This is a genomic window from Chromohalobacter canadensis (assembly GCF_029544075.1).
Lineage (GTDB): Bacteria > Pseudomonadota > Gammaproteobacteria > Pseudomonadales > Halomonadaceae > Chromohalobacter > Chromohalobacter canadensis_A.
Window position 1 is genome coordinate 511,718 of record NZ_JAJQJH010000001.1, and the last position, 230,686, is coordinate 742,403.

203 protein-coding genes, 1 tRNA gene and 1 pseudogene (2 of these 205 cut by a window edge) are annotated in these 230,686 nt (G+C 61.0%); 147 read left to right on the top strand and 58 right to left on the bottom strand.

The annotated features are described in order from the left end of the window. From LUN51_RS02430 to LUN51_RS02460, 7 genes are all read left to right on the top strand, one after another. Positions 1-340 carry the 3' end of an ABC transporter permease gene (locus LUN51_RS02430; protein WP_277809977.1) on the top strand. The gene continues 2,189 nt to the left of window position 1, outside the view, so only the last 340 of its 2,529 coding nucleotides appear in the window; its start codon lies beyond the left edge, outside the window; it ends in the stop codon at positions 338-340. 519 nt (positions 341-859) lie between these two features. Beyond that, positions 860-1,327 (top strand): REP-associated tyrosine transposase, encoded by a 468-nt coding sequence (locus tag LUN51_RS02435; RefSeq protein WP_246940924.1) that lies wholly within the window; start codon positions 860-862, stop codon positions 1,325-1,327. Positions 1,328-2,217: 890 nt separating this feature from the next. Then, positions 2,218-3,480: a serine hydroxymethyltransferase gene (gene glyA / locus LUN51_RS02440; protein ID WP_277809978.1), complete on the top strand. Its 1,263-nt coding sequence runs from the start codon at positions 2,218-2,220 to the stop codon at positions 3,478-3,480. Positions 3,481-3,721: 241 nt separating this feature from the next. Continuing rightward, positions 3,722-5,503: a type I secretion system permease/ATPase gene (locus LUN51_RS02445; RefSeq protein ID WP_040242533.1), complete on the top strand. Its 1,782-nt coding sequence runs from the start codon at positions 3,722-3,724 to the stop codon at positions 5,501-5,503. Position 5,504: 1 nt separating this feature from the next. After that, positions 5,505-6,893, top strand: coding sequence for an HlyD family type I secretion periplasmic adaptor subunit (locus tag LUN51_RS02450; RefSeq protein ID WP_246894057.1), 1,389 nt, complete (start codon positions 5,505-5,507; stop codon positions 6,891-6,893). After that, on the top strand, positions 6,893-8,407 hold the full coding sequence (locus LUN51_RS02455) for a TolC family outer membrane protein (protein WP_257125227.1): 1,515 nt from the start codon (positions 6,893-6,895) through the stop codon (positions 8,405-8,407). Before LUN51_RS02450 ends, LUN51_RS02455 begins: the two co-directional genes overlap by 1 nt. Then, the gene (locus LUN51_RS02460) at positions 8,385-9,761 is read left to right on the top strand and encodes an undecaprenyl-phosphate glucose phosphotransferase (RefSeq protein ID WP_277809979.1); all 1,377 of its coding nucleotides are present in this window, start codon (positions 8,385-8,387) and stop codon (positions 9,759-9,761) included. The genes LUN51_RS02455 and LUN51_RS02460 overlap by 23 nt, the downstream gene beginning before the upstream one ends. Before the next feature lie 10 nt (positions 9,762-9,771). On the opposite strand, the gene LUN51_RS02465 is transcribed toward LUN51_RS02460, so the two are convergent. Next, a complete protein-coding gene (locus LUN51_RS02465; RefSeq protein ID WP_277809980.1) occupies positions 9,772-10,695 on the bottom strand; it encodes a glycosyltransferase in 924 nt (307 codons plus the stop codon). A 294-nt stretch (positions 10,696-10,989) separates the two neighbouring features. Between LUN51_RS02465 and LUN51_RS02470 the strand changes: the two genes are divergently transcribed. The 4 genes from LUN51_RS02470 to LUN51_RS02485 all read left to right on the top strand — a co-directional run bounded on the left by LUN51_RS02470 (position 10,990) and on the right by LUN51_RS02485 (position 19,447). Further along, positions 10,990-11,820, top strand: coding sequence for an ABC transporter permease (locus LUN51_RS02470; RefSeq protein WP_277809981.1), 831 nt, complete (start codon positions 10,990-10,992; stop codon positions 11,818-11,820). Next, a complete protein-coding gene (locus tag LUN51_RS02475) occupies positions 11,810-13,261 on the top strand; it encodes an ABC transporter ATP-binding protein (RefSeq protein ID WP_277809982.1) in 1,452 nt (483 codons plus the stop codon). The genes LUN51_RS02470 and LUN51_RS02475 overlap by 11 nt, the downstream gene beginning before the upstream one ends. After that, positions 13,248-16,715 carry a glycoside hydrolase family 99-like domain-containing protein gene (locus tag LUN51_RS02480; RefSeq protein WP_277809983.1) on the top strand — a complete coding sequence of 1,156 codons (3,468 nt, stop codon included), beginning with the start codon at positions 13,248-13,250 and terminating at the stop codon, positions 16,713-16,715. Before LUN51_RS02475 ends, LUN51_RS02480 begins: the two co-directional genes overlap by 14 nt. A gap of 596 nt (positions 16,716-17,311) precedes the next feature. After that, positions 17,312-19,447, top strand: a complete 2,136-nt coding sequence (locus LUN51_RS02485) for a hypothetical protein (RefSeq protein WP_277809984.1) — start codon at positions 17,312-17,314, stop codon at positions 19,445-19,447. A 489-nt stretch (positions 19,448-19,936) separates the two neighbouring features. Here LUN51_RS02485 and LUN51_RS02490 read toward each other — a convergent pair whose 3' ends face one another. Further along, complete coding sequence (locus LUN51_RS02490; protein WP_277809985.1) at positions 19,937-21,700, bottom strand: hypothetical protein; 1,764 nt, start codon at positions 21,698-21,700, stop codon at positions 19,937-19,939. Between the two features lie 442 nt (positions 21,701-22,142). Between LUN51_RS02490 and LUN51_RS02495 the strand changes: the two genes are divergently transcribed. Both LUN51_RS02495 and LUN51_RS02500 read left to right on the top strand, forming a co-directional pair. After that, positions 22,143-22,955, top strand: coding sequence for a hypothetical protein (locus LUN51_RS02495; RefSeq protein ID WP_277809986.1), 813 nt, complete (start codon positions 22,143-22,145; stop codon positions 22,953-22,955). 6 nt (positions 22,956-22,961) lie between these two features. Further along, a complete protein-coding gene (locus tag LUN51_RS02500; RefSeq protein WP_277809987.1) occupies positions 22,962-23,606 on the top strand; it encodes a DUF6056 family protein in 645 nt (214 codons plus the stop codon). Positions 23,607-23,730: 124 nt separating this feature from the next. Here the strand turns inward: LUN51_RS02500 and LUN51_RS02505 are convergent, their stop codons facing one another. Then, positions 23,731-25,251, bottom strand: coding sequence for a glucosyltransferase domain-containing protein (locus LUN51_RS02505; protein WP_277809988.1), 1,521 nt, complete (start codon positions 25,249-25,251; stop codon positions 23,731-23,733). A gap of 162 nt (positions 25,252-25,413) precedes the next feature. Here LUN51_RS02505 and LUN51_RS02510 point away from each other — a divergent pair, with 162 nt between their 5' ends. Continuing rightward, the gene (locus LUN51_RS02510; protein WP_277809989.1) at positions 25,414-26,724 is read left to right on the top strand and encodes a DUF6056 family protein; all 1,311 of its coding nucleotides are present in this window, start codon (positions 25,414-25,416) and stop codon (positions 26,722-26,724) included. 373 nt (positions 26,725-27,097) lie between these two features. Here LUN51_RS02510 and LUN51_RS02515 read toward each other — a convergent pair whose 3' ends face one another. Both LUN51_RS02515 and LUN51_RS02520 read right to left on the bottom strand, forming a co-directional pair. Next, positions 27,098-28,081, bottom strand: a complete 984-nt coding sequence (locus LUN51_RS02515; protein ID WP_277809990.1) for a glycosyltransferase family 2 protein — start codon at positions 28,079-28,081, stop codon at positions 27,098-27,100. Further along, complete coding sequence (locus tag LUN51_RS02520) at positions 28,078-28,437, bottom strand: GtrA family protein (protein WP_277809991.1); 360 nt, start codon at positions 28,435-28,437, stop codon at positions 28,078-28,080. The genes LUN51_RS02515 and LUN51_RS02520 overlap by 4 nt, the downstream gene beginning before the upstream one ends. Before the next feature lie 289 nt (positions 28,438-28,726). On the opposite strand from LUN51_RS02520, the gene LUN51_RS02525 reads away from it, so the two are divergent. The 20 genes from LUN51_RS02525 to LUN51_RS02620 all read left to right on the top strand — a co-directional run bounded on the left by LUN51_RS02525 (position 28,727) and on the right by LUN51_RS02620 (position 53,777). Next, positions 28,727-31,879: a beta strand repeat-containing protein gene (locus LUN51_RS02525; RefSeq protein ID WP_277809992.1), complete on the top strand. Its 3,153-nt coding sequence runs from the start codon at positions 28,727-28,729 to the stop codon at positions 31,877-31,879. A gap of 184 nt (positions 31,880-32,063) precedes the next feature. After that, on the top strand, positions 32,064-32,885 hold the full coding sequence (locus LUN51_RS02530) for an HNH endonuclease (RefSeq protein WP_277809993.1): 822 nt from the start codon (positions 32,064-32,066) through the stop codon (positions 32,883-32,885). Positions 32,886-32,987: 102 nt separating this feature from the next. Next, on the top strand, positions 32,988-34,136 hold the full coding sequence (locus tag LUN51_RS02535; RefSeq protein WP_277809994.1) for a site-specific integrase: 1,149 nt from the start codon (positions 32,988-32,990) through the stop codon (positions 34,134-34,136). Between the two features lie 79 nt (positions 34,137-34,215). Further along, complete coding sequence (locus LUN51_RS02540) at positions 34,216-34,977, top strand: SapC family protein (protein ID WP_277809995.1); 762 nt, start codon at positions 34,216-34,218, stop codon at positions 34,975-34,977. A gap of 9 nt (positions 34,978-34,986) precedes the next feature. Then, on the top strand, positions 34,987-35,256 hold the full coding sequence (locus LUN51_RS02545; RefSeq protein ID WP_277809996.1) for a hypothetical protein: 270 nt from the start codon (positions 34,987-34,989) through the stop codon (positions 35,254-35,256). Positions 35,257-35,404: 148 nt separating this feature from the next. After that, a complete protein-coding gene (locus LUN51_RS02550) occupies positions 35,405-37,108 on the top strand; it encodes a 3'-5' exonuclease (RefSeq protein ID WP_277809997.1) in 1,704 nt (567 codons plus the stop codon). Between the two features lie 424 nt (positions 37,109-37,532). Then, positions 37,533-38,045, top strand: a complete 513-nt coding sequence (locus LUN51_RS02555; protein ID WP_277809998.1) for an opioid growth factor receptor-related protein — start codon at positions 37,533-37,535, stop codon at positions 38,043-38,045. A gap of 813 nt (positions 38,046-38,858) precedes the next feature. After that, the gene (locus LUN51_RS02560) at positions 38,859-39,476 is read left to right on the top strand and encodes a DUF6036 family nucleotidyltransferase (protein WP_277809999.1); all 618 of its coding nucleotides are present in this window, start codon (positions 38,859-38,861) and stop codon (positions 39,474-39,476) included. Positions 39,477-40,056: 580 nt separating this feature from the next. Continuing rightward, positions 40,057-41,493, top strand: coding sequence for a hypothetical protein (locus LUN51_RS02565; RefSeq protein WP_277810000.1), 1,437 nt, complete (start codon positions 40,057-40,059; stop codon positions 41,491-41,493). A gap of 267 nt (positions 41,494-41,760) precedes the next feature. Further along, complete coding sequence (gene rfbB, locus LUN51_RS02570; RefSeq protein WP_277810001.1) at positions 41,761-42,861, top strand: dTDP-glucose 4,6-dehydratase; 1,101 nt, start codon at positions 41,761-41,763, stop codon at positions 42,859-42,861. Positions 42,862-42,885: 24 nt separating this feature from the next. Next, positions 42,886-43,773: a glucose-1-phosphate thymidylyltransferase RfbA gene (gene rfbA / locus LUN51_RS02575; RefSeq protein ID WP_277810002.1), complete on the top strand. Its 888-nt coding sequence runs from the start codon at positions 42,886-42,888 to the stop codon at positions 43,771-43,773. Further along, a complete protein-coding gene (gene rfbC, locus LUN51_RS02580; RefSeq protein WP_277810003.1) occupies positions 43,770-44,315 on the top strand; it encodes a dTDP-4-dehydrorhamnose 3,5-epimerase in 546 nt (181 codons plus the stop codon). Before rfbA ends, rfbC begins: the two co-directional genes overlap by 4 nt. Continuing rightward, positions 44,312-45,220 carry a dTDP-4-dehydrorhamnose reductase gene (rfbD, locus tag LUN51_RS02585; RefSeq protein ID WP_277810004.1) on the top strand — a complete coding sequence of 303 codons (909 nt, stop codon included), beginning with the start codon at positions 44,312-44,314 and terminating at the stop codon, positions 45,218-45,220. Before rfbC ends, rfbD begins: the two co-directional genes overlap by 4 nt. A gap of 305 nt (positions 45,221-45,525) precedes the next feature. After that, positions 45,526-47,517 (top strand): sensor domain-containing diguanylate cyclase, encoded by a 1,992-nt coding sequence (locus tag LUN51_RS02590; protein WP_277810005.1) that lies wholly within the window; start codon positions 45,526-45,528, stop codon positions 47,515-47,517. Between the two features lie 100 nt (positions 47,518-47,617). Next, a complete protein-coding gene (locus tag LUN51_RS02595; RefSeq protein WP_277810006.1) occupies positions 47,618-48,400 on the top strand; it encodes a FadR/GntR family transcriptional regulator in 783 nt (260 codons plus the stop codon). Positions 48,401-48,437: 37 nt separating this feature from the next. Further along, positions 48,438-49,586, top strand: a complete 1,149-nt coding sequence (dgoD, locus tag LUN51_RS02600) for a galactonate dehydratase (protein WP_277810007.1) — start codon at positions 48,438-48,440, stop codon at positions 49,584-49,586. 234 nt (positions 49,587-49,820) lie between these two features. Continuing rightward, on the top strand, positions 49,821-50,507 hold the full coding sequence (locus tag LUN51_RS02605; protein WP_277810008.1) for a 2-dehydro-3-deoxy-6-phosphogalactonate aldolase: 687 nt from the start codon (positions 49,821-49,823) through the stop codon (positions 50,505-50,507). Continuing rightward, on the top strand, positions 50,504-51,415 hold the full coding sequence (locus tag LUN51_RS02610; RefSeq protein ID WP_277810009.1) for a 2-dehydro-3-deoxygalactonokinase: 912 nt from the start codon (positions 50,504-50,506) through the stop codon (positions 51,413-51,415). The genes LUN51_RS02605 and LUN51_RS02610 overlap by 4 nt, the downstream gene beginning before the upstream one ends. A 257-nt stretch (positions 51,416-51,672) precedes the next feature. Further along, positions 51,673-52,560: an HAD-IIB family hydrolase gene (locus LUN51_RS02615; protein ID WP_277810010.1), complete on the top strand. Its 888-nt coding sequence runs from the start codon at positions 51,673-51,675 to the stop codon at positions 52,558-52,560. Then, positions 52,557-53,777 (top strand): glycosyl transferase, encoded by a 1,221-nt coding sequence (locus tag LUN51_RS02620; protein ID WP_277810011.1) that lies wholly within the window; start codon positions 52,557-52,559, stop codon positions 53,775-53,777. The genes LUN51_RS02615 and LUN51_RS02620 overlap by 4 nt, the downstream gene beginning before the upstream one ends. Positions 53,778-53,792: 15 nt before the next feature. Here LUN51_RS02620 and LUN51_RS02625 read toward each other — a convergent pair whose 3' ends face one another. The 3 genes from LUN51_RS02625 to LUN51_RS02635 form a co-directional block, all read right to left on the bottom strand. Then, a complete protein-coding gene (locus tag LUN51_RS02625) occupies positions 53,793-54,539 on the bottom strand; it encodes an amino acid ABC transporter ATP-binding protein (protein WP_277810012.1) in 747 nt (248 codons plus the stop codon). Further along, entirely contained in the window at positions 54,536-55,210 is a 675-nt protein-coding gene (locus LUN51_RS02630; protein WP_097024183.1) for an amino acid ABC transporter permease, read from the bottom strand. The genes LUN51_RS02625 and LUN51_RS02630 overlap by 4 nt, the downstream gene beginning before the upstream one ends. A gap of 62 nt (positions 55,211-55,272) precedes the next feature. Continuing rightward, on the bottom strand, positions 55,273-56,031 hold the full coding sequence (locus LUN51_RS02635; RefSeq protein WP_277810013.1) for an amino acid ABC transporter substrate-binding protein: 759 nt from the start codon (positions 56,029-56,031) through the stop codon (positions 55,273-55,275). 307 nt (positions 56,032-56,338) lie between these two features. Here LUN51_RS02635 and LUN51_RS02640 point away from each other — a divergent pair, with 307 nt between their 5' ends. From LUN51_RS02640 to LUN51_RS02660, 5 genes are all read left to right on the top strand, one after another. Beyond that, a complete protein-coding gene (locus tag LUN51_RS02640; RefSeq protein ID WP_277810014.1) occupies positions 56,339-57,250 on the top strand; it encodes an MBL fold metallo-hydrolase in 912 nt (303 codons plus the stop codon). A gap of 211 nt (positions 57,251-57,461) precedes the next feature. Further along, complete coding sequence (locus LUN51_RS02645; protein ID WP_277810183.1) at positions 57,462-57,920, top strand: YeeE/YedE family protein; 459 nt, start codon at positions 57,462-57,464, stop codon at positions 57,918-57,920. Continuing rightward, a complete protein-coding gene (locus LUN51_RS02650) occupies positions 57,917-58,330 on the top strand; it encodes a DUF6691 family protein (RefSeq protein WP_277810015.1) in 414 nt (137 codons plus the stop codon). The genes LUN51_RS02645 and LUN51_RS02650 overlap by 4 nt, the downstream gene beginning before the upstream one ends. 14 nt (positions 58,331-58,344) lie before the next feature. Beyond that, on the top strand, positions 58,345-59,046 hold the full coding sequence (locus tag LUN51_RS02655; RefSeq protein ID WP_277810016.1) for a response regulator: 702 nt from the start codon (positions 58,345-58,347) through the stop codon (positions 59,044-59,046). Beyond that, complete coding sequence (locus tag LUN51_RS02660) at positions 59,043-60,365, top strand: ATP-binding protein (protein ID WP_277810017.1); 1,323 nt, start codon at positions 59,043-59,045, stop codon at positions 60,363-60,365. The genes LUN51_RS02655 and LUN51_RS02660 overlap by 4 nt, the downstream gene beginning before the upstream one ends. A gap of 25 nt (positions 60,366-60,390) precedes the next feature. On the opposite strand, the gene dsbG is transcribed toward LUN51_RS02660, so the two are convergent. The 3 genes from dsbG to dsbD are packed head-to-tail and all read right to left on the bottom strand — an operon-like array spanning position 60,391 to position 63,828. Next, entirely contained in the window at positions 60,391-61,158 is a 768-nt protein-coding gene (gene dsbG / locus LUN51_RS02665) for a thiol:disulfide interchange protein DsbG (protein ID WP_277810018.1), read from the bottom strand. Between the two features lie 13 nt (positions 61,159-61,171). Continuing rightward, a complete protein-coding gene (locus tag LUN51_RS02670) occupies positions 61,172-61,993 on the bottom strand; it encodes a TlpA family protein disulfide reductase (RefSeq protein WP_277810019.1) in 822 nt (273 codons plus the stop codon). Beyond that, positions 61,990-63,828: a protein-disulfide reductase DsbD gene (dsbD, locus tag LUN51_RS02675; RefSeq protein WP_277810020.1), complete on the bottom strand. Its 1,839-nt coding sequence runs from the start codon at positions 63,826-63,828 to the stop codon at positions 61,990-61,992. Before dsbD ends, LUN51_RS02670 begins: the two co-directional genes overlap by 4 nt. A 224-nt stretch (positions 63,829-64,052) precedes the next feature. Between dsbD and LUN51_RS02680 the strand changes: the two genes are divergently transcribed. Next, the gene (locus LUN51_RS02680; protein ID WP_277810021.1) at positions 64,053-64,577 is read left to right on the top strand and encodes a hypothetical protein; all 525 of its coding nucleotides are present in this window, start codon (positions 64,053-64,055) and stop codon (positions 64,575-64,577) included. Positions 64,578-64,599: 22 nt separating this feature from the next. Here the strand turns inward: LUN51_RS02680 and crcB are convergent, their stop codons facing one another. The 3 genes from crcB to LUN51_RS02695 all read right to left on the bottom strand — a co-directional run bounded on the left by crcB (position 64,600) and on the right by LUN51_RS02695 (position 67,429). Then, on the bottom strand, positions 64,600-64,998 hold the full coding sequence (crcB, locus tag LUN51_RS02685) for a fluoride efflux transporter CrcB (protein ID WP_277810022.1): 399 nt from the start codon (positions 64,996-64,998) through the stop codon (positions 64,600-64,602). A 264-nt stretch (positions 64,999-65,262) separates the two neighbouring features. Next, on the bottom strand, positions 65,263-67,065 hold the full coding sequence (locus LUN51_RS02690) for a sugar phosphorylase (RefSeq protein WP_277810023.1): 1,803 nt from the start codon (positions 67,063-67,065) through the stop codon (positions 65,263-65,265). A gap of 115 nt (positions 67,066-67,180) precedes the next feature. Beyond that, positions 67,181-67,429 (bottom strand): GlsB/YeaQ/YmgE family stress response membrane protein, encoded by a 249-nt coding sequence (locus LUN51_RS02695; RefSeq protein WP_075369582.1) that lies wholly within the window; start codon positions 67,427-67,429, stop codon positions 67,181-67,183. Between the two features lie 190 nt (positions 67,430-67,619). Here LUN51_RS02695 and nrdR point away from each other — a divergent pair, with 190 nt between their 5' ends. From nrdR to LUN51_RS02730, 7 genes are all read left to right on the top strand, one after another. Further along, positions 67,620-68,105, top strand: coding sequence for a transcriptional regulator NrdR (gene nrdR / locus LUN51_RS02700; protein ID WP_040243189.1), 486 nt, complete (start codon positions 67,620-67,622; stop codon positions 68,103-68,105). 54 nt (positions 68,106-68,159) lie between these two features. Next, positions 68,160-69,329, top strand: coding sequence for a bifunctional diaminohydroxyphosphoribosylaminopyrimidine deaminase/5-amino-6-(5-phosphoribosylamino)uracil reductase RibD (gene ribD, locus LUN51_RS02705; RefSeq protein ID WP_277810024.1), 1,170 nt, complete (start codon positions 68,160-68,162; stop codon positions 69,327-69,329). A 177-nt stretch (positions 69,330-69,506) separates the two neighbouring features. Continuing rightward, positions 69,507-70,667 carry a bifunctional 3,4-dihydroxy-2-butanone-4-phosphate synthase/GTP cyclohydrolase II gene (gene ribBA / locus LUN51_RS02710; protein ID WP_277810025.1) on the top strand — a complete coding sequence of 387 codons (1,161 nt, stop codon included), beginning with the start codon at positions 69,507-69,509 and terminating at the stop codon, positions 70,665-70,667. Between the two features lie 188 nt (positions 70,668-70,855). Next, positions 70,856-71,338 carry a 6,7-dimethyl-8-ribityllumazine synthase gene (ribH, locus tag LUN51_RS02715; protein WP_075368961.1) on the top strand — a complete coding sequence of 161 codons (483 nt, stop codon included), beginning with the start codon at positions 70,856-70,858 and terminating at the stop codon, positions 71,336-71,338. After that, positions 71,335-71,835 carry a transcription antitermination factor NusB gene (nusB, locus tag LUN51_RS02720; protein ID WP_277810026.1) on the top strand — a complete coding sequence of 167 codons (501 nt, stop codon included), beginning with the start codon at positions 71,335-71,337 and terminating at the stop codon, positions 71,833-71,835. The genes ribH and nusB overlap by 4 nt, the downstream gene beginning before the upstream one ends. Position 71,836: 1 nt before the next feature. Further along, complete coding sequence (gene thiL / locus LUN51_RS02725) at positions 71,837-72,796, top strand: thiamine-phosphate kinase (protein ID WP_277810027.1); 960 nt, start codon at positions 71,837-71,839, stop codon at positions 72,794-72,796. Then, complete coding sequence (locus LUN51_RS02730) at positions 72,793-73,266, top strand: phosphatidylglycerophosphatase A family protein (RefSeq protein ID WP_097023882.1); 474 nt, start codon at positions 72,793-72,795, stop codon at positions 73,264-73,266. The genes thiL and LUN51_RS02730 overlap by 4 nt, the downstream gene beginning before the upstream one ends. Before the next feature lie 97 nt (positions 73,267-73,363). Here the strand turns inward: LUN51_RS02730 and mqo are convergent, their stop codons facing one another. Both mqo and LUN51_RS02740 read right to left on the bottom strand, forming a co-directional pair. Then, positions 73,364-74,875 (bottom strand): malate dehydrogenase (quinone), encoded by a 1,512-nt coding sequence (mqo, locus tag LUN51_RS02735; protein WP_277810028.1) that lies wholly within the window; start codon positions 74,873-74,875, stop codon positions 73,364-73,366. A 214-nt stretch (positions 74,876-75,089) separates the two neighbouring features. Beyond that, positions 75,090-75,746, bottom strand: a complete 657-nt coding sequence (locus LUN51_RS02740) for an HAD family hydrolase (RefSeq protein WP_277810029.1) — start codon at positions 75,744-75,746, stop codon at positions 75,090-75,092. A gap of 161 nt (positions 75,747-75,907) precedes the next feature. On the opposite strand from LUN51_RS02740, the gene LUN51_RS02745 reads away from it, so the two are divergent. Further along, positions 75,908-76,405: an RNA pyrophosphohydrolase gene (locus tag LUN51_RS02745; protein WP_040243185.1), complete on the top strand. Its 498-nt coding sequence runs from the start codon at positions 75,908-75,910 to the stop codon at positions 76,403-76,405. Between the two features lie 118 nt (positions 76,406-76,523). Further along, the gene (gene ptsP, locus LUN51_RS02750) at positions 76,524-78,785 is read left to right on the top strand and encodes a phosphoenolpyruvate--protein phosphotransferase (protein WP_277810030.1); all 2,262 of its coding nucleotides are present in this window, start codon (positions 76,524-76,526) and stop codon (positions 78,783-78,785) included. 57 nt (positions 78,786-78,842) lie between these two features. Here the strand turns inward: ptsP and LUN51_RS02755 are convergent, their stop codons facing one another. Further along, positions 78,843-79,625: an NRDE family protein gene (locus tag LUN51_RS02755; protein ID WP_277810031.1), complete on the bottom strand. Its 783-nt coding sequence runs from the start codon at positions 79,623-79,625 to the stop codon at positions 78,843-78,845. Positions 79,626-79,919: 294 nt separating this feature from the next. On the opposite strand from LUN51_RS02755, the gene LUN51_RS02760 reads away from it, so the two are divergent. From LUN51_RS02760 to LUN51_RS02785, 6 genes are all read left to right on the top strand, one after another. After that, on the top strand, positions 79,920-81,974 hold the full coding sequence (locus LUN51_RS02760; protein ID WP_277810032.1) for a response regulator: 2,055 nt from the start codon (positions 79,920-79,922) through the stop codon (positions 81,972-81,974). 85 nt (positions 81,975-82,059) lie between these two features. After that, on the top strand, positions 82,060-82,866 hold the full coding sequence (gene lgt / locus LUN51_RS02765; RefSeq protein WP_277810033.1) for a prolipoprotein diacylglyceryl transferase: 807 nt from the start codon (positions 82,060-82,062) through the stop codon (positions 82,864-82,866). 63 nt (positions 82,867-82,929) lie between these two features. Then, complete coding sequence (locus tag LUN51_RS02770) at positions 82,930-83,724, top strand: thymidylate synthase (protein ID WP_277810034.1); 795 nt, start codon at positions 82,930-82,932, stop codon at positions 83,722-83,724. Continuing rightward, positions 83,721-84,269 carry a dihydrofolate reductase gene (locus tag LUN51_RS02775; protein WP_277810035.1) on the top strand — a complete coding sequence of 183 codons (549 nt, stop codon included), beginning with the start codon at positions 83,721-83,723 and terminating at the stop codon, positions 84,267-84,269. The genes LUN51_RS02770 and LUN51_RS02775 overlap by 4 nt, the downstream gene beginning before the upstream one ends. 139 nt (positions 84,270-84,408) lie before the next feature. Beyond that, positions 84,409-85,182 (top strand): ProQ/FINO family protein, encoded by a 774-nt coding sequence (locus tag LUN51_RS02780; protein ID WP_277810036.1) that lies wholly within the window; start codon positions 84,409-84,411, stop codon positions 85,180-85,182. Positions 85,183-85,657: 475 nt separating this feature from the next. Continuing rightward, a complete protein-coding gene (locus tag LUN51_RS02785) occupies positions 85,658-86,776 on the top strand; it encodes a porin (protein WP_277810037.1) in 1,119 nt (372 codons plus the stop codon). Between the two features lie 128 nt (positions 86,777-86,904). Here LUN51_RS02785 and LUN51_RS17405 read toward each other — a convergent pair. Next, a pseudogene (locus LUN51_RS17405) lies at positions 86,905-87,938 on the bottom strand (helix-turn-helix transcriptional regulator). Between the two features lie 97 nt (positions 87,939-88,035). Continuing rightward, positions 88,036-88,743 carry a DUF2201 family putative metallopeptidase gene (locus LUN51_RS02800; RefSeq protein WP_277810038.1) on the bottom strand — a complete coding sequence of 236 codons (708 nt, stop codon included), beginning with the start codon at positions 88,741-88,743 and terminating at the stop codon, positions 88,036-88,038. A gap of 794 nt (positions 88,744-89,537) precedes the next feature. Between LUN51_RS02800 and LUN51_RS02805 the strand changes: the two genes are divergently transcribed. The 5 genes from LUN51_RS02805 (at position 89,538) to LUN51_RS02825 (ending at position 95,422) form a co-directional block, all read left to right on the top strand. After that, positions 89,538-91,067: a sugar ABC transporter ATP-binding protein gene (locus LUN51_RS02805; protein WP_277810039.1), complete on the top strand. Its 1,530-nt coding sequence runs from the start codon at positions 89,538-89,540 to the stop codon at positions 91,065-91,067. Next, the gene (locus tag LUN51_RS02810; RefSeq protein ID WP_246894111.1) at positions 91,048-92,064 is read left to right on the top strand and encodes an ABC transporter permease; all 1,017 of its coding nucleotides are present in this window, start codon (positions 91,048-91,050) and stop codon (positions 92,062-92,064) included. The genes LUN51_RS02805 and LUN51_RS02810 overlap by 20 nt, the downstream gene beginning before the upstream one ends. A gap of 70 nt (positions 92,065-92,134) precedes the next feature. Further along, the gene (locus LUN51_RS02815) at positions 92,135-93,088 is read left to right on the top strand and encodes an ABC transporter substrate-binding protein (RefSeq protein ID WP_277810040.1); all 954 of its coding nucleotides are present in this window, start codon (positions 92,135-92,137) and stop codon (positions 93,086-93,088) included. A gap of 67 nt (positions 93,089-93,155) precedes the next feature. Then, on the top strand, positions 93,156-94,211 hold the full coding sequence (locus LUN51_RS02820; protein WP_277810041.1) for a sugar phosphate isomerase/epimerase family protein: 1,056 nt from the start codon (positions 93,156-93,158) through the stop codon (positions 94,209-94,211). A 47-nt stretch (positions 94,212-94,258) separates the two neighbouring features. After that, positions 94,259-95,422, top strand: a complete 1,164-nt coding sequence (locus LUN51_RS02825; RefSeq protein ID WP_277810042.1) for a Gfo/Idh/MocA family protein — start codon at positions 94,259-94,261, stop codon at positions 95,420-95,422. A gap of 424 nt (positions 95,423-95,846) precedes the next feature. On the opposite strand, the gene LUN51_RS02830 is transcribed toward LUN51_RS02825, so the two are convergent. From LUN51_RS02830 to LUN51_RS02840, 3 genes are all read right to left on the bottom strand, one after another. Next, positions 95,847-96,329: a hypothetical protein gene (locus LUN51_RS02830; RefSeq protein ID WP_277810043.1), complete on the bottom strand. Its 483-nt coding sequence runs from the start codon at positions 96,327-96,329 to the stop codon at positions 95,847-95,849. A 339-nt stretch (positions 96,330-96,668) separates the two neighbouring features. After that, positions 96,669-96,911: a hypothetical protein gene (locus LUN51_RS02835; protein WP_277810044.1), complete on the bottom strand. Its 243-nt coding sequence runs from the start codon at positions 96,909-96,911 to the stop codon at positions 96,669-96,671. Beyond that, positions 96,908-97,405, bottom strand: a complete 498-nt coding sequence (locus tag LUN51_RS02840) for a hypothetical protein (protein WP_277810045.1) — start codon at positions 97,403-97,405, stop codon at positions 96,908-96,910. The genes LUN51_RS02835 and LUN51_RS02840 overlap by 4 nt, the downstream gene beginning before the upstream one ends. A gap of 746 nt (positions 97,406-98,151) precedes the next feature. On the opposite strand from LUN51_RS02840, the gene LUN51_RS02845 reads away from it, so the two are divergent. Then, positions 98,152-98,508, top strand: coding sequence for a hypothetical protein (locus tag LUN51_RS02845; RefSeq protein WP_277810046.1), 357 nt, complete (start codon positions 98,152-98,154; stop codon positions 98,506-98,508). 467 nt (positions 98,509-98,975) lie between these two features. On the opposite strand, the gene LUN51_RS02850 is transcribed toward LUN51_RS02845, so the two are convergent. Together LUN51_RS02850 and LUN51_RS02855 are read right to left on the bottom strand one after the other, a co-directional pair. Then, positions 98,976-99,158: a hypothetical protein gene (locus tag LUN51_RS02850; protein WP_277810047.1), complete on the bottom strand. Its 183-nt coding sequence runs from the start codon at positions 99,156-99,158 to the stop codon at positions 98,976-98,978. 104 nt (positions 99,159-99,262) lie between these two features. Next, positions 99,263-99,466, bottom strand: coding sequence for a helix-turn-helix transcriptional regulator (locus LUN51_RS02855; RefSeq protein ID WP_277810048.1), 204 nt, complete (start codon positions 99,464-99,466; stop codon positions 99,263-99,265). A 1,209-nt stretch (positions 99,467-100,675) separates the two neighbouring features. On the opposite strand from LUN51_RS02855, the gene LUN51_RS02860 reads away from it, so the two are divergent. Both LUN51_RS02860 and LUN51_RS02865 read left to right on the top strand, forming a co-directional pair. Continuing rightward, positions 100,676-101,314 (top strand): LysE family translocator, encoded by a 639-nt coding sequence (locus tag LUN51_RS02860; protein ID WP_277810049.1) that lies wholly within the window; start codon positions 100,676-100,678, stop codon positions 101,312-101,314. A gap of 24 nt (positions 101,315-101,338) precedes the next feature. Beyond that, positions 101,339-101,716: a glutamate racemase gene (locus LUN51_RS02865; protein WP_277810050.1), complete on the top strand. Its 378-nt coding sequence runs from the start codon at positions 101,339-101,341 to the stop codon at positions 101,714-101,716. A 141-nt stretch (positions 101,717-101,857) separates the two neighbouring features. Here LUN51_RS02865 and LUN51_RS02870 read toward each other — a convergent pair. Further along, positions 101,858-101,934: transfer RNA gene (locus LUN51_RS02870), tRNA-Arg, on the bottom strand. A 49-nt stretch (positions 101,935-101,983) separates the two neighbouring features. Continuing rightward, positions 101,984-104,470, bottom strand: a complete 2,487-nt coding sequence (locus LUN51_RS02875) for a sensor domain-containing protein (protein ID WP_277810051.1) — start codon at positions 104,468-104,470, stop codon at positions 101,984-101,986. A 258-nt stretch (positions 104,471-104,728) separates the two neighbouring features. On the opposite strand from LUN51_RS02875, the gene LUN51_RS02880 reads away from it, so the two are divergent. Both LUN51_RS02880 and LUN51_RS02885 read left to right on the top strand, forming a co-directional pair. Then, the gene (locus LUN51_RS02880) at positions 104,729-105,505 is read left to right on the top strand and encodes a methyltransferase domain-containing protein (protein WP_277810052.1); all 777 of its coding nucleotides are present in this window, start codon (positions 104,729-104,731) and stop codon (positions 105,503-105,505) included. Continuing rightward, complete coding sequence (locus tag LUN51_RS02885; protein WP_277810053.1) at positions 105,502-106,497, top strand: class I SAM-dependent methyltransferase; 996 nt, start codon at positions 105,502-105,504, stop codon at positions 106,495-106,497. Before LUN51_RS02880 ends, LUN51_RS02885 begins: the two co-directional genes overlap by 4 nt. A 17-nt stretch (positions 106,498-106,514) precedes the next feature. Here the strand turns inward: LUN51_RS02885 and greB are convergent, their stop codons facing one another. After that, positions 106,515-107,054 carry a transcription elongation factor GreB gene (greB, locus tag LUN51_RS02890; protein ID WP_082021303.1) on the bottom strand — a complete coding sequence of 180 codons (540 nt, stop codon included), beginning with the start codon at positions 107,052-107,054 and terminating at the stop codon, positions 106,515-106,517. A 197-nt stretch (positions 107,055-107,251) separates the two neighbouring features. Here greB and LUN51_RS02895 point away from each other — a divergent pair, with 197 nt between their 5' ends. From LUN51_RS02895 to LUN51_RS02930, 8 genes are all read left to right on the top strand, one after another. After that, positions 107,252-107,935 (top strand): hypothetical protein, encoded by a 684-nt coding sequence (locus tag LUN51_RS02895; RefSeq protein WP_277810054.1) that lies wholly within the window; start codon positions 107,252-107,254, stop codon positions 107,933-107,935. Positions 107,936-108,061: 126 nt separating this feature from the next. Beyond that, the gene (locus LUN51_RS02900) at positions 108,062-108,691 is read left to right on the top strand and encodes an NUDIX domain-containing protein (protein WP_277810055.1); all 630 of its coding nucleotides are present in this window, start codon (positions 108,062-108,064) and stop codon (positions 108,689-108,691) included. 3 nt (positions 108,692-108,694) lie between these two features. Beyond that, a complete protein-coding gene (locus LUN51_RS02905) occupies positions 108,695-109,141 on the top strand; it encodes a DUF1249 domain-containing protein (RefSeq protein ID WP_075368979.1) in 447 nt (148 codons plus the stop codon). Further along, on the top strand, positions 109,141-109,863 hold the full coding sequence (locus tag LUN51_RS02910; protein ID WP_277810056.1) for a phosphodiesterase: 723 nt from the start codon (positions 109,141-109,143) through the stop codon (positions 109,861-109,863). Before LUN51_RS02905 ends, LUN51_RS02910 begins: the two co-directional genes overlap by 1 nt. Positions 109,864-110,031: 168 nt before the next feature. Next, the gene (gene cysD, locus LUN51_RS02915) at positions 110,032-110,949 is read left to right on the top strand and encodes a sulfate adenylyltransferase subunit CysD (RefSeq protein ID WP_277810057.1); all 918 of its coding nucleotides are present in this window, start codon (positions 110,032-110,034) and stop codon (positions 110,947-110,949) included. Continuing rightward, positions 110,949-112,391 carry a sulfate adenylyltransferase subunit CysN gene (gene cysN / locus LUN51_RS02920; RefSeq protein ID WP_277810058.1) on the top strand — a complete coding sequence of 481 codons (1,443 nt, stop codon included), beginning with the start codon at positions 110,949-110,951 and terminating at the stop codon, positions 112,389-112,391. The genes cysD and cysN overlap by 1 nt, the downstream gene beginning before the upstream one ends. 223 nt (positions 112,392-112,614) lie before the next feature. Beyond that, complete coding sequence (epsC, locus tag LUN51_RS02925; RefSeq protein ID WP_277810059.1) at positions 112,615-113,526, top strand: serine O-acetyltransferase EpsC; 912 nt, start codon at positions 112,615-112,617, stop codon at positions 113,524-113,526. A gap of 186 nt (positions 113,527-113,712) precedes the next feature. Continuing rightward, on the top strand, positions 113,713-115,809 hold the full coding sequence (locus LUN51_RS02930) for an LTA synthase family protein (RefSeq protein ID WP_277810060.1): 2,097 nt from the start codon (positions 113,713-113,715) through the stop codon (positions 115,807-115,809). 2 nt (positions 115,810-115,811) lie between these two features. Here LUN51_RS02930 and LUN51_RS02935 read toward each other — a convergent pair whose 3' ends face one another. The 3 genes from LUN51_RS02935 to cmoA all read right to left on the bottom strand — a co-directional run bounded on the left by LUN51_RS02935 (position 115,812) and on the right by cmoA (position 118,482). Further along, positions 115,812-116,600 (bottom strand): ATP-binding cassette domain-containing protein, encoded by a 789-nt coding sequence (locus LUN51_RS02935; RefSeq protein WP_246920360.1) that lies wholly within the window; start codon positions 116,598-116,600, stop codon positions 115,812-115,814. Between the two features lie 141 nt (positions 116,601-116,741). Next, positions 116,742-117,746, bottom strand: a complete 1,005-nt coding sequence (gene cmoB, locus LUN51_RS02940; RefSeq protein WP_277810061.1) for a tRNA 5-methoxyuridine(34)/uridine 5-oxyacetic acid(34) synthase CmoB — start codon at positions 117,744-117,746, stop codon at positions 116,742-116,744. Continuing rightward, a complete protein-coding gene (gene cmoA, locus LUN51_RS02945) occupies positions 117,739-118,482 on the bottom strand; it encodes a carboxy-S-adenosyl-L-methionine synthase CmoA (protein ID WP_075368987.1) in 744 nt (247 codons plus the stop codon). The genes cmoB and cmoA overlap by 8 nt, the downstream gene beginning before the upstream one ends. Positions 118,483-118,600: 118 nt before the next feature. Here cmoA and pgi point away from each other — a divergent pair, with 118 nt between their 5' ends. The 6 genes from pgi (at position 118,601) to LUN51_RS02975 (ending at position 128,456) form a co-directional block, all read left to right on the top strand. Then, positions 118,601-120,280, top strand: coding sequence for a glucose-6-phosphate isomerase (gene pgi, locus LUN51_RS02950; protein WP_277810062.1), 1,680 nt, complete (start codon positions 118,601-118,603; stop codon positions 120,278-120,280). Between the two features lie 28 nt (positions 120,281-120,308). Next, the gene (locus LUN51_RS02955; RefSeq protein WP_277810063.1) at positions 120,309-120,968 is read left to right on the top strand and encodes a YqiA/YcfP family alpha/beta fold hydrolase; all 660 of its coding nucleotides are present in this window, start codon (positions 120,309-120,311) and stop codon (positions 120,966-120,968) included. Between the two features lie 10 nt (positions 120,969-120,978). Further along, the gene (gene parE / locus LUN51_RS02960; RefSeq protein ID WP_277810064.1) at positions 120,979-122,859 is read left to right on the top strand and encodes a DNA topoisomerase IV subunit B; all 1,881 of its coding nucleotides are present in this window, start codon (positions 120,979-120,981) and stop codon (positions 122,857-122,859) included. A 177-nt stretch (positions 122,860-123,036) separates the two neighbouring features. Continuing rightward, positions 123,037-125,292 carry a DNA topoisomerase IV subunit A gene (gene parC, locus LUN51_RS02965; protein WP_277810065.1) on the top strand — a complete coding sequence of 752 codons (2,256 nt, stop codon included), beginning with the start codon at positions 123,037-123,039 and terminating at the stop codon, positions 125,290-125,292. Between the two features lie 109 nt (positions 125,293-125,401). Then, positions 125,402-126,625 (top strand): phosphoserine phosphatase SerB, encoded by a 1,224-nt coding sequence (gene serB, locus LUN51_RS02970; protein ID WP_277810066.1) that lies wholly within the window; start codon positions 125,402-125,404, stop codon positions 126,623-126,625. Between the two features lie 118 nt (positions 126,626-126,743). After that, positions 126,744-128,456, top strand: a complete 1,713-nt coding sequence (locus LUN51_RS02975; RefSeq protein ID WP_277810067.1) for an HD domain-containing phosphohydrolase — start codon at positions 126,744-126,746, stop codon at positions 128,454-128,456. Here LUN51_RS02975 and LUN51_RS02980 read toward each other — a convergent pair. Next, a complete protein-coding gene (locus tag LUN51_RS02980; protein WP_277810068.1) occupies positions 128,422-129,435 on the bottom strand; it encodes a helix-turn-helix transcriptional regulator in 1,014 nt (337 codons plus the stop codon). The genes LUN51_RS02975 and LUN51_RS02980 overlap by 35 nt on opposite strands. Positions 129,436-129,691: 256 nt before the next feature. Between LUN51_RS02980 and LUN51_RS02985 the strand changes: the two genes are divergently transcribed. The 20 genes from LUN51_RS02985 (at position 129,692) to LUN51_RS03080 (ending at position 152,783) form a co-directional block, all read left to right on the top strand. Next, positions 129,692-131,830: a TonB-dependent siderophore receptor gene (locus LUN51_RS02985; RefSeq protein ID WP_277810069.1), complete on the top strand. Its 2,139-nt coding sequence runs from the start codon at positions 129,692-129,694 to the stop codon at positions 131,828-131,830. 201 nt (positions 131,831-132,031) lie between these two features. Then, on the top strand, positions 132,032-133,222 hold the full coding sequence (locus tag LUN51_RS02990; RefSeq protein ID WP_277810070.1) for a YncE family protein: 1,191 nt from the start codon (positions 132,032-132,034) through the stop codon (positions 133,220-133,222). Positions 133,223-133,321: 99 nt separating this feature from the next. Further along, the gene (locus LUN51_RS02995) at positions 133,322-134,527 is read left to right on the top strand and encodes an MFS transporter (RefSeq protein ID WP_277810071.1); all 1,206 of its coding nucleotides are present in this window, start codon (positions 133,322-133,324) and stop codon (positions 134,525-134,527) included. After that, positions 134,524-135,696, top strand: coding sequence for an isochorismate synthase (locus LUN51_RS03000; RefSeq protein WP_277810072.1), 1,173 nt, complete (start codon positions 134,524-134,526; stop codon positions 135,694-135,696). Before LUN51_RS02995 ends, LUN51_RS03000 begins: the two co-directional genes overlap by 4 nt. Before the next feature lie 25 nt (positions 135,697-135,721). Continuing rightward, the gene (locus LUN51_RS03005; RefSeq protein ID WP_277810073.1) at positions 135,722-137,392 is read left to right on the top strand and encodes a (2,3-dihydroxybenzoyl)adenylate synthase; all 1,671 of its coding nucleotides are present in this window, start codon (positions 135,722-135,724) and stop codon (positions 137,390-137,392) included. Further along, complete coding sequence (locus tag LUN51_RS03010) at positions 137,392-138,027, top strand: isochorismatase family protein (protein WP_277810074.1); 636 nt, start codon at positions 137,392-137,394, stop codon at positions 138,025-138,027. The genes LUN51_RS03005 and LUN51_RS03010 overlap by 1 nt, the downstream gene beginning before the upstream one ends. Then, the gene (locus LUN51_RS03015) at positions 138,024-138,281 is read left to right on the top strand and encodes a phosphopantetheine-binding protein (RefSeq protein ID WP_277810075.1); all 258 of its coding nucleotides are present in this window, start codon (positions 138,024-138,026) and stop codon (positions 138,279-138,281) included. The genes LUN51_RS03010 and LUN51_RS03015 overlap by 4 nt, the downstream gene beginning before the upstream one ends. A 2-nt stretch (positions 138,282-138,283) precedes the next feature. Continuing rightward, positions 138,284-139,324, top strand: coding sequence for a condensation domain-containing protein (locus LUN51_RS03020; protein WP_277810076.1), 1,041 nt, complete (start codon positions 138,284-138,286; stop codon positions 139,322-139,324). A gap of 266 nt (positions 139,325-139,590) precedes the next feature. Then, complete coding sequence (locus LUN51_RS03025) at positions 139,591-142,230, top strand: amino acid adenylation domain-containing protein (protein ID WP_277810185.1); 2,640 nt, start codon at positions 139,591-139,593, stop codon at positions 142,228-142,230. Continuing rightward, complete coding sequence (locus LUN51_RS03030; RefSeq protein ID WP_277810077.1) at positions 142,221-142,991, top strand: 2,3-dihydro-2,3-dihydroxybenzoate dehydrogenase; 771 nt, start codon at positions 142,221-142,223, stop codon at positions 142,989-142,991. Before LUN51_RS03025 ends, LUN51_RS03030 begins: the two co-directional genes overlap by 10 nt. A gap of 249 nt (positions 142,992-143,240) precedes the next feature. After that, positions 143,241-144,353, top strand: a complete 1,113-nt coding sequence (locus tag LUN51_RS03035; RefSeq protein ID WP_277810078.1) for an ABC transporter substrate-binding protein — start codon at positions 143,241-143,243, stop codon at positions 144,351-144,353. Positions 144,354-144,420: 67 nt separating this feature from the next. After that, positions 144,421-145,497, top strand: a complete 1,077-nt coding sequence (locus LUN51_RS03040) for a FecCD family ABC transporter permease (RefSeq protein WP_277810079.1) — start codon at positions 144,421-144,423, stop codon at positions 145,495-145,497. 62 nt (positions 145,498-145,559) lie between these two features. After that, entirely contained in the window at positions 145,560-146,309 is a 750-nt protein-coding gene (locus LUN51_RS03045) for an ABC transporter ATP-binding protein (RefSeq protein ID WP_277810080.1), read from the top strand. Further along, positions 146,287-147,105 carry an alpha/beta hydrolase gene (locus LUN51_RS03050; RefSeq protein WP_277810081.1) on the top strand — a complete coding sequence of 273 codons (819 nt, stop codon included), beginning with the start codon at positions 146,287-146,289 and terminating at the stop codon, positions 147,103-147,105. The genes LUN51_RS03045 and LUN51_RS03050 overlap by 23 nt, the downstream gene beginning before the upstream one ends. Positions 147,106-147,195: 90 nt before the next feature. Then, positions 147,196-148,089 carry an alpha/beta hydrolase gene (locus tag LUN51_RS03055; protein WP_277810082.1) on the top strand — a complete coding sequence of 298 codons (894 nt, stop codon included), beginning with the start codon at positions 147,196-147,198 and terminating at the stop codon, positions 148,087-148,089. A gap of 68 nt (positions 148,090-148,157) precedes the next feature. After that, positions 148,158-149,204: a M4 family metallopeptidase gene (locus LUN51_RS03060; RefSeq protein WP_277810083.1), complete on the top strand. Its 1,047-nt coding sequence runs from the start codon at positions 148,158-148,160 to the stop codon at positions 149,202-149,204. Beyond that, entirely contained in the window at positions 149,201-149,554 is a 354-nt protein-coding gene (locus LUN51_RS03065; protein WP_277810084.1) for a protealysin inhibitor emfourin, read from the top strand. Before LUN51_RS03060 ends, LUN51_RS03065 begins: the two co-directional genes overlap by 4 nt. A gap of 388 nt (positions 149,555-149,942) precedes the next feature. Further along, positions 149,943-151,658, top strand: a complete 1,716-nt coding sequence (gene leuA, locus LUN51_RS03070; RefSeq protein WP_277810186.1) for a 2-isopropylmalate synthase — start codon at positions 149,943-149,945, stop codon at positions 151,656-151,658. A 7-nt stretch (positions 151,659-151,665) separates the two neighbouring features. Next, on the top strand, positions 151,666-152,127 hold the full coding sequence (locus LUN51_RS03075) for a DUF3465 domain-containing protein (protein ID WP_075368995.1): 462 nt from the start codon (positions 151,666-151,668) through the stop codon (positions 152,125-152,127). Positions 152,128-152,189: 62 nt separating this feature from the next. After that, a complete protein-coding gene (locus LUN51_RS03080) occupies positions 152,190-152,783 on the top strand; it encodes a DUF4202 domain-containing protein (RefSeq protein WP_277810085.1) in 594 nt (197 codons plus the stop codon). 31 nt (positions 152,784-152,814) lie between these two features. Here the strand turns inward: LUN51_RS03080 and epmB are convergent, their stop codons facing one another. Then, on the bottom strand, positions 152,815-153,885 hold the full coding sequence (gene epmB / locus LUN51_RS03085) for an EF-P beta-lysylation protein EpmB (protein ID WP_277810086.1): 1,071 nt from the start codon (positions 153,883-153,885) through the stop codon (positions 152,815-152,817). Between the two features lie 111 nt (positions 153,886-153,996). Between epmB and efp the strand changes: the two genes are divergently transcribed. Continuing rightward, a complete protein-coding gene (gene efp, locus LUN51_RS03090; RefSeq protein WP_040242404.1) occupies positions 153,997-154,563 on the top strand; it encodes an elongation factor P in 567 nt (188 codons plus the stop codon). 162 nt (positions 154,564-154,725) lie between these two features. Then, entirely contained in the window at positions 154,726-155,700 is a 975-nt protein-coding gene (gene epmA / locus LUN51_RS03095) for an EF-P lysine aminoacylase EpmA (protein ID WP_277810087.1), read from the top strand. Between the two features lie 158 nt (positions 155,701-155,858). On the opposite strand, the gene asd is transcribed toward epmA, so the two are convergent. Continuing rightward, positions 155,859-156,695: an archaetidylserine decarboxylase gene (gene asd, locus LUN51_RS03100; RefSeq protein ID WP_277810187.1), complete on the bottom strand. Its 837-nt coding sequence runs from the start codon at positions 156,693-156,695 to the stop codon at positions 155,859-155,861. 99 nt (positions 156,696-156,794) lie between these two features. Further along, on the bottom strand, positions 156,795-157,625 hold the full coding sequence (locus tag LUN51_RS03105; RefSeq protein WP_277810088.1) for a sulfurtransferase: 831 nt from the start codon (positions 157,623-157,625) through the stop codon (positions 156,795-156,797). A gap of 186 nt (positions 157,626-157,811) precedes the next feature. On the opposite strand from LUN51_RS03105, the gene LUN51_RS03110 reads away from it, so the two are divergent. After that, on the top strand, positions 157,812-159,146 hold the full coding sequence (locus LUN51_RS03110; RefSeq protein ID WP_277810089.1) for an NCS2 family permease: 1,335 nt from the start codon (positions 157,812-157,814) through the stop codon (positions 159,144-159,146). Positions 159,147-159,152: 6 nt separating this feature from the next. On the opposite strand, the gene LUN51_RS03115 is transcribed toward LUN51_RS03110, so the two are convergent. Continuing rightward, positions 159,153-160,643 (bottom strand): RimK family protein, encoded by a 1,491-nt coding sequence (locus LUN51_RS03115; RefSeq protein ID WP_277810090.1) that lies wholly within the window; start codon positions 160,641-160,643, stop codon positions 159,153-159,155. Between the two features lie 151 nt (positions 160,644-160,794). Between LUN51_RS03115 and LUN51_RS03120 the strand changes: the two genes are divergently transcribed. The 5 genes from LUN51_RS03120 to pepN all read left to right on the top strand — a co-directional run bounded on the left by LUN51_RS03120 (position 160,795) and on the right by pepN (position 167,022). Next, positions 160,795-161,319 (top strand): GNAT family N-acetyltransferase, encoded by a 525-nt coding sequence (locus tag LUN51_RS03120; protein ID WP_277810091.1) that lies wholly within the window; start codon positions 160,795-160,797, stop codon positions 161,317-161,319. Positions 161,320-161,355: 36 nt separating this feature from the next. Then, positions 161,356-161,841, top strand: a complete 486-nt coding sequence (locus tag LUN51_RS03125; protein WP_277810092.1) for a YajQ family cyclic di-GMP-binding protein — start codon at positions 161,356-161,358, stop codon at positions 161,839-161,841. A 134-nt stretch (positions 161,842-161,975) separates the two neighbouring features. After that, positions 161,976-163,541 (top strand): AMP-binding protein, encoded by a 1,566-nt coding sequence (locus LUN51_RS03130; RefSeq protein WP_277810093.1) that lies wholly within the window; start codon positions 161,976-161,978, stop codon positions 163,539-163,541. Between the two features lie 262 nt (positions 163,542-163,803). Beyond that, positions 163,804-164,238 (top strand): YbaN family protein, encoded by a 435-nt coding sequence (locus LUN51_RS03135; RefSeq protein WP_277810094.1) that lies wholly within the window; start codon positions 163,804-163,806, stop codon positions 164,236-164,238. 144 nt (positions 164,239-164,382) lie between these two features. Then, positions 164,383-167,022: an aminopeptidase N gene (pepN, locus tag LUN51_RS03140; RefSeq protein WP_277810095.1), complete on the top strand. Its 2,640-nt coding sequence runs from the start codon at positions 164,383-164,385 to the stop codon at positions 167,020-167,022. 84 nt (positions 167,023-167,106) lie between these two features. On the opposite strand, the gene LUN51_RS03145 is transcribed toward pepN, so the two are convergent. Further along, a complete protein-coding gene (locus LUN51_RS03145; RefSeq protein WP_277810096.1) occupies positions 167,107-167,400 on the bottom strand; it encodes a hypothetical protein in 294 nt (97 codons plus the stop codon). 261 nt (positions 167,401-167,661) lie between these two features. Here LUN51_RS03145 and LUN51_RS03150 point away from each other — a divergent pair, with 261 nt between their 5' ends. Further along, positions 167,662-167,865, top strand: coding sequence for a putative motility protein (locus LUN51_RS03150; protein WP_246974648.1), 204 nt, complete (start codon positions 167,662-167,664; stop codon positions 167,863-167,865). A 187-nt stretch (positions 167,866-168,052) separates the two neighbouring features. Here LUN51_RS03150 and LUN51_RS03155 read toward each other — a convergent pair whose 3' ends face one another. Together LUN51_RS03155 and LUN51_RS03160 are read right to left on the bottom strand one after the other, a co-directional pair. Then, a complete protein-coding gene (locus LUN51_RS03155) occupies positions 168,053-168,823 on the bottom strand; it encodes an HpcH/HpaI aldolase family protein (protein WP_277810097.1) in 771 nt (256 codons plus the stop codon). 82 nt (positions 168,824-168,905) lie between these two features. Beyond that, positions 168,906-169,802 carry a LysR family transcriptional regulator gene (locus LUN51_RS03160; RefSeq protein WP_277810098.1) on the bottom strand — a complete coding sequence of 299 codons (897 nt, stop codon included), beginning with the start codon at positions 169,800-169,802 and terminating at the stop codon, positions 168,906-168,908. 111 nt (positions 169,803-169,913) lie between these two features. Here LUN51_RS03160 and LUN51_RS03165 point away from each other — a divergent pair, with 111 nt between their 5' ends. Next, positions 169,914-170,648 (top strand): SDR family NAD(P)-dependent oxidoreductase, encoded by a 735-nt coding sequence (locus LUN51_RS03165; RefSeq protein WP_277810099.1) that lies wholly within the window; start codon positions 169,914-169,916, stop codon positions 170,646-170,648. Positions 170,649-170,770: 122 nt separating this feature from the next. Here LUN51_RS03165 and LUN51_RS03170 read toward each other — a convergent pair whose 3' ends face one another. After that, positions 170,771-171,553, bottom strand: coding sequence for an SDR family NAD(P)-dependent oxidoreductase (locus tag LUN51_RS03170; protein WP_277810100.1), 783 nt, complete (start codon positions 171,551-171,553; stop codon positions 170,771-170,773). Between the two features lie 166 nt (positions 171,554-171,719). On the opposite strand from LUN51_RS03170, the gene LUN51_RS03175 reads away from it, so the two are divergent. Beyond that, positions 171,720-172,613, top strand: a complete 894-nt coding sequence (locus LUN51_RS03175; RefSeq protein WP_277810101.1) for a LysR family transcriptional regulator — start codon at positions 171,720-171,722, stop codon at positions 172,611-172,613. 115 nt (positions 172,614-172,728) lie between these two features. Here LUN51_RS03175 and LUN51_RS03180 read toward each other — a convergent pair whose 3' ends face one another. Then, positions 172,729-173,238, bottom strand: a complete 510-nt coding sequence (locus LUN51_RS03180) for an Lrp/AsnC family transcriptional regulator (protein WP_277810102.1) — start codon at positions 173,236-173,238, stop codon at positions 172,729-172,731. Between the two features lie 159 nt (positions 173,239-173,397). Between LUN51_RS03180 and LUN51_RS03185 the strand changes: the two genes are divergently transcribed. Beyond that, a complete protein-coding gene (locus LUN51_RS03185; RefSeq protein ID WP_277810103.1) occupies positions 173,398-175,089 on the top strand; it encodes a 2-isopropylmalate synthase in 1,692 nt (563 codons plus the stop codon). 67 nt (positions 175,090-175,156) lie between these two features. Here LUN51_RS03185 and LUN51_RS03190 read toward each other — a convergent pair whose 3' ends face one another. Both LUN51_RS03190 and LUN51_RS03195 read right to left on the bottom strand, forming a co-directional pair. Continuing rightward, positions 175,157-176,137 carry a tripartite tricarboxylate transporter substrate binding protein gene (locus tag LUN51_RS03190; RefSeq protein WP_277810104.1) on the bottom strand — a complete coding sequence of 327 codons (981 nt, stop codon included), beginning with the start codon at positions 176,135-176,137 and terminating at the stop codon, positions 175,157-175,159. 246 nt (positions 176,138-176,383) lie between these two features. Beyond that, positions 176,384-177,220 (bottom strand): formate/nitrite transporter family protein, encoded by an 837-nt coding sequence (locus LUN51_RS03195; protein WP_277810105.1) that lies wholly within the window; start codon positions 177,218-177,220, stop codon positions 176,384-176,386. A 109-nt stretch (positions 177,221-177,329) separates the two neighbouring features. Between LUN51_RS03195 and LUN51_RS03200 the strand changes: the two genes are divergently transcribed. Continuing rightward, positions 177,330-178,025, top strand: a complete 696-nt coding sequence (locus tag LUN51_RS03200) for an MgtC/SapB family protein (RefSeq protein WP_277810106.1) — start codon at positions 177,330-177,332, stop codon at positions 178,023-178,025. Between the two features lie 93 nt (positions 178,026-178,118). Here LUN51_RS03200 and LUN51_RS03205 read toward each other — a convergent pair whose 3' ends face one another. Together LUN51_RS03205 and LUN51_RS03210 are read right to left on the bottom strand one after the other, a co-directional pair. After that, entirely contained in the window at positions 178,119-178,685 is a 567-nt protein-coding gene (locus LUN51_RS03205) for a FlgO family outer membrane protein (RefSeq protein ID WP_277810107.1), read from the bottom strand. 14 nt (positions 178,686-178,699) lie between these two features. After that, positions 178,700-179,374 carry a hypothetical protein gene (locus LUN51_RS03210; protein WP_277810108.1) on the bottom strand — a complete coding sequence of 225 codons (675 nt, stop codon included), beginning with the start codon at positions 179,372-179,374 and terminating at the stop codon, positions 178,700-178,702. A 229-nt stretch (positions 179,375-179,603) separates the two neighbouring features. Here LUN51_RS03210 and LUN51_RS03215 point away from each other — a divergent pair, with 229 nt between their 5' ends. From LUN51_RS03215 to LUN51_RS03235, 5 genes are all read left to right on the top strand, one after another. Next, entirely contained in the window at positions 179,604-180,773 is a 1,170-nt protein-coding gene (locus LUN51_RS03215) for a multidrug effflux MFS transporter (protein ID WP_277810109.1), read from the top strand. Between the two features lie 59 nt (positions 180,774-180,832). Beyond that, the gene (locus LUN51_RS03220) at positions 180,833-181,123 is read left to right on the top strand and encodes a YciI family protein (protein WP_040242357.1); all 291 of its coding nucleotides are present in this window, start codon (positions 180,833-180,835) and stop codon (positions 181,121-181,123) included. 72 nt (positions 181,124-181,195) lie between these two features. Then, positions 181,196-182,143, top strand: coding sequence for a lipid kinase YegS (gene yegS / locus LUN51_RS03225; protein WP_277810110.1), 948 nt, complete (start codon positions 181,196-181,198; stop codon positions 182,141-182,143). A 124-nt stretch (positions 182,144-182,267) separates the two neighbouring features. After that, positions 182,268-182,714: a nucleoside deaminase gene (locus LUN51_RS03230; protein ID WP_277810111.1), complete on the top strand. Its 447-nt coding sequence runs from the start codon at positions 182,268-182,270 to the stop codon at positions 182,712-182,714. Between the two features lie 97 nt (positions 182,715-182,811). After that, positions 182,812-183,234, top strand: coding sequence for a hypothetical protein (locus LUN51_RS03235; protein ID WP_277810112.1), 423 nt, complete (start codon positions 182,812-182,814; stop codon positions 183,232-183,234). A gap of 304 nt (positions 183,235-183,538) precedes the next feature. Here the strand turns inward: LUN51_RS03235 and LUN51_RS03240 are convergent, their stop codons facing one another. Further along, entirely contained in the window at positions 183,539-183,745 is a 207-nt protein-coding gene (locus LUN51_RS03240; protein ID WP_040242353.1) for a cold-shock protein, read from the bottom strand. A gap of 465 nt (positions 183,746-184,210) precedes the next feature. Between LUN51_RS03240 and LUN51_RS03245 the strand changes: the two genes are divergently transcribed. The 3 genes from LUN51_RS03245 (at position 184,211) to LUN51_RS03255 (ending at position 185,981) form a co-directional block, all read left to right on the top strand. Continuing rightward, a complete protein-coding gene (locus LUN51_RS03245; protein WP_277810113.1) occupies positions 184,211-184,633 on the top strand; it encodes an NINE protein in 423 nt (140 codons plus the stop codon). A 60-nt stretch (positions 184,634-184,693) separates the two neighbouring features. Next, a complete protein-coding gene (locus LUN51_RS03250; protein WP_277810114.1) occupies positions 184,694-185,269 on the top strand; it encodes an exopolysaccharide biosynthesis protein in 576 nt (191 codons plus the stop codon). 70 nt (positions 185,270-185,339) lie between these two features. After that, a complete protein-coding gene (locus LUN51_RS03255; RefSeq protein ID WP_277810115.1) occupies positions 185,340-185,981 on the top strand; it encodes a LysE family translocator in 642 nt (213 codons plus the stop codon). Positions 185,982-186,039: 58 nt separating this feature from the next. Here LUN51_RS03255 and LUN51_RS03260 read toward each other — a convergent pair whose 3' ends face one another. Beyond that, positions 186,040-188,025, bottom strand: a complete 1,986-nt coding sequence (locus LUN51_RS03260) for a transglycosylase SLT domain-containing protein (protein WP_277810116.1) — start codon at positions 188,023-188,025, stop codon at positions 186,040-186,042. Positions 188,026-188,162: 137 nt separating this feature from the next. Between LUN51_RS03260 and LUN51_RS03265 the strand changes: the two genes are divergently transcribed. From LUN51_RS03265 to LUN51_RS03355, 19 genes are all read left to right on the top strand, one after another. Then, the gene (locus LUN51_RS03265; RefSeq protein ID WP_083632826.1) at positions 188,163-188,495 is read left to right on the top strand and encodes a YkvA family protein; all 333 of its coding nucleotides are present in this window, start codon (positions 188,163-188,165) and stop codon (positions 188,493-188,495) included. Between the two features lie 153 nt (positions 188,496-188,648). Continuing rightward, positions 188,649-190,547 carry a molecular chaperone HtpG gene (gene htpG / locus LUN51_RS03270; protein WP_277810117.1) on the top strand — a complete coding sequence of 633 codons (1,899 nt, stop codon included), beginning with the start codon at positions 188,649-188,651 and terminating at the stop codon, positions 190,545-190,547. Between the two features lie 130 nt (positions 190,548-190,677). Further along, on the top strand, positions 190,678-191,565 hold the full coding sequence (locus tag LUN51_RS03275) for a protein bax (RefSeq protein WP_277810118.1): 888 nt from the start codon (positions 190,678-190,680) through the stop codon (positions 191,563-191,565). Positions 191,566-191,688: 123 nt separating this feature from the next. Then, entirely contained in the window at positions 191,689-193,152 is a 1,464-nt protein-coding gene (locus tag LUN51_RS03280) for a protein adenylyltransferase SelO (RefSeq protein ID WP_277810119.1), read from the top strand. Between the two features lie 116 nt (positions 193,153-193,268). Beyond that, positions 193,269-193,841, top strand: coding sequence for an isochorismatase family protein (locus tag LUN51_RS03285; protein ID WP_277810120.1), 573 nt, complete (start codon positions 193,269-193,271; stop codon positions 193,839-193,841). Positions 193,842-194,307: 466 nt separating this feature from the next. Beyond that, positions 194,308-195,879, top strand: coding sequence for a Re/Si-specific NAD(P)(+) transhydrogenase subunit alpha (locus LUN51_RS03290; protein ID WP_277810121.1), 1,572 nt, complete (start codon positions 194,308-194,310; stop codon positions 195,877-195,879). Between the two features lie 19 nt (positions 195,880-195,898). Next, complete coding sequence (locus tag LUN51_RS03295; RefSeq protein ID WP_040242334.1) at positions 195,899-197,341, top strand: NAD(P)(+) transhydrogenase (Re/Si-specific) subunit beta; 1,443 nt, start codon at positions 195,899-195,901, stop codon at positions 197,339-197,341. Positions 197,342-197,491: 150 nt separating this feature from the next. After that, positions 197,492-198,562, top strand: coding sequence for an NAD(P)H-dependent glycerol-3-phosphate dehydrogenase (locus LUN51_RS03300; protein ID WP_277810122.1), 1,071 nt, complete (start codon positions 197,492-197,494; stop codon positions 198,560-198,562). 2 nt (positions 198,563-198,564) lie between these two features. After that, positions 198,565-199,050 (top strand): phosphohistidine phosphatase SixA, encoded by a 486-nt coding sequence (gene sixA, locus LUN51_RS03305; RefSeq protein WP_277810123.1) that lies wholly within the window; start codon positions 198,565-198,567, stop codon positions 199,048-199,050. A gap of 12 nt (positions 199,051-199,062) precedes the next feature. Further along, positions 199,063-199,371: an antibiotic biosynthesis monooxygenase family protein gene (locus LUN51_RS03310; protein WP_097023957.1), complete on the top strand. Its 309-nt coding sequence runs from the start codon at positions 199,063-199,065 to the stop codon at positions 199,369-199,371. Between the two features lie 209 nt (positions 199,372-199,580). Next, positions 199,581-200,504 carry a 5-dehydro-4-deoxyglucarate dehydratase gene (gene kdgD / locus LUN51_RS03315; RefSeq protein ID WP_431355556.1) on the top strand — a complete coding sequence of 308 codons (924 nt, stop codon included), beginning with the start codon at positions 199,581-199,583 and terminating at the stop codon, positions 200,502-200,504. A 48-nt stretch (positions 200,505-200,552) separates the two neighbouring features. Continuing rightward, positions 200,553-201,605 (top strand): ABC transporter substrate-binding protein, encoded by a 1,053-nt coding sequence (locus LUN51_RS03320; protein WP_277810125.1) that lies wholly within the window; start codon positions 200,553-200,555, stop codon positions 201,603-201,605. A 104-nt stretch (positions 201,606-201,709) separates the two neighbouring features. Continuing rightward, the gene (locus LUN51_RS03325; protein WP_277810126.1) at positions 201,710-202,153 is read left to right on the top strand and encodes a tripartite tricarboxylate transporter TctB family protein; all 444 of its coding nucleotides are present in this window, start codon (positions 201,710-201,712) and stop codon (positions 202,151-202,153) included. A 12-nt stretch (positions 202,154-202,165) separates the two neighbouring features. Beyond that, a complete protein-coding gene (locus LUN51_RS03330) occupies positions 202,166-203,677 on the top strand; it encodes a tripartite tricarboxylate transporter permease (RefSeq protein ID WP_277810127.1) in 1,512 nt (503 codons plus the stop codon). Between the two features lie 34 nt (positions 203,678-203,711). Beyond that, a complete protein-coding gene (gene garD / locus LUN51_RS03335) occupies positions 203,712-205,280 on the top strand; it encodes a galactarate dehydratase (RefSeq protein WP_277810128.1) in 1,569 nt (522 codons plus the stop codon). 32 nt (positions 205,281-205,312) lie between these two features. Next, positions 205,313-206,638 carry an enolase C-terminal domain-like protein gene (locus LUN51_RS03340; RefSeq protein WP_347276505.1) on the top strand — a complete coding sequence of 442 codons (1,326 nt, stop codon included), beginning with the start codon at positions 205,313-205,315 and terminating at the stop codon, positions 206,636-206,638. 49 nt (positions 206,639-206,687) lie between these two features. Then, a complete protein-coding gene (locus LUN51_RS03345; RefSeq protein ID WP_277810130.1) occupies positions 206,688-207,410 on the top strand; it encodes a FadR/GntR family transcriptional regulator in 723 nt (240 codons plus the stop codon). A 45-nt stretch (positions 207,411-207,455) separates the two neighbouring features. Further along, the gene (locus LUN51_RS03350) at positions 207,456-209,033 is read left to right on the top strand and encodes an aldehyde dehydrogenase (NADP(+)) (RefSeq protein ID WP_277810131.1); all 1,578 of its coding nucleotides are present in this window, start codon (positions 207,456-207,458) and stop codon (positions 209,031-209,033) included. Positions 209,034-209,248: 215 nt separating this feature from the next. Then, a complete protein-coding gene (locus LUN51_RS03355) occupies positions 209,249-210,838 on the top strand; it encodes an ABC-F family ATPase (RefSeq protein ID WP_277810132.1) in 1,590 nt (529 codons plus the stop codon). A gap of 18 nt (positions 210,839-210,856) precedes the next feature. On the opposite strand, the gene LUN51_RS03360 is transcribed toward LUN51_RS03355, so the two are convergent. Together LUN51_RS03360 and LUN51_RS03365 are read right to left on the bottom strand one after the other, a co-directional pair. Continuing rightward, positions 210,857-211,384: a YgjV family protein gene (locus LUN51_RS03360; protein WP_277810133.1), complete on the bottom strand. Its 528-nt coding sequence runs from the start codon at positions 211,382-211,384 to the stop codon at positions 210,857-210,859. 106 nt (positions 211,385-211,490) lie between these two features. Next, the gene (locus tag LUN51_RS03365) at positions 211,491-212,438 is read right to left on the bottom strand and encodes an AEC family transporter (protein WP_277810134.1); all 948 of its coding nucleotides are present in this window, start codon (positions 212,436-212,438) and stop codon (positions 211,491-211,493) included. 273 nt (positions 212,439-212,711) lie between these two features. On the opposite strand from LUN51_RS03365, the gene LUN51_RS03370 reads away from it, so the two are divergent. Both LUN51_RS03370 and LUN51_RS03375 read left to right on the top strand, forming a co-directional pair. Then, positions 212,712-213,593, top strand: coding sequence for an alpha/beta fold hydrolase (locus tag LUN51_RS03370; protein ID WP_277810135.1), 882 nt, complete (start codon positions 212,712-212,714; stop codon positions 213,591-213,593). Positions 213,594-213,607: 14 nt separating this feature from the next. Then, positions 213,608-214,648 (top strand): patatin-like phospholipase family protein, encoded by a 1,041-nt coding sequence (locus tag LUN51_RS03375; protein ID WP_277810136.1) that lies wholly within the window; start codon positions 213,608-213,610, stop codon positions 214,646-214,648. Between the two features lie 48 nt (positions 214,649-214,696). Here LUN51_RS03375 and LUN51_RS03380 read toward each other — a convergent pair whose 3' ends face one another. Then, positions 214,697-215,287 (bottom strand): Smr/MutS family protein, encoded by a 591-nt coding sequence (locus tag LUN51_RS03380; protein WP_097023966.1) that lies wholly within the window; start codon positions 215,285-215,287, stop codon positions 214,697-214,699. A 128-nt stretch (positions 215,288-215,415) separates the two neighbouring features. On the opposite strand from LUN51_RS03380, the gene prmB reads away from it, so the two are divergent. The 5 genes from prmB to phaC all read left to right on the top strand — a co-directional run bounded on the left by prmB (position 215,416) and on the right by phaC (position 220,417). Beyond that, complete coding sequence (gene prmB / locus LUN51_RS03385) at positions 215,416-216,369, top strand: 50S ribosomal protein L3 N(5)-glutamine methyltransferase (protein ID WP_277810137.1); 954 nt, start codon at positions 215,416-215,418, stop codon at positions 216,367-216,369. Positions 216,370-216,386: 17 nt separating this feature from the next. Continuing rightward, on the top strand, positions 216,387-217,472 hold the full coding sequence (aroC, locus tag LUN51_RS03390) for a chorismate synthase (protein ID WP_277810138.1): 1,086 nt from the start codon (positions 216,387-216,389) through the stop codon (positions 217,470-217,472). A 139-nt stretch (positions 217,473-217,611) separates the two neighbouring features. After that, positions 217,612-217,902 carry a hypothetical protein gene (locus LUN51_RS03395; protein WP_075369050.1) on the top strand — a complete coding sequence of 97 codons (291 nt, stop codon included), beginning with the start codon at positions 217,612-217,614 and terminating at the stop codon, positions 217,900-217,902. Between the two features lie 106 nt (positions 217,903-218,008). After that, positions 218,009-218,458, top strand: a complete 450-nt coding sequence (locus LUN51_RS03400; RefSeq protein ID WP_040242304.1) for a phasin family protein — start codon at positions 218,009-218,011, stop codon at positions 218,456-218,458. A gap of 102 nt (positions 218,459-218,560) precedes the next feature. After that, positions 218,561-220,417 (top strand): class I poly(R)-hydroxyalkanoic acid synthase, encoded by a 1,857-nt coding sequence (phaC, locus tag LUN51_RS03405; RefSeq protein WP_277810139.1) that lies wholly within the window; start codon positions 218,561-218,563, stop codon positions 220,415-220,417. Positions 220,418-220,429: 12 nt separating this feature from the next. Here the strand turns inward: phaC and LUN51_RS03410 are convergent, their stop codons facing one another. The 9 genes from LUN51_RS03410 to LUN51_RS03450 all read right to left on the bottom strand — a co-directional run bounded on the left by LUN51_RS03410 (position 220,430) and on the right by LUN51_RS03450 (position 230,464). Continuing rightward, positions 220,430-221,389 (bottom strand): GlxA family transcriptional regulator, encoded by a 960-nt coding sequence (locus LUN51_RS03410; protein ID WP_277810140.1) that lies wholly within the window; start codon positions 221,387-221,389, stop codon positions 220,430-220,432. A gap of 46 nt (positions 221,390-221,435) precedes the next feature. Continuing rightward, positions 221,436-222,170, bottom strand: coding sequence for a class II aldolase and adducin N-terminal domain-containing protein (locus LUN51_RS03415; RefSeq protein WP_277810141.1), 735 nt, complete (start codon positions 222,168-222,170; stop codon positions 221,436-221,438). A 36-nt stretch (positions 222,171-222,206) separates the two neighbouring features. Then, positions 222,207-223,706 (bottom strand): aldehyde dehydrogenase, encoded by a 1,500-nt coding sequence (locus LUN51_RS03420; protein ID WP_277810142.1) that lies wholly within the window; start codon positions 223,704-223,706, stop codon positions 222,207-222,209. Between the two features lie 51 nt (positions 223,707-223,757). Continuing rightward, a complete protein-coding gene (locus LUN51_RS03425) occupies positions 223,758-224,711 on the bottom strand; it encodes a PDR/VanB family oxidoreductase (protein ID WP_277810143.1) in 954 nt (317 codons plus the stop codon). Positions 224,712-224,723: 12 nt separating this feature from the next. Next, the gene (locus tag LUN51_RS03430; RefSeq protein ID WP_277810144.1) at positions 224,724-226,388 is read right to left on the bottom strand and encodes a choline dehydrogenase; all 1,665 of its coding nucleotides are present in this window, start codon (positions 226,386-226,388) and stop codon (positions 224,724-224,726) included. 29 nt (positions 226,389-226,417) lie between these two features. Continuing rightward, a complete protein-coding gene (locus LUN51_RS03435) occupies positions 226,418-227,362 on the bottom strand; it encodes an ABC transporter substrate-binding protein (RefSeq protein ID WP_277810145.1) in 945 nt (314 codons plus the stop codon). Between the two features lie 66 nt (positions 227,363-227,428). Then, entirely contained in the window at positions 227,429-228,196 is a 768-nt protein-coding gene (locus LUN51_RS03440; RefSeq protein ID WP_277810146.1) for an SDR family NAD(P)-dependent oxidoreductase, read from the bottom strand. Then, positions 228,193-229,359, bottom strand: coding sequence for an aromatic ring-hydroxylating oxygenase subunit alpha (locus tag LUN51_RS03445; RefSeq protein ID WP_277810147.1), 1,167 nt, complete (start codon positions 229,357-229,359; stop codon positions 228,193-228,195). Before LUN51_RS03445 ends, LUN51_RS03440 begins: the two co-directional genes overlap by 4 nt. 211 nt (positions 229,360-229,570) lie before the next feature. Continuing rightward, positions 229,571-230,464 carry a LysR family transcriptional regulator gene (locus LUN51_RS03450; protein WP_277810148.1) on the bottom strand — a complete coding sequence of 298 codons (894 nt, stop codon included), beginning with the start codon at positions 230,462-230,464 and terminating at the stop codon, positions 229,571-229,573. 203 nt (positions 230,465-230,667) lie between these two features. On the opposite strand from LUN51_RS03450, the gene leuC reads away from it, so the two are divergent. Next, positions 230,668-230,686 carry the 5' portion of a 3-isopropylmalate dehydratase large subunit gene (leuC, locus tag LUN51_RS03455; RefSeq protein ID WP_277810149.1) on the top strand. The gene runs 1,445 nt beyond the window's last position, so only the first 19 of its 1,464 coding nucleotides appear in the window; it begins with the start codon at positions 230,668-230,670; its stop codon lies beyond the right edge, outside the window.

A 230,686-nucleotide genomic window follows, 5' to 3' on the forward strand; every position in this document is an offset into this window, starting at 1 on the left:
GCTCTACGCCGCGCTCACCGCAAGCCGCCCGATGCGCGCGCACGAAAGCGCCTTGCTGCGTGTGTTCGGCGCCGGCGACCGGATGATCGCACAGATTCAAGGTGCTGAATTCGCACTGCTGGGCATTGCCAGCGGGCTGCTGGGCGCATTGCTGGCGGAAGCGGCGGCGCTGGGTGTCTACCTGATGTGGTTCGATCTACCGCCGCGCTTACATTGGCCGCTATGGGTCGTGATGCCCTTGGGCGGTGGGCTGCTCATTGGAGGCATCGGTCATCTGCTGACCCGCCAGGTACGTCGTCAAGCGCCCATGGAAAGCCTGCGGCTGTTGGGGGAAACCTGAGGTTTTCGATGGAGAATGCGGGTCGGGGAGCGAATTTATTCGCGATGGGGTGGCTCGAGGCTCCATCGGGAACAAGTTCCCTCCCACAAGGACGCAGGCCGAGCCTGCCTCTTAGAGAGAGACTTCTGCATCTGATGAGAGCTGGGGTTGGTGGGAGCGAATTTATTCGCGATGGGGTGGCTCAAGGCTTCATCAGGAACAAGTTCCCTCCCACAAGGACGCAGGTTGAGCCTGTCTCTCAAAGATAGCCTCCTGCCACAAAGGAGCGCAGGCCGAGCCTGTCTCTCAGAGAGAGACTTCTGCATCTGATGAGAGCTGGGGTTGGTGGGAGCGAATTTATTCGCGATGGGGTGGCTCGAGGCTCCATCGGGAACAAGCTCCCTCCCACAAGGGGCCTTGACCACGATGGCACCAAGGGAGATATGGGAGTTTATATATTAGATATTGTTTTATAAAAATAATATATTGTGCGGTGGGTCGGCCAACCATCAAGGCCGCAACAACGAGCATCGAGCGATTATGCCTAATAGCCACAAGCCAGGCTATAAAGCCCTGAGGGCAGGTCGGCGTTCCTTAACGGGTAACGCTTATCACATAACGACATGCACCCATCAGCGTAGGTACTTATTTAACGATTGGCTGCTAGCCCGGGTGGCCATAGGGTCGATGAAAGCCCTACACGATGATCAGTGCGTGGTTTCGCTATGCTTCGTGGTCATGCCCGATCATATCCACTGGCTTTTTACATTGGGCGAAAAACAGCCTTTATCTCACGTCGTGAAACGTTTCAAGGGACGCTCGGCGCAGTCCATAAACCGGTATTTAGCGCGGCAGGGCGTGGTCTGGGAAGAGGGTTACCATGATCACTTGATACGCGATGAAGAGGACTGGCAGGCAGTTGCTCGCTATATCGTTGCCAACCCGCTTCGGGCCGGGTTGGTAGAGGATATAGGCTGCTACCCGCATTGGGATGCTATATGGCTATGAACATCTTCCATCGGGAACAAGTTCCCTCCCACAAGGGCGCAGGCCGGGCCTGCTTCTCAGAGATAGCCTCCTGCCACAAAGGAGCGCAGGCCGAGCCTGTCTCTCAGAGAGAGACTTCTGCATCTGATGAGAGCTGGGGTTGGTGGGAGCGAATTTATTCGCGATGGGGTGGATCGAGGCTCCATCGGGAACAAGTTCCCTCCCACAAGGACGCAGGTTGAGCCTGTCTCTCAAAGATAACCTCCTGCCACAAAGGAGCGCAGGCCGAGCCTGCCTCTTAGAGAGAGAGACTTCTGCATCTGATAGAAAGCTGGGGTTGGTGGGAGCGAATTTATTCGCGATGGGGGGCTCGAGGTTCCATCGGGAACAAGTTCCCTCCCACAAGGGCGCAGGTTGAGCCTTTCTCTCAGCGATAGCCTCCTGCCACAAAGGAGCGCAGGTTGAGCCTGCCTCTTAGAGAGAGACTTCTGCATCTGATGAGAGCTGGGGGGGGTGGGAGCGAATTTATTCGCGATAGAAATGGGCACGCAAGAAGCCCCGCCGAGGATCGCTTGATCATTCGGCGGGAAAGACCAAACTTGCAGGGCATTGTCGGTAAGCGGGCATCCATGCCCCATGCAATCCTTCCACACGTCGACGAACTGCCGACGAGCAGGGCCACTGTAGCGTCCGGGAACGAAGCGCAGAAGATGAATTCACTCATCGCTACGTGCGGTTTTGGTCATCGCGCGCGTGCTTGAGTTCTTCTAAAGCGACCATGAGAAATCATGCAGCGACCCATGACTGCCTTTCATATGAAAGGCGTCACGCGCTGCGCTATCATGACGCCTTCGTTGACCCCGTGCGGCGCGTCGCCGCGCTGACCTTCCGTGATTCGAGGACTCTTGCCGATGTTCACCCGTGACATGCAGATTGCCGGTTTCGATGATGCCCTGTGGGACGCCATGCAGCAGGAGGTGGGCCGTCAGGAAGCGCACATCGAGCTGATCGCCTCCGAGAACTATGCCAGTCCGCGCGTCATACAGGCGCAGGGTACGCAGCTGACCAACAAGTACGCGGAAGGCTATCCCGGCAAGCGCTATTATGGCGGCTGTGAGCACGTCGATGTCGTCGAGCAGATGGCCATCGACTACGCCAAGGAGCTATTCGACGCGAGCTACGCCAACGTCCAGCCGCACTCCGGTTCCCAGGCCAACGGCGCTGTGTTCCAGGCACTGGTCAAACCTGGTGACACCGTACTGGGCATGAGCCTCGACGCAGGCGGCCACCTGACCCACGGCGCCAAGCCCAACTTCTCCGGCAAACATTACAACGCTGTGCAGTACGGCCTCGACGACAACGGCCTGATCGATTATGACCAGGTCGCTAGTCTGGCACGCGAGCACCAGCCGAAGATGATCATCGCCGGTTTCTCCGCCTACTCGCAGATCATCGATTGGGCCAAATTCCGCGAGATCGCCGACGAGGTGGGCGCTTACTTGCTGGTCGATATGGCCCACATCGCGGGCCTCGTCGCGGCGGGTGTCTACCCAAGCCCGCTGCCGCATGCGCATGTGGTCACCACCACCACGCACAAGACCCTGCGTGGTCCGCGCGGTGGCTTGATTCTCTCCGCCGAAAACGACGCCGAGATCGAGAAGAAGTTCCAGTCTGCCGTGTTCCCCGGTAGCCAGGGCGGCCCGCTGATGCACGTCATCGCCGCTAAGGCGATCTGCTTCAAGGAGGCGATGGAGCCCGACTTCAAGGCCTACCAGCAGCAGGTAGTGATCAACGCCAAGGCCATGGCCAGTGTATTCATCGAGCGCGGCTATGACGTCGTCTCCGGCGGCACCGAGGATCATCTCTTCCTGCTCTCGTTGGTCAAGCAGGGCCTGACCGGCAAGGACGCCGATGCCGCTCTGGGCCGCGCCCACATCACCGTCAACAAGAACGCCGTGCCGGGCGATCCGCAGAGCCCGTTCGTCACCTCCGGGCTGCGTATCGGCACGCCGGCAGTGACCACCCGTGGCTTCGGCGAGAGTGAATGCGCTGACCTCGCCGGCTGGATCTGCGACATTCTCGACGCCATGCAGCAGGGCGACACCGCGCAGGCCGAAGCCGACGTCAAGGCCAAGGTCGAAGCCGTCTGCGCGCGGTTGCCGGTATATCGCTGAACAGAGTCTCAGACGACTTGAGCGGCAAGGCGCGATAGCACCGCGCTGACCGCCATGCCTCACCAAACAGGGCCATGCTCTCATCAAGAGAGCATGGCCCTGTTACATTGCCTTATCCTTTCTAACCATTGAACATTATCTGTTACCCTATGCGGCTGTCATCATCGTCGGTCGAGAGACCTAGTGCCGACGACACTGCCGTCTTGAATTTCCTCATCCCTCATACCAAGCGAGTCGTTACATGGCGTCTTCCCAGTCACCCACCGATCTACAGTTGGCGCTTAAAAGCTGTCGACATTCGTTTGTCATGGTGGGCTTCTTCAGCATGTTCATCAACTTGCTCATGCTGGTGCCGCCGCTCTACATGCTGCAGGTCTACGACCGCGTCATCTCCTCGCGGAGCGAAGACACCCTGTTGATGCTCACCCTGGTGGTGGTGTTTCTGTTCTGCGTCATGGGCGGGCTCGAGTTCATCCGCTCGCGTATTCTGGTACGCGTCGGCAACCGGCTGGATACGCAAATCAACGAGCGCCTATATAGCGCCATGTTCCGCCGGGGCGTGCTGACCGCCGGGCAACAAACGGCGCAGCCCCTCAGCGACTTGACCAACTTGCGTCAATTCCTGACCGGCAATGGCTTGTTTGCCTTTTTCGATGCGCCCTGGACACCGGTTTTCATCGGGGTGCTGTTCCTGTTCGACGTCTGGTTCGGCGTTTTTGCGACCATCGCGGCGCTGATCCTGCTCGCGCTGGCCATCGCCAACGAGAAAGCCACCAAGGGTCTTCTCGCCGAAGCTAATAGCGAAAACATCAAAGCGCAGGACCTGGCCAACTCCAACTTGCGCAATGCCGAAGTATTGCATGCCATGGGTATGCTGCCCGGCATCATGGGCCGCTGGTCGGCCAAGCATCACCATTTTCTGGCCAAGCAGTCCCAAGCCAGCGACCGCGCGGGCATGTTGTCGAATATCTCCAAGGTGCTGCGCATGATGTTCCAGTCGCTCATCCTCGGGTTGGGTGCGCTGCTGGTCCTCGAAGGCGACTTGACGCCGGGCATGATGATCGCCGGCTCGATCCTCATGGGCCGTGCCTTGTCACCCATCGACCAGATGATCGGTAGCTGGAAGGGCTTCGTCAGCGCACGCAGCGCTTATCATCGCCTCAACGAATTGTTCGAGAAGGTGCCCGCCGAGCAACGCCGCATGTCACTGCCCGCGCCGGAAGGCCGGCTATCGATCGAAAGCGTCGCCGCCGCGCCGCCGGGCGCGCGTATGGCGACGATTCGCGGCATTAACTTTGAAACCGCGCCGGGTGAGCACATCGGTATCATTGGTCCCAGCGCCGCCGGCAAGTCCACCCTGGCTCGCGTGTTGCTGGGGATCTGGCCGTCGCAGGTTGGCACGGTTCGCCTGGACGGTGCGGATATCAGCCAGTGGAACCGGGACGAACTGGGACCCTACATTGGTTATCTGCCCCAGGACATCGAACTTTTCGACGGCACCATCAGCGAGAATATCGCGCGTTTCGGCGAGGTCGATCCCGAAAAGGTCGTCGCCGCAGCCAAAAAAGCCGGCGTTCACGAGATGGTGTTGCAACTGGGCAACGGCTACGACACCTACATCAATGCCAGTAGCGGCGCGCTCTCCGGTGGTCAGCGTCAGCGCGTCGGTCTGGCGCGGGCCTTGTATGATGACCCCGCCCTCGTGGTGCTTGATGAGCCCAACTCCAATCTCGACGACAACGGCGAGCGCGCCCTCAGCCAAGCCATCGAAACGCTCAAGCGAGAAGGTGCCACGTTGTTCGTCATCAGTCATCGACAGAGTGTACTCAAGCACGTCGATCAACTGTTAGTGCTGAAGGACGGTCAGGTCAGCATGTTCGGTCCACGCGATCAGGTCATGGCGCGCTTTGCCCAAAAGGGCAACAAGCAGGGGCAAGACAGTAACGCTCGCTTGAAAGCCGTCCACGCCTCGCAGGGAACCCAGCCCGCTCCACGTCGCAACGATTCCACGCCGGAGGCGTAACATGGCGGAGAAAGACTCCTCCCAAGAGATTCAAACGGCATCCGAGCGCCGCGCCGCCTCGCCCGAAACCTATGAAGGTGAAAGTACCGTCGCGCAGCAGCACCCCCCGACCAGCGACAAACGCCATCGACGTCTGGGTGTACTCATCCTGCTGGTGGCCCTGGGCGGCTTCGGCGGCTGGGCCATGTGGGCTGAGCTCGCCGTCGCGGTCGTCGCCCCCGGCTCGGTCTCGGTCGAGTCCTTCAAGAAGACGATCCAGCATTACGAAGGGGGTATCGTGAGCGAGCTGCCTGTCTCCGACGGCGACCACGTCGAGGCGGGCGATACCCTGATCGTGCTCGACAAGACCCAAGCCCAGTCGCAACTATCGATCGCCAAGTCGCAATACCTGATCAATCGTGCCGCCGAGGTTCGCTTGCTCGCCGAGCAAGCCGGCAACGACACCCTCAGTTTCCCCAAGGAACTCGTCGAGGCCGATACCCCGCGCGTGCAAGAAGTGGTCGGCGTGCAGCGGGCACTGTTCGCCGCGCGGCGCCAAGCCCAGCAAAGCACGTTGGAAGGCCTCGATGAACAGATCGAACAAATGCGCGGCCAGATCGATGGGCTCGAACAACAGATCGGCATCAACCAGCAGCGCATTACGTCCCTGAAGGAAGAAGCCGCGGACTTTCGCTCGCTGTTCAAGGAAGGCTTGGGTGACAACCAGCGGCTGCGCGAGCTGGAACGCCAGATTCTCGAATACCAGGGCCAGAACGCACAGCATAAGTCCGAGATCGCGCGCTTGAAATCGCAAATCAGTGGCAACGACGTGCAAAAGCAGGTCAAGCGTCAGGAATATCAAAAAGAAATCGGTGAGCAGCTACGCCAGGCGCAATCCCAGATCGCCGACGCCGAAGAACGCATTACCGCGTTGAGCGATCAGGTCAAGCGTACCACCATCACCGCGCCGGTTGCCGGCACCGTGGTCGGCATGAAGGTGCATACCATTGGCGCCGTGGTCCGCTCGGGCGACCCGATCATGAATGTCGTGCCCAGCAATGACGGCTTCGTCGTCGAGGCCCGCGTGCCTGACCGCGACATCGACAACATCTACAAAGGTCAGGAAGCCGAGATTCGCTTCAGCGCCTTCAACCAGCGCCTGACCAACGTCATTAAAGGCGAAGTTGCCAATGTGTCGGCTGACACCTTCGAAGACGAAGCGACGGGCTCTAAGTACTACAAGGCACGCGTACGCGTCACCGATGCTGGACGCGAGGATATGACCGATAGTATGCAGCTGCTCGCCGGCATGCCTGCGGAAGTATTAATCAAGACCGGAGAGCGCACATTCGCCAGTTATATCGCCAAGCCGATTACCGATATGCTGTCACGTGCGATGCGGGAGGAATGATGCGCGTTCGGCACTGCCTACTACCGTTAGCTTTGGGTGTCATGCTGAATCACCCGGCGCTGGCGCAGGAAGAAGGGCGCTCGCTGCCCGATCTTTCCGCGTACGACAACGCCAGCGACCCCCACGCCACCGGCGGGGCTACCTCGCCGGCGCCAATGGACGCCGAGGGTGGCCCTGTGCTGCCCTCGCTGCCGGGGCTGTTCGAGCAAGCGTTGCGTCACGATGCCGACCTGTCTCAGCAGCGCTACCAGCTCGAAGCCACCCGGCAAGATATCCCCAAGGCCCAGGCCGGATTGTTGCCCCAGCTCGAGGCGAGCGCCAGCTACAACTATCAAGAGTCGGAGAACTACTACACCGATAACCCCAGCTACGACCCAGGCAATGAGCGCGTCAACCCAGACTATGAGGCGCGCTATCAAGGCCGCACCAAGGACACGGTCTGGCAAGTGCAGCTGACGCAGCCGCTGTTCAGCGTGGAGCGCTGGCGCCAGGTCGACAAAGCCGAGGCCCAGGTCGAAGCCAGCGAGTTCAAGCTGGCGGTAGGCGAACGTGACCTGGCCCTGAAAGTCTCTGAGGCCTATCTCAATGCCTTTCTCGCCTCGCGCAAGCTGGGGCTTCTCGACTCCAAGCGTGAATCCTTGAAGGCCAAGAGCCGGCAAGCGCAGCGTTCCTATGATCTTGGCGTGGGGGATCGCATCAACGTGCTCGAGGCTCAGTCGCGCCTCGACCAAGCCATCGCCGACCAGGTCAAGGCCGAGAACGAGTTGTCCAACGCCCTGAGCGACCTGCAGCGCCTGACCGGGCGACTACCTGATTTCGGTGCGCCAACGCTGGGCGACCTGACCCAGGCCGATGTCGACGCCGCCTGGGATGACACCGACACCTGGCTGGAGCGTGCCAAGACCAACCTCCAGGTCAAACTGGCGCGTGCGCAGCGCCGCGCCGCCCAGGTCGACACCGGCGTGCGCAGTGCCGGCCATTATCCGGAGCTCAATCTCAACGTCAGCTACTCCGATCGCGCCTCCAACGATCCCTTCCGCGAAAGCCAGGACACCTCGGCCTCGCTGCAACTCTCGGTGCCCATCTACCAGGGTGGCTACACCTCGGCGGACGTGCGCCAGGGCGAGCTGACCGCCAAGGCCAGGCAAGCCGCCGTGACCAACGAGCTCAACCTGGCGCGCCAGGAAGCGCGCAAGCGCCTGCGCAGTCTGCAGGGCGGCGTGCGTCAGCTCGAAGCGCTGCAGCAGTCCATCCAGTCCAGCCGTTTGTTCCTGGAAGCGGCCGAAAAAGGCGAACAATTGGGCCTGCGCGACCTGGTAGATGTTCTCGATGCCCGCGCCGAGTTGTATGATCTGAGGATTCAGTTCGTCGAAGCCTTGCGTCAGTACCTGCTCGACGACCTCAACCTACAAGCGGCGGTGGGCGATCTGGGAACCCCCGATCTGGTGGATGCCATGGCGCTTCTCGGTCGTATCACGGGCAAGGATGTCAATGATTCCGAGAACAAGCGGTAGCGATATGCTGCGCATGGCGATGCGGTGTTTCGATGCCGGCATCGCCATGGGCGTGTCTTGGCTGGCCTTTCTGCTCATGCCCTCGCTTGCCTATCGCGAGGGCATCGAGTATCCGCTGTTGATTCTTGTCGGCTCGCTATTGCTGCCCGCCGTGGGCGAGCTCTTCGGTCTCTACCGGCCATGGCGTGGGCGTAGCCTGTTTTCCATGTTTGGCGTCTATTGCTTGAGCTGGCTGATGACCGTGATCGTGCTCAGCCTGTTTCTGGTGGCGACACAGAGTACGTACATTTTCTCGCGGCTCTGGATGGGGAGCGCCGCACTTGGCGTGCTCATTTCGGGGTTTTTACTGCGAGCGGGGCTTTACCTTTACTTACGTCGACTGCGTTCGACAGGGCGCAACCTCAAGTGCGTGGTGGTCATCGGCACGCCGAGCAATGTCGAGCGCATTCAATCGCATCTGACGAGCATGCGGTATATCGGCTATCGCGTGCAGCGCACGATCCTCGTTGACGACCCCCAGGCGCTGCCCGGACGGATCGAGTCGCTCGTCAATGAAGCCACCTTCAAGCGGGATTTTCATGAAATCTGGCTGAGCCTGCCGCTCTCCCAGGGTGACACCGTCAAGTGCATCGCCGAACAACTGATTGCGCTCCCGGTGGATGTCCGCTATTTCCCCGACCTGACGGATGTGCGCCTGCTCAACCACCGCATGACGCAGGTCGCCGACCTGTTCTCGTTGGACTTGAACTACAGCCCGCTGGATGGCGCCTCGCGCATCGTCAAGAACATTGAGGACCGGGTGCTGGGCGGGCTTTTGTTCGTCGGGTTTTTCCCCATCATGCTGCTCATCGCGCTCCTGGTCGCCTGCACCATGGGGCGCCCGGTTCTCTTCAAGCAGCACCGGCACGGGCTCGACGGCAAACGCTTTCGCATCTATAAATTCCGCACCATGCGAGCGCACACTGCTGCTCCCTGCCTGCATCAAGCGCAACGCAACGACCCTCGTATCACATCGCTGGGGCATTTCTTGCGTCGCACCAGCCTGGACGAGCTACCGCAGCTCTACAACGTGCTACAAGGGCGCATGTCGCTCGTCGGGCCGCGTCCCCACGCTATGGACCATAACGTCTACTACAAGGACGTCATCGCCGATTACATGCAGCGTCACCGCGTCAAGCCAGGCATGACCGGCTGGGCGCAAGTCAACGGCCTGCGCGGCGAGACGCGTGAACTGCGCGACATGGAAAAGCGCGTCAATTACGACCTCTTTTACATCAATAATTGGTCGCTCGGGCTGGACCTCAAGATCCTGGCGATGACCTTCAAGCGAGGCTTCTTCAACCACCAGCCGTGACGGCGGGCCGCTAGCGCTCGACGGCCCAATAACCGCGATTCATGGAAAGGCGGCGCTTGAGGCGCAACGGTAGCGAGCGCTCGTGCCTTCCTAGCCGGTAGCCCAGATACTTGAGTGCGTTGCGGATGAACGCCCCGGGGATCGCCCACGGTGCATGACGCGCCAGATACCGCAGCTCCGATACCACGAAGCGCTGGCCCTCACGCTCGGCGTTACCCGTCATCTCGAGTATCCACCGTTCGCGGGCATGCAGCACCCCAATATCGAAATAGCGGCGAAACTCCTGGCCCCAGGAATAATTGTGCGAATGCTGCACGCACGCCTGGGCGCAATATGCCAGGTGCCACCCCGCCTGGAGCAACCGCGCGCCCGCCACCATGTCCTCGCTCAGGATAGCGCCGTGCGGGAACCCTCCCGCATCGAGCAAGGCCTGGCGCCGGTAGGCGGCGAATGAATTGGACAAGAACGCCGCCTTGATGCCCCAGCGCGTCATGTCCGACGGGGTGACGCGATGGTCACGGGTGGGATAGTTGAACAGCCGCGCGTGCGCGGCAATAGGAGAGGCATCGTGATGCGGCAACTGGCGTCCATAGGCCGCGCCCACGTTGGGGTCATCGAACGCCGCGAGCAAGTGATCGATGGCCTCCGGCGAGGCCAGCAGCGCATCCTGGGTGAGAAATATCACGACCTCGCACTGCGCGAGTTGGTGCAGGGCCCAGTCCCGCGTACCACCATGATCGAAGTCCGCCCGTGCGATGACCTCGACGCGACAACCGGCCTGCCTGGCCAGCCTCGCTGTAGCATCATCCGAGGACGAGTCGATGACGAGAATGCGCGCCCCCTGAGAAGCCGTCACCGTGCGCTCCAGCCACTCTTTCCACGTCTGCCCCGCGTTGAGGGTGGGGACGCATAGCGTCGCTTTCATCAATTCCATGCTTTTCGTTGCCCAGTGCCAGGTCCGTTTATCGTACGACGCTCAATGAATGGCGCGGGCCGCGGTTTAACAGCCGGATGTGCGGTTGCAGCGGCCCTGAAATCATGCCTTGCCTTGCGAGCCTGATGGCGTGTCAGTCTTGAGGATGACACCGCTGACGAAGACCGCCAAGAGTAGCCCATTGGCGACAATTCTCATTAAAACGCGACTGCTGTAATATGCCCCATCTGATTATCGAGGCGAGCGGCAGCCCGAATGATACGCTGGCTTTGCCCCCGTTGGAAAAGAGGTCCGATGAATCCACACACTTTTCAACCGGCATCGCCCCCCGCGATGCTGGCGCGCCTATGGCGTTACCGTGGTTTGACGCTGAGGATGGTTCAGCGCGATGTGCTTGGGCGCTACAAAGGGTCCGTGCTGGGCCTGGCTTGGTCGTTCTTCACCCCCATCATCATGCTGGGCGTCTACACTTTTGTATTTACGGTCGTGTTCGAAGCACGCTGGGGAATCGAGGCGGAAGGGGGACAGGCGCACTTCGCCCTCCAACTGTTTGCAGGGCTGATCGTCCATGGCCTGTTCGCCGAAGTGCTCAACCGCGCTCCCTCGTTGATCCTGGCCAATAACAACTACGTCAAGAAAGTCGTCTTTCCACTGGAAATCCTGCCGATGATCCCGCTGGGATCGTCGCTCTTTCATGCCTCGGTCAGCGTCGTGGTACTACTGGGGGCCGAGCTGTTCATCGACGGGGGCGTTCCGGCGACGGTCATTCTGCTGCCGATCGTGTTGCTGCCGCTGATAGTACTATCAATGGGGCTGGGCTGGCTGCTTGCCTCGCTGGGCGTGTTCCTGCGGGATATAGGCCAGACCATCTCGCTGCTGACCACCATGTTGCTGTTTCTATCGCCCGTCTTCTATCCGCTATCCGCGTTACCCGAAACGTTTCGCCCGTTCATACTGGCCAATCCGCTCACCTTCATCATCGAGCAGACACGACATGTCGCCATCGACGGGCAACTGCCCGACTGGGGCGGGTTGAGCGTCTATCTGCTGGGGGCACTGGTTATCGCCTGGCTAGGTTTCGCCTGGTTCCAGAAAACGCGCAAGGGGTTTGCCGATGTCCTCTGATGTCACCGATGAAATCGCGCATTCACAAAAAGACTACACCGACACCGACCCCGCTCTGTCGCCAAACGCAGACAGTGCGATACGGGTCAACGACGTTGCCAAGTATTACCAGATCTATGCCAGCCCCGGCGATCGCCTGAAGCAATTCATCGTGCCTCGCCTGCAGCGGCTCGTCGGCCTTGCACCGAGTCACTACGGCCGCGAATTTCGCGCCCTCGACGGGGTTTCCTTCGATATTCCTCGCGGTGAAACCGTTGGCATCATCGGGCGCAACGGCTCGGGCAAGTCGACCCTGCTGCAAATGATCTGCGGCACGCTCGCCCCCACCGGCGGCGAGATAGCCACCCACGGGCGTATCGCTGCCTTGCTGGAGCTGGGGGCGGGTTTCGACCCCGAGTTCACCGGGCGTGAAAACGTCTACATGAACGCCACCGTGCTGGGCCTCACCCGCAGCGAGATCGATGCACGCTTCGATGACATCCTGGCGTTCTCCGAAATCGGCGATTTCATCGACCAGCCCGTCAAGACCTACTCTAGCGGCATGTACGTGCGCCTGGCCTTTGCGGTCATCGCCCACGTCGATGCCGACATCCTGGTGATCGACGAAGCGTTGGCAGTTGGCGACGCCTTCTTCGTGCAGAAGTGCATGCGCTTTCTGCGCCAGTTCATGAAGACCGGGACCGTGATTTTCGTTAGCCACGACACCTCGGCGGTGCTCAGCCTCTGCCAGCGAGCCATCTGGCTGGATGGCGGCCGGGTAGTCGCCGAAGGCGAGCCCAAGGAAGTCGCCAACGCCTACCTGGAGGCCTTCTTCGAGTCCAGCCAGGGGGCCAGTCAAGCCACGACGGGCGGCAAGGCATCGAGCCGCGGCCATAAGCGTCGCAAGACACGGGACATGCGACTCGACTTCATCAACACCACCCAGCATCGCAACGACATCGAACTGTTCGAATTCGACCCCTCGGCGGGCGGCTTCGGCAAGGGTGGGGCGGTAATCGAGAGCGCCGTGCTCACCGATCTGGACGGTCACCCGCTCAGTTGGGTGGTCGGTGGGGAGGAGGTCACACTCGAGATTCATGCCCGTGCCAACAGTGACGAACCGCTGCGCCGGCCGATCATCGGCTTTTACGTCAAGGACCGGCTGGGGCAGACCTTGTTCGGCGACAACACCTTCGTCACCTATCGTGACGCTCCCGTGAGCACCGGCCCGGGACAGCCGCTCCAGGCCCGCTTCACCTTCCGCATGCCGGTGCTGCCCCACGGCGACTACAGCATCAGCACCGCGATCGCCGATGGCACCCAGGACGACCACGTCCAGCATCACTGGATACACGACGCGCTCTTCTTCAAGTCACATTCAAGCAGCCAGAGTCACGGTCTTGTCGGCATTCCCATGCACGATATCAGCCTAGAGGTAGAAAGCCCGTATGAAGCAGATTGAACAAACCACGTTGGCCGGCACCGGCGAGCGCTTCATGCCTGAGTTCGACGGCAGTATCGTCGCCGAGCATCTTCATCGTTACCTGCTCGCCCGGCGTCATGTCGAGGGTCTTGCGGTGCTCGACATCGCGAGCGGCGAAGGCTATGGCAGCCACCTGCTGGCCGAGCGCGCTGCAAGTGTGGTTGGCGTGGACATCGACCGCGACAGCATCGCCCATGCGAAGGCGACCTATCAGCGTGAAAACCTTGAATACCTTATCGGGGATTGCGCCGACATCCCCTTGCCGAACGACAGCTTCGATGTCGTGGTCAGCTTCGAGACCATCGAACATCATGATCGACATGCGGAAATGCTCGAGGAAATCAAACGCGTGCTGCGCCCTGATGGGCTATTAATCCTGTCGAGCCCCGACCGCTACGAATACAGCACCGTGCGCAACTTCGACAATCCCTACCATGTTCGCGAACTCTATCGCCATGAGTTCGAGGCGCTGCTGAGCGAGTACTTTGCGCACCATACGCTGCTGCCTCAGCGTGTCGTTTACGGCTCGGCCATCTTCGGTGGGCAGGGCGATGAGTCGTTGCTGACATATAGTACCGATCATGCCGACGGCCGGCCTGGATTGCCGGACCCCATGTACTGGATCGCTCTGGCCTCCGATGCCGACAAAGGGGTGCCGGCGGTGGCCAGCAGCTTCTACCGGCACTCGTTGGAGCACAGCGACGAGGTCCTGCAGCTCGAGCGTAGCCTGGATGAGCACGAGGACGAGATCGCCCAGCAGCGTAGCGCCATAGACGAGCGGGAGTCGCGCATTGCCACCATGCAAGCCGCCCTGAGCGACCAGACCCAGGCCATCGAGACGCGCGATAGACAGCTGGAAGAGTTACGACTCGAACGTGATGAACGTATCGCCGCGCTTCAAACCAGCGAGAATCATACCCGCTGGATGTACAGCAGCTACTTTCATCTTCAATCGCGCGCGCGCTCGCCCGGTTGGCTACTCAAGCGCTTTGTGGCACGTCTAGTGCAACTGCCTGCGGAATACTGGCGGGCCAGCCACGAGCGATCGCTCATCGTCGAGTCGGGGCTGTTCGATGCCGACTGGTACCGTGAACAGAACCCCGACGTGCATGAACTTAACCTGGACCCGCTGCATCATTACCATCGCCATGGCGGTTACGAAGGTCGGGCCGCATCCCCCGACTTCGACACCGGCGATTACCTGCGTCGCCATCCTGAACTGGCCACCGGGCGGCAGCATCCGTTGTTGCATTATCTAGAGACCATACGCCACAAGGCTGGCCGAGCATCCGCCGGGCAGAATGGTGCTGAGACGGGCGAGGGCATCACCCAGGTTACCGGTGACCGGTTGTTCCCACAGCTGTTCGAAGACGCCTCTCAGGTCAGCGAAAACCGTACCGAACTCACCGATCATCATCTCGACGGTGATACCCGAATTCGCGCCATCGCCCTGTACCTGCCGCAATTCCACCCCATCGCCGAAAACGACCGCTGGTGGGGCAAAGGGTTCACCGAGTGGACCAACGTCAGCAAGGCCGTACCGCAGTTCGTCGGCCATGAGCAGCCGCGCCTCCCCGGCGAGCTGGGCTTTTACGACCTGCGTCTGCCGCAGGTTCAGGAGCGCCAGGTCGAACTGGCCCGTCAGCACGGCCTCGAAGCCTTCTGCTTTCACTACTACTGGTTCAGCGGGCGCAAGCGCTTGTTGTACACGCCCATCGAGCAGTACGTGGCCAACCCCAACATCGACTTTCCGTTTTGCATTTGCTGGGCCAACGAAAACTGGACGCGGCGTTGGGACGGTCAGGAAAACGACGTGCTCATGGCCCAGCGCCACGAGCCGCATGACGACCTCGAATTCATCGAGGACCTGGCGCCGTTGCTCGAAGACCATCGCTACCTGCGCGTCGACGGCAAGCCGCTACTGATCGTCTACCGCATCGATATCCTGCCTGACGCCCGCAAGACCGCGGAGACCTGGCGCGAATACTGTCGCGAGCGTGGCATTGGCGAAATCCACCTGGTCGCCGCGCAGAGCTTCGGCATCGGCGACCCCACGCCCTATGGCTTCGATGCCGCCGTCGAATTTCCCCCGCACGGCCTTCAGGCGAACCAGATGGCAAGCGAGCTGGAATTCCTCAACCCCGACTTCGCCGGCCGCGTCTACGACTACCATGACGTCGTCAACACCCAGCTGGCCAAGCCGGCGCCGGACTATCGTCTCTACCAAACCGTGTTTCCCGCCTGGGACAACGAAGCCCGCAAACCCGGGCGTGGGCACATCTTCCATCGTGCCAGCCCGGCCGCCTACCGGCGCTGGCTGGCCCACGCCTGCCGCCATGCCGACCACAACGGTGGCGACGGCCAACTGGTCTTCATCAACGCCTGGAACGAGTGGGCTGAAGGCGCCTACCTCGAACCTGACCGCCGACACGGTTACGCCTACCTGCAGGCGACCCAGCAGGTCCTTGCGCAATTCCCGGCGCCAGCGAGCGATGACTCGCCCCGCGCTATTCGCGCGATGACCGCCGTAGAGCGTCATCACGATACCGCCGTGGTGTTGCATCTGTACTATCCCGACCTGTGGGACGAGATCAGTCCTTACCTGGCGCATCTGAACGGCGACTACGACCTCTACGTGACCCTGCCCGAGAGCGCCTCCGACGAGGCCGAGGCGCGGGTGCGGCGTGACGTACCCGAAGCGCGATTCGCCCGTGTCGCCAATCGTGGCCGCGATATCTCCCCCTTCCTGGAAGTGCTGCGCGGCATCATGGAGCACGGCTACGGTCAGGTCTGCAAGGTACACGCCAAGCGCAGCGTGCACCGTGGCGACGGCGACGACTGGCGTCGTGAAATGTTCGGTAGCCTGCTCGGCTCCGCCGAGAAGATCGCCGCCATTCGCAGCGCTTTCGAAAAGCACGGCGACCTGGGGCTGGTGGGACCGGCGGGGCATTGGCTATCGTATACCCGCTACTGGGGCATCCACCCCGAAAGCCCGGCCCGGGTCAAGGCGCTGCTCAAGGCCATGGGCAGCGAAACCCCGCTCGATTCCCTCAACTTTTTCGCCGGCTCCATGTTCTGGTGTCGCCCCGAAGCATTGAAACCCCTGCTCGACAACGTTGACTGGGACGACTTCGAGCATGAGCTGGGGCAAACCGATGGCGCGCTGGGGCACATCCTCGAGCGCGTGATCCCCCACGCCTGCCAGCATGCCGGCTTTAGCGTGGCCGACACCCGCCATCCCGACGACCCCACCGCATTGAGTCAGCCGCTCAAGCATTACGCCTATGCGGCGCCATGCCCCGCGCCGGATGCTGTGGCCGACCCCCAGCCCGCGCGGCAGTGGCCCGGCTTCCAGGCCCGCCTACGCCAACTGGCCCGCAAGAGTGCCCTGGCCCGCAGGGTACGGCGCGAGATCCTCAATCGGATTGGTTGAAGGTGCCTTTCGGGAACCGACCCAGCGCCAAGCGCTGGGTCGGTTCCACTCTGGGCTCGCGTTCCCAACCCGGTGCAATCACGCGTGCCGGATGCAGACCATGGATGTCACGTCGATATCACGGGGTGAATTTTCCTTCTCACATCCCTTGTTTTAGAGTGTCTAATGTTTCTTTTCTCCCTTTTTCTGCGGATTACAATGTAAGTGAATGTTCACTTCTTAACAGGAATCGCGAGTTTTAAACCCCTGAATTGCGCTTACTAACCTGTTTTAACTAGCGCTTGCAAAGTGCGTCACCGGGCTCTAGCATCCACGTGAGGTGAGAACAGTCAGGTATGCCATGGGCTGCTAGCTACTGTCAGTTCAGGCAAATGACTGTTCCAAGTTCTCACCCAGGGGAACGGACCTAGTACAGTGGTCAAACACTAGGATCTTCCTTGTTAAGCACTTCTTGTCGATCTGCGCAGATTGGCAAGATCGAACCACAGTAGCGTCTGCGAGCAGTATTGCGCAGAGGGTTCGAAGCTGAACTGGATCCAATAGGCGGTGGCTTACCGCAAAGTGGCAACATTTGCATATGCAAGGAGAATGCCGGAATGGCTAATATTTCTTTTGACGCTAACTATTATTACGAACAAAAGCTCAATCAGCTCCAGAGCACGGACAGCGAGCAATATGGTGACTGGACCATCGCTGACGTCGCTTTGGCCTTCAACGAAAGCGGTCTGACGGCTGAAGAGCACTATGAGCAGTATGGTGCTACAGAAGGTCTGAACCCGAGCGCGGAATTCGACTCTCAGGCATACCTGAGCGCCAAGCTGGGCCAGATGCAGGAACAGGACAGCGAGCAGTACGCTGACTGGACCGTCGCAGACGTCGCGCAGGCGTTCGAAGAAAGCGGCCTGAGCCCGCTGGAGCACTACAACCAGTTCGGCCAGGACGAAGGCCTGGAAGCCGTTCCGGCGGGTGAGTCAACTGGAAGCCTCACTGAAGCGCTGTCCGACCTGGCTGATGCCCAGCAAGCTGAAGTCGACTTCCGCGAAGGCCTTGGCGATCTGGACGTTAACGCTGACGGCGAAATCGACGTTGACGGCTCTGTCGACGTTGAAGCAGGCGAAGCTTCCGCGGACGACGTGAAAGACTTCTACACCAACGCTTCCGCCAACATGAAAGCGCAGACCAACATCGATAGCTTCGCTGGTCGTTCTGCTACCGTTCAGGATGCTGCCATCTCTGACAAGCAGTCCGAGCTGGAAACAGCCGTTCAGGACGAAACTGACGATGCTGCAGACGGCATGACCAGCCTGTTGGAGACTCTGGAAACACGCCAAGAGACTCTAGCCACCAAGCAAGCTGAAGTTGCCGACGCTGAAGAAGCCTATAGCGATGAGGTCACTGCGTTTGATGCTGTCAACAATGTAACTGTTGGCACCACTGCGGGAAATGTGAATTTTGTCAACGACGAATTCGGTACGCTGACTTCAGAAGGTGACATCGATACTGCTTATGCAGAACTCGTCGATGGTCAGTGGGAACTGACAGCTGATGGCGCAACTGCTGGCGATAGCAGCGGTAAGCTAAAAGGTATCGCTGATCTGTACGCACAGTCTCAGGCTCTTGATTCTGCCAATGCCACTGAACAAACCGCTCTGGATGCCGTTCAGGAAACTGTCGAGGACATCATCCTGGCAGAATCTGGTGCCTACGAAGTCGCAGACAACGGTAGTGCCTTTGACGAGACTACTGGTGCTGTCGACCTGAGCGCTGGTGATGCCACTGTCTACGAGACTGAGGCTGCCGCTGATGCTGGCACCGAAGCCGTTTACACCATTGATCTGGCGGGTGCTGAGACAGACAACACTGCTAGTACTGGTGAGACTATCACCATTGGCGGTGAGACAGTGTTTACCGGCGAAACCGGAGGCACAGGTATTACTGATGCTGCTGCTATCGTTAGCGATATCGACAGCAACACGGTTACCATCGACACTGTAACCTACGACATCGCCGCAGTGAGTGATTCTACAACTCAGATCACTCTGACTGCCCAGAGCGTAGCAGATGTTACCGCAGATTTGACAGTTGGCGGCACTGGCACTGCGCCGACTACTACCACCTTCGCCACTACCACTGATGGTGAGGCTGCCGGTGCTACTGAGTCGGCCGATATTTCCGATGCTAATGCGCTGAGTAATGCGATTAGTGCACTGGAAGGCTTTGAAGAGCAGGTTTCTTCCTTCGAAGAGTCGCGTGATCTGAACAACCAGCTTGATTCACTGGAAGGCGACATCGAAGACGCCACCGCCGCCATCGAGAATGATCCGGACAACGAAGATGCTCCGGGCCTCGGCGTAACGCTGGCTGACTTTACTGATGGCGCGCAGGGTACTTCCGACAACGAAGTCTTCCTGTTCGAAGACAGCACTGACACTGACGTTGACATCGGTAACTTCGGCGCCGGTGGTGAAGACAAGATCTACTTCGGCGAAGGCTTCAGCCTGGTCGAGTTGGGCGACGACGCTATCTCCGACAACGTCGGCGATGCCGCTGCTCAAGAGATCTTCTGGGAGCAGGATGGCAATAACGTCAACCTGTACGTCGAAGCTGAAACCTTCGGTGGTAACAGCGCCGGTGAAGCTGACGTGACCAAGGTCACTCTGACCGGTGTCGACGGTGCCGACATTAACGACGAGCTGAGCGCAGGCTTCCTGTCCGCTGGTGAAGTCGCCTAAGGTCTTTTGACCTGCACCCTTTGAGGGGGCTCCGGCTCCCTTATCGAGTGATAACCCCCGGCTTAGGTCGGGGGTTTTTCGTTACTTATTTCTCAAAATGGTGTTACCCGTGTAAGAAATATCGCCAATTAATGTAAGCTATTTCCTACAATAGCCGCGGAGGCTTTATATCGAGCCCGCTGGTTATCAGCTCAAAAGAATGCCAGGGTTTACCTGGTGCCCGCCGCGCGATGTGGACTTTATCTCTTATCATCTGCTCCCGTTACGTCCTGGTCGCTGGCCGAGGCTGCAGCCATTGTGACAAGTCTATTCATTGCACTCGATCCAAATAAAAAACCCCCAGCCGAGGCTAGGGGTTAGATCGTACTTCATTTGGGCAAGTAAGCACCTTAGCGCTTACTGCATCAGGCAGCCTGTACTGCACCACCCGATGACTTCAAAGGAGCAAAGGGGAGGTTGCCCTCCCCCTATGGCCTAGCTCAAAAGAGCTTAGGCGACGGTCAAGAAGCCGTCAGAGTTGATGCTAACTTCACCACCGGTGACGCCAGTCAGGGTGACCTCGGTCATGTCGGCAGAGTCACTGGAGCTGTTCCCGGCGAAGACCTTCTCTTCGAAGAAGACAGAGGTATCGGTGCCGTTGTCCACCACGATAGCTTCGAGGGCAGAAGCATCGCCCAGATCGTCGGTAATGTCATCGGCAGTTACCACGTCGCGCTGCTCACCAACGTAGATACGGTCGCCAGCAACCTCGCCTTCAGCGTTGGTTTCAGTCACTGCGAAGTTGTCGATGGCCGCATCGGTATCGCCCAGCAGGAAGATATCGTTGTCGGCGGTGCCAGCTTCGTCGGCGGAATCGATGGCCTCAACCGCGAAGCCTTCGTCTTCCAGGGAAGTTTCGGCTTCCTCAACGGAGGCGTCGAGCTGAGCCAAGTCATCGACCAATCCTTGAGTCTGCGCAGCGAGATCCTGCGCGTCGGACAGCTCGCTTTCGGCGTCAGAGACAGCGTCGACTAGCTCCTGACGGTCTTCCTGCAATTCCTTGATCGTGTTCAAGACCTCGCCAGTGCCGGTCAGATCGAAGCTGGCTTTTGCAGCCTGAACATCGCCGTTGAGCTCAACGCGCTCTTCGGTATCCGCAACAGCAGCGTTAACAGCCTGTTCTGCGGCAGTCAGCTCTTCACCCTCAGCGGCTTCGAAAGTGAAGTCATAGCCAGCGATGATAGAGACCTCGGCATCAACGTCACCTTCGTTGACTTCCTCGACATCGAGGATAGTCGCGATGTTGTCGCGCACGTCGAGGAGGTTGACGCCGGAAGCAGCCTCGGCATTTTCGCCGCCGGCACCGATGTGAGCGTTGATGGCATCACGAACCGAGTCCAGCAGGGCTGCGTTGTCGCCATTGACGGAGACGAAGCTCTCTACGGCCTGCTCGGCATCAGCGATGGCTTGCTGCCACTCAGAGGCAGTGCCTGTCTCGGTTGAGACGTTACTGGCTCCACTGTCAACCAAACCACTACTAATGTTGGTATCCGCTGCATACCCGGACACATCGTTGGCTTCGATATAGTCTGCGGTATTAAAAGCTGCAACACTTACAACAGCATCAGCGCCACCACCGGTGTTAGATACGGACACATCTTCACCAGCAGCTGCACCGGTAACAGTCAGAGTGCCTCCGGCGTAAGAAGCAGTCACATTGCTATCGGTACTAACTTCTGTAGCGAGGGCGCCACCTGTTGTGTCGAGATTTGTATCCCAGGCAGTTGTATACTCAGTGCCATTGACGGTCACGGAGAAGGTCGCAGAGTCAGTCAGCCCAGACAGGTCAATAGTGGACTCTTGAGCTACATCCGCGAAGTCTTCGGAAATGTAGGAAGGGTCAGTAGTCAGGCCACTATCAGTCGCAGTATCGCCCGCAACTTCATAAACAGCAGTCAGAGTGGAGATATCTGTGCCGTCAGATGCATAGACGGTTTCATCCGCATCGACGTCGGCCTGAGCTTCGGTTTCGGCGGCGTTCAGGTTGGCATCGGACATGCGGGAGTCGGCAGCCACGGAGTCCAGCTCAGTGACAGCAGCATCGATATCGGTTTGTGTCACATCAGTTGCTTCACCATCGGCAGCGGCAGCGGCCGACTGGAGCTCAGCAGCACGTGCGCTTGCCAGTGTGGCCTGGTCGTCGAGTAGATCGTTTTCGGCGGTAACCACGGCGTCATCGGCGGCGGTATCGGCCTGCTCGATGGCGGTTGCCACTTCTGCAGTAGTCGGCTCTTCGTCTTCGGCAACGCCAGAAATAGCTGCGGTTTCTTCGAGCAGCTCGTTGTCAGCGTTGTCGTTCAGGAAAGAGGAACGCTCGTCCTGTGCAGTCTGCAGGGTGGACAGCGCTTCAGTGAGGCTCCGGCGTCGCGTTCTTCAACCGGTTGCTTTTCCGGGCATTCCTCCCGCAGTGGATAGCGCGCAACCTACCGACAACCGGTTTCATGCGTGGCAACCACACCGAGGTGGCGATGGGGCACGACGGGTTCAAAATTGTGTCGCGGGGTTCCTGATATAGCAGCGACGGCGATGACATCAGCTTCGGTGATGTCGCGACCGGGGTGTCCGGGGCGCCGTCGCCGATTGCGGCGCGATGGCTACCCGTAAAGGGGTTGGGTACAATGCAGCGTTTTGTGAGCTGGCCGTCACGGAGGGTGCCATGCTTGAGGTACGATGGAGTCGGATTGCTAGTAGTGCGCTGCTGATGATCTTTGCGGTGGGTTTGTGTTTCCAGCACTGGCACGTCTTTCCTTACCATGATGACTGGGGTTATGCGGTTCTCAGTTATGTGACCGAGCAGACGGGCTTCGTCGGGCAGAATTTCAGTCAATGGCAACTCGTGAACTTTCTTCACGACGAGTACATGAATTGGTCGCCGCGCTTTCTCGCCTTCTTCATTCAGGTCAATCTGTTCAAGCTGGGTATCGATGCCGTTCGGCTGACACAGGTGGCGGTGCTGCTGGGTTGGCTGATGCTGTCGGTACGCATCGTATCGGGGCGTGTTCGACATCCCTTGGTGGCGGTGGGTGTGGTCTATTTTCTGGCCTGGCCGAGTTTCATCACGGTAGGAGGGCTTTATTGGTTTTCGGCGTCCATTGCCTATGTCTGGGGCGTGGTGCCGTTACTCCTGGCGGCGTGGTGGTTGCGCTGCGATGCCACCTTGTCGTGGCGTGCCGTGGCCATGCTGGCACTGGCGGCGCTGTTCCATGAGCAGATGGCGGTGACGGTTATTGGCGTATTGGTAGCCTTCGTGCTGGCGCGTCGTCTCGATGGCGAGCGCCTTCCCATGAGCCGCCTGGTAGTGCGTTGTTTCCCGGTGTTGGTGGCGTTCGGGGTGATTATATTCGCGCCTGGCAATTTTTCCCGTCAGGCCAGCTCGCTGCAGGATGGCGCATTGCTTGGCAACGCCGTCGCCAATCTGGCTCGGCTGGGAGAACTGGTCGCGGGTTCCTCAGCGGGCGTGCTGGCTTGAGTACTGATGCTGGCGTGTGTGGCGTTACTGGCTTGGGAAACCTTGGCACAGACCAGTCGTCGCCGACGCTATCTGTCGCTGATGACAGGGCTTGCTGTGGTGGTGATGCTCTCGGCTGTGCTGCCCGTTGTGGCGCTGTTGGGCGTTTGGCTGGTGTGGGTCGTACTGTTGTTGCGCCGCTCTTGGGGCATGCCCGGTGTGGCGGTGGTGCTGGCTTTATTGGTGGGGGCGCTTTCCTCGTTGGCGCTGTTGCTGATGGCACCTTCGGTTGCAGGACGCTCGTTTTTGATCTTTTATGCGTTGATGCTGGTGCCGGTTTTGCATGCATTGCATGCCGTCTCGCATGCTTGGAGGTGGCGCTGGGCGGGGATTTTCGTGGTGATGCTCATCTTGCCCTTCGCAGGGACGGATACACTGCGCGTTTATGAAGGTTATGCACAAAACGCCCCTGTTCATCGTCTCAACCAGGCGCGCTTGCGCGTACTGGCGCATGAGATACAGGCGGGCCAGGAGGCTCCAGGCAGCGTGACGCTCTCGCGGCTGCCCAATGACCGCTACGCGGAAACCATGCCCTATCAGCGTCCGTTGATCGAAAATTGGATGAAAAAGTATTACGGCCTGCCGTCGTCGCTTGAGCTTCAGTGGGAGTGAAGTCGATGTGTCGCCGAGGCTTTTGACCGCCGGATACGCGGCGACACCGGTAACATGGCGCCGGGTCTGGGCATGCGGCGGATCGCCCGTATGGTCAGAAGGCGACCCCAGCCGGTGACGATGCTCAGTCGACGCTGAAGGGCAGCCAGCCCCGATGCTTGCCCAGCTTGACGATCATTACGCCGTTGTGCCGTTGAATGGCCTTGGGGTTCGGCCAGGTTGGCATGGTGTCGACGTGGGTCAGTGCGCGCATGGTCTCGGCCTTGTCGGCATTGCGCCAGTCGGCGATGCCATAATAGCGGAAGAAGTGACGCAGGCGGATGTTGTTGCCGCCGTCCCAAGCGAAGAACGAACTGCCGAAGACATCGGATTTCGGCAATTTGTGCATACTGTCGTTGGGGATGCCGCCATGAAAGTAGACGGGCGTGTTCGCTGGGTCGAAATCGGGGTAGTTAGTGTACAGCACGGTGGCGATGCGGTTGGCCATCAGTACATCGGCATGGCGCACGGCGGCGTCGGAGGCAAAAAGCTGGGAAACCCAGCCACTGTGCAACACCAGCAGGGCCACGCCGATGCTCGTCAGCCAGCGTGGGTTGAAGCGTCGCAGCGCGTAAACCGCCAGCAGGGGGAAGGCCAGGTTGGTGGCCACGAGGACGCGTGGCGGCAGGGCGTAACGACTCGTCAGGCAGAGCACGAAAGGCAGCAACAGGATCGCCGCCGCTAGCGCCGCACGATACAGGCCCAAGCTGCGCGGTCGGGTTTTGCCGAGCGAGAGGCCGATGGTTAGCGCGGCCGCCAGCGTGGCCAGCGAAAAGCTCGTCAGGCCGTAGTTCTGCAGGCCCGCCACACCCAGGGCCACCTGCCGGGTTACGGCCTGCAGGTAGGCGGCCAGGCTGAGATCGAGGTTCATGAAGGTTGTCAGATAGCCGACGTTGCTCTTCTGGTAGTAGCTCTGAGTCCAGTGGGTGACAAGACTGTAAAGGACGATGGCGGCCACGCTGACCATGGCGAAGCCGATGAGGCGGGCGATTACCGTGCCAGGCAAGGGACCCCGGGTGTCGCTATCGAATAACAGTTTGCCCAGCAGCATCAGCGGGGGAACCACGACGAGCGTCTGGTAGATACCGATGGCATAGGCGTAACAACCCACGCTGAGCAGAAGCAGTCCCCACCGAGCGATGCCTTGGCGCGATCTGTCGCAAAAAAGCCATGTGCTGGCGATGGCCAGCAGGTAACCGATGGCCACGGTGTCGGCCTGATTGATGAATTCGAACTGGTAGGCCATCTGCGGAAAGCCCACCATCAGGGTGCAGAAGACCAGCGCGGGCAGGCCGGTGAGCGCGAGTAGCCGGGCGGCCAGCAACGCCGCCAGGCTCAGGGCGAGGATGGCCACCAGCAGTGTGAAGAAGGGCACGAAGGGTTCGGGAAGCAGCCAGGCGCGTAACAGGCTGTGCCCCCAGCGGCCAAAGGCGATGGTCTGCTCGAAATTATCGCGGAATTCACCGTCGATGGGCAGGCTGAAGTGGCTTAGTGGATAGCCGTAGACGATGAGACCCGCCATGGCGGTCAGCAGGAACAGCTGTGTATTGTGGCTTACCGAATCGAACAGCGAGGGGGAGCTACTGGCGGAATCAGCGCAAGACATGCGGGCCTCATGGAAATGGCGACCAGTCCGGCCGGCGAGGCTGGCCGGTTCAAAATGGCGTGATGCGGCGTGATTCTGCCGAGTTTTTCATTATTTGTCGACTGGTGTGGCTGAGGTTCCCGGCGTATCCTCCGTCGCCAAGCCATTGATCCAGGGGGACTCATGCTCAGCCATTGTCGGGCCATTCGTGGCCTTTTTATCAGTTTCGCGGCACTGTCTGTCGCCGTTTATGCGGCGATTTTCTGGCGCATGCCGATGATGGGCGAGGATTTCGCCTTCCCCCGCACTCATGGCGACACCGGATGGGGCGAGCGGCTGGCATGGATTGCCTACAAGATTCCAAGCCACACTGCAGGTTGGAACGCGCGCTTCGGCGAGCAGTTGGCCATCGTCTGGCTCAACCTTCCGGCATGGATGTTCTGGCTGGTCTCACTGGCGGCCTTCGTGGCGTTCAATGCGCTGATTGCCATGGTGTATTCGGGGCGGCGTGATCTGACACTCAAGCTGGCGCTGTCGTTGGGGCTGATGTTCGCCCTGTGGCCGGGGCTTGAGATCTTTTTCTGGAAGACGGCCAATGCCGGCTATCTCCAGCCGATCGTACTGTCCTTGATCTGTATCGTGGCCTATCGCAGCGAAACGACGTTGGCGTCGATGAGCCGGCGCCCCGGGGCCATTGCGGGGCTGTGTCTCGTCGGGTTGTGTGCGGGCTATTCGTTCGAGAACGTCCCGTTGGCACTGGTGCTCTACATGATGCTGGCATGGGGGCTGTCGCCGCGGCGCCGTGAGATGTGGCCGGCGCTGTTGCCGGTTGTCGCCGTGCTGATCGGCTGGGCGACATTGATGACGATGCCATCGACAGCTCATCGCCGGGCTTATTATGCGGAAGTCTTTGGGGCTGAGAATCCCGACCTGACGTATTATCTTCACCGTGCGGAAGAGGTGACCGGCACATTCTTTGATACTTCGGCGCTGCTCTTTGCCTTGGCGTTGGTTTCGCTGGTCTTCCTGGTAGTGCTGCAACGTCGTGGATGGGTGAAGATCGATAGGCGTGCCTGGTGGACCGTCATGCCCGCCGTGCTGGTGGTGGGCTCGATGATGGCAGCACCCTATACTGAACCGCGTGCCTTTTCGCTGGCCTGGGCGTTGATGTTCGCTGTTGTGGTCGAAGCCGCTTGGCAGACTTGCCAACGTTGGCGCTGGGCCGGTGCCATCTGGGTCGCGTTACTGGCGATCTCTGCGGGTTTCGCAATCAAGACCTTAGTCATCTACGAAGACGTATCGGATACGTTCCAGGCACGTGAAATGAGGATCCTCAGGCATCTCGATACGCCGTCTTGTGCGGAAGGCTTGCCCATCCGACAGCGGCATTTCAACTATGCGTATCGTTATTTCAATAATCGTGATGTTTGGTATCTTTCCGCATTGCCGCAGGTTGGGGAGTACTACGGCTGCAAGCTGATCCCGGTCAAGTAGCTGTTAGAGCATGGTCAAGATATTCCAGTTCGGGTAAGCACAAAGGCAAGCTATCGGCAGTGGACTGTGGAAGCGTACTTGTTCGCGATCCGTGTCGTCGACATACCATGCTCACCGCTATCGGGAATCAATTCCCTCCCACAAGGACACGCTAACCGGCAGGGGCTGTGGGAGTGAACTTGTTCGCGATGATCTGTGCCGCATTTCCCGGCAAAGTGCGATGAACCTTTTTTATTGTGGCCAGGGCTGGCGTTGCTTTTCTGGCAGACAGTGGAGGCTACTCGCACCCGTTGATCCTGAATCTCGCGTGTCTGATGGTGTTCAATAATCGAGACGCATGGACCATGCAGAATCTCGACGCCATGGGCAGTTTCTACGGTTGCTCACTGGACCTTGAACAAGCGGGCGGTTGAGCCATGCTCTCGGTGCGTTCGCCGTTGCGCAGCAGGCGCTTGACGATGTACCGGGGGCGTTGCTTGCTTTCCATATAGATGCGGCCGACATACTCGCCAAGCACGCCGATTCCCATCAACTGCACGCCGCCCAGAAAGAGGATGGCGGTCATCAGCGATGGGTAGCCGGGAACGGCATTGCCCCATACGAGCTTGTCGATGATCAGCCAGGCGGCGTACAGGAAAGCGAAGGTGGCGACGCCGAATCCCATATAGGTCCAGATGCGCAGCGGCACGGTGGAAAACGAGGTAATACCTTCCAGGGCCAGATTCCAGAGTTTCCAGCCATTGAACTTGCTTTTGCCCGCCGAGCGTTCGACACGGGTGTATTCGACCACGGCGGTATCAAAGCCGACCCAACTGAGAATGCCTTTCATGAATAGCTTGCGTTCCGGCATGTCGATAATGGCATCGACGACACGCCGTGACATCAGGCGAAAATCACCGACGTTTTCCTCGATGGGGGTTTCGCTGATTCGGTTGTTGAGCTGGTAGAACCATTCGGCGGTGCGGCGCTTGATGTAGCCGTCGCTATCACGGTCACTACGCTTGGCGAGCACTACGTCGAAGCCTTCTTGCCATTTATCGATCAGCCGTGGAATGACCTCGATAGGGTCTTGTAGATCCACGTCGAGTGGAATCACGGCGTCGCCCTGGGCATGTTCCAGTCCCGCGAACAGCGCCGCCTCCTTGCCGAAGTTGCGGGAAAGGTCGAGCGCCGTCACGCGGGCATCCGATAAGGCCAGGGCCGCAAGGATTTCTGCCGTGCGGTCACGACTACCGTCATTGACGAACACGATCTCGAGTTCGTGTTCGCGAAGGGCCTCATGTTCGCGGACGGTCTTATAGAAAAGCGCGATGGTGTCTTCTTCGTTGAAGACGGGAACGACGAGCGAGATGTTCAAGAGCGGCTCCTGAAGACGCAATATCGTGAATAGACAAAGCCGAGTATCAGGCTGATCGCCGAGAAACTGATCAAGGTGATCAGTGGGGGCAGGTCGCTCAGGTCGGCGAGCTTGCCGACCAGCCAGCTGACCAGGCCCATGAATGCGACGAACAACATGTAGCGAGCGGGCGTCGCCTGGGATCGAAAGGTCCAGTGGGCGTTGGCGAAGAACGAGAACGTCACCGCGATGATGAACGCCACCAGATTGCTGGACGCCTGGATGCCTGTGAAGTGGTAGGCAATGGCGAACACGCTCCAGTGAATCACTGTATTGATGACGCCTACCGACGCGTATCGGGTAAAGAGCTTGAGCATGAGGGTATCGTAACTGTGCCGACTGGCGATGCGTGCCGCGTTGATCAAGGCATCGTAGTCTACAGGCCGGGTACGAGGAGATAAACGCCGACGATATGTTTCAAGACGGGCTGCTAGTGGATTGTCGTGCCGGTGACCAGTCGCGACGTGACAATGCACCGGTCGACGAAAGCGTTAGGTGGAGAGATATCGCTGACAGTTACCATGCGTTACGCTATTTGTCGCAATAATACGACACTCACGTCTTTGATCATCCGCCTCGTCCCGAGGGGTGATGGAGCGATGTTATATGGCACTTAGAGGGTTCGACAAAACATACTATCTGAACGCTAAGTTAGCGCAGTTGGAAGACACGCCGGAAACGTCCGACGAGTGGGCGGGCAAGAGCGCGGATGCTTTGGATGATGCACTTCGGAACGATTATGGGCTGATGGCCGAGGAGCATTATCAACAATACGGCTTTCAGGAAGGCCTGGCGCCCAACGACTTCTTTGATCCGCAACAATATATTCAGGCCAAGGCCACGTCGCTCTTCAACGACGATACGAGGGACTATACCAGTATCGATGCAGCCGCTGAGGCGTTCGTCGATATCTGGAATGGCAATGTCTACCAGCATTACCTGCAGTACGGTGCCGATGAAGGCATCAACCCCTCTCAGGCATTCGACGCTTCGGCGTATCTGGAAGAAAAGCTGGTCGCATTGCAGATCGCCGGTGAAACGCAGTATCAGAGCGTCGGCGATGTGCGCGCGGCTTTCGACGCGGCCGGCCTGACGCCGTTGGGGCATTTCATTGAGTATGGTCGCGAAGAAGGATTGAGCGCGCCGGAGGTAGCGCCTGATCCCCCGGAAACCGACCCAACCCCAGCGCCGGATCCTGTCCCGATGTTCGAGCTCTCGGCCAATGGCATTCCCACCGATATCAGCGACGGGGCGGATAGTGTGACCGGCGGCCCCGGCGACAACGTGATTCGCGCCAGCCAGGATGCCGATGGCAACGGTACCGCCGATGACCCGCAGCTCGAGGTGGGCGATGTTCTGGATGGCGGCGGCGGCACGGACCGCCTCGTGGTCACGGACGTGGACCCCGGCACGCATGACCTGCCGACGTTGAGCGCCGGCACGGCCGCCACGAACATCGAGATTCTCGACATCAGGACGCTCGACGAGGGCGCGGCGCAGTCGCTGCAGATTGATGTGGCCAACTATGGTTATGACCTGACGGAGCTTCGCTTCGCCGATGGCGATGACGTGGCGGACGGTGTCGAGGTGACTAACCTGAACGCCGGCCTGACGCTTCAGGCGACCACCGACCTTGGCACCTTGGATATCGCGGGCTATCGCGCTGACGTTTCCGAGCAAACGACCATGCTCTCGCTGACCGGTGGCGTGACGCTTGCGGATATCGACGATACCAGCGCGGCCACCGAGTCGCTGACCATCGAGTCAATCGGCGGGAATGGTAATGCGGTCACTAATCTGGGTGACGACGGACGCTTCCAGGGCACGGATATCACGATCACCGGCGATACCGCGTTCGCCATCGATCTCGGTACGAGCGATATCGACACGGTCGATGGCAGCCAGGCGACCGGAGCATTGACGCTGGATGGCAGCGACGGCGCGGATACGCTGATCGGCGGTGCGGGCACCGATAGCTTCGGCCTGGGCCAGGGTGACGATACCGTGGTTATCGGCGCGGGGGATACCGGCATGCATGATGGTACCCGCGATACGCTGGTGAGTGCCGACACCGGTGATGCGGTGTCGCTGCAGGCCGGATTCGGTAGTTTATCGGGTGATTATGGCTTGAGCGACGGTGATGCGGTGGGCGTCCAGGCGGGCGTGAAGGCCGCTGATGGCGAGCGCGATATCTATCGCGATACCACCAATGAGCGTCTGGTGATCGAGACGGCGGATGATGGCAACACCACGCAACGCGCCGAGTTGGCGATCAGCGATGCCGCGAAGCTGTCCATCGCCTATGAAGCCGCGAGTGACCGCTTGGTGTTCGGTCAGCAACCACCGTCTTTTCGCCTGGATGGGGACAAGCTCGATGTCACGGGGAACAACATTAGTGGCTTGAATCTTAACGTCGATCTTGACCAGGATCCTGTGCGCGCCGGGTTCGACGCCAACGCCGACCCACAGACCATGCCGGGAGGGCTGTCGTCGCGCGGCGGTTCGGCGGCTAATAAGGTGGACCTGTCCGCGTTCGATGCGGCCGGTGAAAAAGTCATCGTGCAGGGTAATGTCAATGCCAACACGGTCCAGTTGGGCGACGGCGATGAGGTGATTCGCTTCGGCGATCTTCAGGGCAATGATCGGCTGATGGGCGGCGCTGGTAACGATACGCTGGAAATCGCCAATGGCGGCGCAGGCGCCAACGCCTTCGCACAGGATGCCATGCTCGCGGGGATCGAGATCGTGTCGTTGGCTGATGGGGGCCATTACGGGGTTGACCTCGGTGGGCAGAGCGAGAGCTTCATGGTCAACGGCGGTGACGGCGATAATATCTTTATTGGCGTGGGAGAAAAGGACGGTATCGATGGCGGTGCCGGTCGCGACACGCTCCGCCTGCGCAGCGGCGACCATCACGTGAATGCTTTTGGCGACGATAGTGGCCTGCAGAATGTCGAGGTCGTGACCCTAGGCGATGGCGGCGATTACGGCGTCGACCTGCGAGGACAGAACGAAGATTTCATAATCAACGGCGATGACGGTGCCAATACCATCGTGCTGGGCGACGGTCATGATGAGGCCCATGGCCACGGCGGGGATGACACCTTCATGCATGTCGGCCACGACGATAGGCTCGACGGCGGTTTGGGCACCGATACCCTGCGCATCGAGACCGGCGATGAGTTCAACCAATTCGATAGGGACTCCCTACTAGAAAGTATCGAGACGGTGCGCCTGGCGGATACGCCCACTGGCTCCGATGATCTTGGCGTCGATTTGAATGGCCAGTCCGAGGGCTTCATGATCTACGGCAATGACGGTGAGAATAGCCTCCAAGGCGGCAACGGTGCCGATTGGTTTTATGGTGGCGAAGGCGTAGATACTCTCACTGGGGATGAGGGCGACGATGTCTTCGTGGTCGACGATTTCACGGCGACCGATTTGATCACCGACTTCAGCGTCGGCGATGACATCAGCTTCGGTGATGTCGTAACTGGGGTGGCCGAGACCGATACCTCGTCGCTGGATACGAGCGCCACGCTTCAGGACTATCAAGATGCAGCGGCCAATACCACCGCCGGCCAGGTGAATCATTTTGAGTTCAACGGCAATACCTACCTCGTCTTCGATGCGGATGGCGGGGCGACGAGCACGTTCGAGGCCGGCAATGACGGCATGGTCGAGCTATACGGCTCGGTGGATCTGAGTGGCCTGAAAGCTGTCGATGCCGGCAATGCCGAAGCCGTCACCCTTGCGTGATGCCCACCCATGAAGGGCGGAGATGATGCACGGCTTTGAGCTGGCGCAGCTGTGGCGTAGACCGTGAATACGCAGATCGGAGTGTTCCATACGCTTACCCAGGTGTAGCGAATGTTCATATGCGACTGTTTTCCCTGGCATACTCCTTGCGATATGTGAAACACGCCAAAGGGGCAGGCAAGCCATGACAATCCTTGACGAGATCGAACCCACCCGCCGGCAACGCGTGTACGACCTGGTGCACGCCGCGGGTGTCGATGTCAGCCATTGGGACGTTTCCAAGGGCAACTCCAGTAGCGCGGCGTCCAATCCCAAGTATTGCTTCGATTGGTCGTTCGTCGGTGAAAGCGCCGTTGTGCTCAACCTCTGGCACGATGGCATGGAAGAGCGGGAGGGCATTGTCCGGTACGCATTGAATCCGCGACAAACGGCCGAGAAGGCGACGGGGAGACGGCTGCTGCGTGCCAGGCAGATGGAGGCCGCCATTCAGACGGCCATGCGGGCGCGCCTGCCCATCCGGGCCATCGTCAATGCCGGAAACAGAAAGAATGCGTCGAACCGCACGACGAGCGTCAAGCGGCGGCTGCTCGACCCGGTCGCGTGGCGCGTCGAATCCTACGATGACGCGACGGGCCATTGCACGCTGGTCCGCAGCCAAGCACGGCCGACCTTCATCGACCAGTTCACCGCCTGGGGAATCGGCACCGAGTCACCCGACAAGAAGACGGTGACGACCGAGGTGACCGCGCGGTGTCCCCAAGTCCGGCAGCAGGTGTTAACCAGGGCGAACGGCTACTGCGAGTATTGCCGGGAACCGGGGTTCACCACCGGCGATGGCAAGATCTTCCTCGAGACCCATCACGTGATTCCCCTCGCCGAAAGCGGCCCGGATACACCGCACAATGTCGTGGCCCTGTGTCCGAACCATCATCGCGAGGCGCATCATGGCGCCATGCGAGACGCCATTCGCCAGCAGTTGCTCGCGCATCTGCAAACGTTCGCCTGACGCATCCCGCCAGGTCCCGCAGGGGCGAGGCCTTGGTTGGGGCGGGAGTTCGGCCGCAGAACATGGTTTGCTGGCCAGGTCACTCACCGAGAGGACCTTGCCATGACCGTGACCCGTTTGACCGAAGATGTCGTGCAGCGACTGGAGTGCCCCTCGGGCCACCAGCACTGGGCGGTGTTCGATACGCTGCTGTGCGGGCTGTACGTGGATGTGCAGGCCAGTGGGCGAATGGCCTACCGGCTGCGCTACCGAACCCCGCAACGGACCCGTTACCTGACCCTGGGCGATGCGCGGGTCATGACGCTGGAAGAGGCGCGCCGCGAGGCCCGCGATGCCTTGCGTAAGGTGCGTGCGGGGGCGGACCCGCGCGCGGTGCGGCTGCCGGGGGCGGGGCCGACGGTGGCGTCGTTCTTTGTGCAGCGCTATTTGCCCTACGTGCAGAGCTACAAGCGCAGTTGGGCCACCGATGAGACCCTGGTCCGCCTGCATGTGCTGCCGGCACTGGGCCCTCGCGGCATGGGCGAGTTGAGCGGGGCGGACATGGCGGGTCTGGTGGCCGCCATGCAGGCACGCGGCTATGCGCCGGCGACCGTCAACCGGGTTCTGGTGATCCTGGGGTATGGCTATCGCCTGGCGCTGCGCTGGAAGGTGCCGGGGGTGGAAGACAACCCGCTACGCGAGATCCGCGCGCTCAAGGAGGACAACCGCATCGAACGCTACCTGACGCCGGAGCAGACCGTGCGCCTGCTGCAAAGCGTGCGTGACAGCCGCAACCCGTGTCTGGCGGATATCGTGGCGTTTCTGCTGTATACCGGGGCGCGCAAGCGGGAGGTGCTCGATGCGCGCTGGCAGGATATCGACTGGACCCACCGGCATTGGCGCATTCCCCATACCAAGTCCGGGCGCATACGCCACGTGCCGCTCTCGGAGGGCGCGCAGGCCCTGCTCGCCCAGCGCCGCGCTGCCTGCCCGACAGGGAGCGCCTGGGTATTCGCCAACCCCGCCACCGGCAAGCCCTTCGTCACCATCTATTACGCTTGGTACCAGGCCCGACGCAAGGCCGGGCTGCCAGCGCTGCGCCTGCATGACCTGCGCCACAGCTTCGCCAGCTTTCTGGTCAATGCCGGGCGCAGCTTGTATGAGGTTCAGGTGTTGCTGGGGCATGCCAACGCACGCACGACCAGCCGCTACGCCCACCTGAGCCCCGAGCGGCTGCGCGATGCCGTGGCGGCGATTCCTCCGCTGCAATGAGCCCGTTCATCACCGGCCCATCGCGGGCCGGTGTGTGGCACACTAGGGCCGCTCAACGAACCACAGACAAGGAGTGCTCATGCCCAACCCGTTGGTCATCAGTCCCAAGGAGTGCTGGGGGCTTACCTGGCACCCACCCATTGATCTCAGCTTCGCCGCCGAGACGGTCCTTTTGCCGCTGCACGCGGGGGAAATGGCCAAGGCAGCCGCGAGCATGCCGCTGGCGTTGGTCAAGCAAGGCCGCGAGTGGCAATTGGTCGGCGTGTGTGGCCTGGAGCCGGGCCACAATCTGTTCATCAAGCAAGGCCAGTGGTTGGGGCATTATCGTCCGCAGTGGCTCGCCACCTGGCCGTTCGCGGTGGTGCAGGTCGGCGAGAAGAGTCTCATCACCTTCGAGCGCGACAGCGGCCTGCTGGGCGCCGAGGAGGGCGAGCCGTTCTTCGATGCCGAGGACCAGCCGAGCGGCCGCACCGCCGAGGTCATCGCTACGCTCAAGGCCAACCACGGCAAACGTCGGCGCACCCGCGACGCCCTCTCGGCCCTGCAGCGGGCAGGCGTGATCACGCCCTGGCCCGAAACGCTCCAGAGCCAGTTGGGCATGGCCGTTCCCGGCCTGCACATGGTCGATGAGCGCGCCCTGGCCGAGCTGGACGACGAGGCCTTCCTGGCGTTGAGAAAGGCCCAGGCACTGCCGATTGCTTATGCCGTCAATCTGTCGCTTTCTCAATCGCACCTACTGACCCGGCTTGCCCGCGTGAACTCGGGCAAGGCGCCTGTCGAAGAAAACCTCGATAACTTCTTCGGCGACGATGAAGAATTGACCTTCGATTTCGATAGTTGAGGACCCCGCATGACCATCAAGGAATTTGAAGAGGCCGTTTGGCAGTTGGAAGGCATCCGCCTGGTGATTCGCGAGGCGTCCGGGGCCGAGGTCGACGATTATGACTACGAGCGCGCGGCGCGTAGCGACCATTCGGTGACGGAGTGGCTGCGCAACCGCATCCATACGCGTCTGGAAGGCCGCGAGGTGACGGTCGTCAACGGCTATGGCGAGGTGCCGCATGGCCGCACACGGCTGGATAACCTGAGGGAGACTTACGAAGCGGTAGTATGCGAATGACAGGAAGAACGGTGCAGTGCGTATCCCTGTTGGTTGTGATGTCGGGGGCGAGCCTTAGCGGCTGCATGGTGTCATCCTGCATTTACCACGAGAACCGGCTATAGATCTGGGCTGTGATGTGGTGCATGAAGAAGCGCGAGGACAGTTGATGAATCAGGATGTTTTTGAAACGCAGGTCATGAAGCTTCTGAGCTTGCATGCACCAATAAAGGCACGCCACCTGGCTTCCATTCTTGGCAATGAGTTTGGCCTACACGTTGATCGTAGTGACATAAACGCGCTGCTTTACCGCCTCAGAAAGGAAGGCAAAGCAAAGGTTAATGCGTCGTACCAGTGGAGCCTGGTAGGAGGCGTCGCCCAGGGAGACGATGAGGCAGGGAGCAGAGTCGCGTCCCTACAGGCTGAACCGGCTCAGTCGACTATCACGTTTACCGACGAACAGCAGGCGGTGATCAATCTCGATCCGTCTCAGCACTTGCTGATTCGTGGTCAGGCCGGCAGCGGTAAAACCACCGTTTTGGCGGCCAGGGCAGGCAAAATCCTGTCCGCTATGACCAAGGGATCCTTGCTTTTCTTGACCTATAATTCGGCTTTATGTGCCTACGTTAAAAAGTCGTTTCGGCAGGCGGGAATGAAAGGGGATATCGAAGTTAAGACCTTTCATGACTGGTCACGCAGTACAGCCAAGGCAATGGGATTCGAGTTCTCCGGCTGGGTAGATGGTAAGGCCCGTAGCGAACAGCTTAAGAGGCTGGTCAAGGAGGCGGAAGAGGAGGTCGGAAGGCATCGCTTCTTTGATCTGGAGGGAGCGCCTCATCTATTGGGTTGGTGGGGTGAGGAAATCGCCTGGCTCTTCGGCCAGTATATTACCCGGCTCGATGACTATCTTGCTGTCGAACGTACAGGTCGGGGGACGGCGGTTCGAGTCACGCAGGAGGATCGTCGCTTCATTTGGAGCGTCTACGAGCTGTATCAGGAATGGCTTGAGGAAACCCGGCAGGAAGACTACGACAATCCGGCCGGGCTGTTGTTGCGCGTAATGATGGAGCAGGGCGGCGACCTACCCGAGGAATACCGCCATGACCATGTCATGATCGACGAGGTACAGGATTTCGATAAAAGCTGGCTGCTGGTAGCGGCGAAAATTCCCCGCGTTTCGCTCAGTATGGCTGGAGACATGGCGCAAAAGATTTACCGTCGTAGCTTTACTTGGGTATCACTCGGCATCCAGGTGCAGGGTGGTCGTTCCCGGCGCCTTTCGGCGAGCCATCGCACGACACGACAGGTCATGGACGTGGCCGAGCACTTGCTGGCGGATAATGACGTGACTGGCAATGCTGATTATACGGTACCGGTTCGTCCGGTTAAGGAGGGGGAGAAGGTTAGGTTGCTGCTTGCTTCTGATGCGAAGCAGGCCTATGACAAGGGCTATGACTTTGTTGCCAGTGAGTATAAAAGGCTGCGCACCACTTCTGTTGTGGTTGTCCTGCCGTTTTCGCGTCAGCTCTATCCTGCCCAGAAAGCACTGGAACAACGCGGATTGAACGTCAAGAAGGTTAAGGGAGCTGGACTTGGTGGTTTCGTGGGGGGCGTTGCCGTGACCACCTACCATCAGCTGAAGGGTCTTGAGTTCGATCATGTCATCATCATGGGGCTGCATGATGCTCAGTATCCTGGCCGCCTTCTCGAAAGTGTAGCCATGGAAGATATGGACCAGGAGGCCAGCATGTTGAGGCGTGTACTGTATGTGGCGATGACACGTGCCAAGCAGAGCGTCACACTGGTCGGCTCTCTTCCTTTCTGTCGTTTTTATGATGACGTACCAGAAGAGATGTTTAATAGCATATCGTGATGAATACGCCACGTTTGGTCGGCAATTTAATAGAAATCGGGGGACCCAACCATGGGGTCTGCATGCCGAGTATGTCGTGTTTAAAGCGGAGATGGCACGCCGTTGCCGATTTTGGGCCAGGTACTGGCCCGCGTGCACTTCAGGGGAACCAAGGGGCTTAGCCGAGTGGCGCCACTATTGGTGAAGCACTAACCCACGTCAGCTTGATGCGAAGGACCTTCGACCATGGTGAGTCGCAGGCTCAGGGACAGCCAATGGAGCTCAAACTGATACCTGCTGACGGTAACGGATATGCCGTTTTGCCTGCAGACTTGGCTGAGTCTCCCAAAGACTGATGTATTGGTGCTGCTTCTCACGGCGTAGGTGCTTTGGCACAGCACTCCAACTGCGTCTCTTTAGATCACTGACTAACAAGGACGCTGTCATGAATGAGCCCGATACGCCCTTGATCGCGTTTTATCGCGGCGAAGCCGGCGATCACAAGGGGCGCACTCTGGAGGATATCTGGGCGCTGTCGCCTTTCTGGCTGGAACATACCCATGATTATGTCCAGTGGCTGTTCCCAATTCCCGAGGCGGGGCGTTTCAACGGCTTTGCGCCGCTGCTGGGCGAGGCCGACCGCGCCGCCTTCGCCCAAGATGAGACACTGCGGGCCAATCAACGCCGCTCGCTGGATGTGATGCTGGCGTTCTTCGGGCTGACGCGTCGGGCGCTCGTCATCGAGGCGCTGCCCGAGTTGAACATGCGTGAACATATCTGGCTGAAGCGCGGCGGGCACAACCACCTGCGCATCTCGCGGATCATTCGCAGCCTGCACCTCTGCCAGAAGCCCGAGCTGGCGGCGGCCTTTCAGCAGGCGATGATCGAGATCGGCACCACCCAAGGCGTGGTGTCGGAGCCGTCGGTGGATTACTGGCGGGCCGCCAACCATTCCTGAAGATGGCTGTACTATATCGCTGTGACGCCCTGTGCGGCGTTTATGCCGCGAGTGCACCTGCCTCGCGGCATGAAAACGGTCCTGATAAATGCGGCACAGGTTATCGCGAACAAGTTCGCTCCCACAGCCCCCTGCCGGTTAGCTTGTCCTGATGGTTCTGTCCGTGTGGGAGGGAATTTATTCCCGATAGGGGTGAGCATGGTACGTCGACGACACGAATCGCGAACAAGTTCGCTCCCACAAACAGCCTGCTGCCGATAGTTTGCCCTGATGGTTCTGTCCGTGTGGGAGGGAATTGATTCCCGATAGGGGTGAGCATGGTACGTCGACGACACGAATCGCGAACAAGTTCGCTCCCACAAACAGCCTGCTGCCGATAGCTTGCCCTGATGGTTCTGTCCGTGTGGGAGGGAATTGATTCCCGATAGCGGTGAGCATGGTGGGGCCTTACCATTTCACGCTGATCTGCGAAGAACCTTTGTTATACCGCTGTGACGCTTTGTGTGGCGTTTATGCCAGCAGCCATCTAACGGTGAGCACGGCGTGAATGGCGATCAAAGGACGATGCCATGAGCGGGCCTCACAAGCTCGGCTGGGGCTTGGTCTCGACAATGACGCTCGGGAAGGCGTCGTTCTTGATGGCATCGAGCGCTCGGGCGAGCGGTCGTTGTCTCCCCATGGGAGCGTTTTCTCGCGGCTCTGTCCCTCTGGGCTTTCATCCGGTAGCCGACGTTGGAGAAAGTTGGCGGCGAAATACACGTTTGATAAGTGGGGAAGTGGTAGCGTTTGAATACTTGCTTGCAGGGGGACTTCATGCCGATAGAATTGAGAAATTACCCGACAATCGAGCCCGATACAGCATTAGGACATGCCCTGGTGGCGTTCTTCGACGTGCTAGAGCCAGTGTTCGCCTCTGGCGATAAGGGGGTCTTCCAAGTAATTGTTTTCGTAGGGTGTGCGGTTCATATCCATACCCAGGCACGAGGGAGTGCTGACGTGGATGCTGAGGTGGCATCCCATGGCTACGCTGATAAGTCCGACGTCATTGCTCGCCTAGATGAAGATGTCTATGTATTCACAGACGAAGAGGGGATTTCGCAGGTACTGGAACTGGATTCCAGTTTTAACACAACGCTTGGCCCTCTGCACGAGGATTACGAGGATCGCGTTATCCGACTGATGACACAAAGCCGCGTTTCCAACGTGGAGGTTTATGTAGCGGGTGCGATCGATGTCGCCATTTCTAAGCTCGGTCGGTTTGGTGATCGTGACATGCACGATATACAGGCGTTGCTTCAGCTTCCTCATGTCAATATCGACGAATTTGAGAGCTTGGCACGCGAAGCGATTAGCTATGTTGTTGGTGAACAAACTCGTATACTGGGTAACCTTAAGGTGGTTTTAGACGACTATCACTGCAGCGAGGGTTAGTCATGGCAGTTTCCTTCACACGCAAACGGCTATATCGCGTAGGCTCGCGCCCCCTTGCAAGCGCTGTTGATGATGTAAGGCAGCTTGCAGAAGCTGTATGGTACCGTGGTTACCGTCCTACGGGGGAGGAGCTGGAACGACTGCGTGATGTCATGTCTTGCGAGGAATTTCAGCGAGCGCTCTGTGTTCTTGAGCTGCTTAGCCAATATCCAGTGTGTCGTCGAGACACAGCACGGCACTTGCAACAGCTCACCCAGCGCTTCCATCGACAATTATTAGGCGATGACGATACACCGGCCCAAGGGCGGTATTCGCCGAGCAAGCGATGGGGGTTGACCGAAACCACGGCACCGCTACGCAAAGCACTGCTGCCTCTCCAAACCCGGACCTACGCTGATGCGACTGGGTATCGTCACGGGTTGGGTGCTTAAACCGCTTTCTCACGTGGCTAGGTTGTCGAGTAAGCGGCGCCATTCCCAATGTAATGTCACCTGTGCTCCTGGCATGACTCAAGCAAGCGGCTTGTAGGCCGATAACATCATATACCGATGTTTATCTGTTCATGATCCAGGGGTCCGTGATGTCATTGCGTTTCGATACGGCGTATTACCTTGAGCAAAACTCCGACGTCGCGGCTGCTGTGACGGCAGGCGCCATCCCCGGTGCCGAGTGGCATTATGAGACGTACGGTGCGGCCGAGGGACGCAATCCCAATGCCGTGTTCGACACCAGCGAATACCTGGAGGCGAATCCGGACGTGGCCGATGCCGTCGCCGCCGGCATCGTCGGGCCGTTCGCGCACTTCCTGGCGTATGGCGCTGAGGAGGGGCGTGCGCCCAGCGCGGCGTATCAAGACGTGGCGGCGGGGTTCGACGAGAGTGCCTACTTGGACGCCAATCCGGATGTCGCCGAGGCCGTGGCCAGCGGGAGTTTGGCCAGCGGTTATGAGCATTGGATCAAGTTCGGCCAGTACGAGGCGTCTCGCGAGGCGGTATACACCGATGGCGGCACCGCCATGCCGGCGCCGGCCCCCGGCGATGACGGGGTCGAGACGGTCGATGTCGTGGCCGGTGAGCTGCCGGTGGCAACGGTGGTGGCGTCGGTGGCTGCCGGGGCCGAGGTCGAGTCGGGGGCGACGTTCGCCGACATGACGATCGATGGCGATGCAGCGGTGCCCATGACGTTGCCCGAGATCGAGGCGTCTTTCGAGCTCGGCCTGGAAGATGGCGCGGATACCAGTGGCCTGACGCTGCTCGATCCGGCACGGCTAAACATCGAGGATGGGGCGACCGTCACCATGACATCGGCACAGTATCGCGCCTTCACGGATATCAACGCGGGCGTCGCGAATACCCCGGGGCATGAAACGGTCGTGTTTAGCGGTGCCGGTCGGATCGACCTTTCCGATGAGTCGCATCTGCAGCACGGTGCCTATAACTATGTGGAGGAGTTCCGCCTGAGCGACGAAGGCAATACCTTCATCGCGCCGGACAACGGCTTCCTGATCACGGGGGGCACTGGCGATGACCGCATCATCACGAGTGTTGGTGATCAACGAGTGGCGCCCGGCCAGGGTGACGATTGGGTCGATTTTTCCGCCGGCGAGACCGACATCGATATCTTGACGTACACCCTCGGTGCGGACGGCGACGATTCGCTGCTCGGGTTCGTGGCCGCGGGAGCGGATGGCAACGCCGCTGACGTTGGCCCCGGTGAGGATGCGTTGCGATTCAGCGGCGTCGAGGATGTCGCGGCCCTGGCCCTGCGGGTCGATGCGGTGCGCTTTGACGATAACGGCCCGCGGGCTTCCGCCTCGAAGGATGGCGGTATCGATATGGCGTTGGACTTCCAGAATGGGGGCTCGCTGACGTTCGTCGACTTTCTGGAGGCGGCGACCCTGGTCGAGGAGCCCCCACTCACTTCTGCCGTGCCCAGTGGAGAAAGCGTGGCGCTCACTGGCGTCAACGCAGATGACCTTTCCATGCTGTTCGGCGCTAGCCTCACGTTCGAGGCGTGAGGTGGTGGTCGTGGGGCCTTGGTGGTAAACAGGCGTTTACGTTGGTTCATCGCCGATCAGCGTGAAATGACAGGGCCCCACCATGCTTACCGCTATCGGGAATCAATTCCCTCCCACAAAGACAAGCCAACTGACAGGGGGCTGTGGGAGCGAACTTGTTCGCGATGATCTGGGCCGCGTTTCCCGGCAAAGTGCGATGAACCTTTACTTTGACCGTGGAGGCCTACGCCGTAGACTAGGGCGGTTTTAACAGCAGCGGATACCACAATGAAGATCCTAGTCACGGGGGGCGCCGGCTTCATCGGGTCGGCGGTGATTCGGCATGTGATCGCCGAGACCGAGCATGCCGTGGTCAATGTCGATGCATTGACCTATGCGGGTAACCTGGCGTCGCTGGGCGAGGCGGCGGACAGCGAGCGTTATGCCTTCGAGCGTGTGGATATCGGCGATGCCGAGGCGTTGCGCGAGGTGTTCGCGCGGCACCAGCCGGAGGCCGTCATGCATCTGGCGGCGGAGTCCCATGTCGACCGTTCCATCCATGGGCCGGCGGATTTCATCCAGACCAACCTGGTGGGGACGGGCGTGCTACTCGAAGTGGCGCGTGAGTACTATGAGCGACTGGATGCGCCGCGCCGCGCTGCGTTTCGCTTTCACCATGTCTCGACCGATGAGGTCTACGGCGATCTTGATGGGCCGACGGGACTGTTCACCGAGGAAACGCCCTACGCGCCAAGCTCGCCTTATTCCGCGAGCAAGGCGGGGTCCGATCATTTGGTGCGTGCCTGGTATCGTACCTTTGGCCTGCCGGTACTGGTGACGAACTGCTCGAATAACTACGGCCCGTACCATTTTCCCGAAAAACTCATTCCCTTGATGATTCTCAACGCTCGGGCGGGTAAGCCCTTGCCTGTCTATGGCGATGGCAGTCAAATTCGGGATTGGCTGTATGTCGAGGATCACGCGCGTGCGCTGGTGACGGTCCTCGAATCGGGGCGTGTGGGTGAAACCTACAACATCGGCGGTCATAACGAGTATCGCAACCTCGAGGTGGTCGAGCATATCTGCGCCTTGCTGGAAGAGCTGGCCCCCGAGCATCCGGCGGGCGTGACGCGATACGCGGAGTTGATCACCTACGTCAAGGACCGCCCGGGCCATGACCTGCGGTATGCCATCGATGCCGGCAAGATCGAGCGTGAGCTGGGCTGGCGCCCGAGTGAAACGTTCGAAAGCGGGTTGCGCAAGACCGTGCAGTGGTATCTGGACAACGACGCCTGGGTCGCTGACGTGACCAGTGGTGCGTACCGCGAGTGGACTCGGCGCCATTACGGTGAGCAGACGCCGAGCGCCGAGGCCGAGACGAAGGAATGAACGACGCTTCAAGGATTCGATACTATGAAACGTAAAGGCATTATTTTGGCGGGTGGCTCCGGAACACGCTTGCACCCGGTCACGTTGGCGGTTTCCAAGCAGCTGTTGCCGGTGCACGACAAGCCGATGATTTATTATCCGTTGGCGACGTTGATGATGGCGGGGATCGACGAGGTGTTGATCATTTCGACCCCGCAGGACACACCGCGTTTCGAGCAGTTGCTCGGCGATGGGTCGCAATGGGGCATATCACTGCAATACGCGGTGCAGCCGTCGCCGGATGGTTTGGCTCAGGCCTTTATCATCGCCAAGGACTTTCTCGATGGCGCGCCCAGTTGCTTGATGTTGGGCGACAATATCTTCTACGGGCACGATCTGAAGCCGTTGCTCGACAGCGCCATGGCGCGTCCCCATGGGGCGAGCGTGTTCGCCTACCATGTGCATGACCCTGAACGTTACGGCGTGGTGGATTTCGATGCCCAGGGGCGGGCTACGTCATTGGAGGAAAAACCGGCCGAGCCCAAGTCGCACTATGCCGTGACGGGCCTGTATTTCTACGACGGTGATGTGGTCGAGATGGCCGAGTCGCTGACTCCGTCCGCGCGTGGCGAGCTGGAAATCACCGATATCAACCGGCTATACCTCGAACGTGGCGATCTCAATGTGGAGATCATGGGGCGCGGTTTTGCCTGGCTGGATACCGGCACCCACGAGTCGCTGATGGAGGCGTCCAACTTCATCGCCACCATCGAACATCGCCAGGGGCTGAAGGCGTGCTGCCCTGAGGAAATTGCCTGGCGCCGAGGGTTGATCGACGATGAACGGCTGCTGGCATTGGCGGCGCCGTTGGCGAAGAGCGGCTATGGACAATATTTGCAGCGCCTGGTGAAGGAAGGGAGGCAACGCGCATGAAAACCATCGAAACATCGCTGCCGGAGGTCGTGATTCTCGAGCCGAAGGTGTTCGGCGACGAGCGGGGCTTCTTCATGGAAAGCTTCAACCGGCGTGCGTTCGAAGAGGCCACCGGTTGCGAGCGGGATTTCGTGCAGGATAACCACTCGCGCTCGCGCCAAGGGGTGCTGCGCGGGCTGCATTACCAGCTCGAGCAACCGCAAGGCAAACTGGTACGGGTCACCCATGGCCGGGTGTTCGATGTGGCGGTGGATTTGCGCCGTTCTTCCGCGCATTTCGGGCGTTGGGTTGGTGTGGAGCTGTCTGCGGAAAACCACCGTCAGTTGTGGGTGCCGGAGGGCTTTGGGCATGGTTTCGTGGTGCTTTCCGAGAGTGCCGACTTTCTGTACAAGACCACCGCTTATTACCATCCTGCCTCTGAGCGCAGCATTCGTTACGACGATCCCGAGTTGGCGATCGCTTGGCCGGATGTGCCGGGTCTGACACTGTCGGACAAGGACTTGGCCGGTGCAGCGTTTCACGAGGCGGAGGTGTTCGAATGAGTGAGCCAATACGCCCCGAATGGTTGTTGTTGGGTGCGGGGGGGCAGGTCGGGCGCGAGTTGTGTCGTGCCTTGCAGCCGCTGGGTCAGGGCGTTGCCTTGACTCGCGCGGAATGCGATCTGTCGGTCCCGGGGGCCGCCGAGGAGATGATTGCGCGTTACGAGCCCGGCATGGTCGTCAATGCAGCGGCCTATACAGCGGTCGACCGCGCCGAGGAAGAGCCGGCTCTGGCGCGCCGCATCAATGCCGAGGCGGTGGCGGAGATCGCCCAGGCCTGCGCTCGCCATGACATGCCGCTGGTACATTACTCGACGGATTACGTTTTCGATGGGTCGGGAGAGGCGCCGTTTGCGGAACATGATGCGACGGGGCCGCTGGGAGAATACGGCCGCTCCAAGCTGGCGGGAGAGCAGGCGATTGCCGATGCCGGGGGACGTTCCCTGGTGCTACGCACTAGCTGGGTGTATGCCGCCCATGGCCGCAACTTCGTTCGGACCATGCTGCGCTTGGCCGCCGAACGCGATCACCTGCGTATTATCGACGACCAGGTCGGCGCACCGACGTGGGCCGCGACGATTGCCGACGTCACGGCCCTGGCACTATTCGAATGGCGTCGCCAGGCATGGGATGCGCAACTGTCGGGTGTCTATCATCTGAGCGCGTCGGATAGCGTGAGTTGGTGCGGTTTCGCCCAGGCGATTTTCGAGGAGGCTGCGAATCTGGGGCTGCTGGAAGCGACGGCATTGCCCAGTGTTGAGGCGATTCCCTCCAGTGCGTATCCGCAGCCGGCACGTCGGCCTCTCAATTCGCGACTCTCGACCCAACGCCTGCAAACGGCCTTCGGTATCGCAATGCCGCACTGGCGTGAAGCCTTGCGCGTGTGCCTGACATCGATGCGGGCATGAGATGGGTCGCCATGAGCTGCGCTGGGGCGACGTCATGGCGAGGAAACATCCGGCAATGGGTTGGCGCCTGGGATTCGACATGCCCGGATACCGGCCGATTTAGCGGGTGTGCCTGCGACAATGGTGGAATATCGCGTTTCAAAGAGTAACGTTCGGCTTACGTCAGGTATACTATCGCCCCGTGAACCAAAGGGTATCGCCGGGTAGAGGCGATACATGCCGAATTTGCGCCGCTGGCTGCCCTTGGCTACCGCGCCAAGGAAGGTGTGACGGGCGTTGCCCACCGCCGATTACGATTATTCCCCATGATGCGCTTGAAGAGCCTCGGCGTTCGCTTGGTCATTGCGACGATTGTGCCCCTCCTGTTGGTTACGGTCATGCTGTATCCGATTTTTCGTACCCACCTGGAGACACGTCTCGACAGCAGTCGCCAGGGCGCGACGACGCTGTTGAACGCCGAACACGACGCTCTGCTGCACGATATGAACGAGAGCTTCAATCAGGTGCTGGCGGTGGCCGATCTGCCGATCCTGCGGCGCCATCTGCGTAACGTGCTTGCCGGGGATGAGGGGGAGGCTACGCTCGATCCTTTGGCCGCCATGCTCGAAACGTTGGCGACCCATTTCGGGCGCTATACGCGTCTGGTGCTCATCGACATGACCGGAGAAGAACTGCTCGAGGCTGGCTCGCGCATGCTGCCGTATCCGACAGGTATCCGATATGCTCAGTCGGGGGTTTTCCGCGGTACCGAGCGATTGCCGCCCCGGGGGCTCTACGTTTCCGCCCCCCGCCTCGGGGAGAGCCGCCGGGAGGGCAAGCTGGTCACTACGGCGGTGATCGATATCGCCACGCCGGTATTTGGTCAGGACGGCCAACGCCTGGGGATGCTGTTGTTTACCCTGGATTGGCATTACCTCACGGCGAGCCTTCCGCATGCCATCGACAGCGGTGAAGGAGTGCGGGCCGTTATGGTGGATGATCAGGGCAGATGGCTGCTGCCCAATACCGAGGCAGGGCTTCGCTTCGGCGATTCCCTCGCGGAGCGCTATCCCCACGTCTGGCACGATCTCTCTTCCCAACCGCAGGGCGAGATATTGCTCGATGACGACCTCTTGCAATTCCGCACGCAGGATATTCGTGCGGCTGCCGAGAGCAACAAGGTGGGCATGATCGTCACTCCGTCGGCGTCCCAACCCTGGCGGCTGGGGATCGTGGTGCCGCGCCCCAGCTTGGCCGGCCTGCTGGCGGAGAATCCCTGGCAAATCGCGGTGCTCGCGCTCATCTATCTGCTTTCGGTGATCGTGGGGGTGCTGTGGGTGCTCAGCCTGCATCGCCAACGTTACTTGCGTCGCCAAGCGATGGGATTTTCCCGCGAAGCTCAGCATCTCGCCAGGGAATCCCGGCAGTATGCCAGCGAGGTACAGGATCTCTATGAGAACGCGCCCTGTGGCTATCATTCGCTGGATCGCGATGGGCGTATCGTTAAGATCAACCGCACCGAGCTGGAGTGGTTGGGGTACCGGGCCGATGAAGTGATCGACAAACAGCATTATCGCGATTTCGTGACCCCCGGTACCCGCGCGGCGTTCGACAATGCATTCCAGGGCGTTCTGAGCGCGAGGCAGGAAGGGGCTGCGGAGTGTGTGCTCATGTGCCGTGATGGCACCCGGCTACCGGTAGCCATCCAAGCCACTGCCCAAGTCATTGAGGGGCAGTTTCAATATTCCCGTGCCACGGTATTCGATCTGAGCGAGCGCAAGCAGCTCGAGGCGCGCCTGGCCGAGCAGGCCATGGTCGATCCGTTGACTGGGTTGTGGAATCGACGTTACCTGAAGGGGCAGGCGGCCAAGGAATTAGCGCGGGCATGCCGTAGCGGAACGTCGCTGAGCCTGATCGTCATCGATCTGGATCACTTCAAGCGCATCAACGACACTCACGGCCATGATGTGGGCGATCTGATACTGCAGTCCTTCGCCGATACAGCGCGAGCGCAGTTGCGCGAAGGGGATACTCTGTGTCGCATGGGCGGCGAGGAGTTCATCGTCCTGTTGCCCGATACGGCTCCCGAGAAGGCCATGCAGGTTGCTGAGCGGCTGCGTCTGGCCATCTCGGCCACGCCAGCCGAGGTGGAGGCCGACGCCGTTGCGACAGGTCGCCTGGCCTACACTGCCTCGCTGGGGTTGGCGCGCGTCGCTCTCGATGAAGCGTCTCTGGAGCCGGCCATCAAGCGTGCCGACGAAGGCCTCTATGCGGCCAAGAACGCGGGGCGCAATCGCGTGCACTGGCACACCGGCTAGGCCGCTATCCACCAATGTCTAAAGGCGCGGTGACAGTGAATGCTGGATTCTATGTCGGACATAGAGGTAAATTTGTCCAACAAGGCAGGCGGAGCCGTTTATGCGCCCCTCTTCACTTTCCGGTACCACGGCACGACCCGATATCGCCGAGTCGTTGGCCCAGGCGATTTTCAGTGGCCGTTATGCACCCGGTGACTTGATCCCCCGCGAGCTGGATCTTTGTGAGACGTATGGCGTCAGCCGAAGCACGGTGCGTAGCGTCTTGCAAAATCTGGTTTCGGCAGGGCTTTTGGTACGTATTTCAGGTCAGGGTACACGTGTACGAGAGCTGACCCAGTGGCACATGCTCGATCCGCGAGTGACCGAGTGGATGGCGCGCTATGCCGAGCCCAACCCACGCTTCCAGCGTGAAATCTATGCCTTCCGTGTGGCCGTCGAACCTTTCGTAGCGTACCTGGCGGCAACCGCTGCCACGGCCACCGATCTGCTGGCCATCGAGCAGGCCTACGACGGCATGACGCGGAGTCTCGAGACGCCCGATCACTGTTGGGAAGGGCGCTCCCACGACGATTATGATGTGGCCTTCCACGAGGCGATTTTCGCCGCGACACACAACGTTGTGTGGACGCAGCTCAGTCATGTGCTGCGGCCCACGATCACGGTGCTGGTCCAGCGTTCCAACCAGAGCGCCGATGAGCTCGCCGACAGCATGGAGCGCCACCGCAAGGTGATGGAAGCGATTCGTCTGCGTCAGCCGGAACGGGCGCAAGCGTGTGCCTTGGCGGTCCTCGAGCGCACCGGGAAAGATCTGGGTATCGCCGAATCCCCGACGGACCTGCCTTCATTATCCCCACTTGGCGGCGCCACTCCCGACGGGCGCTGAGCGTGTCATCACTTTTGCATCGACAAGGAGACTTCTCGTGAAGATTACCCAGCTCAAGACCTGGCAAGTACCGCCGCGTTGGTTGTTCCTCAAGATCGAGACCGATGAGGGATGCTACGGCTGGGGCGAGCCGGTCGTGGAAGGACGCGCGGCCACCGTCGAGGCGGCAGTGCACGAACTCGCCGACTATCTGGTTGGCCAGGATCCGCACCGTATCGAATACCTTTGGGACACGATGTACCGTGCGGGTTTCTATCGTGGCGGTCCTATCCTGATGAGTGCCATCGCCGGGATCGATCAGGCGCTTTGGGATCTCAAGGGGCGCGATCTCGGTGTGCCCGTGTATCAGTTGCTGGGCGGCAAGGTGCGCGACAAGATGCGCATGTACGCCTGGACCGGCGGCGATCGACCCAGCGACGTGGGCGCAGGCGCCAAGGCCTTGGTCGAAAAGGGATTCACGGCGTTCAAGATGAACGGCACGCCTGAAATGCAGATCGTCGATTCGCACCGCAAGATCGACGAGGCCGTGGCGCGGGTCGCCGAAGCGCGCGAGGTGGTGGGCCCGGACGTGGGCATCGCCATCGACTTTCACGGGCGCGTGCATCGTCCCATGGCCAAGGTGCTGATGCGCGAGCTGGAGCCCTATCACCCGATGTTCGTCGAGGAGCCGGTGCTGCCCGAACATCTGCCTAGCCTCAAACATATTGCCACCGGGCTTGGTTATCCCATTGCCACCGGCGAACGGTTGCATACGCGCTACCAATTCCGGGACCTGCTGGCGGAGGGCATGGTGGATATCATCCAACCCGACCTCTCGCACTGCGGCGGCATCAGCGAGGGCATGAAGATCGCCTCGCTGGCGTCGTGCCACGATGTCGCACTGGCCCCGCATTGCCCGCTGGGGCCGTTGACGTTGGCCGCGTCGCTACACGTAGATGCGGTGAACCACAACGCGTTCATCCAGGAGCAGAGCATGGGCATCCACTACAATCGTGATAACGATGTGTTGGATTACCTGGTCGATAAGTCAGCGCTGACCATCACCGATGGCTTCTGCGCGATTCCCGAGGGCCCCGGCCTGGGGGTCGAGATTGATGAGGCCTTCGTCGAGGAGCGCGCCAAGGTCGGCCATCGCTGGCGCAACCCAGTGTGGACACATGACGACGGCTCCATCGCCGAGTGGTAATGGTGAGAGGGAACTTGTTCCCGATGATGGTCCCACCAGCTCCTGGCCTTGGTGGTCTTGTGGGGGAGGGGGCTTGTTCCCGATGATGGTCCCACCAGCTCCTGGCCTTGGTGGTTTTTGTGGGAGAGGCAGCTTGTTCCTGATGATGGTCCCACCAGCTCCTGGCCTTGGTGGTCTTGTGGGAGGGAACTTGTTCCCGACGGTACGCTCTCTAGGTGTGGTAAAGGAGGCTTTATGAACGAGACACAACGCGCCGCGCTCGATGCGGCACTCGAAGAGTTGCCACTGGTGGCGATTCTGCGTGGTATTCGCCCCGAGGAGATCGACAAGGTTTTCGATGAGTTGGTTGCAGCGGGGTTTCGCCTGATCGAGATTCCCCTCAACTCCCCCTTGCCATGGAAAAGCATCGAACGCGTCGCGGCACGTTGCCCTGAGCATGTGCTAGTGGGCGCCGGTACGGTGCTGGAAGCCGATGACACGGCCGAGCTGGCACGCCTGAACGCACCGTTGATGGTCACCCCCAACAGCGATCCCGAGGTGATCCGCGCCGGCGTCGAGCAGGGCCTGGCGCCGCTGGTCGGCTGCATGACGCCGAGCGAAGCGCTGAGCGCGGCGCGCGCCGGGGCCACGGCACTCAAGCTGTTCCCGGCTGGGCGTCTGGGCACCGGCTACTTCAAGGATATCAGTGCGATCCTGCCGCCCGAGCTTCCGGTATTCGCCGTCGGCGGTATCGACAAGAGCAACATGTCCGATTGGCATGGCGTGGGCATTCGTGGCTTCGGCTTTGGCAGCAATCTTTACCGTCCCGGGCGCAGTGCTGTCGAAGTGGGTGAAGTCGCACGCGAGCTCGTCGCCGAGTGGCGGCGGCTTGAAGAGCTCTACACCATGACCGAATTGTTCGAGCACGAGGGCGATCAATGAGCGCCGAGCAGCGACTGATCGTCATCGACTGGGGCACCAGCAATTTTCGGGCGTTTCTGGTCGACCGACAAAGCGGTGCCTGCCTCGAGTCGCGGCGTAGTGAGGCAGGTCTCAAGGCGCTGGAAACCACCGAGTTTCCGCATTACTGCCAAGCCCAGGTTGGCGACTGGCGCGAGGGCGGGCGTGTGCCGATCTATCTCGCGGGCATGGTGGGCTCCAAGCGCGGCTGGAGTGAAGCGCCGCAGCTCGACCTGCCCGTCTCGGGGCGCGATCTTGCCGCGCATGTGGTGGCCGCGCCAGGATTGGAAAACGCCTGGATTGTGCCCGGCGTGAAGCACGTCGATGATGCGCACTGCGACGTTATGCGCGGTGAGGAAGTCCAGGCTTTCGGCGCTCTTGCTCTGTCGGGTACCCCCAACGCTGATTGTTGCCTGCCGGGCACGCATAGCAAGTGGGCGCGACTGCACGATAACCGCCTGATCGCTTTCACCACCCTGATGACCGGCGAGCTTTATCACGCGGTACGCTTTCATACCTTGCCGGGCGAGCCTGCTCGTGATGAGGCGCCATTCGATGAAGATGCCTTTCGTCAGGGGCTAGCGCGTGCCCAAGGCGAGGACGGTGTGCTGCATGCGCTATTCGAGGCGCGCAGCCGGCATCTCTATCGTGGCCTGGCCGCCGAGCAAGTGGGCAGCTTCATCTCCGGCGTCTTGATCGGCGAGGAGGTGCGCGCCATGCGCGCCACGCGCCCCGATCTCGAGCGCTTGCTGTTGATCGGCGCCGAGGCTCTACGGCGTCCTTATACGCTGGCACTGGAAGCGGCTGGTCTCGAGGTCACACCGCTGGATAGCGACGCGGCGACGCTCGCCGGCTTGGCGATGATTGCCGAGCATCATCACGCTCAGTAACGCCTTCTGCTGATAATACCTTATGGTGATACGCCCCGTTGTAGTGCACAAGTTGCGCTACAACGGGGCGTTTTTGTGTCCAGATATCAGTCATGCACCGTGGCGGCGCGCACAGTTCCCCAGACACTCGGGTTTCTGGCGGAGTATGGCACGATCCGTGCTACCTTCATCGGAAACGTGCCGTTCAGCACGACCGTGCACGACGGTCCTGTGGCGCGTTCCTGAACATGTGAGGCGGTGCCAAGGGGAGAAGGCTCATGACGCAGTCGGTTTCGCATACGCCGTGGCTGGTGTTCACCGATTTGGATGGCACGTTACTCGACCACGACAGTTATACGTGGCAGCCCGCCGCCGCCTGGTTGGAACGGCTCGCCGAGGTCGGTGTTGCTGTAATTCCCACGACCAGCAAGACTCGCGAGGAGTTGCTGGCGCTGCGCGTTGAGCTAGGGCTCCAGGCAACCCCGTTCATCGCCGAGAATGGAGCTGTCATCGGGTTGCCGGCGCGATGGCAACATGCCCGGCTGGATCGTGACCCCGCCGCGCCGGATGGGTTGATCGTCAAGACGCCGTCGCTGGATATAGGGTTCATCCGCAGGCGGCTTGAGGTGTTGCGTGAGCGGCTGGGCGTGCGCTTTCGCAGCATGGCGGAATTGTCCCTCGATACGCTGTGCGAGTTGACCTCGCTGAGCGCCGACAAGGCGCGTCAGGCGCAGGCGCGCGAGGGCAGCGAGCCCTTGCTGTGGGACGACGACGAGTCGGCCTTGGAACGCTTTCGTCACGCTCTGGAAAGCGATGGCCTGCGTCTGACCCGGGGCGGGCGTTTCTGGCATGTCATGGGGGCAGTGGATAAAGGTCAGTCGGTGCGCTGGTTGATCGACCGCTACGCGGCGTTGCGTGGCACACGGCCCGCCAGTGTGGGGCTGGGCGACGGACCCAACGATATCAGCCTGCTCGAAGCGGTCGATCACCCGATACTGGTGCGCGGCAAACATGGTGCGACGGTCAACGTTGCCACCGAGGTGCCGCTCTTTCGCACCCGGCAGCCCGGCCCGGAAGGTTGGGCCGAGGGTATCGCCGACTGGTGGCAGACCTGCATGGATGCGACGTCCGGCGACAAGGCATCCCAGGAGGGCACGTCACGATGAGCGACTTCTATCAGAACGGTATTGTCACCACCTTTCATAATCTCACCCAGCGCCCGGTGGAGGCACTGGAAGCCGACTTGGTGCGGTTTTCCAAGCGCCGCCCGATGGGGCTGATCCTGCCCTCGCTGTTCTCCGAGCTCGAGGGGCCGGCGCTATCGAACATCGTCGACGAGCTAGCGCAGGTGCCCTACCTCTCGGAAATCGTGATCGGGCTGGATCGCGCCGACCGTGACCAGTTCCTGCGTGCCCGCGAATTCTTCTCGCACCTGCCGCAGCATCACCGCATCTTGTGGAACGACGGGCCGCGCCTATCGGCGCTGGATGCCGAGCTGAGCGCGCTCGATCTGGCGCCGCAGGAGCCCGGCAAGGGACGTAACGTGTGGTATTGCAGCGGTTACGTGCTGGCCTCCGCGCGCACGGAGGCGGTGGCACTGCACGATTGCGATATCGTGACCTATGACCGCGGCATGCTGGCACGCCTGCTGTATCCGGTCGCCAATCCGCAGTTCAACTACGAGTTTTGCAAGGGCTATTACTCGCGGGTGGCCGACGGCAAGCTCAACGGGCGTGTAGCGCGGCTGATGGTGACCCCGCTGATCCGTGCGCTGAAGATGGTCTTCGGGCCGCTACCGTACCTGGAGTATCTGGACAGCTATCGTTACCCGCTCTCGGGGGAGTTCTCGATGCGCGCCGATGTGCTCGACGGCATCCGCATTCCCAGCGACTGGGGGCTGGAGATCGGCGTGCTGTCGGAGGTTCATCGCAACCACTCGACCAAGCGGCTGTGCCAGGTGGACATCGCCGATGCCTACGATCACAAGCATCAGCCCGTCTCCCAGAACGACCCCAGCGGCGGCCTCAACCGCATGAGCCTGGACATCGCCAAGGCCATGTTCCGCAAGCTGGCGACACTGGGCGTGCCCATCCACTCCGAGACCTTCCGCACCATCAAGGCAACCTACTATCGCACCGCGCTGGATCTGATCGAGGCCTACGACAACGACGCGCGCATGAACGGTCTGTCGCTCGATCGTCACAGCGAGGAACAGGCCGTGGAGCTTTTCACCGCCAACATCCTCGAGGCGGGGGCGTCGTTTCTCGAATCGCCTCGCGACAAGCCGTTCATTCCCAGTTGGAACCGGGTAAGCGCGGCTATCCAAGACCTCAAGGAACGCATGTACGAGGCCGTGGAACTCGACAATCAGGGCCAGGTCTGACCCGCGAGGCATGCGTCAGATCGGGTTGTTGGCCAGCACCTTGCGCAAAAAGCGTTGCGTGCGTTCGTCCTGGGGGTTGGTGAAAAGCTCGTCGGGCGGGCCTTGTTCGATGATGCGGCCTTCGTCCATGAACACCACGCGGTCAGCGACTTCGCGGGCGAATTGCATCTCGTGGCTGACTACGATCATGGTCTGGCGCTCCAGGGCGAGGTGCTTCATCAGGGCAAGCACCTCGTCGACCCACTCCGGGTCGAGTGCGGACGTGGGCTCATCGAAGAGGATGACTTCCGCCTTGGCGGCCATCGCACGCCCGATGCCTACGCGTTGCTGTTGGCCGCCGGAGAGAGATGCCGGATATGCATTGGCCTTGTCGGCGAGACCGATGCGTTCGAGAATCTCGCGCCCTCGGGCATGTGCTTCTGCTTTGGAGAGGCCATCGACGACGATCATGCCTTCGCAGATGTTGTCCAGCGCGGTCTTGTTGGAGAACAAGGCGTAGTTCTGGAATACGAACGCCGTACGCCGGCGTAGCGCGAGAATCTCCCGGCGTGTGGCGTGCTTGGCATCGAGGCTGAGGTTGCCCACCGTGAGGCGCCCGGCGTCGGGCGTTTCAAGATAATTGATGCAGCGTAGAAGCGTCGACTTACCGGTGCCCGACGGGCCGATGACGACGATGATCTCGCCTTGCTCCAGCGTAAGGTCGATGTTCTCGAAGACGGTATGCGCGCCGAAGCGTTTGGTGATGCCGTTGAGTGCGATCATCGTTGATAGGCCCGATTGAGACGTTTTTCCAGCCGTCGCTGTAACCACGAAAGAATTTCCACTACCACCCAGTAGATGATTGCCGCCAACAAGAACGCTTCGAAATAGAGAAAGCTGCCTGCCGCCTCTTTCTGTGTGGCGCCCATCAGTTCCGTGACGCCTAGTGTGAAGGCCAGGGAGGTGGCCTTGATCATGTCGATGAAATAGTTCATGAGCGTCGGCGTGGCCACGCGCGTCGCCTGTGGCAGGACGATGCGACGCATCAGTTGCCCTTGGGTCATGCCGATGGACAGCGCTGCTTCCGTCTGGCTGCGGTCGACCCCGACGATGGCGGCGCGGATCGATTCCGCCATGTAGGCAGAAAAGTGCAGGGTCAGCCCCAGGATGGTGGCGGTGATGCCGTTGATCGCGACCAGGAAGGTCAGAATTTGCGGTAAACCGTAATAGAACAGGAACAGTTGCACCAGCAGCGGCGTGCCGCGAAAGAAGGAAATGAACAGCATGGCCAGGGCGTTGAGCCCTGGCATGCGCTGCACGCGTACGACGGCCAGCAGGCAGGCCAGTACCAGCGCCGCAACCATCCCGGCGCCGGCCATTTCCAATGTCAGCGGTAGATAGCCGAGTAAAATCGGCAACAACCCCAGCATGTAGTCGAGATCGAGAACGTGCATGATCGAGTCGCCTAAAAGCATACGACCGAGGCAAGCCCCGGCCGTTCAAATGAAGCGTGGTGTCACGGCGTGGTGATATCGGTACCGAACCACTTCTCTGAGATTTGCGTCAGCGTGCCGTTCTCGCGCAGGTCGGCGAGAGCGTCATCGACGCGATCGCGCAGGGCGCGTCCGTCTTCGTTGTCGCGGAAGGGCAGGGCGTTTTCGATACGCGAGAACGGCTGGCCGGCGAGCGCGAGCGGCAAGGGCTTGTCCTTGATCACCTGGGTAGCGCTGACCCGGTCCATGACGAAGGCGTCGGCGCGCCCCAGGGCGACATCCTGCTCGATGTTGGAGTCGTAGGTCTTGATGTCGATCTCGTCCGCGTAGGGCAGTTCGCGCAGCAACTGCTCGTAGTTGGAACCGAGGTTGACCGCTACCGTCTTGCCCTTGAGATCCTCGACTCCCTGGATGTCGTCGTTGCCCTTGCGCACCACGACCTGTGCGCCGTCATACACATAGGGCTTCGTGAAGGCGTACTTGGCCTTGCGCTCGGGGGTGATAGTGATCTGGTTGGCGATGGTATCGATGCGCCCGGAATCGAGCATGCCCGCCAGTCCCGAGAAACTCGCGGTGACGAACTCGATCTCGTCGCCGGTCTGTTCGCCCACGGCGTTCATGACGTCGACCTCGAAGCCTTTCAGCTCATCCTGCTCGACGAAGGTAAAGGGGTAATAACCGCCCGACATGCCGACCCGTAGGGTGTCGGCATGCGCGGTCACGGCGACCGCACTCAAGGCAAGGCCGGTCAGGGCATGTTTGGCGATTTGGCTCAGTGTCATGGTCGGCTCCTAACGGATAAGGCGAAGAACGCAATGCCGGAAACGACGAGTCTGGCACAGTGACGCGTCGTGCAACGGTGAGTGTAGCTTAAATAGTTCGATAGAGAATAATAGCCAAATTTTATATTCCTTTTTGTTTTTGTGCATCCCGCGGTACTTCCCGGTGCCATGTCGATCGTTATTGCTGGTGTTTATAGCGAGACAACATGTGTCGCGCCTTTATATAAAAAAAGGATATAACGTTAGAACATTAAATGCGTTATCCTGTTTATAACGTTCAAGCACTCGGGAGGCGATGACGGACGCAATGAAAACCTTTGCCTTATCACGCGGAAAGAGAACCGGCCAGCCGGACGTCGCGGGCTTTTTCGACCCGCGTACCTTCAGCATTCAGTATGTCGTCAGCGACCCGGCCACGCGGCACTGCGCGATCATCGATCCGGTGCTCGACTTCGATGAGAAGTCCGGCGCCACAGCGACGCTCCAGGCAGATGAGCTCTTGGCCTACATCGAGCGGAAAGGGCTCGCGGTCGACTGGATTCTGGATACCCATCCCCATGCGGATCACTTTTCCGCCGCGCGCTATCTACATGAAAAAACCGGCGCCCCTACCGCTATCGGCGGGCCGGTGACCCAAGTCCAGTCGTTGTGGAAGGAGATCTACAACTGGCCGGACCTGAAGGACGACGGCAGCCAGTGGGATCGTCTGTTCGACGACGGGGATACCTTTACGCTGGGCGAGATCGATTGCCACGTGATGCATTCCCCGGGCCATACGCTGGCCTCGATCACCTACGTGATCGGCGATGCCGCCTTCGTTCACGACACCCTGTTCCAGCCCGATTTCGGCACCGCCCGCGCCGACTTCCCCGGGGGAAGCGCCCATCAGCTGTGGCACTCGATCCAGGCGATCCTGGCGCTGCCCGACGAGACGCGCCTGTTCACCGGCCACGATTACATGCCCGACGGGCGCGAACCGCAGTGGGAAAGCACCGTGCGCGAGCAGCGTGAGCACAACAAGCATCGGCTCGGCGAGAGCAGCGAAGCCGAGTACGTCGAGCTGCGCAACCGCCGCGACAGCGAGCTGCCCATGCCGAAGCTGATCTTGCACGCGTTGCAGGTCAACATCCTCGGCGGGCGGCTTCCCGAGCCGGAGAGCAACGGCAAGCGCTATCTGAAGATACCGCTCAATGCGCTGGAAGGCGCGGCCTGGGAGTGAGATGCACCACAGGCCACGGCACGACTCAGATAACGAGGCTGGCTCGTCATGCATCAGTCGCGTCTTTCTGAGCACCTTCGGTGCCTGGGGCGAGCTGCATGGCTGTGGGGCGACGCCGCTGAGCCACCCCGGTATCGACGTGCCGTCTCCGGGCCTTCGGCGACAGCCGGTTGAGACAACTCTGGTGGCGACAACGCCACGAGGACACGAGATGGAAACGATGGGTTGGTTGCAAGGGGCATTGGGCGGCGTCCTGATCGGTCTTTCCGCCACACTCCTGATGGGGCTGCTGGGACGCATTGCCGGGATCAGCGGCATCCTCTCCGGGCTGATTTTCGAGCGCGGCGGGGACAGGCCCTGGCGACTGGCGTTCCTGCTGGGCCTCGTCTCCGGACCTGGACTGTTGATGCTGTCCGGCCTGGACTGGGGCAATGTGGCAGGCGACAGCGGGGCGACGGTCGGCGCTCCGGCGAGCGGGCTGACGACGATGCTGGTAGCTGGCCTGTTGGTCGGATTGGGCACGGGGCTGGGCAGCGGCTGCACCAGCGGGCACGGGGTCTGCGGATTGGCGCGTCTCTCGCCCCGCTCGGTGGCCGCGACGCTCGTCTTCGTGCTGGTCGCCATGCTGACGGTATTCGTTGCGCGGCACATGCTGGAGGGCTCGGCATGAAGGCACTGGCGGGTTATCTGGCAGGGCTGCTGTTCGGGCTTGGGCTGGCGATCAGCGGCATGACCGATCCGGCACGGGTCATCGGCTTCCTCGACGTGGCCGGCGACTGGGACTCGACCCTGGTCTTTGTGCTGGGTGGCGCCGTCGTGACGACCTTCTTGGGGTACCGACTGGTCTGGCGACGCTCCGCGCCATTGCTGGAGCCCCGCTTTCAGCTACCCACACGCAGTGATCTCGACGCTCGTTTGCTTGGTGGTGCGGCGCTTTTCGGCATCGGCTGGGGGCTTTCGGGGTACTGTCCTGGGCCGGCGGTCGCCTCGCTTCCGGGGCTGAGCTGGCCGCTGACGGTATTCGTCGTGACGTTGGTAGCGGGATGGTGGCTGTCCCGTCGCCTGACGCCGGGGGCTTGAACGAAGGAGCGTCCATGCACGTATTGCTCATCGAAGATGATGAACTGGTTGCGGCTGGTATTCGTGCGGGGCTGGAAAGTCATGGGTGGGCGGTCGATACCGTCGCCTCGATGGCAGCGGCGCGTCATGCCCTGCAGGTCGTGACGAGCGATATCGTGGTACTCGACCGTGGCCTTCGCGATGGCGATGGGTTGACGCTGGTCGAGGAATGGCGCGAGGCCGGCAAGCGCGTGCCGGTGCTGGTACTGACCGCCCGCGATGCCGTCAGCGACCGCATCGCGGGGCTCGATGCCGGTGCCGACGATTATCTGGTCAAGCCCTTCGATCTCGACGAACTGGTGGCGCGACTGCATGCGTTATTGCGGCGTGCGGGCGGCCGGGCCCATCCATGTATCGTGCATGGTGCGTTGCGGTTCGATCCCCAGGCGCGCCAGGTCACCTGGCGGGGGTGGCCCGTCACGCTTTCGCGGCGGGAACTGGTGCTGCTGGAGACCTTCCTGCAGTCGCCGGGCAGCGTGCTGAGCGCGAACCAACTGCGCGATAGCCTCTACGGCCTCGACGACGAGGTGGAGAGCAATGCGCTCAACGTCCACATTCATCATCTCCGCCGCAAAGTGGCCCCGGCCGTGATCGAGACGGTCCGGGGTCTCGGATACCGTCTCGGCACGCCCGAGGCCCTGGCGGGAACGGAGGCCTCGTCGGTGGCGTCGCGATGAGTCTCAAGATGCGCTTGCTGGTGATACTCGGCGTGACCTTGACGGCCACCTGGAGCCTGGCGGCGGCCTGGCTGTGGCGGGACCTCAACGACGAGGTGGAGCGCACGCTCGATCGGCGCCTCGCTCAGTCGGCGCACATGGTCGCCGGCCTGGTGGCGCGTCTGCCCGAAGACAGCTGGGAAGCCAGCGGCATGCAGCAGGCGTCCCTCGTGGCACCGCTCGAAGGGGTCGCCTGTCAGGTGAGCGATGCACAGGGCCGCGTACTGGCACGTACCCACACGGACATGACGGCGGTATTCGATGTCGATCAGCCGGGGTATGCGTATCGGCACCGGGCGGGACAGGACTGGCGCGTCTACACCCTGATGCACGACGGCGTGACCATCACTACCGCCGATCGCGTGACCGAACGGCGCGGCCTGATGCGCGATATTCTCGCGGTGGTCATCGTGCCTTTCGCCGTGGCGCTGCTCATCAGCGGCGTTGTGTTGTGGTGGGGAACCCGGCGTGCCTTGCGCCCGCTCGACGGGTGGTGCGAGGCGCTGGGTCGCCGGCACCGTGACGATCTCTCGCCGGTGGCGGCCGGCGGCCTGCCCCGTGAACTGCAGCCGTTGATCGCCACGCTCAATGCCTTGCTGGCGCGCATGCGTGCTGCCATTCAGCGCGAGCAGCGCTTCACCGATGCTGCCGCGCACGAGCTGCGGACACCGCTGACCGCCGTCAAGACGCACCTTCAGGTCGCGCGGCGCGTGGAGGGCGAGGCGACTCATCAGGCCGTGATGCATGCCGAGCAGGGAGCCCAGCGCTTGGCCGCCACGCTTGATCAATTGCTGGCCCTGGCGCGTATCGAGGGCGCCGGGGTGCAGCACGAGACAGACGGTGCGACAGTGGCCGATATCGTCCGTAGCGCCGTGCGCGATACGCAAAAGCCTGCTCGTATCGTCGTCCCGGCTAAACTCCCGGATGCGCGCGTGGGAGTGTCGCTGGAACTGGCCGCCACGGCGCTGCGTAACGTACTCGACAACGCGCTCCAGCATGGCCCGGTCGGTTTGCCGGTGACGTTGGACGTAGACTTGGCGCCGCATGAGACGAATGCCACCGCGTGGGTTGAGCTACGCGTGCACGACCAAGGGCCGGGAGTGCCCGATGAGGCGCTTGCTCATGTCACCGAGCGCTTTTGGCGGCATTCGGCTACGTCGGGTAGTGGTCTAGGGCTTGCGATCACGGCCGCGATTGCAGAACGTGCCAGTGGCGAACTGCAATTTCAGCACCCTGCAAGCGGTGGCTTCGAAGTGTGCATGAAGCTGCCACAGGTCTGATTTTCGTGTCACCTAATGCGGGTGATCAGGGGCGTGGCGAGCCCATGACGGCGCGCATTTTTTCCTCGTCTGGCATTCCCTGAGCAACCTCTAGCTTACCGTCCTGATGATAGACGATCGACGGTGTACCCCGAAGGTTCAGCTCGCGCATGAGGGTGTTGTTGTCCTGAACTTGCTGCTCGATATCGGCCGGTTGTGCGGACGGGGCCACCTCGTCGCCGCGATTGTGTGCCGTGAAGGCGGCGGTGGGATCGTCGGCGCCCAGCAGTGTGGCTGCCTTGGCGGGGCTATCCGACTTGAGAACACCAACCATGATGTGATGCAGCTGAACATCACCGGCCTCGACCCAGGGGCGTGCGGCGTCCCAGAAGCGTTTGCAGTATGGGCAGTTGGGGTCGGTGAAGACGTACACCGTGCGCGGGGCGTCGCTGATGCCGTCGAGGATCCAATGACTGTCCTCGAGGCGTTGCCACACGGCGGCGTTCTGCGGTCCCTTGACGAATTCGTCGAGCGGCTTGCTCGATAGGTTGTTGCCTTCGGCATCGACAAGGTTGCCGACGATGGCGTGCTGGCCGTTTTCGGTGACATAGATCGCCACCGGCTGGCCTTGCGCGCTAGCGGCGTAACCTGTCAGGCCATCGGGGGCCTCGAAGCGTTCGTGCACCGTCAATCCTTGATCGACGAGTGCTTCGACGGGTGCGGGCAGGTTCTCGGGCTGGCTCCAGGCGGGCGTGGCAGCCAAGGCGAGAGCACTGATGAGACCTAGGCGTATGGTGCATGCGATCAAAGACATGCGGATTCTCCTATTAAAGTGGAGTCAGGCGTGACAAGGCGTGTTTCAAGGTGGCTTGCGAGAGTTCGCCGAAATGCGTGTCGACCAGGCGGCCATCGGCGTCATAGAACAAGGTAGTGGGCATCGCTTTGACGCCTACGTGCTCTCCGAGCGCCAGCGTCTCGTCACGTAGCACGTTATCGAGATCGAGGGATTCGTTGTCCAGGTAGTGACGGATGACCTGGCGAGCCTCGCCCTGATTGACGAACACGAAGGTGACCTCGTCACGGCGCTGCTGCGTATCGGCGAGCAGCGGCATCTCGCGCCTGCAGGGTGGGCACCAACTGGCCCAGAGGTTTACTACCAAGGGCTGGTTGTCGTGCAGGGCAGGGAGGTCGACGGTAGTACCGTCGAGTGTTATCAGGCGCGTGTCGGGAAGCGTGCCATCGGTGGGGCTGAGCTGGCTCACGGTGACCGCTGCGATGCCCCAGCTTATGCCGCCTGCGAGCAAGGCAATACACAGGGCGCGACGCTGGAAAGGCGCGCGCCATAGTCGCCAACCACAGCAGACCAGGGCGGCAGCAAGCCCGCCCCACGGGTCGAAGCCACGGTCACGGATGTCGAGCATGGTCCACAAAGGATCGTAGGAACCCCAGTAGCGCACGATGAACACCAGGCGCGCGCCGAGCAGGGCAACGAAAACTAATGTAAAGAGGGTGTCGCTGACGCCGATGCGTCGTCGACGCCCGACCAAGGCGCCGGTGATGGTGGCGACGAGCAATGCGAAGACAAGCAGCAATTGGCCGAGGCTGACTGCCAGGGGACCTAGGGCCAGGCTGCGGTCGAGGACCGTCATGCCCCTTCCTTCGTCGCGGTTGCTGTATGTGTGGAGCCGAGGCGTTCAAGGAACTCTTCCGCACTCAATTCACCCACGATGCGGTTGTCTCGACGTTCGCGGCCATCGGCGCCGTAGAGCAGCAGGGTGGGTGGGCCGACCACGCCCAGTGCTTGCATGATGGCCTGGTCCGTAGAGTCGTTGTCGGTAACGTCGATGCGTATGAGTTGCACGTCTTCCAGAGCCGCTTGCACACGTGCATCGTCGAACACTTCTTCCTCGATGACCTCGCAACTGATGCACCAGTCGGCGGTGAATTCCACGAGTGTCTGACGTTGCTGTGCTGCTGCCTCCTCGAGACGCGCGTTCAACGCGTCGCGGTCGTCGATGGTCTCGAAGCTGAGTGTCGAGGATGTCTCAGTGCCATGCGGGCCGCCGCTGCCCGTGAAGTCTGCCAAGGGCCGCAACGGAGCATGTTGGCCTCCCGCCGCGCCGACGAGCATGAGAATTCCCCATACGCCGAGGATCGTGGCCAGGCTGCGTCCCAGCACCTTCAGCGCGTCGTGCAGTGCATGTGCCGTTGCCCAGGCGGCCTGGGCGAGGCCGATGAACAGAGCACCCCAGGCGGCCATCTCCAGCGCAGGGGGCAGGATGCGTGCCGCGAACCATATCGCCATGCCCAACAATACGAAGCCGAAGATAGCGCGTACGCGAGTCATCCACGCCCCGGGGCGCGGCAGAATTCGCGGCCCGAGCAGTCCTACTGCGAACAAGGGAGCGCCCATCCCCAGCCCCAATGACCACAGGGCCAGACCGCCTTGCCAGGCGTTGCCGCTTTCGGCGATGTAAAGCAGGGCCCCGGCCAGCGGTGCCGTCATGCAGGGGCCGACCAGTAGTGCCGAGAGTACGCCCATGATGGCTGCGCCCTTGAGGCGTCCGCCGCGTTGGCGTTCCAGGCGCGCATCGAGCCGGGTACGTAAGCCTTGGGGTAACGTCAGATCGAACACGCCGAACATCGCCAGGGCTAGCAGCACGAAAAGCACGGCGAAGCTGGCGATGAAGATAGGCGCTTGGAACAGCATCTGAAGATTGGCCCCGGCCAGCGCCGCCGCGACACCTAGCGCTGCGTACGTCGTGGCCATGGGCAGGATGTAGGCGAGCGAAAGCGCGGCACCGTCACGCATGCGTGGCCGGCCATCACGGGTAGCACCGACGACGAGACTGGAAAGTATCGGCACCATGGGAAGCACGCAGGGCGTGAAGGTCAGCAGCAACCCCATGCCGAAGAAGGCCAGCAGCACCCAGCCCAGTCGCGCATCGGCCAGTTGAGATGCGAGGCGTTGGTCGTCGGCTTGAGCGGCGTCGGGAGTGGGCGAAGCGTCGCTCGAGTTTGCCGCATCATCGGTGCCGGGCTCGAAGGCAGTGTCACGCGCATGATCCGTGGTGTTGGCGCTATCCGCTTTGCTGCTGGCGGTGAGCGTGTCGGCATCGAAGGTTCGGTGCTGCGGCGGATAACACAGTCCGGCTTCGGCACAGCCTTGCCAAGTCAGCGTCACCTGCTCGGCATCGCCCAGCGCGGCACGCAATGCCACTTGATGATGGTAGACCTCTGAGCGACCGAAATAGTCGTCCTCGATGGTCTCGCCCTTAGGTAGCTCGATATCCACCGGGCCATCTTCGGTTTCGACGCTGAAGCGATGCCGATACAGGTAATACTCTGGCGCGATGTCCCACTCGGCGATGAGCGTGCCGTCATCGCGCGATACAGACAACGAGAAGGCCTGCTCGGCGGAGAGGAAGTCGTCTTGGCTGGCAAACGGCGATTCGGCGAGGGCCGGGGTGGCGAAGACGAGCATGAGCGCGGCCAGACAGGCTGCGAGCCCATGGCGCAGGGAGCGAAAATGGCATATTGGCCGGCGCGAAGCGTGAATCATGATAGTCCATACGGGTGACGAGATGGCGCCTAGCATAACGGCAGGGGATTAGCCGAGCATTAAGTGTCGAGATTTCGTGGTGCGGCGCTTGCCAAGCGAGCGGCAACGCGCTGAAGTGGTGTGATTGCAATCTGCAGGGGGGCGATATGACAACAGGCTGGAATAACTGGATATCACGACAACCACCGAGCACCACACCATCGCCTATCGACGACACGCCGCTCGCCGGGCAAGAAGAGGCCCAGTGGTTGCCACTGGCGCATGGCATCTACCGGGCGCTGTTCCAGTGGACGACGCCCAGTGCGCAGGGTGCCATGGCCAATGCCGGCCTGCTGCGCGCTGTGAGGGCGGTGAACCTGTTCGCGGCAGCCGACGTGCCGGCCGAGCGTCGCCACATGATCGTCCTCGTCTCAGGAGCAGCGACGCCGTGCCTTCTCGAGGATGCCGCCTATGCGCGTCATTACGGATTGCCGGACGCCTCGAACAATCCCAACCGCGTGTTGATCGAGGCGCTACAGCGCGAAGGCGTCGGCGTCATGGTGTGTCTGCAAGCCTGGCACGGTCAGGGATTTGCCCGCGATACCCTGCTGGCCGATATCGAGCTGGCGCAGTCTGGCATGACAGTGGGCATCGCGCTGCAGAACGCCGGCTTCGCGCTGGTGGCGGTTTAACGCTATCCCTATTGCCATACGCTCATTTCAAGACTCCCGTAAGGTGTTTGATGGCACCGAAGGTGGCGATGCCTACGCCGGTCATGGCCAACGAGCCGAGTACGTGCACGGCGATGCCCGATAATGCCATGAGGTAACGCCCGGCCTGCAGGTTAGTGAACATCTCGGCGGAAAAGGTCGAGAAGGTCGTCAACGCCCCCAAAAAGCCGGTCACCACGAATAGACGCCATTCGGGGGAGAGATGCGGCAACTGGGCGAAGAAGGCGATAGAAAGGCCGATCAACCAGGCGCCTAGCCAGTTGGCGGCCAAGGTTCCGGGGGGGATCGAGGGGAAAAGGGCGTTGAGCCATATTCCCAGTAGCCAGCGTAGGTTGGCGCCGAGCGCGGCACCGGCGCCGATCGCCACGATGGAAAACCACATGCGTTCAATTCCTCGCAATTGAGAATGATCAACGAGGTGGGCGTACGGGGGCGGCGAGGCTGAAAGAAATAACCGTGGATACCTGCGCACGACGCACCTCGAGTGCGTTGGCAGGCATCATTAGCACTGGCGAGAACGCGTCGGCGATGTGGTGCCGATGCCAGGCGGTTTATCGCGATGGGCGCCGTGTTTCGGACGCCGATGACGACGGGAGGAATGCCATCTCCACACTTACAGTAACCAGCACGGCGCGCATCGGCAAGCCTATGTCGGTGCGCCAGGCCGTTGCACCAGCCACAAGCTGCGATATGGGCGCAGTTCACGCGGGGCCTGCGCATCCCAGGGCGCATCGGCAAGCAGGTCGTACCAGCCGTCTTCGTCGAGGTCGGGCAAGGGCAGTGGCTGGCGTTTGTCAGTGACGTTGTAGACCGCGAGCAAGCGACGCCCATCGGCCAGCGGACCTCGCTGCACGGCGAACAGCGTCGGCGGTGTGTCGACGATGTGCTGCTCGACCTGGGGATGAAAGCAGGGCTCCTGGGCGCGCAGCTTGAGACGCCGGCGCAATGCCATGAACACCTCTCGCGTGGGCGTATTGCGGCTATCGAGAAGTTCGTCGAGGGCTTCCTTCTGCCAGCGCCGACGGTTGATGGTACGCAACTGTCCGCTGCGCTCGACGCCTTCGTGGTCATTGAGCGTGGCGGTCAGGCAGTGGAAATAGATGCCCGGCACGCCCTGCAGCGCGAGCATCAAGTGCTGGCTGCACAGAAAACGTTCCACCTGCCAGGGGTCGGCGCCGCGACGTGTGCCACGTAGCGCATCGAAGTAGGTAATGTTGACCTCGTAGGGCGTGTCCTTGCCATCGGCATTGGCCTTCATGCTCACATACCCACCGAAGCGGTGCATGAGCTCGAGCATGGCATTGATCTCGTGGGGCGGTAACAGCCCTTCCAGCGCGCGTACGCCGATCCCGTCGTGGCTGGCGGTAAAGTTGAAATAGGTGCAGCCGGGCGGCAACGCGGGGAGGCTGCGTGCCCAGGCTTCCAGCGCCGTGGCATCGCCGCTGGTGAGCGTGTGCACCAACAGTGGCGGCAGCGTGAACTGATAGATCATGTGCGCTTCGTCGGGGCGCGCGGGCGCGTTCGACGTGGTGGTATCGTCGAGGCGTTCGAGGCCGAAGTAGCTCATGTTCTCGCGGTGCGGCACGTTGGTTTCGGTGATCAGCAGCGTGCCGGGGGCGAGGTGGTCGAGCACGGCGCGTAGCAGCCGGACCACGGCATGGGTTTCCGGTAGGTGGATGCACGAAGTGCCGACTTCCTTCCACAGGTAGGCGATGGCGTCGAGGCGGATGATGCGCGCGCCTTGCTCCACGTAGTAGAGCATGATGCCGATGAACTCGATGAGCACATCGGGATTGGCGAAGTTGAGATCGATCTGGTCCTCGGAAAATGTCGCCCACAGATAACGTGTCCCGCGGCGCGTGGAAACCGGCACCAACAGCGGCGAGCTGCGTGGCCGGGTGACATCCGACAGGTCGGTGTTCGGGTCCATTTCGATGAAGTAGTCACGGCCCGGCTGGGTGCCAGCGAGGTAGTCGACGAACCACAGCGATTCCCGCGAGACGTGATTGATGACCAGGTCGACCATCAAATCGCCGTGGCGTGTCAGTCGGCGGATGTCTTCCCAGTCGCCTAGTGCGGGGTTGACCTCGCGATAATGGATCACCGAGAAGCCATCGTCGCTGCTCCAGGGGAAGAAAGGCAGCACGTGAACGCCGCTGAAGGTGTCCGCGAGGCGCGTCTCGAGAAACTCGTCGAGCACTTGCAGTGGTGGCCGCTCGCCGTCGAGCAATAGATCGCCGTAGGTGATCAGTAACTGGTCGCGTTCGCTCCATAATGGACGCGAGCGTTCGGGAATGGCACCACGTTGGTGCGATATAAGGCGCTGCAGGCGGCGTAATACTTCATCGGCGCGCGGTCCGTAAATCTCGTCCAAGCGTGCCTTGGCGCGCGTGGTGAAAGCGGCTTCATCGAGTTCGGTCTGCGGGGCTGGGGGGGTAGGGTGGGGCATCGATGGTCCTCGTGAGAATCGGTGGCTCGCACGTCGACATTATCGTTGCTGTTGCAGGAGTCGTGCCATGCGCGACACGCCGGCGGATGGCCGGCGTGTACGGACGCGGCAAGGGTCATTTCTTCACGATGCGGTAAAGCCCCAGGAGGATGATGGCGCCGAGTACGGCGATGACGAAACTGCCGAGGTTGAAGCCATCCACCGAGCCGAATCCCAGCGCGGTGCCGACCCAGCCCCCAACAATGGCCCCGAGGATCCCGATGATCATGGTAATGATCATGCCGCCGGGATCGCGCCCCGGCATGATCAATTTGGCGACAATACCGGCCAGCAGACCGAATACGATCCATGCGATGATGCCCATTGGCTTTATCTCCTAGGCGGTTCCTTGAAAGCATGCTGGGCGAGCGCGGAAACGCAAGCAGCCTCATGAGCTTGGCTGGCCTGGCGGCAGTGCGCAAGCGAGTTTCCGCGCGGCGCGGGGAAAGGCTACAATGTCGGTCAATCTCAATGACAACGACTCATTCTCGATACTCAACCGCGGACGCGCCACGATGCACTGCCCCTTTTGTGGAAAGTATGACACCAAGGTGACCGATTCGCGCCTCGTGGCCGAGGGGGATCAGGTGCGTCGGCGTCGCCAGTGCAATGACTGCGGCGAACGCTTCACTACCTACGAGACGGCGGAGCTGGTCATGCCCCGTGTCATCAAGGGCGACGGCTCGCGGGAGACCTTCGATGAGCGCAAGTTGCGCGCCGGCATGTTACGCGCATTGGAAAAACGCCCGGTCAGTGCCGAATCCATCGAGGCGGCGGTCGAGCGTATCCGTCAGCGTCTGCGTGCCCGTGGTGAGCGTGAATTGGAGGCGCGCGAGATCGGCGAGGAGGTCATGCGTTCGCTGAAACGGCTCGATCAAGTCGCCTACATCCGCTTCGCCTCCGTCTATCGACGCTTCCAGGACCTCGACGAGTTTCGCGCCGAAATCGACCGCTTGGCGCAAGAGCCCAGCTTTGTGCCCGATGATAACGATCAGCGCTGACCTCGATACGTACCGACGCGAATCGCTCAAGAAGTGATCCATGAGGAGTGGCCCATGACACAGGACGCCGCCGTGCCGGCGCTATCTCACGAAGTGTGCATGGCGCGCGCGCTGCAACTCGCCCGACGAGGCTGCTATACCACCCATCCCAATCCGCGCGTCGGCTGCGTCGTGGTCAATGGGGGGCGAATCGTCGGTGAGGGGTATCACGCCTACGCCGGTGGCCCGCATGCCGAGGTTCACGCCTTGCGAGCCGCTGACGAGGCGGCGCGAGGCGCCACGGCCTATGTCACTTTGGAACCTTGTTCGCATCATGGTCGCACACCGCCTTGTGCCCGGGCGTTGATCGACGCCGGCGTTCACCGTGTCGTCATCGCCATGGTCGATCCCAATCCGCAGGTGGCTGGGCGTGGTGTGGCAATGCTGCGTGAGGCAGGCATCGAGGTTGAGGTGGGTTGCCTGGAGGCCGATGCCGAGGCGCTCAATATCGGTTTCGTGAAGCGCATGCGCGAGGGGATGCCGTTCGTACGCCTTAAGATGGCGATGAGCCTGGACGGTCGCACCGCCATGGCCAGCGGGGAGTCGCAATGGATCACTGGAGGGAGCGCGCGTACCGAGGTGCAACGCTTGCGGGCGCGCTCGAGCGCAGTGATGACTGGGGTCGATTCGGTCATTTTCGATAATTCGCGCCTTACGGTGCGTCCCGCGCAGCTCGAGCTGGACGAGGGTGAAGCGATCGCCGAGCACCAGCCCCTGCGCGTCGTGGTCGACTCGCGGCTGCGCTTGCCGGTGGCAGCGGCGTGTTTGCGTGAACCGGGGCGTACTTTAGTAGCGACCGTCTCGTCGGATGAGGCGCGCCGCGCGACGTTGGAACAGGCCGGCGCCGAGGTGCTCGTCCTGCCCGAGGCGGCTGAAGGGCGCGTCGATCTACGCGCCCTGCTGGCGCACCTGGCGGAGTGGGAACAATGCAACGAGGTGCTTCTCGAAACCGGCGCGACACTGGCCGGTGCCATGCTTGATATCGGCGCTATCGATGAGATGCACCTGTTCGTGGCACCGACGCTGTTGGGTGGTGAGGCACGTCCGCTGTTCGCGTTGCCGGGACTCGAGTACATGGCGCAGCAGCGTCCGTTGCACATCGACGACATTCGTGCCGTCGGCCGTGACTGGCGCATCGTCGCGCGACCCGTGGCGTCAAAATCCGCAGCGTCCGACAGCGCCTGAAGCGGCAATCGCATGTATGCTGCCACTGGCGCACAAGCGCGCTTGCAGGTACTCTGGGCGCCGACCTGACTGGGAGTCGAAGAGCGACGACGCCTGCGTCGTGACACCACGACACATCATTATGACGGCGCCGACGACAAGACCGTATCGGCGTACGAGACGAGCATCGGAGACATCATGGCGCTTTCATCCAAACAGGGCTTGGCCTCCATCGAAGCCATTGTCGAAGACATTCGTCAGGGCAAGATGGTCATACTCATGGATGATGAGGATCGCGAGAACGAAGGCGATATCATCATGGCCGCCGAGTGCGTCGAGGCCGAGCATATCAATTTCATGGCTCGCCACGCACGGGGCTTGATTTGCCTGCCGATGACGCGTGAGCGCTGCAAGCGTCTCGAGTTGCCGCTGATGGTCCGCGATAACGGTTCCGGTTTCGGCACTAAGTTCACCGTTTCCATCGAAGCCGCACGCGGTGTCTCCACGGGTATTTCCGCTTCCGATCGCGCGCGCACCGTGCGCGCCGCTGCGGCACGTGATGCCGTTGCGGAGGACATCGTCCAGCCCGGGCATATCTTCCCGCTGATGGCCGAGCCGGGCGGCGTGCTGCGCCGCGCCGGACATACCGAAGCCGCTTGCGATCTGTCGGCCATGGCCGGGTTCGAGGCCAGCGGTGTGATCTGCGAGGTGATGAACGACGACGGCAGCATGGCGCGCCGCGACGAGTTGGAGCGCTTCGCCGTCGAGCACGGCATCAAGGTCGGCACGATCGCCGACCTGATCCACTATCGCATCCATCACGAGCGCACTGTCGAGGAAGTAGAGCGCACGGTCGTCGACACCGCGTTCGGTGAGTTGACGCTACATGTCTTCCACGATCGTATTCAGAACGCTCATCATCTGGCGCTGGTGAAAGGCGTGCCACACAACGAGACGCCGACCACCGTGCGCGTGCATATTGCCGATACGCTGCGGGATCTGTTGATGCTGAGCAAGCCGGAGAGCCACAGTTGGACGGCGTCCAGCGCCTTGGCGCAGATCGCCGAAGCCGAGGCTGGGGTCTTCGTGCTGCTTGACGACGGCCGACCGCGCCTCGACCTCAAGGATCAGCTCGATGTGCTGCTGTCGCGCAAGCCGGCGCCGCGTTCCAGCGCCTCCGATGGGGCCGGTAACTATCTGACCATCGGTACCGGGTCGCAGATTCTGCGCCAATTGGGCGTCGGGCAAATGCGCCTTTTGAGCTCGCCGTGGAAGTTTTCCGCGTTGTCCGGCTTCGATCTTGAGGTCGTCGAGCGCGTGGGTGGCGATACCCCCGAGAGCGACCAGCCGGTAGAATAAGTCTTTCATTCATCCGACCGCCGGGCCGTAGAGGCACCGGCGGCCGCGTGTGCCGGTGAAGAAATGTGCTCCTCGGCGGTGGTGATACCATGCGCCATGTTGAAGTAAGTGATCGCTTCACTGGCATGCACTGACACAGCTGATATATCGTGCGCGAAGTGTCGCGCATTCAGACCCGGGATTTGACAATGCAACCGATCTCTCAAGTCGAGGGTGGCTACACCGATGTCGATGGCCGTTATGTCATCGTCGTGGGCCGCTTCAATCATCACGTGGTCGATAGCCTGGTGGAAGGGGCGGTGGATAGCCTCGTTCGGCATGGCGTGGACGAAGAAAACGTCGATATCATCCATGTGCCTGGCGCCTGGGAACTGCCATTGGCCGTCAAGCGGGCCGTGCAGGTGCTCAAACCTCATGCCGTCATTGCCCTAGGGGCGGTGATTCGCGGAGGGACGCCACATTTCGACTACGTGGCGGGCAATTGCAACAGTGCCATGAGTAGCCTGCAGCTAGAGCTGAACACTCCCATCGCCAACGGGGTGCTGACCGTCGACTCCATCGACCAGGCCATCGAGCGCGCCGGCACCAAGGCCGGTAACAAAGGTGCCGAGGCGGCGATGGCAGCGATGGAAATGGTCTCGCTGTTCAAACGCATGGGGGGAGAAGCATGAGCCAATCGCCCCGTGATGCGACCCCGGCCCAGCAAGCGCGCCGTGCGGCGCGTGAGTTGGCGGTGCAGGGTCTCTACCAATGGCAGATGACCGGCAAGTCGATCACGGCGGTGGAGTCGGAGTTTCGCTCGCAAATCGCCGATGAAGATCTCGAGGATCATGAAAACTGGCACAAGGTCATGGGCATTGCCGATTTGGCGCTGTTTCATGAGCTGTTGCACAACGTGGCCGGTGACCGCGAAGCCATCGACAAAACCATCGCACCGCTGCTCGACCGCCGCCTTGAGGACCTTGACCGGATCGAGCTGGCGATTCTCCGGCTGGGCGCCTATGAGCTCAAGTATCGCCTCGAGGTGCCGTATCGTGTGGTGATCAATGAAGGCATCGAATTGGCCAAGGGTTTTGGGGCCACCGATGGCCACAAGTACGTCAACGGTATTCTCGACAAGCTGGCGAGCCGCTTGCGGAGTACTGAGGTCGCTGCGCGTCGTCGTTGACATGTTGGGTGAATTCGACATCATCGCGCGTTATTTCGCGACGCCCGATCAGTCCCTGCCAATCACCGGTATTACGCTGGGGCCCGGCGACGACTGCGCGCTGCTGAGCCCCGCCGCTGGGACCGAGCTTGCCATGAGCGTGGACACCTCGGTGGCCGACGTGCATTTCCCCGGCGATGCGCCGCCCGAGGCGATCGGGCATCGTGCACTGGCGGTGGCGCTTTCCGATCTGGCGGCGATGGGGGCGCGACCGCGCGGCTGCCTGATGGCTCTGACGCTGACGCATGGCGAGCCCGCGTGGCTGGAGCGGTTCGCTCAAGGGTTTCGTGATCTTGGCCGACGTATGTCGGCGCCCTTGATCGGCGGTGACGTCACGCGTGGCACGCTATCCATCGCTGTCACGGTGATCGGCGATGTGCCGGTGGGTCAGGCGCTGCGGCGGAGTGGCGCGATGCCAGGAGAGCGCCTGGCGGTGACCGGTGCGCTAGGTGGCGGCCACGGTGGTCTGCGCATGTGGCAGGCCGGAGGCCATGACCTTGCGGATCCGTTGTTGGCTGCCTATTTGAGGCCAACGCCACAGCTCGAGGCGGGTCGTGCACTGCGGGGGCTGGCCTCGGCGGCACTGGATATCTCCGATGGCCTGCTGGCCGATCTCGGGCATCTATGTCACGCCTCGGGTGTCGGTGCCAGCCTCGACCCGGCGTGTATTCCTCTTGCGCCGACGCTGGAAATGACGCTGGGTAGCGAAGGCGCCTTGCATGCCGCGCTGAACGGAGGAGACGATTACCAGCTTCTAGTCAGCGTGCCTGACACGGCCTGGGAAGACGCCCAGCGGCGCTGTGCCGACTGTGATGTCACGCTGACCGAGATCGGACGCATAGTCGCTGAGCCCGGTATCAGAGGGATTCCCGAGACATTGAAGGGCGCAGGATGGCAGCATTTTACGGGAGACGGGCCATGAATCGCTCACCGCGCAGCGTCTGGCGCCGCCCGACCCATTTTCTGGCATTTGGCTTGGGCAGCGGGGCGATTCCTTTCGCGCCGGGCACTTTCGGTACATTGGCCGCAATCCCGTTCTATTGGCTGCTGTCGGGACTACCTATCGATTGGTACCTGGGACTGGTGGGTGTGGCTTCGATCTTGGGCATCTGGTTGTGCGAAAAGACCTCGCGTGACTTGGGCGTTCACGATCATTCCGGCATCGTCTGGGACGAGTTCGTCGGTTATTGGCTGACCATGGCGGCGGTTCCCTTTTCGTGGGAAGCGGCGCTGTGGGGCTTCGTGGTGTTTCGCATGTTCGACATCATCAAGCCATGGCCGATCCGCTGGGTAGACCGTCACGTGGCTGGGGGCTTCGGGATCATGTTCGATGATGTCCTTGCTGGCGTGTATGCCTGGAGCACCATGCATCTATGGTTCTGGCTGCATTAGCGCTTCTACACGTTCTGTGGCCGTACATGAAAAGCGCCTCGATCTACCGGATCGAGGCGTTTTTCATGCGAGTGGTGCGTGTGCGTGGTGCTTGTTTTTATGCCACCGGCGCCGTGGCGGGTTGAGCATCGGCGAGCTTGAGCGTGGTATGCGTGCGGTGACGCACGTCGCGAAGTAGGTCACCGTGATCCGCCAGCGTGTCGGCGCGTGCGGGCACGAGCTCGTGCAGGCGCTGCTGCCAGGCATCACTGGCAAATTTCTCGGGGAAGCACTGTTCGACGAGATTGATCATGATCGAAGCGGCCGTGGAGGCGCCCGGCGAGGCGCCGAGAAGCGCCGCGAGCGAACCGTCGCTGGCAGCAACGACCTCGGTGCCGAATTGCAGCACGCCGCCTTTTTCCGGGTCCTTCTTGATGACCTGAACGCGCTGGCCGGCGATCTCGAGGCGCCAATCTTCGCTCTCCGCCTTGGGATAGAAGGCGCGCAGTTCGTCGACGCGCTGCTCATGGGAGAGCCGTACCTGATCAAGAAGGTACTTGACCAGGCTAAAGTTATCGCGCGCGACCGAGAGCATCGAGGTCACGTTGGACGAGCGCACAGACTTGACCAGGTCCATCACCGAGCCGGTTTTCAGGAACTTGGTGGTGAAGCCGGCAAAGGGGCCGAACAGCAGCGAGGGGGTGCCATCGACATTGCGCGTATCCAGATGGGGTACCGACATCGGCGGCGCGCCGATGGGGGCCTTGCTGTAGACCTTGGCGTGATGCCGGGAAACGATCTCGGGCTTATCGCAACGTAACCACTGGCCGCTGACCGGAAAGCCTGCGTAGCCCTTACCTTCGGGGATGCCGCTTTTCTGCAGCAGATGCAGTGAGGCACCGCCAGCGCCCAGGAAAACGAAGCGCGCACGCAGCGTGCGCTTGGTGTTGTCGTGGCCTGCGACCTTGAGGGTCCAGCTGCCATCGTCGTTGCGGTCTAGATCCTCGACCGTCTGGCCCGTGGTGATGCGTACCTGCTCGTCGGGCTCTTCCTCGAGTCGGGCGAGGAGTTGGTGAGTCAAGGCGCCGAAGTCGACATCGGTGCCGCCAGCAACGCGCGTCGCGGCCAACGGCTCATCGCCCTCTCGTCCATCCAATAATAACGGCGCCCATTGGTCGATGACGCTGCGCTCCTCGGTGTATTCCATCCCCTCGAAGCACGGATGTTCGCGCATGGCATGGTAGCGGTCGCGCAGGAAGCGCACGTCGTCCGCGCCGCGCACGAAACTCATGTGCGGTACCGGATGCACGAAGCGCGCCGGATCGCCGAGGTTGCCCTTTTCGACCAAGTAGCTCCATAGCTGCTTGGATTCCTCGAACAAGGTGTTCGTGTGGATGGCCTTGTCGAGCACGATCGAGCCGTCCTCGGCGCGGGGCGTATAGTTGAGTTCGCACAAGCCGGCGTGGCCGGTGCCGGCGTTGTTCCAGGCAAACGAGCTTTCGCTGGCAGTGGTATCGAGGCGCTCGATAATCTCGATGCGTGCCTCCGGCTCCAGCTCGTGAAGCAGTGTCGCGAGCGTGGCGCTCATCACGCCTGCACCCACGAGTACGATGTCTACTGACTCATCCATATGCGTGCCAACCATTCACATAGCCCTTGAGAAGGTGCGTCGGTCAGCCGGTGAACGGCGTCTCGAACTGCGACCGGCGCGATGGAATTATGCGCTGTATTATAACGCTTTTAACGCGAAAATACTGCCTCCCCAAGCCCGACATTATGACTAGTGACAAAGCCATAAGGGATCCCTTTGGCGTCTATAAATGCGCTGCTTGGTCGGTGCATTCTCAGTCGCGCAGGCTGATGATGCGCCAGCCGCGTTGCTCGGCGGCCTCGCGCAGGGCATCGTCGGGATCGACGGCGACGGGGTGGTCGACGCGCTCGAGGAGCGGCAGGTCGTTGTGCGAGTCGCTATAGAACCAGGCGCCGTCGAGAGTGGCGTCTTGCTCGGCGAGCCAAGCGTCCAGGCACGTCACCTTGCCTTCGCGGAAACTCGGGGTGCCTACCACGCGCCCCGTGTAGTGGCCGGCCTCGATCTCGGGTTCGACGGCGATCAGGTCATCCACGCCCAGGCGTTCGGCGATGGGACCGGTGATGAAGCGGTTGGTGGCGGTGATGATCAATAGCCGATTGCCTTTGGCGCGGTGGCGTGCCAGTAGTTCTTCTCCGCGCGTCAGGATGTGCGGCTCGATCTTGCTGGCCATGAACTGTTGATGCCAGGCGGCCAGTTGCTCCGGCGTGTTTTCGGCCAATGGCTGTAGCGCCAGGGCCAGGTACGCCATGATGTCGAGATCGCCGCTCTGGTAATCTTGGTAGAAGCGCTCGTTGGCGTCGCGATAGGTCGTTGCGTCGACGGCGCCCTGCTCGATGAGGAACTCGCCCCAGGCATGGTCGCTGTCGAGGTCCAGTAGTGTATTGTCGAGATCGAAGATCGCCAGGCTCAAGGAGGACTCCTTGCATCGTGCTGGGTGAACAGGAAGATTGCGGCGTAAAAGGAGATGGATTATCGCAGAGTTACCGAATGTTGCCCACCACAAGGCGTATTGATGCGCTTTCTGGCTTTGTGGAAGAATGGCCTCAACGAAGATTCATTAAGGTGATGTCCGTGATCGACGCTGACGGCTTCAGGCCCAACGTTGGCATCATCATTGCCAACCGCAGCGGACAGCTGCTCTGGGCGCGTCGTGTGGGACAGAATGCGTGGCAATTTCCGCAAGGAGGAATCAAGGCGCATGAGACACCGGAACAGGCATTGTATCGGGAGCTCGAGGAAGAGATCGGCTTGACGCCGGAGGATGTCGAGATCTTGGCCTGTACGCGCGGATGGCTGCGCTACCGTCTCCCACGACGCATGGTGAGAACGCATTCGAGGCCGATATGTATCGGCCAGAAACAGAAGTGGTTCCTGCTCAAGATCCGGTGTCGGGATAGCCGAGTTTGCGTGGATTCCACTCCCAAGCCGGAATTCGATGGCTGGCGTTGGGTCAGTTATTGGTATCCACTGGGACAGGTCGTGCCCTTCAAACGCGAAGTCTATCGCCGCGCTCTGCGTGAATTGGCGCCGCGCGTTCACCGTTTGGCGAACGAAGAGGGACCTTGCTAGGTGCTACTCGAGATATAGCCACCGAGGGTTGATATTGCGGGGTGCGCCGAGATGCCCTGCATTCGCCTTGAGACCAACCGTCGCACGCGTGTCGTGACGACAACAAGAAGAAATACCCATGCTCGATGTTCTCCGACGCATCATTCAGGAAGTCAACGGCGCGCGTAGCTTGGAAGCCGCGCTGGCGACCATGGTGCGCCGAATTCGCAAGGCCATGCGCACCGATGTGTGCTCCATCTACCTGTTCGACGCGGAGCGCGAACGCCTAGTGCTCATGGATACGCTGGGCTTGCACAGCGAAGCGGTGGGGCAGGTGAGCATGGGGCTTGGCGAGGGGTTGGTCGGGTTAGTAGGGCAACGCGAAGAACCGCTCAATCTTGAGGACGCGCCTTCGCACCCGTATTTCCGCTATTTCGCCGAGACGGGCGAGGAACGTTTCTCGAGCTTCCTCGGCGTGCCGATCATTCACCAGCGCCGCATGCTCGGAGTATTGGTCGTTCAGCAGCAGGCCATGCGGCGTTTCGATGAAGGCGATGAGGCGTTTCTCATTACCATGGCCGCGCAGTTGGCCGGTGTGCTGGCGCATGCCATGGCGACAGGGACGCTGACCCGGCCGGCCCAAGCCGATGGCCAGGCGATGTTTTCGGGGGTCGCAGCATCGCCCGGCATGGCGTCGGGAGAGCTGGTGGTGCTGATGCCGCCGGCGGATCTCAACAGTGTGCCGGACCTGATTCCCACAGATATCGAGGCCGAGATCACCCGCCTGAACGAAGCGATCGCCAATGTTCGCAAGGAAATCGGCGTCGCGGCGGCACGCTTGGTCAAGCGTATCTCGGCGCAGGAAGTGGCCCTGTTCGATGCCTACCAGCAGATGCTGGGCGATGCGGCGCTGGGGCAAGAGGTCGAGAAGCGCATCCGTGAAGGGCAGTGGGCGCCCGGCGCCTTGGCCGATGTGGTCAAGCGTCATGTCCAGTATCTCGAGCGCGTCGATGATAATTACTTGCGCGAGCGAGCCGCCGACATCCGCGATCTGGGGCGCCGTGTGCTTGCCCATTTGCAAGAAGACAGCCCACGCACGCCGGACACGTTCCCCGAGAAGACCATCCTGATCGGCGATGAATTGAGTGCAGCATCACTGGGTGAGGTGCCACGCGACAAGTTGGTAGGGCTGGTATCGATTCGCGGCTCGAGCACCTCGCATGTCGCTATTCTGGCGCGCGCGATGGGCATTCCCACTGTGCTGGGGATGGTTGATTTACCCTTGCCGAGGCTCAATGGCGCCCGGGCGATTCTCGACGGCCATCGCGGTCGGTTGTTCGTGCGCCCCGATGCCGAGCGCGAGCACCATTACGAGACCTTGATCGCCGAGGAGAAGGCCCTCAGCGAGGTCCTCGAGCATGAGCAGGACCGCCCTAGCGAAACCTCCGACGGGTACTACATGCCCTTGATGGTCAACACTGGGCTAGCCGTGGAGGCCGTGGCGTCCCTCAAGTCACGGGTCGGTGGCGTAGGCCTGTATCGCACTGAAGTGCCGTTCATGATGAACGAGCGCTTCCCCAGCGAGCAGGAACAGACACGGCTTTACCACGAGCAGCTCGAGAGTTTCGCGCCGTTGCCGGTGGTGATGCGCACGCTAGATATCGGTGGCGACAAGGATCTGCCGTACTTTCCCATCGACGAGGCCAACCCTTTCTTGGGATGGCGCGGGATTCGCGTGACGCTCGATCATCCGGAAGTGTTGATGGTTCAGTTGCGTGCCATGCTGCGGGCTTCGGTGGGGCTCGACAATCTTTGCATCCTGTTGCCAATGATCTCGAGCATCGAGGAAGTCGATACCGCACTCAAACTCATCGACCGGGCCCAGCGGGAACTGGCCGAGGAGGGCGTCAAGCTGGCGCGCCCTCAGGTCGGGGTGATGATCGAGGTACCTGGAACGCTTTATCAGCTTGATGCACTGGCCGCCCGCGTCGACTTCTTCTCGGTGGGCAGTAACGACCTTACCCAATACCTGCTGGCGGTGGATCGCAACAACCCGCGCGTGGCGAGCCTCTACGATGCCTGCCACCCCGCCGTGCTGGGTGCCTTATCGCATCTCGCCATCGAGTCGCGACGCTTGCAGGTGCCGGCCTCGGTATGCGGCGAACTGGCCGGCGACCCCGCTGGCGCACTACTGCTGATGGGCATGGGTTTCGAGGCGCTCTCCATGAATGCCCCTAGCTTGTCTCGTGTGCGTGCGGCGATCCGGCGTGTTTCCCTTGCAGATGCACGGACGCTGCTCGACGAAACCCTGGCGTTGCCCACCACGGCGGCGGTGCGGGCGCACCTGCGCCAACGCATGGGTGAGTGGAAGCTGGCCCACTTGCTGCCCCCCGACGACTGAGCCCTGACAAGAGTGCACCGAGTGCTCGCTTGGTCGCGTTCTATTGGTAATCGTACGTCAGGCCTGCGCGACGCCTGCCAGGGCGAGCGAGTGCCGGCGGCTACCATGCGCGACGCCGTTTGGGCCAAAGCGCGATTCGTGCAGCTCAATGCTGGTGGGCTGCCATTCAACGAGCGTCGTGGTGCGGGTGCCGTAGCGATCCCCTCGAATGAAGATCGGTGATAGGAAGTGTTCCATTTCCATGCCCACGCCGGTATCCGGTAGGTCCGGTGTCGGTGCCGGTCGGGTATCGCCCATCGTGGCCAGCGCGGGCGCCTGCCACGCGGACTGTTTCAGTGCATGCTTGAAGCTGTCCCGCGCGCGGATCACTTTGGGCCAGGGCGTATCCAGGGTGGCATTGGAAAGGCCATGTACGCCGGGCGAAACTCGGGTGAGCGTCGTGCCTGCCGGGCCGTGATGAACATGCAATAGCGTGACGCCATCGCAATAGAGCAGATTGAACCAGTCATAGGCCTGTGCCTCGCTCGTCGCAAGGGATTCGAGCCAGGCGAGCGGTGCTTCGTGCGTCAGTGCCCGGTAAGGCAGGGCGCCTCGACTGGGAGGTGAGGACGGTGCTGCTGCGTGCGCGTTGCGGACATTGGTCACTGCCGCGAGGCGTCCCGTTTGCGATGCCGCCAACCAAGTGCCTCCGGCACGCAGGTCACGACCGCCGACGAGGGTTGGTGCGTCCGGCCATGCCCCCAGCGCTTGTGTCGGGCGGGCGTGAGTTTCATCACGGTTGGCGGCCAGACGCAGGGGCGTGTCGCTGCCTGGGCGCCAGTCGAAGACGATCAAACACATGTCATATTTCCCTCGCCTAAATAGTCATCGTTGACCTGCAACCGTGCAGGCAGTGGCGTTAGGCTTTGTCTGAAAAGTCGGCGAGCGAAGGCCAAACAAGGCAAAAATCGGCGAAAAGACGGAGTTTACGGGGTGTAAATGAGTACTTTGAGCCGATTTTTAACGCAGTATGGTCGAGCGCAGCCAGTTTTCGGACAGAGTCCAGCGTAACGCGCCATGCCGAGGCCCGCACGTGTCATGACAGCCGGTAAGCTAGCGCGTACACTCGCTGCATCGTCACGAGCAGGGTAGGGAATGCACAAAGCCGCGACTCCTTCGAGCCCCCATCGTTCGCGCTGGAAAGCGTTGCTGTGGCCGTTGTTGCTGGCCGAGATAGGCTTCACTCTGGTGTGCTTGGGCGCCGGAGCGTTGATTTGGCAGGCGAGCGACCGTCGAGAATCGGAAAACGCGCTGGCGCGTCTGCAGGCCTCGCATAGTGTCTACGCGCGCCAGTTGGACGCTCGCTTGACCGCTCAGCAGCAGCATCTTGTGATGCTCGCGCGTGGCTCGCGGCGCATTCTGCAGTCGATGGCCGAGGATACCTCGACCTCTCACACCGCTTCTCCGGTATTGCCGTCCGTGCTGTCGCACGACGATACCGAGCGGCTGCTGACGAGGCTGCTCGATGATTATGACGGCATGGATGCCTTGGTCACCCGCCTCTTTGTCTTGCCGATGGGCATGCGCGATTTCAGTGTTCCCGAGCCGCTGGACAATATCGACAACGTCCTCCCCCCTTATCAGCGAGAACGTGTCTCTGACGATACGGAAAACGTGACCTGGTGGACCGGGGCGCAAGCGCCATCGGGACGCCTGGTGGCTACCCACGATGTCGTATGGAACGAACGCTATCTCGCACGGGTGGGGATGGAGATCTCCCTGCCACGGTTGAAGCGTTTGATTCGTGATGAGACGGGCAACACCGGGGAGCACTGGCTCGTCGATGACACCGGGAATGCCTTGATGCGCGACGATGCGCCCCGTGTGCTGCCAGAAGCCGCGGGACGTTATGGCATGCAGTGGCTGGACGAGGGGCGTCGGGCGTTGATCTGGGATACGCTCCCCGGCACCGGTTGGCGGCTGGTGAGTCGCCTGAGCCTGCCCGACGACAGTGCCTGGCAGAAGGCGCTGCCATGGCTGAGTATCGGCTTGATTCTGGGCAATGTGCTGATCTTCGCGGGCTTCGTGAGCGTGCTCTATTGGCGATTGCAGCGCGAGGAGGATGCCTGGCAGGCCGGACTGGGCAGGCTCGCCGGCTGGCTTCCCCGCACGCAGGACGATGCACCGGACATCACTGCCGTCTCGCCGGCTACCTTGAATACGCTGGTGACGCGTCTTGAGCCGCAATTGGGTGCCCGCACATCGCACGATTCGTGGGACATGCCGGCATGGCTCAATACCCTGCAATTGCCGGCCTTGCTGACCGAGGGCGATGTCATCGTCACCCTGAATCCTACTTTGTCGCGATTGCTCGGCGAGCGCCCCGAGGCGTTGCGCGACATTCTACTGGCCGAGTGGTTGAAGCCGCGGCTCGTCGACGAACAGCGGCGCCGGGTGCGTGTCACCGATGCAGGAGGGAGTGCGCGTGAATATCGCCTCGCATGCCTGGCCGTGCTTGGTGAACACTCCATTTGGGCGTTGATCGATCAGACCGAGACCGGCGAGACCTTGCACCGCTTGCGTATCGCGCGTGATCAGGCGCGCGAGGATGCGCGCCTCAAGACGGGCTATCTGTCGCATCTGCGTCAGGAACTCGAGGCCTGCGTTAACACGCTGACCTCGCCCCCCGAGGGCGATGCGCCTCATCGCCCGCCACAGTGGGAGGCGCTGCGGCGACGGCTGGAAGACGCCATGCTCTTGCTCGACACCTTGGCGGAGGACAAACCAGCATCCGATTCGCCCCCAAGCGATACGCCTCCCCGGGTGCTGGTCGTCGATGATGGCCCCGTCAATACGCTGCTGGCTTGTAGCGTGCTCGAGCGCCAGGGCTGTCATGTCGAGACCGCTACGAACGGCGAGGAGGCGCTGGCGCTGGCCGAGCGTCAGTCGTTCGACCTGGTGTTCATGGACATCTACATGCCAACCCTCGACGGTATGGAAACCAGTCGTCGCTGGCGTCGGTTGGAGCGTCGGCTGGCGAGACGGCATGCCAGCGTGCTGGTGGCGTTGACCGCCAATGTCACGCAAGCCAGCCGAGAAGCTTTTATGCAAGCGGGTATGGATGACTGCCTGGCCAAGCCTTATCGCCCTGGCGATCTGGTCGCGATGGTGCGCCGTTGGGTGGGCGAAGGCGATACATCCGAGACGTAACCGAGGCTTTGTGTCGTTGCCGCCCGGCAGCGGCTGTCGTAAGGTGTCGGGCCCACGCCGACCAGAACGTATGCAAGGAGTACGCATGCTCAGTTACCCCGATATCGACCCCATCGCCATCGCCTTGGGGCCCTTCAAGGTGCATTGGTATGGGCTGATGTATGTCATCGGTTTCGTCGGGGCCTGGTGGCTGGGGCGCAAGCGCGCCGCCCGCATCGGTCTCAAGCCCGATGATATCGGGGACTTGTTGTTCTATGGGGCGCTGGGGGTCGTTCTCGGCGGTCGCGTGGGATATGCGATTTTCTATGGCTTCGAGCGCCTGATGGCCGATCCGTTATGGATATTCCAGGTCTGGGATGGCGGCATGAGTTTCCATGGCGGCCTGGTCGGTGTCTTGATTGCCGCTGGCTTGTTCGCCCGCAAGCATCGATTGGCGTTTTTCCAACTGACCGATTTCGTGGCGCCGATGGTGCCGATTGGTCTGGGGGCCGGACGCATCGGCAACTTCATCAATCATGAATTGCCCGGGCGTGTGACCGACGTGCCCTGGGCGCTGGTGTATCCCGGCCTGGGGCCGGAAGGGCGTCACCCCTCGCCGCTTTATGAATTCGTGCTGGAAGGCGTGGTGATGTTCATCGTGCTGTGGTGGGTCTCTAGTCGGCCGCGTCGGCGTGGTATGATATCCGGCCTGTTCCTGTTGCTTTACGCGGTGTTTCGCTTCTCGGTCGAGTTCGTGCGTCAGCCCGACCCGCAGCTAGGTTTTATCGCCTTCGGCTGGCTGACGATGGGCCAATTGCTGACCGTGCCCATGGCCTTGGCCGGCATCGCCTTGATTGTCTGGTCGCGTCGGCAGCCGGTCGACGACGCGCGAGAAGCGCCGCCGACAGCGTGAGTGGCCAGGTGTCCAATTCCGGCGTGGCAATGCCGCGCCTTCATCGTTCAACGTTCGGATGACATGCAGCCTTATCTCGATTTGATGCGCCATGTGCTCGACAATGGCGTGGAAAAAAGCGACCGCACCGGGACCGGGACGCGCAGCGTTTTCGGTCATCAGATGCGCTTCGACCTGGCCGACGGCTTCCCGCTGGTGACCACCAAGAAGCTCCACTTGCGCTCCATCATCCATGAGCTGCTGTGGTTCCTGCGTGGTGACACCAATATCGCCTATCTCAAGGATAATAGTGTCCGTATCTGGGATGCGTGGGCCGACGAGAACGGCAATCTGGGGCCGGTTTACGGCTATCAGTGGCGCAGTTGGCCGCGCCCGGATGGCGGACATGTCGATCAGATCGCCAATGTCGTCGAGCAGATCAAGCGTAACCCCGATTCGCGCCGGCTGATCGTCTCCGCCTGGAATCCCGCATTGGTCGATGACATGGCGCTGCCGCCGTGCCATGCCTTGTTTCAGTTCTATGTCGCCGATGGTCGGCTATCGTGCCAGCTATACCAGCGCAGCGCCGATATCTTCCTCGGGGTGCCATTCAATATCGCCAGCTATGCATTGCTGACTCATATGGTCGCGCAGGCATGCGATCTGGTCCCGGGTGAGTTCATCCATACCCTGGGCGATGCTCACCTCTACCTCAATCACCTCGATCAGGCGCATCTCCAGCTGAGCCGCGCGCCGCGCCCGCGCCCGCGCTTGGTGCTTAATCCCGACGTTACCGATATCTTCGCCTTCACCTTCGAGGATATCGCCATCGAGGATTATGACCCGCATCCGCATATCAAGGCGGAGGTTGCCGTATGAGTGAGCCCACGACCACCTGTGTCGATACGGTGGTGCCCATCGCTCTGGTAGCGGCGATGTCGCGCGAACGTGTCATCGGCGTCGATAACGAGTTGCCCTGGCACTTGCCGGAGGATCTCAAGTTCTTCAAGGCTGTCACCATGAGCAAGCCGTTGGTCATGGGGCGCAAGACATTCGAGTCCATCGGTAGACCGCTTCCTGGACGGCTCAATATCGTTGTCACGCGTGATCGTGGCTATTTCCATGACAGTGCCCACGATGGCATTCGCGTGTGTCATGACCTGGCCAGCGCCCTGGAAGTGGCCGATAGCCAGGCTATTATCGAGGGTGTCGAGGATATCTGCGTGATCGGCGGCGGCGAAATCTTCGCTGCGGCCTTGCCCTGCGCTACACGGCTTTATCTGACCGAGGTCGACGTATCGGTGCAGGGCGATGCCTGGTTCCCCGAGTTCGATACCACGTATTGGCAGGAAACCCAGCGTGTGCCGGGACAGAGCGTCGACGGCAAGCCCGACTACGCGTTCGTACATTACGAACGGCGGTGAGGTTGCCAGCGCGGCGAAGCTGGCACAGACTTACCCGGTAGCCCGCATGGGCCGGGCCTGTCTGCGGTGTCGATGTTATATCAATACGTAGACGATTCGAGGCCCAGCGTTCGTTCAAGGCAATCAGGGAGTGCACGCCTTGCTGACCGACCAAGCAGACGCCCTGTTCAGGGCATTGGAACATCAAGCCGAGGCCTGTCGGGCCGACCTCGAGGCCGCTCGTGGACAGGTCTCGGCGCTCGAGTCGGAAAACCGTGCCCTGCGTGAGCGCCTCCTGGCGCTTGCCGAGCTGGAGCCCGACGATACCGAGACACCCGCCACCCAGGCCGAGTTGCCCGATGCCGGCGCGAAAGCCAGAGGGCTTGGGCCCATCGCGTTTCGTGGCCCGCGTCGGCCGACCAGCGAGGCAGCCGAAGATGATGCGGCTGCCGCGCCTGACGTCACGTCGGACGATCATGGCAAGCCCACTGGCGACGCGGAGGGCGAGATACAGCAGGCTCGCCTGGCACTGGGCGCGGAACATGAGCCGCCTTCTCCCCAGTCGTTGCTGGCGCAGTGGTACCAGCGCTATCCGGAAACCTTCTTCAAAGGCCACACTCAGCCGCTCAAGACGGGGATTCATCTCGACCTGGTGGCGCGCGAACCCTGGCCGGAGAAGCTCGTGCGTCGAGCCCTGGCGTGTTATGTGCATCTGCCGCGTTACCTCAAGGCAGTGCGTGCCGACGTGATGCGAGTGGATCTCGACGGCCAGGCGGCAGGCACCGTGACCGAGGGCGAGGCTCGCCACGCTCGCAAGCAGCTCGATGAGCTCACCAAGAAGCAGAAAAAACAGCAGAAGCAGCACAATGAGCGCAAGGAATCCGAGCAGTTGGATCGCAAGTTGAGCCAGCTACTCGCCAAGCACGGCCGATGATCGACAGGCGCTAGTATTGAAAAAAGGGGCGAAAGCCCCTTTTTTCTTGCCATGTTTTTGATCATCGGGTGAGAGTTATATCCGCATTATGCGACTTTTGTAGTAAAACTTGCCTTTGTTGCGGATTGCCTCTTGTCAGAGAGAACCTTGAATCGTAAAGATGAGTGCGTCGCTGACGTCACGCCAATGTCATATTGGTGGCGTAGAGTGGCTCTCAGGCCTTTCGAGGCCGGCTCGCGGGGGAGATGATCTTGACCGAATCGACAGGACGCGCGGAAGGAAAACAGTGTTTTTTTCTTGTTGCGTTCTCCAAAAGACCGGTATAAGGTTTCCTTGCGAGCATTGGATAACAACAAGGCTTTACGGACTCGTCGCGGTGTTGCCTTGGCAAACCGTTGAATAAACAAGCCGGGCCGAAAGCCGACTGCATTTGCAGACACGATCGAACAGTAAGCTAGTTAAGGAACTTATCGCGATGAAAAAGACACTCTTAGCGACTGCCGTTGCCGGTGCCCTGGGCGCCTCCGTTGGTGTTGCACAAGCTGCCACCATCTACAACCAAGACGGCACTCAACTCGACCTGTACGGCAACATCCAGCTTGCCTACAAATCACTCGACAATGCCGATGGTGATACTGAAGACGAGCTGTTCGATAACGGCTCTACCATCGGTTTTGCCGGTCAGCACATCATCAATCCGGGTCTGACCGGCTACTTCAAGGCCGAATTCGAGCACGATGCCGATGAGGAAAAAGTCGGTGGCGGTGTGGATACTGGCGACCAAGCCTACATGGGCCTGAAGGGTAACTTCGGTGATGCCCGTGTCGGTTCCTGGGACCCGTTGATCGATGATTGGATCCAGGATCCGATCTCCAACAACGAGTACCTCGACGTTTCCGACTCTACTACTGACCTTGGCGGTTTGTACGGCGGTACGCTGACCGATAGCATTGACACCGACCGTGAAGGCGACAAGATTCAGTATGTCTCGCCGTCACTGGGTGGTCTGCAGTTCGCTGTGGGTAGCCAGTATAAAGGGGACGCCGAAGACGAGTTCAATGCCAACGGTGAAGCTGAAAACGCCGCAGGTGAGCCCCTGGAGGCTTCCAGCAACGGCTCGAATGCTTCCTTCTTCGGTGGTGTGAAGTATACCGTTGGCGCGTTCTCAATCGCCGGTGTCTATGACGATCTCGATAACTACGATCTGCGTGATACCAATACCGGTTACGAGTACAGCGCCAAGGCCTATGGTGTGAACGCTCAGTACACCATGGATGCCCTGCGTCTTTCCGCCAAGGTGGAAAACACCGACGTCGATTATGCCGACGACAGTGGTGACATCATGCGTTACGCGCTGGGTGCTCGTTACGGCTATGGCTTCGGCGATGTCTACGGCTCCTATCAGCGCGTTGACGCCGATGAAGAAGTAGCCAACGTGGTTGATTCTGGCGGCGACGATAGCTTCAATGAATTCGTGCTGGGCGCGACGTATAACCTGTCTCCGGCGATGTACACCTTCGTTGAGTACGCTCAGTATGACCGTACCAATGATGAAGGGGATGGTGTTGTCGTGGGCGCTCTCTACAGCTTCTAAGCTGTCGATGCCCCAGCGATCTTGAAGGTCGCACAGAAAACGAAGCCGGCTCATTGTGAGCCGGCTTTTTTAATGCGTATCCGTAAGGCGTGATTTCTTTTAGTAAGAATGTATAGATAAACACGGGGCTATGGCGTGGTCTCCATGGTTGCTTCAAAGGATGACTGCGCCAGAATCCGGCGGGCGTCGTCGCGTATTTCTTCGCGCCAGGTACTGGGTCCCAATACCTCAACATTGGCGCCCATTCCTTTTAGCCACCAGAGTGTTTGCTGATCGTCAGGCAGTTTGACGCTGAGCCGCTGCCAATCACTATGTGGCAAGGGCTTGAGGGTTTGCTCATGCGATAGTGGCGTTTCGGAGAGCAACCAGGCGACTTGGGGTGCGACATTGGCAAGAAGGTGGACGTCATCGTGCGACTGACGATAACCGAAAGCGCCGTCGGCGATATACGTATCAAGTCGAATCCCGGAACTTCATGCCACGCCATCTGACTGATTGTCGCTTGATTTATTCGGTGTAGTGCGAATTGGCGCAGGTCGCTGTATTTATCCACGGTTGCCACGATATAGGTCACGCTGTGACGGCTAACGAGACCCTGTGGGTGGAGAGTCAGTGTCTTGTAATCCTCACGACTCCGCGAAAGATAACGCACCTCGATGGCCTTGTTTTCCAGCAAGGCTTGCGTCACGCATTGCCATATAGAGGCTTCGATGGAGGCAGGGAGAAGGGCTTTGCCGTTGGGAATGGCACGGACACGTCTCCGCCATTGGCTCAAGCCGTTTTCTTCCAGATCGTCGAGTAACCGATGTGCCTCGGCAAACTGGGGAGCTAACTGGCCCAGGACAACGGGTGGCAGAATGCCCTTGAGATTCTCTTCGGCAAGGACGAGCGTGAGGGCGCTGGGTAGATCCAGGGCTGGAAGGTTGCTTTGAAACTGACGATCGAAATACCAGCGAAAGGGTTTTTGGGTATCGTCGCAGATCAACGGGAAATGTAGCGCCAACTTGTCACGTAGATCCCGTTGCAGTGAGCGAGTATCGACCCTGAAACCGCGTTCGCGAAGCTTCTCCAGCAATACGGGGGTCGCGATGCGACCCGGACTACGGGGGATCAGTTGCAACAGGGTCAGGTAGCGAAAAAGCGTATCGCGCACGTTGGACATGACATTCTCGTCTTGGGTTACGTTTTATTACATAGTGGTTATCGGCCTTGGTCTGAATTGCTTTAGAAGATTCGAGTATTCGATCCAGCGCGTTGACCTAACACAGATGCTTCAAGCGGGTGGCGATAGGGGCGGGCAGATGATGAGTCCACCGGTAATCGTTGACGAGCATCCGGGTGTGGGACCGCCATCCCTCGACAAGCATATTGTCGGGCGGAGTCGGTATGAAATCTGGATCGAGTCTTGCCTGTGATGAAGGGAGCGGCACGACACATTCTTCATGCAAACGGTCGGTCGTAGCCTCCTGCTCAAGCGCGGGATGAGTGAGTAGCCAGTCATGCACTTCGTGTGCGGGGTGGGGGATCTTGGAGAAGAACAATACCGCCGAGGTGGGTAGCATATAGCCCTGCTGCAATAGCAAGCTGTTGATCTCATGGTCCCATGCCAGGTGCCACATATCGGAGGAGGACGAGGGAGGGAGTAGATAGCCCAAGGCACAGTGCCAGACAAGGTGAGCCTGCAGATAACGACGATGCTCTGTTTCGAGCGCTGCACTGAAGCGTGCATCGAAATAGATGCTGCGCCCATCGGTGGTGGCTGTCGCCACACGATCGTCGATGACAGGGACGAGCGTGAGGCTATCGGCGATATCGGCATTCAATGGACAGCTATCTCGCCAGTGAGCACAATCCGCCACCCACAGCGCGAGCTGCTCATCTTTCAATGCCTGTGCCTGACTATCTTCGGTATTCACTTTCTTGCGTGCGATATACGACGCCAGCTGTGTCACCACTCCCTTGCTCATACCGAACTCCTGTACACGTTGAGGTATGCAAGGAGTATCGAGGTGGGCAGCGACAATGGGTGTCGCATTCGTTACCAAGACAAGATGTCCGTTAGAGGAAGGAAGGTGTTGGGGCCGTGAAGATGGCCCCAACGGAGGCAGCTTACATCTGCCCCAAGAGCTGCATATCGTTGTGCAAATTGTCGGGTACGTCCTTGAGAAGGACGAGGTTTAGCTCTTGAGAGCCCTTATGCTGTTTGATCTTGCCCTCCATGCCCTCCAGAAAAACACATAGATCGGAAAACGAATGGGCATGTGTGTCCAGCGTATACAACTCACGTTGTTGTACCTGACTACGAAAAATCGCCTACTGCTCCCTGAATCTCATTGGCCGAAACCTTTGCACAGATGATGAAAGCCGCACGTGAGTTGAGCTACATCAGTGTTTTGGGTCGTTTTTATTCCTGTATCTGGCTCTATGCCTTTGTGCGCATAAAAAAATAAACGACTTTTCTCTGGGACCTAAGTTGCATGGCTAGGGATTTAGTTTGTCGTCTAAATTAAAAGCGTGTTCGGCCTTACAACGACAAGACTTTTGGGTGACGCCATGCTTTGGAAACTGCCTTTTTCACAACTGTTGTGGGTGGCCTTGCTTGCCGCCTTGCCGTTACTGGTGCTCTCTTGGGCCGTGTAACGCGGTGCCTCAAGGTGTACCTGACGCCTGAGTATGTGGCGCCGAGCACGTTGCTCCTCGCTGCCGACGACAACGACCAATTGACCAGCCAGGGATTTCCCTGCGATGGGGGGTGGTACGGATGATGAGCGCGCCCCCGATTCTTCTTCAAGGGCATCGAATTTCCCGATCTTTTGGTGGCAATCAGGTGTTGTTCGACGTTGACCTGACGCTTCATGCCGGTGAGGTACATGCTCTTCTTGGCGAGAATGGAGCCGGTAAGTCGACGCTGGTTCGTATTCTGTCGGGATATTTGCCTCCGTCATCTGGCGAGGTGAACGTATCGGGCGAACCCCGCCGCTTTCGCTCGAGCGGCGAGGCTGAGGCGGATGGCGTGGTGATGATTCATCAGGAATTGGCGCTTGCCGAGCAACTGACCGTCGAGGAAAACATTTTCTTAGGCCGCGAGCTTCGCCGAGGGCTGTTCCTGGACCGCCGGGCCATGCGTGCACGGTGCCGTGAGGCACTCATCGAACTCGAGACCGATATTGACCCAGCAACGCGGGTCAAGGACCTGAGTACATCCGACCAGCAGATGGTGGAGATCGCCAAGGCCGTCACGCGTGATGTGCGGGTCCTGATCATGGATGAGCCGACTGCGTCGCTGACCGAGCGTGAAGTGCAGATTCTATTTTCCCTGGTATCGCGATTGCGAAAGAAGGGGGTGGCGATCCTGTATATCTCCCACAAGCTTCGCGAAATCGAGCAGATCGCCGACCGAGTCACGGTGCTGCGCGATGGGCATCTGATCGACACTGGGCTTGCCGAGGGCCGCAGCAAGGAAGACCTGGCCAGGCTGATGGTCGGGCGCGAAATAAACGAGATGTACCCAGACCGCAGCAGCGTTGCATCAGATGCTCCGATAGTGCTTGAAGCGCGCAATATCGAGGTGCCAGGTGCCGTGCGCTCGGCCAGTTTTACCTTGCGCAGGGGCGAGGTCCTGGGGTTCGGCGGCGTGGTCGGCGCGGGGCGAACGGCCCTATGCGAGGCGATCCTAGGGTTGCGTCAGCGTCGTTCGGGTGAGGTGCTGCGCAACGGCAAGTCCGTCTCCTTCAGGCACTTGCGCGACGCGGTACGTTATCGTATCGCCTACTTGACCGAAGACCGCAAGGGCAAAGGGCTGGTCCTCAACATGGGACTGCGACCCAACCTGACGCTGCTCAACCTGCGAGCCTATTGTCATCCTCTGATCAGCCGTCAGCGCGAGGCACATGCCTATGCCGAGGCGGCGAAGCGCTTCGATATTCGGCTGCGTACCGATGTAAGCACCGCTGGTGAGCTTTCCGGTGGCAACCAGCAGAAGTTGTTGCTGGCTAAAGTCATGTCTATCGATCCCGAGATAGTGATTATCAACGAGCCCACCCGAGGCATAGATGTGGGGACAAAACAGGAAATCTATCGCTTCATACGCGACCTGACCGAGTCGGGGTGTTCGGTCATTCTCATTTCTTCCGAAATGTCCGAACTCATCGGCCTCTCACATCGTGTGGCAGTGATGTGCGCCGGTGTGCTGACCGGTGTGCTCGAGGGAGACGAAGTCAATGAACAGGAAATCATGCAGTACGCATCCGGGATCAAGGGGGTAGGGGTGAATGAGCAGCGTCGTGCCTGACAATAATAAATCCATGAAGCGCAATGGCTTTCGTTTTGATATCAAGACCTGGGGGCCTTTCATCGCCCTGGTTGCACTGGCCATTCTCGGTGTGCTCATCAACCCTGCTTTTCTGGGGGCCGACAATCTCTCGAACATGCTTACCCGCAGCGCGTTCATCGGCATCATCGCGGTAGGCGCGACGTTCGTTATCACGGCAGGGGGATTGGACCTGTCCGTGGGTTCAATGGCGGCCTTCATCGCTGGGGTGATGATCATCCTCATGAATGGTTTAGTCGAGCAGTTCGGGGTCGGAATAACGACCGTGCTGTTCGGCATCGGGGCATCGCTTATCCTGGGAATGGGGGCAGGCTTCATCAACGGTGTCGTTACCACCAAGGGCAAGATCGAAGCCTTCATCGTCACGCTCGGCACTATGGGCATCTATCGTTCGCTGGTGACCTACCTGGCCGATGGCGGCACCCTGACGCTGGACTGGAACGTTCGCGACGTCTATCGCCCGGTCTACTACGAGAGCCTTCTGGGTATCCCGATCCCGGTCTGGGTTTTCCTGCTGGTCGCCCTGGTCGGCTACGTCCTGCTCAACTACACCCGTTTCGGTCGCTACTGCTTTGCCATTGGCTCCAACGAAAAGGTCGCCGAGTACAGCGCAATCCACGTCGACCGGGTCAAGACGCTGACCTACGTATTGCAGGGCGTCTGCGTTTCACTGGCCACCATCATTTATGTGCCGCGCCTGGGCTCAGCCTCAGCTGCTACCGGTGTACTTTGGGAGCTCGAAGCGATTGCCGCGGTGATCATCGGCGGCACCGTACTCAAGGGCGGTCATGGGCGCATCTGGGGCACCGTGGTCGGGGCGATCATGCTGACCATGATAGGCAATATCCTCAATCTCACGGATGCCATCTCCAACTACCTCAACGGCACCGTGCAGGGAATCATCATCATCGTTGCGGTGTATCTGCAGCGCGCATCATGGAAGAAGAATAACGTCTGAACGCCATCACCGAAGCCAGAAAGCAGAAAGCGCAAACAAGATAACAACGCAAGCCGAGAGGAGCGTGACCATGCTAACCCTAAAGACAACACTTGCTGCATTTGCCACCGCTGCCGTGCTGGGCGTACCGGCAACCGCGTCGGCGGAGGATTACACCATCGGCGTCTCGATTCCATCTGCCACGCACGGCTGGGCCGGCGGTCTTAACTTCCATGCCGAAGAGGCCAAGAAACGCTTGGAGAAGCTCTACCCTAACGTCTCGATCACTATAGCCACTGCCAGCAATCCCGGGGAACAGGCCAACGATCTTGAGGATCTAGTGTCGCTGCGCCACATCGATGCTCTAGTGGTATTGCCCTTCGAATCCGGGCCGCTGACCGATCCGGTCCGCCGGGTGAAGCAGGAAGGGGTGTTCGTCACCGTGGTCGACCGTGGGCTTACCGAGGATGGCATCCAAGATCTTTACGTTGCGGGAAACAACCAGGAGATGGGGCGCGTCTCGGGGAAGTACATTCGTGAGCGGCTCGAAGACGAAGGCAAGATTGTCGTACTGCGCGGACTTCCGACGGTGGTCGATGACCAGCGTGTCGAGGGATTCCAGTCCGCACTTGAAGGCTCGAATATCGAGATTCTCGATATGCAACACGCCAACTGGAACCGTGACGATGGCTTCGAAGTAATGCAGGACTTCCTCTCCCGCTTCGATGATATCGATGCTGTGTGGGCCCAGGATGACGATACCGCACTGGGTGTTATCGAGGCCGTCCGGCAGGCCGAGCGTGAAGATGAACTGTTCATCGTCGGCGGGGCCGGCATGAAGGACATCATCAAGCGAGTCATGGAAGGTGATGATCTGGTACCGGTAGATGTGCTTTATCCGCCGGCGATGATCGCAACGGCAATGGACCTGACAGTCCAGCACTTCATGTCCAACGGGCCGGTGCTTGGCGAATATATCCTGGCTTCGCCGCTTATCACCCAGGATAACGCGGAGCAGTATTACCATCCCGACTCCCCCTTCTGACATGCCTCCGCACGGGCCCAAGCGGGCCCGTGCCTTTGCGACACACAGAGAACAAGGAGCGCGCGCCATGAAGACCATCAAGGGACCGGCTATCTTTCTCGCTCAGTTCGCGGGTGACGAGGCCCCTTTCAACCGCCTCGATACCATTGCTGCCTGGGCGGCGGGGCTGGGCTACACAGGCGTACAGATTCCCAGCTGGGATGCCCGTCTGATTGACTTAAAGCAAGCGGCAGAAAGCCAGGATTATTGTGATGAACTCAAGGGGACCCTGGCCGATAACGGGGTGGAATTGACCGAGCTCTCGACACACCTACAGGGGCAGCTCGTGGCGGTACACCCCGTTTATGACGAAGTCTTCGATGGCTTCGCAGTCCCCGAGGTGCGGGGCAATCCTTCTGCCCGCCAGGCCTGGGCGGTGGAGCAATTGCACTTGGCGGCCAAGGCTTCCCGAAATCTCGGGCTGACGGATCACGCCACCTTCTCTGGATCATTGGCCTGGCCGTTTCTCTATCCTTGGCCACAGCGGCCGGCTGGCCTGATCGAAACCGCCTTCGATGAATTGGCACGGCGCTGGCGTCCGATTCTGGATGCCTTTGACGAGGCAGGGGTAAACCTTTGCTACGAAATTCACCCAGGCGAAGACCTTCACGATGGCATCACATTCGAGATGTTTCTTGAGCGTGTCGACCACCATCCTCGCTGCCACATTCTTTATGACCCTAGCCATCTGATTCTGCAGCAGCTCGATTATCTGGGCTTTCTCGACGTCTATCGAGAGCGGATCAAGATGTTTCACGTCAAGGACGCTGAATTCAATCCGAGCCCGAAGCAGGGGATCTATTCCGGCTATCAGTCCTGGACCGAGCGCGCGGGCCGGTTCCGCTCGCTTGGCGACGGCCAGATAGACTTCAAGCGTATCTTCTCGTGGATGGCCGCCCACGACTATGACGGTTGGGCCGTGCTCGAGTGGGAGTGTTGCCTCAAACACCCGGAAGTTGGGGCGCGCGAGGGGGCTGCTTTTATCCGTGACCACATCATCGAGGTGACCGAGCGGGCCTTCGACGATTTCGCCGAGGCCGGCTCTGACCAGGCCGCTAACCGCCGCATACTCGGGCTAGATTGAATCCAGCCGTCCATGGCAACGACAGACGGCACGACAAGGAGACGATTATGAGCGACCACAACAGCGCCACGCGTCGGCTACGCCTGGGCATGGTCGGAGGCGGCGAAGGGGCCTTCATCGGTGGCGTGCATCGCATCGCGGCCCGGCTCGACGATCAATACCAGCTCGTGGCGGGCGCCTTTGCCTCCAACGCCGAGCGTAGCCAGGCCTCGGCGGTGGCGTTGCACGTATCGCCGGAGCGGGCCTACCCGGACTATCGCACCATGGCCATGGCCGAAAGCCAGCGCGAGGACGGCATCGATGTGGTGGCCATCGTGACACCCAATCATCTCCATTACGATGTGGCGAAAACCTTTCTCGAGGCGGGAATCGACGTTATCTGCGACAAGCCGATGACCACTACCCTGGAAGATGCCCAAGCATTGGCCGAGCTGGTCGAGAGAAGCGGACGCTTTTTCGGCCTGACTCACAACTATTCCGGTTACTCGCTGGTGCGTCAGGCTCGTGAAATGGTGGCGACCGGAGAACTGGGCGATATCCGCGTGGTTCAGGTGGAATACCCCCAGGACTGGCTTTCCACGCCCCTGGAAGAGAGCGGCGTTAAACAGGCCGAGTGGCGTACCGACCCCAAACGCAGTGGGCCGGCCGGCTGTCTGGGCGATATCGGTACCCATGCCTACCATCTAGCCCGCTTCGTCACGGGGCTAGAGCTCGAATCGTTGGCGGCCGATCTTCACGCCTTCGTCGAAGGGCGGGTCCTCGATGACAACGTGCACATGATGATGAGGTTCAAGGGCGGCGCGCGGGGCATGCTGTGGTCGAGCCAAGTGGCTCCGGGCAACGAGAACGGCTTGAAACTTCGTGTCTATGGCAGTCATGGCGGACTCGAATGGCGACAGGAAGAGCCTAACCGACTTATTCATTCGCCTTTGGGCGAGCCTTCACGGATTCTCACGCGCAATGGCCCCGGCCTGGGAGCGGCGGCGCTGGCGGCTGCACGCATTCCGCCGGGACACCCCGAAGGCTATCTCGAGGCCTTCGCACAGCTCTACAGTGATTTTGCCGAACAGATCCGGGCGCGACGCGAAGGGCACGAAGCTCAGATCTTGGCACAAGGCACGCCCAACGTTACGGATGGAGTCGATGGCCTCAGGTTCATCTCTCTAGCACTGGCTTCATCGAAACAGGGAGGCGCTTGGGTCGGACTCTAGGGGCCTGTTGGGCTTGACGTTGATCATATGTAAGTGGGGGGCGATAGAGTTTTATGTTTTTAGGTAAGTTTTTGATTTATATTGTAAAAATAGGCATGAAGGTCGCTTATGCCAAGTGATATAGCATGAAGCCTTATTAGCTGCTCTGGAGCGACCCGAATCATGACAGCGCGAGAGGGCTGGCCGCTTACGGCCAGAAGAAGACATTATTGCCGGTTCACCCATGTCTTGGGGAAGGAAAATTTGTTTTCCCAGCCCCAAGGCGTGGTGGAAAACAAACCTTCGTTTTCTTTGCATAATGCTTCAACCTGAAAGCCATGCCAAGGTACACCACGGCGTTCAGCAAAGGAGGCGGGAGAGCGTATATGTGTGGTCGAACATGAAAGTCGAAGGCGCAAGAGAAGTCGCGTAATCAATGTTTCCTCTAGCAGCGCCTAAGAATCTTTCTTAAGTGTTCCGCTGTCCCCTCGAGGCTGAACCGATAGACTGTACCTGTTCTGTTTAGCCTCATATTCAGCTGGCTCGACTCAGCAGACTCCTCAATGAAAGCTCTCGGATCGCCTTGATACCAGCTGCTTTTGTACTTCGCTATTTTCATAGCCCAATAGGTTGTGGCTGCTTCGGGAGCCTCTTCAAATTTGTGAGTTGTTGAGATATTCATCTGATCTTTACGGGCTTCGTCAGGGTACATGACATCTTCAGTGGCGAGTTGTACGTTTAGCCCCGTAGCAGGATTACACGACAAAATCAGCACAGCTGGAGAGGTGTCCGTGGTTCCCACCCGAAGGCTGGAAACTATCTCGTTACTGAAGTCATCACCTTTCTCTTGGAATTCCACGTCAGCATATGCAGCTGAGCCAAATGCGAGGTTAATACTTGAGATAAGTGCAATGAGATGACGCGTCATTATACCTCCTTGTATGCCAGAATCTGTCAATTTATCTGACGTAGGTTGTTGATTTACATTATAAATCAGTTCCGGTGCGAGCGATTTCTAGCGAGAGTCCTTGGGAGAAGGAGTACCCTGCCCAGCTTCACATGAAACCCGGACAGTGCGTAGCCGCACATGACCGTGAAGTGAATCAACTAGTAGAGTTCAGAATTCGTCCTTTGCTGTACGTAGATAGGTTTACGGAACTTTTTACGGAAAACCACCGAAAAACGCCGCTCTAGAGAGCAGGGCGGCGCGCGTAAAAAATACGACCGTTTTATATACCTGCTGGTAACGGCCAGATCTCCCCGTTTACTAAAGAAAGACTGCAACTGCTTGAATGAAGAAGCTTCCACATAGAAATGCAAGGCCGATCCGTTGAAACCGGATGCGGTTAGCATTTTTTACCTTGATATCCTCGTTGCGCTTGTTCACCTTCTCGCTTCCAAAAAAACCCCCTATGAACGGCTGCAGGGCATAGCTTGCAAGGAACAGAATGACAGTGCCGATAGTGCCCAGGATGGCCGACACGAGCCCGGCTATTTGTACGTGCGTCATTCCACCAGTCCTCTCGGCTTTCCACCGTCATAGCCGTCAAGCCCTGGGATCATGGGCTTTGAGATGCACTTGCAGCCGTCCTGGCGCCCCGGCCATGTCCACTCGCTATTCAGGAACATGCCTCTGCTGATCAGATAAGGCTTTCCGTCGGCCGCCTTATGCGCCGCGTCCTGTTCCTCGCCGCCAGGTAGATTAGGGTGCAGTCGGCATGGTGCACCGGAATAGCACCACGTCGCATATTTGATCCCAAGCTTCGTTTGTTGCTCAGCGTTCATGATCGCCTTGGTTTTTAAGTTCAGTGATCGCGAAATATCAGCGGCTCGCCCTTTGGTCATGCCATCAATGCCCATCAAGGCGGCGGAGATGATGTGGAGTGCGCCACCTGCCGAGATCGCTCGGAGCGCCGCCTGATAGATCGCCTCGAAATCGTCAGCATCCACTTCAGGAAGCAGCCGGATGTTTTCCTTCAGGTCGACCAACACGGCATCGGTCATCCTCGCAGAATCGAACTTGACGGTCGGGACGCGACTAGCAAGGTGTTCAGGTGCATGTGATTTATGGTCTCTCTTGCTCCATCCAAACATAATTGCCCTGTGTGTTGCTTCTGGGTAGTCCGAGCTTAGTGTTTCTTTGCCTGACGTAGAATTACCGCTTTGGGTCGGAAACGGTCATCTTTTTCAAAGCTTGCCGGAAAACACTTCCGCATCGAATTGCCGCATCCCATTTCATTGCTTTATACAGACCCTCGCTTCTTATGTCGGGTGGCAGCAAAATGCATTATTCCGCATCATTTTTCAGGCCCTTCAACTTTCCCGTAGCCCTGCAACGGCGGGCCCTGGCACCTTCCCCAACGCTGTATCAAAACCGACCCCTTTAGCGCGCAAGCAGGACGGGGAGTCGACAGCGCGCCGTCGCCGAAGGTCGCAGCCGAGGTCGTTCCGGCTCCAGGAGAGGCCACAGCCACCCCAATTGATACATTCGAGTAACACTCTGGCCTATACAGGCTTAGTCAGGAATGCCTAATTCGTCTATCGGCCTGGGTGTGGTCGGGCTTGAACGTTACCTGGACTGATCGACTGATTTTGAGTGGTTGGCTTGATCACTCGGCGGATGCTTGCCGCTATGCTGGTTGATAGATGAATTGCTACGGGCATTGGGTAGGAATCGAGTGCAGCGAATCGGTTGGTGGTCTAATGCAGGTTCGAGAGGCTTCGTTCTCCTAACAATCAGGGGGTGACACATGAACAATTTTTGGGCGCTGGGCGTTGTTATCGTGGCCATGGCGACTCCCTTCGTCTCGGCAACTGCCAGCGCCGCTGACTTCGAGTGCAGTCGGGATGGCATCCGGTCATCAATGATTGAGAAGCGGGGCTCTTTCCTTGCGTTTCTAAAGGGTGTCGAGGATCCACAATCGGTTCTCGAAGAGTTTCAGAACGAGTTCAAGGAACTTCAGGAGCGAGATGATTACGAGAGCACCTACGCGGAGCTAGAAAGCCTGGACGAGAACCCCGATCAGCAGCCATCACCTGAGCTCTGTGAAAGGGTTCAGGAGTCCGGCAAGGTCGTTGATAGCTTCATCAACTCCCACTCTGATTAATCCTTGTCAGAAAGCGCCTGGCGCAAAGCCGGGCGAAGTCCGCAGGGAACCAACGCGATGCGTTTCCGCATCGGCAAAAGAGGGGACCTGATGGGAATCGGTGTGATACGTCCGGGGGCGTATTGCCCTCACGCCCCGTCCTCTTTTCCGAGGCCCAGCAGTGTTGCCGTAACCGCTGCTGGGGCCGGTCGGGATCCGCATTGTTAAAGAAGCGAGTACAGGTCAAACGGCGTGGATCTCGATGCCGGGGCAGGCCGCGGCAATCATGCCTCCAGCGCCGTGGCTGATGACATTTTCCCATCGCTTGGCGGCTCGGCCAATTAGTCCGAGGTTGCGCCTTTTGGGGGGAGCGTCTTGGTATCGCATCTCCGCTGTAGAAGTACACGCAGCGCCTCCCTACCTTGATTAGCCGTTTACGCATGCTGGCGGTCCTCCATCCGTAGTTGCCCTTGGTGTACCACGAGAGCCTAGTTGTAGCGCTCGGCAATTTGGCGACAGGTGCGCAGGCCAGTGGCGCAGCGCGAGCGCTTGCTACCGCGCGGGGTCTGGATGGCGGTCAGGCGGTTAATGCCACCCTCAATCACGCTGGCGATCTTGCGGCGTACCATCCGGTTTATGCTGACGATGCGGGGGTGGCGGATGCGCTGCATGTGCATGTCCGGCGTGTGTGCGCTGCTTGCGATGGCGAGCATCCGCGGAGCGCCCCAGCCACGCTTGAAGGCCTCCGCAAGAGCCGCGCTTGCCCTGGCGGCGTTCAGCCAGAAGTAGAGGGATTCAGCAGTGCTTTGATCGTGGCGAGTGAGACGCCTCGTAACCTGGCGATCTCTTTTTGAGTCATGCCGGCGGCCAGGCCTGCGATAATCTGAGCCTGCCATGCTGTGGGTAGACCTTGGTCCTGACGCTCGACGCGGCAGTGATAGCCTGTGAACTCGATGGCTTCTTTCGCTTTTGTACCCATGGATTCATCCCATCTGTCATTGTGCGATGGGCAAAACATGAACCAATGTTTATGTTTTTAAATAGGTAAAAAACCCGCCACGGTAGGCGGGTTCGTTTTTTGGCGGGTTAGAGGCTCAAATCCCCTTGTTCGCCTTTTGGTGGTGGCCGGCGCTTGGGGGTGAATGACTGCAACTCTTTCCACTCTTGGAGAGTGCGGCCCGCATCGCTTGCGACTCGCGCTCGTTCTTCCGGCGGGTAGCTGAGAAGAGGGCGCCGCAACCTATATTTGCTGCTCATTGGTAATCACCGTGATTGGCGGTGAGACCTTGAAATGGCGGGGCTGGCGGTATGTGACATCACGTTGGTGAAACGAACAAGGGTGTAACTGCCCCCTATTTTGACATTTACACGCAGCGTGTTTGGCACTAAATTACACCACACAGGTTGTAGAGTGCTCATCTGTGAAAGCGGCGTTGCAGCGCCATTTTGCTTTCAAATCAGATATTTACTACTTGCCCACCACTCAAGGTCTCAGTGGTTTCAAAGGCTCTCCCTCGGGAGGGCCTTTTCTCTTTGAGCCTACTACCTGCGATACACAATATATACCACTCGTACAGACTCAAGGCACAAGATAGGGGTGTTTGAGGTGGTGCGCAAGTGTATAACTTGTGGATAATCTGTGGCTTATATGGGGCTCTTCCGGTCGATCACTTTGTTTCTGCAACTTTCTTGAAGGCCTCTGGGCATCCTTTGGGCGCCCTTTTTCATAGCTTGAGACAGCGGATCCCCCGCTGCAAAAGCTGGACCAGTATTCCAATGTGTTCTCGCGATGTCCATTTGGTGCCCAATGCAGCGCACGATATTGGCGGGCTGGCCTAGAGGCAAGGAGAAATGCGTCAGTGGCGGGCCTGGCGATGTCGCCCCATCAAGGTGGCTGCGTGTGCCCAGCAGTAGTGCGGCTTGGAGCCTGCTTCATGTATGCAAAATAACCGACCCATTTAGAGCGCAGGGGGGCGGGGTGTCGACAGCGCGCCGTGGGGCAGCGGGGCCTAGCATTGCTGGCTGGTGGCCATAGTGGGCGATCCCAAGCGGTGAAGGCCTAGAGGTGTCGTGCTGGCTCCTCAGCAACGACGAGACAAATCACGTCTCGCTAAGATAAGCTTGAACGAGTCATCAAGGATGACGCCCCCAATTTGATGCCATCACGCCTATATGAGGACTCGCCACAATGGACCTTGCCGTTTGGATGACCTACCTAGGTGTCATCACCGCACTCATTCTGTTTCCGGGTCCTGTCGCTTTGCTTTGTATGCACCATGGGCTGCGTCACGGCCGGGGACGCGCCTTGGCGACGGTGGTGGGGGGCGCTATGGCATCGCTTGCCTTGATGGCGCTGTCTTCCCTGGGGTTGGGGGCGATCCTCACGACGTCGGAAACCGCCTTCATGGTCCTGAAGGTAGTCGGGGCAGCCTATCTGGTTTATCTGGGCGTGCAGGCATGGCGTTCGCCATCCAAGCCGATGGCTGACCCGGCGTTGGAGCACGGTGTCATGCCGGCGGACACTCGCTCCAGGTTCTGGCTGTTCGGCAGGGGCTTTTCCGTGGGGATCAGCAATCCCAAGGATCTACTGTTCTTCGGCGCGCTCTTTCCCAACTTCATTGACCTGGGCCAGCCGCAATGGCCGCAGTTCACGATTCTGGCAATGACATGGCTCGTGGTCGACTTGGCGACGATGACCACCTACGCCTCGGTGGGCTCAATGATAAGCCGCTGGTTCGGCACGTCGCGTCGTGTGCGTCTATTCAACCGCACCACCGGCGGACTTTTCATGGCGGCGGGTGGTGCCCTGGCCACCTCACACCGCTAAGGCTTCACTGAGAGCAGGAACCGCATGGAATCGCGGCCTATCGCGGTCTTCGATGCTGGAATCGGCAGCTACGCCATCGTGGCAGAGATACAGCGACGTCTACCCTATCAGGATGTGATTTACTTCGCGGATCGCGCCAGTTTTCCCTATGGGAGCAAAGCCCCCGATGAGCTGGCTAAGGTCATGAAACGGACGTTGCGCTTTCTAGAGACCTTCGAGCCCTCGGCTATCGTCGTTGTTTCCAATGCACCATCGATCACCGTACTCGAGTCGGTGCGTCCCATGACGCGACTGCCGATCTTCGGCGTTTTTCCACCCCTAGATGAGGCGCTGGCATGCTCGGCCAACCATGCCGTGGGCATCATGGGCGTCGAGTCGTTGGTCGAAAGCGGCATCTTGTGAAATTCGGGAACGGTTCTTATCTCTCCAATGCGTTATTGCATACGTGATTTTTAGTAGGAACAGTGGAAAAAGGTGATGCTTCGGGGAGGTTAGCTTTTCGAGGAACGGTAAGGCGAAGAGTACGTAGTTGCGGGGATGTGCTGGCGCCCCCGATAGGGTTCGAACCTATGACCTATCCCTTAGGAGGGGATTGCTCTATCCAGCTGAGCTACGGGGGCGTGGCGGGATGGGCATTATAAGCGCCCTCGGGCTAGGGATAAACCCGTGTCATGCTTCGGGGCGGGTTGAATGCGCCTGTAACGCCAGTGGATAGAGGAGTTGGGCCGTGCCGGCCAGATAGTGTGCTTCGAGTTCATCGCTTGGCATGGGATGGCCGATAAGAAAGCCTTGTGCCATGTCGCAGCCCATGTGTCGCAGGACGTCGAGCTGCTCGGGCGTTTCGACGCCTTCGGCGAGCACGATGCGTTGCATGGCATGCGCCATATCGATGATACCGCTGACGAAACGACGTTGTTGCGGCCGCTCGACGAGATGACGAATGACCGCCTGATCGATCTTGACGATATCGATGGGAAGCTGGCTGGCATACGTCAGCGATGAGACGCCGGAGCCGAAGTCGTCGAGGGCGATCTGGGCGCCGAGGCGTCTTGCTTGCTGGAGTTGATTATGGGCCAGGTCGATGTCATGGAATTGGGCGGTTTCCACGACTTCGACATTGAGGAACGGCGAGGCGAGGGCGTGGCGCTTGCGTGCTTGTGCCATGTCTTCGGCGAGCTGGCCAGACTCGACCTGATCACGCGTGACGTTGATACTCACGGTGACCGCCATGTGACGGGCTTGAAAGCATTGCGCGGTACGCGCAGCCTGGTGGACGAGCCAGGTGCTATAGGCACGCTCCAGAGAGGAATGATTGACGATATCGATGAAATGGTGCGGTGCGAGGAGGCCCTGATCGGGGTGATGCCAGCGTACCAGCGCTTCGAAGCTGACGATGCGCTCATCGGCCAGCGACAAGATGGGTTGATAGAACAGCGCCAATTCTTCCTGCTCCAGAGCGTTCTGCAGGCGTGTGTAGAGATCGTAACCATCGCTTGGGTGTCGTTGGCTCATCGCGACGCGGTTCTTGCCTTGGCTCTTGGCTTCGTACATGGCGCTGTCGGCAGCCGCGATCAACGCGTTCGCTGCGAATTGGCTGTCCTCGGTATAGGCGACCCCCACGGAGGCCGAGAGCGTGATGCTATGCTCATTGCGCAGGCTGATGGGGCTGATCAGATCGTCGAGGATTTTGAAGGCCACCTTCTCGGCTTTTTCTGCGCTGCGCATGCCCGCCAGGGCAATGACGAATTCGTCGCCTCCCAGCCGTGCAACCAGGTCAGTGCTACGTGTTTGCTGCTTGAGCCGCTGGGCGATCATCACCAGGGCTTCATCGCCTGCCGCGTGGCCGTATGTGTCGTTGATCGGTTTGAAGTCATCGAGGTCGATGAATAGCACGGCGACCCCGATGCCGGTGTAGGAAAGCCCGGAGAGCAGGTTTTCCAGCGCGCCTCCGAAATGGTCGCGGTTGAACAGGCTGGTAAGTGGGTCATAGATGGCGCGCCGCTCCAGGCGTGCCTGTTTCAGGTGTTTCTGGGTGATATCGCGAAACACGGCGATGTAATGCGTGATAGTGCCTTGGACATCGTGGATCGCCGAGATAGTGACGTTTTCGATGAGCTGACTGCCGTCCTTGCGAACGTTCCAGATATCGCCCGTCCAGTATCCTTGTTGGTGCACGGTGGTGAACAGGCTGGTATAGAATTGGGCATCGTGTTTGCCCGAGGACAGCAAGTGGGGGGTGCGCCCCAAGGCTTCCTCGGCGCTGTATCCGGTCAACTGCGTGAAGGCAGGATTGACGTCGATGATGCGTTTGTCGGCATCGGTCACGAGGATGCCGTCATGGGTGCTGTCGAAAACCGTCTCGGCCAGCGCCATGCGTTCCGTGGCGAGCTTGCGCGCGGTGACATCGGTCAAATAGCCATGCCACAGCGTGCCCCCGTTGGCCAGCCGTGTGGGCATGGCGGCGCATTCCAGCCAGCGCAGCCCTCGAGTGGGGTGATGATAACGAAAGGCCCTTTGCCATAGCCTGAGCGACGTGGCGGAGCACGCGAGTGCATCGCGCAGCTGCTGTCGATCCGCCGGGGCGATCCGGGCCAATAATGCCTCGGCGTCTTGTTGCAGGGCGTCGCGCTCGATGCCGCAATAGTCGGCCAGACGGGGACTGATGTAGGGAAAGTTGCCCTGCCCGTTGGGCCATTGTCGATATTGAAACAGCACGCCAGGCGCTTGGGCACTGAGCTGTTCGAGGAGGCGGCCTTGGATGCGCCAGCGGGTGCGTGATCGATGCTGTTCATTGATGTCGCGCTGCGCGCTGATCAGGTAGCAATGCCCCTCCTGACTGTATAGCGGGGCGAGCATCAGTTCGCTGTCGAAACGTGTGCCGTCCTTGCGGCGGTTTTGGAGGGTCAGCGTCAGCTGCGTGCGTTCTTCGATAGCACGGTGCAGGCGGTGGTTGGCCTCCGGGTCTGCATCGCCCGTCTGCAGCAAGCGGCAGGAGCGCCCCAAGACTTCCTCGCGGTCATAGCCGGTAAGTTGCTCGAAGCCCTTGTTGACGAATATCAAGGGGCAGCCGGGCTGCTCGCCATCGGCGATCGTGAGTGCAATGCCTGACACTTCCAGCAACTCGGTCAGCGACGGAGGCAAGGTATGTGGGGCCAAGGTCTCGTGTCCTCTACGACATCCATGCGAAGGCGTGGGAATGGCGCTATTTCGCCGGCCACCGGCCGGCGCGCGATCAAATGGCGTCATGCGTGTTGAATCGACGCCATGCGCCGTGCGTGAAAGCCCCGGCTGGTCTGGGCTGGAGGCATACAGGCAGTAACGCTAGACTACTCCTTTTTTACATTCCAGTGCCAGGCTTTGAGCGGAAAAGTGTCTTCATTTGCCGACATTTTAGGCGGACTGGATGAGTAGGGGATGCCATTGGTCACCAATGACCGGATTTTCGACGGCTTGGCCGACAAGTTTGAACGCGGTCTCTACGGGACGCCGCGAGGTGCGATTCGTCTGGCGGTGTTGGGACATGTGTTGCCGAGCGAATTGCCCACCGATGGTCGACCCGCGCTGGATGTGGGCGCCGGCCTGGGCCAAATGAGTATATGGCTAGCGCAACGTGGCCATGCGGTCACCATGGTCGAGCCCTCGAGCGACATGCGCGAGCGCGCTATCGTGTGCATGGGCGATCTGGCCATCACGCCCGTCGATGCCACCTGGCAGACGCTGCCCGAACGCACGCCGGGGCCGTGGGGGCTGATCGTGTGCCACGCGGTTCTGGAGTGGTTGGCGGCGCCACAGGCTGCCTTCGCACAACTCGCCACGTTGCTGGCGCCGGGTGGCTATCTGTCGTTGATGGTCTTCAACCGCGATGCATTGCGGTTCTCCAACGTGATCAAGGGTAACCTGGACAAGGCACTCGATGATCGGTTGGAAGGACTCGGCAAACGTCAGCGCCTGACGCCGATCTCGCCACTCACCGATGCCCAGGTACGCGCATGGTGTACGTCGGAAGGCCTATCGATCGAGGCGGTGACGGGCGTGCGTATCTTTCACGACTACCTTTTGGAGCGCCACCCCACGACGGAGCAGCTCGAGAAAGTCATCGCACTCGAGCGCCGTTATTGCCAGCAGGAACCGCACTGGCGCCTGGGACGTTACCTGCATTATACCCTGTACAAACCGGAGACCGTGTCATGAGTGCGGAGACGCCCCCTTGCCAGTTGCTTGCCCGTCAGTCCCACGAGTATCGCGATTGGTTGTGGGTCGCGCCGCCTCACGATGCCTGGCTGGAAACGAACGGCGGCAGCGTGTGGAGCGCGGATGCGACGGTTTGTCAGGCCTGGCGGGCGCGTGGGAACCGGGTGTACGACGGCCTCGCGCCGGTGCTGGAAGCGCCGGTCGAGGGTGCCGTGTTGTTCTGGCCCAAGACGCATGCGCTAGGCGAGTGGTGGCTGCTGGCGTTGTGCGCGGTGTTGCCTGAAGGTACGCCGCTGCAGGTCGTCGGCGAGCATCAAGGGGGCGTCAAGCGTGTACTCAAATCGCTGGCCGCCCTGGGGCTCGGGTGCCGCAAGGTGGATAGCGCGCGGCGCTGTACGCTGTATGCCACGCGCACGGCACCGTTATCGCTGTCGCCGGAGGCGGCCTGGACCACGTTCGAGGCCGCTGGACTCAGCGTGGCGAGCCATCCCGGCGTATTCGGCCATGGCAAGCTCGATGACGGCACGCGCTTGTTGCTCGAGACATTGCCCGGCGCCCTCGGCGACCCGGCAGGGCGTCAACTGCTCGATATGGGATGTGGTGACGGTATTCTCGCCGCCTGGCTCGGCGTACGAGGCGCAAGCGTCTCGGCGGTGGATCTCAACGCCTTCGCGGTAGCTGCGACGCGTCGCACACTCGCAGCCAATCGGGTAGTGGGAGAGGCGTGGCAGAGCGATGTCTACAGTGAAGTGACCGGTAAATTCGACGCCATCGTCAGTAATCCGCCTTTTCATCAGGAGCGTGCCATCGACTACGGTCCGGCGGCGCGCTTGATACGCGAGGCGCCCGACAAACTGGTTCGGGGTGGCAGCTTGATTCTGGTGGCCAACGCCTTCCTGCCGTACCCCCGCTTGTTGGAAGAGGCCTTCGGTGACTTTACGGTACTCGCCGATGATCGACGGTTTCGTATATATCGCGCCATCAGGCGCTAGGCACTTTCCAGATGAGATTAGGCATCGGGATCGGCGTAGGCGATGTCCGTAATCACGTAGGTCGTGTCGCCAGCCGGGGCGTTGACGGTGACGTCCTCGTCGAGCCCTTTGCCCAGCAAGGCGCGGGCGAGCGGAGCGTCAACGCTGATCCAGTGCTTGTCGGTGTCGGTTTCGTCGTGGCCCACGATGCGGATCGCCAGTTCCTCGCCATCTTCATCCTCTAGCGTGACATAGGCACCGAAGTACACCCGTGAGGTGTCGGCGGGCAGGCGGTCGACGACCTGAACCTCATCCAGGCGCTTGCCGAGGTAGCGGATACGTGCGATGACACGATTGAGCTCTTTCTTGTTATAGGTGTAGTCGGCGTTCTCGCTGCGGTCCCCCTGGGCGGCGGCTTCGCCCACCTTGGTGGAAAGCGCGGGGCGCTTGACGCGGGAAAGATGCTCATGGATGCCCTTGAGTCGGGCATAGCCCTGTGCCGTGATCAGCGGGCTCTTCTTTTCCTGACGCGGGTCCTTGGCGGGATCGCGCCAGCGAGTCATGTTGCGGCCTTTCATGCCTACCTCCCGAGCGTGGAATGCATACCCTACGCAAGCCTTGCCGGTACGCCAACCCCGCTGCTGGTGCGGGGCTTGTCGGCACTATACTTCGAACTACGACGAATCGACTTAGCGATTAATTCAAACGTTCGTTACATTTTAGGGCGGGTGAGCATACCTATTATTACAATGATGCAGTACGCCAGGAGGTCGCCATGCAGGTTCGTCATGTTGCGGGAACATGCCGTCGATGCCGTCTCGTACCGGCACGTTTTCATGTTGTCTTGTGCGCCGCATTGATCGGCGCGCTCAGTAGCGCTCTGGCCTGGGCCGACGCCTCGCCGGATGGCGTGTATCCGCTGATGTCGCGTTGGGGAAACGTGGAGTATGGCATGCAGGATGGGGCACAGGAAAAAGCGCTGGCAAGCCTGGCGGAAGAAGCCGATGCGCTCGCCGAGGCGCATCCCGACAACGCACATGTGTTGACGGCCGAAGGCGTGATTCTTGCCTCGTACGCCAAGGCCAAGGGCGGCCTCGGGGCGCTTGATCTGGCGACGCGCGCACGCAAGGCGCTGGAACGTGCCATCGAGCTCGACCCGCGCGGGGATGACGGCGCCGCCTATGTGACGCTGGGGGCGTTGTACGATCGTGCGCCGGGCTGGCCAGTGTCGTTCGGCGATGACGACAAGGCCGGTGAACTGCTGAGTCGCGCGCTGGAAATTCGCGGCGATGGCATCGACACTCATTACTTCTATGCCACGTATCTCCGTGACGAGGGGCGTCGTGCCGAGGCACGTCGCCACGCGCAGCAGGCCGTCGATGGACAGGCCCGCGAGGGGCGCGATTCTGACGAGGCGTTGCGAGAGAAAGCGCAGCGGCTATTGGACGAATTGTCATAGAAGAGCGCCGGCGCGGTTGGCATTGCCATGCCGCGTCGGGATAATGAGGCGCATTGTGCCCGTGTATCGGGACGACGCGCCTTGCACCGTGTCGCCTCGTTCATGGCTTTACTGTCAGGAGGCGTCATGACTGAACAGGCTCATCCCTACACGCCGCGTTACGCGCATGAGTCGGTCGAGGAGCGCTTCGACGAAACGCTGCAGTCGGGATTTTTCAGTCTCGAGCGGCGTCATTATCGGCATCGTCGTTTCGACGGTCAGTGGAGCGAGCGGGTCCTCCGTGAAGTCCATGTGCGCCACGACGCGGTCGGCGTGCTGCTTTACGATCCGCAGCGTGATTGCGTGGTGCACGTCGAACAGATACGTGCCGGTGCGTTGGACGATCCGCTCAGCCCCTGGAAGCTGGAGCCCGTGGCGGGGTTAGTCGACGCAGGCGAGACCGGCGCCGAGGTCGCCCGCCGTGAATCCATGGAGGAAGCGGGTTGTGAGATCGGCGAGTTGATCGAGTTGTATACGTACTATCCGAGCCCTGGCGCGTGCACCGAGAGGGTGACCTTGTTCTGCGGGCTGGTGGATAGTGACGGTGTGGGGGGCGTGCACGGTCTCGAGAGCGAAAACGAAGATATTCAGGTTCACGTACTGAGCTTTGCCCAGACCTGGGCACTTCTCGAGAAAGGCGTCATCGATAACGCGATGTCCCTGATCGCGTTGAATTGGTTGGTGCGTGAGCGCGCCTCGCTACGGGCAAGGAGGTAGAGGATGGCGAAAGCGGCATATGTTAACGACCTCAAGTCCCTGCAAGGAGAGTGCACGGCCAACTACCTGCGGCTGAGTCGATTACTCGGCGACATGGGCGCCGGAGAAACACGCGAGGTCGCTCTGGCCGGTGAGCATCGCCGCTTTGGCTCGCTGTGGCTGGAAGTGCTCGAATGCGCGCCTTACACCACCATTTGTCGTGTCTCGCAGAGTGGTGTGCTGGACGGCATCATCGAGTCGCCGCGCATGCGTGTGCATCTTTATCACGACGCACGAATGGCGGAAGTCACCGACTTTCAGCGCCAACGGCATTTTCATGGCCGGTATCGCTACCCCAACGCGCGCATGCATCAGCCCGACGAAAAACTCCAGCTCAATCGCTTCTTGGGGGAGTGGTTGGAACATGGGTTGGCTCACGGGCTGACCGTGGACGTGCCGGAGCTGCCTTGATGCGCCTGATCCAGATCAGCGATTGTCATCTCTGCGCCAATCCCGAGGCGCGCTCGCGCATCGGGTACCCGCTACGTCAGTTGCGTGCTGTCGTCGCCCAGGCGCGGCGGTTGCGCCCGGATATCGTGCTGGTCACCGGTGACATCAGCCATGATGAATCCCCGGCCGCGTACCGCCATGCCTTCGACGTCTTCGCCGAATTCGAGTGCCCATGGTTCTGGATGACCGGCAATCACGACCATCCCGAATTCATGGAAGAGCTGCATCCTTTCCATGATGAACTCGACCTCGGCGAGTGGCGGTTACTGCTGCTGGATTCCCGCGTACCCGGCCAGGCGGGCGGAGAGCTAGGTCAAGCTGCCTTGCAGGATCTTGCCATGCGTCTCGAGGAAGACGACCGTCCTACGTTGCTGGCCATGCACCACCCGCCGCTGGAAATCGGTTCGGCGTGGATGGATGCGCTGGGCTTGGCGGACCGCGAGGCGCTATGGCAGACGCTGGCCGCCTACGGCCAGGTGCGGGCGGTGCTATGTGGACATATTCACCAGGCCTTTGCGGCACGGCATGGCGACATTGCCGTTTACGGCTGTCCCGCCACTGCCGATCAGTTTCTTCCCCGGCGAGATGATTTCACGCTCGATGAGGCGTCTCGCCCCGGTTTTCGGATCATCGATCTGCAAGGGCAACGGTTGTCGACCTGGGTCGAGCGCGTCGATCCGTGAGCTTGGGCATTCTTGAAGCTTTATGCCTTTGTGTACTTAAAAGATAGTTCTTAATTCTTTGACGTTATCATGCGTCTCTGGGTACCGTGAGCGCCATGACGCGTAGAGCGGCGGGCCACGAGCTTCCAGCTTGTCTCAACGACTGTTCCTAAAAACCAAGGTTTTCAGATGTCTGAAATCTCACCCGAACGCCAAACCCACTTGAAGCAGCTTGAGGCGGAGTCGATCCATATCATCCGCGAGGTGGCTGCCGAATTCGCCAACCCGGTGATGCTGTACTCCATCGGCAAGGATTCGTCGGTGATGCTGCACCTTGCGCGCAAGGCGTTCTATCCCGGCACGCCGCCGTTCCCGCTGATGCATATCAACACCACCTGGAAGTTCCGCGAAATGATCGAGTTTCGCAACCGCATGGCGGCCGAGGTGGGCATGGAACTCCTCGAGTACGTCAATGAGGAAGGCCGGGTCGCGGGCATCAATCCCTTCGATCACGGCAGCGCCAAGTACACCGATATCATGAAGACTCAGGCGCTCAAGCAAGCCCTGGACAAGCACGGCTTCGATGCCGCCTTCGGCGGCGCGCGCCGCGACGAGGAAGCCTCGCGCGCCAAGGAACGCGTCTACTCCTTCCGTGACAAGCACCACCGCTGGGACCCCAAGAACCAGCGCCCGGAGCTGTGGAACATCTACAACGGCAAGGTGCAGAAGGGCGAGTCGATTCGCGTCTTCCCGCTCTCCAACTGGACCGAGCTGGATATCTGGCAGTACATCTACCTTGAGTCGATTCCCATCGTCCCGCTGTACTACGCCGCCCCGCGCCCGGTGGTCGAGCGTGATGGCATGCAGGTCATGGTCGATGACGAGCGCCTGCCGCTCGAAGAAGGCGAAGTCCCCGAAGAGAAATGGGTCCGCTTCCGCACCCTGGGCTGCTACCCGCTCACCGGCGCCGTGGAATCCACCGCCGCCACGCTGCCCGAGATCATCCAGGAAATGCTGCTGACCAAGACCAGCGAGCGCTCCGGACGCGCTATCGACCACGATCAGGCGGGGTCCATGGAGCGTAAAAAACGTGAAGGGTATTTTTAATGTCACACCAGTCATCGCTGATCGCCGACGATATCGAGTCCTACCTGCAGGAACATGAGAACAAGGACCTGCTGCGCTTCATTACCTGCGGGAGCGTCGACGATGGCAAATCGACCCTGATCGGGCGCCTGCTGCACGACTCCAAGATGATCTACGAGGATCAGCTGGCGGCGATCACCCAGGCCTCCAAGACCAGCGGCACCACCGGCGACCAGGTTGACCTGGCGCTGCTCGTCGATGGCCTGCAGTCCGAGCGCGAGCAGGGCATCACCATCGATGTCGCCTATCGGTACTTCTCTACCGACAAGCGCAAGTTCATCATCGCCGACACACCCGGGCACGAGCAGTACACCCGCAACATGGCCACCGGTGCGTCCACGGCCAGCCTCGCGGTGATCCTGATCGACGCCCGTCACGGCGTGCAGACCCAGACCCGGCGGCACAGCTTCATCGCCGATTTGCTGGGCATCCAGCACCTGGTGATCGCGGTCAACAAGATGGACCTGGTCGACTACTCCCAGGCGCGCTTCGATGAGATCGTCGCCGAGTACCGCGAATTCGCCGCCAAGCTCAACGCGCCGGACATCCACTTCGTGCCGCTGTCCGCGCTGGAAGGCGACAATGTCGTCAATCGTAGCGAGAACATGCCCTGGTACAGCGTCGATGGACAACCGGGGACGCCGCTGCTCGAACTGCTTGAGACCGTCGAGGTCACCCACGACCGAAACCTGACGGATCTGCGTCTGCCGGTGCAGTACGTTAACCGCCCGCACCTCGACTTCCGTGGCTACTGCGGCACGCTCGAGGCCGGCATCCTGCGTCCCGGGCAGGCCATCAAGGTGCTGCCCTCCGGCAAGCGCTCCACGGTGTCGCGCATCGTCACCTTCGACGGCGACCTCGAGGTGGCCTATCCGGGGCAGGCGATCACCGTCACGCTCGACGACGAAATCGACATCTCGCGGGGCGACTGGCTGGTCGCGGAGGACGCCGAGGTGCCGCTGGCCGATGCCTTCGAGGCGGACATCGTGTGGATGCACGACACCGCGCTGGAGCCTGGCCGGTTGTATGACCTCAAGCTCGCCACGCGGGACCTGGCGGGCAAGATCAGCCGGATCGACTACCAGACCGACGTCAACACGCTCGAGCATCACGCCGCCGAGACGCTGAATCTCAACGCCATCGGCCGCTGCCGTGTCGAAGTCGCCGGCACGCTGCCGGTGGACGATTACCGCGTGAGCCCCGGCACCGGCAGCTTCATCGTCATCGACCGGCTGACCAATGTGACCGTGGGCGCGGGGATGGTACGTGGTGCGGCCAAAGGCACTGGTACGAGTAATGGCGAGGTGGATTGGCAAGCCTTCGAGATAGAGCTCAATGCCTTGGTCCGTAAGCATTTCCCGCACTGGGAAGCGAAAGACGTCCGCTCGCTATTAGGGCACTGAGTCGCGGGTGCCCCGTGTATTGCATGCCCTTTCCCGCCCGCGGGGGAGGGCATTTTTGCATTGGGCTTTGCATCGGATGTTGCGCTGTGCGCTATGTGGCAAGCGCTGAACGATGAAAGTATGTGGCAAGTACTGGACGATGAAAGTCGCGGGATCGAGGTCGCACTCGTCCATGAGGCGGCTTATCATGAGCCACTCGTATTCATTGAGGACACGGTGAGGTATGCATAACGTCGATTGGCAGCTTGAGGAAATCGTGACGCAGTTGAGAGCCACTCGCGAAACCTGGCGCGAGCGTAATGGACGCTCGCGCGAGCGTGGCTGTCGTGAACTGCCGTCGCGGAGTGCCATTCGTGTCATTACCGACGACTTGATCGGAGCGCTGTTTCCGATGCGTCTCGGCCCTAGTGACCTGCGCCGCGAGAGCGAGGACTTCTACGTCGGGCATACGCTGGATGCCACCCTCAATGCGCTATGTCACGAAGTGTGCCTGGAGTTGAAGTACATCGCCCGGCAATTGGGACATGATGCCGGTGACACCCAGGCGCGCGCGGTGGAGATCGTGCAGGGTTTCGCGGCCGACCTGCCCGAGCTTCGCCGCTGCCTCGATGCCGATGTGATGGCGGCTTATCATGGCGATCCGGCGGCGCGTAGCGTCGATGAAGTACTACTGTGCTATCCGGGGGTGCATGCAGTCATTCACCATCGCATCGCCAGCTACTTCTACCAGGCGGATCTGTCTCTGTTGGCACGTATGATTGCGGAAATCGCGCATTCGGATACGGGCATCGACATCCATCCCGGTGCCACCATCGGCGAGGGCTTTTTCATCGATCATGGGACCGGCGTGGTCATCGGCGAAACTGCGATCATTGGCAACAATGTGCGCCTCTATCAGGCGGTAACGCTGGGCGCCAAGCGGTTTCCAGCGGACGAGCGCGGCCATTTGGAAAAGGGCCTGCCGCGTCACCCCATCGTCGAGGACGATGTGGTCATCTACGCCGGGGCCACGATTCTTGGGCGTATCACCATCGGCAAGGGCTCGATCATTGGCGGCAATGTCTGGCTGACACGCAACGTGGAACCGGGCAGCAACGTGACCCAGGCCAACCTGCAAAGCGGACCGTGTCCGTGAGGCGGAGCGAGCCTACAGGTATCGCGACGCGCGGTTTCGGTCGCGCGTCGTCGTTTGTGAAAGCGCCACTCTTCCCTCTCTACCCTCCGATATCTCTTCTTCTTAGACTCCCATTAGCCCGCTAACTTATCGTCAGCGGCGTTCAAGGCCGGTATAGTGTGCGCGCTTATCAGCTTGAGATGACATATGTATAACGATTCCGTGACGATGTCGCGTTGGCAACTCTGGCGCGAATTGAACCGTCAACTATGGCGGCTGGGGCTTATCGGGGTAGCGACCCTGACCTTGATGCGTGTACTGCTGTGGCAACTGAACGCGCCCCCCTCCTTGGAAGTGCCAGGCGTCGAGATGTTTCAAGCCTTCTGGATGGGGCTACGTTTCGACGCCAAGATCATGGCGGTTCTCCTGGGGCCATGGCTGGTGGTAGCGACGGCACTGCTACCCTTGCCGCGCGTCTTTCTGGCCGGCTGGCATCGTCTGTGGCCCGTCTGGGCCATCGCGATCATGGCCTTGGTCAATCTCTTGGCGCTGATCAATCATTTCTTTTTTACCTTTTATCAGGGACCAATCAATTCGCTGATCTTCGGGTTATTCGAAGACGATACCCAGGCGGTATTGCAGACGATATGGAGTGACTATCCCTTTCTCCCTTTGCTGATCGTCTTGATTGGCATGACGGGAACCCAGATCGCCATGATGCGGCGTGGCCACCGGCGTGTACGGCGACGGCTGGGATGGCGCAGGGCCACCCTGTTGGTGGTTGCTTCCTGGGTGGCGTTGATTGGATTAGGGCGAGGTACTCTGGGGACCTTTCCGCTACGCGAGATGCACATGGCGGTTTCGTCGAGTGCCTTTGCCAATGACCTTGTGCCCAGTGGACCGCAGGCGCTTTATCTAGCTTGGAAGGAGCGTCAGGTCAGCCAGATTGGCGACGACCCGCAGTCGGGCTTGGCGCGTTATGGATTCAGCTCGCCCATGGCGGCGGCAGAAGTGCTTGGCTGGTCGCAGGCCGATACCCCACAGGCGGTTCTGGATCACATGACCGAGACAACCCCCGAGCGACCCGCTGTAAAAGAGAAACCGCCGCATGTCGTGTTGAGCTTGATGGAAGGCTGGGGGCGTCACCCGCTGGATTTCGACGACGCCAAGGACAACGATCTGCTGGGCCATTTGCGTCCATGGGTGAAGGAAAAGGCGGATTATTTCCCGCATGCGCTATCGGCCGAGAACGGTACGCATCCCTCCCTAGAGGGGCTGCTGCTCGATACGCCGATCAGTCCGTTGACGCAAAGTCGTTATGGCTATCGTCAGTATCCGACATCGGCGGTGCTGCCCTACGAGCGTGCGGGGTACCACACCGTGTTACTGAAGTCAGGCTCTGCGCAGTGGCGCAATCTCGACGATGCGTTCAAGCGTCAAGGCTTCGACGAGGTGCTGGGCGAGAGCGCGATTCGCGAGCGTTTCCCTGAGGCCAAGGGCGGTACCTGGGGGCCCTTTGATGAGTGGATGTTCCGCTACGGCGAGGAGCTTCTGAAGGAGGCCGAGGCCAACGATGAGAAGCTGATGCTAGTGATGCTATCGGTCACCAATCACCCGCCATACAAGATTCCAGAGGACTACGATCCCGCGCCCTTGGATGTCTCGCGACTGGGGGATGAGCTGGCCGTCTCGCCCGAGTTCGGCACCTCGATCCTCGAAACCTATCAATACGCCAATGACAACTTGGGGCGTTTCCTCGACCGTCTTGACGCCGATGGGTTATTGGATCACACGCTGTTTGCGGCGACCGGCGATCACAATACACGCTCCATCATGAAGTATCCCGACGCACATGATTTGTTCGATCAATTCGGTGTGCCGATCCTGATGTGGGTGCCACCGGCCTACCGGGATGGTGGCGAGGCGCAGGTCGATGACTGGACCAGCCATCGGGATATCTTCCCGACACTATGGGCGCATTCGCTTTCCGACGCGCAGGTGCCGTGGATGGGGCGTGATCTGTATACACCACAGGAATCGCCCATGGCACTGACATTCAATCACCAGGATGGCGGCCAGGGCGTCATGGTCAGTGAGGCGGGCGCGGCTACTCGTCTCACCGATCCTACCTACTATCGTTGGTCGAACGACGAGCGTGAATTGAAGAACAACGCTTTGGAGGCCACGGCGTCGCCATCACACGCGCTTGAGGATCAGGCGCAGCGTGCCCAGGCGCGCATGGCACTGGAAGACTGGCGCATTCGGCGTGAGGCCTTGCAGGCCGACACGCCCGAGACCGATTGACGTCAAGGCGTGGCGTCCGGCGCTTTCGAGAGAGGTGTCTCCGCCGTCGGCGGGGTCACCTGAACCCTGAGTACATGGCGTACCGCCGACGTCACGTTGGTGCAGCGTGCATCAGCGTTCATCCACCACACGCGATCACAGCACGCGAGACTCGCGTCGCACTGGCTGACGACCGGTACGATGCACAGGCGGTGGCGCCGTGAGGCGGCGCCTAGATCGGCTAATAGACGCTGCTCTTCCATCGGCGCCAGAGGCTCGAGGTCTAGGAGCAGAATGCCGTTATCGCGCCGCTGCCGGAATGGGCAATGGGGCGCCGCCGCGACTTGGCACAGCGAGCGCGCGATCATCGCGCGTTGAGCATTCGCCGGGTCGAGTTCTCCCAAGCGTTGGTCGCCCAGGGCCTGCAGATCGAGCGCGGCGAGCGCCGTTTCCACCGCAAGCGGAAGGCAGGGCGGCGAACTGGCGCCGTGTTGCGTGACACGTGAGCAACTCTCCAGCAGCCCCAGTCCGACCAGATCGCGTACGCGCCAATCGGCCAGGCTTTGCGGCGGTGCGACGACATGCGCGATGCGTTGGGCGCGGTAGGTGCTGGGCCAGCAGTGCAGAGGTTGTCCGTCGAGGCAGATGCTACCGCGCGTGGGTCGGTAGAGACCGGCGAGCAAGCCGATCAGGGTACTCTTGCCGGCGCCATGCGGCCCGCAGATGCCGAGTAGTTCGCCTGGTACCAGACGATCGGTGAAGGGCAGCAGGCGCGGCGTTCCCTCGAGGGCCGTATTGAAGAGCGACAGCATGATAGGCCTCCTACGACATCGATAATGATAAACATTATCGTTTGCATGCCGAGGGAGAGCAAGTCAAATAAGCGTCAGTCGAATGCAAACGTCAACGCATACAAGCGCCAGACGAATACAAGCGTTATTTGAATATAAGCATCACTCGGGCTTGCGCGCCACTAGCACGGCACGCCGTGGCGCCGGATAGCCTTCAAGGGTCAGCGCCGAATCCTCGGGATCGAGAAAGTCGGCCAACGACTGGAACGTCATCCACGTGGTGCTGCGCTGTTCTTCCAGCGATGTCGGGGCCTCGTCGACGACTCGCACGTCCTCGAAACCACAACGCTCGAGCCAGTGCGATAGCGCTGCCGACGAGGGCAAGAAGTAGACGTTGGGCATGGCCGCATAGCGCTCGCCGGGCATGAAAACCGTGTTCGCGTCACCTTCGACGACCAGGGTCTCAAGGACGAGTTCGCCGCCGGGGCGCAAGGTGTCGCGTAGTTGCGCCAGATGTTCCAGCGGGGAGGGGCGGTGGTAGAGCACGCCCATCGAGAAGGTGGTGTCGAACGCTTCGAGTTGCGGGGGGACGTCCTCGATACCGACCGGCAGGAAATGCGTGCGCCATGCGTCGGCATCTCCCACGAAATGGCGTATGGCCTGAAATTGATAATAGAAGCGTGGCGACGGGTCGATGACTAGCACAAACGCCGCGCCTGCGCCGGCCATACGCCAAGCGTGGTAGCCGTTGCCGCCGCCGACATCCAGCACGCGGCGTCCCTCGAGCGGGGACAGGTGCGGTGCGACGCGCTGCCATTTCCAATCCGAACGCCATTCGGTGTCGATGTGGATTCCGCCCAACACATAGGGCCCTTTGCGCCAGGGCGTCAACTTGCGCAGCAGGTTCTCGCATTGGCGTTGGCGGCTGTCGTCGAGCGCGACATCGACCCGCACGCTGTCCTGGTCGAGGGCGATATCGCGCGACTCGGGCAGTGCCGGGAGTTTGGCGACGGCCTTTTCCCAGGAGGGCAGGTCGCCGAAGCGTCGACGGTCCAGGCCGTTGGCAAGCTGGTCTGGCAAGCGAGTGACCCATTCGGTCAGGCCGTGGTCGAGGAAGGCATCGAAGAGCGCACGTTGAGTGCGGTCGAGCGGGAAGCGATCAGGCATCCTTGAAGGCCACCATCGAGGCGAAATTGAGATACTGAAACCAGGTACTGACGCGCGTAAACCCGGCGGTACGCAGTCGGTCGTGATGCGCCTCGAGGGTATCCGGTACCAGCACGTTCTCCAGCGCAGTGCGCTTCTGGCTGATTTCCATGTCACTGTAGCCGTTGGCGCGCTTGAAATCGTGGTAGCGTTCTACCAACCAGGCATTTTCCTGCTCGTCGGGTAGCACGATTTTTTCCGAAAGCACCAGCACGCCGCCGGGTTCCAAGGCGTTGTAAAGGTGCTCGATGACCGCTCGACGATCTTCCGGGGGCAAGAATTGTAACGTGAAGTTGAGCACGATCATGCCAGCGGGGCGGTAATCGACGTGCCTGATATCGCCTTCGATGATATCGATGCGATGATCGGGGCATTCTTCTCCGAGCGTTTCGCGCGCGCGGGCGACCATCGCCGGTGACAGGTCGACGCCGGTCAGGGTGAAGGCCTCCGGCGGTAGGCGCCCGGCGAGCGCCAGGCTCACCGCCCCCAACGAGCAGCCCAGGTCATAGACGTGCGCGCCGAAACGCAGGTGACGTTCGGCGATCAGCCCCAACATGCCCAGGATCTGGCCATAGCCGGGCACCGAACGGCGAATCATGTCGGGAAAGCAGGCGACGACCTGTTCGTCGAAGGAAAAGTTGGCCACCCGGTCGAGGGGTGTCGTAAAGATCGCGTCACGGTAAGATGCGTCACTCATGAGGCACTCATCGAGTCGAGGCGTGGCGGGGCCACAGGGAATGGCGCATTGTACGCGCCGCGTCAGGGCTGTGCACCTGCGGGGCCATTAGCGAGCTTGTTCAAGGAGAGTACGAGTCATGACCCAGTCATCCATGATCCATCATTCGCCGGCCTGGCAAAGGCTCGCCGTGCATGCCGACGAGATGCGTGACGTGCATCTCAAGAGCTTGTTCACCGAGAATTCCGGTCGCCATGCGCGCTTCACGCGACGCGGGGTAGGGCTGACGCTGGATCTATCCAAACATCGCTGGCGTGACGAGACGCTGTCGATGCTGCTCGAACTGGCCCGCGAGGCGGATCTCGAGCGCGCCATTGCGCGTTTGCAAAACGGCGAGCGGGTCAATCTTTCCGAGGACCGTCCGGCCTTGCATACCGCCTTGCGTCTACCCCCCGAGGCTAGCCTGGTGGTCGAGGGCGAGGATGTCGTGCCCGATGTCCATGAGACGCTGGCCCGCATGCAGGCGATGGTCGAAAAATGCCACGCCGGGCAATGGCGCGGCGCCACGGGACGGCCGATCACCGACGTGGTCAACCTGGGCGTCGGCGGCTCCGACCTGGGGCCTTTGATGGTGACCCACGCCTTGGCCGATTACCGGCCACGTGACGTACATCAGGTCGACATTCATTTCGCCTCGACCATGGACGGCTCGCAACTCGCCGACTATTTAACCCGCTTCAACCCCGCCACCACCCTGTTCGTGCTGTCCTCGAAGTCGTTCACTACCATCGATACGCTGTCCAACGCCTCGACTGCGCGCGACTGGTTGATGACGCGTTTGGCAGACGGCGGTCAAGATACCGAGATGAGCGAGTTGGTGATGCGCCAGCATTTCATCGGCGTCTCGGCCAAGCCCGAGCGCATGAGTGAGTGGGGCATCGATCCGCGCCATCAGTTGCGTTTCTGGGAATGGGTTGGCGGTCGTTATTCGCTCTGGGGGGCCATTGGCTTGCCTATCGCGTTGGCGGTGGGCATGGACAACTTCCGCGAGCTGCTGGCGGGTGCTCATGACATGGACCGCCATTTTCGTGAGACACCGCTCGAGGACAACCTGCCGGTGCTGCTGGCCTTGGCGGGCATCTGGAACGTTAACTTCCTGGATGTGCGTGCGCACTCGATCCTGCCCTATGACGGCCGCCTCGAATACTTCGCCAGCTATCTCGAGCAACTGGAGATGGAGTCCAACGGCAAATCGGTCACCAACGACGGTGAGATCACGCCGTATTCCACCTGCCCGGTGTTGTGGGGACAGCTTGGTCCCAATGCGCAACATGCCTTCTATCAGTTACTTCACCAGGGCACCCAGGCGGTGGAGTGCGATTTCATCGCTCCGGTGCGACGTTATGATCGGGTCGAGGATCCGGCCACTCGAGCGCATCTCAAGGCCCAGCACCGTTTGACGCTGGCTAACTGCATCGCCCAGTCGCGGGTCTTGATGTTGGGCGACGAAGCCCTGCCCAGCGATGTTCCACGCCCGAGTCACAAGCGCTATCGTGGCAACCAGCCTTCGACCACGCTGCTGCTCGACCGCTTAACGCCGCGAACGCTGGGCGCGTTGATCGCACTCTACGAGCACAAGGTGTTCGTGCAGGCCACCCTCTGGGACATCAATCCCTTCGATCAGTGGGGCGTGGAACTGGGCAAGCAGATCGCCTCCGAGACCGAACAGATTCTGGCCTCACGGCGCGGTGCCGAGGCGCTGGATGATTCCAGCCGGGGCCTGCTCGATGTTGTATGGCAAGCACAGGATGGGACATGATACTGGCTGTTTGTACAGGTTGTGCGGTATGCTGACGACGCCCGTGGCCAATATGACGCCCGTGGCCAATATTCTGTATCTGCACGGTTTCAACAGTGGCGCGGCATCACCCAAGGCGCGCTTGATCGCGGCGACCTGTGAGCGTCTGGCGTGCGAAGATGTGGTATCCCCTCGGTGTGTCACGCCGCAGTTGCCGCATCGCCCCGATGACGCCTTGGCATGCGCCGAGCGCGAGTTGCATGCCCTGGGCGATGACACCTTGCTGATCGGCAGTTCGATGGGAGGCTTTCTAGCCACCTGCCTGGCCGAACGCTTCGGATTGCGTGCGGTGTTGATCAACCCCGCTGTACGGCCGGCACGATTGGTGACGCAGTGGATGGGCGCGCCGTTGGAAAATCCTTATACCCATGAGCGCTTCACCATCGATGAGCGCCATGGCGAAGCGCTCGAGGCAATGACGCCTACTGCCGTCATCGGCCCGAGCCGTTATCAAGTGTTGCTGGGCAGCGCCGATGAAACCCTGGATTGTCGCGATGCACTGGCATTCTATGCCGGTGCCTCGATGATCGTGCATCCCGGCGGCGACCATGGTTTCAGTGCCCTGGCCGATTATTTGCCGGCCATCTTCGCGCATGGTGGTTGGGCGGTGCCCGCACGATCGTACGCGCGCTCTGACGAACTCACTTAATGGACAACGCATGACGCAATACAGTGCCAGTTCCATCGAGGTCCTGTCGGGACTCGACCCGGTGCGCAAGCGCCCCGGAATGTACACCGATACCAGTCGCCCCAACCATCTCGTGCAGGAGGTCATCGACAACAGCGTCGACGAGGCGCTGGCCGGCCATGCACGGCATATTCGTGTGCAGCTGCATGACGATGGTGGCATCGAGGTCTCTGATGACGGGCGTGGCATGCCCATCGACATGCACCCCGAGCACGGGGTGTCCGGCGTCGAGCTCATCCTGACTCGGCTGCATGCGGGCGGGAAGTTCTCCCAATCGAGCTATCGCTTCTCGGGCGGCCTGCATGGTGTCGGGGTGTCGGTGGTCAATGCGCTGTCGCGGCGTCTGGAAATTGAGGTCTGCCGCGACGGCGACCGCCACGGTATGGCCTTCGCCCACGGCGACAAGGTAGAGGAACTCACCGTCATCGGGTCGTGTGCCAAGAAGGCCACGGGCACGGTGCTGCGTTTCTGGCCGGACGAGAGTTATTTCGATAGTCCTAAGCTGTCGCTACCGCGTCTTCAGCACCTGTTGCGCGCCAAGGCGGTCCTCTGCCCTGGGCTCGAGGTGACACTGGTGGATACCGACGGCAGCCAGGACGTTTGGCAATACGCCGACGGCTTGCGCGATTATCTGGCGCAGGCCACAGACGATGTCGAGGCGCTGCCCAGTTCGCCGTTTCTGGGTCATTTCGAGGACGACGACCAGGGCGTCGATTGGGCCATCCAGTGGCTGCCGGAAGGCGGCGAGTTGCTGCAGGAATCCTATGTCAACCTGATTCCCACACCGCTCGGTGGGACGCACGTCAACGGCTTACGCTCGGGGTTGCTCGAGGCGCTGCGTGAATTCTGCGAATACCGCAGCCTGCTGCCGCGCGGGGTCAAGTTGACCGGCGATGATCTGTGGGAGCGTGTCGCCTTCGTGCTCTCGGTGAAGCTTCTCGACCCGCAGTTCGCCGGGCAGACCAAGGAGCGGCTATCCTCGCGGGTGGTGGCCGGCTTCGTCTCCGGCGTGGTCAAGGACGCCTTCTCGCTGTGGCTCAATCATCACGTCGACCAGGCCGAGGCGTTGGCCGAACTGGTGATCAATGCCGCCCAGCGGCGCCAGAAGAGCGCCAAAAAGGTGGCCCGCAAGAAGGTGACCTCCGGTCCCGCCTTGCCGGGTAAGCTCGCTGACTGCGCAGGGCAGGACCCGGCGGCCTCCGAGCTGTTTCTGGTCGAGGGCGATAGCGCCGGCGGCAGCGCCAAGCAGGCGCGCGATCGCGAGACGCAGGCGATCCTCCCGCTGCGCGGCAAGATCCTCAACACCTGGGAAGTCGAGGCGCACGATATCTACAGCTCCCAGGAGGTCCACGACATCGCCGTGGCCATCGGTATGGACCCCGGCAGCGATGACCTCACCAAGCTGCGTTATCACAAGATCTGCATCCTCGCCGACGCCGACTCCGACGGCCTGCACATCGCGACCCTGCTGTGTGCACTGTTCGTGCGTCATTTCCCGGCGCTGGTCGATGCTGGCCATGTGTTCGTGGCCATGCCGCCGCTGTATCGCATCGACCTGGGCAAGGAAGTCCACTATGCCCTCGACGAAAGCGAGAAGGCTGCCATCTTGAAACGCCTGGAAGGCAAGCGTGGCACGCCTAATGTTCAGCGCTTCAAGGGCCTGGGCGAAATGAGCCCTCTGCAGTTGCGTGAAACCACCATGGCCGCCGACACGCGTCGCCTCGTGCAACTGACCCTCGCTGCGGACGACGGCACCCGCGAGATGATGGACATGCTGCTGGCCAAGAAGCGCGCCGGCGATCGCAAGAACTGGCTCGAGGATTACGGCAACCTGGCCGATATCGAGGTGTAAGAAGGAAGATGGAAGAGATAAGGACGAAGAAATAAGAAGGCAGACGTGAGAGGGAAGGGAAACGATGCGTTTATCTTCCCTCTCAAGGCGCGAAGCGCCGTTCTTCTCTCTTCAAGCTATGTTTCGTGCGGGCACTGTCCGCGAAGTTTCCATGATGGTAGATAGGGCCCCAAACCCATGACCATGGATATCCATGTCGAGGAGGGCGACGTCGAACGTCTGTCCCTCAAGGAATATACCGAGAAGGCGTATCTCGACTACTCGATGTACGTGATTCTCGACCGGGCGCTGCCGCATATCGGCGATGGCATGAAGCCGGTGCAACGGCGCATCGTCTATGCCATGCGCGAGTTGTCGCTGACGGCGAGCGCCAAGTACAAGAAGTCGGCACGCACCGTTGGCGACGTGCTGGGTAAGTTCCACCCACACGGCGACAGCGCCTGTTACGAGGCGATGGTGCTGATGGCGCAGTCGTTCAGCTATCGCTACCCACTGGTCGATGGTCAGGGCAATTGGGGCAGTCCCGACGACCCCAAGTCGTTTGCGGCGATGCGCTACACCGAGGCGCGACTGTCGAAATTCTCCGAAGTGCTGCTCTCCGAACTCGGGCAGGGCACGGTCGACTGGACGCCCAACTTCGATGGCACCCTCGACGAGCCGGCCGTGCTGCCGTCGCGTTTGCCGCACGTGTTGCTCAATGGCGCGACCGGGATCGCGGTGGGCATGGCCACCGACATTCCGCCCCATAACGTGCGCGAAGTCGTGGACGCGACCTGTCACTTGCTGCGCCATCCCGAGGCCAGCGTCAGCGATCTGATGCGTTACGTACCGGCGCCGGATTTCCCCACCGAAGCGGAAATCATCAGTTCGCCGGCCGATCTTGGCAAGCTCTACGAGAGTGGGCGCGGTTCGGTGAAACTGCGCGGGCGCTATACGCTGGAAGAGGGCAATGTGGTGGTTACCGCATTGCCGTATCAGGTCAGCGGCGCCAAGGTGCTCGAGCAGATCGCCGCGCAGATGCAGGCCAAGAAGCTGCCCATGGTGGCGGACTTGCGTGATGAATCGACCCACGAGACGCCCACCCGGCTGGTGCTGGTGCCGCGCTCCGGCAAGGTCGATGTCGAGGCACTGATGGCGCACCTTTTCGCCACCACCGATCTCGAGAAGAACGTGCGCGTCAACCTGAACGTGATCGGGCTGGACGGCCGGCCGCGCGTCATGGCACTCCACGCCATCCTGGGCGAATGGCTGCGGTTCCGTCGGGCGACGGTACGCCGCCGACTCGAACACCGCCTCAACAAGGTCGAGGATCGCCTGCATATCCTCGAAGGCTTGCTGGCAGCGTATCTCGATATCGACGAGGTGATCCGTATCATCCGCGAGGAGGACGAGCCCAAACCGGGGTTGATCAACGCCTTCGGGTTGTCCGAGCGTCAAGCCGAAGCGATTCTCGAGCTGCGCCTGCGACATCTGGCCAAGCTTGAGGAATTCAAGATTCGCGGCGAGCAGGACGAGCTGAGCGCCGAACGCGAACGCCTCAAGGAGCTGCTGGGCAACGACGAGGCGCTGACTGACCTGATCGAGCGCGAGTTGCGCCAGGACGCTGACGACTACGGCGATGCACGCCGCGCGCCGCTCGTCGAACGCGGCGAGGCCAAGGCCTTGTCCGAGGTCGAGCTGGTGGGCGCCGATCCGATTACCGTGGTGCTCTCCGAAAAAGGCTGGATTCGCAGTGCCAAAGGCCACGAAATCGACCCTGCAGGGCTTTCCTACAAGGCGGGCGATAGCTTTCATCTCGCTGCGCGGGGCAAGTCCAACCAGCCGCTGGTACTGCTCGATGACGCCGGACGCAGCTATACGCTGCCCGCGCATAATCTGCCCTCGGCCCGCAGCCAGGGCGAGCCCATCACGGGGCGCATCAACCCCGGCGCCGGCGCGCGTATGGTAGGGGTCATGCTCGATGTGCCTGAGTCACAGTATCTACTGGCGTCCGATGGCGGATATGGCTTTATCGCCAAGCTCGACGATTTGATTGGCAAGAGCAAGGCAGGTAAGGCAGCGCTGAGTGTGCCCAAGGGCTGCAACGTCATACCACCGGTGGCGGTGCCCCAAGGCGAGGGGGTGCGTATCGCTGTAGTCTCCAACGAGGGGCGCTTGTTGGTGTTCCCGCTCGAGCAATTGCCGATCATGGCCAAGGGCAAGGGCAACAAGATGATCGATATCCCCGGCCCGAGGGCCGCCAACCGGGAGGAATTCGTGCGCGACCTGGTCATGCTGCCAGCCAGCGCCTCGTTGGTGGTTCACGCCGGCAAGCGCAAGCAGACGCTCTCGAGCCGTGATCTCGACTATTACGTCGGTGAGCGTGGCCGTAGGGGCAGCAAGTTGTCGCGAGGCTTCCAGAAAGTCGACCGTTTAGAGGTCGAAGAGAAATAGAAGAAAGAAGGCAGAAGAGACGAGACCGAAGATGGGATATTGTGGTTATTTCCCCTCTTCCAGGCGCGTAGCGCCGCTCTTTCTTCTTACATCTAGATCTAGAGGTAATATGACACAGCGGTTATTGATTCGTGCCGGTGGCCCCGACCAACCGGGCCAATTGGCAGCGTTAGGCGCGGCCTTGACAGCATGCCAGGCGCGGCTTGTGGACATTCACCAGCACAGCGCGTTAGGCCATGTTGCCTTCGAGATGCTGGTGAACGCCGAGGTTGGCGTCGACGCCTTCAAATCGCAACTGAACGGTCACCTCGCTGCTCAAGACCTGGTCAAACAGGGCCTTGCCGTCGAGGTCGAGGCAGTGGCAGCGGACACATGGCAGACCCTAGGAGCTCAGGCCAATATTCCACGCCTGATCCTGACCCTGCTGGCACCTCGTCTGCCCTCGGGAATTCTCGCCGATGTCGGTGAGCTGGCGGCGGCGCATGGTTTGAGCGTCGAGCGTATTGCGCGTTTATCGGGGGGCGATTCCCTCGAGGACCCTCCCCCCAATGGCGCCTGCGTGGAGTTCATCCTGCGCGGGGCAGCGGTCGAGCTACCCCGCCTGCGCGAACAGGCGCTAGCGCTGGGGGCGCGCCAGGGCGTGGATGTTGCCATTCAGGAAGACTCCTTGTGGCGCCGCCACCCGAGGCTGATCTGCTTCGACATGGACTCGACCCTGATCCAGGCTGAGGTGATCGATGAGCTGGCTCGCCGGCATGGTGTCTACGATGAAGTGGCCGCCGTCACCGAGCGTTCCATGCGCGGCGAGTTGGATTTTAAGCAGAGCTTCCGCGAGCGCATGGCCAAGCTGGAAGGGCTCGATGAGTCGGTATTGCGCGAGATTGCCGAGAACCTTCCGCTTATGGACGGCGTCGAACGCTTGATGGCACATCTCAAGCGCCTGGGCTATCGCACTGCGATCATCTCAGGGGGCTTCACCTATTTCGCGCGTTACCTGCAGGAGCGACTGGGGTTCGACGAGATTCACGCCAACGAGTTGGTCATCCACGCAGGCAAGATCACCGGCGAGGTGCGCGAGCCGATCATCGACGCCGAGCGCAAGGCTTGGTGGTTGGGCGAAATCGCGCGGCGCGAAGGATGGGACATGGCGCAGACCATTGCCGTGGGCGACGGCGCCAACGACCTCAAGATGCTGGAAAGCGCGGGGCTGGGCATTGCCTTCCGCGCCAAGCCGCTGGTTCGCCAACAGGCGCGGCAGTCGATCAACACGCTGGGGCTGGATGCCATATTGTACTTGCTGGGCTATCACGAGGATGAGCTGGCTTGCCTGTAGTCGCTGCTAGACGCTACTCAAGTCCTGCATGATATAGTCGATAATAGATTACATACCTTTACACGAGCACCCGCGCGCCGGAGGTGCTCGTTTTCGTTTCGTCAGCGCTGAGGCCGCAATGCCGCCATCCGATTCCGTATCATCTCAAGACGTCACGCATCCCGGCGAACTTTACGGTCTACTCGAGGCCCTTACCCTGCCCGGGGGCGCGAGTCTTTGCTTCGAGAGTGGGGATGGGGCGCCGTGGCCGGTGGTGGTCATGGACATCGTCCAGGAGGAGTCGCTGTGCCTGGATGTCTCTGCGGTACCCGAGATCGTTCCTCGGCTGCGGCGCGGCGAGACGTTTCAACTGATGGGGCAGGTCGAGGGCACGATGCTGACCACCCAGGCACTCGCGGTGAATGAATGGCGGGAGCAGGGTGAGCGCCTGCAGGTGATATGCGATTATCCACAGGCGGTGTCCATGATGCATCGTCGTCAGAGTTTTCGTGCCACGTTGCGCGCAGGCATGGAGGTCGATGTCTTGTTGCACGTGGCGGGAGAGGAGACGTCGTACGAAGGACGACTTGGCAATCTCTCGCTGGGTGGCTGCCTGGTCGAGCTTCCGCTGGCCGCGGCGGCAGCGATCAAACCCGAGAAAGCCATCGATAGCATTCGCCTGACGTTTCCCAACCAGCGTCATTTCGAACTGCCGGCCAGTGTCCGCCACGTGCGCACCGACGAGGCATGGACACAGGCGCAGGCGGGTTGCGAGTTCATCGGTTTATCGTCCGCGATGGAGCGTCTGGTGTGGTACTGCGTCAAGGAGATCGAGCGCGAAAGCGCGCGTACCGTCATGCACACTGGGCGTCCCCTGGAGCCGTCGTCACTGTTCCAATCGCCCGACGCTGCGCGGCGTGATGTTTCGCGTCGGCGGCAGACGCGATCGCAACCGGGAGGCGCGATGGCGTTCCGGCTGAAGAAGGTCGCCGATTATCTCAACGCGCAATTGGTACAGTTGAAAAGCGGTGAGCCGGTGGCCGCGTCTCAGTTGTCGCGCAGTACCGACACGCTGCTGGCACTGTGGGGCCAGGATCGTCAGGCTTTGCTGTATGCCATCGCGTGTCTGCGGGAGGAGTCGCATCTGGTGCAGCACAGCCTGGCAGTGGCTGTGCGCATGCTCGATCTGGGGCAATCGCACCGCCTGGCGCCTGAACGTCTCAAAGCCGTGGTGGCCTGTGCACTGATCCATGACCTTGGCAAAGGCCTGCTGCCGGACAGTTTGTTGCGCGACGAACCGCTGGATTCCGACGAGCAGGCACAGTTGCATCGCCACGTCGAGCTGATACTCGAACGCCTCGGCGAGTGCCGTTGGTTGGATGGCGAAGTCGCCACCCAGGTGATCGGCATGGCGAATGAGCGTCTTGATGGCAGCGGCTATCCCGCCGGGCTCGAGGGAGAGGCATTGCCGACCCTGGCGCGCATGATGGCGGTAGTCGATGTCGCCGATGTCATGACCCGCCCACGTCCGGGGCGTGCCGCTTGGACGCAGCGCGATGTCTATAGACACCTGTTCACGCACGCCGCCGCCTTCGACAATACCTGGGTACAGCGCTATATCCGCCGTTTCGGCGTGGCGCCGATCGGCTCCCTGGCATTGTATGCCAATGGGGCCCTGGCGTGGGTCAAGCATCACGATGCGCGCGGCAATCCCGATGCGGTGCATGTCGTGCTCAATACCCGCAACCCCAAGCGCCGGCTCGACCAGCCGTTGAGCGGTCCCGACCTCGATCAGCTGGGAGCACTGAAGGAGACCGTCAACTCCGCGCGCTATCGATTGACACCGCCGTAGCCCGGCCAGCCTCTTGGCCCGGTGGCGATGTCCGGTGCAGGTCGCTGGGCCGAATGCCGAACTCTCGCTTGAAGGCTGTCGCGAAGTTGGCAGCATTGGTGTAACCGGCCTGGAGCGCTGCGGCTTCGACACTGTCTCCCTCGTTGCGCAGTGCCTCGTGGGCGATCTCGAGCCGTCGACGCCGCAGAAAGCGGCCTAGCGATTCGCCATAATGCGCCTGAAAACGCCGCTGCAGGCTGCTCAAGCTCATCCCCAGCCGCCGGGCCAACTCCGCTTGGTTCTCGTGGTAGGCTTCGCCGCTTTCGATCAGCGCTCGCAAGCGTTGCAGACGACGGTCCTTCGGGCCGCGAGCGTCCCCTGTCTCATGATGTCTCTTTTCCTCCTGTCCGTGCTTGAATTCGTACTTGGGCTCGTGCTTGAGAGAGTCTAATGCTTCGCCGGCCATCGCCAGGGCGCAGCCGAGCAGCTGCAGGCGATGGGCAGCGTCCCGGTTGTGTAGAAAGCGCTCTTCGAACAGCCGCTCGGCGAGCTTCGGCAGTCCAGGTGAGGGTGACCAGCGGATCAACTGCGCTTGTCGTCCCGTGATGGCCGGATAGCCATGGCGGGACAGCCAATTCGGTGTGAGGCTCAAGACTAAGGTGCGCTCGTGACCGCCGGCACGCCCTAGTCGAGTGAATCGGGTGGCGTCGGGAAGCCTGACCAGCAGCCCAGTGCTCGGTGATGCCGGGCCTACTGTCGCGGCCTGGCCGTTATAGCTGACGCGGGACTCGCCAGCAATGACCAGTGCGATCTTGATGCCCGCCGGCAATTCGGCGTGGGTGACCAGGTTGTAGCGATCGCCGACATCTGCCAGGCGCAGATGCATACCTGGCTGGAGCTCGGTGAGTAGCATACGCCCGTTGAGCAATGCCGAGCGTTGGTCCCAATTGGGTGCCTCAAAGGCCTGTCGATTGACCAGAGACGCCGATAGCCTGCGCAACTCTCTCGCTGCGATTTTGCTCTTTCCCTCATCGGCTATGAGGCGAGTCGCTACCGCTGTCATCGCAAAACGTTCCCCCTGACTTCGACCAACGTGGATGAAATGCCATGTTTGCAAAGTGATTTGCCGTCCTTGCAAAGGCACGTAGTGTCAATTGAGTGGAACAATATTGTGTCTACATCGCAACTGCAATTGATTCTCATCGGTGTTGGTGCCTACTGACCAGGCGCCTGGTACGACAGCAAGGGAACACGACATGGCAACTCATAAACGCACGACGTATTGGGCGGTGACGACCGCCGGGGGGCTGGCGATCGTCCTGAGCGCGACCCCGCTCGCACTGGCCCAGGAAACGGATTCCTCGGACCGGCTGGACACCATCACCGTCGAGGGCAACCGCCTTTACGAGATGCTGCCGTCCGAGGTGACTGGCGGCTACACCGTCGACGCCGCGACCGTGGGCACCAAGACGCCGGCCTCGCTGCGCGACATCCCCCAATCGGTGAGCGTGGTGACCCGCGACACCCTCGACGACCAGAACCTCGATACCCTAGACGAGATGGCCAAGCGCACACCGGGAATGCGGGTGCTGTCCAACGACAGCGGCCGATCCTCGATCTACTCACGCGGCTATGAGTACAACGAGTACAACATCGATGGCCTGCCGGCGCCGATGGCCAGCATCACCGGCTCGGTGCCCAACCTGGCGGCGTTCGACCGTGTCGAGGTGATGCGCGGGCCGTCGGGGTTGTTCAACAGCACCAGCGAGATGGGCGGCATCGTCAACCTGGTGCGCAAGCGGCCCACTGAGGAATTTCAGGGCCATGTGACCGGTCGCTACGGTAGCTGGGATCAGAATTATGTCGAGAGCGATATCTCCGGCCCCATCAATAGCGACGGCAATGTGCGCGGTCGGATGGTGATTGCCAATGACGATACCAATGGTTTTGCCGATTACAACGAGAACACCAATCAGACCTTCTACGGTGCGCTCGACATCGACCTCGACGAAAATACCATGCTGTCGCTCGCCTATCTGCGCCAGCATCGGGACATCACGCCGAGTAACGGCGTGCCGTCCGATAGCGACGGCAATTTGCTTGATTTCAGCCGCTCCACTTTCTTTGGCGCCGACTGGAATGATTTCAACAGCCAGAGCAACGACTGGATCGCCGAGCTGACCCATCGCTTCGATAACGGTGGTTATGGGCGTATTGCGGCGCGCTACTCCAATCGCTCTGCCGACTACAAGTACGCCTATACCTTCAGCGGCGTGGATGCCAATAACGAGTCCAGCATGGTTGCGCTGGGCGGCAAGGTGAAGCAGGAGACGGTCTCGGCGGATGCCAGCTACAGCCAGCCGTTCGAGACCTTCGGCAATATCAGCGAATTCGTGGTGGGCACTGACTACAAGCGCTACGAGACCGAAATGGGGCAGGGTGTAGCCAGGTTGGGAACCATCAACGTTAATACCTATAGCGTGGATCAGTTCGACGAGCCTGATATCGATTACACGAGAACCAATAATCGCACTACGTTGGAAGAATATGGTCTGTATTCCAAACTAACTTTCCGGCCAATCCAGCCACTGGCGCTGATCGTCGGTGGGCGTGTCAGCGCCTATCAGCAGAACCTCAGCAATTATCTCGATGATTCCTCGGATTCACGCAGTGACGATGCCAAATTCACGCCTTATGCCGGGGCGGTGCTCGATCTGAACAACGATCATTCGCTCTATGCCAGCTACTCCGAGGTGTTCATTCCGCAGAGCGACAGCATTGATCAGAATGGTCAGCTGTTGAAGCCGCGCGAAGGCGAGCAGTATGAGGTCGGCATCAAGGGCGGCTACTTCAACGGTAATCTGAATGCGCGTGTTTCTGTATTCCGCATGTATGACGACAATGCCGCGGCTACGCCGGCAAATGGTGATACATCCTACTCGGTAGCGGTCGGGAAGCGTCGTATTCAAGGCGGCGAGTTAGAACTCACCGGCAGCATGACCGATCAGTGGGACGTGATCTTCGGTTATACCTACCTCGACACCGAAGTCGAGGATGGCGATATGCCCGTTGCCTTTATGCTGATGCCACACAATATGGCCAATCTCTGGACTCAGTATGGCTTTGAGGGCGGTATGCTCGACGGCTTCCATGTTGGCGGTGGAATAACGGCAATGAGCGACTTCCACACATCGACTTCACCGAGTGTTGAAGCGCCCGGTTACGCGGTGGTGAATGCCATGGTCGGTTACGACTTCACTAGCCACATCAAGGGCCAGCTCAACTTCAACAACATCTTCGACAAGACCTACTACGAACGCGTGGGTTCGACCAGTACCTTCAACATGGTCGGCGCGCCGTCCAACGTGGTGGCCTCGCTACGCTATGACTTTTGATCGCCGCGCATATGACTCCTGACTTTCGTCAACGCTCGAAGATTCCCTCCAGGCCTTCCGCCTGGGGGGGATGGACGTGATAATAAGATTGGTTATCATATAAATATGATAATCAATATCATTTATGTTATAAAATCGGACGCCTGGAGTGTTCGCAATCCCGTCAGACGCTTCGCGTCCCATTTTCAGGAGACACGGCCAATGTCCTATTCCCAACGCCAACCCTCCGGGGTACGCCGTCACGCCAGCCGGCTGCTCACGGTCTCGCTGTTGGCTGCCGCGATCAGTATCGCGGCCCCGGCGTTCGCGCATCCCGAGGTGACCCAGCGCACCCAGGTCGAGGGCAGCGTCTACCAGATCGCCGTCAATCCGCACAATCAGCGTGTCTACGCGGCGGTAACCGGCAACCGCATCGTCGACACCGACGGCAGCGTCCGTGACGTCGCGCCCGGCATTGTGGTGCTCGACGGCCAGACGCTGGACGTAGTCAAACGTATCGATACCGGCGACACCAGCCCGTTCGGCCTGGCCTTCAACGCCGAGACCCAGAAGCTGTATGCCACCGATACCCGCCATGGCACGGTGGCGGTCTTCGACGTGCAAAGCGGTGAACGCACGGCGTTGATCGACGCGCCGGAAGGGCAGTCCGGCCATGTTCGCGAGGCGGTCGTTGATCCCGCCACCAATACCGTCTACGTCAGCGTCGTCGGCGGTTTTTCCCGGGGTGACGAGCCGGCGCCGAAGAGTGCCGTCTGGGTGATCGACGGCAAGACCGACACCCTTGAGGACGTCATCGAGAATCCGGTGCAGGTCGCCACCGGGCTGGCCATCGACCCTGCCGCCAAGCGTCTCTACGTGTCCGATCTAGCCAATACCCAGGTGGCCGAGATCGACCTGGATAGCCACAAGGTGACACGCACCTTCGCTGCCGCGGCCGAGCCCGCGTCGGGCAAGAGCGACAAGGGCGAGGACCACGGGCGTCAGGAAGCCGCCGCCAAGACCATCAACCTGGAAATCGACACCCAGCGTGGCCTGCTCTACGCCGTCAATCGGGAGCCGGGCGAGATTGAGGTGATCGACATCGCCAAGGGCGAGGTCATCGACAGCATCCCGACCGGTGACGGTGCGCTGAGCGCGCGGCTCAATCCGCAGACCCATGACCTCTACGTGGCCAACCGCGGCGACGGCACCATTGCCGTGATCGACGGCGAAACCCGTCACGTGAGCGCCTACCTGCCCGGTGGCAGCTATCCGCAGACCGTGGCGATCGCACCGGAGAGCGGCCTGGTCTATGTCAGCAACAAGGCCAAAGGCCGCGGTCGCGGTGCCCCCGATGACGTGCCTACGCCCTATGAGCCGGGCGGTAACACCGTGATTCGGATCCAGCCCTGATGAGATGGCCGAATCGCACTCGCCGGGCCCGAGGGGCCTGGAATCACGCGTTTTATGCGTGCGCCGGCGTCACCCGCTCATCGGCCTGCGGAGGAATCGATGCTCCAGCTTCGCTCTGAACATCCGGGGCTTAATGTGCTCACCTTCGTCGCCCTGGCCGGCACCATGGCGATGATGGCGTTCGTCGCGGTCATCGGGCCCGTCGTGCGTCTGCTCGGTCTGGCAGAGTGGCACGCGGGGCTTTCGATGACGGCGGCCGGCGTGCTCTGGATGCTGGCGGCCCGCTATTGGGGCGGGTTGAGCGACCGAATCGGACGCAAGCGGGTGTTGGTGATCGCGCTGGCGGCCTACACGGTGATCTATACAGTGCTGGCGCTCTTTGTCGACGTGGCGCTCCAGCATCCGCCGGCCGTGATCGTCTCGGTTGCCATGCTCGTCGGCGCTCGGGCCCTGGTGGGACTTTTTTATGCTGCCGTGCCGCCGGCGGCAGCGGCGCATGTGGCCGATCACGCGCTGCCAGGCAAGCGCGTCGGGGCCATGGCCAGGTTGGGCGCCGCCAATGCCGTGGGCATGGTCGTTGGCCCGATGGCCGCGGGTTGGATCGCCCTCTACGATCTTGCGCTAGCACTCTATGTCGCCACGCTCCTGCCCCTGCTGTCCCTGATCCTGATCGGCTGGCGATTGCCGGATTCGGCCAGGGTGTCTTCGCGTCATGGCGAGACGCCGCAGGTGGGATGGCGGGACGCGCGCCTGCGGTTGCCGATCTATGCCGCCTTCGTTGCGATGATCTCGGTGATGGTCACGCAGGTGACGGTCGGGTTCTTCGCGATCGATCGGCTTCAGTTGTCGCCCGAGGAAGGGGCGCGGGTCGCCGGGATGGCGCTGACCGCGGTCGGCATCGGCTTGATTGTGTCTCAGGGGGTGATGACGCGCATCGAGTGGCTGCCGGCGCGCTGGCTGCTGCTGGGGGCTGGGTTGGCGAGCGTCGGCTTCGGCGGCGTCGCCTTCGTGCAGGCTCAGTGGCAACTGCTGGCGGTTTACGGCCTGGCGGGGGTGGGTATGGGGCTCGTGCGTCCGTCGTTGCAGGCGTTGACGGCGGATTCCGTCGAAGCCCACGAGCAGGGCGCGGCCGCCGGTCTGGTGGCCTCGATCCAGGGCCTGGGCATGGTCGTCGCTCCCCTGACGGGAACGCTGCTGTATCGCTGGTGGCCGAGCGCGCCCTATCTGTTGGTCGGGGGGCTGTTGCTGATACTCGCGTTTGCCGTGGTCCGGCATCGCCCTAATCGCATTGGAGGGATTCAATGATTACCGCGTCATTCCGTCACGAGCCTGACGCGCGACGAGAGCGCGAGGAGGGTTCGGCTCGCTTCCTGCTGCGTGCGCCTCAGCATGCGTTGGCGACGACCGGCTGTCGCCAGCGGCTACCCGGCGGTCCGACCGCCACGCTGGAAGCGCGCGTGAAGGCGTTCTTTGCCGCTTTCCCACCGGGTCCGCCGCTGCTGGTCGGCGCCTTGCCGTTCGATCCGCGCGCCAAGGATGCCTTGTACCAGCCGCAGCAGTCGTCTCAGCCGGCGGCGATGGACGGGGCGCGTTTTCCCGACCTGTCCGAAGACGCCATCGCGGAACCGACGGCCGAGGCCTACGCGGAGATGGTCGCGCGCTGTGTTGCGCAACTGCAAAGCGGCGAGGGCGAGCTCCGCAAGGCGGTGCTGGCCCGTAGCCTACGGATGCGGGCCGCGGAAACGGTCGCGCCGCTGGCGCTGGCCTCGCGTCTCGGGCGCGATCCCAGCGTGACCACCTATGCGGTGCCGCTGCCGGTCGCCGCCGATGAGGCGCCGGCCTGGCTGGTCGGCGCCACGCCGGAGCTGCTGGTGTCGCGGCGCGGGCGCACGGTGGTGTCGCATCCGCTGGCGGGGTCCGCCCGGCGCAGCCGCGATGCCGCCGAGGATGCCTGCGTGGCGGACATCCTGAAAGGCTCGACCAAGGACCTCGACGAGCACCGTTACGTCGTCGAGGCGATCGTCGAGGCGCTGGCACCGCTGTGCAGCGAACTGGAAGCACCCGCGCTGCCGTCGCTGCACGCCACCGAGACCATGTGGCACCTGGGCACGCGCATCGTCGGCACGCTCAAGGAGCCCGCGCCGTCCAGCACCGCGCTCGCGGCTCTGCTGCACCCGACCCCGGCGGTGTGCGGCACCCCGCGCCAGGCGGCGATGGAGGCGATTCGTACACTGGAACCGGTCGAACGCGGCTTCTATGCCGGGGCGGTGGGCTGGGTCGATGCCCAGGGCGACGGCGACTGGTACGTCGCGATTCGCTGCGCGCACGTGCAGGGTCGGGACTTGCGCCTGTTCGCCGGCGCGGGGATCGTCGCCGATTCGCAGCCGCTACTGGAAGTGGAAGAAACCTCCGCCAAATTCATGGCGCTGCTCCAGGCGCTCGGTATCGACGAACCCGTCCCAACCGACGATTGAGTTAATTGATGTGACCGAGGATACGATGACCGGTACCACCGCTACCACCATCAACACGCGCCTTCCATTACGGCAGGTCTGGCCCGACGCGTTTGTCGAACGCTACCGCGCTGCGGGCTACTGGCGGGGTGAGACATTGCCCGGCTTTCTGCGCGAGCGGGCCGAGCGCTTCACGCATGACGTGGCGGTGGTGGCCGGTGAGACGCGCTATACCTATGGCCAGCTCTGGCAGGAGGCCGAACGCATCGGCGGGGGGCTGCTCACGCTCGGTCTGCGTCCCGGCGACCGTGTGGTGGTGCAACTGGGCAACGTCGCCGAGTTCGTCACCGTGGTGTGCGGCCTGTTCCGCGCCGGATTAATTCCGGTCTATGCGCTGCCGGCGCACCGCATCACCGAGATCGTCCATTTCGTCCGCAGGGCCGAGGCCAGCGCCTACGTGACGGCGGCGCGTTATGAAGGATTCGACTACCGCAGTCTGGCTCGCGAACTGCGCGCCGAGGTGCCGACGGTACAACAGGTGGTGATTGCCGGCGAGGCCGAGGAGTTCACTGCCCTGGCCGAGCTGGCCGGCGACACCAGCGCACTGCCGGGCGATTCGGACCCGCAGGCGGTCGCCTTCCTGCAGATTTCCGGCGGCAGCACCGGCTTGTCCAAGCTGATTCCGCGCACCCACGACGACTACATCTATTCGTTTCGCGCCAGCAATGAAATCTGCGCCATCGACCGCGACAGCGTCTACCTGGTGGCATTGCCCGCCGCCCACAACTTTCCGATGAGTTCGCCGGGGTGGCTGGGCGCCTTGTATGCGGGGGCTCGCGTGGTACTCAGCCCCGGCCCGGGGCCGGATATCGCCTTTCCGCTGTTGGCCCGTGAGAAGGTGACCTGCGTCGGTCTGGTGCCGCCGCTAGCGTTGTTGTGGGCCGATGCGGCCGCCGAGAGCCGCCACGACCTGTCGAGCCTGCGCGTGGTCCAAGTGGGTGGTGCCAAGCTGGTGCCGGAGGCGGCGCGGCGGGTGGCCAAGGGATTGGACTGCCGGTTGCAGCAGGTCTTCGGCATGGCCGAGGGGCTGGTCAACTACACGCGACTGAGTGATCCCGACGACGTCGTACTCAACACCCAGGGACGGCCGATCAGCCCGGACGACGAGGTGCTCGTCGTCGACGATCACGGCGAGCCGGTGCCCGAGGGAGCGGCGGGGCACCTGCTGGTGCGCGGGCCCTACACCATCCGCGCCTACCACAACGACGACACCGCCAATGCGCGCAGCTTCACCGAGGACGGCTACTACCGCACCGGCGACATGGTGCAGCGCCTGCCCGGCGGCTATCTCGTGGTCCAGGGCCGGGCGACCGATCACATCAACCGCGCTGGCGAGAAAATCTCGGCGGAGGAGATCGAGGATCACCTGCTGGCTCACCCCGCGGTCTTCGATGCGGCGGTGGTCTCGATTCCCGACGACTATCTCGGCGAGCGCAGTTGCGCCTTCGTCATCGCCCGCGGCGAGCGCCCCCGCGCCGTCGCACTGAAGGCCTGGGTGCGCGAGCAGGGGCTGGCGGCCTTCAAGGTCCCGGACCAGATCGAGTTCGTCGATGCCTTCGGCACCACGGCGGTCGGCAAGATCAGCCGCCGCGAGCTGCGCGCCCAGCTACGCGAGCACTTTCTTGATCGACAGAATCAAGATGAGGAGAGGATTTGATGGGACTCCCGACAATATCCGGCTACGCCTTGCCGACCCCGGACGAACTGCCGGCGCCGCGTGCGCCGTGGCGGCCGGAGACGCCGCGCATGGCGCTGCTGGTGCATGACATGCAGCGCTACTTTCTTGCCGCCTTCGAGGCGGAGGCGGCGCCGCTGGCACCGGCGATCGCCAATCTGGTGCGCCTGATCGCGCATTGCCGCCGTCTTGACGTGCCGATCTTCTACTCCGCCCAGCGTGGCGATCAGGACCGGCGCGACCGTGGCCTGCAGGCCGACCTGTGGGGACCCGGCATGCGCGCGGTGGCTGAGCACGAAGCGATCGTCGAGGCGCTGGCGCCGACTGCCGACGACCACGTGTTGGTCAAGCATCGCTACAGCGCCTTTCAACGCAGCAATCTGGAGACGCTGCTGCGGGTGCGCGGGCGCGATCAGTTGCTGATTACCGGCGTCTACGCGCACATCGGTTGTGCGGCGACGGCGATGGAGGCGTTCCAGCGCGACTTCGAACCCTTTGTCGCCGCCGATGCGTTGGCTGATTTCTCGCGGGTCGACCACGACCAGGCCTTGCACTGGATCGCCCGTACCTGCGGTGTGCCGATGACGACGCAACAGCTATTGGAGACCCTGCAATGACGACCGACAACGCATCGCTGACCCTGGAGCGCCTGCGCGACGATGTGGCGCGGATGCTCGGGGAGTCGCCGGAGATGATCGGCGACGACGAGAACCTGCTGAACTACGGCCTGGATTCGATGCGCATGCTCAACCTGGCCTCGCAGTGGAGCGGCGAGGGCATCGAGCTGCAGTTCGCCGACCTGGCCGTATCCCCGACGCTGATCGACTGGTGGCAACTGGTACAGCGCCAGCGGCACCGGAACGGGGGGTGACGATGCATCGCTCCGACGGCGAGCCGTACCCGCTGACCGAAGCGCAGGCCGGGCTCTGGTACGCGCAGCGCCTGGACCCGGACAATCCGGCGTTCAACACCGCGCATGCCCTGTGGATCGAAGGCGACCTGGATGTCGCGGCCTTTGCTCGGGCCGCCGATCGTGCGGCGGCCGAGGCCGAGGCATTGGCGTTGCGGATGGACGACAGCGAGGCGGTTCCCCGCCAATGGGTGGACGACGCGTGCCGGCCGGCGATCGAGCGCGTCGACCTGTCCACCCGCGACGATCCCGACGCCGTGGCGCGCGAGATTATGCGCGGCGACCGCCTGACCCCGATCGATCCCACGCGCGAACGGCTGGCGCGGCAATGCTTGCTGATGCTGGGGCCGAAGCGCTTCGTCTGGTACCTGCGCGTGCACCACTTCGCCACCGACGGCTACGGGATGGCCTTGTTCGGCGAACGCGTCGCCGAACTTTACGCCTCGACGGAGGGCGGCGCGCCGCTGGCCCCGCTGGCGCAGGTGCTTGACGAAGACGCGGCCTATCGGCAATCCGAACGCCGCGGACGCGACGCGGCCTACTGGCGCGAGACGATGGCCGAGGCACCGCCGCCCACCGGACTGGAAGCCGGCCCGGAGACCGCGGCGGACGACTGTCGGCGTCTGATTCGGCCTATCGACACGACGCTGCGCGAGGGCCTGCTCGCCTTGGCCGAATCCCTCGGCCAGCCCTGGCCGGACGTGCTGACCGCACTGACCGCCGAATACTGCCGGCGGCATGCCGATGCCGCCGAAACGGTGATCGGCGTCCCCTGCATGGGACGCCTGGGCAGCGCCTCGGCGCGGGTGCCGGCGAGCTCAAGCGCGGCCGTCGTCACGGTCGCTATCGCGGCGAGCAGTTGCGCCGCGACCTCGGCCGGGTCGGTGCCCGGCGGCGCCTGTACGGGCCGTTGGTCAACGTGCAGCCGTTTTACCGGCCGCTGCGCCTGGCGGGGATGCGAACCCGCCTGGAGATCCTCTGCACCGGCCCGATCGACGACGTGACGTTTGGCTTCCGGGGGGACGCGAAGGCTGCGCTGGATCTGGAGATCGAGGCCAATCCGGCGCTCTACACGCGGGATCAGGTCAAGGCGCATGCGGCACGCTTGCCGGCGTTTTTGGCTGCTGCGCTCGAGACTCATGCCCAGGGCGGCAAGCCTTGCGACGTGCCGTTGGCGACTCCGGACGAGGCCCGCCGCTACCTTTACGAGGTCAACGCCACCGCGCGCCCGGTGGCAGATACCACCCTGGTGGCGCTCGTCGAGGCGACGATGGCGGCACTACCGCAGGCCATTGCCCTGGAATATGCCGGAAACGCGCTGAGTTACGCTCAGCTCGAACGGCGTACGCGGGCACTGGCGCTGCAACTGCGCGAGCACGGTGTGGGGCGTGAATCGATGGTCGCCGTGGCGCTACCGCGCTCGCTGGAGCTGGTGATCGCGCTGGTGGCCGTGCAGCGGGCCGGGGCGGCTTATCTGCCGTTGGATTTGGCCCACCCCGATGATCGCCTGCGGCGTATTCTCGATTCGGCGCGTCCGGCCTGCGTCCTGGCCTGGGCCGATGAAACCGCGCGTTTCGGCGATTGGCCGCTATTGCCGCCGCCGCAGTGGCAGCACGCGAACGAGTCCGCGCTGGATGCCGGCCCGCGTCCCGAAGATGCCGCCTACGTGATCTACACGTCCGGCTCCACCGGCGAACCCAAGGGCGTCGTGATCGAGCATCGCGCCATCGTCAATCGCCTGGTGTGGATGCGCGAGCACTTTGGCTTTTGTAACGGCAGCGGCAGCGGCAGTGGCAGCGACGAGTGCATCCTGCAGAAAACGCCGGTGACCTTCGACGTCTCCGTGTGGGAATTCTTCCTGCCGTTGCTGGCCGGGGCGACGCTGGTGGTGGCGCCGCCCGACGCGCATCGCGACCCCCGGGCGATCGCCCGACTGATCCGCGAGCAGGGCATCACCACGCTGCACTTCGTGCCGTCGATGCTGGCGGCGTTTTTGGCCGTGCCCGAGGCACGGGGACTGGGACTACGGCGGGTGTTCGTCAGCGGCGAGGCGCTGGACGCCGCCCTGCGCGACCGCTTCCATGACACCATCGACGCAGAGCTGTTCAATCTCTACGGTCCGACCGAGGCCGCCGTGGACGTGAGCTGGTGGCCGGCCGGGCGCGACGACGACTCGCGGCCGGTACCGATCGGCTTTCCCGTGTGGAACACCCGGTTGTACGTACTCGACGAGCGGATGCGGCCGCTGCCGCCCGGCGTGGCCGGCGATCTCTATCTCGGCGGCGTGCAACTGGCACGCGGCTATCTCGGGCGCCCCGAGCTGACCGCCGAGCGCTTCATCGACGATCCCTTCGTCACCGGCGGGCGTCTCTATCGCAGCGGTGACGTGGCGCGCTGGCGGCCGGATGGCGTGGTCGAATTCCTTGGCCGCGGCGATGACCAGGTCAAGCTGCGCGGCCTGCGCATCGAACTGGGCGAGATCGAGGCCGCGCTGCTTTCGGCGCCGGACGTGACGCGCGCGGAAGTGCTGCTGCGCAAGGACCTCCCCGGCGAACCGTGCCTGGTCGCCTATGTGCAGATGAATGCATCGATTCAAGCGGGCGCCCAACCAAGCGCCCAGTTCGGCGACGAACTCGATGCCGCCCGGCTGCGGGCCCACCTGGCCGCGCGGGTGCCGGACTACATGGTGCCGGCAGCGTTCGTCGCGCTGGACGACTGGCCGCTGACCGCCAACGGCAAGCTCGACCGCAAGGCGCTGCCGGCGCCGGCACTGGCCCAGGTTCAGCAGGGGCGGGCACCGCGCAGTGAGACGGAACGCGAGATGGCAGCGTTGTTTGCCCAGGTGTTGGGTAAGGGGCCTGGCGCGAGCCCTGATGAAAGTTTTGGTGAAAGCCCCGCTGAAGAGCGGTCGATTGGAGCCGACGCCGATTTCTTCGCCCTGGGGGGCGACTCGCTGTCGGCGGTTCACCTGCTGCTGGCGATCCGGCAACGCTGGAACCGGGACCTCGGCCTGGGCGTGGTGTTCTCCTCTCCGACCGTCGCGGGCCTGGCGGCACTGATCGACACGCCGTCGGCCATGGCCGATGACGGGCTTGGCCCCTGGGTACGACTGACCCCGGACACCGCCGGCCCGGCGCCGCTTTTCGCGGTGCATCCGGCCGGCGGGATCGCCTGGAACTACCGGGACCTGGCCCGCGCCCTGATGCCACGGCGCCCGGCCTTCGGGCTGCAGTCGCCGGCACTGGACCCCTTGCAAGCGCTGCCGGCGAGCGTCGAGGCGCTGGCCGAGGCGTACGTGGCGCATGTCGTCGAGCTGCACCCGCAAGGGCCGGTGCATCTGCTCGGCTGGTCGGTCGGTGGGGTCATCGCCCAAGCCATGGCGGTACGGCTCGAGGCCCTGGGGCGCGAGGTCGGGCTGGTGGCGCTGCTGGACGCCTATCCCGCCGAATGCTGGCGCGCCGAGCCCGAACCCGATCCGGTCGCTGCCTTGCGCGCCCTGCTGGCCATCGCCGGTTACGATCCGGAGGGCCACCCGGAGCTGGACAGCCGCGAGAAGGTGGTCGCCTTCCTGCGGCGTGGCGACAGCACGCTCGGCAATCTGCCCGAGCCAGCGCTGGACGGGGTGGTGCGGGCGGTCACGGGCACCAATCGTCTGGTCCGCAACCACTATCATGCCCGCTACGGCGGGACCCTGCTGCACCTTCGCGCCGGGCGCGACCATGCCGAGCAGCCGGATCTGCAGGCACGGCTCTGGGAGCCCCATGCGGCGGCGGTGGAGGCGATCGAGCTGCCGCTCCTGCATGCCGAGATGACCGGCCGCGACGCCGCCGCGCGAATCGCGCCGCTACTTTCGGAGCGACTGCGCCGCTGGGATGCACAGGCCTCGACAGGAGAAACCTTATGCAACTGAGTGGCTTCGAGAATAGGGTGGCGTTCGTCACCGGGGCCGGCGGCGGCATCGGCGCGGCGCTGGTCGGGCTGCTGCAAGCCAGCGGCAGCGTGGTGGTCGCCAGCGACCTGGCCGCGCCGGTGCTGGAGCTCAGCTCTGAGGCGCCGGCGGTCCATGCCGAGACGCTCGATGTCACCGACTCCGGTGCGGTCGATGCGTTGGTCGAGCGGGTCGAGCGCGACATCGGGCCCATCGACATCGGCGTCAACGTCGCCGGCGTGCTGCAGTCCGGCACCATCGACACGCTCGACGACGACGAATGGCGTCGGGTCTTCGCCGTCAACGCCGACGGTGTGTTCCATGTCTCGAGGGCGTTGGCCCGGGCAATGACGCCACGCCGGCGCGGTGCCATCGTCACCGTGGGGTCCAACGCCGCCGGGGTGCCGCGCCATGCGATGGCCGCCTATGCGGCGTCCAAGGCCGCGGCGACGATGTTCACGCGCTGCCTGGGGCTGGAGCTGGCACCGCTGGGCATTCGCTGCAACATCGTCGCGCCGGGTTCGACGCTGACCCCGATGCAGACTGGTATGTGGCAGGACGACAATGGCGCCCAGCGGGTCATCGAGGGCATGCCTGGGGTCTACAAGGCGGGGATTCCGCTGGGCAAGCTGGCCACGCCGGAAGACGTGGCCAACGCGGTGATGTTTCTGCTTTCCGACCAGGCCGGGCATATTGCCATGGGGGATCTCTATGTCGATGGCGGGGCGACGCTTCGTGCCTGAGCAATAAATGGCTGCGCAGGCGAATCGCTGCGTTGCGCGGTGCTCGCAATCCTCACCTATACCCCATAGGCTTCGGTTGCTGCGCTCCGTGCGCCTTGCGGCGTGGCGACGCCCGCTTCATCCTGCTCGCCGATTTATTCGGCGTTCCCCTGGCTCGCGAGATCGTACACAGATTCTGAGCAATAAATGCCGTGCTCGCCGGTTTATCCGCTGCCTGTTCCACGAGGAAATCCAATGCGAGAAGGTTTCATGAAGCGACACGCGCGCGGTTTCGGTGCCGTTTGCGCCATCGTGCTGGTCACGCTGGCGGGGCTGCTGCCGTTGCCGGCGCTGGCCAAGGAGATCGTCGATCTGCGTGGCCGCACGGTCGAGGTGCCGGGCCAGGTCGACAGCCTGACCATCGACGACGGGCGCTTTCTGATCGCGCTGTCGCTGATCGACTCCGCTCCGGTGGATCTGCTGGCGGCCTGGCCGCGAGACATCAAACGCCTCGGCCAGGCGTCCTACGCGCGCTATCGCAAGGCGTTTCCGGCCCTGGAAACGCTACCGACGGTGGCGAGTTCGGCGGAGAACTTTGACATGGAATCGGTGCTGGCGGTGGCCCCGGACGTGGCCCTGATGTCGCTCGGCCGCGGCCCCAGCGACGCCCAGCTCGCGCAATTGGAAGCGGCCGGCATCCCGGTGGTGTTCATCGATTTCTTCAATGATCCGTTCGCCCATCAGGCTCCCAGCCTGCGTATTCTGGGCCAACTGACCGGCCACGAGGCCCGGGCCGAGGCTTACCTCGACTTTCGCGACCGGCATCTGCGGCGGATTTCCCAGCGCGTCGCGGATATCCCCGCGGCAAAGCGGCCGAGCGTGTTCGTGGAAGCCCATGCCGGCATCACCAACGACTGCTGTTTCTCGCCGGGCAAGGGCGGCATGGGGGACTACATCGATTTCGTCGGCGGGCATAATATCGGCGCGGACGTGCTGGAAAAGGCCGCTGGCAAGCTGAACCTGGAATACATCATCGCCAGCGATCCGCACGTCTACATCGCCACCGGCGGGCCCGATCTGCGCAAAACGGGAGGGCTGGTGCTGGGCGGAGGCGTCGATGCGCGCCGTGCGCGGAGCTCGCTGGCGAGTATTGCCCAGCGTCCAGGCATCGCCCAACTGACGGCGGTGAAGCAGGGCAACGTGCACGGCCTGGCCCACCAGTTGCTCAACTCGCCGCTCGATACCGTCGCCATCGAAGCGTTTGCCAAATGGGTTCACCCCGAAATGTTCGAGGACGTGGCCCCGAGCCGCACCCTGGAAATGATCAATCGCCGTTTCCTGGCGGTGCCCTATGAGGGGGTAGGCTGGGTCGATCTGAAGTAGGCTGGCGAGTCGGCATTCTTGGCCTGGCATCCTTGCCGGGTGTGACTGATAGAAAGAGGCAGCTCAATTGGATGGGACCACTGTAAAAGACGTATCCGCCGAATCGGCCTCGGTGCTGGCGGCTTACCGCCGGATGGTGGCGTGGCGGATTGCGATCCTCGCGGGGCTGGCGGTGCTGTGCCTGGCCGCCTTCGTGCTGGATCTGGTGACCGGTCCCTCGGCGCTGACGCTCGACCAGCTCCTGGCCGGCTTGCTCTCGCCCGACGACCTGACAGCGCCTCAACTGGCGATCATCTGGCAGGTACGCATTCCCTATGCGCTGATGGCGTTGCTGGTGGGGGCCGCACTGTCGCTTGCCGGGGTGGAGATGCAGACCGTTCTCAACAATCCGCTGGCCAGCCCGTTCACGCTGGGGGTCTCGTCGGCGGCGTCGTTCGGGGCCGCGCTGGCCATCGTGATGGGGATCAGCCTGCCGTTCGTGCCGATGGACTGGATGGTATCGCTCAACGCCTTTCTGTGCGCCCTGGGTTCGGTGCTGCTGCTTCAGTTGCTGGCACGCTTGCGCGACGCCGGTGTCGAGACCGTGGTGCTGCTGGGGATCGCCCTGGTGTTCGTGTTCAATGCGCTGGTGGCGTTCGTGCAGTTCGTCTCCTCTCAGGCGGCGCTGCAGCAGTTGGTTTTCTGGAGCATGGGCTCCTTGTCGCGGGCGACCTGGGCCAACGTGACCGTGCTGGGCGTGGTCCTGCTGGCGGTCACGCCATTCTCGTTTCTCGCCTCCGGTCGGTTGACCTCGCTACGGCTGGGCGAGGACCGTGCCCGGAGCTTCGGCATCAATGTGGCGCGGTTGCGCTTCATGTCCCTGTTGCGTGTCAGCGTATTGGCGGCGACCTCCGTCGCCTTCGTCGGGACGATCGGCTTCATTGGCCTCGTCGGGCCACACATCGCCCGTTTGCTGCTGGGCGAGGATCATCGCTTTCTACTGCCTGCCAGTCTGTTCACCGGGGCGTTGATCATGTCGCTGGCCTCGGCGGCGAGCAAGGTGCTGGTGCCGGGCGTGCTGCTGCCGGTGGGCATTGTCACGGCCATCGTTGGCGTGCCGGTGTTCCTGTTTCTCATCTTCTGGCGTCCGGGGAGAAGCGCTTGAGCGATGTCGACGATAGGCTGCGGGTCAGCCGGCTGTCCACGGGATACCGTGGGCGCAGGATCATGCAGGAGATCAGCCTGCCGGCGTTCCATGCCGGTGACGTGACGTCATTGGTGGGGCCCAATGCCGCCGGCAAGAGCACGCTGATGCGCGCGTTGGCCGGGCTGCTGCCGGCGACCGGGTCGGTCAGGCTGCAGGGCCGCGAGTTGATCGGACGGCCGTTGGTCGAGTGGTCCCGCCGCGTGACGTACATGCCGCAGAGCCTGCCGCAAGGGGTGGCGCTGAACGTGCTGGAAAGCGTGATCAGTGCGCTGCGCGCTTCACCCATGGGAGCCACGGCCCCGCAGCGCGCCGCGCTGGAGCGGAGTGCCGTCGAGGTGCTGGAGCGTGTCGGCATCATCCATCTGGCCATGGAAAGCCTGCAGCATCTTTCCGGCGGCCAGCGTCAGCTCGTCTCGTTGGCCCAGGTGCTGGCACGCGAGCCGCGCGTGCTACTGCTCGACGAGCCGATCAGCGCACTGGATCTGCAGTATCAGCTACGGGTGATGCGGTTGGTGCACGAGCTGGCCCGCGAGCGCGGCATGATCGTGCTGATAGTGCTGCACGACCTGAGCATCGCGGCGCGCTGGTCGGACGGCATCGTGATGCTGTCGCGCGGTGGCGTGGCGGCGACCGGCACACCGGCGGAGGCCATCACGTCGGAAACCCTGGCCCGCGTCTACGGGGTGAGCGCCAGTGTCGAATGTTGCGCCAAGGGCAGGTTGCAAATCACGATCGAGGATGTGTTGGATGATGATGCCGCGTTTCGCTGACACCCAGACACGAATAGTGCGCGCGATGGCCAACGAGACGCCCTATCGCATTAGTCTGTGGATGCCTCCCGGACAGCCGCCGGAGGCAGGCTGGCCGGTCATCTACGTCCTTGATGCCAATGCGCTGTTCGCGACCTTCGTGGAGGCGATTTTGCGTGGCAGCCGCCGTCCGGATGCGACGGGCATCGGGGCGGCGGCCGTGGTGGGTATCGCGCATGAGGGAGACGAGCTCTTTGCTACCGAGCGGCGCTATCGAGACTACACCTTCGGCCCCTCGACGCTGGTGCCGGCATCGCAAGCGGGCGGGGGCGAGGCGTTTCTGACCTTCATCGTTGATCAACTGGCGCCCGGGCTGCGTGAAGAGTTCGCGCTGGATGGCGCGAGACAGGTTTTGTTCGGTCATTCGCTGGCCGGCTATTTCGTGCTGTATGCACTGATGGCCCGGCCCGGCGCATTCCGGACCTTCGCCGCGATCAGTCCTTCGATCTGGTGGGACGAGGCTGGTCTGCACGAGCGGATGGCCGCGCTGCGGGGCCATGCGGCTCGCGTATTCGTCGCGGTCGGCGAGTGGGAGGGCGAGGCCGCCCCCTGGCAGCGTCTCGCGCCCGGTTACGAGCAGCTCATGCAGCGGCGCCGGGAGCGCCGGATGATACCCCGGGCGCAGTCGATGGCGCGGGCGCTAAGTGGCGTTCTGGGCGAGGAGCGGGTGAGATTCCACAACTTCCCCGAAGAGGATCACGCCTCGGTGCTGATGATCGCCATTCAGCGCACGCTGCGCTTCGCGTTGGCTCCGTGATGGGGCCGTTCAATATTGTCGCGGTACTGCGTTATGACGTCTAATGCATTGCGTTTTTGGATCTGCAACTGCCTGTTTTGGACAGCCGTCTTGCAGGCGACCTGGGCGGCTGCCCAGGCGCCGAGCGTGACCGCCGATTCCGTGACGCAGCCTGTGGTCCTGCCGGATAGTCAACAATGGGTCATGCATGGCGATGCCACGGGACGCGACTACCTCGTTCAGGTCTCCGTGCCCGACGCATCGCCGCCAGCCGGCGGCTATCCGGTACTCTACGTGCTCGATGGCAATGCGCGCTTTCCGCTGGTGGTGATGGGGCGCGACAGCCTGACGCTGCGGGGGCCGGACGGTGACACCAGCCCCTGGCTGATCGTCGGCATTGGTTATCCCGATACCCGTCGTTTCAACGGTTCCGCACGCAGCGAAGATTACACACCGGCAGTATCGAACATGCCGGCGGTCGATTCGCGGGGCCGGCCCGTGGGCGGCGCGGAGCATTTCCAGGATTTTCTTCAGAACCAATTGTTGCCGCGGATCGCTGATCGGTTTGAGGTCGATGCCTCGCGTCGAGCACTGCTGGGGCACTCCTACGGTGGTCTGTTCGCGTTGTACACCGCACTGACCCGGCCGCCGCTGTTCAGCAATTACATCGCTATCAGCCCGTCGCTGTGGTGGGGCAATGGCTTCCTGTATGAGTTGCCCTCGGTGCCGGGCGGCGTAAAAGCTCGTGTCTTGCTGGGCGCCGGCGCTCAGGAACGGGGACGCAGGCCGGCATTCGCGCAGAGATCCGGTGTCCGGTCCAACGCTTTGCCGGCGATGTGCGACAATGTCGCTTGCTTTGCTCAATGGCTGAAGTCGCACCATCCTCATTGGGTCGTCAAGCACCAGACGTTCACTGGCTCCGACCATGGTAATGTCATGTGGCCGGCGGTGCGGGCGCTATGGCGATTTCTGGACAAAAGTCGGCTTGACAAATCGGAACAGTAGCATGGCGGCGGTAAGACTTGGATTGGATCAAACTCATGGATATGTTTCGATTCGCTGGGGGTGATTGAATGGCGTCTTCACGAAGGGCGAAGTTTTCCGGTTTCATGCCGCCGCACGTGCTCGATCGAATCGCGCTGCAGGGTACCGAGCGCCAGCGGCGTTGTGCTCAGCAGACGTTGCAGGCCGACCAGTGGTTCCGTCTACGCGCCTCGCCGCCGCCAGTGCGCGACGCGGCGCGGGCCGTCGCCGGGCGGGCCGACCGCCGCATCCATTCCGCCGACCACGAACAGACGCTGCCCGGCCGTCTGGTGCGGGAAGAAGGCCAGGCCGCGCATGGGGATGCGGCCGTCGACGAGGCCTATGAGTGGCTGGGTGCGACCTACCGGTTCTACTGGGAGGTCTTCGGGCGCGACTCCATCGACGATCGAGGCATGCCGCTGATCGGCAGCGTGCATTACGGCCGCGATTACGACAACGCCTTCTGGAACGGTGCGCAGATGGTCTTCGGTGACGGCGACGGCGACCTGTTTCGGCGCTTCACGGCGGCGCCGGAAGTCGTCGCGCACGAATTGACTCACGGCGTGATAGAGCGCGATGTCGGCCTGATTTATGCCAATCAGGCCGGGGCGATCAACGAGTCGCTGGCCGATGTGTTCGGGGTGCTGGTCAAGCAGTACCATACAGGTCAATCGCCCCAGGCGGCCGATTGGCTCATCGGCGCGGCGCTATTGACCGACCAGGTGCAAGGTCGGGCGTTACGCTCCATGCAGGCGCCGGGAACGGCATATGATGACCCCGTGTTGGGGCGTGATCCGCAGCCGGGCCACATGCGCGATTTCGTCGACACGCAAGCCGACAATGGTGGCGTGCATATCAATTCAGGTATTCCCAATCGTGCGTTTTACCTTGCCGCGGTGGCCCTCGAGTCACCTGCGTGGGAAAGCGTGGGGCCGGTATGGTACGCAGCGATGCGCGACGCGGGATTGAGTCGAGAAGCGGATTTCGCGGCCTTCGCCGCCCTGACGCTCGATCACGCCGAGCGCCTGCATGGGCTCGAGAGCCGCGAGCACCGCGCGGTGGATGAGGCCTGGCGCGAGGTGGGCGTCATCTCATGAGTGACACCGACGAGCTGCCTGTACTGTCGGGTGATACGCGCCTGGCGGTCACGCGAGAGGGCGGTTTCGCGTATCTACCGGGATTGGCCGCGCCGCGTGAGATCGATTGCGATCAGCTGACGACCTTGCAGTGGGCACACCTAGATGCGGGGTTGCGATCCCTGGCGGCACTGCCCGAGGCGGAGCGTAGCTCGCCCGACGGTCGTTTTTTCCGTCTCACTCTTTCCTCGCGCCGTACCGGGCAGCCACATTGGCAGCGCTGTCTCGACGAGCCGCATGCCCCGGCGTGGCTGGTGCGTCTATGGCGAGACGGTCATACGGCGCTCGATGAGGAGGCGTCTTCACCGTGAGCGGCGGTTGACAGCCATGCGTGCAGCTGTTTAGTTAGCTATATGACGATCTTCGACATGCGACTACTACGTTTAGACCCACGACTTACCATCGGCCTATGAGCCGGCGGATGCCTTGTGCATCGTCACCCTCTCGGTCTAACGAAGCCCAGTCCAAAGAAGAAAATGTCAGCCATGTCGAATACCGCCGCTCTCCCCCCGACCTTCCCGAATGCTTTTCGCCCCGTTGTCGGGCGCTCTTCGGTCCGCGATGAAGATCGCGCGCCGAGGCGCCATGTCGCTGCCGACGCCCCGTGGTGCTTATCCGCTGCGGGGCGTCATCGTGTTTCAGGCCGGGGAAGTGCTTTCCGATTCCTGTAATTTGAACATCGCAGAAGGAGATAACGCCATGATGCTCAAGGATCCCTCCACCAAATACCGCCCCTTCGAGGCCGTCGACCTGCCCGATCGCCAATGGCCGGCGCAGCGGATCACGCATCCGCCCGTGTGGTGCAGCGTGGACATGCGCGACGGCAACCAGGCGCTGATCGATCCTATGGATCTCGAGCGCAAACGGCGCTTCTTTGATCTGTTGGTCAAGACCGGCTTCAAGCAGATCGAGGTCGGCTTCCCCTCGGCCTCGCAGATCGATTTCGACTACGTGCGTGAGCTGATCGAAGACGACGCGATCCCCGATGACGTCACCATCCAGGTTCTTACTCAGGCGCGGCCGCACCTCATCGAGCGCACCTTCGAGGCGTTGGAAGGCGTCAAGCGCGCTATCGTGCACGTCTACAATGCCACCGATCCGGTCTTCCGTCGGGTAGTATTCGGCGTCGATAAGTCACAATGCATCCAGATCGCCAAGGACGCCACGGCGCAGATCAAGGACATGATGGCGGCTCGCCCGCAAACCGACTGGACCTTCCAGTATTCGCCGGAGCTCTTTACCTCGACAGAGCTGGACTTCGCCGTGGACATCGTCGACGCGGTCAGCGAGGTCTACGGACCGACGTCGGCCAAGCCGATGATTGTCAATCTGCCGGCAACCGTGGAAATCGCCACGCCCAACCATTATGCCGACCAGATCGAATGGTTCTGCCGTCACGTCGCGCGGCGCGATAGCCTGGTGGTGAGCGTGCATCCGCACAACGATCGTGGCACCGGCGTGGCGGCGGCTGAGCTGGCGATGATGGCCGGCGCCGATCGCGTAGAAGGCACGCTGTTCGGCAATGGCGAGCGCACCGGCAACGTGGATATCGTCACACTGGCGATGAACATGTACACCCAAGGCGTGCATCCTAAGCTCGACTTTTCCAATATCACGCCGCTGATGCGTGAGGTCGAACACTGCAACCAGCTGCCGGTGCATCCGCGCCATCCCTATGTCGGTGACCTGGTATTCACGGCCTTTGCCGGATCACACCAGGACGCCATCAAGAAGGGCATGGCTGAACGCCGCGACAATCCCGAAAGTCCCTGGGGCGTGCCGTACCTGCCTATCGACCCGCTCGACGTGGGGCGCTCCTACGAGGCGGTGATCCGCGTCAACAGTCAGTCGGGCAAGGGCGGGGTATCCTACCTGCTCGAGCAGGAGCACGGCATCGAGTTGCCGCGTCGCCTGTCCATCGAGTTCAGCCAGGTGGTGCAGACGGTGGCCGAGCGCACCGGGCGCGAGATCACATCAGAAATGATCTATCGCACCTTCGAGGACGAATACCTCACCAGCCGCGATCCTTACGCGCTGATCAATCATCGCTTGAGTTCGGATGACGATAGCCCCCGCGTGCGTCTCGACGCCCAGATCGATGAACAGGGCGAGCGTCGCCATGTCACCGGAGAGGGTAACGGCCCTCTGGCGTCCTTCATCAAGGCTCTGGCGGCGCATGGACTGGATGTCGAGATCATCGACTATCATGAGCATTCGCGCGGCCAGGGTGCCGATGCCGAAGCGGTGGCCTATGTCGAGGTGCGTGTCGAGCAGACGCCGATATTCGGGGTCGGTATCGACGAGAGCATCACTAGCGCTTCCATGAAGGCGGTACTCGGTGCGTTGAACCGTCATTGGCGTACCCAGCAGGCGCCGGCGCCCAACGTCACCGCCGAGACGCTTGGCGAGGCCTGAGGACGCCATGAGCATGCGTCGCCGCGCGATCCTCCTCGGCCTGACGTTCGCGGCGGCGGTACTCGTGTTGGCCGGGGCATTGGCGGTCCTGGCGCCATCGGTTTCGGCACCGTCGGCTGGCGAGGGCGCGCGCTCGGGCGTCGTGACGCTGCGCGAGGCCTACCAGGAGCACCACAGTGGGCTTCAGGTCGAGGCACGCGGCGAGGTGGTGCGCGTGCTGCCGGATGACAATGAAGGTAGCCGCCATCAGCGCTTCATCCTGCGCCTGTCGAGCGGCCAGACCGTACTCATCGCGCACAACATAGATCTGGCGCCCCGGCTCGAGGGGCTGCGCGTTGGGGACACGGTGGGCTTCTTCGGTGAATACGAATGGAACCCTGAGGGCGGTGTCGTGCACTGGACGCATCGCGACCCCGGCGGCGATCATCTCGACGGCTGGTTGGAATATCGCGGGCAGCGCTATCGATGAGTCTTATTTAGATATACACATTCAGACACGCACGTTCGGGCACGAATCCTAAGGAGGTCAGCATGACCGAGAGCACGCCCTTTCAGCGCGCGCAGGCGGCTATGGATGCCGCCCATGCTGAGGATCCTAAGCGCGAGGCGACGGAGGGAGACGGCGAACGGCCCGCCGAGCTGCTCTATGCGCAGCGCATGAGCGACTGGCTGGCGCGGGTCGCTCCGGAGGCCTCGGAACCGTTGCAACTAGCGGTGCGCGCCCAGCATCTGCGGCGCTGGGAAGTACCGCGCGACGACTACCCGCGCGATCGTCCCGGCTATCTAGCCTGGCGACGCGATCTAGGACGCCGCCAAGCGGCGTTGGCCGAGACGATCGTACGCGAGGCAGGTTACGACGAAGCGGCGGTGGAGCATGTCGGTGCCTTGATCCGCAAGGAGAACCTCAAACGTGACGCGGACACCCAAGCGCTGGAAGACACCGCTTGCCTGGTCTTCATGGCGCATTATTTCAGCGATTTCGCACGCGAGCATGATGACGACAAGCTGGTGCGCATCGTTGCCAAGACCTGGCGCAAGATGTCCCCGCGTGGGCACGAGCTGGCATCAGCGCTGACGCTGCCCGAGCGGGAACGCGAGATCGTGGCGCGCGCCCTGTCGGCGTGAGACCGGTTGGTCGTCGGCAACCGTGAGCGACCTAGGCCAGCGGTGTCTTGCTGGCCTCGCCGGGTATCTCGCGTACCAGTCGCGGCATCAAAAAGCCGGCGAGGTGGGTGCGTAGCGTCTCGACCAGCATGACCGCCTCGCTATCGGATACGTCGAAATGCGCGGCCCCGGCGACGGGGTCGAGCACGTGCAAGTAATACGGCAGGATGCCGACCTCGAAAAGCCGCTCGGAAAGTTGGGCGAGGGTGTCGACGTCATCGTTGATGCCGCGCAGTAGCACACTCTGATTGAGCAGGGTGACGCCGGCGCCGCGCAACCGTGCCATGGCCTCAGCGACGTGCGTATCGATCTCGTTGGGGTGATTGATGTGCACGACCATCACGGTCTGCAGCCGTGTGGCCGCCAGCCAGTCGAGCAGGGCGCCATCGACGCGGTCGGGAATCACCACTGGCAGGCGCGTATGCAGACGCAGGCGCTTGAGATGTGGAATGTCCGCAAGGCGTTCGGCCAGCCAGGCCAGGCGCCGGTCCGGCGAGGCCAGCGGATCGCCACCGGAGAAAATGGCCTCGTTGATCGAAGTGTCCTGACGCAGGTAGTCGAGCGTGGATTCCCACTGCGCGCGCGAGGGTGAATTCTCGGCGTAGGGGAAGTGCCGGCGAAAGCAGTAGCGACAATTGATTGCGCAGGCCGGGCTGGCGATCAGCAACACGCGGTTGCGATACTTGTGGATCAATCCTGGACGCGGGCGATGCTCGGCTTCCTCAAGCGGGTCACCGACGAAACCGGCGACAGGCTCGCTCTCCCGGTCGAGGGGCAGCACCTGGCGTAGCAAGGGGTCGTCCGGATCGCCATGACGAATGCGCGATAGATAGGCATGAGGCACGCGTACCGGAAACAGGTCATGCCCCTGCTCGGCGCCCGGCAACCAGGCCGGATCGAGCCCCAGGTGCCGACATAGTGCGTGCGGGTCGCGCACCGCGTCGCTCAGTTGAGCTTGCCAGTCCTGGGAGCGCTGACGCGGGGTCAACGTGGCACCTTCGGAGGTGTCTTCACTGGGCACGGCATTCTCGCTCTGCAAAGCGATGGATGTTCGGGTTATCATTGGTGGCTATTTCCTATGGGCCTCGTGATGGCGGTGGTGTCATCCCATGACGAGGCGCATCGAGCAATCTGCGTAGCGCACGCTACGACGCATGCAACTTAGCGAGGCATCATGGCGACGTATTCTACCAATGAATTCAAGGGCGGTCTGAAAGTCATGCTTGACGGGGATCCGTGCAGCATCCTCGAGAACGAGTTCGTCAAGCCAGGCAAGGGCCAGGCATTCAGCCGCGTCAAACTGCGCAACTTGATCACCGGTCGGGTCTGGGACCGGACCTTCAAGTCCGGCGAGTCGCTGGAAGGTGCCGATGTGCTGGAGCTGGATATGGAGTACCTCTACAGCGACGGCGACATGTGGCACTTCATGCGCACTGACGGTTCCTTCGAGCAGTACGCGGTCGACAAGAAGGCCATCGGCGATGTCGAGAAATGGCTCAAGGAGCAGGTCGTCTACACCGTGACATTGTGGAACGACAACGCCATCGCCGTCTCGCCGCCCAACTTCATCGAGCTGGAAGTGGTCGAAACCGACCCCGGCCTCAAGGGCGACACCGCACAGGGCGGCTCCAAGCCGGCCACGCTGTCCTCCGGCGCGGTGGTGCGTGTGCCGCTGTTCATCAACGAAGGCGAAGTGCTCAAGGTCGATACGCGTAACGGCGAATACGTCTCGCGGGCCTGACCCGGGCTTCGGGCTTAGCCGTCGTGGGAGCGAATTTATTCGCGATAGAGGTCGCTACAGGTCTATCGGGAACAAGTTCCCTCCCACAGGGCTTCGAGCAGAGATTGTTGCTGGATTTGGCCACGCTTCGGCGTGGCTTTGTCGTTTCTAAAGGAGCGTTTGATGACCACCGACTGGCGACCCTCGGCGAGTATCGAGACGCTGCGCGAGCGGGCGCGGCTATTGGCACGTGTGCGAGCGTTTTTCGCCGAGCGTGATGTGCTGGAGGTGGAAACCCCGATGCTGGGCCATGGTGGCAGCACCGATCCGCACCTGGCGAGCCTGTCTCTGGAGGCCACGACCCCGGCTGGGCGCGAACGGTTGTGGCTGCAGACCTCGCCGGAATTCCACATGAAGCGCTTGCTGGCGGCGGGGAGCGGGCCGGTCTTTCAACTGGCGCGCAGTTTCCGCGACGGTGAGGTGGGGCGTCGCCACAATCTCGAGTTCACCATGCTCGAATGGTATCGGCCAGGCGACACGCTGGATGAGTTGATCGCCGAGACCCAGGCGTTGATTCGCTACGTGCTGGGGCGCGACCCCGGGCCGTGTCGGCAATGCCGCTATCGCGAGCTGTTTCGCACTCAGGTGGGGCTCGATCCCTTCACTGCGTCGCTGACGACATTATGTCAGGCTGCCGAGCGCGAGACCGGCATGGACCTGCACGATGCCGAGCGGGATGCGTGCCTGGACGCACTGATGGCCTTTGCCATCGAACCGCATCTCGGCCAAGAGGGGCTGGAGGTCGTCGTCGATTATCCAGCCAGTCAGGCGGCGCTGGCCCGCAAGCATCGCGATCCCGAAGATGGCGAGGTCGTTGCGGCGCGCTTCGAGGTCTACTGGCAAGGGGTGGAACTGGCCAATGGCTACGATGAACTCACCGATGCCGAGGAGCAGGCCGCGCGCTTTGTCGAGGATAATCGAGAACGCCAGCGGCTAGGGCGCGGCGAGGTGGATGCCGATGTCCGCCTGTTGGCGGCGCTCGAGGCGGGCATGCCCTCCGGTAGTGGCGTGGCGCTGGGCATGGATCGCTTGATCCAGCTGGCGTTGGGCAAGGCGAGCGTGGCGGAGGTGATGGCGTTTGCCACGCCACGTTGTTAGCGCCGGGCACAGCCTGATGGAACAAGTCGCCAGCCTGACGGAGCAAGTCGCCGCGAGCGCGCTGTAAACCCTCCTTAGGCGCTACTTTTTGCCATCCATGGCAAAAAGATCCTCGCTTCGCCTTGCCCCGCCCGGCGACTCTATCCTGGTCAATGGGCTCAGGAAGCGAGCGATTGCCCCATGCTGACCACCAGGCCGTCGGTGCAGACATCGCGAAACGCGACGTCGTGGCCGAAGCACATCACCACGGTGGAACCGAGTTTGAAGCGACCCATTTCCTGCCCCTTTTCGATCACGATGGGCTCGTCGAAGCGTGTCGTCTGCACGCGGCCGCTGAGTGGCGAGACCTGGCCGGCCCAGACCGTTTCGATGGCGGCTACGATCATCGCGCCCACCAGCACCATCGCCAACGGGCCGTGTTCGGTGTCGAACAGGCAGACCAGACGCTCGTTGCGGGCGAACAGCCCCGGCACGTGGTTGGCGGTGGCTTGATTGACCGAGAATAACCGCCCTGGCACATAGACCATTTCGCGTAGGGTCCCAGTGACGGGCATGTGCACGCGGTGGTAGTCGCGCGGCGACAGATAGACGGTGGCGAAGCTGCCATCCCGGAACGGCGCGGCGCGGTGGGTATCGCCCCCCAGCAAGGCGGTCAGGGAATAGGTGTGCCCCTTGGCCTGGACGAGGGAGCCGTTGTCGATGGAACCGAACTGCGACAGCGTGCCATCGGCGGGGGAGACGATGCCCTCGCCGATAGGCCGGACATCCGCGCGCAACGCGCGGGTGAAGAAGTCGTTGAAACAGGCGTAGGCCTCGGGATCGCTGTCGACGGCCTGGCTCATGTCGACGTCGAAGGCACGAATGAAACGCCGAATAGCCCAGTCCTTGAGCCATGGCGTGCGGCTCTCAGCAAGCTTGCCCACCCCACGCGAGATCAGGTGGTGGGGAAGGGGGTGTTGAATTCTGGCGAAGAGTTCGTCGCGATCCACGGGCATATCCACGGCAAGGTCGAAAGGCATGACACGATAGGGGCGTGGCGTCATGGACGCAATAGCTCCCGGCATGCGCGCATCGCACAAGGATGGGCGCGGGGCTTACTTCTCTATCGGCGTATCGTCGCGGTTGCCCCATTCCTGCCATGAGCCGGGGTAGGCGCGCATCTTCTCGAAGCCCAGGGCCTTGCCCACCAGCCAGGTGAAGCCGCTGCGGTGGTGGCTCTGGCAGTGGGTGACTATCTCCATGTCCGGCGTCAGGCCTTTCGCCTCGAGTTCGGCGATGAGTTCGGCGTAATCGCGCAAACGTAGGTGGCGTTCAGGGTCCATAGCATCCGTCCACTCGAAATTGACGGCGCCGGGGATATGTCCCATATGGGCGTTCTTGCCTTTTTCGCCGCGATATTCGTCCGGCGAGCGAGCATCCCAGACCGCGAGCTCACGTTCATCCAGGCGGTCGATGAGTTCTTCGCGGCGGATCTGGGTCTGGGGGTGATGGATAGTCGCCTGGTAATCGCTGGGCGTGGGCGTGCTTGGTTCGCGCTCGACGCGTTGCCCATCGGCGCGCCAGGCATGAATGCCGCCGTTGAGATAGGAATACCGGGTGTGGCCGATGAGCTCCAGTGTCCATAGCAGGCGTCCAGCCCAGCCGCCGCCTTCATCGTCATAGGCGACGACGTGCGTGTCGCGAGTCAGGCCGAGTTCGGAAAACAGCTTGGATAGCGCCTCTTCGTCAGGGACGTCGTTGGGCACCGTGCCGCTGCCGACGAGCAGGCGACGATGATCGAGAAACACCGCGCCGGGTACGTGGCCGTCGGTGTAGCTGTCGGCCTTGAGCGGTACATCGACGATCAATAGTTCGGGGGCGCCGAGATGCTCGGCGAGCTGCTCGGGCTCGACGATCAGCGGCAGCAGGTTGTCTTCGGAACTCATGGTCTTCTCCCGCGTAGACGTGAGGCGCGTGAATGCTTGTTAGATCATGGCACAGGGGAGGTGCTTTTTGCAGCCATGGCGTGGTCAGAGACTGATCAGGCAAGGCCGGGGGGATGAGTATGGGAGGCGAGATTGGCTATACTGCGCGACGTCTCATCCCAACCCAACCTGTGTGGAGAACGCGACGTGTTCGAACGACTTTTCGGCATCCGGGCCCAGGGGAGCACCCCGCGCACCGAGATCCTGGCGGGGATTGCGACCTTTTTGGCTTCGATGTACATCATCGTCGTCAATCCGACGGTGCTCAGTGATGCCGGCGTACCCTTTTCCAGTGCTCTGACAGCCACCGTGCTGGTCAGTTTCTTCGGCAGTGTGATGATGGGGTTTTACGCCAAGAACCCGATCCTAGTGGCGCCTGGCATGGGCATCAACGCGTTGTTCGCCTACACCATGGTGCTGGGGGCGGGCATGGAATGGCAGACCGCGCTGGGCTGCGTGTTCTGGGCCGGGGTCATTTTTGCGTTGCTGGCGGCGTTCAATGCGCGTCAGTTGGTGATCGATGCGATCCCGGCGCAATTGCGTTATGCCATCGCCTGCGGCATCGGTCTATTCATCACCACCATCGGTTTGGTCAACGCACAGTTCATCGTCCCCAATCCGGTCACCGTGGTGGGTATGGCCTCGCTCGACCCGGTGCTGGTGACGTTTCTCATCGGCTTCGCGGTTACCGCCTGGCTGGTGGTGCGTAACGTGCCCGGCGCGCTGATTCTGGGTATTGTTTTCACTACATTGGCTAGCGTGCCGATCGGCCGTTGGTGGGGTGATGGTAGCCGTTACTTTCCCGAGGACATGGCGTCGTCGACGCTGGTTAACTTCAACGGTGTCTTCTCGATGCCGGATCTCAGCGGTCTGATGGCACTCGATCTATGGGGTTCGCTGTCGGTGGCGTACTGGCCGTTCATCTTCGTGCTGCTGTTCACGACTTTTTTCGACGCGCTTTCTACCTTCATGGGGGTTTCCGAGGCGGGCAACCTGAAAGATGCCGATGGCAACCCGCGCAACATTCGGCGCTCGATGATCGTCGATGCCAGTGCGGCGCTGATCTCCGGTCCGCTGGGAACCAGCCCGGCCAATGCCTATGTGGAATCCGCTGCGGGGATCAGTCAGGGCGGCCGCACGGGGCTCGTCGCGGTGGTGGTGGCGGTGCTGTTCCTGCCGTTTCTGTTCCTCTCGCCGCTATTGTCATTGGTGCCGGCGATCGCCACGGCGCCAGCCCTGATTCTGGTCGGCGTGTTCATGATGGACCCCATCCGCAAGATCCACTGGCACCAATTCGACGACGCCATCCCGGCCTTCGTCGCCATGGTGCTGATTCCCTTTACCTATTCGATCACGCACGGGATCGCTTTCGGCTTTTTAACGTTCGTAATCGTCAAGCTGGCGGTGGGCAAGACCGAGGAAATCAAGCCCACTATGTGGGTGTTGTTCGCGCTTTCGCTGTTGCTGCTGCTCGAAGGCTGAGACGCATCAGCGCGGCAGCGTCGCGTGGCGCTCCATCCTTTTCAGGAAGACGTCCATCACCCGCGCATAGAGCGCGGCGCCCAGGTGGGCGTCCTCTACTCCAGCATCCAGATTGGGATTGTCGTTGACCTCGATGACCACGACACGCTCGCCGATCTGCTTGAGATCGACGCCATAGAGCCCGTCGCCGATCAGGCGCGTCGCCTTCAGTGCGGCCTTGATTACCGCTTTGGGAACCTCCGAGGGAGGATGCGTGGTGAAGCCGCCGCTGCGTACCCTCGGGCGTGAGTGGTCGTAGATCTGCCAATGCCCGCGCGCCATGTAATAGCGGCTGGCAAACAGCACCTCGCCATCCAGGATGCCGACCCGCCAGTCGAAATCGGTGGGCAGCCATTCCTGCAGCAACAGCAAGGCGGACGAAGCGAATAGACGTGAGGCTTCCTGCCTGAGTTCGTCGAGCGAGTTGATCTTGACCACGCCCTTCGAAAAGGCGCCGTCGGGAATCTTGAGCACCATGGGAAATTCGAGCTCGGCAATCTTGGACGGCAGGTTCGCCAGATCGTCGCGGCTGAGCAATAGTCCCTCGGGTGCGGGAACGCCGCGTGTCGCGAGCAATGCGTGCAGGTAGACTTTGTTAGTGCAGCGCAATATCGATTGCGGGTCGTCGATTACTATCAGGCCTTCGTACTCGGCGCGCTTGGCCATGCGGTAGGTGTGATGGTCGAGGCGAGTGGTCTCGCGGATGAACAGCGCATCGAACTCGGCCAGACGGCCTTCGTCCTTGCGGGTGATCAAGCTGACGTCGATGCCGCGCTGACGTCCGGCCCGGATGAATTGCTTGAGCGCGCTCTTGTTGCTGGGTGGCAGGGCTTCTTCCGGGTCGATGAGAATCGCCAGATCGAAACGGTAACGGCGCCGTGCCTTGGGCGTGCGCCAGACTTTGCGCGAGTGGCGGTTCAGGGCGGCCGCGAAACGGTCCTGCGCGCCGCCCTGCAAGGACGTGAGCGCCAGAGGCTTGAGCCGGGTCAAGCGCCATGTTCCATGACGCTTCTGGAACTTGGCTCCCAGCAAGGGGCACGGCAGGCGCTCGAAGAGGCGTCGCGCCAAGCGGCCGAGTCCGTCGTGCTCGCATTCGCCGAACAAAACCGTCAAATGAAGCGTCTCACCATCGAGCGCGCCACGTCTTTCGAGGTCGCGCATCATGGGTTCGAGTGATTCGAGTTGCAGATCGATCAATGCCTTGCGCGACAATTGATTGAGCGTCTCCACCGATGGCAGGACGCGTTGGCCGCGGGCTTGGGCAAGCAGCGACACGTAATAGCCGGTTTCCAGATAATCGAGACCGCGGCATAGGTTGATGACGTGCGTCGCGTCGCGTGTCTTGTCCGGTGTCGCCGACGCCTGGGCCAGGAAGTCGGCAGCACTGATCAGATCTTCGGTGGGGTAATAGGGTGACCAGTCGTCGAGGCGGTCGACGACGATACGCAAGCGGGACATAGACCTTCCTTATGAAGGAAAAACGTCAATCGACCTTGAAAAGTCGTGTCTAGCATGGGCAGCGAGCCGCATCTCGACAATAGCCTCGCCTTGAAATAATTTCTATACACGATTTGCTTCACCCTGTTCGCGTGACCCCGGAGACATTCGCATGTCCTGTTCCCTGCGCGCCGCTACCGTTACTGACCTGGATGCGCTCTGTCATCTCGAGTCGATATGTTTCGATGGCGACCGCTTTACACGCCGTCAACTGGCCTATCTATTGGCGCGTGCCAACGCTTATACGCTCGTTGCGTATGCTACGCCGGGTAACGAGGTTGTCGGTTATGCCACGCTGCTTTTCCGGCGCAACAGTCGTGTGACGCGGCTTTATTCGTTCTGTGTAGCCCCGCAAGCGCGCGGTGGCGGAGTAGGGCGCGCGTTGCTCGAGGCGCTTGAGCGTGAGGCTAGGCGGCGAGATATGACGCGCCTGCAGTTGGAGGTTCGCGCCGACAATCGCGTTGCGTTGGGGCTGTATCGGCGCATGGGATTTTCCGTGCTGCGCTGGCTCGACGATTATTATGTCGATGGCTGTGCGGCCTGGCAGATGAGCAAGGTACTGAGCGATTCGACGCTTGAAGAATGTTCCGCCATATCGAGTGACGCCGTGGGCAAGCGTGCGCGAGGTTCATGCTAGAATCGCGCCCGATTTTACCCGAGTGAGGAAAGTGTCATGCCATCTTTCGATATCGTCTCCGAGTTCGACAAGCACGAGGCCAGCAACGCCGTCGATCAAGCCAATCGCGAGATCCAGACCCGATTCGATTTTCGGGGCGTGACCGCGAGCTTCGCCCTGGAGGGTGAGACGGTAACTCTTGAAGCCGAGGTGGATTTTCAGCTCAAGCAGATGCTCGACGTGCTGCGCAACAAGCTCATCGCCCGTGGCATCGATGCCCGCTGCATGGAGGTCAAGGACCCCGTTACCAGCGGCGTACGCGCCCACCAGGACGTAGTGCTGAAGCAAGGCCTTGAACAGCCGGAGTGCAAGGACATCGTCAAGCGCTTGAAGGAAGCCAAGCTCAAGGTGCAGGCACAGATCCAGGGTGACAAGGTGCGCGTTACCAGCAAAAAGCGCGATGAACTGCAGCAGGCAATCGCCTTGTTGAAGAGCGATGCCGGTCCCGAACTGGCTCTGCAGTACACAAATTTTCGCGATTGAAGGGAATTCGTCCCACTACCTTGATACGTATCATCCTTGTGGTCGGCTAGCGTTGCCACCCACGCCTGCGCGCTCGATCCTGTCGCTAAAACAACCGCAACGACACAAATAAAACGAGCGACAGGAGAACGAAGATGTTTGATCTGGGACGCGGCTTCCTTGCCACGGTCGAGCGGCGTCCGCACGCCGTTGCGATCAGTGATGGACGGACACAAAAGACCTACGCGCAGTGGTATGCGGACATCCAGAGCGTGGCACGCCACCTCCGACGGCTGGGGCTCGGTAAAGGGGACCGGCTGGTGATGTCCATGCACAATCGCTGGCAGTTGGCCACTCTGTACTGGGCCTGTCAGTTTGCGGGGATCATTGCCACGCCGGTGAACTGGCGTTCTACAACGCTGGATATTCGTTACTACTTGAAGAACTCGGGTGCCAAGGCCATCGCCCATGACGATGCGGCCGCCGAGGCGGTGCAGGCGTGTGTCGAGGCGCATCAAGTACTGCGCATCGTGGTCGGTGACGTAACGCCTCCGGGTGCGATTGCCTTCGATTCACTGCTCGGCATGGACGGTGAGACGTTGTTGATGGCAACGCCCGACGATTACTCGATGATGCTCTATACCTCGGGGACCACCGGCAGGCCCAAGGGAGTGCCGCGTCGGCATCGTGTCGAGCGGGCCGCAACGGTCGCGTACGTCGCCCAGAATCTGTATCGCCATGATGAGACCATGTTGGGCGTGATGCCGCTTTACCACGCTACGGGCGTACGCGCGCTCCAGGCGATGGCGATGGTTGATGGGCGCTTCGTGTGTATTCCCAAGTTTGAGCCGGAGGCGACACTCGAAGCCATCGAGCGTGAACGAGTCACTAGCCTCAACTTGGTGCCGACCCTCTACCACATGCTGCTTGAAGCGCCGGGATTCGCCCCCCATAGGGTTGCCAGCATCGACAAGATCGGATTTGCTGGCGCCCCCATGAGTGCGGGATTGATTGCGCGCGTCGAGGTGGCTTTCCAACCCAGCTTGTTCGTCAACCAGTATGGTTGTTCGGAACTCTATGCTTTGACGGTCGACCAGCATGCCAACCATAAACCTGGCTCGTCGGGACGCGCGGCGCTCAACCAGCGGTTGCGGGTGATCAAGATCGGAGCTACGTCGCCGGAGATGTGTGTGTCTCCAGGTACTGAAGGCGAAGTCATCGCCGATATGAGCGGGGACGAGGCATTCGAGGGCTACTGGCAGTGCCCCGAGGCGGACAGCAAAGCCCTGATAGAGGGGTGGTACTTCACCGGTGACACGGGGTATTTCGATGACGATGGGGATTTGTTCGTCACCGGGCGCGTCGACGACCTGATTAATTCCGGAGGCGAGAACATCAGCCCGCTGGAAATCGAAAATGTGCTGTCGCTGCATCCGCAGGTCGAGGAAGTTGCGGTGGTGGGGCTTCCCGACGATAAGTGGGGGCAAGTGGTGACGGCGTTCATCAAGGCACGTAGCGCCGTCGATGAGCGGGAACTCGGGCGTTATTGCCTGGACGCTGGACTGACGCGCTTCAAGTGTCCGCGCGGCTATCGCTTCATCGAGGAACTGCCCAAGTCGCCGGTGGGCAAGGTCTTGCGTCGCATGCTGCGTGTACCGCCGACCGTGATGCCCGATGTGCAGGGCGCGCCGTCCCGGCAGGCTAACGCTACCATGGGATAATGCCGCATGCGGGAGGAGGGTGCGCGGGCCATATGACTGAGTGCTGAGGAGATCGCTGTCTTGGTCTTGGCCCCTTGCTTTGCGCTAGAATGAATGCACGTGTCCAGTCCTTGGCGATAATCGCCTCGATAGTAAGGGACGATTTCTCTGGATACGCGATTCGGGCTTCAATGCAAGAGGTGGCGTCGGGCTTCGCCATGCCTGCCAGCGATCTAGCGTGAAGTTCGGCGTTTCCCTCTATCACGGCAAGGTGGCGCGGCGCATGTACGATATACGCAAGCTATTGTTCATCTGCTTGGCTGGCGTCAGCTTCTCTCTGGGCGTGATCGGTTTGTTCCTGCCGATCATGCCCACGACCTGTTTCATGCTGGTGGCGGTCTGGGCGGCCTCGAAAAGCTCACCGCGTTTCGCCAACTGGATTCGTCGTCATCCGCGCTTTGGTCCCTCCATTCTCGCCTGGGAGCGCGAACGCGCCATTCCCCGTCACGCCAAATGGATGGCGTGCGTCATGCTGGCTGTCTCGATGGGCGTGATCGCCTTCACGGTCGATTCACTCGTGCTGCGTGTGGCGTTGATCATTGGTTTGATGGGGATCGCGGTGTGGATTTTGACCCGCCCGACACCGTCGCTGAGGCGTTGCCCGGTCTTGTCTTCTTTCGAGGAGTCTTCCTCCAGCCAGCGCCAAGAGTCTCGCTGAGAGCGCGATGAAGCGCGGCATTGACCGCACTTTTGAGCCGACTCCACCGGACGCCGTACAATGCTCGGCATGTGCTTCGCGTTTTGCGCGCGAGGCGATGTCTTGGGGGCGAGTGCACACCCCGATCTCAAGGAGCGTCGATCAATGTCCGAACCGCAAGCGACCCATCTCAAGGATTACCTGCCGCCCGCTTATCGGGTGACGCATACCGAGCTGAAATTTGACCTGGCCCCCTCGGCGACCACCGTAACGGCACGTCTGCATGTCGAGCGCCATCCTGAGCGCGAGGCGGGGCTTCCGCTACGTTTCGCCGGTGACAAACTGTCGTTGGTGCGCATTGCCGTGGATGGTCAGGAGCTGGAATCCGACGAGTATGAGGTCGATGACGCAGGCCTGACCATCGCCAGCGTGCCGGAGCGCTTTTTGCTGGATACCGAGGTGTCGATCGACCCAGCCGCCAATACCGCCCTCGAGGGGCTCTATGTTTCCAGCGGCATGTTCTGCACTCAGTGCGAACCGGAAGGCTTTCGCCGCATCACCTTTTATCCCGACCGCCCGGATGTCATGGCGACCTTCTCCACCACGGTGGTGGGCGACAAGGCCGAGGCGCCGGTGCTCCTCTCCAACGGCAATCCAGTTGAAAGCGGCGAGTTGCCGGGAGGCCGGCATTTCGTGACCTGGGAAGATCCTCATCCCAAGCCGAGTTATCTGTTTGCCCTGGTGGCGGGCAAGCTCGAGAAGGTCGAGGACCGCTTCACGACCATGAGCGGACGCGATGTCACGCTGCAGATTTGGGTCGAGCCGGAAAATCTCGACAAGACCGACCATGCCATGTCGTCGCTCAAGCGTGCCATGCGCTGGGATGAAGAGACCTACGGCCGTGAATACGATCTCGACCGCTTCATGATCGTCGCCGTCAACGACTTCAACATGGGCGCCATGGAGAACAAGGGGCTCAATATCTTTAACTCGGCGGCGGTGCTTACGCACCCGCAGACCGCTACCGATGCGGCCTTCCAGCGGGTGGAAGGCATCGTTGCCCATGAGTACTTCCATAACTGGTCGGGCAATCGCGTGACTTGCCGCGACTGGTTTCAGCTCTCGCTGAAGGAAGGCTTTACCGTCTTTCGCGATCAGAGCTTTTCCGCCGACGTCAATTCAGCGCCGGTCAAACGCATCGAAGACGTTTCGTTCTTCCGCACCGCGCAGTTCGCCGAAGACGCTGGTCCGACAGCGCATCCCGTGCGTCCCGATCATTACATCGAGATCTCCAACTTCTACACCCTGACGATTTACGAGAAGGGCGCCGAGATCGTGCGCATGCTGCGTCATCTCCTCGGTTGGGAGACGTTCCGTCAGGGCTCGGATCTGTACTTCGCGCGCTTCGACGGCCAGGCCGTGACCATCGAGGATTTTGTCGACTGCATGGCGGAAGTCTCGGGGCTCGATTTGAGCCAGTTCATGCGCTGGTATTCCCAGGCGGGCACGCCGGAGATCGACGCCCATGGCGAATACGACTACGCCAAGTGCGAGTATCATCTGCGGCTTTCGCAGCGCACACCGCCCACCCCCGGCCAGGCGGAGAAGCAACCGCTGCACATTCCGGTACGCATGGGGCTGGTGGGTACCAAGTCCGGGAACGACATGGCATTGACGCTGGACGGTGAACCGTTGGGCCATGAGACGGTGCTGCATCTGCGCGACACTGAACAGACGTATGTCTTCACCGACATCGACGAGGCGCCGACGCCGTCACTGTTGCGCGGTTTCTCGGCGCCGGTCTACCTGCGCTATCCGTATTCGCGCGAGGAGCTGTCGTTCCTGCTCACCCATGACGCGGACGATTTCAACCGCTGGGACGCGGGGCAGCGGCTGACAATGTTGGCCCTCGATGATCTCATCGCCGCGCATCGCAATGGGGTTGAAAAGGTCATGGATAGCCGTGTCATCGATGCGTATCGGCGCCTTTTGACCACCGAGACCGACGACAAGGCGGTGCTCGCCGAGATGCTAACGCTGCCCTCAGAGGCTTACATCGCCGAGCAGCAGCCGATGGTCGATGTGGATGCCATCCACGCCGCGCGAGTCTTTGTCAAGCAGTCGCTTGCCACGGCCTTGCGTGACGAATTCCTGGCCATGCATGAAGCCCACCGCAGCGATGAGCCCTACGCGCCGGAGCCGGATCAGATCGCGCGGCGTCGGGTGAAGAATGTGGCGCTCGAATACCTGATGAGCATCGAGGATGACGAGGGCGTGGCACTGGCCGAGGCGCAGGTCGACGCCGAGGACAACATGACCGATGTGCGTGCCGCCTTGACGATGCTGGTGCACAGCTCGCGCAGTGACATTGCCGAGCCGGCGCTCAAGGCGTTCGGCGAGAAGTGGGCGCATGATCCGCTGGTAATGAATCAGTGGTTCACCATCCAGGTCACGCGCCCGCAGGAGGATGTGCTGGAACGCGTCAAATACTTGATGGCGCATCCGTTGTTCTCGCTCAAGAACCCCAACAAGGTGCGCGCGCTGATCGGTGCCTTCGCGGCGCAGAACCGCGTCAACTTCCATCGTCTCGACGGTGAAGGTTATCGCCTACTGGCGGATGTGGTGATCGAGCTCAACAGCCTCAATCCTGAGATCGCCGCGCGCATCATTACGCCGTTGACGCGTTGGCAGCGTTTCGACGAGCAGCGTCAGGCGCTGATGAAAGCCGAGCTCGAGCGCATCCGTGCCGAGGACCTCTCGCCCAACGTTTATGAGATGGTCGAGCGCGCACTGGCCGAGGCCTGATGGCCGACATCGCATGAGTGCGACGCTAAAACGCCGCTGCCCAGGCAGCGGCGTTTTCATGTAGGGCCGTTGCAGCCAAACGCTTCAACGAATGAGCCAGCCGAGTACCAGCAAGCCAAGAAACAGCCATACGATACCGCCGACGAAGGCGCGCCGGGCAAGTGCACGAATCCCTTTGTAGAGCATCCACACACCGATGATCAGCACGATCAGGTTGATGAGCGAGGGATCTACGCCCAGCGAGCGGGCGAGGCCGTCGAAGAAACGGTCGATCGCTACCCACAATCCTGCGAATAGCGTGGAGAGAGCGTCGACGACAACGCGCAAGGCATCACCGAGGAACTCGCCGAGCCAGTGGAAGAATCTGTCGATCTGCATGTCACATCCTTTTTGTGAGCGTGCTTAGGTGAGCGTCTCGTCCTTGTGCTGTCGAGCGCATGGTTGTGGGTCCGTCATTCTAAGCGGCAAGGCGCCAGGATGGCAGGGGCGCCTTGGGAAGAGGTGGCCTTTATGCTTTTCTTCTTGCATGCTGAAGGAGTCATGCATTGGCTGGCGGCCATAGGCGATGCAAGTTTATGGCGCCCTAGCCGATAACTAGAGGGCGTAAAGCGCATTCATTCACTTGAAGGGAGAAGCTTCATGGATTCATCCGTGAACGCAGCCGTGGGAACTGCGATGGCGTTGCAACAGCATAACGCCGATCAGCAGTCTCAGATGGGCCTGCTCAAGGAGTCGCTCAACAATCAGGCGTCACACGTGTCGCAACTGATGGAAGCGGTTTCCCCCCAGCAGTCTCTGGCGACGACCGGCACCGTGGGTACGCAGGTCAATACCTACGCCTGAGCCTAGGATAGGCTGGTCAAGAATGCCGTGGCGCCAAGCGTCGCGGCATTCTTTGTCAGGCCATGCCCAAGTCAGGAAGCCTTAGTCCGCGTCATGGGCTCATGATGTGCAACCCGCCGTTGATTACGGGGCCATGGCTTGTTGCAAGGGACATGCTGGTGTCGTCGAGCCTTCACACCGTATCAGGCTATTTGTCCCCCTTGTAGCGTGCCACGGTCTCCTTGGCAGCCTGTCGCAACAGGCTGATGTCGATGCCCACAGCGATGAAATCGAATCCCCAGTCGGCATAGCGTTTGGCGTCTTCCTCGACGGGGGCCAGGATGCCGGCGGCCTTTCCGGCGGCGTGGGTTGCGTCCAGGGTGTGTCGAATCATCGCCTGGACCTCGGGATGATTGGGGTTGCCGATATGCCCGATGTCGGTGGATAGGTCGAAGGGGCCGACGAACACGGCGTCGACGCCAGGGGTGGCGGCAATGGCCTCGGCGTTGTCGACTCCGCTGCGGGATTCCACCTGCACGATCAGGCACAGTTCTTCATGAGCCGTCGCCATGTAGTCTTCTACCTCGCCCCAGCGCGTGGCACGTGTCAGGCCACCGCCGACGCCACGAAACCCCTGTGGTGGGTAACGTGTGGCGGCGACCAACTGGGCTGCCTGCTCGGCGGTGTCGACCATGGGGATCATCAGCGTCTGGGTGCCGATGTCGAGCAGTTGCTTGATCAGGGCGGGGTCATGGTTGACGGCACGCACGACTGGAGCGCAGGGATAGGCGGCAACCGCCTGCAATTGGCCAAGTATTGTGGGTACGGTGTTGGGTGCATGTTCGCCGTCAATCAATAGCCAATCGAAGCCTGTGGTGGCCAGAATCTCCCCAGCGTAGCCAGTGGCGAAACCGGCCCAGCATCCATAGCGGGTATCGCCTGTCAGTGATGCCTTGAAAGGGTTGCGGGGTAATTGCATGCTACGTTTCCTTTTTCGTTAGATGACTATTGCATACAAAAAACGTAACAGGCTTTCGACGAATCAACCATTGCACCAGTGTCTACATCGCCCTCCGCCGCAGGAACTCTACCACCGCGCGGGTGGCCGGGCTCATGTGCCGGTTGCGGTAATAGTAGGCGAAGACCCCGCGATGGCGGGGAGCCCACTCCTCCAGGACGGGCAGCAGCAAGCCGTCGTCGATCATCGGCTGCAGTCGGTGCTCGAGCCACATGGCAATGCCGATCCCATCCATCGCCGCGCGCACGGCCGCACTGCGATCATTGAAGATCATCGGTCCTTGCACGGCGATCGACAGGGGAATGCCGTCCTTCTCGAACTCCCAGGCATAGGGCTCGCCATCGACCTGCTTGCGCCAATTGAGACAGGCGTGATGCGCCAATTCCTGCGGATGAGAGGGCAGCCCATGCGCCGCGGCATAGCTGGGCGAAGCCACCGCCAACTGGCGCAGGTCCGGTCCGACCGGCACGGCGACCGTATCGGGGTGGAGGTATTCGCCTAGCCGGAACCCTAAATCATAGCGCTCGCTCACGATGTCGACACAAACCTCCTCAAGATGGATGTCGAGCAGGATATGCGGGTAGGTCCTGTGAAGATCCGCGAGGCAGGGCGCGATGACGTCGTCGTAAGCATCGCGCGAGATCACGATACGCACGGTGCCCGCAGGCGACTGCCGATGTTCCAGGAGATCCTGCGTAGCGGCGTCGATCTCATCAAAGGCGCCTTGGAGCCGTGACTTCAGCGCGTTGCCTTGGTCCGTCAGCGAGACACTGCGCGTGGTGCGGTGCAGTAGCTGCACGCCGACGCGCGCCTCCAGCCGCCGGATTATTGCGCTCATCGCCGAAGCGCTGACGCCTAGGGTACGCGCTCCACCGACAAAGCTGCCAGCTTCTGCCACGCAAAGAAAGGCGTCATAGTCCCGGATCAGATCTGAGCGCATGGATTATCCATTCGAGATGCATAGTTCATGAAAGTTCGTGCGTATTTTATCCTGCTGTGCCGTCATTATATTAGGTGCTGCCAGACAATCCACAGCAGCAGGATGAATATCATGAGCACTCAAGAGGCAACCAAGGTCGTCCTCGTGACCGGTGCCAACAAGGGCATCGGCTATGAGATCGCACGGCAGATCGGTCAGTCTGACGCCGTCGTGCTGATCGGCGCACGGAATTCCGAACGCGGTCAGGCCGCCGCTCGCGCGCTCGCCGAGGAGGGCATCACAGCTTCCTGGTTGCCGCTGGATGTCACGGATGCGCAGAGCATCGACAACGCGGCGACCCGAATCGCAGAGACGCATGGATGGCTCGACATCCTCGTGAACAATGCGGGCATCGGGGGTGCGGGAGATGGAACGCCCGGCAAGGCTTCGCTCGACGCGGTGCGACAGGTGTTCGAAACGAACTTCTTCGGCGCTCTGGCCGTTTCGCAAGCGATGCTGCCACTGCTCCATCGCGCCGAGGCCGGACGTATCGTTAACCTGTCGAGCAGCCTCGGTTCGCTCAAGCTTAACGGCGATCCCTCCTGGGAAGCCTATGACGTTAAACTGATCGGTTACAATGCGTCGAAGACCGCGCTGAACATGCTGACGGTGCAACTCGCAGCGGAGCTGCGTGACAGCCGTATCACCGTTCAGTCCATCTGCCCCGGGCTCACGGCGACCGATCTAACCGGCCACACGGGCAATCGCCTGCCCGCCGAAGCCGCCATGGCCCCGGCGGGTGCCGCACTTGCCGACAGTGTCCGAACGGGAGGTTTTGCCGATGCACAGGGTGATCTTCCCTGGTGACTGTTTTCGCTGACAGCCTGACATTGACGTCAGGTGGCGATTTTGGACGCATGTGCTGGCTTCCTAAAAAGGGAGTCAGTCCATCAGTCGAGTATGACCTATCAAGGATTCATGCGGGAAAGCTAGTTGGTAGTCAATCCTCCATCGACGGCCAAGATCGACCCAGTAACCCAATGAGCTTGCTCCGACGCCAGAAATACTGCTGCGCCAGAGATATCGTCTGGCTCGCCAATGCGGCCGAGAGGGTAAATCGTCTTGATCATTTCAGAAAATCGCGTTTTTCCGTCTTCGGTAAGCTTCTCAAAATTCGACCGCACCAAGGGCGAATTAACAGTCCCAGGCGCAATAGCGTTGACTCGGACGCCTTTTGAGCCAATCTCATAGGCGAGAGATTTGGTGAAAGCGTTTATGGCTCCTTTGGTCAATGAATATGCCGTCGAGGGTCTCCCCGGCAACATGCGATGTGCAAAATAGGAGGAAATATTTATAACGTTTCCCTTACGCGCTTCAATTGCGTCGAGCAAGAACTGTGTCAGGACATAGGGCGCCTTTACGTTAAGGTTTAGATGTCGATCCAAATCGGTTTCGGCAGTTTCAGTGAATGGAGTGAAGCTTCCAGCGCCAGCGTTATTAACCAGAATATCCACCTCTGACCAGATGGCGAGTATGTTTTGAGCCGTGTTTATAACCTCCTCTATATTTGACAAGTCGGCCGACAAAGTATTGACTTCGGTATTGTATGAAGAAAGAACGCCAGCCGCTTCTCTGAGTTTTTCCTCATTGCGTGAAACCAGTAACAAGCTGGCACCGTTTTGGGCGTATGCTTTAGCAATTCCCAGGCCAATGCCGTCGCTGCCACCCGTAATTACTGCTCTTTTATTTGATAACATTGTTACCTCCTGCATTCAGTTATCTCCGTCATTAAAGAGCGATCTGAAAGAATGGTCTCTATAAGGCCCTCCTTTAGTTTCTAGTGGCCTATAGGTTCCAAATATCAATGAAAGGCTAATCTGGATTGAATCTTGCTACTAGTGCCACTAGGCTTGATGTGTTTTTGAAATAAGATCAATAATGCCACGAGATCACATCAATCAGCTTGCCGCTTTCCTGGCCGTCGCCAAGGAACGGAGTTTCACGAAGGCAGCCGCGCGACTAGGGGTTACGCCGTCAGCTGTGAGTCACACTGTGAAGGGACTAGAGAAGCGGCTCGGAGTGAGCCTGCTGTCGCGCACGACACGCAACGTCGCGGCGACGGATGCGGGTGAACGTCTACAACGACGCGTCGGTCCGCTGATGGAGCAGATTGATGCGGAACTCGAAGACTTGGGGGAGCTGCGTGATAGGCCTGCCGGCATCATCCGGATCACCTGCACCGAAGCAGTTATCGAGACCGTGTTCCGGCCCAAGCTCGCCGCCTTCCTGCAACAGTATCCAGACATCCATGTCGAACTCAGCCAGGACTATGCGCTTACCGACATCGTTGGGGAGAAGTTCGATGCGGGCGTTCGCATCGGCGGGGCGATTGAGCGGGACATGGTGGCCATGCGCATCGGTCCGGATTGGCGGTTCAGCGTCATCGGTTCGCCGGCCTACTTCGAGCGTCGATCCTCGCCTGCCACGCCTTATGAGCTCAGTAATCACAACTGTATCAATATTCGACTTGCTGCCGGCAGCTTTATGCGTTGGAAGTTCCGCTCACCCGAAGACCGTGACCTCCATTTGCGTGTCGAGGGACAGGCCGCATTCAATACCACTACGTCCGTGCTCGGTGCAGCACTCGATGGAATTGGTCTCGGCTTCGTGCCTCAGGAACTGGCTGCGCCGTACTTGGCCGATGGGCGCCTGGTGGAAGTTTTGACGGATTGGTGCCCAATGATCGACGGGTTTCACCTCTACTATCCCAGTCGGAAGCGAAAATCGCCTGCCTTCGCAGCCTTCATCGAGGCCATGCGCTACAGAGAATAGCCTTCTCGCCATTCCCAGCTATAAGCGTCCGGACGAACGAAGAGAAGGTCGTTAACCGTTTTTCGTTGAGATCGCCGTGATTCTGCGGTCGTGCTTGCAGACGTTGTCTACGCCTTCACTGGGAGGCGGCGGGATACGAGGGGATTGGCCGGTGCTCGAGGACTCGGCGCAAGACGAAACTGGAGTGCGCGCCGGTGACGCCTTCGATACGCGTGATCTGATTGAGCAACAGGTTCTGGTAGTCATCCATATCGTGGACCACGACCTTGAGTTGGTAATCGGCCTCCTGGCCTGTGATCAGCAGGCATTCCTGTACCTGCGGCAGTGCCGCGACCTTGGCCTCGAAGTTGGCGAAGCGCTCAGGGGTATGCCGGTCCATGGAGATATGCAAGAGCGCCGTGAGGCTATGGCCCAGCCGTTTGGCATCTACCAGGGCACGATAGCCGGTGATCAGTCCGCTGTCTTCCAGGGCACGCACGCGTCGCAGGCAGGGTGAAGGCGACAGGCCGATGCGCTCGGCCAGTTCCTGATTATTGATACGTCCATGGCGTTGGAGGATATCGAGTATTTGGCGGTCGTAACGGTCAAGCGTCACTCCGACGACAGGCGTGCTCTCTTTTGGCATTATCGTTCTCTAACAAGAGTTATATTGGAATTATATGCTAAAAAATAATCTCGTCGAGGATGATTTTGCAATCGCCTGCGGGACAGAGCGGCGTAGACTGTGATCATTGCCACGAGCAATTGAATTGGCTCGTTCATCCATTTTCACAGGACTGTTGTCATGAGTTGCTTCGATCATCGCAAGTACCGCCCGGCGCCGCGTGTGCCAGCCTTCGATCGCCAATGGCCGGATCGTGACTTGGTGGCGGCGCCGACCTGGGTCAGCGAGGACCTGCGCGACGGCAATCAAGCGCTACTCGAACCGATGAGTGTCGAACAGAAGCAGCGTCTGTGGCATCAGATCATCAAGGTCGGCATCAAGGAAGTCATGGTCGGCTTTCCATCGGCCAGTCAGCCCGATTACGATTTCGTGCGCTGGCTGATCGAGGAGGACCAGATCCCCGACGATGTGACCATCGCGGTGCTGGTGCAGTGCCGCGAACATCTGATCGAGCGAACCTTCGCCTCGTTGGTCGGTGCCAAGCGCGCCATCGTGCATCTCTACAATTCCACCTCGACCGTGCAGCGTGATCGCGTTTTCGAGATGGACCGCCAAGGCATCGTCGACATCGCCGTACAGGGGGCGAGCTGGGTCAAGGCACACGCTGCGCGCTATCCCGACGTCGAGTGGCGCTTCGAATACACACCCGAAAGTTTTTCCAGTACCGAGATCGATTTCTCGCTTGAGATCTGCGAAGCGGTGATGGACGTCTGGCAGCCGACGCCGGAGGAAAAGTGCATTCTCAATCTCCCCACCACGGTCGAGGTGGGCGGACCGCATCACCATGCCGATCAGATCGAGTATTTCTGCCAGCATATCAGCCGCCGCGACAGCGTGATCGTCTCGGTACATACGCATAATGATCGCGGAGGTGCGGTGGCATCCGCCGAACTCGCCTTGCTGGCCGGTGCCGAGCGTGTCGAAGGTACGTTGCTGGGCAATGGCGAGCGTACCGGCAACATGGATATCGTCACTTTGGCGATGAATCTGTACAGCCAGGGCATCGATCCCGAACTCGATTTGTCGCGTCCCGACGAGATCATCGAGGTGGTGCAGGAATGCACCGGTATTCCGATGCATCCGCGTCATCCCTGGGTGGGGGAGATGGTCTATACCGCGTTTTCCGGCAGCCACCAGGACGCCATCCGCAAGTCGCTCAGAAAGCAGCAAGCGGACGAGCCGTGGCAAGTGGCCTACCTGCCGATCGATCCGCGCGATATCGGGCGCGATTATCAGGCGGTCATTCGCGTCAATAGCCAATCCGGCAAGGGCGGTATGACGTTCCTGCTCGAGCGCGATTACGGTATCAGCCTGCCGCGCTGGATGGCGCTGGAGCTGGCCCCGGCGGTGCAGGCGGTGAGCGAGACGGTGAGTGGCGAGTTGTCCAGCCAGCGCATTCGCGAGGTGCTGACCGAGACCTTCTGTCGGCATGAACCGCTCTCGTTGACTGGCTACCGGCTGGATCGTGACGCCGATGAAAGCTTGACGGTGTCGCTCAACGATGCCGGTCGGGCCGTGCGTTTGAGTGGCCAGGGCAACGGTGTCATTTCGTCTTTCATGACCGCTTGGCAAACCCATACAGGGCAATCGGTGAGTGTCGTCGATTACAGCGAGCACGCGCTGGGCGAGGGTAGTGACGCCGTGGCGATCGCCTTCGTGCAACTCAATGTAGGAGGGCAGCGCATCAGTGGCATGGCCGAGGACGGCGACACCGTCAGTGCGTCCCTCAAGGCCGTATTGAGCGCGCTCAATCGCGCGGGGCATCAAGACACGATGTCGGAGTTGGCGGCCGAGGCGCAGGCCTCAGCATAGAACGGCAGCTAGTGATGCGCCACGACCGTATGAATCCGGAGAGCGGTCGTGGCGCGTCGCGTGATGTCTACTGCTTGGCGAGGCCGATGGCCTTCATGATTTCACCGAATTCGGCGTCGCTTGTCTCCATGTAGTCGCCAAAAGCCTGTGCGTCTTTCCATTGCACTCCATAGCCTTGCTTGGCCATGAAAGTTTGATAGGTGTCGCTTTCGTAGGCGGCATGCAAGGCGGTTTCCAGCGTCTCGACGATGTCGTCGTCCATGCCTTGTGGCCCTATGACGCCGCGCCATGCGCCCGTGGTGAAGTCACTGTCTACCTGCGAGGCTACGGTGGGCACATCGGGGAAGCTTTCCAGGGGTTCCTCGGCCATTACGCCGAGGCTACGTACGCGGCCGGACTCGATCATCGAGCGCGCCTCGGGTAGCGAGGTGGCGGCCATGTCGACGCCACCGGAGGCGAGTTCCGTCATGGCCGGCGCGGCCCCTTGGCTGGGGATCCAGTTGACCTTGTCGGCGGGCATGTCGAGATCCATCAGTAGTCCGCCCAGCGCGACATGCCAGATACCCCCGAGCCCAGTGCCGGAGGCATTGAAGTGGCCGTCGGGCTGATCGCGGATCGCCTCCATTAATTCGTCCAGATCCTGGTAGTTGGCATCCTCGGCGACGCTGATGCTGGCGGCATCGAAGTTGATCTGTCCGATTGGGGTGAAGTCTTCGTAGGTGAGATCGGTCAGGCCTTGCCAATGCATCATGTTGATCTCGACCGTGCCCAGGCCGAGCGTATAGCCATCGGGTTTGGCCCGCGCGATGGCGGTATGTCCCACGACGCCGCTACCGCCCGTGCGGTTGACCACATTGATGGTTTCGCCGAGTTCTTCCTCCAGGGCTTTGGCGATGATGCGTGCCGTGGCATCGGTCCCGCCGCCGGCGGCCCAAGGGACGATCAGCGTGATGGGTTTTTCGGGATAATCGGCAAGCGCAGGAGTGGCGAGCCCCATGACCAGTGCCGCGGCAAGCCAATACGGTGTGCGTGGTGTGGCGTGTCCCATTGTTATTGTCCCTCGTCATCGATCCGGTCAGGCCGGGTGGGTGGTATAAGCTACTTAAGCTTTAACAGGCACTCGGGCGCTTCGCTAATTCCGAAACTCAGCGTGCTGATAAAAGCTGGTTATCACGAGAGGGCGTTGGGCGCTATGCGGTGTCTCGTTTGCGAGAGTGCATAAAACGGCATAGACGAATGGACAAGCTCGGCACGCCGGCAGGCATGCCGAATCAGGCAATTATAAGATCGCTGTTCAGGTGTCGCTGCGAACCTGTGCGTGGCTAATGAGGGCAAAGATGAAGGTGCCGCCGATCACGTTGCCGGCCAGCGTCGGCAGGGCGAAGTGGAAGAGGTACTCACCCAGGCTGGCCTGACCGGCGAACATCAAGTACATCACTTCTGTGGACCCCACGATGATATGCGTGAAACCACCCAGTGCGACAAGATAAGTGACGATTAGAATCACCCAGATCTTGGCGCCGCCAGCGGCGGGGAGCAGCCAAACCATGGTAGCGATCATCCAGCCGGCAATGATGCCTTTGGCGAACATCTGGCCGCCAGTATTCTCCATGATGTGGTGCCCCAAACTGAGAAAGGCCTTATGTGTCTCGGCATCGAACACGGGCATGTAGAGGATCGCGTACGCGGAGATAGCCACCCCCACGAGGTTGCCGATGAGTACCACGCCCCATAGCTTCAATAGCTTGAGAAACTGCATGATGCGTGGTGTGCTCATGACCGGCAGAACTGCAGTGACGGTGTTTTCGGTGAAGAGTTGCTGACGTGCGAGGATGACCACCAGAAAGCCGATGGTGTAACCGAACGACTCGACGAGATAGCCGATATCGCTGTCCGGCAGGCGCGCGTGCAGCAGCCCCTTGGCGAGCATCGAGAAACTCATCGACAGGCCAGCGGCGATCGCCGACCAGAACAATGCCGAAGCGGCGCGTTTGAGTTCCGTTTCGCCTTCTTCCCGGATCGACTCATGGACGGCCGCCGCTCGCGATGGCCTGGGGCCGCCGTTGAGATGCAGGTCGTGTTCGTCATCTTCCACCCGACTGGGTGGTGTGAGGTTGGAAGGGTGGCTCACGCAGCTATCCTTCTATCGAAAGGTGGGAAATTGTCGTGGATTCTGTGGGGTACAGTGGCAGACGCTATGCTGACACGATAGACGATAACGCAGGAGAAGGAAGAGGCGCATGTCGGTGAGTGCATGGACGATAGTGATGCACCTGGGGGCTGCCTGGTTGGCGGGCAGCCTAATTGGGCTTGAACGTACCTTTCATGGTCGCCCCGCGGGGTTTCGCACACATGCGCTGGTATGCGTGGCCTCGGCGTTATTGATGCTGGTGACGGTCTATCAATGGCAGTGGCTGGGCAGTGATGTACCCGAAGAGACGATCAGAACCGATCCCACACGCATGGCCCAGGGCATAATGACCGGCATCGGCTTCCTGGGGGCTGGCGTGATCTTCAAGGAGGGGCTGACGGTACATGGCCTGACCACAGCAGCGTCGATCTGGATTACCTCGGCGTTGGGCATACTCTTCGGCGTCGGCTTCTGGTGGCCGGGTGTGGTGGCGACGCTGGTGACCTTGCTGACGTTGTCGTTGTTTCGTTTCGTCGAGGCGCGGATGCCGAGCCGTACCTTCGCGCGCTGCGTTCTACGCTTCGATAGCCAGTGGATACCCGACGAGTCGGAGATTTATGCGCTCATGAAAGCGCACCGGTTCCATATCGAAAGCCTCAGCTATCGCACGCGCGACGAGGGGCGCCAATTCGAATACCGTATGATGCTGCGGACGCACGATCGTCACTACCTGCCGTTATTGGCCACTGACCTGCGCAGCCACGAGACGCTGTTGGAATTTCAGCTGTCGCCGACCGGTGAATGATGCAGGCCCGCCAGCATCGATGTCGGGGGCTGGCGGGCGAAGCCAACGATGGCGCCCATCACGAGGGGGCGCCACGTTTGCCAGGAAAGACGTTCACCAGTCAGAAGGCAGCAAGGCCCTGATGTCGTTGTCCATTGGCACTTCGAAGCTCGAGGCACCCAAGACCTGGCGGTCTGCGATGCGTACCAGACGGGCGTTGACGAACAGCGTGTTCTCGCCTTGCGCATAGGTGCCCAGCAACACGGCCTGGGCATCGTGGTTATCGCTCAAGCGCTGAACGTTGCGTGACAGAATCAGTTCCCCGGTATTCTGCTCGATGTACAGGCTGTCGCGCATCTTCACTTCGATGACATTCAGGCCACCCTGCACGAGGCGCGAGGTGAAGGTCTCTGACAGCGTGCGCCCGAGCGTCGATGACTGATCCAGTTGGTCGACGTCGACGAACGTGGTGGCGATGATCGGTGCTCGGTCGCCGAGGCTTTCGCTGCTGGTAGAGAGCAATTTGTCGGCGGCTTCATCGACGCGCATCAGCATGCTGGGCTCGGGGGCCGTCGCCTGATTGTTCTGAAGAAGGCTGCAACCAGAGAGAACCAGCAACAGGATGGCCAATGTCAGCAGGCGCAGTGTGACGCGCCCGGTGTGGCGTTGGGCAGATGACATGTCGAGCGGTCTCCTCACCAGTCGGATGATAGCGGCAGGCCGGCGGAATCGCCGGTGTCGGACGCACCGTAATGATTGCTATCGCCCGCGTTGATGTAATACATGTTCGAGGACGAATAGCGCAGCGTGTCGTATTGGCTGACCTGAGTCGTGATGATGGTCTCCTGCTGGCCGGTGGTGGTCCAGCTACCACTGAAGGTATCGGCCAGGGCGGCCGCGGGAATCAGCCCCAAAGCAGGCTCGGTCCAGTGATTGAACGGAATGGTCGCCACGGCGATGCCAGCGGCCAATGCGGTCAGGGCACCCTGGGGGGGCCGCACGAAGCCGCGACCCTCGTGGCTGATCACCTGGACATCGAAACTGACATGGGCGGCGCCTGCATTCGGCTGGGTGCGAACGATAGCGCCTTGTTCGACCAGTTCGCTGGTCAGCAGTGAACGGAACCCGCGGCTGAAGGCGGTCTCCTGTTCATGCTCCTCTACATAGAGCGACTTGCCCCATAAGTCGCGCTTGGCGAGGATTTCGCCTGCCTCGTGCTCGGCAAGCACCTCCCAATGCTGCGCGGCCTGCATGCGTTGCTGCTCACTGGTCGGGTAGGTCGTGGCGATGGGGGCCTGCGAGGTATTTACCCCGAAGCAGCCGCCCAATAGGACGGCGCTTAGCACGACTCCCCAGGTGCGGAATGGCATGGCGTTTCCTGTGCGATGGATGATCGGCGGACACGAGGCATTGCTTGGATAATTGCCCTGAAAGGAAGTATCGGCGGGGTGATCATAAGCTTTAGGCCTTGCCCTAAAAGTATCTATATGCGTCGACTTTTCGGGCGGCACCCAACAGGAAAAATGCACGCGTCATCGGCCAGTTGCATCTTGGCGTGTTCGGGGTAAGGTGGCGTTCTTTTGTCGCCGTGGAGGTTTCATGTCGGGTGCCCGTTTGCTTCCCTTGCTGGTGGGCTGTGTGATGTTGTCGCCACTGGCGATCGATATCTACCTGCCGTCACTGACAGTCATGGCGCACGAGTTCGACGTCCCGTTCAGCCGACTCCAGTTCACCGTGACATTACTCTTGCTGAGCGTCGGTCTAGGGCAAGTACTAGTCGGCCCGATGACCGACCGTTTCGGGCGTCGCCCAGTGCTGCTTTGCGGCACTGTGGTTTATATGGCGGGGGCGCTACTGGGTATGATGGCGACCAGTCTTGGGCCACTTTACGTATCGCGTGTGCTGCAAGGCCTGGGGGCCTGCGCGAGTATGACGGTGGCCTTCGCCGCGGTGCGCGACTGCTTCACGGCCGAGCAAGGCGCGAAACTCTACAGTTATCTCAACGGGGCGCTATGCATTATTCCTGCATTGGCACCCGTTATCGGCGGAAGCCTGGCGGTGACCTTCGGTTGGCGCAGCAATTTTGCGTTCATGTTCGTCTTCGCAGCGGTACTAGGTGTGGCCGCCTTATGGCGCTTCGCCGAGACGCGGCCTCAGGATACGGCTCCCGAGCGCCGACTTTATCATTGGGCCCGCTACCGACCGGTGCTGACCAGTATTCGCTTTGTCTATTTCGCGGGACTGGCTGGGGTGATCATGTCGGCGATCCTGGTGTATGTGTCGACCGCGCCGGTCATACTAGTGGATCGGCTGGGACTTTCGGAGCTGGCATTCAGCGGTTGGTTTGGCGCCAACGCAGTGGTCAACATCCTGGCGTTTTTCTTCGCCCCCCGCATCATTCACCGCCTCGGGCGCGTCGGGACCGTACGTTTAGGACTGGGGTTGATCATCGTCTCGGGCATTTTGCAGGCGCTGATCGCCACGGCGTTGCCGCTGTCGTCAGTCGGTTTCATGGGGCCGATAGGCGTGCTCTCTGTGGGCTTTTCATTGGCGCTGGGTGCGGCCTCGAGCCTGGCACTCGAGCCATTCCGTGAGCGTGCCGGGACGGCGGCTGCTTTGCTGGGCGCCTTGCAGTTGGGCGGCGGTGCGTTGTTGGCTACGCTATTGCTGGCGACGCCGTTGTCGCCGCAATGGGCCCTGGCGTTAATCGGTGTTGTGTTGGTTTCACCTTTGCTGTGGCTTTCCTGGCGAGTGGCGCCGGCGGCATGAGTTTGTAAAGATACGCAAGTCAAAGTGACGTGCCAGGCGGCAGACATCAAGGAGCAGCCATGTTCATCGTATCGCTGGAGTACGCGGTCGATCCAGACACGGTCGAACCGTATCGAATGGCTCATATGGCATGGGTGCGGGAAGGCTTCGAACGTGGCGTATTCATCGCGTCGGGGCGTAAATCGCCACCGAGTGGTGGCATCATTCTGGCCAGAGAAGCGTCACGGGAGCGTTTGACGGCCTGGCTTAATGAAGACCCATTTATCGTCGCTGGCGTGGCGCAATATCATGTCGAGGAGTTTCTGCCGACGACGGTAGGGAATGGTTTCGAGGGGCTCAAGGGAATATGAGGCTCGTTGGAGCAAAGTGCATATGGCGAGACGAGAGGCCAGTGTGTCTCAAGGAACGAGGATGATAAAGCGATGAGTGAAACTCTCCAGCCTGCCGCAACCGATGGGGATGCATGGCTGATTCTCAATGGTAAATCCGCCCAACTTCCGGATATCCGTGAGGCGGTGGAGCGCGTTCGTGAAGAGGGGCACCCTTTGGCGGTGCGGGTGACCTGGGAAGCCGGTGACGGCGTGCGCTTGGCACGGGAAGCCAGCGAGGCAGGCATTAAACGTATCATCGCTGGCGGCGGCGACGGAACGGTCAACGAGGTCGTTGGCGGCTTGATGCAACTGACCCAGAACGTGCGCCCGACCCTTGGTATTCTGCCGCTGGGCAGCGCCAACGATTTCGCACGTGGTCTAGAACTGCCATTGGACCCTTTTGAGGCGCTGCGAGTGGCGTTGGAAGCCCGCTCCCACAATGTGGATGTGGGCAGCCTGGGAGGTGATTATTTCATCAATCTTGCCTCCGGCGGCTTCGGCGCTCAAATCACCAATTCGACCCCGGCTCCACTCAAGCGACTTTTGGGCGGTGGCGCCTATTCGTTGATGGGCATGCTCAAGGCCTGGAATTACCAACCTTATCGAGGCCGTTTGCGGCTCCCCGATGGGGAACGTAACATTCCCTTGTTCCTGCTTGCCCTGGGCAATGGCTCTCAAGCGGGAGGCGGTCAGCAGTTGGCTCCCCTGGCCAAGGTCGATGATGGCCTACTGGAACTGCTTATCGTGCGTCATTTTACCTCGCTCCGGGAGATGAAGCAGCTTATCGACGAGCTGGAAAACCTCCCCGAAAGCGGCGAATTCGTCGAGTACTTGCAAGTGCCTTGGGTCGAATTCGAGGGCGAGGCTGCCCTGCCGCTGAACCTCGATGGCGAGCCGTGTTTCCACGAGCGCTTTCGCGCCGAGTTGCTACCCGGGGTGCTTTCCTTGGCGGCACCTTCGTCTTCCGCACTGTTCTCACGTCAAAGCGACGAGGGCTGAAGCGCGACAAGGTGTTTGCGTGACCGTTTGCCTAGGGTCCTTCAAGATGCTGACGCTTGAAATGAACGCGTAAACGCCCAACGAACGTAATGTGGTGCACAAAGTGAATGACCAAAGGATCGCCATGGACCAATTTATGCAGGCAGCCATCGATGAGGCGCGCAAAGGATACGACGCGGGCGGAGTCCCCATTGGTTCGGTGCTTGTATATCAGGGCATTATCATTGGGCGTGGACATAACCAACGCCAGCAACGTGGCAGTGCTATTTTGCACGGTGAAATGGACGCCTTGGAAAACGCTGGTCGGTTGGTGGCTCATGTGTATCGCGAAGCGGTGCTTTATACCACACTGTCGCCTTGTGCCATGTGCAGTGGTGCCATTTTGCTCTATGGCATCCCCGAGCTCGTGATTGGCGAAAATTCGACCTTTCAAGGGGAGGAAGCATTATTACGCCAACGTGGTGTCACACTCACAGTATACAATGATCCTCAGTGCAAGGCGTTGATGGAGCGGTTCATCGTCGAGCGGCCCGAGATTTGGTACGAAGATATTGGCGAGCCTGGCATGTAGGGCTTGTCAACCCTGTACCATGCGGCCTGGATGGCCTCATGGACTTTTAGGAAAATGCCGACCCCCGGCATAAATGAGCGACTCAAGGAGAGAAATGATGACGTATAAGCAATGGACGATGAGTGCGTTGGCATTGGTGTTGTCACTTGGCCTAACGGCCTGCGATAGCGGTGACGATCCCGCTCAAGAGGCTTCAGACAATAGCGAGCAGGCGGCCGAAGAAACCCAGCAAGCCGCTGACGAGTCCGGTGATGAAACGTCCGAGATGAGCGACGAAGCCAGCGACAGCATGGAAGAAACGGGTGACGAAGCCGCTGACGCGTCCTCCGATGCTATGGACGAAGCGGGCGAAGAGGTCGACGAAGCGCAAGATGCCACCGCAGACGCTGCCGACGAAGCTGGCGATGAAATGAGCGAAGCCGCCGATGAGGCTGGTGATGCAATGGATAATGCCGCCGACGAAGCCGATCAGGAAGCGGATGAGCTTGAAAACGCGGCCGAAGACGACAACCAGTCGTAACGTCGCCTGACTGACCCTATCAGGGGCAAGCGCACATGGCATGTGAATCATGCCATGTGCCATTCATGCCTGCGCATTGAATCTCGCAAGGGGTTGCCTGTGACGCATTGGCTCAAGATTGATCTAGCCGCTGAGGATCATGCCTTTTAGGATAACGGACTACTGATGGTAATGTGCTGCGTGGGTAGGGTGGTCAAGACGAAGGAGTTGGAATTATATGACCTGTAACTAAAAGAGCCCACCGTCAGGTGGGCTCATGCGTTCGGAGTCCGGTGTCGGTCTCACGACCGCTGGTGCCTCGGAATTAACCGACCACCTTGATGTTGGACGCCTGCAGGCCTTTCTTACCTTGGGTGACCTCAAAGCTCACTTTTTGGCCATCCTGCAGCGTTTTGAAGCCTTCAGCCTGGATCTCGGAGAAGTGTGCGAACAGGTCATCGCCACCATCTTCCGGAGAGATAAAGCCGTAGCCTTTGGTGTCGTTAAACCATTTGACAGTGCCAGTTGCCATTTCGAATTCCTTAACTTGCGAAGTAATGATGCGGGCCGACCCATGGGCGACCATGGTACGTGGGTAAGACAAGGAGGGAATGCGCAAGGGCGATCGAGAATTCGATTAACAGCTGACGACATTCGACTTGCAAACCTACGCAGCGGAGAATGCATGACCCTAGGACAAGCGTCAAGCTTATTGCCGAGGGGCCTTTCCCGGTATCATGCACCGCATATGCAACATAGATCGAAAACCCGAGGGCGTCCAGAACGACGGTGTGTATGCTTTGGGTAAAGCGTGACGACCTTGATCGAAGGCATTATATCGCTACCTGAAGTCTGTTTGACCAGCGTCGTCACCTTGCCATGCAAAAGCGTAACGGCGCGGTAGGAACCTGGGTATGGTCTGGGCGTTTATCATGGTGATGCCGCACCTTGGAGTTGGGTGTGGATCGAGCGAGTATCATTTTGGAGGAGTTGTCACGTGTCCCATACTGCCGTCGCTGCGAACGATACGCATAGCAAGGTCGTGGGCTATCTGTTGTGGGTGTTTGGCTTTACCGGCGCGCACCGTTTTTACTACGGCAAGCCCATCACCGGCACGATTTGGTTTTTCACGCTAGGCCTGCTGGGTATCGGCTGGTTGATCGACTTTTTCCTGATCCCGCTGATGGATCGTCAGGCGGACCTGCGTTTTCAAGCGGGACCCACCAGCTACACCCTTGCCTGGATATTGCTGACCTTTTTGGGCGTCTTCGGTCTGCATCGCATGTACATGGGGAAATGGCTGACTGGGTTGTTGTATCTCGTCACGGGCGGGTTGTTCTTGTTGGGTGTCCTGTATGATTTCTGGACGCTCAATGATCAGATCTCGATGAAGCATGCCAGGCGTGGCTTGTTTGGCTGATAGCACGTGACCTCCCATTATCCAAGGGTGTCACCCGGTCCTCCCAAGGAGAAATCGCGCATGGAATCGCGCAATAGTTTGACTCAATTACTGGAAACGCTCGACGGCTCCAATGATGGCAAGACGATCCACCTTCAGGATATCGTCGAGACGTTTCGCTCGCGGGGCTTCGGCCCCCTAATTACGCTGCCTGCATTGCTGGCATTATTGCCCACTGGTGGCGTGCCCGGTGTGCCCACGCTATGTGCCGTGTCCATTGTTTTAATGGCGGTGCAACAGCTTTTCGGGAGGCAATCTCCCTGGTTGCCGAGGAAGCTACGTGAACGTGGTATCAGCCATGACAAGCTGCATCGCACCGTCAAACGTGTCCGGCCCTGGACGCAACGTATCGACAAGCTGCTGGCACAACGCCTGGAGATATTGTTGCAACCGGCTGCGCGCCGCCTCATCGCAGTACTGGTCATCGCCTTGGCGCTGGCCATGATCCCCTTGGAATTGCTCCCCTTCGCGGCGGCGATGCCGGCGTTGACGATTACGGTGATCGGTCTGGGCATGACGACCGAGGACGGCCTGTTGCTACTGATCGGCGTGCTGATGGCTGTAGGACTTGCCGTGAGCGCCTTCTGGCTCTTGTAAACGCTTATGTCATGCAGCGCGACCTCCACGTCGCTTGGTTGGCTCGCGTTTTAGTTACCAGGAAAAACCTATGTTCATCGATGCTCAGTTCTGGCCGTTTCTGGTCGCCATTACGCTACTCACACTGACGCCGGGCGTGGACACGCTGCTGGTCATTCGTAACACCTCACGCGGAGGCGTGCGCGATGGCGTGTTGACCAGCGTTGCGATCTGTTCTGGCCTGTTCGTGCATGCCACCGTCTCGGCGCTCGGGATCTCGCTGATCCTGCTGCAATCGGCATGGGCCTTCAACGCGCTCAAGCTGCTCGGTGCGGGATACTTGGTTTGGCTGGGGGTGAAGAGCTTAGTCAGCGCTCGGCATGGCAGCGGCCTGCCGATGGCCGACGTTGGCGTTGAGCACCAACGGGTACCGGCCTGGATATCGCTGCGCGAGGGATTCCTGTCCAATGTGCTCAATCCCAAGACAGTCGTATTCTATATGGCGTTCTTACCGCAGTTCATTGCGCCGGGCGATCCCGCGCTGGCTAAGTCATTGTGGCTTGCAAGCGTGCATTTCGTGATCGCCAATATATGGCAAATGGGTGTGGTGCTAATGGTGGGAAGTGCCGCTAGATGGCTGGCCAAACGCTGGGTATCGCGCATGATGGAAGGGACTACTGGCACGGTACTGGTACTCTTCGGCGTCAAGCTGGCGCTGGCTCAGCGCCCCTGAGAAATGTCGAAAGTTTTGGTGATGCGCCGACGCCCTCAAGGGGCGTCGGCGCTTGCGTTTATGGGTTGCGGGCCAGCAGCGTGGTGTCGTAAATACCTTCTCGTTCGGCCTGGGTCAGCAATGCGACGCCTTGTGAATCGCCTTGTTTGGCGAGGCTCTCGAAGATGACTCGATACGTCAGCACGGCTTGCACGTAGGCGCGGGTTTCGTGATACGGAATGCGCTCCACGAAAAGGTCGAAATTACCGGAAGCCTCGCGAAGCCAACGGTCGACTCGGCTGGGGCCGGCATTGTAGGCCGCGGCTGCCGCAATACGATTACCCCGATAGCGTTCCATCATGTCGCGAATGTAGGCGCTGCCCAAGCGAATATTGGTGGTCGGCTCGAAGAGCTCGCCAAGCGTGGGGGCGTCGATATTCAGATTGCGACTGACATGCTTGGCGGTACCTGGCATCAATTGCATGAGGCCGCGTGCGCCGACCGGTGAGACTGCTTGACGATTGAAAGCACTTTCACGCCGGGAAATCGCCATCAGCAGATAGGGATCGACGCCGTTGCGTTGTCCCCATTGAGTGAAGCTCGCTTGATACGCGGGGGGAAAGCGCCAGGCCAAGGCATCCCATTGCTCGGCCATGATCGCTCCATGCACCGCCAGGTCGTACCAGCCCCGCGCGAGCGCGTAGGCATTGAGTGTGGCGGCATCGGACGCGCTGGCTTGGCCAATGGCGTGGAACCATTCGCTACGCGCCAGGCCCGGCTCACCGATGCGTCGTAGGGCCTCGCTGCGCTGGACGCTGGGTCGCATGGCGGCCAGTTCGCCTTGCAGCGGCGTGACGCCGGGCATGTCCATGTTCAAGGCATAGGGCTGGCCGAGCTTGTCGGCGGCCGCGAAGGCAAAGAACCCGCGCTCCTGGGCGGCGAGTTGCCAAGCGGCTTGCGCGGACTCAGTGTCGCCGCGCTGATTGAGCGCGCGGCCCAGCCAGTATTGCCAATGTGCCTCCTGGCGGGTGGCGTTCGGCATCGCGTCAATCCAGTCAATGACCTCGCCCCAATCTTGGTCGGCCAAGGCATTACGTACTCGCAATTCGAATAGGTCGCCATCCGCGAGACGGGGCAGGACATCGTCGGTCCAGCCAAGATTGTTGTCGACGTCGCGTACCATCGAATAGAACGCCAGATCATGTTCGATGGTGTGGCGCTGCGTGTCGCTCAACGAGAGATGGGGCGCGATCTTGCGCCAGGCCTCGAGCGCGGCTTCCGTGTCGGCGCGCGTGAAATTATGCATTGCGGCGGTAAAGAGCGCGCCGCTGCCTTGCCCTTGGGGGCCGATATCGGTTGGGATCTCGGTAATCGCTGCATAGTTGCCGCGCAGGCGCTCGAGTGCATCGATACCAGCGTCCCAGTCATCGCCGAGCTGATCTGCCAGGTAGTCGACGAGGCGACTTTCGCCGCCTTGCCAGGCCAGCGTCAGCCGTGTCCAGATATCGCCCTCATCGATCTCGCCGCGTTCGCGCAAGGTGTCGAATAGCCGGTCGCAGGCACCGGGTTGTGAGTGTCCGACCTGCCATAGTTCGCGTCCGCCTTGCGCGGCTTCTTGTGGTTGGTGATCGAGCAAGGCGGTGTAGTAATAACATTGTCGGATGGTGCCCGAGGGCTTGCCATCGCTGATGGCCAGCAGATCATCGAAGCGGCCGTCGCGGCCAAACGCGATTTGTGCCTGGCCGCGCATCCAGTTCGAGAGGGGCGAGTCAGCATGGCGTGCGATGTAGCTTTCTACCTCTACCGCTGGGGCGCTCGTCAGGTGCGCCTTGAGCCGGTGATATTCCACGTAACCGGCCAGCACATGATCGTCGATGGCGGCATCATCAATGCGTGACCAGCGATGATCGCGGGCGGCGGCGAGCGCGTCTTTCATGGCGCGATCCGCAGCGTCGAGCGTCTGAGTGTCGGATTGTGCTTGGACGTTGGTGACCTGTAACGCAAGTCCTAGCGAGGCCACCGATAATAGCGTCAGCCAGCGTTGGCGAAGCCGCGGTGCGAGCATCTTCCATGTCTCCTTGCTTGCCTGGCGGGATAATGATGTGATCATCCTCGCTCAGGGGACACGCCTTGGGTAGTGTTGTCGAACGGCGACACTCTGAATGATGACGCCAGCAGGCACGCAACGCCAAGGAGGCAGCCATGAAATTCATGCGAGGACTGGCCCGGTGGTCGCGGTTCAAGCAGCGCAGCGGGGCATTGATGCGCATCGCCCGCGCGCTGCGTGTGTTCGTGCCCATGCTGGGCGATGTGACTGCCGGTCGATATCGCCCCGTGCCCTGGACGGCCTGCGGTTGGATGACGGCGGCGGTGGCCTATTTGATCATGCCATTCGATATCATTCCCGATTTTCTGATGCTCATCGGCGTGATCGATGACGTCTTCATTGTCGGCTGGTTACTGACCCGCGTCGACCATTCGCTTGCGCCTTATCGCCGCTGGAAAGGCATCGATCCACCCGACGCTGCATCCTGAGGCTGAAACCCTTAGCCATGGGAACACCTGGGCCGAGCTGCAAGCGCTTGAAAAGTCTCGTGCGGCCCCCATATCGATGCGCATGACGACATCTATCGTCACATTTTTCACCATTTAACATGCATCCGTTATGGCCACAGGGGAATTTCGACCATGACTACCGCCACTCAAGCCGAAACAATGGGCTTCCAGACCGAAGTCAAACAGCTCTTGCAGCTGATGATCCACTCCCTGTATTCCAACCGGGAGATCTTCCTGCGCGAGCTGATTTCCAATGCCGCGGATGCTTGCGACAAGTTACGCTACGAGGCGTTGGACAACGATGCGCTGTATGGCAATGACAGCGAGTTGCGCGTCGAGATCGAGCACGATGCCGAAGCGGGCACCGTCACCGTGCGTGATAACGGCATCGGCATGAGCCGCGACGAAGTAATCCAGAACCTGGGTACTATCGCTCGCAGCGGCACGGCGGAATTCCTCCAGCAGCTCTCCGGCGAAAAGCAGAAAGATGCCAAGCTGATCGGTCAATTCGGTGTGGGCTTCTATTCCGGTTTCATCGTTTCCGACGAAATCACCGTGCGCACGCGCCGCGTCGATCAGGAACAGGGCGTGGAATGGCATTCCCGCGGTGAAGGCGAATTCGATATCGCGGATATCGACAAGCCCGAACGTGGCACCGAAATCGTGCTGCACTTGAAGGAAGACGCCAAGGAATTCGCCGATGCTGAGCGTCTCAAGCATCTCGTACGCACCTACTCCGATCACATCGAAGTCCCGGTGCGCATGCCCAAGGTCGAGAAGGCTCACGATGAAGAAGGCAACGAGATCGAGGGTAGTGAGACCGTCACCTGGGAGACCGTCAATGAGGCGACGGCGTTGTGGGTACGGCCCAAGGAAGAAATCAGCGATGATGAATACAAGGCGTTCTACAAGCACGTTGCGCACGATTTCAGCGATCCGCTGACCTGGAGCCACAACAAGGTCGAAGGCACGCTCGAATACACCAGCTTGCTTTACGTGCCGGGTCGCGCGCCGTTCGATCTCAATCAGCGCGAGGGCGTGCGTGGGCTCAAGCTCTATGCGCAGCGCGTTTTCATCATGGACGACGCCGAGCAGTTCCTGCCGCTGTACCTGCGTTTCATGAAGGGTGTGGTCGACTCCAAGGATCTGTCGCTCAACATCTCGCGTGAATTGCTGCAGAAAGATCCCCAGGTCGACAAGCTCAAGTCCGCGTTGACCAAGCGCTCGCTGGACATGCTCAAGAAGCTGGCCAAGGATGAAGAATCCTACCAGACGTTCTGGAATGCCTTTGGCAACGTGCTCAAGGAAGGGCCGGCGGAAGACTTCGCCAACCGTGACAAGGTCGCCGAGCTGTTGCGTTTCTCTTCCACGCACACCGATAGCGCGACTCAGGATCAGTCATTGGCCGGTTATGTCAGCCGCATGAAGGAAGGCCAGCAGAAGATCTATTACCTGGTGGCCGATGGCTTCAATGCGGCCAGTCACAGCCCGCATTTGGAAATCTTCCGTAAGAAGGGCATCGAGGTGCTCTTGCTTCATGATCGTATCGACGAATGGCTGATGAGCCACCTCACCGAATACGACAGCAAGTCCTTGGTCGATGTCGCCAAGGGTGACCTTGATCTCGACGAGATGGCCGACGAGGAAGAGAAGAAAGCTCAGGAAGAGACGGCCAAGGCCAAGGCGCCGCTGCTTGAGCGCGTCAAGACCGCGCTGGGAGATGAGGTGCAGGAAGTGCGTATCACCCATCGCTTGACCGATTCGCCGGCGTGTGTCGTGCTTTCCGAACACGACATGGGCTATCAGATGCGCCGCCTCATGGAAGCAGCCGGACAGCCGTTGCCGGAAGTCAAGCCGATCCTTGAACTCAATCCCGAGCATGGGCTGGTGACACGTCTGGAAAGCGCCGACGATTCCCGGTTCGATGACCTCGCGCGGATCCTGCTCGATCAGGCGATCATCGCCGAAGGCGGGCATCTCGAGGACCCCGCCACCTATGTTCAGCGTCTCAACAAGCTCTTGAGCAGCTGAGTGGCGTTGGCGTTCGCTTACCGGGCCGGCCGCATGGGCCGGCCCGTTTCATTTTGATACCAGCAATATTGACTCAACATGGACGTTCGTTGTTGCTAGACTGACGTCTTCATGTTCAAGGAGTCGTCTCATGCCGATTCGACACAACTTGTTCTTCCCGCGTCTATCATCGTCGCGCCCGCTGGCCCCACGCTCTTGTTCCGCTCGACAGCGACGCTCACTTTTGGCGTTCGCGCTGCTCGGCGTGCTGGGAGCGAGTGTGGCGCCATCGCCGATGCAGGCTCATGCCGAGCCGGCATCGGGCGAGGTGCGTACCCTGGAAAGCAGCGTCGATACCCCGGCGCTCGATCCCGTCGAGCAACTGCCGGACCTGCGTCAGCATCCTGCGGGGCCCGAGCGCAAGGCGGCTTTTCTGGAACTGCTGGTGCCTCTGGTCGAAGCGGAAAACGCTAAGATTCAGGCCCAGCGCGACTGGCTGCTCGAGGCGCGAGAGCGTCAGGCCTCGCTCAGCGCGGCCGACCGCGAGCATCTTCAACGGCTGTGCGCGGATTACGGCATCGAATGCGGCACGCCCAACACCTTCGAATACCTGTTGTCGCGCGTCGACACCCTGCCACTGGAAATGGTCGTCATTCAGGCCGTGGAGGAGTCGGGATGGGGGACTTCGCGCTTCGCACGCAAGGGCAACAACCTGTTTGGATTGCGTTGCTTCAGTGAAGGCTGCGGCTTGGCACAGCGAGGTAGTAGCCGCCATTACCAGAACTTCGATAGCGTCCAGGCGAGTATTGAAGCGTACCTGCATAACTTGAACACACATCGTGCCTATCTCGCGATGCGTCAAACGCGGGCCGCGCAGAAGGAAAAAGGCGCGGCCGTCAGCGCCGAGTCACTGATTCGTACGCTGGACAGCTATTCCGTGCGCGATAATTATTTCGACGTGCTGTTGGCACTGCTGCGCACCAATGCTGAATTGATTCGTGAGCACAGCAGCAACGACGCTGAAGACAGCCCGGCCTGAGGCGTTATCTCCGCCGTGTTTCGACACCGCCTTCGCGCGGTGTTTTTGGTTGCCCGGCACGCTTTTAACGTTCGTTGTCGGGCGTGTAAAGTAGGCTCATATGCTCCTTCGCGAGGTCCCACCATGACGCTCGATGCGCTGCGCTTCGACAATGCTTGGGCGCGTCTGCCCAACGACTTCTTCACCCGTGTCAGCCCCGCAGCCTGGAAAAATACGCGACTGGTGGATATCAGCCCACGTGGTTGTCGCGCGCTAGGTCTCGACTCTGAGCTATTCAGCGATGACTCCCCGTCGCGGGAGACACTGCGACAAGTCATGGGGGGCGAAACCGTATTGCCGGGGATGGACCCGCTGGCACAGAAATATACCGGGCACCAGTTCGGGGTCTATAACCCCGCCTTGGGCGATGGGCGCGGGCTGCTGTTGGGAGAAGTGGAGACCGACGACGGCTTCTGGGATCTGCATCTCAAGGGGGCCGGACAGACGCCGTATTCACGTTTCGGCGATGGTCGCGCGGTACTGCGTTCGACGATTCGTGAATATCTCGCCGGCGAGGCCATGGCGGGACTGGGCATTCCCACGACGCTGGCGCTGGCTCTGGCGATGAACGACGAGAAGGTCCAGCGCGAGCGGGTCGAGCCCGGCGCGACCCTATTGCGCCTGGCGCCCAGCCATGTGCGCTTCGGGCACTTCGAATGGCTGTATCAGGCGCGTCGCAACGATGACCTTGAGCGTCTCGTCAAGCATGTCATTACGCGTCATCGTCCGTCCTTGGCGGAAAGTGAGGCACCGGCGGAGGCGCTGTTCGGTGATACGGTAGTGCGCACGGCACGCCTGATCGCCGCCTGGCAAGCCTATGGCTTCGTGCATGCGGTGATGAATACCGACAACATGTCGATTCTGGGCCTGACTCTGGACTATGGGCCCTATGCCTTCATGGATCGTTACGAGCCCACCTTGGTGCCCAACCACACCGATACTGCGGGCCGGTACGGCTTCGATCAGCAACCCGGGGTGGGGTTGTGGAATCTCTCGGTGCTGGGCCAGTCGCTGACGCCGTTGGCCGATCCAGAAGCGCTGCGTACGCAGCTGGCGGAGTATGAACCGGCGCTGCAACAGGAGTATGCGCGTTTGATGCGGGCACGCTTGGGGCTTGAGCACGTGCAAGATGGCGATGCCCAACTGGTTCAGGACTGGCTGACGCTGCTGGCCGCCGCCGGGGCCGACTACCATCGGGCCTTTCGTGCCCTGGGGGAATGGGCTGTCGATGAGGGCGAGTGGCTGCATGAAGAGGTTCCGGCCGAAGGTCTGGCGGCTTGGCTGTCGCGCTATCGTCAGCGCCTTGAGGAAGAGGAGCGTGATGCTGCGTCGCGCCGTGACGCCATGCAGGCGGTCAACCCTCTCTATGTGCCGCGCACGCACCTCATTCAGCAGGTCATCGAGGCGGCGGAAGTAGGTGATATAGCGCCGTTAGCTGAATTTCGGGCCTTGCTCGCCGATCCCTTCACGCCGCAACCAGGTATGGAACATTGGGCGGCCGCCCCGGCACCGGAAGCCTCGGTGATCTGTCTTTCCTGCTCGTCATGATATCCCACGACGTCGCATCGCAAAACGCCGTATGACGGCGTTTTGCGACAGCCGTTTTTGACAATCGCCATGATGCGCCATACTCAAGACGAAGCGGTTCGTCGAAAGGAGGCATCATGGCACCTCGCTGTCAGGTATTACCCCTTCATCCTCACGAGGCACGCGACGCGCCCGCTGCGTTGCTCGTGGTGGCCATGCTGCACACGCCTGCACGGCCCGAGCTTGTCGCGCCGTTGACAGTGCTGCTGGATGATTGGCGCGGTGGCGAAGGTTGTATCGTGCATATTCGGCGCTTCGCGCATAAGCCGCATTCATCTTGCCGGACTGGCCACACCAGTGCCGAGGCCATGCCCTGCGCCGTGCCACTTCCCGGTGAGCGCGTGGTCACGACCCATACCGATGATGCCTTCGTCGATACCGATCTTGAGACCTGGCTGCACCGTCATGGCATCTCGCACCTGGTGCTAGCGGGCGCCACTACCCTGGGGGCGATCACGACGTTGGCTCGGCATGCGCAATGTCTTGGATTTTCGGTCACGGTACTAGCCGATGCCTGTGCCGATGATGAACTAACGGATCGGAGCGGCTTTCATTGGCAGGCCGAGACCTTGCATGAATTGGGGCTTTCGCTTCTTGAGCGTCAGGGAGTCGCGGTGCTGAGCGTGAAGGAGCTGTGTCGTGATTGTTGAATGTCATTACCGGAGAAGCGGCATTTTCGCTGTCAATATGCACGATATTTAACTGAGAAAAAGTTTAAATAAAGTATCGCTTATGATGCCCATAAGATAATAGCTAGGTCATGTTCATAAAATAATTTCAAATTAAAACAAGGGGTTGTGAGTTATTTTGAGGCATAAGAGCTTTGTTATGCTTGTTATAACTCAATGATTATGATGGATTTTTTGCTTTTCCTGTTGATTTTTAAGACGTTTTTCCTTAAACAAATAAGCTCTTTTATTCGAGAATGCATCGGCGTTCCCGGTGCATGACGACGTTATTGGCATGACAACGTGCCAGTGTACCGAACCGACATGACACAAGATTTCATGGTGGAGAGCCCTATGCGACGAGCAAGGAGTCAAGGATGAACATCACCGAATATATGGTAAGCGGTGCCTGGCAAGGCGCCATCCGACACGAAACAGGAGGTGCGGCATGAGAATTGGGGCTCCCAGGGAGCGTGCCCAGGGCGAGGCGCGCGTGGCGCTGACGCCGGAAAGTGCTAAGCACATTCAAAAACTCGGGCATACGTGTGTCATCGAATCCGGAGCCGGCCTTGCCGCGGGCTTCGATGATGCCGCCTATCGTGACGCTGGCGTCGAGATCGTCGAGGGGGCCGATGCGTTATGGTCCACCGCCGAGGTGGTCATCAAGGTACGCGAGCCCAGCGAAGAGGAGGTCGGCTATCTGCGCGAGGGCCAGACGCTGATCGCGTTTTTCTGGCCGGCTCAGAACGAGGACTTGCTCGAGCGTTGCAAGGCGACCGGTGCCACGGTCATGGCCATGGACATGGTGCCGCGGATCTCTCGAGCGCAGAAGATGGATGCGCTTTCCAGCACCGCGAATATTGCCGGCTATCGGGCGGTTATCGAGGCTGGCAATCACTTCGGACGCTTTTTCACCGGCCAGGTCACGGCGGCGGGCAAGGTGCCGCCGGCCAAGGTGTTGGTCGTGGGGGCGGGCGTCGCTGGGCTCTCAGCCATCGGCACCGCGACCAGCCTGGGCGCCGTGGTGCGTGCCTTCGACGTACGCCCTGAAGTCGCCGAACAGATCGAATCGATGGGCGCCGAGTTCCTGTTCCTCGACTTCGAGGACAGCCAGGATGGCTCGGGCTCTGGCGGTTATGCAGCCCCCTCCAGTCCTGAGTTTCGCGAGAAGCAGCTGGCGCTTTTCCGCGAGCAGGCGCCCGAGGTGGATATCGTCATCACCACTGCGCTAATCCCGGGCAAGCCGGCGCCCAAGCTGTGGCTCGAGGACATGGTCCATGCCATGAAGCCGGGGTCGGTGATCGTTGACCTGGCGGCTGAGAAGGGGGGGAACTGCGACCTCACTGTCCCTGACGAGCGTATCGTCACCGACAACGGCGTGGTGGTCGTCGGTTATACTGATTTCCCCTCGCGCATGGCGACGCAGGCGTCGTTGCTCTACGCCACCAATATCCGTCACATGCTTACTGATCTGACGCCGGAAAAGGATGGCGTGATCGTTCACGATATGGAAGACGACGTGATTCGTGGCGTCACCGTGGCGCATCATGGCGAGATCACCTTTCCGCCGCCGCCGCCCAAGGTCAAGGCCATCGGGCAATCGGCGCCCAAGGAGAAACCCAAGGAACCCACTCCTGAGGAAAAGAAAGCCGCCGAGCACGCCGCCTTTCTCGACCAGACCAAACGTCAGATAGGCATGCTCGTGGCCGGTGGCGTGGTGATGGGCCTGCTGGGGCTGGTAGCGCCGGCGTCTTTCATGCAGCACTTCATCGTTTTCGTGCTGGCCTGCTTCGTCGGTTTCCAGGTGATCTGGAACGTCAGCCATTCGCTCCACACGCCATTGATGGCGGTGACCAATGCCATTTCGGGCATCATCGTGCTCGGTGCGGTCCTGCAGATCGGGTCGGGCAGTTGGCTGGTAGGCTTGTTGGCCGGCATTTCGGTGCTGATTGCCACCATTAATATCGTGGGTGGCTTCCTGGTGACGCGCCGGATGCTCGCCATGTTCCAGAAATCCTAAACGCGGCGGAGAAAAGACGATGTTGAGTCAAGGATTGGTGTCCGCCGCAGCGGTGGCGGCAAGTGTATTGTTCATCCTCTCGCTGGGAGGGTTGAGTAATCAGGAAAAGGCCAAGCGTGCCGTATGGTATGGCATCGTGGGGATGGGGCTGGCGGTGGTCTTTACCATGTTCGGCCCCAATGTGGGCGGCTATTGGTGGATGATCCCGATGATGGTGATCGGCGCTGGTATCGGCGTCTATCTGGCCAAGAAGGTCGATATGACCGAAATGCCCCAGCTGGTCGCGGCGCTGCATAGCTTCGTCGGCTTGGCGGCGGTGTTCATCGGCTTCAATGCTGACCTGGAACGTCGACGTGTCATGGCCGCGCAGTTCGCCGGGGACGCCAGCGAGCGGTTTTCGGCCTTCGCCGCGCTGGTGGCCGAGAAGACGCCGGCAGAGCTGACCTTCCTGCAGGTCGAGGTGGTACTGGGCGTATTCATCGGTGCGGTGACCTTCACCGGCTCGGTGATTGCCTTCGGCAAGCTGGCAGGCAAGGTAGACGGTAAACCACGCCAATTGCCGGGTGGCCATCTTCTCAATGCTGGGGCTGCGATCGCCTCGCTTCTGCTGGCAATCGCCTACCTCAACGGTGCGGGCTTCTGGACACTGCTGCTATTGGCCCTGTTGGCCTTCTTCATCGGCTACCACCTGATCATGGGCATCGGCGGCGCCGACATGCCAGTGGTGGTGTCGATGCTCAACAGCTACTCCGGTTGGGCAGCGGCAGCCATCGGCTTTACGCTCTCTAACGATCTACTGATCGTGACCGGGGCGCTGGTAGGCTCTTCAGGGGCGATTCTGTCCTACATCATGTGCAAGGCGATGAATCGCAATTTCGTCAATGTGATTCTGGGTGGCTTCGGTGGTAGCAAAGGGCCGGCCGCGGAGATCGAGGGCGAGCAGATTGCCATCGATACCGGTGGCGTGGCGAGCGCGCTCAATGATGCCGATAGCGTGATCATCGTGCCCGGCTATGGCATGGCGGTGGCGCAGGCGCAGAATGCGGTCAGTGAGTTGACCCGTAAGTTGCGTGCTGCGGGTAAGACCGTGCGCTTCGGTATTCATCCGGTTGCCGGGCGTTTGCCGGGACATATGAACGTACTGCTGGCCGAGGCCAAGGTACCGTACGACATCGTGTTGGAGATGGACGAGATCAACGACGATTTTGCCGAAACCGACGCGGTAATCGTCATCGGTTCCAATGACATCGTCAATCCTGCCGCCGAGGAAGACCCCAACAGTCCCATCGCCGGTATGCCGGTGCTCAAGGTATGGGACGCCAAACAGGTCTTCGTCTGCAAGCGTGGCCAGGGGACGGGGTACTCGGGCATCGAGAACCCGCTGTTCTTCAAGGAAAACACTCGTATGCTGTATGGCGACGCCAAATCGAGCATCGATGCCTTGTTGCCGATGATTGATTAATCGGCCTGCTGATTGGCAGGAACAGAGCGAGTAGTACGACGACACCGCCCACGGGCGGTGTCGTCGTTTGCAGGCAGACGATGATCAGGCGTGCGTGACACGTCAGGTCCGCTACAATGGCGTCATTTCGCAGGCCACCAGGAAACGTCCATGACCGACGAACGTCTTCAAGTCGCCGTGCTTGGCGGCGGCAGCTTTGGCACCGCTATCGCCAGTATTGCCGCTGACAATGGAGCCCGTGTGCGCCAGTGGTTGCGCGACCCGGCCTTGATCGAGCAGATCAACCGTGAGCATCGCAATCCACGCTACTTGCCGAATTACGCCATCAATCCCTCGGTGGTCGCTTCCGACGATATGCGTGCGGTGCTACAGGATGCCGAGGTGGTCTTCATCGCGATTCCCTCGAGTGCCTTTTCCGCCGTTGTCCGTCAGGCTCGGGCGTGGCTCAAGCCTTCGCAAATTCTGGTCAGCACCACCAAGGGGATCCGGGAGGAAGGCTTCAAACTGATGAGCCAGATCCTCGAGGAGGAGACCGGCTTCCCCCATATCGGCGTGCTTTCGGGGCCCAATCTCGCCTCCGAAATTGCCGACAAACACCTCACGGCGACGGTCATCGCCAGCGACGATCCTTATACCCGTGCTCGGGTGCAATCGGCGCTTGGCTGCGACTATTTCCGCGTCTATGCCAGCAACGACCGCTATGGCGTCGAATTGGGCGGTGCGCTGAAAAACATCTATGCCATCGCTGCGGGCATGGCGGCGGCGCTTGGTATGGGAGAAAACACGCGCAGCATGCTGATGACGCGGGCACTGGCGGAAATGAGCCGCTTCGCGGTGGCGCTGGGCGCCAATCCACTGACCTTCATCGGGCTGGCGGGCGTGGGGGATCTCATCGTGACCTGCTCGTCGAAGCTCTCGCGCAATTACCGCGTCGGGTTCGCGCTGGGAGAGAACAAGACGCTCGAGGAAGCCATCGAGTCACTGGGCCAGGTGGCGGAAGGCGTCAACACTGTCAGCTTGGTACGCGAGAAAGCGCGTCGTGAAGACATTTATATGCCCTTGGCCGAAGGACTTTACCAAGTGCTGTTCAACGGCGTGCCGGCGCGGCAGATGGCACAAATGCTCATGCAGCAAGAGCAGAGCAGCGACGTGGAGTTCGTCCTGCCACGACAGGATGTATTCGAGGCGCGTCGGATGGAACCCGGTGCAGAGGAGACTTGAGCGTGTCGAACCTTTATATCATGCGTCATGGCGAAGCCGTGCCAGGGATGCCGGATAGTGAGCGGTCACTCACTAAGCAAGGCGAGGCGGAAGCGCGTGCCATGGGGACATGGCTGGACAGCATGCTCGCCAATGACGTGCGCGCGGCACTGCGTATCGTCGCCAGCCCCTATCGACGTGCTCAGCAGACTGCGCAGTGGATGGCGACGTCCTTGGAACGCCCTGTCGAAACGCTACCGATCATCACTCCGGATGATCCGCTGGAGCCTCTCATCGACTGGTTGCAGCAAGAAGTCGCGCATACGCCGTGCCTGCTGGTCAGCCACATGCCGTTGGTCGGCGCACTGGTCGGGCGGCTGGTCGAGGGCGATGTGCGTGCGTCTCAGCCCATGCCGACGGCCGCTATCGCCGCATTGGAAGCCGATGTCTGGGCCGCAGGGTGCGCGACGCTCAAACACTGGCAGTCGCCGCGTGAACTGCTTGGCTAAGGAGAGGAACGGATGAGTTTTATCGTCATCAACCGCGTTTTCGTCAATTCAGGGTATGAAGCCGAATTCGAGCGTCGGTTTCAGCAACGCGCCAGCGAGGTCGACAAGCAGCCTGGCTTCAAAGCCATGCGAGTATTGCGGCCTCAGGGCAATCAGGCTCCCTATCTCGTCGAGACGGAATGGGAAGACCAGGATGCCTTCCGCGCCTGGGTGGGAAGTGATGACTTCAAGCAAGCGCATGCCAATCCCATGCCCGCCGAGGCTTTTTCCGAGGGTGGCGGCCTCGAGCAATTCGAGATCGTCGAGGGAACCGAGGCCTGATCACGCTAGTACCTGCCGCTACTTCTTGCCCCTGGTAGCGGTGGCTCCCTACTGCCTCCTATTCAATACTCACGCTTGCTTTTTATACCTTGGTTTCATCGACCAATGTCGATGTTGTGTGACAACTCCTCTCTGCCTATATTCCTGGTTGTATGATGTATGACATAAGGTCTTTATGTCATCACGCTCAACAAGACAGATGCGAGGGGATGACGGTGCATTTTTCCAAAGAAAAAACGGTAGAGGCGGTTGGCGATGGTCTGCTTTCCTTTCCGGTAACGGATTTCGACTCCGCAGGTCATTTCGATGAACAGAGCTATCGGAAACGGCTTGAATGGTTTGTCAGCCATGATATCTCCGCCATCTTCGTGGCAGGGGGGACTGGTGAGTTCTTCAACCTCTCTTTGGATGAGTTTCGTCATATTGTGCGTGTCGCGGTCGATGAAGTCGGCGGAAAGGTGCCGGTCATCGCGAGTGCTGGGTTGAGCGTGGAAAGCGGCAAAGCCTTTGCCAATGTGGCGGAAGAGGCAGGTGCTGACGGCATCTTGCTGATGCCTCCCTATCTGACCGAATGCCCGCAAGAAGGGCTGGTCGAGTATGCTCGCCAGATCTGTGACAGTACCCCGATCAATGTCATTTACTATAACCGTGGCAATGGCGTACTCGAAGCGCCGGCGGTCCAACAGCTTGCCGATAAATGCCCTAACTTGATCGGGCTGAAAGACGGCAAGGGCGATATGCAACTGCTCAATAAGATCGTCAAGACCGTCGGCGATCGTCTGGTTTACGTCGGAGGCGTACCGACGGCCGAAATCTTCGCCGAGGCGTACCTATCCATCGGTGTCAACACTTACTCATCCGCCGTTTTTAACTTCGTACCTGATATGGCGTTGAAGTTCTACCGCGCCCTGCGCGCGGGGGATAGCGCCACGGTAAAGAAGATTACCCAAGAGTTTTTTATTCCCTTCGTCGATCTGCGTGATCGCAAGAAAGGGTACGCAGTCAGCTTGGTCAAGGCAGGAGCGGGCGCCATCGGTATGCCGGCAGGGGATGTGCGGCCGCCGTTGGTCATGCCTGCGCCAGATGAACTAAAGCAATTAGAAAACCTGATTGAAACTGCCAAGGGCTTCTAAAGGCCCGATATTTGCTCACTCTCAATAATGACAGCTAAGAGGTGAAACATGAGTATGCCCAGCATTTCCAAAACACTCGGAACCTCCATCCTGATGGCCGGCATGACCTTCGGTAGTGCCGCCGCCATGGCTGCTGACGGTCCGCTGCGTGGCAATGTGCGCGTGGTGATTGGCTCGACTTCAACAGGAGGCGATACCTACCAAAATTCTAATATTGTCGTCGATGCTCTGGCCGATCATCTTGATCTTAATATGAAGGTAGATGCCGTCGGCGCTAGCGCTGCTTTTCGTGCATTGGACCGGGATTCGCGCGGCAATACCTTGATGATCTTCCATGACCAGTCCTACCTCGGTCACCTTTATGGGGTCGAGGGATATGACGATATCTTCGAGAAATACACTATCGGACCGACTGTTGCCATCAACCCCGGTAATGCCTATCTGGTGCCCAAGGATTCTCCTTATAAGACCCTGAATGATGTGATTAAGGCTGCAGGTAACGGTGAGGAAGTGCGTGTGGCCATCCAGCCAGGGGGCGTTTCGGAGATTGGGTTTAGCGCCTTGAAGAATGCTATCCGCATCGAGCATCCGGGTATGGAAGACAATCTAGTCGCCGTCAATACCGGTTCTCAGGCGGACAAGAACCAGCAGCTCTTCGATGGTCAGGCGGATATGATCAACGGTACCGTTCAAGCCAACGAGCAGTACACACGCCTTCCAGAAGACGACCAGAAATCGATGCGTTTTCTGTGGCTAACTGCACGTCACGATACGATCAAGCAAGCACCTGAAGAAGGGTTGGGTAAAACATCTCGCGAAGAATTACTGAAGTACGTTGAACCCAACGTTAACGTAACCATGGGGGATGACAAGAATTTCACCTTCGATAAGGAATTTTTCTTCCTCTACAACAAGGATATGGATCCGGCCATCGTCGACCAGATCGATGAAGCACTAACTGAAATATATGACGAAGGAGAAATTCAAAAGGCTCAGCAGAAGTCGTTCTTTATTCCCAATTTCAAATCTTCCGGTGAGTCTGAGGAATATCTGAAAGAGAAAATGTCTACTTATAAAGACATTATTGAAAACATTAAGTGATTGAGTTGAGCCGCCGGTGGGGTATCTCCCCGGCGGTTATTCTCGTTTAACCTTTATAGTCATTATGAAAAGCTTTCTTGGCGAAAGCCTTTGTCGGAGCCGCTATGGAATCAGGTCTGACATCTTTGCTTAGTGTCTCGATTGATTTCGAGACCTCTCACCTGTTTTTTCCTCATATCATCAATTGGCTGATGGGAGGGCTTTTCGCTCTGATCCTTGTGTTCAAAGTGGTGCCTTTCCTCGCGGCGGTAAGGCGAGGAGAAGAAACGTTGCCAATCCTGGGCGAGTCCATGGATAAATTTCGTTTCTTTGGCTCTATTGCCTTAATTGCCGCCTATTTTTATCTGATGGCGGTGGTCGGAAACCTCTTTCCTTATACGGGCTACGGCTTTCTGTTCGTCTCGATGGCTTTCGTTTTCTTGATGTCGATGATGTACATGCACACCAAGACTAAGCGTAAGGTCATCACGGCTGTCATCAATGCCCTCGTGGCGCCGGGCCTGGCGTGGTTCATCCTCGCCAAGCTATTCCAGATCACCCTGCCGTAGCGGAGTCTTTCCATGTTGGATATCCTGTCGTTACTAGATATCACCTTCTTCCTGCTGGCGGCCATGGGCGCCTTGATCGGTATCATCTTCGGGGCCATCCCAGGGATGACCGCGACCATGGCCGTGGCGGTGTGCCTGCCGCTCACCTATGCCCTGGGGCTTCATCATGGTCTGGCGCTGCTACTGGGTCTTTATGTAGGGGGTATTTCAGGTGGCATGGTGCCGGCCGTGCTGCTCAATATTCCCGGCACGCCGTCCTCGATCACCACGACCTTCGATGGCTATCCCATGGCCCAGAAGGGGGAAGGGGAGCGCGCCCTGAGGGTTAGCGTGGTGGCCTCCGTGGTCGGTGGCCTGATCAGTGCCGCCATCCTTTTCTTGTTTGCGCCGCTGCTTGCCGAGTTCTCGATCAAGTTCTCCTATGTGGAGAAGTTCCTGATCATCCTGCTGGCGCTTACCGTCATTGCTTCCATGTCGCGCAACATGCTGGTGGGGATCTTCAGCGGCGTGCTGGGTATCTGGCTGAGCCTGATCGGCACCTACAGCGTCTCCGACGGTGGCAATGGTCATACACGGTTGATGTTCGATTTCCTCGAACCTTACTTGTTCGAGGGTTTCTCCCTGCTGCCGGTACTTATTGGTATCTTCGGTATCGCGACCATCCTTCTGGAAGCCGAGAAGGGCGTGAAGAGTGGGTTGGCCGGCAAAGAGATCAACATCGGCAAGGGTGGCGGTTTCTCCCTCGGCCTGTTCAAGGGCCGGCTGACCAATCTGGTGCGTTCTTCTTTTATCGGTACCTTCGTCGGCATGCTGCCGGGCGTCGGTGGTAGTGCCGCCTCAGTGCTGGCCTATACCCAAGAGAAGAATTTATCCCGGGATTCCAGCGAGATGGGTAAGGGGGCACCTCAGGGGTTAATCGCCTCCGAGTCGGCTAACAATGCGCTGACTGGCGGGGCCTTGATTCCCTTGTTGTCACTCGGCATTCCGGGGGATTCCACTACTGCAGTGCTGATCGGTGCCTTCACGCTGCAGGGCATCCAGGTCGGTCCTCTGTTCATCCCGGAGAACGCCGACACCTGGTACGTGATGATGACCGCCTTGGTGTTTGCCAACATCGTGATGTTCTTCCTGATGTTCTATGCCATCAAGCACATCGCCAAGGTGGTGCTGGTACCCAAATACATTCTTTATCCGATCATCGTGATGATGTGCGTGGTCGGCGCCTATGCCATCAATTACGGCATCATGTTCGATGTCTGGACCCTGCTGATCTTCGGCGTGTTGGGCTATCTGATCCAGAAAGTCGGGCTCGAGGTGGCGCCGTTGATCATCGGCTTCATTCTCGGTGGACAGGCGGAGGTCTACTTCGTCAAGAGCCTGGAATCCTTCGGCACTTACTCGATCTTCTTCACCAAGAGTCCCATCGCGGTGGTGCTCTGGCTGCTGATTGCTGCTTCGGTCACCTTCTCCGTGGTAATGGGGCTGAAGAGTCGCGCCAAAGGCCGCCAGGAGATGACCCAATGAGTTTCTTCAAGTTACACAGCCACGAGGCCCTACTATGACGCAGGTGCAGCCGTCTCCTCGGGTAATTCGCATTCACCCCAGTGATAATGTTGCCGTCGCTGTCGCTCAGGGTGGATTGGTCGCTGGCGAGCGTCTCGACGACGGGATTGAGCTCACGGTGAATGTACCCCAGGGGCACAAGGTCGCCCTGGTGTCTCTGACTGAGGGCGATGCGGTGATTCGCTACGGTGAGGTGATAGGAACGGCCGCCGTGGCGATCCCTTGTGGCGGTCATGTCAACGAGACCAACTTGCATATGCCCACTCCGCCAGCACTGGAAGATCTGCCGCTGGCTACTCGCCCGGCGCCGATGCCGGAACCGCTGGAGGGATACACTTTCGAGGGGTTCCGTAATGCCGACGGCAGTGTCGGGACCAAGAACGTGCTCGGCATCACCACCAGCGTGCAGTGCGTGGCTGGTATCGTGGATCATGTAGTGCAGCGCATTAAAAGTGAACTGTTGCCCAAGTTTCCCAATGTTGATGATGTGGTGGGGCTCAATCATAACTATGGCTGTGGTGTGGCGATAAATGCGCCGGCCGCGGTGATACCCATTCGTACGCTCAAGAACCTGGCCCAGAACCCCAACTTCGGCGACGAAGTGATGGTTATCGGGCTCGGCTGCGAGAAACTACAGCCGTCTACTCTGGTTGATGATCAGCCGGTGAGAATCTACGAAAACATCGAGGCCGCCGATCCGCAGGCCAACGTGCTGAGCCTGCAGGATGAGTCCTTCGAGAGCTTTGCCGATATGGTCGAGGGCATCATGGCCATGGCGGAGCGGCATCTCGAGCGTCTCGACAAGCGCCAGCGTGAAACCTGCCCGGTTTCCGAGCTGGTAGTGGGCATGCAATGTGGCGGTAGCGACGCCTTCTCCGGTCTGACTGCCAATCCGGCCGTGGGCTTCGCTACTGACCTGATCGTGCGCGCGGGGGGCAGCGTGATGTTCTCCGAGGTGACCGAGGTGCGCGATGCCATTCACCTGCTGACGCCGCGTGCGGTGGATGCTTCGGTCGGCCAGGCGCTGGTCGACCAGATGGCTTGGTACGACGACTATTTGTCCCAGGGCCAAACGGATCGCAGCGCCAATACGTCGCCAGGTAACAAGAAGGGTGGGCTCTCCAATATCGTCGAGAAGGCGCTGGGCTCGGTGATCAAGTCCGGCAACTCGCCGATCATCGATGTCATCGGTCCCGGTGAACGGTTACGTAAGCGCGGCCTGACCTTTGCTGCTACTCCTGCAAGCGACTTCATTTGCGGCACTCTTCAGGCCGCCGCGGGTATGAATCTGCAGGTTTTTACCACCGGGCGTGGAACCCCCTACAACCTGCCGATGACGCCGGTGATCAAGGTTTCCACCAACTCTACTTTGGGAAACCGCTGGCATGACCTTATCGATCTTGACGCAGGACGTATCGCTACCGGTGAGGTTTCTATCGAGGAGATGGGTTGGGAATTGTTCCAGTTGATCCTCGACGTGGCTAGTGGACGTCGCCAAGTCGCTGCCGATCGGCTTGGTCTTTATAACGACCTGGTGCTGTTCAACCCCGCTCCCGTGACCTGACCATCTTTAGGCTGTTACAAGAGGCAAGATTAATGTTCCCAAACATCAAAAGCATGCGCATTGTTCCAGTGGCCGGTTACGATGGTTTTCTGCTCAACCTGAGCGGCGGTCATGCGCCTTGGTTCATTCGTTGTATCGTCATTCTCGAAGACGATGCTGGTAATAAAGGTGTGGGAGAGATTCCTTCGAGTGCGGGTATTCTCAACGGGCTGGAGCAGTGCCGGGAGCTGGTCGAGGGATCGCGTGTCACTGACATCAAGAAGACGCTGAGCCAAACGAAACAGCTCTTGGCAAAAAACGGCCGTGAAGAGCGGGGTCGTCAGACGTTTGACCTGCGCGTGGCGGTACATGTACTCACTGGTATCGAATCCGCGCTGTTCGACCTGTTGGGTCAGGCGTTGGGCATGCCGGTGGCGGATCTATTGGGACAATACGGTCGCCAGCGCGACGAAGTCGAGGCATTGGGTTATCTGTTTCTGCTCGGTAATCCGGACAAGACCGATCTGCCTTATCCTAAAACCGAGAAGCCGCAGGATGCCTGGGATGAAGTACGGCGCAAGGAGGCATTGACGCCCGAGGCTGTTGCCAACTTGGCCAAGGCAGCCTATGAGCGATATGGCTTCAGGGACTTCAAGCTCAAGGGTGGCGTACTGCGCGGTGAAGAAGAAGCCGACTGTATTCGCGCGTTGCACGAGGCATTTCCCGAGGCGCGGCTGACCCTTGATCCCAATGGCGCCTGGTCGCTCGACGAGGCCGTGCGTGTTCTGGAGCCGGTCAAGCATCTGTTGAGCTATGCTGAAGATCCCTGTGGTCAGGAAGAAAGCTATTCCGGTCGTGAGACCATGGCGGAGTTCAAGAAGCGCACCGGCTTGCCTACCGCGACGAACATGATCGCCACCGACTTCAAACAGTTGCAGTATGCCGTACAACTTAATTCAGTTGATATTCCCCTCGCGGACTGCCACTTCTGGACCATGCAGGGCGCGGTGATGGTCGGCGAACTGTGCAATGAGTGGGGCATGACCTGGGGCTCGCACAGCAACAATCACTTCGACATCTCGTTGGCGATGATGACGCATGTGGCGGCGGCTTGCCCAGGTGAGATCACCGCCATCGATACGCACTGGATCTGGCAGGATGGACAGCGGATCACCAAGGAGCCGTTTCTGATCCGCGATGGCAAGCTGAAGATACCGTCCGCGCCGGGGCTCGGCGTTGAGCTGGACGAGGAAAAGTTGATGGAAGCCCACCAGCTTTATAAGCATCTCGACGTGACGCAGCGCAATGATGCCATGGCGATGCAGTATCTGATTCCCGGGTGGGCGTTCGATCCCAAGCGTCCGGCATTGGTACGTTGAATGGTTGAATAAACAATGAGTGAATACCCATGCAAGCGACACATGACCTATGAACTCACTTGGCGTTAAACGTGTCTCCCAGCAAGGGAGCTTGTCCCGTCAGGTTTCTCAGCAGCTCGAGGCGATTATTGCAGCGGGCGAGATCGCCGTCGGCGATAAGCTACCGCCTGAGAATGGCTTGTGCGAGATGTTCGGCGTCAGCCGTACCGTCGTTCGTGAGGCCATTACGCATCTCAAGTCGCTGGGGCTGGTCGAGACGCGGCGCGGTATCGGCACGAGGGTGCTCCGCTGCGCGCCGGAGGGAGTGTACCCTGCCAAGCGGATCAGCCTGACCACGGTCGAGGATATCCTGGGGATTCTCGAATTGCGCCTGACGCTGGAACCGGAAGCCGCCGCGCTGGCCGCGTTGCGGCGCGACGAGGCGGATATCGAGCGGCTTCGTCAGGCACATGCGCGATTCATCGAGGCGTTCCAGCATCAGTCCCAGGCACGGGAAGAAGACTTCTCTTTTCACTTCGTGGTGGCGCAAGCCACGCATAATCCGGCATTCACCACGGTGTACGAGCAGTTGAATCTGGGCGCAATCCCCCGTGCCAAGCTTCTTTCCGTTGAACTCGATACGGCGGCGACGCATCGCTATCTGGAGCGTGTCGCCGATGAGCATGCCGATATTCTCGAGGCGATTATCGCTGGCGACGCGGATGCGGCCCGCGATGCGATGCGCCACCATCTGAGCCGTGCGAGCAATACTTATGCCTCCTATCGGGAGTGATGGGTATTGCTTATATACGTATTTAATCCGCACAAGGAGTAGATCATGACACTGGAAGGTAGTTTATTGATCGGCCAGCAGACCGTGCGTGGCACCGGAGCCGTGATTCATGCCGTCAACCCGGCTACGGGCGAGACACTGGAACCGGCTTATCCGGGTGGTACGCAAGTGGACGTCGATCACGCCTGCGAGCTGGCCTGGAGCGCCTTCGATACCTACCGCGAGACCTCGCTCGAGGATCGCGCTAAGTTCCTCGAAACCGTCGCCGATGAGATCGAGGCGCTCGGTGACGACCTCATCGAGCGCGCCGTGGCCGAGTCAGGTCTGCCCCAGGCGCGCATTCAGGGCGAACGCGGCCGTACCTGTGGTCAGCTACGCATGTTCGCTCGCGTCGTGCGTGATGGTGAATGGCTCGATGTTCGTGTCGACCCGGCACTGCCGGACCGTCAGCCGATGCCGCGTGTCGACCTGCGCCAGCGCCACATCGCGCTCGGCCCTGTCGTTGTCTTCGGTGCCAGCAACTTCCCGTTGGCGTTTTCCGTTGCCGGTGGCGACACCGCTTCCGCATTGGCAGCAGGCTGCCCGGTCATCGTCAAGGCACATGCCGCACACCCGGGAACGAGCGAGTTGGTTGGCCGCGCAATTCAGGCGGCAGTCAAGAAGTGCGGGCTGCCGGAAGGCGTATTCTCACTGATATTTGGCTCTGGCCGCGAGGTGGGTACTGCCCTGGTCACGGATTCTCGCATCAAGGCGGCTGGCTTCACCGGCTCACGCAGCGGCGGCCTGGCTTTATGGAAAGCCGCCCAGTCGCGTGCTGAGCCGATCCCGTTCTATGCCGAGATGAGCTCGATCAACCCGGTCTTCCCACTGCCGGCGGCGCTCAAGGCGCGCGGCGAAGAGATGGGCAAGGCGTTCGTCGCCTCCCTCAACATGGGCGCGGGCCAGTTCTGCACCAATCCGGGCTTGGTCATCGCGATCAAGGGGCCGGAACTCGATGCGTTCCTTTCGGCCGCTGGTGACGCGGTCAAGGGCAGTGCGCCGCAGACCATGCTGACGCCGGGCATCCATGAAGCCTACGAGAACGGTGTCGGCGCACTGATGAGTAATGGCAAGGCGAAGGAAGTGGCACGAGGAGAAAAAGGCAAAGGTCCGAACCAGTGTCAAACTGGCCTGTTCGTGACCGCGGCACAGGACTTCCTGAGTGACGAAGCGCTGCAGGGCGAGGTTTTTGGTGCCACCTCGTTGGTCGTCGAATGTGCCGATGTGGCCGAACTTGCGAAGGTTGCCGAGCATCTGGAAGGCCAACTGACCGTGACGCTACAAATGGATGATGCCGACCTCGATATGGCGCGCCAGTTGTTGCCGACGCTTGAGCGCAAGGCGGGACGTATTCTAGTCAACGGCTGGCCGACCGGTGTCGAGGTGTGTGATGCGATGGACCATGGCGGTCCGTTCCCGGCAACATCGGATTCACGTACTACGTCCGTGGGTACTGCTGCGATCTATCGTTTCCTGCGTCCGGTCTGCTATCAGAACCTGCCCGACGGCCTTCTGCCAGAAGCGATCAAGCAGAGCAATCCGCTCAAGCTGGATCGTTTGGTCGACGGTAAACGCGAGAGCTGATGCCCGGCGTCGCTAACGACGCCTTTCAGGTACTCAAGGCCACTCTTCGGAGTGGCCTTTTTGTTCGCTTATCACATACCAGAGTTCGTAATTAGAGGATGGCGCTGACGTTGGTCGTTGCCAGCGCGTACAATGCCGCCTCGACATAGGTTGGGGCTCGTACCGCCGGGTCCGCCGTCGCTTCATTCACGCCGTTTCCCGCGAGAACCCCGATTTTGCTCTCTACCGCCAACATCACCATGCAATTTGGTGCCAAGCCGCTATTCGAAAATGTCTCCGTCAAGTTTGGAGAGGGCAACCGCTATGGCCTGATCGGTGCCAATGGTTGCGGCAAGTCTACCTTCATGAAGATTCTGGGTGGCGATCTGGAACCTACCAACGGCCAGGTTATGAAGGACGCCACCACGCGGCTCGGCAAGCTGAGTCAGGATCAGTTCGCGTTCGAGAACGAGCGTGTAATCGACACCGTGATAATGGGGAACACAGAGCTTTGGGAGGTGACCGCCGAGCGCGAGCGTATTTATTCGCAGGCTGAGATGTCCGAGGAAGATGGCATGAAGGTCGCCGACCTCGAGGTGCGCTACGCCGAACTCGACGGTTATACAGCAGAGGCCCGCGCGGGGGAGTTGCTGCTCGGCCTCGGCATTCCTCTTGCGCAGCACGTCCAGCCGATGAGTGTGGTGGCACCGGGCTGGAAACTGCGCGTACTGCTGGCTCAGGCGCTGTTCAGTGACCCCGACGTGCTGCTGCTCGACGAGCCGACCAACCACTTGGATATTAATACTATTCGGTGGCTGGAGGAGATTCTGCGTTCACGTAGCTCGACCATGATCATCATTTCTCATGATCGTCACTTCCTGAATAGCGTCTGCACCCATATGGCGGACCTCGACTACGGCGAGCTGACGCTGTTTCCGGGTAACTATGATGAGTATATGACCGCTGCTACCCAAGCGCGGGAGCGCTTGCATGCCGATAACGCAAAGAAGAAGGCGGAGATTGCCGAGTTACAGCAATTCGTCAGCCGCTTCTCGGCCAACGCCTCCAAGGCCAAGCAGGCCACATCGCGCCAACGCAAGATCGACAAGATCCAGCTAGATGAGGTCAAGCCGTCGTCACGCGTCAGCCCGTTCATTCGCTTCGAACAAACCAAAAAGATACACCGACATGCGTTGAACGCCGAGAAACTCTCCAAGGCGTGGGGTGACAACGTGCTGTTCGACCGCTTCGATTTGCAGATCGAAGCCGGCGAGAGAGTCGCTATCATCGGACCCAACGGGATTGGTAAGACGACCCTGTTGAATTGTCTGGTGGGCACAATGACACCGGATTCGGGCGAGGTGAAATGGACCGATGCGGCAGAAGTGGGCTACTTCGCCCAGGATCACGCCGATGATTTCGAAGGCGGTGAGACGCTTTTCGAATGGATGCGACAGTGGACCACGGAAGGTGAGCAGACCGTACGCGGTGCGCTGGGCCGGATGCTGTTCTCCAACGATGACATCGGTAAGTCGGTCAAGGTGATCTCCGGGGGCGAGCAGGGGCGGATGCTGTTCGGTAAGCTGGCGCTGCAGAAACCCAACGTACTGGTAATGGATGAGCCCACCAACCACCTTGATATGGAGTCGATAGAGGCGCTCAACCTGGCGCTGGAGAATTATCCCGGCACCTTGATCTTCGTCAGCCACGACCGTGAGTTCGTCGGCTCCTTGGCGACCCGTATCATCGAGATGAAGGACGACGATATCGTCGACTTTAGCGGCAGCTATGATGATTATCTGCGCAGTCAGGATATTTACGGTTAAACGCAACGTTCGTCAATGTTAGTCGAACGCTTGTGGGTAGCGACGCCTGGCACGCTCCAGTCGGTAAATGGTGATGGCGTTGGTGACGAATACCAGCGCCTCGGCCAGCATGCCGCCCACTGAGCCCACCAAGGCATGGCTAAGAAACCATGACAATGCTGCGAGCCCCAAGCAGATGCGCATGGCAATACCCTGAAACAGGAACATACCCACCGTTCCCACCGTCATCGCCACGATGGCAGGCAAGTCCGCCCAACCCTGCCAGGTCAACAGCGCTGCCACACCACTGGCGACCAGCACGCCAGCCATTACCTGCTTACTACCCGGGTAACGTCGCGCCAGCGCGATGCGCACGATCACCAGCACTGTCAGCGCCGCCGCTGTCCAGCTCTCGAAGAGGATGAACTGCAACGCGAAGGCCACGTTGGCGGAGAGCAACAGTACCATCAACCGCTCGTCCCGCTTGCTGGAGAAGGCCAGAAGGCAGAGTATCAACGAGATTACGCCAAAGAATTGCCCAGCGAGTGCGCTATAACTGTCAAGCATGAAGCGGTTGACTCCTTGTCATTGCCATATTCACTCAATCGCAGTTTGCGACAAGGGCCGCAAACCCTTGGCAAATACGGTGCGGCTTCGTGGTGAGAGGCCGGTTTTAGATCCAGCCCACCAGTTTCAGAATGAACACTCCGGCGCTAAGGGTGAACAGCGAGGCGACGGTGGTGATGACGATGATATTGGCGGCGAGCTTGGCATTGGCATGTGCGGCCTTGGCCATAACGAAACTCGCCGCGGCGCCGGGGCTACCCAGAAACAGGAAGAGAATGCCCAACTCGCGCCCACGATAACCCAGCGCAAAGGCGCCCAGTATGCCGAGAAGGGGGAGCCATACGACCTTCCAGAGGCTGGCATCCAGTGCCAGGCCGCTACTCCGCTTGACGGACGTGAACGACAGCGTGCCGCCGATGCAGACCAGGGCCAGCGGTAGAGACATGGCGCCGAAATAGTCGCCCGAGGTGAGCAGCCATGCGGGCAGGTCGATCTGAAAATACGCAAAGGGAATCGCCAGCAAGACGCTCAGGATGAGCGGGTTCTTGGCGATATGCTTGAGAATCGCGCCGAGGCCCGAGCGCGCGCCTTCGCTATAATAGGCCAGGATGATCGCCGACAAAACGTTGTACACGATGATGATGCCGCCGACCAGGATGCTTCCCAGCGAGAGTCCATAATCGCCGTATTGGTTGGCAGCAAGCGCCAAGCCGACGATCCCGCAGTTGCCGCGAAAAGCCCCTTGCGTGAAGACGCCGCGCTCGGCATGGGGGCAGCGCCAGATGGCCCAGCCCCAGGCGAGAAAGAAGCTCAGTACCGAAAAGCCCAAAAAATAGACGATTAGCCCTGGTTGCAGTGCGACGTCCAGATCGGCGCGGACGATACTCAGAAAAATCAATGTCGGCATGGTGGCGCGAAACACCAATGCCGAGGCCATGGAAATGAAATGCGCGTCGATCCAGCCGATGCGTTTGAAAACGATCCCCAGAAACACCATGGCGAAGACGGGTAGCGTGACTTGCAGCGTATGCGAGAAAACGGCCAGCAGGTCCATGCGCGATCAGTTTCCTTGTCTTGCGAGTACGAAGCCCACGATGATGGCAGTGGCCACGACGAGCCAAAATAGAGTGTTGCGCAGGCGAGTGGGGCGGGGCGGTCGAGATTTTGGCACGCAGGGTTCCTTGTTCCTTGGTCGGCTTTGGAAACGAAAAGGTTTATGGTAAACCCGTTAGCCTGCTAGGCCCAGTGCCGCGCTTCAAACGCCCATGACCGATGAAGACGGCGGCGTGGCGAGCGGGTCCTCGATCGATCAACTGTGGGAGTCCTCATGCGCGAACCCGAATCTCTAAATCTGGCCCATGGACGCCTCGCGGCCCTGGCCTGGGGCGACGCCGACGCGCCCGTGTGGTTGGCGCTGCATGGCTGGCTGGATAACGCCGAGAGCTTTTCGCGCTTGGCACCGTTGCTGACCGAGCGTCTGGGAGTTCGCATCGTCGCGATCGACTTCCCCGGCCACGGGCGCTCGCAGCCGCGCGCCGAAGGCGGCGATTACCCGATCTGGGAATATGCATTGGACGTGCTGGACGCACTCGATGCCCTGGGGCTTGAGTGCGCGCCGCTGCTGGCGCATTCGATGGGGGCGGCTGTCTCGTGTCTGGTGGCGGCTACGATGCCAGAGCGTGTCGCTCGGTTGGTGCTGATCGACGGCTTGGGGACCTTGACCACCGAGGTCGACGACACCGCCAAACAACTACGCATGGGCTTGATCCAGCGCCGTCGCTCGCGTTCCACGGTGCCGCGCTATCCCGACGAGGCAACCGCCATTGCGGCGCGCGTAGCGGGTGGCGTGACGCCCATCGATGCTGATACGGCTGCGCCTCTGGTACGCCGCAACCTGGATGTGGAAGACGATGGCCACGTGCGCTTGCGCTCCGACGGTCGCTTGCTGCGTCCATCGTTGGTGCGTTTTACCACCGAGCAGATGCTGTCGCTATTGCGCACTATTGAAGCCCCGGTACTGTTGATCGAAGGCGAGCAGGGTATTCTCGCCGAGCGTGCCTACGCCCAACGGGCCCGTGACGCCATCGCTCGGCTCACGCGTGTGCTGCTGCCCGGTGGACACCACCTGCATCTCGAAGCGCACGCCGTCGACGCCGTGGCTGATGCCATCGTCGCCGACTCGAATGAGACGACGAGGCGTCATGTTTGAAAGAGGACGCTGACATGGGCAAGCGAGTTGCGCTGGTGCTGGGCAGTGGTGGCGCTCGGGGCTATACGCATATCGGCGTGATCGATGAGTTAGTGGCCCGCGGGTATGAGATCGCCGCCATTTCGGGCTGCTCGATGGGGGCCCTGGTGGGCGGCATTTATGCAGCCGGTCAGCTTGATCGATACCGCGACTGGGTATGCCAGTTGGATTACTTCGATGTGCTCAAGCTGGTCGATGTGACCTGGAGTCCGATGGGGGCGATGCGCGCCAGCAAGGTGATGAACAAGCTCGAGAGCCTGATCGGTGATATCCGCATCGAGGACTTGAGCATCCCGTTGACTACCGTGGCCACTGACCTCAATCGACAGAAGGAAATCTGGTTCCAGAGCGGTCCGCTTTTGCGTGCGATCCGTGCCTCCATCGCGGTCCCCGGCATCATCACACCGGTGCACCTGGATGGGCATGTGCTCGTCGATGGCGGTTTGCTCAATCCATTGCCGATCATTCCCACCGTGGCGGTCCACGCCGACCTGGTAGTGGCGGTCAACTCTACCGCGCAGACCTCCCGACAGGTGACGCTTGAGGAAATGCTGCCTCCCGAGGAAGCAGCACAGGAAGAAGCACGCGAACGCGAGCGCGAATCGCGCGGACAAGGGTTCGGCGGCTGGCTGGGCGGCGTACGTGAGCGTGTGCAGCACATGTTCGGCAACGGCCAGGAAGACGTTGAGGTTAGCGATGCCTCCGAGCAAGCGGCTACCGAACGCGCCTGGGGCAAGCTCGACATGATGCTGGCGTCATTCGATATCACCCAGGCGGCGCTAGCCAAATACAAGGTGGCTGGGTACCCCCCCGATATCTTGATCGAGGTGCCCAAGAGCGTGTGCGGTGCCTATGAGTTTCACCGTGCCGAGGCGCTGATTCAATTGGGGCATCATCTGGCCGCGCAGGCCATCGACCGTTACGAGGGGGATCGCGACATGACCGTGACCGGAGGTGACGTGACTGAAGCCAAGAATCATCCGCTGATGAAGCCCGCCAGGCGCAGGCCGCGTTGAAACGTGGATTTAGTTGAAACTGGGTTGTTCATGGCCGGTAGCGGTCGATTATACGGCATCGCCGCGCCGGCGGAGCAGAATATAGACCGCCCCGGTACCACCATCCGCATCGCGTGCCGAGCAGAAGGCGAGCACGGCGGGCCATTCGCGCAGCCAAGCATTGACGTGGCTCTTGATGACCGGGTAATCGTCGTCCTTGCCGAGTAGCGATGCGCGGGCCTTGCCGTGTATCACGAGCACACAACGCCAGCGGTGCCCGTGGGCGTCGTGAAGGAAGGTTTCGAGTTGCTCGCGTGCTTCGCTGACGGTGTAACCGTGCAGGTCCAGGCCGGCTTCCCATTCGATATTGCCGCGCTTGAGTTGTGTTCGCGTCCGGTAGGGCAGATCGGGGACCGCGAATTCCAGTGCCTCGCTGGGGCGCACCGGCTCGACGCGTCCATCACTGGTGCGGCTGGTGGGGGCTTGGGTATCGGCGCTGGTGGCGGCGGCGCGGCGCTCTGCCACGGCATCGTCGTCGCGGCGGCGCGGGCGCCCGGTATCGGCGCGGTTGGTATGCAGACGATGCACGCCAGCGTCTTCCAGCGCTTGACGAAACACGTTGATCTCGGCGTCGTCAGGCTGGCCACGGCGTCGGCTCATGGCGAAACTCCCCAGGCGGCACGGTCGGTTTAAAGGCTACCCAGTATAGCGACTTGTCCACGACTGTGAACCGGCGCGCGCTCCGGGTACAATCGCCGATTCCATGGAACCGCTTAACAGGATGCTTCGTGCCTGCTTCCCGACCGACCGACGTTTCCACGCTGACCCTCGACGACGCGTCACTGGCTGAAGGGCTGGTGTCGCTGCGTGATTGCCTGCGCTGGGCGACCAGTGAATTCAATGCGCACCGCCTGCACTTTGGGCACGGTACGGCCAGTGCGTGGGACGAGGCGGTGGCGCTGGTCCTGGGCGCGCTGCATCTGCCCTGGGACATCGATCCCGCCGTCCTTGATGCCCGGCTATTGCCGATCGAGCGCCGTCGGGTCGTGAGCCTGGTGCGTCAGCGCATCGAGCAGCGCACGCCCCTGCCGTATTTGCTGGGTGAGGCCTTCTTCGCCGGCCACCCCTTCGAGGTCGACGAGCGGGTACTGATCCCGCGCTCGCCGATCGCGGAGCTGGTCGAGGATGGCTTCGCGGCCTGGTTCCCCCAGTGGGCGCCGACGCGGGTGCTGGACCTATGTGCCGGGTCGGGATGCATCGGCATCGCCACGGCGCTGTACTTGCCCACGGCCGAGGTCGATCTGGTCGATATCAGCCCCGAAGCACTGGCGGTGGCCAAGGCCAACATCGTGCATCACGATGTTGGCAAGCGCGTGCGCGCGGTGACCTCGGATCTGTTTGCCGGCGTTGTCGGTCAGCGCTATGACATCATCGTCTCCAACCCGCCCTATGTGGACGCGCGCGACCTGGCGGGCATGCCGGCTGAGTTCTGCCACGAGCCGAGCCTGGCCTTGGCGGCGGGCGACGATGGTTTGGATATCGTGCGCCGCATGCTGCGCGAGGCGCGTGAGCATTTGACCGACGATGGCGTGTTGATCGTCGAAGTGGGCAATTCCGCGCGGCATCTCGACGCGGCGTTTCCCGAAGTCCCGTTCTTGTGGCTCGAGTTCGAGCGGGGCGGCGAGGGCGTATTCGCGCTAACCGCTGTCGAGCTCGACCAATATGCGGCATCGTTCGCCTGATCGTTGAGGAGCGCGGAATGTCCGGCAATACCTTTGGCAAGTTGTTCACCGTCACGACCTTCGGCGAGAGCCACGGCGAAGCGCTAGGCGCCATCATCGATGGATGCCCGCCGGGGCTCGAGCTCGATGCCTCGGATTTGCAGCATGATCTGGATCGGCGTCGGCCGGGCACCTCGCGGCATACTACGCAGCGCCGCGAGCCCGATCAGGTACGCATCCTCTCGGGCGTTTTCGAGGGCGTTACCACCGGCACGCCGATTGGCCTGCTGATCGAGAATACCGACCAGCGTTCCAAGGACTATTCGAAGATCAAGGATCAGTTCCGTCCCGCGCATGCCGACTACACCTATCATCACAAGTACGGCATCCGTGATTACCGCGGTGGAGGGCGTTCGAGCGCCCGCGAGACGGCCATGCGCGTCGCTGCCGGGGCTATTGCGCGCAAGTACCTGGCGTCGCAGGGCATCCGCGTGCGCGGTTACATGAGTCAGCTAGGCCCCATCGGTATAGACTTCAAGCAATGGGAGGCGGTCGACACCAATCCCTTCTTCTGCCCCGATCCGGATAAGCTTCCCGAACTCGAAGCCTTCATGGATCAACTGCGCCGCGATCAGGACAGTGTCGGCGCGAGGATCACCGTCGTCGCCGAGGGCGTGCCGGTGGGACTTGGTGAGCCGGTCTTTGATCGCCTGGATGCCGAACTGGCCCATGGCTTGATGAGCATCAATGCGGTCAAGGGCGTGGAGATCGGCGACGGCTTCGCCGCCGTGGCTCAACGGGGCAGCGAGCATCGCGACGAAATGACGCCCGAGGGTTTCCTCTCCAATCATGCCGGGGGCGTGTTGGGCGGCATCAGCTCCGGTCAGACGCTGGTCGCGCACCTGGCGCTCAAGCCGACCTCGAGCATCACCCAGCCGGGGCGTTCGATCGACATCCACGGTGAGGCCGTGGAGGTCGTCACCCGGGGACGTCATGACCCTTGCGTGGGCATTCGGGCCACGCCGATTGCCGAGGCGATGATGGCGCTGACGCTGATGGATCATTATCTGCGCCATCGCGCGCAGAACGCCGATGTCGAGGTGACCACGCCGCGTTTGGGCTGAGGCGCTTCGTTCAGCCAAGCATGACCGGCGTCATCCAAGAACCGAGCCCGCCTGTTTCAGGCGGGCTTTTTCGTATCCGTCGCTCACGTTTCGGCCATAGCTCGCTACACTGAAAAGAGTCAGGCAATGGGAGCAGCGCATGAAAGTCCATGTCGAGTTCGATCTGACCCCGCAGGAATTTCGCCAGGCGATGGGGCTACCGGATGTCGAAGTCTTTCAACAGGAGTTGATGGCCCACATCCGCCAGCAGATGGAAGCTGGGGTGGAGGGCTACGATCCTTGGAGTCTCATGCAGCCTTTCCTGCAGCAGGGCATGGCGCAGGGCGTCGCCAGTTTCGGCCACTACCAGCAGATGTTGATGGATATGCTGCGCCAGGCCGATACACAAAGTGATGGAGAGACTCACAATTCGAAACGAAAAAAGACCTAGGGTCTTGACATATGTCAATTGCAAGCTCCAAGGGGTGGGGCTATTATTTGTGCAGTGCAGCATAAATGCACTGGCCTTGCCTTAGATCCTCCAGGAGGAATCCGTCATGCAGGACAAAATGTTTAGTGCCTTTTCCGAACAGACGCGTGGCTTTTTCGAGCCAATGCGCAAGTTCAACGGTCTGATGCTGGACAACATGGAGCGGATGACCGAATACCAGCTCGATGCCATGAAGCGCTATAGCCAACTGGGCGTGGAGCGTATGCGGGCGGCCTCCGAGGTCAAGGACGCCGAGGACGCGCGCGATTTCACCACCCAGCAGGCCGACATGCTGAATTCGCTTTCCAAGCAAATGCTCGAAGACGCCCGTGCGATGGCCGACATCAGCCTCAAGTTCAAGGCCGACCTGGAAGAGATGATGTCCGAAACGGGGCAGCAGGCTGCCGATCAAGCCTCTGAGAACATGAAGGCGGCGTCCGAACCCGCCAAGGCGGCGAGCAACAATAGCCAATCGTCCTCTTCACGCAGTAGCAGTACCAGCAAAAACAAAGAATAGAACAGCAGGCACCACGTGCCGTGTCCCCGGCAGTCGCGAAGACAGGCGGCTGCCGACGGCGCGCATGCGCGTGAACCGTTTTGCGATGCGGGGAGATGACGTATGTGGCAAGGGCCCGAGGAAGGCAATGATGCCTTCGGTGACCCGCACGCCTGGCAACGTCAGGTGAGCGAGTTCGGTGAGCAATACCAATCCCTCATGCAGGAAGCCTTCAATCGGTTGTGGCCCAGCGACGCGGGTGCTTCGGTGTATGCCGACATGCAGGAGAGTCTGCGTATCGGCGCCGAGGCCATGGTTTTCAATGCGCCGGCGGTCTATACCGTGCAGATGCGTCTGGTGCAGGATCAACTGCGTGTCTGGCAGAATGCTCTGCGGGAGCTCATGGGCGAGAATGTACCTGCAGTGATCGAGCCGAGTCCCGATGATCGACGCTTTCGCGATGATGCCTGGCACTCGCATCCCTTCTATCGCTATATCCTTCAGCAGTATTTGCTCTTCGTGCGTGCCGTCGACGAGTTGTTGGCGAATCTCGGCGGATTGACGCCGCAGACACGCCATCAACTGGAATTCTATGCGCGGCAGTACGTCAATGCGCTCGCGCCGAGCAATTTCGTGTCTACCAATCCGGAAGTGGTCCGCAAGACACTCGAAACGCGCGGACAAAACCTTGTCGAGGGCCTCAAGCGTTTGCGCGAGGATCTGGCCAATTCCGCCGAGGGACTCAACGTCGCGATGAGCGACCGCAGCGCCTTTCGGTTGGGTGAGAACCTTGCCATCACACCGGGCGAGGTGGTCTTCGAAAACGATTTGATGCAACTGATTCAGTACACCCCGAGTACCGAGGAGGTCTTCAAGACGCCGCTGCTGATCGTGCCGCCCTGGATCAACAAGTATTACGTGCTCGACTTGCGCCCGGATAACTCGCTGGTGAAATGGCTAGTGGCGCAAGGGCATACGGTGTTCATGATCTCATGGCGCAATCCCGGGCCTGAGCAGCGTTACCTGACCTGGGCCGATTACATGCAGTCGGGGCCGGTCGCCGCCATGGGCGCCATCGAGCAAGCCTGTGGTGAGAAATCCGTCAACCTGTTGAGTTACTGCATCGGCGGCACGCTGGCGGCGACCACGGTGGCGTATCTGACGAGTAGTCTGCGTGGTCGCAAGGTGCGTTCTGTGACCTACATGGCGACGCTGCAGGATTTCAGTGATCCCGGCGAAATCGGTGTCTTTCTCAGTGAGCCGGTGTTGGCCGGTATCGAACGTCAGCTAGCGCGTGACGGCTACCTCGATGGTCGTGCCATGGCGTTTTCCTTCAACCTGCTGCGCGAGAACGATCTTTTCTGGTCGTTCTATATCAGCAACTATCTCAAGGGCGAGGCGCCGGCGGCGTTCGATCTGCTGTATTGGAACAGCGACGGCACCAACCTGCCAGCGGGTACCCATGGCTGGTACCTGCGCCATATGTATCGCGAGAATCGTCTCGTCCAGCCCGGCGGCATAGAGCTCGATGGCGTCAAGATCGACCTACGGAAGATCTCGACACCGAGCTATTTCGTCTCCACGCGCGATGACCACATCGCCAAATGGCGAGGTAGCTATTTGGGAGCTCGACTGCCCAAGGGGCCGGTGACCTTCGTGCTGGGGGGCGCGGGACATATCGCAGGAATCGTCAATCCACCGGCGAAACGCAAGTACGGCTACTGGACCCATGATGAGATCCCCGACGATCCCGATGCCTGGCTCGAGTCGGCGACGTTTCAGGAGGGATCCTGGTGGCCGCATTGGCAAGCCTGGATGACCGACAACCGCTACGCCGATCCCGATAAAACGGTCGCGGCGCGTCATCCGGGAGAGGGCGAACTGAAGCCCATCGAACCCGCCCCCGGCCGCTATGTGCGGCAGACGATTCCCGAGGTGTTGGGTGTTAAACCCGCTGAGGACGATAGCTCGACGTCATGATGGTGAGTGCCCTCAGCGCTTGACGGGAAAGAGGCGCACCGGGACCACCGGTGCGTCTCGCGACTGCAGGCGGTCGTCGCTGGGCGCACAGCCGAAGAAGCGCCGGTAGGCACGGGAGAAATGCTCCAGAGAGCCAAAACCGGCGCAACTGGCGACTTCTGCCACGCTCAGGTCGGTCTGCTGCAGCAGTCGATGCGCGCGATTGATGCGCAGCCAGAGATAGTAACGAATCGGCGTGACGCCGAGTTCTGCCTTGAAGCGCCGTTCCAACTGGCGAGCCGAGAGCCCGACGAGGGCGGCTAGTGCCGGCGCCGAGAGCGGCGTCTCCAGAGTGCGGCGCATGGTGCGAATCACCTTGCGCAACTGCGCCGACGTTTCGACATGGTGCTCGGGGGCCGCCGACAACTGTTCGCTGTCGCCGCGGCGCTGGCGGCGTTCCAGCAAGTGATTGCGCAACTCCTCCATGTAGGGCGGCTCTACACGTGGCGTGAGCCAGGCGAACATCATGTCGAGCACGGCGGTGCCACCGGCGCAGCTCAGCCGCTGACCGGCGATGCGATAGAGATCGCTGGTGGCCTGGATGCGCGGATAAAGCTCGCGAAAGCCTTCCAGGTTATCCCAGTGCACGGCCACCTGATGCTCGTCGAGCACGCCCGCCGCGGCCAGTACCTCGCTGCCCATCTCGATGCCGCCCAACGCCACCCCGGCCGCCGCACACTGGCGAAGCCACATGGCGATGCGCTTGTCGCCGGTATACGTCTTGGTCTCGAAACTGGCGAGGACGAACACGCTGTCTAGATCGGCCGGTGCCGGCCACTCGGTGTCCACGTTCAGGGGGACGCCGTTGGAAGCGGCGACCGTGATATCGCTGCCCAATAATTGCCACTTGAAGCGCGATTCCTGGGCCAGCCAGTTGACGATGAACAGCGGATCCAGCATCGCCCCCAAACCGGCAAAGGAAAACTGCGGCATCAACAGGATCGCGATGCGTTCTGGGGTTGGCGTTGTGCGCTGCGTATTAATCACGATAGTCGGGAGCGTCGCGGTCGAGCAGGCGCATCAAGGCGGCAAGGTGCATGTGCGCCGAGCCTTGCGCTAGATAGCCCTCCCATTGCTGGGCTGTCTTGCGTGCGATCTCGGGCGCGACGGGACGCACGGGAAGGCCGCTGGCACGGGCCACCAGATAGGAGCGGCAGGCACGCTCGAAGTAGTAGAGGTGGTCGAAGGCTTCGGCGACGTCGTGGCCGGTGGCGACCACGCCATGATTGCCAAGTAGCAAGACCGGCGCCGTGCCGGCCAACTTGCCGAGGCGTTCCGCTTCCTCATCGAGTCCCATACCATCGAATCCGGCATCGATATGCACCCGCTCGAAGAAGCGCATGGCGTTCTGTTCCACCGGCGGCAGCTCCGGTGTCTCCAGGCAAGCCAGGGCGGTGGCGTAGAGCGAGTGGGCATGCATCACGCATCCCACGCCGCGGCCCTGGCGATGCATGGCGCCGTGAATGGCCCAGGCGGTGGGGTCGATGGATTCGGGACGTTGTGCGGCGCTGGCATCCACCTCGACGAGGTCGCTGGCACGCATTTCCGCAAAATGACGCCCTTCAGGGTTGACCAGAAAGCGCCTGCCGTCCGCCTGGGTGGCCAGGCTGCAGTGATTGGCGACGCCTTCGTGCATATCGAGGCGGGCCAGCCAGCGGAACGCACAAGCCAGTTGTTCGCGAGGGGTACCGGAAAGCTCGGTAGCGGTCGTCATGTATCGCTCCTGTGGCGATGGCGAAACCGAGGCCATCTAATAGTGGATCCAGCGCGTCTTGAGCGCCATGTATTTGTGCATGCCGGCCAGCGCGTAGTCGCGTCCGATGCCGGATTGCTTCATGCCGCCGAAAGGCGTCTGCGGGCTGACGGCATCGACGCCATTGACCGTCACGGTGCCGGCCTGCAGGGCATCGCAAAGCCGATGGGCGCGTCCCAGGTCGGCGGTCCACAGGGACGCTGCCAAACCATACTGGCTGGCATTGGCCAATGTCACGCCCTGGTGCTCGTCGCTGAAGCGCGTCACGCTGAGAACGGGGCCGAAAATCTCCTCCTGGAAGAGCCGGTGATGAGGTTCGACATCGGTGAATACCGTGGGGGCGACGAACAAGGCGCCGCCCGCCGCTTGCAGTGTCTCGCCGCCGCACAACAGCGTGGCCTCGCGCTTACCGACCGCCAGATAGTCGCGAACCTTGTCGAACTGTGTCTGGCTGACGAGCGGGCCAAGCGTCGTCGCCGGATCGAGCGGGTCTCCCGGCACGAGCGTCGCGATACGTGCCTGCAAGGCCTCGAGGAAGCGCTCGGCGATGCCCTCTTGCAGCAACAGGCGCGAATGCGCCGAGCAGACCTGACCGGCGTTGGTGAAGATGCCGGCCACGGCGTTGTCCACGGCGGCCTCCAGATCGGGGCAATCGTCGAACACCAGATGCGGGCTCTTGCCGCCGCATTCCAGCCACACGGGTTTCATGTTGGATTCGCCCGAGTAGACCAGAAAGCGTTTGCCGATCTCGGTGGAGCCGGTGAAACCGAGCGCGTCGACACCCGCATGCCGACCCAGCGCTTCGCCGGCGACATGCCCGTATCCCGGCACGACATTGAGCACCCCGGGCGGAAGGCCGGCCTGGGTCGCGAGTTCCGCCAGGCGCAGCGCGGAGAGCGACGATTCCTCGGCGGGCTTGAGCACCACGCTGTTGCCGGCGGCCAGCGCGGGCGCCAGTTTCACCGCCGCGTTATGCAGGGGAAAGTTCCACGGGACCACGGCGGCAACGACGCCGAGGGGCTCGTGGGCCACCGTGGCCTGTACGCGATTGGGGCTGGGCGCGAGCTGGTCATAGCATTTGTCCTGGAGCTCGCCGAACCAGTCGAAGAGCAGGGCCGCCTCCTCGACGTCGTCCAGGGCTTCGTGGATGCACTTGCCGACCTCCAGACTGTCGAGCAGGGCCAGTTCCTCGGCGTGGTCGCGCACCTGAGCGGCGAGCGCCTGCAGGCACCGGCGGCGTGTCGTCGGCTCGGCACGTGACCAGGCACCGAGCTCGAACGCGCGGCGTGCCGCGTCGACCGCGACATCGATATCCGCCGGGCCGCAGGCTGCGATCTCTGTCAGCGACGTGCCCGTCATGGGGTTGATCGACGCGAGCGATTCACCCTGGCGCGTCACATAGCGGTGACCGTCGATGTAGGCGGCGCCATCCAGCGAGAGGGTGGCGGCACGGTGTTGCCAGTCGGCGTGGGTGGTGGAAAGGGGAGAGGAAGACATAACCATACCTTGGCGATTGTCGAATGGGCGTGGGAAGCGCTCGCGCCGACCTTAAAGATCGAGCACCAGGCGCTCTCCCTTGGGGCGCGAAACGCAGACGTAAATGATGTCGTTGGCGGCTTTTTCGGCATCGGACTGCAGAACGTCGCGATGCTCGACCTCGCCTTCGAGCACGGGAATGCCGCAGGTGCCGCAGGCGCCCTCGCAGCACAGGCTGTCCGGCGCCGCGCTGGCGCGCGCCAGACCGTCGAGCAGGGTTTCGTCCTCGGAGAGCGTGAACTGCTTGTCGCTGCGCGCGAGCTCGATCCGGCAAGGCGTGGTACGCGCTGCCGGCGCTTGCGATGCGCCGCGGAAGCGTTCCATTTGCAGTGCGCCCGGAGGCCACACCCGTGCCGCGTCGGTCAAGGCGTCCAGCAGGCTTTCGGGGCCGCAGGCATAGACGCCGGTGTCCGGCGTGTAGTCGCCCAGCAGCACACGCGGAGCGAGCCTTCCCTGCGTGGAGGAGGCGTGCAGGTGCAACTGCGATGCGGGCAGGAACGCGCGAAGTTCGTCGAGGAACGCCGCCTCGTCCCGGTGACGTACCAGGTAATGCACCTCGACCGTATCGCCTCGCTCGACGAGTCGGCGCGCCATGGCGACGAGCGGCGTGATGCCGATCCCGCCCCCGATTAGCTGGTAGTGCTGCCGGTCGTCGGCGAGGGGGAAACGATCCTGGGGCGGAGAGACGCGCAGCCGCGTACCGACGCTTGCCTGCTCGGCCAGAAAGGCGGATCCCCCGCGGGATGCCGGGTCATGCAGCACGCCGATGCGATAGCGGCCGTGACGCGCGTCGTCCAGCAGCGAATAGTGACGTATCAGGCCATTGGGGAGGCGCACCTCGAGATGAGCGCCCGCCGGGGCCGGCGGCAGGGCGGCGCCATCGGCGGCGACCAACTCGATCTGGTAGATAGCGCTCGATAGCCGCTGGTGGCTGTCGATCACGACCTCGAATGGCGTCGCGGTCATGGCATGTCCTCCTCAACGTTGCTGGTGTTGCCAGTCGTCATGCAGCCAGAAGGGCGCATCCGAGGGCGCCGAAGGCGCGTGGCCGAGGATCATGTCGCTGGCCTTTTCGGCGATCATGACGGTCGGCGCATTGGTGTTGCCGCTGACCACGCGGGGCATGATCGAGGCATCGACCACGCGCAGACCATTGATGCCATGCACGCGAAGCTCGGGGTCGACCACGGCCTCCGGATCGTCGGCCGGTCCCATCTTGCAGGTGCCGGCGGCGTGATAGCCGGTTTCGGTGGTGGCGCGCGCCCAGGCATCCAGCGCCTCATCGCTCTGGCAGTCGGCACCGGGGGAAATTTCCTCGCCCCGCAACTCCATGAATGCCGGCTGCTCGACCAGCTCCCTGACGCGACGCACGGCCGCGCGCATGTCGGCGCGATCGCGCTCGGTGGCCAGGTAGTTGAAGACGATCTCCGGCGCTCGTGCGGGGTCCGCGCTCCTGAGGCGCAAACGGCCCATGCTCGTGGGGCGCATCAAATCGATATGTATCTGGAACGCATGCTCGCGTAGGCTTTCGGTGGTGCCGGGCGCGATGGCCAGAGACATGAACGTCAACTGAATGTCGGGATGCTCGACACCTGCCCGCGAACGGATGAAGGCGCCGGCATCGAACTGGTTGCTCGCCGCGAGGCCGCGCCGGTCGAGGAACCAGCGCATGCCCAGCCACCACTTGCGGGGAGCGTGGGTCCAGGGCGCATGCGAGACCGGCCGGCGGCAGCGGTATGCCACGACGGTGTCCGGGTGGTCGCTGAGGCGGCGGCCCACGCCCTCGAGCGTATGCACGCGAGGAATGCCCCAGCGGGTCAGTTCGTCGTCGGGGCCGATGCCGGAGAGCATCAGCAACTGGGGGCTGTTAATGGCGCCGCCCGCCAGGATGACCTCGCGGGTGGCGCGTGCCCGGTGCAGCGTGTCGGCGTGGCGATATTCGATGCCTTCGGCACCGGTCTCGCCGATCAGCACGCGCTGCGCCAGCGCATGGGTCATGACCGTCAGGTTGTCGCGCATCTCGGCGCGCGCCAGGTAGCCACGCGCGGTGCTCCAGCGCCTGCCCGCGCGCGTCGTGCGATCGACGCGGCCGAAGCCTTCCTGACGATAGCCGTTGAGGTCGTCGCTGGCGGCATAGCCGGCTTCTTCGCCGGCGGCCAGGAAGGCTTTCACCAGGGGATCCTCGGGGCGCCCGGCACTGACATGCAGCGGCCCCGTCTCGCCGTGGTAGGCATCGGCGCCCAGTTCGTGGGTCTCGGCGCGGCGAAAGTAGGGCAAGACGTGCCGGTAACCCCAGCCGGGACAGCCGGCGTCTTCCCAGGCATCGTAATCGCGGGCGTGACCGCGGATGTACACCATGCCGTTGATCGACGACGAGCCGCCCAGCGTGCGCCCACGCGGCGTGGCAATGTGCCGTCCGTCAAGGTAGGGCTCGGGCCCCGACCAATAGTGCCAGTTGAAGCGTGGTCCATCGATGGCCGCCCCCATGGCGGCCGGCATGTCGATGGTCCATGAGCGATCGCGGGGGCCGGCTTCGAGCAGCAGCACCCGGGATTCGCCATCGGCGGTGAGCCGGTCGGCCAGCACGCAGCCGGCCGATCCTGCCCCGACGATGATGTAGTCGTAATCTCGATGAGTCGTCATGCAAGCATCCTGAGGCGAAAGGCGAGAGTTCAACGCGAGGCCTGGTAGGCGTCTTGTGCACTCGTATTGCCATCCGCGGTGGTCACGCCCTCGAGCCAGGCGTTGACCCGCTCGGGATGCGACTGGATCCAGGTCGCGGCGACCGCTTCCAGCGGCTGGTCCTCGCGGCTGTAGGCGTAGACCCACTGGTCCTGGACGGCGATGGGCACGACCATGTTGTCGAGAAAGGCGATGACGTTGGGGTGGCGCTCGGCGAAGTCGCTGGCGACCACCGTGGACACCGAGCTGGCGTCGCCCCAGAGGTTCTCGGGGTCCTCCAGGTAGCGAATGTCGAAGTCGACGTTCATCCAATGCGGTTCCCAGCCCAGGAACGCGACCCATTGCTCGTTGCGGATGTCGCTTTCGACCTGCGACATCATGCCGGTCTCGCTGGACGCGGCGACCCGCCAGTCATCCAGGCCGTAGGTGCCGTCGTCGATGGCGTTCTGCATCAATTCGTTACCGACGTTGCCCGGCTCGATGCCATAGAAGGTGCGGCCGAAGCGTTCCGCGTGCTCGGCGAGATCGGCCATCGAGTGCACACCGGCGTCCCAGACGTATTCGGGCACCGCGAGCTGAAAGCGCGCGCCGTCGATGTTCTTGACGACTTCGACCAGCTCGCCGGCTTCCAGGCGAGGATCGAGCATGCCGCTTTGCGACGGCCGCCAGAGCGCCATGTTGACGTCGAGATCGCCGCTCGCCATGCCTTCCAGGATGATCGACGAGCTGGCTTCCCGCAGCGAGGTGCGATAGCCGAGCGTATCCAGCAGTTGCCGCGCCACTTCCGACTTGACGGTGGCGCCGGGCCATTGCGGCGTGCCGAAGCGGACCGTGTCGTCCTCGGCCTGGGCGAGCCCGAAAGGCGCGAGCAGTAGCGCGCCCATGGCACTGCCGATGAACATGGGCGTCAAGCGGTGTCGGGGGATAGCGGTCATGGGAGTCTCCTCGTGATGTGTTGTCGTTGTGTTGCCGTCAGATGCGGCGAGCGGTCCTGCGCAAGCTCAAAAGCCGCATACGCCGCCACCGTCGACGGACAGGATGGCGCCATGGGTGAAACCGGCCTGGGGAGAGGCGAGATAGAGCACGGCATCGGCGATCTCTTGCGGTTGCCCCATGCGCTTCAGGGGCGAACGGCGATGGGCCGAGTCCAGATAAGCATGTGGATCGTCGCTGGTCTTGGCGGCGTGCTGGATCATGTCGGTCTCGACATTGCCTGGGCACACGCAGTTAAGCCGTATGCGGCCGGCCAACTCCAGAGCCAGGGCGCGGGTAAGGTTGACCACGGCGGCCTTGGCACCGGAGTAGACGCTGCTCGGCGGAAAGCCGATCAGGCCGGCATCCGAGCCCAGGTTGACGACGTTGCCGCCACTGGCCTCAAGGTGCGGTAGTGCCGCCTGGATGCAGAAGAAGGTGCCACCTACGTTGATGCGGAACGTGCTGTCCCAGTGTTCCTGCGTGACCGCTTCGAAGGGCACTTCCTCGAAGACGCCGGCGCAATTGACCAGGATGTCGAGCCCACCGAGGCGCGCGACAGCGGTTTCCACGACCGCCCGACATTCGTCCTGGGTGCCGATCTCGCCGACGGCGGATTCCACCGTGGCCGAGGCAAGCTCGGTATTCGCCAGCGAATCGCGGAACGCCTCGACGGAGGCCTCTCGGCGCGCGCCGATGGCGACGCGCGCCCCCTGTTCCACAAAGCGCCGTGCCGTGGCGGCGCCGATACCGCGGGCGCCGCCGGTCACCAGCACACGTTGACCGCTGAATGTCATGACGGCGCCTCCTGGGGCGAGCTGGCGTCGCCGTGCAAGGCCTGGAACACCAGGCGGTGGAAGTGCAGCACCAGGTGCTCGCTTTCGTTGCTGCGTGCGGCATCGATCATGTAGCGGCCCTGATCGTAGCCCAGCGAGTGCAGGCCTTTCTGCACGCTGATGTTGAGCTCGATGTCCTCGGGGCCGAGTTCTTCGTTCATCCAGCGCATGCTGGCCTTGGTGACTTCCGGCAGCGTGTCGTGCGGGGTGTAATACCCGAAGCGCAGGATCGAACGCTCGGCATCCAGCGGGATGATCATGAACGTGCCCATGCACTGCGAGAACGGGAACTGGTAGAAGGTGTTGTGCGGCCAGATGCCGATGTTGAAAAAGCCGTCTCCGTTGCCGGGCGGGCGATCCAGCGGCACGCCGTAAGCCTGCTTGGCATCGGCATTGGGTGGCGCACCGTAGGTCCACCAGTTGTCGTGATGGGTCAGGCGGTAGCCATCGAAGTCGATCAGGGCGGCCAGGTCGACGTGATGGGGCCCCGAAAGCTGGAAGTGATAGCCCTCGATGGAGTTGTCCATGATCACTTTCCAGTTGGCCGGGACGATGACGTCGTCTTCCTGGATCAACTGCATGGCGTCCAGATCCGGAATCGCCTCGCGTATGGCGGCCTCGGCACCGGGGAAGAGCGTCTGCATGTCGGTGGCGTTGGGATCGAGATTGAAGTAGACGCCCCCCGCGAAGACTTCCAGGCGCACCGGCGGAATGTGGTAATCATCGACATTGAAGGCCGCGATCCGGTCGCTGCGCGGTGCGGCGCGTAGGCTGCCGTCCAGCCCGTAGCACCAGGAATGATAGGCACAGCGGATGACGCCTTTCTGAACGCCGCGCGTCTCGTTGAGTAGACGGTTGCCACGGTGCTGGCAGACGTTATGAAAGGCATGCAACTCGCCTTGGCGGTCACGTATCACGATGACGCTCTGATCGAAGATCTCACGCACCACGAAGGCGCCGGGCTCGGCCAGCTCGTTGACGTGACAGGCGAAATGCCAGGCGCCCATGAAGATGCGGTCACGCTCGGCGGCGAACAGTTGCGGGTCGTAGAAATAACGGGACGGAAGGGTCAGTGCCTTTTCCGTGGGCTGCTCCGCCCACGCTTGGGGAGTCGTGTCGGTCATGTCCTGCCTCATGCAAGCGGTTTGTGTCGTTGGTCTGGCACAAGGCTAAGGCGGCGCCGAACAGCTCACATGATGTTTTCTGACACGACGTATCGGCCGGGTTGATAATAAACGGCGTTTTTGCGTCGCTATAGATCAAATAAGAGTGACGAAAAAAGGCGAAACGCCTGGCTATCTTACGGATGGTCTTGATCTTTCACGACATGGGATTTCACGACCAGCCTCGGGCCGTCGTGTCCCGGGCGTCGTCGAGCATGCCTAGCATAGCCCTGGCGGCATTGGAGAGAGTACGGCTCTTGTGGAACAGATAGCCCAGCGGACGCTGGATGGGACGATGATCGATGGGCATGACCTCGATCTCGTCGTCGATCATGGTCTCGGGCAATACGCTCCAGCCCAGGCCGATGGCGACCATCATCTTGAGGGTTTCGAGGTAATTGGTGGACAGCGAGACGTTCACCTGCAGGCCGTCGCGGGCGAAGGTGTCCACCACGATGCCCCGGGTGAAGGTAAGATGTCCCGGCAGCACGGCGTCGTAATCGGACAGTGCCGACAGCGCGACCGTGTCGCGCCCGGCGAGGGCGTGCTCGCGTCCGCAGACGAAGCGCAACTGGTCGATCCACACCGGCACCACCGTCAGCGCCGGATCGGGGACCGGGGCCAGCGTGACCACGGCGAGCTCCAGGTCGCCGTCCAGCACGCCTTGATAGGCTTGTTCCGAGTCCAGAAAGCGCATGTCCATGCGTACGTCCGGGTAGGCCTGGGTATAGGCCTTGAGCAGCGGTGGCAGGCGGTGCAGGCCGACATGATGGCTGGTGGCCATGGTCAGGCTGCCGCTGATGTCGCCGCTGAGATTGGACAGCGCGCGACGGCTGTCATCGAACATCACCAGGATCTGGCGGGCGCGCGGCAGCAGGGTGCGACCGGCTTCGGTGAGCGTCACGCGGCGGTTGAGTCGGTCGAAGAGCTGGGCGCCGACCTGCCCCTCGAGGCCCGCGATGCGCTTGCTGACGGCGGGCTGGGTCAGATGGAGCTGTTCCGCGGCGAGCGAGAACGAGCCGTGGTCGGCGACCGCGAGGAAGGCTTGCAGGCTTTGCGTGTCCATGAGCGCTCTCTCGGGAAAGTATTCTACTTTGGAATCCAAAGCATAAATAACATGAATTGCGTTTATCCATAAGCCCCCTTAGGCTTGGGGACATCGAGGTTGCGCCGCTTATCGCGGCGCGTCATCAGCGAGATGTTGCAAGACGACATAGAGCGTCATCGCCCAATCTTCCCGGTCGGGAAGGCACGAGTGGAGGAGATTCCATGGCAGGCCAGACTCTTT

Coding starts and splice junctions, on each gene's coding strand:
- cysD (WP_277810057.1), top strand. CDS start 110,032: ATGTCTGAAATCTCACCCGAACGCCAAACCCACTTGAAGCAGCTTGAG.
- LUN51_RS02850 (WP_277810047.1), bottom strand. CDS start 99,158: ATGCAGCGCATCCGCCACCCCCGCATCGTCAGCATAAACCGGATGGTA.
- LUN51_RS03310 (WP_097023957.1), top strand. CDS start 199,063: ATGAGTTTTATCGTCATCAACCGCGTTTTCGTCAATTCAGGGTATGAA.
- LUN51_RS03205 (WP_277810107.1), bottom strand. CDS start 178,685: ATGTCATCTGCCCAACGCCACACCGGGCGCGTCACACTGCGCCTGCTG.
- LUN51_RS02825 (WP_277810042.1), top strand. CDS start 94,259: ATGAGCGACCACAACAGCGCCACGCGTCGGCTACGCCTGGGCATGGTC.
- LUN51_RS02900 (WP_277810055.1), top strand. CDS start 108,062: ATGACTGAACAGGCTCATCCCTACACGCCGCGTTACGCGCATGAGTCG.
- LUN51_RS02760 (WP_277810032.1), top strand. CDS start 79,920: ATGCACAAAGCCGCGACTCCTTCGAGCCCCCATCGTTCGCGCTGGAAA.
- LUN51_RS03000 (WP_277810072.1), top strand. CDS start 134,524: ATGATTACCGCGTCATTCCGTCACGAGCCTGACGCGCGACGAGAGCGC.
- cmoA (WP_075368987.1), bottom strand. CDS start 118,482: ATGAGTGACGCATCTTACCGTGACGCGATCTTTACGACACCCCTCGAC.
- ribBA (WP_277810025.1), top strand. CDS start 69,507: ATGGCGCTTTCATCCAAACAGGGCTTGGCCTCCATCGAAGCCATTGTC.
- LUN51_RS02860 (WP_277810049.1), top strand. CDS start 100,676: ATGGACCTTGCCGTTTGGATGACCTACCTAGGTGTCATCACCGCACTC.
- LUN51_RS02630 (WP_097024183.1), bottom strand. CDS start 55,210: ATGCACGTTCTCGATCTCGACTACATGCTGGGGTTGTTGCCGATTTTA.
- LUN51_RS03400 (WP_040242304.1), top strand. CDS start 218,009: ATGCAGGACAAAATGTTTAGTGCCTTTTCCGAACAGACGCGTGGCTTT.
- LUN51_RS02500 (WP_277809987.1), top strand. CDS start 22,962: ATGCTGGCGTGTGTGGCGTTACTGGCTTGGGAAACCTTGGCACAGACC.
- LUN51_RS03250 (WP_277810114.1), top strand. CDS start 184,694: ATGGAATCGCGCAATAGTTTGACTCAATTACTGGAAACGCTCGACGGC.
- LUN51_RS02845 (WP_277810046.1), top strand. CDS start 98,152: ATGAACAATTTTTGGGCGCTGGGCGTTGTTATCGTGGCCATGGCGACT.
- LUN51_RS02990 (WP_277810070.1), top strand. CDS start 132,032: ATGTCCTATTCCCAACGCCAACCCTCCGGGGTACGCCGTCACGCCAGC.
- LUN51_RS03005 (WP_277810073.1), top strand. CDS start 135,722: ATGACCGGTACCACCGCTACCACCATCAACACGCGCCTTCCATTACGG.
- LUN51_RS02530 (WP_277809993.1), top strand. CDS start 32,064: ATGACAATCCTTGACGAGATCGAACCCACCCGCCGGCAACGCGTGTAC.
- LUN51_RS03020 (WP_277810076.1), top strand. CDS start 138,284: ATGCATCGCTCCGACGGCGAGCCGTACCCGCTGACCGAAGCGCAGGCC.
- LUN51_RS03285 (WP_277810120.1), top strand. CDS start 193,269: ATGGCACCTCGCTGTCAGGTATTACCCCTTCATCCTCACGAGGCACGC.
- LUN51_RS02480 (WP_277809983.1), top strand. CDS start 13,248: ATGAAGCAGATTGAACAAACCACGTTGGCCGGCACCGGCGAGCGCTTC.
- LUN51_RS02805 (WP_277810039.1), top strand. CDS start 89,538: ATGATGAGCGCGCCCCCGATTCTTCTTCAAGGGCATCGAATTTCCCGA.
- pgi (WP_277810062.1), top strand. CDS start 118,601: ATGACCCAGTCATCCATGATCCATCATTCGCCGGCCTGGCAAAGGCTC.
- LUN51_RS03060 (WP_277810083.1), top strand. CDS start 148,158: ATGGCGTCTTCACGAAGGGCGAAGTTTTCCGGTTTCATGCCGCCGCAC.
- rfbB (WP_277810001.1), top strand. CDS start 41,761: ATGAAGATCCTAGTCACGGGGGGCGCCGGCTTCATCGGGTCGGCGGTG.
- LUN51_RS02660 (WP_277810017.1), top strand. CDS start 59,043: ATGAGTCTCAAGATGCGCTTGCTGGTGATACTCGGCGTGACCTTGACG.
- efp (WP_040242404.1), top strand. CDS start 153,997: ATGGCGACGTATTCTACCAATGAATTCAAGGGCGGTCTGAAAGTCATG.
- LUN51_RS02680 (WP_277810021.1), top strand. CDS start 64,053: ATGACAACAGGCTGGAATAACTGGATATCACGACAACCACCGAGCACC.
- LUN51_RS02605 (WP_277810008.1), top strand. CDS start 49,821: ATGAACGAGACACAACGCGCCGCGCTCGATGCGGCACTCGAAGAGTTG.
- LUN51_RS03050 (WP_277810081.1), top strand. CDS start 146,287: ATGATGATGCCGCGTTTCGCTGACACCCAGACACGAATAGTGCGCGCG.
- parE (WP_277810064.1), top strand. CDS start 120,979: ATGACGCAATACAGTGCCAGTTCCATCGAGGTCCTGTCGGGACTCGAC.
- LUN51_RS03115 (WP_277810090.1), bottom strand. CDS start 160,643: ATGTCCCGCTTGCGTATCGTCGTCGACCGCCTCGACGACTGGTCACCC.
- LUN51_RS02505 (WP_277809988.1), bottom strand. CDS start 25,251: ATGTCTTGCGCTGATTCCGCCAGTAGCTCCCCCTCGCTGTTCGATTCG.
- pepN (WP_277810095.1), top strand. CDS start 164,383: ATGTCCGAACCGCAAGCGACCCATCTCAAGGATTACCTGCCGCCCGCT.
- LUN51_RS02995 (WP_277810071.1), top strand. CDS start 133,322: ATGCTCCAGCTTCGCTCTGAACATCCGGGGCTTAATGTGCTCACCTTC.
- LUN51_RS03010 (WP_277810074.1), top strand. CDS start 137,392: ATGGGACTCCCGACAATATCCGGCTACGCCTTGCCGACCCCGGACGAA.
- LUN51_RS02465 (WP_277809980.1), bottom strand. CDS start 10,695: ATGGAATTGATGAAAGCGACGCTATGCGTCCCCACCCTCAACGCGGGG.
- LUN51_RS03080 (WP_277810085.1), top strand. CDS start 152,190: ATGACCGAGAGCACGCCCTTTCAGCGCGCGCAGGCGGCTATGGATGCC.
- LUN51_RS03220 (WP_040242357.1), top strand. CDS start 180,833: ATGTTCATCGTATCGCTGGAGTACGCGGTCGATCCAGACACGGTCGAA.
- dsbD (WP_277810020.1), bottom strand. CDS start 63,828: ATGCTCGTCTTCGCCACCCCGGCCCTCGCCGAATCGCCGTTTGCCAGC.
- LUN51_RS02985 (WP_277810069.1), top strand. CDS start 129,692: ATGGCAACTCATAAACGCACGACGTATTGGGCGGTGACGACCGCCGGG.
- LUN51_RS03125 (WP_277810092.1), top strand. CDS start 161,356: ATGCCATCTTTCGATATCGTCTCCGAGTTCGACAAGCACGAGGCCAGC.
- phaC (WP_277810139.1), top strand. CDS start 218,561: ATGTGGCAAGGGCCCGAGGAAGGCAATGATGCCTTCGGTGACCCGCAC.
- LUN51_RS02775 (WP_277810035.1), top strand. CDS start 83,721: ATGAGTGAGCCCACGACCACCTGTGTCGATACGGTGGTGCCCATCGCT.
- LUN51_RS02555 (WP_277809998.1), top strand. CDS start 37,533: ATGAATGAGCCCGATACGCCCTTGATCGCGTTTTATCGCGGCGAAGCC.
- LUN51_RS03170 (WP_277810100.1), bottom strand. CDS start 171,553: ATGCAGGAGGTAACAATGTTATCAAATAAAAGAGCAGTAATTACGGGT.
- LUN51_RS02655 (WP_277810016.1), top strand. CDS start 58,345: ATGCACGTATTGCTCATCGAAGATGATGAACTGGTTGCGGCTGGTATT.
- LUN51_RS02840 (WP_277810045.1), bottom strand. CDS start 97,405: ATGACCGATGCCGTGTTGGTCGACCTGAAGGAAAACATCCGGCTGCTT.
- LUN51_RS02610 (WP_277810009.1), top strand. CDS start 50,504: ATGAGCGCCGAGCAGCGACTGATCGTCATCGACTGGGGCACCAGCAAT.
- LUN51_RS02830 (WP_277810043.1), bottom strand. CDS start 96,329: ATGACGCGTCATCTCATTGCACTTATCTCAAGTATTAACCTCGCATTT.
- crcB (WP_277810022.1), bottom strand. CDS start 64,998: ATGTGGTTTTCCATCGTGGCGATCGGCGCCGGTGCCGCGCTCGGCGCC.
- LUN51_RS02485 (WP_277809984.1), top strand. CDS start 17,312: ATGGCTAATATTTCTTTTGACGCTAACTATTATTACGAACAAAAGCTC.
- LUN51_RS03160 (WP_277810098.1), bottom strand. CDS start 169,802: ATGCGCTCAGATCTGATCCGGGACTATGACGCCTTTCTTTGCGTGGCA.
- LUN51_RS02785 (WP_277810037.1), top strand. CDS start 85,658: ATGAAAAAGACACTCTTAGCGACTGCCGTTGCCGGTGCCCTGGGCGCC.
- LUN51_RS03035 (WP_277810078.1), top strand. CDS start 143,241: ATGAAGCGACACGCGCGCGGTTTCGGTGCCGTTTGCGCCATCGTGCTG.
- LUN51_RS03395 (WP_075369050.1), top strand. CDS start 217,612: ATGAAAGTCCATGTCGAGTTCGATCTGACCCCGCAGGAATTTCGCCAG.
- LUN51_RS02755 (WP_277810031.1), bottom strand. CDS start 79,625: ATGTGTTTGATCGTCTTCGACTGGCGCCCAGGCAGCGACACGCCCCTG.
- lgt (WP_277810033.1), top strand. CDS start 82,060: ATGCTCAGTTACCCCGATATCGACCCCATCGCCATCGCCTTGGGGCCC.
- LUN51_RS02955 (WP_277810063.1), top strand. CDS start 120,309: ATGCTGACGACGCCCGTGGCCAATATGACGCCCGTGGCCAATATTCTG.
- LUN51_RS03025 (WP_277810185.1), top strand. CDS start 139,591: ATGGCGGCACTACCGCAGGCCATTGCCCTGGAATATGCCGGAAACGCG.
- LUN51_RS03130 (WP_277810093.1), top strand. CDS start 161,976: ATGTTTGATCTGGGACGCGGCTTCCTTGCCACGGTCGAGCGGCGTCCG.
- LUN51_RS02495 (WP_277809986.1), top strand. CDS start 22,143: ATGCTTGAGGTACGATGGAGTCGGATTGCTAGTAGTGCGCTGCTGATG.
- LUN51_RS03210 (WP_277810108.1), bottom strand. CDS start 179,374: ATGCCATTCCGCACCTGGGGAGTCGTGCTAAGCGCCGTCCTATTGGGC.
- rfbC (WP_277810003.1), top strand. CDS start 43,770: ATGAAAACCATCGAAACATCGCTGCCGGAGGTCGTGATTCTCGAGCCG.
- LUN51_RS03415 (WP_277810141.1), bottom strand. CDS start 222,170: ATGACGACCGCTACCGAGCTTTCCGGTACCCCTCGCGAACAACTGGCT.
- LUN51_RS03265 (WP_083632826.1), top strand. CDS start 188,163: ATGAAATTCATGCGAGGACTGGCCCGGTGGTCGCGGTTCAAGCAGCGC.
- LUN51_RS02435 (WP_246940924.1), top strand. CDS start 860: ATGCCTAATAGCCACAAGCCAGGCTATAAAGCCCTGAGGGCAGGTCGG.
- LUN51_RS02565 (WP_277810000.1), top strand. CDS start 40,057: ATGTCATTGCGTTTCGATACGGCGTATTACCTTGAGCAAAACTCCGAC.
- LUN51_RS03075 (WP_075368995.1), top strand. CDS start 151,666: ATGAGCATGCGTCGCCGCGCGATCCTCCTCGGCCTGACGTTCGCGGCG.
- LUN51_RS03290 (WP_277810121.1), top strand. CDS start 194,308: ATGAGAATTGGGGCTCCCAGGGAGCGTGCCCAGGGCGAGGCGCGCGTG.
- glyA (WP_277809978.1), top strand. CDS start 2,218: ATGTTCACCCGTGACATGCAGATTGCCGGTTTCGATGATGCCCTGTGG.
- epmA (WP_277810087.1), top strand. CDS start 154,726: ATGACCACCGACTGGCGACCCTCGGCGAGTATCGAGACGCTGCGCGAG.
- ribH (WP_075368961.1), top strand. CDS start 70,856: ATGCAACCGATCTCTCAAGTCGAGGGTGGCTACACCGATGTCGATGGC.
- LUN51_RS03190 (WP_277810104.1), bottom strand. CDS start 176,137: ATGGGACACGCCACACCACGCACACCGTATTGGCTTGCCGCGGCACTG.
- nusB (WP_277810026.1), top strand. CDS start 71,335: ATGAGCCAATCGCCCCGTGATGCGACCCCGGCCCAGCAAGCGCGCCGT.
- LUN51_RS02475 (WP_277809982.1), top strand. CDS start 11,810: ATGTCCTCTGATGTCACCGATGAAATCGCGCATTCACAAAAAGACTAC.
- LUN51_RS03155 (WP_277810097.1), bottom strand. CDS start 168,823: ATGCAATTACCCCGCAACCCTTTCAAGGCATCACTGACAGGCGATACC.
- LUN51_RS03030 (WP_277810077.1), top strand. CDS start 142,221: ATGCAACTGAGTGGCTTCGAGAATAGGGTGGCGTTCGTCACCGGGGCC.
- mqo (WP_277810028.1), bottom strand. CDS start 74,875: ATGGATGAGTCAGTAGACATCGTACTCGTGGGTGCAGGCGTGATGAGC.
- LUN51_RS02690 (WP_277810023.1), bottom strand. CDS start 67,065: ATGCCCCACCCTACCCCCCCAGCCCCGCAGACCGAACTCGATGAAGCC.
- LUN51_RS03440 (WP_277810146.1), bottom strand. CDS start 228,196: ATGACATTCAGCGGTCAACGTGTGCTGGTGACCGGCGGCGCCCGCGGT.
- LUN51_RS03420 (WP_277810142.1), bottom strand. CDS start 223,706: ATGTCTTCCTCTCCCCTTTCCACCACCCACGCCGACTGGCAACACCGT.
- LUN51_RS02450 (WP_246894057.1), top strand. CDS start 5,505: ATGGCGGAGAAAGACTCCTCCCAAGAGATTCAAACGGCATCCGAGCGC.
- LUN51_RS03435 (WP_277810145.1), bottom strand. CDS start 227,362: ATGACCGCTATCCCCCGACACCGCTTGACGCCCATGTTCATCGGCAGT.
- LUN51_RS02590 (WP_277810005.1), top strand. CDS start 45,526: ATGATGCGCTTGAAGAGCCTCGGCGTTCGCTTGGTCATTGCGACGATT.
- LUN51_RS03145 (WP_277810096.1), bottom strand. CDS start 167,400: ATGCAGATCGACAGATTCTTCCACTGGCTCGGCGAGTTCCTCGGTGAT.
- LUN51_RS03235 (WP_277810112.1), top strand. CDS start 182,812: ATGACGTATAAGCAATGGACGATGAGTGCGTTGGCATTGGTGTTGTCA.
- kdgD (WP_431355556.1), top strand. CDS start 199,581: ATGACGGTGCATTTTTCCAAAGAAAAAACGGTAGAGGCGGTTGGCGAT.
- LUN51_RS02815 (WP_277810040.1), top strand. CDS start 92,135: ATGCTAACCCTAAAGACAACACTTGCTGCATTTGCCACCGCTGCCGTG.
- LUN51_RS02445 (WP_040242533.1), top strand. CDS start 3,722: ATGGCGTCTTCCCAGTCACCCACCGATCTACAGTTGGCGCTTAAAAGC.
- leuA (WP_277810186.1), top strand. CDS start 149,943: ATGATGCTCAAGGATCCCTCCACCAAATACCGCCCCTTCGAGGCCGTC.
- dsbG (WP_277810018.1), bottom strand. CDS start 61,158: ATGTCTTTGATCGCATGCACCATACGCCTAGGTCTCATCAGTGCTCTC.
- ptsP (WP_277810030.1), top strand. CDS start 76,524: ATGCTCGATGTTCTCCGACGCATCATTCAGGAAGTCAACGGCGCGCGT.
- LUN51_RS03105 (WP_277810088.1), bottom strand. CDS start 157,625: ATGAGTTCCGAAGACAACCTGCTGCCGCTGATCGTCGAGCCCGAGCAG.
- LUN51_RS02770 (WP_277810034.1), top strand. CDS start 82,930: ATGCAGCCTTATCTCGATTTGATGCGCCATGTGCTCGACAATGGCGTG.
- LUN51_RS03340 (WP_347276505.1), top strand. CDS start 205,313: ATGTTCCCAAACATCAAAAGCATGCGCATTGTTCCAGTGGCCGGTTAC.
- LUN51_RS02520 (WP_277809991.1), bottom strand. CDS start 28,437: ATGCTCAAGCTCTTTACCCGATACGCGTCGGTAGGCGTCATCAATACA.
- LUN51_RS03370 (WP_277810135.1), top strand. CDS start 212,712: ATGCGCGAACCCGAATCTCTAAATCTGGCCCATGGACGCCTCGCGGCC.
- LUN51_RS02930 (WP_277810060.1), top strand. CDS start 113,713: ATGTATAACGATTCCGTGACGATGTCGCGTTGGCAACTCTGGCGCGAA.
- LUN51_RS02625 (WP_277810012.1), bottom strand. CDS start 54,539: ATGATCGCACTCAACGGCATCACCAAACGCTTCGGCGCGCATACCGTC.
- LUN51_RS03200 (WP_277810106.1), top strand. CDS start 177,330: ATGTCGGTGAGTGCATGGACGATAGTGATGCACCTGGGGGCTGCCTGG.
- LUN51_RS02535 (WP_277809994.1), top strand. CDS start 32,988: ATGACCGTGACCCGTTTGACCGAAGATGTCGTGCAGCGACTGGAGTGC.
- ribD (WP_277810024.1), top strand. CDS start 68,160: ATGACACAGGACGCCGCCGTGCCGGCGCTATCTCACGAAGTGTGCATG.
- LUN51_RS02560 (WP_277809999.1), top strand. CDS start 38,859: ATGCCGATAGAATTGAGAAATTACCCGACAATCGAGCCCGATACAGCA.
- LUN51_RS03350 (WP_277810131.1), top strand. CDS start 207,456: ATGACACTGGAAGGTAGTTTATTGATCGGCCAGCAGACCGTGCGTGGC.
- LUN51_RS02645 (WP_277810183.1), top strand. CDS start 57,462: ATGGAAACGATGGGTTGGTTGCAAGGGGCATTGGGCGGCGTCCTGATC.
- LUN51_RS02510 (WP_277809989.1), top strand. CDS start 25,414: ATGCTCAGCCATTGTCGGGCCATTCGTGGCCTTTTTATCAGTTTCGCG.
- LUN51_RS02640 (WP_277810014.1), top strand. CDS start 56,339: ATGAAAACCTTTGCCTTATCACGCGGAAAGAGAACCGGCCAGCCGGAC.
- LUN51_RS02810 (WP_246894111.1), top strand. CDS start 91,048: ATGAGCAGCGTCGTGCCTGACAATAATAAATCCATGAAGCGCAATGGC.
- LUN51_RS02835 (WP_277810044.1), bottom strand. CDS start 96,911: ATGACGCACGTACAAATAGCCGGGCTCGTGTCGGCCATCCTGGGCACT.
- greB (WP_082021303.1), bottom strand. CDS start 107,054: ATGAAAGGCCGCAACATGACTCGCTGGCGCGATCCCGCCAAGGACCCG.
- LUN51_RS02855 (WP_277810048.1), bottom strand. CDS start 99,466: ATGGGTACAAAAGCGAAAGAAGCCATCGAGTTCACAGGCTATCACTGC.
- LUN51_RS03380 (WP_097023966.1), bottom strand. CDS start 215,287: ATGAGCCGACGCCGTGGCCAGCCTGACGACGCCGAGATCAACGTGTTT.
- LUN51_RS03255 (WP_277810115.1), top strand. CDS start 185,340: ATGTTCATCGATGCTCAGTTCTGGCCGTTTCTGGTCGCCATTACGCTA.
- LUN51_RS03065 (WP_277810084.1), top strand. CDS start 149,201: ATGAGTGACACCGACGAGCTGCCTGTACTGTCGGGTGATACGCGCCTG.
- LUN51_RS03430 (WP_277810144.1), bottom strand. CDS start 226,388: ATGACGACTCATCGAGATTACGACTACATCATCGTCGGGGCAGGATCG.
- rfbD (WP_277810004.1), top strand. CDS start 44,312: ATGAGTGAGCCAATACGCCCCGAATGGTTGTTGTTGGGTGCGGGGGGG.
- htpG (WP_277810117.1), top strand. CDS start 188,649: ATGACTACCGCCACTCAAGCCGAAACAATGGGCTTCCAGACCGAAGTC.
- LUN51_RS03240 (WP_040242353.1), bottom strand. CDS start 183,745: ATGGCAACTGGCACTGTCAAATGGTTTAACGACACCAAAGGCTACGGC.
- asd (WP_277810187.1), bottom strand. CDS start 156,695: ATGCCCGTGGATCGCGACGAACTCTTCGCCAGAATTCAACACCCCCTT.
- LUN51_RS03135 (WP_277810094.1), top strand. CDS start 163,804: ATGTACGATATACGCAAGCTATTGTTCATCTGCTTGGCTGGCGTCAGC.
- LUN51_RS03330 (WP_277810127.1), top strand. CDS start 202,166: ATGTTGGATATCCTGTCGTTACTAGATATCACCTTCTTCCTGCTGGCG.
- LUN51_RS02910 (WP_277810056.1), top strand. CDS start 109,141: ATGCGCCTGATCCAGATCAGCGATTGTCATCTCTGCGCCAATCCCGAG.
- LUN51_RS02730 (WP_097023882.1), top strand. CDS start 72,793: ATGAATCGCTCACCGCGCAGCGTCTGGCGCCGCCCGACCCATTTTCTG.
- LUN51_RS02545 (WP_277809996.1), top strand. CDS start 34,987: ATGACCATCAAGGAATTTGAAGAGGCCGTTTGGCAGTTGGAAGGCATC.
- LUN51_RS03445 (WP_277810147.1), bottom strand. CDS start 229,359: ATGACCGACACGACTCCCCAAGCGTGGGCGGAGCAGCCCACGGAAAAG.
- LUN51_RS02975 (WP_277810067.1), top strand. CDS start 126,744: ATGCCGCCATCCGATTCCGTATCATCTCAAGACGTCACGCATCCCGGC.
- LUN51_RS03280 (WP_277810119.1), top strand. CDS start 191,689: ATGACGCTCGATGCGCTGCGCTTCGACAATGCTTGGGCGCGTCTGCCC.
- LUN51_RS02540 (WP_277809995.1), top strand. CDS start 34,216: ATGCCCAACCCGTTGGTCATCAGTCCCAAGGAGTGCTGGGGGCTTACC.
- LUN51_RS03180 (WP_277810102.1), bottom strand. CDS start 173,238: ATGCCAAAAGAGAGCACGCCTGTCGTCGGAGTGACGCTTGACCGTTAC.
- rfbA (WP_277810002.1), top strand. CDS start 42,886: ATGAAACGTAAAGGCATTATTTTGGCGGGTGGCTCCGGAACACGCTTG.
- LUN51_RS02820 (WP_277810041.1), top strand. CDS start 93,156: ATGAAGACCATCAAGGGACCGGCTATCTTTCTCGCTCAGTTCGCGGGT.
- LUN51_RS02650 (WP_277810015.1), top strand. CDS start 57,917: ATGAAGGCACTGGCGGGTTATCTGGCAGGGCTGCTGTTCGGGCTTGGG.
- LUN51_RS02615 (WP_277810010.1), top strand. CDS start 51,673: ATGACGCAGTCGGTTTCGCATACGCCGTGGCTGGTGTTCACCGATTTG.
- LUN51_RS02800 (WP_277810038.1), bottom strand. CDS start 88,743: ATGAGCAAGGGAGTGGTGACACAGCTGGCGTCGTATATCGCACGCAAG.
- LUN51_RS03300 (WP_277810122.1), top strand. CDS start 197,492: ATGACCGACGAACGTCTTCAAGTCGCCGTGCTTGGCGGCGGCAGCTTT.
- serB (WP_277810066.1), top strand. CDS start 125,402: ATGACACAGCGGTTATTGATTCGTGCCGGTGGCCCCGACCAACCGGGC.
- LUN51_RS03345 (WP_277810130.1), top strand. CDS start 206,688: ATGAACTCACTTGGCGTTAAACGTGTCTCCCAGCAAGGGAGCTTGTCC.
- LUN51_RS03425 (WP_277810143.1), bottom strand. CDS start 224,711: ATGACCGCGACGCCATTCGAGGTCGTGATCGACAGCCACCAGCGGCTA.
- cmoB (WP_277810061.1), bottom strand. CDS start 117,746: ATGCCTGATCGCTTCCCGCTCGACCGCACTCAACGTGCGCTCTTCGAT.
- LUN51_RS02595 (WP_277810006.1), top strand. CDS start 47,618: ATGCGCCCCTCTTCACTTTCCGGTACCACGGCACGACCCGATATCGCC.
- LUN51_RS03215 (WP_277810109.1), top strand. CDS start 179,604: ATGTCGGGTGCCCGTTTGCTTCCCTTGCTGGTGGGCTGTGTGATGTTG.
- LUN51_RS02470 (WP_277809981.1), top strand. CDS start 10,990: ATGAATCCACACACTTTTCAACCGGCATCGCCCCCCGCGATGCTGGCG.
- LUN51_RS02460 (WP_277809979.1), top strand. CDS start 8,385: ATGATTCCGAGAACAAGCGGTAGCGATATGCTGCGCATGGCGATGCGG.
- LUN51_RS02885 (WP_277810053.1), top strand. CDS start 105,502: ATGAGTGCGGAGACGCCCCCTTGCCAGTTGCTTGCCCGTCAGTCCCAC.
- LUN51_RS02620 (WP_277810011.1), top strand. CDS start 52,557: ATGAGCGACTTCTATCAGAACGGTATTGTCACCACCTTTCATAATCTC.
- epsC (WP_277810059.1), top strand. CDS start 112,615: ATGCATAACGTCGATTGGCAGCTTGAGGAAATCGTGACGCAGTTGAGA.
- LUN51_RS03045 (WP_277810080.1), top strand. CDS start 145,560: ATGCAGGAGATCAGCCTGCCGGCGTTCCATGCCGGTGACGTGACGTCA.
- LUN51_RS02525 (WP_277809992.1), top strand. CDS start 28,727: ATGGCACTTAGAGGGTTCGACAAAACATACTATCTGAACGCTAAGTTA.
- LUN51_RS03175 (WP_277810101.1), top strand. CDS start 171,720: ATGCCACGAGATCACATCAATCAGCTTGCCGCTTTCCTGGCCGTCGCC.
- LUN51_RS03295 (WP_040242334.1), top strand. CDS start 195,899: ATGTTGAGTCAAGGATTGGTGTCCGCCGCAGCGGTGGCGGCAAGTGTA.
- garD (WP_277810128.1), top strand. CDS start 203,712: ATGACGCAGGTGCAGCCGTCTCCTCGGGTAATTCGCATTCACCCCAGT.
- nrdR (WP_040243189.1), top strand. CDS start 67,620: ATGCACTGCCCCTTTTGTGGAAAGTATGACACCAAGGTGACCGATTCG.
- LUN51_RS03410 (WP_277810140.1), bottom strand. CDS start 221,389: ATGCCGCAGTTTTCCTTTGCCGGTTTGGGGGCGATGCTGGATCCGCTG.
- LUN51_RS02550 (WP_277809997.1), top strand. CDS start 35,405: ATGAATCAGGATGTTTTTGAAACGCAGGTCATGAAGCTTCTGAGCTTG.
- epmB (WP_277810086.1), bottom strand. CDS start 153,885: ATGATAACCCGAACATCCATCGCTTTGCAGAGCGAGAATGCCGTGCCC.
- yegS (WP_277810110.1), top strand. CDS start 181,196: ATGAGTGAAACTCTCCAGCCTGCCGCAACCGATGGGGATGCATGGCTG.
- LUN51_RS02880 (WP_277810052.1), top strand. CDS start 104,729: ATGCCATTGGTCACCAATGACCGGATTTTCGACGGCTTGGCCGACAAG.
- LUN51_RS02935 (WP_246920360.1), bottom strand. CDS start 116,600: ATGCTGTCGCTCTTCAATACGGCCCTCGAGGGAACGCCGCGCCTGCTG.
- LUN51_RS02455 (WP_257125227.1), top strand. CDS start 6,893: ATGCGCGTTCGGCACTGCCTACTACCGTTAGCTTTGGGTGTCATGCTG.
- LUN51_RS02635 (WP_277810013.1), bottom strand. CDS start 56,031: ATGACACTGAGCCAAATCGCCAAACATGCCCTGACCGGCCTTGCCTTG.
- LUN51_RS02865 (WP_277810050.1), top strand. CDS start 101,339: ATGGAATCGCGGCCTATCGCGGTCTTCGATGCTGGAATCGGCAGCTAC.
- LUN51_RS03365 (WP_277810134.1), bottom strand. CDS start 212,438: ATGGACCTGCTGGCCGTTTTCTCGCATACGCTGCAAGTCACGCTACCC.
- LUN51_RS02695 (WP_075369582.1), bottom strand. CDS start 67,429: ATGGGCATCATCGCATGGATCGTATTCGGTCTGCTGGCCGGTATTGTC.
- LUN51_RS03275 (WP_277810118.1), top strand. CDS start 190,678: ATGCCGATTCGACACAACTTGTTCTTCCCGCGTCTATCATCGTCGCGC.
- LUN51_RS03375 (WP_277810136.1), top strand. CDS start 213,608: ATGGGCAAGCGAGTTGCGCTGGTGCTGGGCAGTGGTGGCGCTCGGGGC.
- LUN51_RS03230 (WP_277810111.1), top strand. CDS start 182,268: ATGGACCAATTTATGCAGGCAGCCATCGATGAGGCGCGCAAAGGATAC.
- parC (WP_277810065.1), top strand. CDS start 123,037: ATGACCATGGATATCCATGTCGAGGAGGGCGACGTCGAACGTCTGTCC.
- LUN51_RS02670 (WP_277810019.1), bottom strand. CDS start 61,993: ATGACGGTCCTCGACCGCAGCCTGGCCCTAGGTCCCCTGGCAGTCAGC.
- LUN51_RS03260 (WP_277810116.1), bottom strand. CDS start 188,025: ATGCTCGCACCGCGGCTTCGCCAACGCTGGCTGACGCTATTATCGGTG.
- LUN51_RS03360 (WP_277810133.1), bottom strand. CDS start 211,384: ATGCTTGACAGTTATAGCGCACTCGCTGGGCAATTCTTTGGCGTAATC.
- LUN51_RS03450 (WP_277810148.1), bottom strand. CDS start 230,464: ATGGACACGCAAAGCCTGCAAGCCTTCCTCGCGGTCGCCGACCACGGC.
- LUN51_RS02895 (WP_277810054.1), top strand. CDS start 107,252: ATGCAGGTTCGTCATGTTGCGGGAACATGCCGTCGATGCCGTCTCGTA.
- thiL (WP_277810027.1), top strand. CDS start 71,837: ATGTTGGGTGAATTCGACATCATCGCGCGTTATTTCGCGACGCCCGAT.
- LUN51_RS03120 (WP_277810091.1), top strand. CDS start 160,795: ATGTCCTGTTCCCTGCGCGCCGCTACCGTTACTGACCTGGATGCGCTC.
- cysN (WP_277810058.1), top strand. CDS start 110,949: ATGTCACACCAGTCATCGCTGATCGCCGACGATATCGAGTCCTACCTG.
- LUN51_RS02905 (WP_075368979.1), top strand. CDS start 108,695: ATGGCGAAAGCGGCATATGTTAACGACCTCAAGTCCCTGCAAGGAGAG.
- aroC (WP_277810138.1), top strand. CDS start 216,387: ATGTCCGGCAATACCTTTGGCAAGTTGTTCACCGTCACGACCTTCGGC.
- LUN51_RS03320 (WP_277810125.1), top strand. CDS start 200,553: ATGAGTATGCCCAGCATTTCCAAAACACTCGGAACCTCCATCCTGATG.
- LUN51_RS03165 (WP_277810099.1), top strand. CDS start 169,914: ATGAGCACTCAAGAGGCAACCAAGGTCGTCCTCGTGACCGGTGCCAAC.
- LUN51_RS03015 (WP_277810075.1), top strand. CDS start 138,024: ATGACGACCGACAACGCATCGCTGACCCTGGAGCGCCTGCGCGACGAT.
- LUN51_RS03325 (WP_277810126.1), top strand. CDS start 201,710: ATGGAATCAGGTCTGACATCTTTGCTTAGTGTCTCGATTGATTTCGAG.
- LUN51_RS03150 (WP_246974648.1), top strand. CDS start 167,662: ATGGATTCATCCGTGAACGCAGCCGTGGGAACTGCGATGGCGTTGCAA.
- LUN51_RS03185 (WP_277810103.1), top strand. CDS start 173,398: ATGAGTTGCTTCGATCATCGCAAGTACCGCCCGGCGCCGCGTGTGCCA.